The sequence below is a fragment of the Kitasatospora sp. NPDC032757 genome, from assembly GCF_055579305.1.
On sequence record NZ_JBVINN010000001.1, the window covers coordinates 110,340 to 341,025 of the forward strand.

The following is a 230,686-nucleotide window of genomic DNA, read 5'->3' on the forward strand; positions in this document are numbered from 1 at the left end:
CCACCAGGTTGCCGGCGTTGTCACGGCCGACGGCGGTGAGGGTGCAGACGTAGTAGCTCTGCGGGTTCTCCGGGCTCGGCGCCATGCGGAAGATGATGCCGGTGCCGCCGCCGATGGGCGTGCGCGTCTCCGCGGCGGTGCCCGCGGAGGCGGCGGTGACGGTGGAGGCGGTGGTGCGAGCGGCGGTCGCCGCGCCGGCGGACGGCGCGGTGGCGAGGGCCATTCCCGCCAGGACGGCGGCGATACCGAGGGCACGTATTTCGCGAAGCATACGATCACTCTCCAATGTGGGGCCGAAAGCGGCGGGGCGCCGGTCGCGCCTCCGCCCGGACATCCGGCCGGCTCGGACGGAATTCGGTCGACGGAATCCGGTGTCAGCGGCGGCACGAAGCCGCGAGAATCAGCAGCAGAACGGCGATTCCCAGGACGGGCAGACATCCCGGGCCTCCGCCCGGGTCCCTGCGACCGACCTCCACACTGCCCCCCGGAGGAATTCCGGGGTGCTGCTTGGCGTAGTGCAGGATCTGCTGCTCCTCGCTCTCCGCCCGGGGGAGCCACGCCGTCTTGTATCCGCACTCACCGCACCAGTGGCGGTAGGCCATGTCGACTCCTCACTCCGGGTTGGACCGGCGACCGGACACCACCGATGGTGGCGTTCGCACAGGTCGGAGGACAGGCCATGGCACCGGCCACATATGACCGGTGGTCACGATAGGCTCCTCGCAGGCCGTACTCGCGGGGGGAAAGAGGGCGCCGACGTGGCGGATCAGCTCGGCACACTGTTGCGCCGGCTGCGCAAGCAGTCAGGGCTGACACAGGAACAGGTGGCGGAGCGGTCGGGAGTGAGCGTCCGCACCATCCGCAGACTGGAGACCGGGAAGTCCGCCGACCACCGACTGGGTACGGTCAATCTGCTGGCGGACGCCCTCGGCGTGGGGCCCGAGGATCGCCTGCTGCTGGCGGCCACACTCGCGAACGCATCGTCAGATCCGTTTCCCGAAACGATTTCCGGGCCTGTTCCCGAATCCACCCGCGGCCCGGCTCCGGAATCCCCCGTCGATTCCGGACCCCTTCCCCTTCCGTCCCCGTTCCCGCGGATTCCGGGCGCACTCGCCGAAGCGACCGCGGAGCTGGCGACGGAAGTCAGGCGCCGCTGGCAGATCGAGGAGGAGCAGCGCCGCGTCCACGATCCGTTTCCGTTACCGGTGCGCTGGCGCCCCGCTCCCGCGGGGCTGACGGACCACGCGGAGAACATCCAGCGCCTTCCCCCCGGGTCCGCGTCCGACGGGGTGGACCTCAGCGGTGATCTGCGCGCGGTGGCCGAGGTCTACCGGCGGATCCCGTCCGGGCGGCTCGTGGTGCTGGGCCGGGGCGGGTCGGGGAAGTCCATCCTGACGATCAGGTTCGTCCTGGACCTCCTGGCCGGCCCGGCCGTCGCCGACCGGGTGCCGGTGATCTTCAGCCTCGGGTCCTGGGACCCGACGGCCACCGCGCTGCGCGACTGGCTGATCGACCTGCTGCTGCGTGACCACCCCCACCTGGTCCAGCGCGTCCCCAGCGGTTCGACGCTGGCCGCCGCGCTGGTCGACGCCGACCTGGTCCTGCCGGTGCTGGACGGCTTCGACGAGATCGCCGAAGGCCTGCGGCCGCACGCGCTGGAGGCGCTCAACGCCACCTCGATGCCGCTCGTGCTGACCAGCCGCCGCGGGGAGTTCGCCGAGGCGGTGCACGCGGCGGGGACCCCGCTGGTCTGGGCGGCCGGCGTCGAACTCGTCGACCTCACGCCCGGCGACCTCACGGACTACCTGCCCCGCACCTCCCGCCCCGTCACCACCCGGGGCACCGGCCCGGACACCGCCCTCGGAGACGGGAACGGGTCCGGGAACGTATGGGACGCCGTCCTGGCGGCGCTGCGCAGGCAGGACACCCCCGCGAGCCGCAACCTCGCCGGCGTCCTGAGCACCCCGCTGATGGTCATCCTGGCGCGGACGCTCTACAGCGAGAACGCCGACGCCGACCCGGCCGAACTGCTGGACACCACCCGCTTCCCCACCCGGCACTCGCTCGAGGAGCACCTGCTGGCGGGCTTCGTGCCCACGGTCTACCGGCGTCTCGCCCCCGTACGGGCCACCGGCGGCCCCCCGCGCAGGCGGCCCGACCACGACTCGGACCCCGGCTCCGAACGGGTCCGGCGCTGGCTCGGTCACCTCGCCCACCACCTGGCCCGGCTCCCCGACCTCGACCAGCAGGACCTCGCCTGGTGGAAGATCGGCGACTCGCTGAGGCCCTCGACGCGCCTCCTCGCCGTCATGCTGACCTGCGCGCTGTCCGTCACCCTCGCCGAGTGGTCCGTCGGCCTGATCGCCCACCAGTTCGACTCCGTTCTCGCGGCGGACCTCGACGGGATCGTCCTGGAAGGCTCCCTGATGGGACCGATCGCGGGCCTGGCCTTCGGATCGGTCTACTGGCTCATCGCGAGGTTCGGCAGCACCGCCTTCGCACCGTCCCAGGTCCGGCTACGACTGCCCGGCAACCACACCCGCGTCGGCCGCGGACCGATGCGCACCTTCACCTCCCGGTTCGGGACGGTGCTGCTGGGCGGGTTCGTGATGGGCGTCGGCTGTGCCGGCGCCATCACGCTGGAACGCGCGCTGAACAACAGGGTCTCGCTCGCCGACGGCGCGGTGATCGAGGGCACGCTCATCAACATGCTGGCCTTCGGACTGATCTTCGGTTCGGCGGCCGGCCTCGTCTTCGGGCTGATGGCCGCACTCGAGGCGCCCCTGGACATCGCCTCCGCCGCGACCCCGGCCGGCCTGCTGTCCGCCAACCGCGCGACGGTGGGCCGGCAGGTCCTCGTCCTCGTACCTGCGCTCACCCTCGCGATCGCCCTCGGCGGCCGCCTCGTCATCGAGCTGCTGCAACCGCTCCTGGGGCCGATGAACTGGCCTTTGTCGGACGGCCTCTTCATCGGCGTGGTCGGCGGGCTCGGCGGCACCTCCTCCTACGCCCTCGGGTTCACCGCCTGGGGTCAGTGGGTGGTCTTCTGCCGCATCTGGCTGCCCGCGACCGGCAACCTCCCCCGGGACACGGCCGCCTTCCTGGACGACGCCTACCGCCGGGGAGTGCTCCGCCGGACCGGCGCGGTCTACCAGTTCCGCCACAGCCGCCTCCAGCACCACCTCGGCGACGCCTACCGCCTGCATCACGCGCACTACGCCCCGGCCACCTTCACCGCATCGACGTCGACGCCCCTTCCGCGGCCCCGGGGCGGGGACGCGCCCGACGCCGGTGCGGCGCGGCTGCGGGCGGGCGAGGCCGCGACCCGGACCGACTCCCCGTGACCCCGCCGTCATTCGGACGGATGATGCCGGTGCCGGGCGCGCCCGGTACCGGCTCCGCTCCCGCCCCGCCCTGTGCGTCGTGTCTCCGTGGTCTCCGGCCACGGAGGCCCCGCAAAAACCGTTAGGCGCACGAAGGCGACCACTGCTACATTTCCGGAAGCCGTGCAAGAAACCGAGGAGGTGGTACCCGTGAACGCAGTATCGACATGGGTGCTCCCCTCCGGGGTCACGGTCGGGCGATAGAAAAGGTCGTCCGGGAGCGCCGTTGCAGTGCACTCCCGAAAGGCACGACCATGCATGTCACTTCTGATCAGCGCCTCGACGACGGCGTACTCGAACGCACCTTCAGCCTCGGTGAGATCCCCGGCATCCTGTGGACACCCGCATCGGCATCCGCATCCGCACCGGCGCCGCTGATCCTGCTCGGCCACCCTCCCCTCGGGCTGCGCATGATGTACCCCCGGCTGGTGGCTCGGGCCCAGCAGTCCGCGGCGGATGGCTTCGCCACAGCCACCATCGAGCTCCCCGGAAGCGGCGACCGGCCCCGGTGGGCCGCCGTCGAGCAGGCCCGCGCCGACCTGCGCCGGGCGATCGAGGCCGGCAAGCCGGTCACCGACGAGATCGTCGACGCTCTCGTCCTCCCGCTGGTCGAAAAGGCGGTCCCGGAATGGCAGGCCGCCCTGGACGCCCTGCTCGAGCTGCCCGAGATCGGCGGCCCGGTCGGATACTCGGGGGGAGTGATCTCCATCGGCATCCGGCTGGCGGCGGTCGAGCCGCGCATCGCGGCCGCCGTTCTGTTCGCCGGGAGTTTCGTGCCTCGCGCCATGTTTGATGAGGCCCGCCAGGTCACCGTTCCGCTGCACGTCCTGCTGCAGTGGGACGACGAGGGGAACGACCGGCAGGCGGCCCTGGACCTGTTCGACGCATTCGGCTCCGAGGAGAAGTCCCTGAACGCCAACATGGGCGGGCACACCGGCGTCCCGCAGTTCGCGGGGGACGCCGCGGCCCAGTTCTTCACCCGCCATCTGAAGTGAGGCCGGGCCGTCGGACCGGCGGCAGGCGGTAGCTGATGCCGGCCGGCACGCCGCTCATCGAGGACGGGTCGGCCCTCCGCAGCTCTCTGCACCGTGGGCCCCTGCCGAACTCCCGGCAGGGGCCCACGGTGTCTGACGTCACTGTCCGTTCGGTTTCTGCACAGCTTCGGGCGCTGCCCGAACCCGGGGTCGGAGGCCTGCTGCAACAGGTCGTCGAGGAACTTCGTCCTGATGACGATGGAGAACGACACGGCCAGCCGGCGGCGGCGCGCGGCCTCCTCGGCGTCCAACGGCGGTAGCGGACGGCCGTGTTCCGAGGCTCGACGCGACCTTGGCGGTGCGCCAGACTCTTGCCCCGGCAGCACACGCGTTCCCGCCGCACCTCCCGCCCCGCCCGGACGCGCGACGCATCACGCGGCGCGCGCCGAGCCCGGAACCGCACATCGGAGAGCCACACGGTGACCACGAGTCAGCAGCTGGAGATCACCTTCTCGTCCGGCCGGTCGGGCACCGGACCGGCCACCTGGGGCCAGCAGGCCATCTGGGACGCCGTCGGCCGGCTCGCGCCCGCCGACGCGCCGCGCTACAACATCACGACGGCGGCACCACTGGACCCGGGCCTGCCGGTTCCGGTCGTCCTCGAGGCGCTCGCGAACCTGCTCCACCTGCACGACTCCCTCCACACCAGGCTCCAGACGGACGGCGAGGGCCGGCTGCGGCAGACCGTCGACCCGGACGGCCGGCTGCCCGTGCACACCCGCCACAGCGACGGCGGAGCCGCCGAACTCGCCGCCGCCGGTGCGGCCTTGCACGACGAACTGGCCGCGCTGCCGTTCGACTGCGCCACCGAGTGGCCGATCCGGGTGGGCCTGGTCGAGGCGGGCGGCCTCGTCCGGCACCTGTCGCTCGTCCTGTCGCACACGGCGGTGGACGGCGCGGGCATGGGCCGGCTGGTGATGGACCTCACCGAGCTGTCGCTGGGCGGGACCGTCGAGACGATCAGGGCCGGCCGCCATGCCCAGCAGCCCTTGGAGGAAGCCGAGTTCCAGCACTCCGAGCGCGGCCGACGGCGCGACGCCAACGCCCGCGCGCACGTCCTGCGCAAACTGCGCTCGGGCCCGCCGCGCCTCTTCCCGCCCGCCCGGAACGACGAGCCGCAGCCGTTCCCGAACGCCGTGCTCAGCTCCCCCGCGCTGCTCCGGGCGGTCGAACTCGTCGCGTCCGGCCACCGGGTGAGCACCTCCTCGGTGCTGCTCGCCGCGACGGCGGTGATGACGGCCCGGCTCGCCGGCTCGTCCGACGCCGTGCTCCAGATCGTCGTCAACAACCGCTTCCTGCCGGGCCTCGCGGGCGCCGTGAGCGTGGTGGCCGGCGACGGGATCCTCCACCTGCCGGACGTGGACGGCGAGTTCGGCGCCGCCGTCCGCCGTACGCACGCCGCCTCGATCGCCACCTACCGGCACGCCTACTACGACAAGCGGCTGCTGGACGAGGAGATCGCCCGGCTGACCGCCGAGCACGGCCCGACGGCCGACCGCTCCTGCGTCTTCAACGACACCCGCGACCTGGTCCCGCCGGCGATCGCCGGGCCGGGAGCCACCGCCGCCCCCGGCGACCCGCTCGACACCACCCGCACCACCCTCGGCCGGCCGGAGGAGTTCGAGCCGCGCCCCGGGCTCACCTACGCCCTCGACGCGCTCCGGACCGCGGACGCGCTCCAGCTGGCGATGACGGCCGACGGCTCGGTGCTCCCCCGCCCCCGGATGGAACGTTTCCTCTACGGCATCGAGGAACTGGTCGTCACCGAGGCCCGTACCCTGGCCACCACAAACCCCTGACCGCCGGCCCTTTCACAGGCCACCGCCCGGCAGACAGGCCCTGGCAACGGCGTGGCCCGGCCGCCCCCACCCAGCGGCCGGGCCGGGCCACGCCCGTCACCTCATGTCACTCCACACCACGTCACCAGGTCACCGCACCCGTCACCGCACCCGGTCAGCGCCCGTGTGCAGCTCCCAGCGCTCGCGCCGGTGCTCGCGTGCACCCGTCAGTGCGCGTGGTCGTGCAGCGAGTTGGTCTCCTGGATCTTCTTCCACGACTTCGGCTCCTGCGCCGTCGCCTTGGCACTCGGCGCCAGGCCCGCCGTGCCCGTCGCCCCCGCCGCCGGAACGCCCGCCGACGACACCGACGGCTTCGAGGCCGTGAACAGCCAGGTGGTGAAGAGGTCCGCGAGCGGCTTCCCGGAGATCCGCTCGGCGTACGCCTGGAACTGCTGGATGGTGGCGTTGCCGTACTTGCGCTCGGCCGGCCACCCCTTCAGGATCTGGAAGAACTTCTCGTCCCCGACGGTGTTGCGCAGCGCCTGGATCGCCACCGCGCCCCGGTCGTAGACGGCGCCGGCGAACTGGTGGTCCGCCCCGGGGTCGCCGGGCTTGACGCTCCAGAAGGCGTTGTCGGCCGGGTAGGAGGTGTAGACGTAGTCGGCGAGTTCCTGCGCCGTGCCCTCGTTCTCGTGCTCGGACCAGAGCCACTGCGAGTAGCGGGCGAAGCCCTCGTTGAGCCAGATGTCGCTCCAGCGCTGGACGGAGACGCTGTCGCCGTACCACTGGTGGGCCAGCTCGTGGACGACGACGGACGTGTTGGAGCCGCGGGAGAACTGCGCGGGGCTGTAGAAGATCTGGGTCTGGGTCTCCAGGGCGTAGCCCGTGGGCACGTTGGGGACGTAGCCGCCGACCGAGTCGAACGGGTACGCCCCGAAGTAGCCGCTCAGCCAGTCGACCAGTTCGCCGGTGCGCTCGACGCTGGCACGCGCGGCGCCGTCGTTGTCGCCGAGGTCCTTGCTGTAGGCGGTGACGACCGGGATCCCGCCCGGTGTGGTGTCGGTCCGGAGGTCGAACCTGCCGATCGCGAGCGTGGCCAGATAGGTCGCCTGCGGCTTGGTCTGGCGCCAGTTGTAGCGGGTCCAGCCGGCCCGGGAGCTCTGCCCGGTGAGGAGGCCGTTGCTGATGGCCTGGGTGCCGTCGGGCACGAGGACGGAGACGTCGTAGGTGGCCTTGTCGGTGGGGTGGTCGTTGCTCGGGAACCACCAGGCCGATCCCTCGGGCTCGTTGGCCGCGATGCCGCCGTCGGGGGTGCGCAGCCAGGCGGAGTAGCCGCCGCGCTCCACCTCGCCGGGCCTGTCGGCGTAGCGGACGACGACGGTCACGGGGCTGCCCTTGGTGAGCGGCCGGGCGGGGGTGATCTCCAGCTCCGACTCACCGGTACTGGCGAACTTCGCGGTCCGGCCGTTGACCAGCACCTCCTTGACGCCGAGCACGAAGTCCAGGTTGAAGCGGGAGAGGTCCTGGGTGGCGGTGGCCAGGATGGTGGCGGTGCCTTCCAGTTCGTCGGTGACGGGCTGGTATTTGAGGCGGATGTCGTAGTGCGAGACGTCGTATCCGCCGTTGCCGGCGTTGGGGTAGTACGGGTCTCCGATGCCCGCCGCGCCGGGGCCGATCTGGGCGGCGGAGGCGGGCACGGTCAGGAGCAGGGCGAGCGCGCCTGCGGCGGCAGAGACGATCAGCCTCTTGCGCACGGTGGTCCTCCAGGGTCACTGGGACAGTGGGTCGCATCGATCCCTGTCCCGGTGAGCCTGGGCCCACTCCTGCCCGATGAAATGTTCATGAGAAGAAACAGGCCGAAATGGAGCCGCCGCGCCCCCGTCACGCCGGCCCGGCCCCCGGGCCTCGCCTCACGCCCCCGGCCCTCGCCTCACGCCCCCAGCGCCACCGGCGCCCGCACCAGCGAGCCGTACTCCGTCCACGACCCGTCGTAGTTCTTCACGTGCGGGTACCCGAGCAGCTCGGTCAGCGCGAACCAGGTGTGCGCCGAGCGCTCCCCGATCCGGCAGTACGCGATCACCTCGCGTTCGGCCTCCACGCCCTGCCCGCCGTACAGCGCGCGCAGCTCGTCCGCCGAGCGGAAGGTGCCGTCGTCGTTGGCCGCCTGCGACCACGGGATGTTCACCGCGCCGGGGATGTGGCCCGGCACCTGCGCCTGCTCCTGCGGCAGGTGCGGCGGCGCCAGCGCCTCGCCCCGGTACTCGGCCGGGGAGCGGACGTCGACCAGCACGGAGTCCGAGCCGGGCTTGGCGAACACCTCCGCCCTGGCCAGCACCTCGTCGCGCAGCGCCCGCACCTCGGGGTGCTCGGGGCCCGCCAGCCGGTAGGCGCTGTGCTGGTAGTCCATCACCTCCTCGGTGAGCTCCCGCTCCTCCAGCTCCCACTTCTTCCGCCCGCCGTCGAGCAGCTTCACCGGCCCGTAGCCGCGCAGCCGCAGCAGCCAGTAGGCGTAGGCGGCGAACCAGTTGTTGTTCCCGCCGTACAGCACCACGGTGATGTCGTCCTCCACCCCGGCCGCGCGCAGCAGGTGCTGCATGCCGTCGCGGTCGGTGTAGTCGCGCCCCACCCGGCTGTGCAGGTCGGTGGTCCAGTTCCAGCCGACCGCGCCGGGAATGTGCCCCTGTTCGTACGCGGTGGTGTCCTCGTCCACCTCGACGACGCGGATCGTGCCGTCGTCCAGGTGCCGGGCCAGCCATTCGGTGGGGACCAGCGCCTCGGGGTGTGCGTAGCCGTTGCCGGTCATCGCCGCCCTCCTTCGCTCGGACTCTTCGAACCTACGTCCGACCTTCCGCCCCGGCCACCCGCACCGGGGCTGCCCCGCCGGCCCACCCTGCCGGGGCCCGCCACGGCCCCGGAGCGGCCCGGACGCGGCCGCCTACGCCCCGGCACCGTCCAACCGCGCCAGGTAGTACACGTTGAGCACGTCCCCCTCCACCTGCGCGGTCTCCACCGAGCCGAACCCGGCCTCGGCCAGCATCCGCCGGGCCGTCTGCTCCCCCCAGACCGTCCCCAGCCCCGCGCCGCCCTCGCCGAGCGAGACCGTCATGCAGTAGAAGGTCGAGAAGGTGTAGAGCGCCGGCGCGAGCGGGTGGTCGATGTTCTCCTCCAGCCGGCTGCTGGCGGCGATGTCGCCCATCAGGAAGACGCCGTCGGGCCGCAGCACGCCCGCGACGGCGGCCAGCGTCTCGGCCGGGCGGGCCAGGTCGTGGATCACGTCGAAGGCGGTGACCAGGTCGTAGGAGCCGGTCAGCCCGGCCGAGTCGGCGACCTCGAAGCGCGCGTTGGACAGGCCCAGCGCCTCGGCCTCGGCCCGGGCGGCGGCGATGCCCGTCTCGGAGATGTCGACGCCGGTGAACCGGCCGGCCGGGAAGGCCCGGGCCAGCAGGTTGACGACGTGCCCCTGCCCGGTGCCGATGTCGAGCGCGTCGGCCCCGGCGCGGAGCCGCTCCGGCAGCCCGGGCACGAGCGGGACGATCCCGTCCACCAGGGCCAGGTCGTAGACCCGCCCGGACTCCTCGGCCTGGAGCTCCTGGAACCGCGGGTACGCCGAGTAGGGCATCCCGCCGCCCTTGCGGAAGCACTCGACGAGCTGCTGCTCGACCTCGCCCATCAGCGCGAGGTACTGCATCATCCCGGCCAGGTTCTCCGGCCCGGCCGCCCGGGTCAGCGCGGCGGCGTGCTCGGGCGGCAGCAGGTAGGTGCCGTGTCCGGGGTCGTACTCGACGATCCCGCCGACCACCATCGCGCCGAGCCACTCGCGGACGTAGCGTTCGTCGAGCCCGGCGGCCCGGGCGACCTCCGCACTGGTCGACGCGGCAAGGCCGGCCATGGTGTCGAACAGGTTGGTCTGGTGGCCGATGCTGGCCATGAATCCCAGGCAGGCGTCGTTCAGCACCTGCACGATCCGACCCGCGAACTCCTCCTGCTCCACCGGGTCCGGCTCCCGTACGGACATCGTTCCTCCTCCGCCTCCGGGACCAGCGTGAACCCTCCCCTCCTCACGCTACGCCGCTGCGCCCGACCGCCGCAGACCCGCTATCCGGCCGGCCCGCCCGTGGCCGGCCAGGGGACCTCCCGGCGCTTCTCGTACGCGTAGCGGGCCGCGTCCCACCGCGCGCCCTCCTCGGCGAGCCGCTGCCTGAACCGCCCCCAGTCGCGGCCCGACTTCGGTGACCAGCCCAGCTCGGCGAGGGCGGGCAGCCGGGGCAGCAGCATCAGGTCCAGCTCGTGCGGAGGGGCGCGAGTGTCTCGGTCCGGAGCGGTGCCTCCACGCCGAGGACCGCTCCGGCCGGTAGCCGGACCAGGGTGTCCGGGTCCCAGGAGTAGGCGGACCGGACGTCGACCGTCCCGGCCCAGACCAGTCCGAGCGGATAGGAGGCGTCGTACTTCATGTCGAGGTACGTCCGCCCGGCCGGGGACATGATCACCTTCGCGCCGCGCTCGGCGGCCTCCCGCAGCTCCGCCTCCCGCCCGCCCGCGCCGTCCCAGTACTGGAGCAGCCCGATGCCGCCGGGCGCGGTCTGGTTCCAGCCGACCGGGGTCTTCCCGGCCGCGGTCACCTGGGCACCCACCCGCCGGACGAACTCCCGGTAGGCCTCCGGGGGGACCTTCTCCACCTCGTCGCCGCCGATGTGCAGGTGCGGCCCGGGGGCGCCGGCCGGGCGGCGGGGCGTCCTCCGACCCGAGCGCGTGGTGAACGCCGAAGCCGGCCGCGGCGAGCAGCAGCGCGGTGAGGACGGTCAGCGGTCCGCCGGACCGGGCGGACAGCCCGGCGATTCGTGTCGGCAAGGCCTCTCCAGGTGCCGGTTCACCGGAATGGTCTCAACCAATCGCCGAACTGTCGCGCCCTTCAGCGGAATCGGTCCGGCTCAGGAGAAGACGACGGACCGCAGCTTGAGCCTGTCGCCGAGCTTCTTGCCCGGGTTCATGACGTAGAACACGTCACCCGCGCAGTGGAAGTCGCGGAAGACGGTGGCGGTGGAGGTGGTGAGGTTCTGGGGCGCGAACCCCGGCGCCGTCTCCGTCGTCCACGGAAGGTCGATGCACCGGCCGCTCGCCGGGTCGGCCAGACCGGTCTCCACGCCGGGGCCGACCTTGTAGAGGAAGTCGCCGGTTGCCGCGTCGGCGGAGGCGGGGACGGCGAGGACGAGGGCGAGGGCGCTGGCGGCGGCGAGCGTGGCGTTGCGGAGACGCATGGGGTGGGGCCTTTCGGGGCGGTACGCGGTGGTGCCGGGGACATTGATGCGAGATCACCCTAGAAGCCCAAAATCCGCAGAAACGGTTCTCCCAATCCACTCTTTTGAGTGGTTTAGCCGGAAACGCCGCTACCTGCCACCTCTTTCTCCGCGGTCGAGCTCACCCCGGCGGGGCGGTGAAGTAGTACCCCGAATCGATCAGCACCGGCAGGTACGTCTTGAGCGCGGCCACCGTCTGCGAACGGTCCCCGCCGCCGTCGTGGTTGAGCACGATCGCACCCGGGCGGACGTCCTTGAGGATCCGGTCGGTGATCACCGACGTACCGGGCCGGGCCCAGTCCCTCGGGTCCACCGACCAGGCCATGTTCCGCATCCCGAGGGCGGCGCTCACCTTGAGCGACGCGGTGGACCAGTCACCGCCCGGCGCGCGGAACCAGGTCGGCGGCTTCCCGGTGGTCCGGTTCAGCAGCTCCGAGGTGCGCTCCAGCTCGTCCCGCACCCTGGCCTCCGAGAGCTGCCGCAGATCGGGGTGGGTCCAGGTGTGGTTGGCGATGTGGTGGCCACGGGCGGCGATCTCCCGGACCAGTGCGGGGTGTTCGACGGCGTTCTCCCCGATCAGGAAGAAGGTGGCCCGGATCCCGTACTGCTCCAGCAGGGCCAGCACGGTGGGGGTGTGCCGCGGATCCGGACCGTCGTCGATGGTGAGGGCCACCACCCGCCGCCCGGCGTCCAGCTCGTACACCGGCCTGCTCTCGACCTCCGTCACCTTCCGCGGCGCGGCCACCGGCGAGCCTGAGGCGACGGCGGGAGCGGTGGGAGCGGCGGGAGGAGGAGTGGAGGGGCCGGCGGAGGGAGCGGCGGAGGCCGACGGCGACGCCGGGCTCGGAGCGGCACCCAGCGCCTCGGGCGCCCCGCCGGCCGCCCCGGCACTCGGCGCACCGTCCCCGGGTTCGTCGGATCCCCGGCAGCCGGCGAGCCCGAGCAGCGACATCCCGGCCGCGACCAGGAGCAATCTACGCGAAGTAATCTGACGATCAGACAGCATGATCGATGCATCCCCCGCGGACCGTCGCGCCTCCCACCGGTAACCCCGACGGCCCCCAGTGCCACCCCGACGGCCCAAGCGCACACCCGCCCGGGATGCCGTCCGCCCAGAACCCTGCAGCGCACACCCGCAACCGCTCCAGGACCGCTACGCTGACGTCCCTCAGTGTGATGATCCGTCTTCAGAGGACGTGGCCATGACGACAAGTCAGGACTTCTCCGACCAGCCCGGGAACGACGAGGCCGTGCCGAGCGAGTGGGAGCGCCTCGGCGTCGACACCAGTGCTCCGCACTCCGCCCGCGTGTACGACTACTGGCTGGGCGGAAAGACCAACTTCCCTCCGGACCGCGCCATGGGCCGGGCCATCGAGGAGGCCGTCCCGAGCGTCAGGGCGATGGCCAAGGAGAACCGGGCGTTCCAGGGCCGCGCCGTCCGCCACCTGGCCGAGCAGCAGGGCATCCGCCAGTTCCTCGACCTCGGCACCGGCATCCCCACCTCGCCGAACACCCACGAGATCGCCGAGGCGGTCAGCCCCGGCACCCGCGTGGTCTACGTCGACAACGACCCGATCGTGCTGGCCCACGCGCGGGCGCTGATGGTCTCCACCCCGGCCAGCCGCACCACCTACATCCACGCCGACCTGGGCAAGCCCGCCGAACTGCTGGCCCACCCGGCGCTCACCTCCACGCTGGACCCCGGCCGGCCGGTCGGCCTGCTGATGATCGCCGTACTGATGCTGATCGCCGACGAGGACGACCCGTGGGGCAAGGTCGCCGCACTGCGCGACGCGCTGCCCTCCGGCAGCTGCCTCGCGCTCACCCACCCGACCCAGGACTTCGATCCGGAGAGCGTCGCCAAGGTCGCCGAGGCGGCCCGGGCCGGCGGGATGACGCTCGTTCCGCGCACCCGCGACGAGGTGGCCCGGTTCTTCGACGGCTGGGAGCTGATCGAGCCCGGCGTCGCGCCCGTCATGGCCTGGCACCCGGACGGCGAGCCACCGGCCGACCCGCACGCGGCGTACTACTGGGGCGGCGTCGCCCGCAAGCCGTAGTGGTCGGCTCCGGAAGTCCTTCGGGCGCTTCGGCCCCCGGCACCGCAGCGCTCCACCGGCGGCGCGCCGCCTCCGGCCGGCCTACTTCAGCAGCCGCGACAGCCGGCGGTCGGCGAGCGGCTTGCCGCCGGTCTGGCAGGTCGGGCAGTACTGCAGCGAGGAGTCGGCGAACGACACCTCGCGCACGGTGTCCCCGCAGACCGGGCACGGCTGCCCGGTGCGGCCGTGCACCCGCAGGCCGAGCTTCTTCTCCGCCTTCAGCTCCCCCGCCGCCAGCCCGCGCGAGCGCTCCACCGCGTCCCGCAGGGTGCTGCCGAGCGCCTCGTACAGCCGGGCCGTCTCCTCCCCGGTCAGACTCGACGCCAGCTTGTACGGGGACATCCGGGCCGCGTGCAGCACCTCGTCCGAGTAGGCGTTGCCGACTCCGGCCAGCACGCTCTGGTCCCGCAGCACGCCCTTCATCCTGCGCCGCTCGCCGTGCAGCAGCGCGGTGAACGCCTCCAGGGTGAACGACGGGTCCAGCGGGTCGGGGCCGAGCCGGGCCACGCCGGGGACCTCCGCCGGGTCCTGCACCACGTACACCGCGAGGCCCTTCTTCGTGCCCGCCTCGGTGAGGTCGAAGCCGTCCCCGGCGTCGCCCTCCAGCCGAACCCGCAGGGCGAGCGGGTTCCTGCCGCCCGGACGCGGGGGCTCGGCGGGCAGGCTCTCCTTCCAGCGCAGCCAGCCGGCCCGGGCCAGGTGGACGACGAGGTGGAGGCCGCCCGCCTCGATGTCGAGGAACTTGCCGTGCCGCGTGACCGGGCCGACCGTCCGCCCCTCCAGCGCCGTCACCGGCGGGTCGTAGGTCTTGAGCGCGCTGATCGCCACCGGCTGCACCCGGGCGATCACCCGCCCGGTCAGCCGCTCGGACAGGAACGCGGTGAGGGCCTCGACCTCGGGCAGCTCCGGCATGCGCCCAGTCTCGCGCAGCACCCCCTCCTTTGCCTGTCCACCACCGGCAGGCGCAGGCTGGAGGTGCCCGGCGCCCGCAGCGCGACCGGCCTAGGAGGTCCGTCCCCGCGATGAGCACGCTCGAGGAACAGATCGATATCGACGCCCCGGTGCTGGCGGCCTGGGATCAGCTGCACCGGGTCCACGACTACCCGCGCTTCGTGGGCGGTGTGCGCAGCGCCCACCCGCACGGCCGTAACCTCGCGCACCTCGGGGTGGAGATCGCCGGCACCGCCCGCGACGTGGAGACCGAGATCACCGACCACGGCCGCGGCCGGGTGATGGCCTGGCGGACGCTGGACGGCCTGGACCTGCACGGCGCCTTCGCCCTGCTCCCGCTCGACCGGCAGCACACCAGGCTGCAGATCCGCATCGAGTACGACCCGGAGGCGGTGCACGAGGTGTTCGGCGGGCCGCGTGGCTTCGCCCTCGCCGGGGCGGTCGAGCGCGTCGTCCGGGCCGACCTGGAGCTCTTCCGGCAGCTGGTCGAGACCCGGGTCGCGGCCGCCCGGCCCGTGCACCCCGAACCCGTAAAGGACGCATAAGCCCAGCTCAGGGGCGGTGGTGAGGATCCCCACAGCGGACCTTCGGCCCGGTCGTCCACCATTCGGCCTGTGGCAGACTCGGATGCCATGCAGATGTACACCGGCCGGACGGGCCCGGGCTTCAGGACGCTCCGCGCGGCGGTCTTCGCCGCGCTGGTCGTGCTGCTCGCCGGGCTCGGCCAGGTGCTGGTGACCGGCCGCCCGCTGCCGCTCGGCACGCTGGCCGTGGCCGGCGGCGCCGTCTTCGCGGCGGCCTTCGCCCTCGCCGGCTCCGAACGCGGCTACCCGGCGATCGCCGCGGTGATCCTGCCTCTGGAGCTGGGCCTGAGCGCCCTGTTCGACCTCGCCCAGACCACCTGCCCCTCGCTGCCGCCCGGCTCCGCCCGCGGCTTCGAGCCGCTGCTCTGCGGCGGCGGCTCGCTCGGCGGGGTCCTGCTGGGCCACGGCGTCCCGCAGTCCGCCGGCGTGCTGCTGCTCCTCGCCCTGCACACCGCGATCGCGCTGGCCGCCGCCTTCTGGCTGCGCCGTGCCGACGCCGCGCTGACCGGCCTCGCGTGGTCGCTTCGCGTCCTCGGCGACTTCGCGCAGCGGTTCCCGGCCGCGGCCGGCCGCCTGCTGCTGCTTCTCGCCGCGCCCGTCCCGGCCCGCCCGGTGGCCCGGATGCCCTTCCCGCGTGCCAGCCGGGTCCGCGTCCCGGCCGAGTCCGTGCTGCTCCGCCCCGCCGTCCGCCGCGGGCCGCCCGCGGCCGCCCCGGCCTGCTGAGAGACCCTTCCCCTTCCGCGTCTCCGCCGGTCGCCCCGCCGCGCGCCCGTATGCGCGCCTGCCCTGCTCCCCGCACGGAGCACCGGACCGAGAGCACAGGACGAAAACCCCGCCATGAGCAAGAAGCCCCAGACCCCCGCCTCCGCCTCCGCCTCCGCCTCCGCCGAGAAGAAGACCGGCGGGACGAACACCGGCGGCAAGCAGAGCAGGAGCGCCGCCCGCCGCGCCGCCACCGAGCGGATGCGGGAGGAGCGCGAGCGCGCCGAGCGGTCCGCGAAGATCCGCCGCCGGACGGTCGTCGGCGCCGCCACCGCCGCCGTGCTCGCCCTCGCGGCCGGCGTGGCCTTCGCCGTCGGCGGCTCCTCCGGCCCGGGCGACGCCGGCGCCCACGGCCCGCTGGTCACCCCCGCCAACGCGAGCGGCGCCGACGGCACCGTGATCACCTACGGCAAGGCCGACGCCCCGCACACCCTGGAGATCTACGAGGACTTCCGCTGCCCGTACTGCGAGCAGGTGGAGACCACCGACGGCAAGACCATCCAGCAGCTCGCCGACGCCGGCACCTACAAGATCGAGTACCACCTGGCGACCTTCCTGGACCAGGGCCTCGGCGGCAAGGGCTCGCGCACCGCACTGGCCGCCGCGGGCGCGGCGCTCAACGAGGGCGTCGACAAGTTCAAGCAGTTCCACGACGTGCTGTACGCCAACCAGCCGGACGAGCGCACCGACGGCTTCGCCGACGTCAACCGCCTGCTCGACCTGGCCGGGCAGGTCCCCGGACTGAAGACGGACTCCTTCGTCAAGGCCGTCCAGGACGGCACCTACGCGCCGTGGGCGGACCAGGTCGGCAAGGCCTTCGACAAGAGCGGCGTCAGCGGCACCCCGACCGTGAAGCTGGACGGACAGAAGCTGGAGGTGTTCGCGGGCGGCGCGCCCGTCGCGCCCGACAGGTTCACCGCCATGGTCAAGCAGGTGACCGGATGACCTCCGCCGCCCCCGCGCGCACCTACGGCGCGAGCCGGCCGTTCGCCCTCCTGCTGCTGATCGGCGGCGCGGTCGGGCTGTTCGCCTCCGTCGTCCTCACGCTGGACAAGATCCGGCTGCTCAAGGACCCGTCGTACGTCCCCAACTGCAACATCAACCCGATCATCAGCTGCGGCTCGATCATGCGCAGCGACCAGGCCGAGGCCTTCGGCTTCCCCAACTCGCTGATCGGCCTGGTCGGCTTCGGCGTCGTCATGGCGATCGGCGCCGGGCTGCTGGCCGGGGCGTCGTACCGGCGCTGGTTCTGGCTCGGCCTCCAGGCCGGGACGGTGTTCGGGATCGGCTTCGTGACCTGGCTGATGTACCAGGCGCTGTACGAGATCGGCGCGCTCTGCCCGTACTGCATGGTGGTCTGGGCGGCGATGGTCCCGCTGTTCTGGTACACCACGCTGCAGAACCTGCGCTCCGGCGTGATCCCGGTGGGGCCGCGGCTGCGCCCGGCCGTCCGGGAGGCCGCCCGCTACCACTGGGTGGTGCCGGCGCTGTGGTACGCGGTGATCGCGCTGCTGATCCTCAACCGGTTCTGGTACTACTGGAGCACTCTGGTCTGAGCTCCCCGCCGCCCCGGGCCACGCCGGACCGGGGCGGCGACGACCCCGGCGAGGCTCCCGCGCGCAACGTGATCCTCTTCATGTCGGTCTCCCTCGACGGCTTCGTCGAGGGACCGGACCGCGACGTCTCCTGGCACCGGGTCGACGACGAGCTGCACAGCCACGTCAACCGCGAACCGGCCCGGATGAGCGGTTTCCTCAGCGGCTGGACGAGTTCCGCATCTACGTCCACCCCGTCCGCCGCCTACGGCCGGGAGGACGCCCGGCGGGAATGCGCCGGCCGGGAAGGCGCCGGTCAGGCGTCGACGGGCTCCAAGGCGTCGACGGGCTCGAACGCGTAGGCCGCCACCTCGGCGAGGAGGGCGGCGCGGCGGGGCTCGTCCAGGAAGGAGGCGCGGAAGGAGTTGGCGGCGAGCAGGCGCAGCTTCTCGCGGTCAAGCTTCAGGGCCTCCTCGACGGCGCGGAAGTTGTCGTCCGCGTAGCCGCCGAAGTAGGCGGGGTCGTCGGAGTTGACGGTGACCAGGAGGCCGGCGGCGAGCATGGCCGGGAGGGGGTGGTCCGCCAGGGTGTCGATGCAGCGGAGGCGGACGTTGGAGAGCGGACAGAGGGTGAGCGGGATCTGCTCGCGGACGAGGCGGTCGACCAGGTCCGGGTCCTCCAGGCAGCGCAGGCCGTGGTCGATCCGCTCGACCCCGAGGACGTCGAGGGCCTCGGTGATGTAGGCGGCGGGGCCCTCCTCGCCGGCGTGGGCGACGCGGTGCAGGCCGGCCTCGGCCGCCAGGCGGTAGACCTCACGGAACTTGGCGGGCGGGTGGCCGACCTCCGCCGAGTCGAGGCCGATGCCGGTGATCCGGCCGAAGTACGGGCGGGCCGCCTCGAAGGTCTCCAGCGCGGACTCGGCGGACTCGTCCCGCAGGAGGCACATGATCAGGCGGGTGCTGACGCCGTACCGCTCCTCGCTCCGGTCCAGCGCGCGGCCGAGGCCCTCCACCACGACGCCGAGCGGCACGCCGCGGGCGGTGTGCGCCTGCGGGTCGAAGAAGATCTCGGCGTGCCGCACGCCCTGCGCGGCGGCCCGGGCCAGGTAGGCGTCGGCGAGGTCGGCGAAGTCCTGCTCGGTGCGCAGCACGGCCATCAGCGCGTAGTAGAGGTCCAGGAAGCACTGCAGGTCGGTGAAGGCGTACGCGCGGCGCAACTCCTCGGTGTCGGCGTACGGGAGGGTGACGCCGCCGCGCGCGGCGAGGGCGAAGGCGAGTTCGGGCTCGAGCGTGCCTTCGATGTGCAGGTGGAGTTCGGCCTTGGGAAGCGGCATGGGTGATCGGTCCGAGCTGTGGGAGGGAAAGGGAAGGCGAGGTGACGGCAGGACGGCGGAGTAGTCATCGTACGATCCGATCGACGAGCACCGGTCCCGAGGGCCGCACCGGACCGCTGCACGGTCGGGCCGGCGATGCCGGGCCCGGCCGCCCGGACGGCCGTGGTACTGCCCGGTCCGCCCGCCCGGAGGACCACACAGGAGTGACGGGCTGCGGAAATATAGGTTGATTAAAGGCTCGCCATACCGGGGCCGCCGAAGCTCGGCGTACGGGGACCTACACAATCGGCTCCACGCTCAGGAGGAGACATGTACGACGACCGGGTCGACGGAGTTCGAGTCCCCCACCCGCTGACCGTCCTGGACCGGATCGAACAGGACAACGCCTGCGAACAGGAGTCGCAGCTCCAGGAGGGCGGCACGCCCTGGGCCGAGGTGCTGGCCGCGTACATCGACGTGCTGACCGAGCTGATCGTCTCGCACCACGAGGAGCAGGCGAAGACCCGGCCGAAGGTGCGGATCGACGACGAAGGCCTGTGAAAGCGATTCGAAAGGGCCCCGGAATCGGCCGTCCGTAGCGTTCTCGGCACGAGGTCGCAGGCATCGAGCGCCTGCCCAGGAAGCCGAGGAGAACCCCGTGCGACGCAGCGCCGTCACCGCCCGGACCCGTGCAGCTGGTCGCCCGTACGGCGATGGTCCTCGCGGTCGCCGGAGCGGTCACGGTCGCGCAGCCGTCCCAGGACACCGGGCAGGCCCGGTCCGCGCAGGTGTCCGCCACCGTGGTGGCGGTGGCCATGCACGACGACCCCTGGGTGTGACCGGCGCAGCCGCTCCAGGGGTGCAGGAACTCCAACAGCTGCGCGTCGACCGGCTGCTCGATGAGGTCCCCGGCCGGCGCCGGACCGGACCGCCCGGCCCTCGACCCGGATGTCGAGCGGGCCAGGACCCGGACGACCAGCCGATGCACGAGCTGCCCTCCTCCGGGCGGCCGCGACGACCGCGCTGTCAGGAAGGTCCCGGCACGGGCCGGTGCCGGGGCCGACACTCAGCCGGTCTCGGGCCGGCCGGGGCCCGGGCTGAGCCGGTGCGGAGCCGGTCCGGGGCGGGCGGGGGCAGGCCGGCCGTCCGGACCGGCCGGGGGCAGCAGACCCAGCTCGGCCGCGCGGACCCCGGCCTGGAAGCGGGAGGACGCGCCCAGCAGCGTCATGATCTCCGCAACGTAGCGCCGGTAGGTGCGCACCGAGACAGTCAGGTCGCGGGCGGCGACCTCGTCGGTGACCCCGGCCCGCAGGGCGCCGAGGATCTGGCGGGCGAAGGCGGCACGCGTGCGGTCGCCGAATACGATCCGTTCGTTGGCGGGCACGGCGGTGCGCCAGACGTTCTCGAACAGGATGCGGAGCGTGTGGATCACCTCCGGCACCCGGATCACCGAGGAATGACGGGCCGCCACCGACCCGGTGACGACCAGCGCGGTCGTCTGGTCGACGATGATCGCCTGGAGCGGGGGGACCCTGGCCACCCGGATCGCGACCGGGTGCTCCCGTCCGAGCTGCTCGCGGACGAAGCCCTCGTCGAGCAGGTCGGGGGCGGTGAGCAGGCGCACTCCGACGGTGGGGTCCGCATTGTAGAGCAGCTCCCGCTCGGCGCGGTCCTCCCGCTCCTCGCCCTGGAGGCGGCGGGCGTGCATGATGTCGATACTCGTCCGGGCCCCCTCGATCATCTCCTCGGCCGTGTCGAGGATGGCGTCGTACCGCCCACCGACCGTGGTGATGAGCCGGTCGTCCGAGTACCGGTCGCGGTGCATCACGACGGTGGACTCGATCAGTGCGCTCACCCCGAGCAGTGCCTCCTCCAGTTCGTCAGCGGCCCGGTCCGACACGTTGCTCATGTCCCCTCAACAGTTCTGCTCGATTCACCCGCTGCGCGGGCACACTCCTGGGCGGCGCCGGGCTTCTCCCGGGGCCGGTCAGCCGTTCGCGGAGAGAAGCCCCAGTTCCACGGCCCGCACGCCCGCCTGGAAGCGGGACGTGGCACCCAGTTCGCGCATGATCTCGGCCACGTGGCGGCGGTAGGTGCGGAGCGAGACGTTCAGCTCGTGCGCGGCCGCCTCGTCGGTGTGACCCTCGCGCAGCATCTCCAGGATGCGCCGGGTCGGCTCCTTGCAGAGCTTCGGGCTCAGGCCGAGGTGGTCGAGCAGCGGACGGGCACGGGACCAGGCGCCGGCGACCAGCAGGTCGAGCGCGCGGACCACGGCCGGATCCTTGATCTGGACGGCATGGCCGCCGCAGTCCTGCGACGTGGAGCGGACCAGTGCGCCGCGGCCGTCAACGAGCAATGCCTCGCGCAACTCGGCCTCGGAGACGCGTACTTCGACCCGGAGACCCGGCAGTCGCCGGGCCACGGCGAGGGCGGCGTCGGTCGCGGCGCCGGAGCAGAGCACCCGCACCACGACTGCGCCCTCCGCTGACGGGTCCGCGCCTGGACGGACGGAGCCGGACACCCCGTGGACCGCCAGGCGGGCCAGCGCCGCGGTCGCCAGGCCGGCGAACTCACTCGTGGCGGTGAGTGTCAGGCTCACGGACCGGCGGGCACCGCCGACCATCTCGTCCAGGGCCCCGCTCATCGCGTCGCCGTCGGTCCGCGTCACGAGAGGGTGACCGCCGGCCCTCTGCCGGTGCAACGAGACGGTCGACTCGATCAGAGCGCGGGCCTGTAACAGAGCCTGCTCCACGTGTTCCGCATGTGCCCGCGGATCGCCTGCCTCCGCCGCTCCCGTACCTGATGTCTCTACCACAGCCACCGCCCCCGTTGATCCACCCCGTGTTGCTCCCTTACACGCGATCGCAGCCACCGATTTTCGTCAAGCGGTTTTCGGACGCACCGCTGGACGGACCGGGTCGACTGTTCAGGGATAAACCAGATTCGCGTGAATGGGCCAAAGATCGCCGCAACACTAGTTTGCGTCCTTCACCCAGTCAACGAGAGGCCCGCCTCGACGGCGGGCACACCTATACCAGAGCATTCCCCGCGACATCTGCGGATCGGATATTTTGTCAGCAAGCTGCTGACTCCTTGCCGAAGAGACGGTCACTCGCTCCGCTTTCGGCACCGGCGGCGATCCGCCCCTCACGTGCCGTGAGCGCGCGGCGCCGCTTCAGGCCAGCACCCGCTGCCCCGACCGGGGGCCGACCTACGGTTCCCCCGTGACCACAACCGCCACAACCGCCCCATGGCGACCGGGTTGCCGCCGGCCACATCCGGCCCACTCGGCTTGAACATCTGTCCCATCTTTCCCTCATGTCTTCCCCGAATGGTCCGCCGCTATGCCGGAATCCACCGGAAAAGCGGCCTTCTCCCGATCCACGCCCGTCCGAACCGACAGCCAAGGCACTGGAGAAAACCATGGAATTCCCCCCAAAGACCGTCGCCGACCTGCTACTTCGCGCCGCAACCGAGCACCCCGGCACCGGGATCCGCTACTGCTCGGGTGCGGCCGGCACCGACTACCGCGACCAGAGCCACTCCGAACTGCTGCAGGAGGCACGCCGCGTGCTCGCCGGACTGCGCGCCCGCGGAGTCCGGCCGCAGGACAAGGTCGTGCTCCTGCTGGAGCACCAGCCCGACTTCCTCGCCGCGTTCTGGGCCGCGGTGCTCGGTGGCTTCGTCCCCTGCCCGATGGCGCCGCAGCGCGGCGATCAGGACCGCTGGAGCGCCCAACTCACCCATGTCAACGCGCTGCTGGACCGGCCCCTGGTGATCACCAGTGAGACGATCGCGGCCGAACTGCCCGCCGTGGACGGCCTGGCCGTCGCCACCCTCACCTCGCTCCGCGAGGCCGCGCCGGAGCCCGCCGAGGAGCTGTACCGCGCGGCGCCGGAGGACCTGGCCGTCCTCGTCCTGACCTCCGGCTCGACCGGCAACTCCAAGGCGGTCAGGCTCAGCCACGCCAACCTGCTGGCGTCCATGGCCGGAAAGAACGGCTACCACCGCCTCACCGCCGCCGACACCAGCCTCAACTGGGTCTCGTTCGACCATGTCGCCGCCCTGCTGGAATGCCACCTGCTGCCGCTCGCGGCCGGCTGCCGCCAGGTCCACGTCCCGGCGCAGGTCGTCCTCGGGGAGCCCCTGGAGTTCCTGCGGCTCGCCTCCGAGCACCGGGTGACCATGACCTTCACCCCCAACTTCCTTCTGGGGCTGCTCAACTCCGCCGCCGACCGGGCGCCGGAGGAGGAGCTGGAGCAGCTTGACCTGACCGGACTGCGGCACATCGTCAGCGGCGGCGAGGCTGTGGTCTGCACCACCGGCCGGACCTTCCTGGAGCGGTTCGCGCCGTACGGGCTCGCCCCCACCGCGCTCTGGCCCGCGTTCGGAATGACGGAGACCTGCGCCGGCAGCATCTACTCCCTCGTCTTCCCCCGGGCCGACGAGGGCGAGGAGTTCGCGAACCTCGGCACGCCGGTCGCCGGGCTGCGGATGCGGGTCGCCGACCACGAGGACCGCGCGCTGCCCGAGGGCGAGGTGGGCGAACTCCAGCTGAACGGCCCGATGATCACCGGCGGCTACCACAACAACGAGCAGGCGACCCGTGAGGCCTTCACCGCCGACGGGTGGTTCCGCAGCGGCGACCTCGGCCGGATCGACGGCGGGCGGCTCACCCTCGTCGGCCGCAGCAAGGACAGCGTCATCGTCAACGGCGTCAACTACTTCAGCCACGAGATCGAGGCCGTGCTGGAACGGCTGGACGGTGTCGCCCGTTCCTACGTCGCGGCCTTCCCCACCCGCCCGGCCGGCAGCGACACCGAGCAGCTGGTGATCGCCTTCCGCCCGGAGGTGCCCTGGGAGGACGAGGCCGGCCTCTACCGGGTGCTGGCCTCGGTGCGCAGCAGCGTGGTGATGCAGTGGGGCTTCCGGCCCGCCCTGATCCTGCCGCTGCCCGCCGAGGCCTTTCCCAAGACGAGCCTCGGAAAGATCCAGCGCTCGCTGATGCGCAACCGGCTGGAGACCGGCGGGTACGAGCAGGAGGTCACTGACGTAAGGGAGTTGACACTACGCCGGCTCGGCGGTCACACCGCACCGGAGGGCGAGCCCGAGCACGTCCTCGCCGGGATCTACGGCGAGCTCTTCGACACCGACCCGGCCCTGATCAGCGCCACCGCCAGCTTCTTCGACCTCGGCGGCACCTCGCTGGACATCCTGCGGCTGCGCAGCCTGGTGGCGCAGCGCCTGGGCGTGCCCGGTCTGCAGATCATCACCGTCCTGACCTCACCCACCGTCCGGTCGCTCGCCGCCCGGCTCACCGGGCCGCGGGGGCCCGGTGAGCCCGACTTCGACCCGATCGTGCCGATGCAGCTGAGCGGCGACAAGACACCGCTGTTCTGCGTCCACCCCGGTGTCGGCGAGGTGCTGGTCTTCGTCAACCTCGCCCAGTACTTCGTGGGTGACCGGCCGTTCTACGCCCTGCGCGCCCGGGGCTTCAACGACGGCGAGAAGCCGTTCCGGACCTTCGAGGAGATGGTCGACACCTATGTGGCCGCGATCCGGGCCCGGCAGCCGCACGGCCCCTACGCGGTCGCCGGCTACTCCTACGGCGGTGCCGTCGCCTTCGAGATCGCCAAGGTGCTGGAGGAGCAGGGCGAGCGGGTCGACTTCGTCGGCAGCTTCAACCTGCCGCCGCACATCAAGTACCGGATGGACGAGCTGGACTTCGCCGAGACCGCCGTCAACCTGGCGTTCTTCATGGCGCTGATCGACAAGAAGCAGTCCCTGGAGCTGCCCGGCCAGCTGCGCGGGCTGCCCCGGGAGGAGCAGCTGGCCCGCCTGCTCGCCGTCGCCCCGGCCGAGCGGGTCGCCGAACTCGACCTGGACGCCGACCGGTTCGGCGCCTGGGCGGAGATCGCCGACCGGCTCACCGACCTGGGCCGCGATTACCGGCCCGCCGGCAGGGTCCGCGAGATGACGGTCTTCTACGCGGTGCCGCTGCGGGGCGCCAAGGAGGACTGGCTGGAGAACGAGCTGCGCCGCTGGGACGACTTCACCGACGGTCCAAACCGGTACGTGGACGTTCCCGGTGAGCACTACACGCTGATGGGGCCGCAGCACGTGGCGGCCTTCCAGGCGATTCTGCGCAAGGAGCTGGACCGGGCGATGGGAGAGGGCAAGTGAGGGGCAAGAAGATCCTGGTGACCGGCGGCACCGGTCAGGTCGCCCGGCCGGTCGCGGAGGCGCTCGCCGCGGATAACGACGTCTGGTGCATCGGCCGCTTCGGCACTCCGGGGGTAGCGGACGAGCTCCGGGCGCGGGGCGTCACGACCTGGCGGTGGGACATGGAGGACGACTCCGAGCACGCGTTCAAGGGCCTGCCGGAGGACTTCACCCACGTCATCCACTCCGCGGTCAGGCGCGGCGAGGACGGCGACTTCAACCGGACGATCGACGTCAACGTCACGGCCACCGGCCGGCTGATGGCACACTGCCGCACCGCCGAGTCCTTCCTGTTCGTGTCGACCGGCGCGCTGTACGCGCGGCAGACGCTCGACCACGCCTACACCGAGGACGATCCGGTGGACGGCGTCGCGGACTGGCTTCCGGCCTACCCGGTCGGCAAGATCGCGACCGAGGGGGCCGTCCGGGCCATGGCCCGGGTGCTCGGCCTGCCGACCACCATCGCCCGGCTCAACATCGCCTACGGCCCCGGGGATTACGGCGGCGTGCCGATGCTGTACTTCCAGCGGATGCTCGCCGGACAGCCCATCCCGGTGCCGTTGGAGGGGCAGAACTGGTGCTCCCCCCTCTACACCAGCGACCTCGTCTCTCAGGTGCCCCGGCTGTGGGACGCCGCCTCGGTGCCCGCGACCCTGACCAACTGGGGTGGCGACGAGGCGGTCGGAATCACCGACTGCGTCCGCTACCTCGAAGAGCTGACCGGGGTGCCCGCGAAGCTGGTGCCGAGCGAAGTCACCCGGGAGACCTACCAGTTCGACCCCACACTGCGCCGTCGGCTGACCGGCCCCTGCGAGGTCGACTGGCGCGAGGGAATCCGCCGCACCCTCGCGGCCCTCCACCCCGATCACCTCAGGCCCGAGTACGCCGGGTCCGAGCACGCCGAGCACTGAGGAGCCCGCACATGCCCCGAGAGAACGACAACCTCGCCGTCGTCCACGCCGCCTACCGCGCCTTCCACGACCGGGACGTGACCGCGCTGCTGGCGACCATGGACCCTGGCATCGAATGGGTCCACCCCGAGGGCCTCGCCGAGTACGGACTGGGCGGCACCAAGATCGGTCACCAGGGCGTGCTGGACTTCCTGGCCAGGGTCCCGGCCGTCCTGGGCGGGATGCGACTCGAACCCCAGGAGTTCGTCCATTCCGGCGACCGCGTGGTGGTGTTCGGCGTCCGCGCCGTCACCTCACTGAGCGGCCACACCGAGACCCTGCCGTTCATCCACTCCTGGAGCTTCCGCGACGGTCGTGCCGTCCGGATGGAGGACGTCTTCGACACCGTCACGTTCGCCCGGCTGATCGACAGCTGATCCCTGACGACCTGTCCGGCCGCGAGAGGTACCCCCGCCGGGGGCGCCTCTCGCGGCATCTCACCGCCCGTGAAGCCGGCGCAGACACGCGTAGGCGTCGGGCAGGGTGTCCAGCAGGTTCCGCTGCTGGCGCCGGACGCGGTCGAAGACCGGTCCGGCGCCACGCACCGATTCGGGCCGATGGGCGAGGGCCGGTGGCGGACCGTCGGTCTCCAGCCCGAGGCCGGACAGGACGCAGTAGTAGTCGGAGTCGCTCCACGGACTGATCGGCTCCTCCCGGCTGCGCCCGTAGTAGCGGGCCTCCTCCGCCAGCACCGATCCGGTGGTCAGCCCGGCCCGGTAGAGCTCGATCCTGGTCCCCACCCCGCCGGAGAGGGACAGCCCCCGGGCGGCGCGCCAGAACGGCGTGTCCGTCCGCGGTGAGCAGGCGTAGCGGACCTGGACGAAGTCCCGCGCCTCGTCGAACGAGCAGGCCACCGCCCGGTTGAAGCGCTCGGTCAGGACCGGGCGGAGCGGCCCGGCGGGGAAGTGGCCCACCAGCAGCTGGAGCGTACGGACCACCAGGTGCAACCCACCCGCCGGGCCGGGCTCCAGCACGCCCGCCGCCGGGCCGACGGCCACGCAGTTGCGCACCCACGCCCGACGCACCCGCCCGGGGTGCTGCTCCAGGTGGTGGACCTCGGTCCGCTCCGGATCCAGTCCCCAGAGCAGGCAGAGGTCCCGGGCCGCATCCTCGCGGGTGGCGAACTCCCGCGCATAGACGTAGTCGGCGCCCGCGCGGCCCAGCACCGGGTGGAGCCCGGCCCGCCCGGCCGGCATCGCGAGCAGCGTGCTGTGCGGCTCGATGCCCCGGCGGCGGGCGTCCGGCTGCGGGACGTTCACCGACACCGCCGCATCACAGGGCAGTTGCCCACGCAGATCGAGGAACGGCTCGGCCAGGACCTCGCCGATCAGACGGCGGCCGGGGGTGCAGTCCAGGAACAGCTGGCCGCTCAGGCGCTCGCCGGCAGTTGTGCGCAGCGCCACCAGGTCGTGGCGCCCGTCCCGTTCGACCGCGGCCAGGGTGCCCCGTGCCCGCCTCACCCCGGGCCGGGCGGTGGCGTGGCGGCGGAGGAAGCCAGTGAGCACCTGGCGGTCGACGTGCCAGCCGTAGCGGGTCGCGGGCCGGCCGTCGAACCAGCACGGGGAGCGGCGGGCGTCCAGCAGCGGGGGCTCTCGGAAGCAGGCGTAGTCGAAGGGCTCGGTGGTCTCCCCCCGGTGCCGGCGGTGCTGCCAGTAGTGCGAGAGCGGCAGCCGGTCGTGCTCGGGGAGCAGCCCGAACGGGTGGTAGAAGGCGTCGGGCCGGGCTCCGGGCAGCTCCCGGGGGCGTGCCTCGGCGGGCCCCGCGGTCCGCCAGTTCACGTACCGGTCGGCCGTGCGGAAGGTCGCCGCACACGCCCGCACCCAGTCGGTGTCGGCGATCCCGAGGACGTCCAGGAACCCCGAGAAGGACGGGAGCACGCTCTCCACGCCGTGTCCGGAGACGTTCTCCGACTCCTCGAGAACCGTCACGGATACCGTGCCCTGGAGCTCCCGGGCCAGATAGGCCGCGCTCATCCAGGCCGCCGGCCCACTGCCGAGAACGATCACGTCCCTGATCCTGGTGTCCACGTCGGAACGTTGCCCGCGAGGCCCATAGGACTCCTATAGGGAAACTGTCGGATTCCGACAGCGGCCCGCAGAGGACTGATAGGGACGCCATAGCCACCGGCCGGATCCTTGTCTCACGACCAGGAGATCCGCGGGATGGGACCGGAGGCCACCATGGAAATGACGACTGCTGACACCGCCGTGACCGAACGGGCGGTCCCGGACTACATCGACATCGAACTTCTTCTCAGCGACCCGGACCTGCTGGCGACGGCCGCGCCGATGCCGACCCGCAGTCTGGATGTCGGCCACGCCGGTGGCTGCGGCTGACCGCCGCCGTGCTGTGCCCTGCCTGGCAGGGCACAGCACGATGACTCAAGCGACGAGCGCGGCCGCCGGCTGCTCCCGGGCGACCAGACGGACCAGCGACGCGATGCGGTAGCGAAGTTCGGCCGGGTCGGGGTCTGCGGTCAACAGCCCCGCCTCGGTCAGCAGTTCCAGCACGTCCTCCGCCTCGCGCTCGGACGAGCGGAGCAGCACGGCGGCGTCCTCGGGGGTGATGCTGTCGGCCCCGGCCCTGGCAAGGGCGCGCAAGGCGGTACGGGCGGCCGGACGGACTCGCGACAGGTCCGCGGCCAGGCTGGCCCGGACGTCCAGCTCGCCGAGGCGCAGTTCGTCCAGCCGGTGCTCGACCGGGGTGAGACGAGCCGCCAGCCTGGCCGTCGTCCAGTGCGGGTGGGCGGCCAGCCGACCGGCACAGATCCGCAGGGCGAGCGGCAGCCGGTCGCAGAGTTCGACGATCCGGGCGGTGGCCGCCGGATCCGCGCTCACCCGGTCCCGGCCGGCCGTGGCGAGCAGTTGGTAGGCCTCCGGAAAGTCCAGCGGGCCGACCCGGAAGCGTTGCGCCCCTTCGATCGTGCCGAGCGCGAAGCGGCTGGTGATCACGGTACGGCCGCACGCGTCGGAGGTGAGCAGCGGACGGACCGACCGCTCGTCCTCGGCGTTGTCCAGCACCACCAGGACCTTCCGTCCGGCCAGCCGGCTCCGGTAGAGGCGGACCAGTTCGTCCTGGCTGTCGGGCAACTCGCGTGCGTCGGCCCCGAGGGCGCGCAGGAAGGCACGAAGCACCTCGGCCGGGTCACGGGGGAGGCCGTCGGGTCCGCGCAGGTCCGTGTAAAGGACACCGTCGGGGAACGCCTGCCGGGCGAGGTGGCAGGCGTGGACGGCCAGCGCGGACTTCCCGCACCCGGCGGCGCCGGTCAGCACGACCGGTCCGACCGGATCCACCGGGCAGGCCAGTGGATCCTGCGACGCCCCGCCCAGGGCGGCCTGCAGCGCCGCCAGGTGGCGCTGGCGCCCGGCGAAGTCGGCGACGACGGGCGGCAGCATGGCCGGCACGAGCCCGCTCCACGCGCTGGTGGGGCGCTCGGACGAGCGCTCGTCACCGGCCGGGACCGGGACCGGGCGCGCAGCCGTCGGCCGGTCGGCGGCGGCCGGGCCGGGAACGGTGCCGGAGAGGACCTGCCGGTGCAGCTCGCGCAAGGTCGGGCCCGGGTCGACGCCCAGCTCCTCGGCGAGCAGCCGTCGCCCCTGGTCGTACACCTCCAGGGCGTCGCTCTGCCGGTCGCAGCGGTAGAGGGCGGTCATCAGCTGCCCGCGCAGGCGCTCCCGGGTCGGGTGCTCGGCGACCAGCCCGCGGAGTTCGGGGACGCCCGCACGGTGACCGCCCAGGGCGAGGTCCGCCTCGATGCGGTTCTCCAGGGCCGCGAGCCGGCTCTCCTCCAGCGCCGGAAGCTCCTTCTCGGCCAGCTGCGCGGTGACCCCGGTGAGCGGAGTGCCGCGCCAGTGCGCCAGGGCGGCGGAGAGCAGCTCGGCGGCGCGGGCGTATTCGCCGGCCTCCAGAGCCCGACGGCCGGCGTCGGCGTCCCGGCGGAACTCGTGCAGGTCCACCCGGCCCGGACCGATGTACAGCCGGTAGCCGGGCGCGCGGCGGACCAGGTCGACGCGCGGGCCGAGCCTGTTGCGCAGCCGCGACGCGTAGGTGTGCAGTTGGGCGTTCCACGTGGCCGGCGGGTCCCACCCCCAGAGCAGGGCACTCAGCCGCTCGTCGGGGAGCAACTGGCCGTCGGCCAGCAGCAGGGCGGCCAGGACGGAGCGCTGCTTGGCGCCGTCCAACCTGATCTCCCGACCGTCGGCCATCGCCTCCACCGGCCCGAGGAGACGGAACTCCAGGGCGGGTACGGCCTGCCGGGTGCTCGGCTGCTCGACGGCCTCCGGGGTTTCGACGTGCGGCATGACACATCCGTTCCGCGCAGCTGACACGACACTATGACCGCCCGACTGTACGAAGCCGTCCTTTCCCACCCCTGTCAGTGGAGTTTCCGGCCCGGGCCGCGCGATGTGAAAGGACTTCGAAAGAGGGTCGAAATCCCCGCTCGCTACAGTCGGCGGTGGACGGGGCCCGCGAGAGTGAGGAGATCCCATGACCACCGGACACGGCGACGACCCCTGGACCGTCACCCCTTTCGGCCGCGCCGTCGGCTAGGTCCTGGCCTCCAGCAACTGCCAGAGTCGTTCGGAGACGAGTGCGCCGGCGCCTCGCACCACCCGGTCGAGCCCGGCCACCCGCATCAGCCACACCGGTGCGCCGAGCTCCTCGAACTGTCGTGCCGCGGCGGCGAGGAGCCCCGCCGCCGCCACCCGGTCCCCCGTCAGGCCCGTCACGCACGCGAGCACGGTGCGGACCCTGGCCGCCAGGAAGCGGTCCGTCACCCGGTCCGCGGCGGCCAGTGCCCCCTGCAGGATGTCGGCCGCCTCCGCCGGGCGGGCCTGCCGCCACAGTGCCTCTCCGAGGCAGCGCAGCGAGTGGGCCTCGCCGCGCAAGTCGCCTGTGGCGCGTACCAGTTCCAAAGCCCGCCGGCTCGCCTCCTCGGCCCGTTCGCCCTCCCCCTGGCTGACCAGAACCTCGGCCAGCCGGACGGTGCTCTGTGCCTCGCCCCGGGCGGACCCCAGCCGCAGGTTGACCGCGATGGCCTGTTCGGTGAGTTCCAGACCGTTGCCCGGCTCGCCGTACTCCAGCTCGATCCGGGCCAGAATACCCAGCACATGAGCCTCGGCGTAGTGGTCTCCGACCGCCCGGAAGCCGGCCAGGGACCGGTAGCCCTCCTCCCGGGCGGCGGCCAGCGAGCCCCGGTTGCGCTCGTACAGGGCGAGATTGCGCTGGACGAGCGCCACACCGCGTCGCTCGCCCTGCTCCGCGAAGAGCCTCCGGGCCGGTTCGAGCCGGGCGCCCGCTTCCGCCCAGCGGAACTGGACGATCTCCAGGGTGCTGAGCGAGTGCAGCATCGCCGCCTCTCCGAGGGCGTCGTCGGCGTGCCGGACAGCGACCAGCGCGCGCTCCGCACACCGGCGCCAGTCCTCGAGGTGGTTGCGGTTCTGGAAGAGCGTGACGCTGGTCATCGTCAGGTCCCAGGCGAGCGCGGACTCACCGCATTCGGCCGCCTGATCGACGCTGCCGACGATCGAGGCCCGTTCGCTTTCGAACCAGGCCATCGGATCCGCCATCAGGGCACCGACCAGCTCGTCCGGCAGCCGGTACCTCGGCCCGGGCCCGTGCACGACGGTGAAGTCGCCGCCGTAGGTGCGCCGGTGCGCCTCCTCGGCGAGGAACAGCAGCGCGCCGAACACCCGGCGCTGCGCGTCCGCCCGGGCCTGCGGGGTCTCCTCCGCCTGCGCGCACTCGGCGGCGAAGAGCCGGAGCAGGTCCTGGAAGCGGTAGCGAACGTGGCCGCCGCCCCGGTCGGCGACCACTTCCAGCAGTTGGGCGTCGACCAGTTGCTCGATCAGGTCCTCGGCGTCCAGTGGGTCGACGTCCAGCAGCGCGGCGCCCACCCAGGCCGAGAAGTCGGGGAGGTTCAGCAGGCCGAGCAGCCGGTACATCCGGGCCACGTCGGCGGACAGGCCGCGGTAACTCAGTCGGAAGCCGGCCCGCACCCCGCACGAACCCTCGCTGAGTTCGTCCAGTCGGCGGTGCTGGTCCTTCAACCGGTCCACCAGCTGTCGGACCGTCCAGTGCGGCTTGCCGGCCAACCGGGCCGCCGCGATGCGCAGGGCGAGCGGCAGGCCGTCGCAGAGCGCGCCGAGTTCGCGTACGCCCTCCGGGTCCGCCGACAGCCGCTCGCCGCCCACCACCTTGGTGACCAGCTCGGCCGCCTCGCGCTGGCCGAGCGCGCCGAGCGGCAGGTGCAGGAAGTCGTGATCACCGGCCAGGCCCTCGACCTGATGGCGACTGGTGACCAGGACGCAGTGCCGGCCGCTGCCCGGCAGCAGCCAGCGGATCTGCTCGTAGGAGCGGGCGTTGTCGAGTACCACCAGGACGCGCCGGCCGCCGAGCTCGCTGCGGAACCGGTCGGCCCGCTCGACCGGGTCGGCGGGGATCTCCTCCACGGGTACGCCGAGGGCGCGCAGGAAGCGGTCCAGGACGGCGTTCGCGGTGAGCGGCTCCTCGGATTCGTCGTAGCCCCGCAGATCGGCGAAGAGCTGGCCGTCGGGGAAGCGCGCGGCCACCCGGTGGGCCCAGTGCCGGGCCAGCGCGGTCTTCCCGACCCCACCGATTCCGGTGATCAGTCCGACCGGGAGCACCGAGCTGTTGCTGCGCTCGGCCAGCATTCGGTCCAGTGCGGCGAGTTCATCGGTCCGGCCGGTGAAAGCTGCCACGTCGGCCGGGAGTTGGGCAGGGATCGCAGTCGCCGCGACGACCGCGGCGACCGGACCGGATTTCGGCTGATCGACCGTCGCCGCGGCGGGCGGCGCGGTCAGCCAGGACTCGTCGGCAAGTACCGCATCGTGCAACTTGCTGAGCATCGGACCGGGTTCGATCCCGAGATCGTCGACGAACAGCCGACGGGCCTCCCGATAGGTCTCCAGTGCCTCGGCCCGCCGCCCGGAGCGGTACTGGGCGAGCATCAGCTGCGCCCGGGCCTGTTCGCGGAGCCCGTTCTCCTTGATGAAGGAGCCGAGTTCGCCCACCAGTTCGCGGTGGTGCCCCAGGTCGAGCCGGAGCCCGGTGTGCTCTTCGTAGACACCCAGCCGCAGCTCGCCGAGCCGTGCCGCCTCGGCCGCCACGCGTTCGCCGACCACACCCTCCAGGGCGGCGCCGCGCCACAGACCGAGCGCCTCGTCCAGCAGTTCGACGGCCTCGACGGTGCGCCGCTGCCGCACCGCCTCCCGGGCCTGGCCCACCAGTTCCTCGAACTCGACCGCGTCGACCCGGTGTTCACCGGTCGCGAGCAGGTATCCGGGGTGGGCGGTGATGATCAGGTCGTCCTGACCGACCGCGGCCTTGAAGGTCTTGCGCAGGCCGGACACGCAGATGGCGATCTGGTTCACGTAGGTGTTCGGCGGCCGGCCCTGCCAGACCGCGTCGGCGAGGGCGTCCACCGAGACGACCCGATTGGCGGAGAGCAGCAGCATCGACAGGATGGTGCGTTGCCGCGCCCCGGAGAGCGGTACCGGCCGGCCGTCCACCTGGACGTCCAGGGGGCCGAGGATCCGGAATACCACCTGGTGCATCAGCCGCCTCCCCTCGGCCAAGGCCGTACGTTTTCGATCTTGCTACTTCGCGTTGTTCGTACCAGTGGGGCCGCTTTCACGCCAAGCGGCCTCGCAGGAAGCTGTCACGCCCGGCCCGGCCGCGGGCGGGGCGCGGCGCGCTCCCAACGGACCGCGCCGGCCGACCGCCCCGCGCCGGCCGGTCGGCCGGACGTCGGCGGGCCGCCGGCACCAGTCCCATGGCCGGGACGGCCACCTCGTCGGCGGTCGGACACCCGTGCACCACCCGCGATTCCGGCTCCGGCGCGGCTGCGGGGTCGTCCCGGGCGGTCACGGCGGCGGCGTTCCCGTACTTGCGGGACGGCAGCAGCCCGCGCTCGGCGGACAGCAGCTCCAGCGCGCCGACGAGCGTCGCCCGGGTGCCGGCCGGGTCGGTCACATCGTCCGCGAGGCCGCGCTCGGCCGCGTGATACCGGTGCATCAACGAGAGGAGGTAGCGGACCTCCTCGATGCGGGACTGCTCCTCGACCCGGTCACGCACGGTGGACGCAGTACCCGGCACCGGCCATCCCCCCTGAACGCTCGACAGTGACTCGACGGTAGGCGGGGCCCGGCCCGCGCCGCCATGGTCCACCCCCTGGCCGTCCGCAAGCTGAACCGCCCACGACGGACGAGCGGAACGATCCGGGCCCAGTGGCCACAAGCTGCCACGGCGCGGGTGCCGACGAGGGTCACGGTGCAATGCTGCAGCCTCACCCTCTGCGATCGCGAACTTTGATCGCGCACCATCCACCGGTTCGGATCGCCCGCCCGACATCACCCCTGATGCCGGGGCTTTCGAATGTCAAGGAGTGTCATGTTCACACGGATCGGGCGGTTCGTCGTCCGCCGGCCATGGCTGGTCGTCGCAGCCTGGCTGATCGCGGCGGTCGCGCTGACCGCGCTCGCGCCCAAGCTCAAGTCGACGACCGACCAGGCCGAGTTCCTGCCCTCGCACTACGAGTCGGTCCAGGTGGCCGACGTGCAGAAGCGCGCCTTCCCCGGGCCCGACCAGCCCGCCGCGATCGCCGTCTTCAAGCGCACCGACGGCGCCGCGCTCACCGACGGCGACAAGGCCGACCTGGCGAAGATCGCCGCCGGGCTGGAGGCCAAGCAGTACGCCCACCTCAAGAAGGTCCAGACCGACCCGAGCTCGATCTCCCCGGACGGCCGGATCGGCCTGGCACAGGTCTATGCGGACCTCAAGGACTCGTACGACGAGGCCGTCACCAACGACGTCAAGCAGTTGCGGGTGGACGTCAAGGAGCTCCTGAACGGCACCGGCCTCAAGGTCGGCGTCACCGGCGACGCCGCCACCGCGCTGGACGCCCAGGACTCCGGCGACAACACCGACGGCATGATCATGATGGCCACCCTGCTGCTGATCATCATCCTGCTCGGCGTCATCTTCCGCAGCCCCCTGATCGCGCTGCTGCCGGTGCTCGTGATCCTGATGGTCTACCTGACCGCCACCGGGCTGATCGCCACTGCCAGCTCCGCCTTCGGGATGACCGCCGACTCCTCCGTCTCGACCATGCTGATCGTGGTCCTGTTCGGTGTCGGCACCGACTACCTGCTCTTCCTGCTCTTCCGTTACCGCGAGTTCCTGCGAGCCGGGATGGAGCCGCGCCCCGCGATGGCCGAGGCCGTCGCCAGGGTCGGCGAGACCATCGCCTCCGCGGCCGGGGCGGTGGCGGTGGCCTTCCTTGCGCTGACCCTCTCCACCATGGGCATGCTGCGCGCCATGGGCCCGTCGCTTGCCATCGCCGTCGGAGTCAGCATGGTCGCCGGCGTCACGCTGGTGCCGGCCGTGTTCGCGCTACTCGGCCGGGCCGCCTTCTGGCCTTCCAAGGCCTGGAAGCGCGAGCCGAAGAACGCCCTGGCCCAGAAGGTGGGCGGCCTGACGGCCCGCCGCCCGGGGCTGGTCGCGGCGGTCTCCGGTGGTGTGCTGGTGGTGCTCGCGGCCGGTGCCCTCGGGTTCAAGGCCGACTTCGACAGCGGCTCCTCGCTGCCGAAGAACCTGGAGTCGGTGCAGGCGATGGACGACCTGCAGGGCGGCTTCTCAGCCGGCCGGGCCCAGCCGACCCTGGTGTTCCTGGAGAACACCGGCGGCGGCAAGCTGGCCGAGGACCAGCTGACCGCCTACCACGACAAGCTCGCCTCCATCAGCGGTGTCGCCCAGGTCGACCCCGCGGTGGGCTCGGCCGACGGCACGGTCGCCCAGTTCAGCGTCTCGCTGGTCTACAAGCCGATGGAGGAGAAGGCGATCGACCTGGTCGACGGCGCACTGCGGGACCAGGCGCACGCCGCCGCACCGACCGGTACCCGGGCCCTGGTCGGCGGCATGACCGCCGTCATGGGTGACATCCGGACCGCCACCAACCACGACTACACCGTGGTGTTCCCGGTCGCAGCCCTCGCCATCATGCTGATCCTCGGCCTGCTGCTGCGCAGCGTGGTCGCACCGTGGTTCCTGATGCTGTCCGTCGGCCTCGGCTTCGCCGGCACGCTCGGCGCCACGGTCTGGCTCTTCCAGGGCATCAAGGGCGCCAACGGCGTCATGTTCAGCCTGCCGATCCTGGTCTACCTCTTCGTCGTTGCCATCGGCACCGACTACAACATCCTCATGATCGCGCGCTTGCGCGAGGAGATCCGCGAGGGCAGCGACCCCCGAGCGGCGGTCAAGCACGCGGTGGCCCAGTCCGCCCCGACCATGGGCGCCGCGGCGATCATCCTGGCCGGCACCTTCGGTGTCCTGATGCTCGCGGACAACTCGATGCTCCAGCAGATGGGCTTCGCGGTGGCGTTCGGCATCCTGCTCACCGCCTTCGTCATGGCGCTGTTCCTCGTCCCCGCCACGACCACGCTGCTCGGCCGCCGGGCCTGGTGGCCTGGTCTGAAGGACGAAGCGCCGAGCCCGGCCGGTGAGGAGCCCGTCCTGGTCGGCAGCGGCCACACCACGGGCTGACCTCCGTCTGCTACGGCGAAGGGGCCACCGGGTCGGATTCGACCCGGTGGCCCCTTCACGTGCGAGCAAGCGCTGTGGCCTTTCTGCAAGCTCCCGCCCGGCGGGCGGGAGTTTGCAGAAAGGCCCTATGCGGTGCGGTGTTCGACCAGTCCGACCAGGCTTTCCAGCGCGGCCCGGGCCGGGAGGTCCGGCAGGGCGGACAGCGCGTCGCGGGCGTCCGTTGCACAGGAGTGCAGGAGTTCCCGGGCGCGGGCCTCGGCGCTGGAGCTGCGCAGCAGTTCCGCCGCGCGGCGGCGGCTGCGCTCGTCGGCGAGAGGGCCACCCTCCAGCAGCCCGCGCAGCTCGGCGGCACGCGGCCCGTCCTCGCTGAGCGCCAGCAGCACCGGCAGGGTCCGCACCCCGACGGCGAGGTCGATCCCGGCGTCCTTGCCGGATTCCGCCGGATCGGCAACGAAGTCCAGTAGGTCGTCGGAGAGTTGGAAGACTATGCCGAGCTGCTCGCCGTACTCGGCCAGCGCCCGGACGGCCGGTGCGGGCGCGCCCGCCACCTCGGCGCCCAGGCGCAGCGCCAGGGAGATGAGCGAGGCCGTCTTGTCGGCGATCACCGCGAAGTGGTGGGTCAGTGGGGACTCCCCCGCCGCCGGCCCGGTCAACTCCCGCAGCTGGCCGCGGACCAGGCGTTCGGCGGCGTCGCCCTGCATCCTGATCACGTCGTCCCCGAGGCCCGCGGCGAGCCGGCCGGCCCTGACCAGCAGTCGGTTGCCGAGCAGCACCGCCGTCCGGTTGCCCCAACGGGCCGGGGCGCTCGGAACGCCGTGCCGGCTGCGGGCGCCGTCCATCACGTCGTCGTGGTGCAGCGAGGCCACGTGTATCAGTTCGACCATAGCGGCGGCGTCCAGGACCTGGCCCGTCCGGCCGTCCTCGGCGCCGAACTCGGCCGCGAGCAGCACCAGCAGTGGCCGCAACCGCTTCCCGCCGGCCTCGATCAGGTATCGCGACCGCTCTGCGACCAGCGCGTTCGGTACATCGGCGGCCGTCTCGCGCAGGCGGGTCTCGGCGTCGGCCAGGCCGCGGTGCAGCCGGGCGGTGAGCCCCGGGTCGGCCAGGGCCAGGCGGGCCACGAGGGAGTCCGGCCGCGGTTCGGCGGTCAGCGTGGTCATCGTTCCTCCGGGCAGAGCGTCAGCACGATCGTTCGAGCCCGACCCTAGGTCCCCATACGCGGGACCGGCCGTCTTCCCCGCGCAGGCTGGCAACAAGCTGTCAGCGGGCAGACGGCAGGCCCCGGTCCGCGTGGGGTCGGACCGGGGCCTGAGTGCGCGCCGCGGCCCTGGGGAGCCGCTGTCAGGTGATCGAAGGTCAGGCGCCCATCGCCTCGACGAGGCTCTTCGGGCGCATGTCCGTCCAGTTGGTGTTGATGTAGTCGAGGCAGGACTCGCGGCTCTCCTGCCCGTGCACGACGGTCCAGCCGGCCGGGACCTCGGCGAAGCCGGGCCACAGCGAGTGCTGGTTCTCCTCGTTGACGAGGACGTAGTAGGAGGCGTTGTCGTCCTCGAACGGGTTGGTCGCCATGATCGATCGGACTCCTGTCGGTTGGTTGCGGATGGAACGGGCGTCGGCGTCGGTTGACGTCGGCCGACGTTGGTCAGCGGGCGGCCGCGGTGGCGGCCGCCATGCGGTGGCGCACTGCGGAGACGAATCCGGGCAGCCGGTCGATGCCCCAGAAGCGCTGGTAACCGTCGACGAAGTACGGCACTCCGAACACCCCGTCCCGATAAGGGGCGTTGAGCGCCTCCAGGCCCTGGGCGCGCACCTCCGGGTCCTGCCACGCGTGGCCCAGCACGGCCGGATCGAGGCCGATGCCCGCACCGATGCCGGCCACGACCTCCGGGGAGGAGATGTCCAGTCCCTCCTCCCACCTGGCCCGGTAGGTCTCGTCGATGAACTGCCGGCCACGGCCGTGGTCCCTGGCCACCAGGTAGGCCAGGTGCGAGACCTCCCAGTTGGGCGTGCGGTCCACCGGCCAGACCATCTTCAGGTCCCGCTCGACGGCCAGCCGGCGGACGTCCTGGAGGACGTAGAGGTACTTGTCGCGGGACAGCTCCACGTAGGGCAGCTGTACCCCGGAGGACTCCAGGTGGTCGTGGTGGACGTCGTCCGGCTCCCAGAACGGCAGCCAGTCGATCGCGTCCGCGACGTCCGGGTACCGGGTGATCAGATCCCGGTACGCCATCCACGAGTACGCGCTGCCGAACGAGAAGTACCAGCGCGGCGGCTTTCTTGCCATCACTGTCTCCAAGGAATTCGTCATGAACAGCCGAACGGATTTCTATCGATTTCCCGAGGGAACGGGCAAGACTTTCTGCAGCTAACTGTCAGGAGTGAGCGGCCGACCGATCAGGTGAGTCCGGTCTCGAGCCCGGCGGCCGCGTCGATCAGCAGACCGCCGTACTGCCGACCCGGAGCCCGGGACATCAACGTGACCGGCCCGTCCAGCACGAGCGCGGCCACCACCTGCCCGGCGGCCCCGCGCACGGGCACCGCGGCGGCGCCGAACCCCAGCTCCCCGGCCCCCAGGCTCTGCGCCCAGCCCTGTCGGCGCACCTTGGCCAGGGTCACCGCACCGAAGCCGGCTCCCCGGATCGTCTCGGCGATCTCGTGCGGGTCCTTCCAGGCCAAGAGCACCTGGGCGCCCGCACCGGCCTTCATCGGCAGCGCCACACCCTCCGCCGACCGGGCCTGCCGCCCGGTGCCCGGGCCCTCCGCCGTGGCCACGCAGATCCGCAGGCCGCCGTGGCGCCGGTAGAGCCGTGCGCTGGCCCCGGTGCGCACCCGCAGCTCCGCCAGCACGCGACCGGCGCTCTGCAGCAGCCGGTCGCGACACGCCTCCTCGGCCAGCTCGCCGATCCGCGGGCCGATGAGGAACCGTCCCCGGGCGTCCCGGGTCAGCAGGCGGATGTTCTCCAGGGCCAGCGCGAGCCGGTGCACGGTCGCCCTGGACAGGCCGGTGACGTCGCTCAGGGTCCGCAACGAGGCCGGGCCGTCGGCCAGTACTCCGAGCAGCAACGAAGTCTTGTCCAGGACGCCGACGCCGCTTCTCGGCTCCGAGATCACGGTGCCCATCGCGTCACGCGATCCGTGCGGCGAGATCGCGCACCAGCGCGTCCCGCTGGTCCATCAGGTAGAAGTGGTCACCCGGGAACACCGTCAGGTCGAAGGAGCCGGTGGACACGTCCGCCCAGGCCGCCATGTCGGCCGGGGTGATCTCGTCGCGGTCACCGACGTAGCCGACCACCGGGCAGTTCACCGGGTGCGCCGGCCTCGCGCGGTAGGTGCCGACGATCTCGAAGTCGGCGCGTAGTGCGGGCATCACCAGCTCGTACAGGTCCGGGTCGCGAAGCAGTTCCGCCTCGGTGCCGCCGAGCCTGGTCACCTCTTCGATCACGGCCTCGTCGCCGCCGAGGTAGGTGAGCCTCGGGGACACCTGGTGCGGTGCCTTGCGGGCCGACACGTACAGCCCGGCCGGCTGGACACCGTGCTCCCGCTCGAGCTTCAGCGCCACCTCGTAGCCGAGCGAGGCGCCCATGCTGTGGCCGAACAGGTGCACCGGCAGGTCGAGGAACGGGAGCAGCGCCTCGGTGACCGCCTCGGCGAGCTCCGCCATGCTGGTGATGCAGTCCTCGGCGATCCGCTCCTGCCGACCGGGGTAGCGGGTCGCAAGCACCTCCACCCCGCCGCCGAGGTGGTCCGCCCAGCCGTGGAAGGCACTGGCGGTCCCGCCCGCGTGCGGCAGGCAGACCAACCGTTGGACGGTCCGGCCGTCCGACTGCGGGTAGCGTCGGAACCATCGGCTGTCGACTGCGCTCTTGATCATCTCTCCCTCTCCTGTCCGTACGTCATCCCCGCACACTCGACACCGCCGGGCCGACGGCCCCGAGGGCCACCGGGCTGTCGACGGAGAGCACTTCGACCGCCGGGGCGATGCGACGGGCCATGCCGGCCAGCGTGCGGCCGGGGCCCAGCTCGATCAGCCGCGCGCACCCGAGTCGGTCGACCAGCGTCCGGATCCCGGCCTCCCAGAGCACCGGTGAGACCAGTTGACGATCCATCAGATCGGGCCAGTCGGCACCCGAGGCGTGCGGGCGGGCGTCCACATTGGCGACTACCGGGGTGTGCAGCGCGGCGAACTCGACACCCGCCAGCGCGGCCCGCAGCCGCGCGGCGGCGGGCGCCATGTACGGGCTGTGGAAGGCCCCGCCGACCGGGACGCTGATCAGCTTCGCGCCGATCCCGGGCGCCTCGGCGGCAGCCGCGGCCACCCCGTCCACGGAGCCGGAGAGCACCACCTGGCCGGGCGCGTTCACGTTTGCCACCCAGACCCGGTGTCCGGCGCTCCGTGCGTCCGCGGCCAGTGCCTCGACGTCCGCCAGCGGCGCGCCGACGAGAACTCCCATCGTGCCGTCGGACAGTTCGGCCGCCTCCCGCATGGCCCGGCCGCGCACCGCGACCAGCCCGGCCGCGTCCGCGAGCCCGAGCGCTCCCGCGGCCACCAGGGCGGCGAACTCGCCGAGGCTGTGGCCGGCACAGGCGGCGACCGGCGCCTCGGACAGCAGTCCGTGCCGCCGCGCCTCGTCGTGGGCCATCACGTCGACGGTGAAGACCACCAGCTGGGCCAGGTCGGTGCGACACAGCAACGCGCCGTCGGTGTGCAGCAGGAGTTCCGCGACGTCCTCGCCGACCCGCTCGGAGACCGTCCCCACGAGGGACCACGCTTCGGTGTCCCGCCAGGGCGCGCCCATGCCCTGCTTCTGGGTGCCCTGTCCAGGAAACAGCAGCGCGATCGGTTCGGGGGTCATGGTCCACACCTTCCAGCCGGCGGATCACCGAGTTGTCCTGGTCTGAGGCGGAGCCGGTCCCGCCGGGGGTGCAGGGCCGGCTCCGCCGCGTGCCGCCGCCCGGGACGCGTCGTTGCCCATCGCGACGACACGTTCCTCGTCCGGAACGGCGACTCCGGCGGCCCACCCGGGGCGGCGGCTGCCGGAGGCTTTCTGGTACAGCTGGGGTCGACCCGCGGAGCGGATCCCGGTCGGTGACGGGCCCGGGCCGGGGCCGAGTCGATGTCCGGCCCGGTAGCCGACTTCCCTGCTCCGTCGGGTGTTCGCCGACTGCTGGTGTCCGCCGCCAGTTCTATCCGGCTGCCCCGAGCGGCGACAATGCCCGTTTCAGGAAGCTGCCACCGCCCGGCCGGCGGCACCGCGCCGCAGGTCAGGCGGTCCAGCCGGCCGGACCCGCGGCCTGCCCGCGGCCAGCAGCCCGAGTTCGGCGGCCCGCGCCCCGGCCTGGAAACGGGAGTTCGCCCCGAGCGTCTCCATGACCTCGGCGACGTACCGACGGTAGGTGCGGACCGAGACCGAGAGGTCCCGGGCGGCCACCTCGTCCGTCACACCGGCGTTCAGCCGGTCGAGGATGCGCCGGGTGAGTTCCTTCCGGGCCGCGTTCCCGAAGTCGGGCCGGTCCTCGATCGGAACGGCACGCCGCCAGACGCCCGCGAACAGGTTGTGCATGGTGCGGATCACGGAGAAGTCCCGGATCATCGCGGCCCGCCGGTTGCCGGTCGCCAGGTCCGCACTGGCGAGCACGACCTGGTGGTCGACCATGATGGTCTCCATCCAGGGCAGTTGGCAGATTCTGGCCTCCAGATGGCAGCCCGCGTCGAGTTGCCGCCGGACGAACTCCCGGTCGAGCGTCTCCGGCACGCACAACAGCCGCACGGTGACCTCGTCGCCGCAGGCGGCGAGCATCTCGCCCAGCGCGCCGTAGATCACCCTGGCTCTGGGCGCGTCCGAGGCGAGCACCACCTGGAGCCTGTGCCGGGTGCGCCCGATCAGCAGGGCGGCCTCGGCGGAAAGCTCCTCCTCGTCCGGCGGCACCGCGGTGACGACGGCCGATCGGGACACGAAGTCGCGGTGCCTCACCACGGTGTCCTCGATCAGGGCCTGAACCTCCAACAGCCCCTGCTCCACCTCGTCCCCGCGCCGTCGGCCGCGCGATGCCGGTGCTCGCGTGCTCGACAGTTCCCTCATGGCTCCCCCCATGACGTGCGACTCCGTCCACCGTCATCTCACAGCGCGGCCCCCCGGAGTCCTACGGCGCTGTCAGCAAGCTGCGCGCCGGACGGGCCGCCGACCCGGGGCGGGCCCCGATTGGCGACGGCCCGTGCTCGCGCACCCACAGGGGGTGGCGCGGCCGCCCGTCAAGCCCGCCCGATTGACCGATTCCGGTCATGACAGGTAGTGGTCAGTCCCGGATTTCCGATCCCGGCAGGCATTACGTTCGGGTCAGCCTTTCGAGGGAGGAGATTCCGTGAACAGCACTGAGCTCACGGACGAACCCGAATACGGCGTCTACCACCGGATCATGACAATGATGTCGTCATCCGGGACGCCGTTTCGTCTTATTCACCACCGACCTGAAGGACGCACTGCCGAGGCCAGTGAAATGCGCGGGCATTCGCTCCGGCAGGCCGCGAAATGCATCGTGGTCCGCACCAGGACCGCCGGGAGCCCGCCCCGGCACAGCGTCGTCGTCGTGCCCGGTGACCGCCGGGTCGACCTGGAAGCCGTCACACACCATCTCGGCGGCGACCGGACGGCGTTCGCCGACCAACGGACCGCGGAGCGGCTCACCCAGTGCCGCAGCGGCTCCATCGTTCCCTTCGTCTTCGACCGGGACCTCGAGCTGCTGGCCGACCCCGCACTGCTCGAAACCGAGGAGATCTTCTTCAACGCGGCCCGGCTCGATCGCTCACTGGCGGTCGCGCCCGCGGACTGGGCCGCACTCGCCCGCCCGCTGATCAGGCCGGTGGCGCAGGACGATCCGGTGGCCGTCGGCTGATCGAACCGACGGCACCGGCAAGCAAGGAGCTCCGGGGGTGCGGCGATCCCGCACCCCCGGAGCTCTGCTTTTCGGTCAACGGGAACCGGCCCCGACCGCCGCCTCCTCCGCCACGGTCCAGCCGTCCGCGTCCAGCAGCCGGCTGAGTGCCGACGCGGAATGCTGCTGGACGAGCAGTTCGACCAGGCCGCGCGGCCGGTCCATCGAGTGCTCGATCCGCAGGTCCTCGATGTTCACCCCGATCTCGCCCACCGCAGTGAACAGCCTTGCCAGCGCGCCGGGTTGGTCCGGCACCAGCACCGGGACGGCGGCCAGGTCGGTGAGCGGGGTGCCCGACTTGTGGGCGACCCGTGCCCGCCCCCGGTTGCCGTGTCGCAGGACGTGGTCCAGGGTGGCCGCGGCCTCCTTGCGACGCGCGCTGTCGGTTCCGGCCAGGCCCCGCAGTGCGGAGATGGTCCTACCGAGGTCGGACGCGTACTCGTCGAGGACGTCCGCGACGGCGGCGGCGTTGGCGTCCAGGATCTCGCCCCACAGACCCGGGTCCCCGGCCGCGATGCGGGTGACGTCCCGCACCCCCGGCCCCGCGACCCGGATGCTGGACTCCCCCGCGTCCGCCAGGCGGGCCGCCATCAAGGAGGACACCAGGTGCGGGGCGTGCGAGATGAGCGCGACGGCGCGGTCGTGCGCGGCGACGTCCATCACCACCGGCGTGCCACCGCACAGCGAGGCGAGCTCAAGGGCGCGGTTGAGCGTCTCCTGGCCGGTGTCCGGGGACGGCGTGAGCACCCACGGCCGGCCCTCGAACAGGTCGGCCCGCCCGGCCAGCGGTCCGGAGCGCTCGGTGCCCGCCATCGGGTGCCCGCCGATGTAGTTGGCCGGGTCCGCCCCGGCGCGCGCCACCTCTTCGTGCGGCTGCGCCTTCACGCTGGCGACGTCGGTGTAGGCGTGGGCCAGGCCCTCGCGCTGGGCGCGCGCCAGGACGGTGCCGATGTGCGCGGGCGGGACGGCGAGGACGGCGAGGTCGACCGGCCCCTCGGGTGCGGTCAGTGAGCCCGCGCCCATGGCCTCCGCGGTCCTCGCCGCCGTCCGGTTCACGTCGTCCAGGTGCACCGCCACCCCGTGCCGGCTGAGCGCGAGCGCGACGGACGTGCCGATCGCCCCGGTGCCGATGACAGCGGCGCTCCTCATCGGCCGGGCCCGTCGACGACCGCGGTCTCGGTCTCGACGAAGCGCGCCAGCCTGGCGATGCCGTCCTCGACGTCCGCGCGGGTCAGGTAGCTGAAGGAGAGTCGCATGGCGCGCTCGCCACCTCCCTGGGGGTAGAAGTACGACATCGGGGTCCAGATCACCCCGTGCTCCTCGGCCGAGCGCAGCAGGGCGGCGTTGTCCGCCGGGAACGGCACCTTGACGGTGAGGAAGAACCCGCCGCCGGGGACGTTCCAGCCGATGCCGAGTGCACGTCGCCGGTCCTCCGGGAAGTGCCGCTCCAACTGCTCCAGCACAGCCTCCAGGACGTCCCCGTAGTGCGCGGCGGGCCCGGCGTTGAGCTCGGAGAGCCGCCCGTCCGCGGCCAGCAGCATCCCGGCCACCGCGGCCTGGGCGATCGGCGGGGTGTTCACCGTCACCATGCTCTTGATCTTGGCGAGTTCGTCGGCGAGCAGGCCGGTGGTGCCAACGGCGTCCCGGACCGTCTGGTCCGCGATCACGAAGCCGATCCGCGCGCCCGGGAAGACCGACTTCGAGTACGAGCCGAGGTGCACCACCCGGCGGCCGGTGTCGAGGGCCTTGAGGGTGGGCAGCCGCTCGCCGGTGCTGACCAGGCGGTAGGGGTTGTCCTCGATCACGAGCAGGTCAAGGCGCTCCGCGAGCGCGAGCAGGTCCTCGCGGGTCTGCCGGGGCATGGTGGTGCCGGACGGGTTGGAGTGGTCGGGTACCACGTAGAGCGCCCGCGGCCGGCGCCCGCGGGCCCGCTCCGCGCGGACCGCGGCCTCCACCGCCGCGCAGGAGAGGCCGTCCGGCCCGTCCTCGATCGCGGTCACCGGGATGCCGAGCAACGAGGCGGCGCCGGTGATCCCCACGTAGCAGGGGCTGGTGGCGAGCAGGACGTCCCGGGGGCCGGCGAACAGCGCCCGCAGGGTCAGGAACATCGCCTCCTGGCAGCCCACCGTGACCACGATCGAGGCGGGGTCGACGTCGATCCCCTCGTCCTTGCGCAGCGAGTCGGCGATCAGCCCGTTGATCAGTCCCGCGGTGGGGCCGTACTGGAACAGCTTGGTGCGCACGGCCGCGGGCGTGTCGCCCTGCTCGGCCAGGTGGTCGACGTAGCGGCGCAGGTGGGTGAACAGCTGCTCGGTGTCGAAGAAGCCCTCGTACGGCCGGCCCGGTGCGAAGGAGACCGCCTCGGGGTAGCGGATGGTCACCTCGTTGAGGAAGTTCATGGTGTCCAGCACCGGGTCGCTGACGCTGGCGTGCAGTTCCTCCTTGCGCAGTTCGACCGGGGTGGACGGCTGCTCGGCCGGTGCGGCGGCGCGCGGCGCGGACACGGTGGACGGACCCGGCTCCAGTACGGCGGGGCCTGCGTCGGCGGCCGAGCGGGTGCCGGTCAACAGCAGGGCGTCCTCGAACTCGCCGACCAGGATGTCGAACACGTCGGTGACACCGGTCTGCCCGGCCACCGCCAGGCCGTGCAGCACCGGACGGCCCAGCAGCACGGCGTCGGCGCCGAGCGCCAGCGCCGACAGCACGTCGGTGCCCCGCCGCACGCCGCCGTCCAGCAGCACCGGGCAACGGCCGTCCACCGCGCCGGCGACCTCCGCGAGCACGTCCAAGGAGGCGCAACCACCGTCGAGTTGACGCCCGCCGTGGTTGGAGACGACCAGGCCGTCCGCGCCGGCGACAAGCGCCCGGGTGGCGTCCTCGGCGGTGGTGATCCCCTTGAGCAGCACGGGCAGTGCGCTGACCGAGCGCAGCCAGGAGACCACCGACCAATCCAGTGCGGGGTCGAGTTCGGTGCGCCCGTGACCGCTCGGCGACGAGTAGTCGGCCGGCGGCAGGTTGGCCGGCACGATGCCGTCCGGCAGCCGGAAATCGTTGCGCAAGTCACGCAGCCGCCGGCCGAGCCGGGGCGCGTCGACGGTGAGGACGATCGCCTCGAAGCCCGCCTCCTCGGCCTTCTCGATGAGTTGACGGGTCGTCTCCCGGTCGCGGAAGCAGTAGACCTGCAGCCAGAGCGGCGAACTCGCGGCGGCGGCCAGCTTGTCGAACGGCTGCCCGGCGAAGGTGCTCACCACGACCGGCAGGCCCGCCACCCCCGCCGCCTGCACGGTGGCGATCTCACCCTCGGGGTGCATCATCGTGTGGTAGGCCATCGGCGCCACCCCCACCGGGGCGGCCCAGCGACGCCCGAACACCGTGACCGAGGTGTCCACCTCGCTCACGCCGGTCAGCACCCGGGAGCGGAGCCGCAGCCGGTCGAAGGCGAGCAGGTTCTGGGAGAGCGTCCGCTCCTCCCCCGCCCCGCCCTGGATGAAGTCCCAGACCGGCAGGTCCAGGCGCTCACGGGCCAGCGCGGCGTAGTCGTCCAGGGTCAGCGGCTTCGGAGTCGCGGTCCTCGCGTCGTCAACCGTCATGGGACGACCACCTCGCCTCGTGGCGCCGGGAGTTCGATGTCGTGTCCGCGCATGCTGAGTCCCCATCCAGTAATCGGAAGCATGTCGATTAGACGTCACCGGTCTCGCTCCGGACGCCCGGCCGGCGTGGCTCGGCAACTTGCTGACAGCCCGGCGGGAGATCCGTCCTTCCCAACGGCCGAGGTCCCGGCCGTCCCGCGCGGGACGGCCGGGACCTCCAGGGTTGCCGGCGGGTTGGGTCGACGACGGAGCGGCGTCATATCGTCGCCGTTTTCAACTATTTGACGTGGCGGTGCGCCGCTGCCGCGCCCGGTGGATGCTGTTACCGAGCTCGAACGCCGGCGGGCTCACACCGCGCAGACGCCTTTCATGCTGTCGATGAGTGTCAGGACCGCCTTCGCCGAGGGCAGGATCATCCGCCCCTCGCGAGTGAGGTGCGCCCCGTTGGAATCGCGGATGAAGAGCTTCGTTCCCAGCATCTGTTCCAGGCATTTGATCTGGTAGCTGATCGCCGGCTGGGAATATCCCAGTTCCTTCGCCGCGTGATCCATGCGCCCGATCTCGGCCACGGAAACGAACGCTCGAAACTCCCGCTCATGCATAGCTCCCCCTATTGTTTCGCCAGATCGCCAGGCAACCGAACTGCTGTCCAGTCCATAACAGCCGATTCGAAGTGGCCGCGCAACAACGGCTACAGGAAGCTGCAACGGGGCCGGTCCGCCCCGCTCACGCTGCCCCGTTCCGGCACGCCCCGCGCAGGTCGTGGAAGCACGGCCGGCCGGCGGTTCGCCTACAGAAAACAGATCATCCGGTACTCGGACCAGCTCTCGGCCGCAACCCGCGCGCCGATCAACTCGACGCCCTCCAACAACTGCTCGCGACCTACCAGCCCACTCGCGATCAGCCCCGGTTCCTCCGCCCGGACCCGGATGCCGGCGGCCAGCAGTGCCCTGACGTCCCGCCGCGGGTCGCTCAGGGTCTCCACCACGCGATTGCCGAAACGCAGCGGCGCGACCGTCGCGTCCCTGGCCGCGTAGCTGACCGCCTGCCCCCGCAGCAGGATGTCCATTCCCCCCATCTGCCGGTGGAGTTCACGCACCAGGTAGAGCGTGTCGACGAACTGCTTCTCCACGGCGCCGCGGTAGCCGCGGTCCACGATCGCCAGCACTCGGGCTTGCTCGGCCACTCAGATCACCCCGATCAGTACGGTCTTGCCCGCCGCCGCCAGGTTGCCCGCGTAGGCGTGCGGCGCCCTCATGGCGATCTCCGGCAAGTGGCCGGTCGCCCCGCGGTCATCGCTGCAGAACCGGCAGCCGTACCAGTAGAACTGGTCGGGAAACGCCCGAAGCATCTCCTGCACGATCGTTGCGGTGGTCAGGTGGCGCGTCGACCAGTCCGCCAGGTCCCGCGGCTTGAACTCGCCCAGCGATTGCTGGGTCAGCATCGTCGCGTAGCCGCAGGCCCAGACCTGGACCCGCCCGCCCTGCTCCAGCATCGACTGGACCAGCCGCAGCACGGTCGTGGTCAGGTCGGTACGGTGCGGCGCCCCCATGAAGGTCAACAGGACGTCGGTCGTGGGAATCGGGCGGGGCATCAGTGCCACACCGTCCGGACCGCGGGATCGAGCACCAGTCGCGCGATCTCGTCCATCTCGACCGGGATCGTCGCCGGACGGAGCGCGGAGGCGACGATCCCCCGCTGGTCCAGCGAGAAGCGGTCGGCCAGCAGCCGGCCACCCGCTTCCAGGAAGTCCAGCAGCTCCGGACGGTCGCCCAGGGCGAGCGACACCCCGCCTTGCACCAGGAACAGGGTCACCTCGTGCCCGGCCCGCGCCTGGACCGCACCGTCGCCGACGAAGGCCAGGGCTTCCTCGGTCGCGGACTCCTGGCTCTCGACCAGGAGATATCGCAGCGTCTGCCGGCCCAGGACTGTGCTCATCGGGTGCATCCCCTCCATGGTCGCCGCCTTCGGGCGGGGTCTGCCGCCCGGCCGGGCGGCAGCACGGCCGCCATTCCGCGTGCGGCACCGCCCCGTGATCATCGCAAGGGTCCCGGGCTCCGCGGTCCGCCCGCCCACCGTTCTGACAGGAAGGTGTCAGCGGAGGTACCCGCCCGTCTCCACCGGTCGGCCGGCCCCGGCCTTTTCGGGCACGGCGCGACACCACACGCCGATCGCCGCCGGTCCTCGCGGTCGGCTGGCATCTTTCGGCCACCCGTACCACCGTTCCGGCTCGGCCCATCCCGGTCATTCGTAGGCTTGGCCATCGTTTCGCGTCCGTACAGCTCAGGGGGTCAGCCACACGTGAAGACGGCTATCCTGCTCACGATCGGCTGCGTCACGATCGTCGTCACGATCGCGGGCTTCTCCGCCGGCGCACGACTGTTGCTCGGGTTGCGGGTCGGCCGTATCCGCGCCGCGGTGACCGGATGCGTCGGCCTCTTCGCCACGATCCTCTTCAGCCGGACCGTGCACTCGGCCGACCGCGGCGCGCTCGTCACGGTCGAGATCGGTGCGGTGCTCCTGCTGACCATGGGCTTCCTCGCCGTCTCCGAGGTGGTCCTGCCCAGTGGCTCCTGGCCCTCGATGCTGCGGCTGCCCCGGGCACTGCGCCGCCGGATCGCCAGGGCCCGCCGCTACTCCCAGCTCAGCGCCATCGGCTATCGACACGGCCTCGGACGGCTGCTCCGCAGCGCGGGCCGGGCCTCGGCCACCGGGCCCGCCGGCCACCACCAGCTGGCCCGCTCGCTTCGACGGGCTCTGGAGGAAGGCGGAGCGACATTCGTCAAGCTCGGTCAAGTCCTTTCGACCCGGCACGACCTGCTCCCGCCCAGTTTCACCGAGGAGTTGAGCAACCTCCAGCACCAGGCCACGCCCGCGCTCTGGGAGGAGGTGGCCGAGCAGCTGCGGCAGGAGTTCCACCGGCCCCTGGAAACGGTGTTCGCACGGTTCGACCCGGTGCCGCTGGCAGCAGGGTCCATCGCGCAGGTGCACCGGGCTCGGCTGCATTCGGGTCGGGAGGTGGTGGTCAAGGTACGCCGCCCCGGCTGCCGGCCGGTCGTCGAGCGGGACCTCGACATCCTGTGCAGCGTCGCCCGCAGACTCGAGGAACGGACCGCCTGGGGGCGGGCCGCCGGGGTCGAGGCACTGGCCCGCGGTTTCGCCGACTCCGTCCTGGAGGAGCTGGACTTCCGGGTCGAGGCCCGGAACATGGCGGCGGTCGCGGCGAGAAGCCGGGCCGGGAAGGTCTTGATACCGCAGGTCTTCCCGGAGCTCTCCAGCGAGAAGGTCCTGGTCACGGAATGGATCGACGGGGAGCCGCTCAGCGCGTCCACCGCGGCGTTCGAAGGCCCGACCGTGGACCCGACAGCCGTCGCCCGTACCGTCCTCGACTGCGTCCTGCGGCAGATCATGATCGGCGGGATCTTCCACGCGGACCCGCACGCGGGGAACATCCTGCTGCTCCGCGACGGCCGACTCGCGATGCTCGACTTCGGCTCGGTCGGCCGGATCGACGGGCAACTCCAGACCAGGCTGCGCGACCTGCTCGTGGCCATCCGCCGGGCCGACGCCGCCGCTCTCTGCGACGCGCTGCTCGCACTGGCGAACCAGCCGGAGGAGATCGACCAGAAGGGCCTCGAACGGGCCCTCGGTCTGTTCCTGGCACGCCACTTCGGACCTGGAACGGCTCTGGACAGCAGCGCCTTCAGCGATCTCTTCCGGCTCGTCACTGCCCATCGGCTGACCATTCCGAACAGCATCGCGGCAGCGTTCCGCGCGCTCGCCACGCTGGAGGGCACACTCACCCGGATCGCCCCCGACTTCGATCTGACCGCCGAGGCGAAGCAGTTCGCCTGGGTGCAGGTCACCGAATCGGCCTCGCCGTCGAAGCTGGGAGCCACCGCCGCCGAAGAGCTGCTCGACATCCTCATGATCGGACGCCGACTGCCCCGTCGGGTGGACCGGATCACCAGCGCGATCGAGCAGGGCCGGCTGAGCATGAACATCCGGCTGCTCGGGAACCGCCAGGACCGCGGCTTCCTGCAAACCCTCGTGCACGAGGTCATCCTGACCGCCCTCGGCGCGACGACCGGGGTGATGGCGGTCATCCTGCTCAGCACCGCGCGCGGACCTCGGATCACATCGTCGATCAGCCTGTTCGAGGTGATCGGCTACAACCTGCTGGTGGTCAGCGCCATTCTGATGGTGCGTGTGCTCTTCACCATCTTCCACGCCCGCCGCCGGTAGCCGTCGTCCCAGCCGGCCCGACGGCTGCCGACGTCGCGGGGCACGCCGTCCACCGGGTGCGATCGCCGGCAGGTCCCGGCCGCCGATGAGGCGGCCGGGACCGTGCTTGCCGAGGGCGGATGCCGATCCGGACGGGGTCGATGGCTCCCGGAGTCGAGCACCCGGGCCCGGCAGTCGTGGAACCCGCCGCCGCGCTATGCCGCGGCGCGGACGCTCGCGACGAACCCGGCGAGCCGGTCGGAGCCCCAGAACTTGTCGCTCCCGTGGATGAAGAAGGGCACCCCGAACACGCCGTCGCGGCCGAGCGCGCGCAGCGCCTCGACGCCGCGGGCGAGGATCGCCGGGTCGTCGGCGGCGTTGCCGACGACGTCCGGGTCGAGGCCGGTCTCCGCGCCGGCCTCGGCGATCACGGACCGCTCGGAGATGTCCAGTCCGAGCTCGAAGCGCGCCCGGTAGACGTTGCCGATGTACTCGCGACCCAGGCCGGCGTCCTCGGCGACCAGCCAGCCGAGGTGGGCGATGTCCCAGTCGGGCGCGGTGTCGACGGGCCAGGCGACCGTCAGACCCCGCTCGACGGCGAGGCGTTTGACGTCCTGCAGGATGTAGAGGTGCTTCTCCTTCGACATCGGGACGTAGGGCAGCCGGACGTCCGTCCCGGCCAGGAGCCGGGAGGTCGCGCCGCCCGGCTCCCAGTACGGCCGCCATTGGATCCGCTCCGCCACGTCGGGGGCGTTCTCGGTCAGCTCCCGGAAGGCCAGCCACGAGTACGGGCTGCGCAGGGAGAAGTACCAGCGTGCCGGTTCGACCGCCAACTCAGGCTCCTGGGAATCTAGATGGTGATGCCGCCGTCGATCTGCAGGACGGCGCCGGTGATGTAGCCCGCGCGCGGCGAGACCAGGTAGGCGACCAGGTCGGCGACCTCGTCCGCAGTGCCGAGGCGGCCCAGCGGCACCGACTCGAGCGCCTTGTCCTTCGTCTTGTCGGTGAGGACCGAGGTCATGTCGGTGTCGATGAAGCCGGGGGCGACCACGTTGGCGCGGATTCCGTAGCGGCCGACCTCCTTGGCCAGGGCCCGGGAGAAGCCGATGATCCCGGCCTTGGAGGCGGAGTAGTTGCTCTGGGTGGCGTTGCCGTAGACGCCGGCGACCGACGAGATGTTGACGATCGCCCCGCCCTTGCGCTTCATCATGCCGAAGACGACGGAACGGCAGGCGTTGTACACCCCGTCCAGATTGGTGTCGAGCACCTGGTGCCACTCCTCGTCCTTCATCAGGACGAGCGGGTTGTCCCGGGTGATGCCGGCGGCGGTCACGGCCGCGTCGATCGGGCCGAGCTCCCGCTCGGTCTCCTCGACGAACCCGCGCACCGCCGCGAGGTCGCGCACGTCGACCCTGCGGCTGAGCACCCGCACGCCGAGGGCGCTCACCTCCTTCTCCAGGACGCGGGCGGCCTCCTCGTTGGACTGGTAGCAGAACGCGACGTCGAAGCCGTTCTGCGCGAGGCGCAGCACGGTGGCGCGGCCGATGCCGCGCGAGCCGCCGGTGACCAGCGCCACCCGGGTTTCGTTCTCAGCCATGGCTTTCTCCAAGGGGGACAGGGTCGGGCCGAAGTTCCTCGGCCGGCCGGAAGGCCAGCACGGCGCTGCCGACGGTCAGCACGGGCATCCCGCCGATCAGGCTCTCGCCGGCGATGATCAGGGTGTCGCCGAGGGTCCTGGTGATGGTCGCCCGGTGCTCCAGGACGTCCCCGGGAAGCACCGGCCGGTGGTACTGGAGGCCGGTCACGGCGCCGAACAGCATGACCTGCCCGGTGAGCACGTCCGGGTTGGGTGCCTCCCAGGTGGCCAGCAGGCCGGCCGCCTGGCACCAGGACTCCATCAGCAGCACCTGCGGATAGGCGAAGTCCACGGCGTCCTCGGGCAGGTCCCGGTACCAGGGCTCGTTGCAGGTGACCGCTTTGATCGCGGTGATGCGCTCGCCCGGGACGACCTCGAGCACGCGGTCGACCAACAGCATCGGGAAGCGGTGCGGCAGGGCCCGCCTGATCTCCGGCTGCCCGGCGGCGCCGGGCCGGTCCGTCCGCATCAGGATTCCTCCCCCATGGTGAAGCGCAGGCGGGCCCGGGCCGCGACCGCACGGGCGGTGGCGACCTTGGCCGTGCAGGTCCAGCCCGCGGCGCCGTCGCGCCAGGTCAGCTCCATGCTCAGCTCGTCGCCGGGGAAGACCGGGCTCAGGAACCGGGTCGATTCCACTTCGGCCAGCGTCAGCGGCCCCGCTCCCGGCGGCGGTGCCGCCAGTGCACTGAGCCGGACACACTCGATCACGCAGACACCCGGGAAGATCGGGAAGCCCGGATAGTGCCCGGGGAGGACCGGCTCGTCCGCCCCGACGACGACGGCGGTGGCCGCGGCCGTCCGGCCCCCGGCGTCGCGCACCGAGGGCCGGACCACCTGCACCGCCGCGGTGACGGGACTGACCGCTCGCGGCCGGCTCACGCCGACCGGAGCTTCTCGCTGAGCACCTCGTGGGCGCCGGCCAGCGAGGTGATCCGGGGGAACGAACTCTCCTCCAGCCGCAGGCCGTACTTCTTCTCCAGGACGACCACCACCTCCAGCGCCAGCAGGGAGTCGACCTCCAGGTCCTCGACGAAGCGCGCGTCGTCACCGACCTCGTCGACGTCCACGTCGAGGACCCCGGCGATCGTCGCGCGCAGGTCCTCCTTGTCCAGCACGGCTGCGGCCGAGGCCTCCTGGATCGTCATGGCGGTGTCCTTCCGTAAGGGGCGGGGATGGGGGTCAGCGGAGACGGAGCAGGGCACAGCCGACCGCGCCGTCGCGGTCGACCGAGGTGACCAGGGCGACGCGGCCGGCGGCCGAGGGGTCGTCCTCGGCGTGTACCAGGACGCCGGCCACCTGGAAGGCGGCCGACGCGGCCACGGTGTCGCCGAGCAGGGCGGCCTGGGTGAGGTGACGCGGGTCGGCACCGGCGGTGACCTCCTCGACCACCGCCTGCTCCTGCTCTCCCATCGGGCCGGGCACCTCGCTGGTGGAAACCGCCCACAGCTCCTCCGGCCGCACCTGCGCGCGGCGCAGCGCGCGCTGCACGCAGGAGGCCAGGGCGGTGCGGACGTCGCCGTCGAGGGCGATGCCCATCTGGACGGCGAGGAGCTCGGCCAGCACCGGCTGGTCCGGGTCGTCCACGTCCGCCTGTTCGATCAGCAAGAGGCCGCAGCCCTCGCCGGCCGGCTGCGTGGCGCCGTCGGTCCGCGGGTCGCGGGAGTGTTCGTCCAGCCAGGAGCGGGCGTGCGAGAACTCCTCCACCGCGCCGCACAGCACGGTCCGCGCCCGGCCGAAGTGCAGCAGCCGGCGGGAGTAGTTGAGGGCGTACAGACCGGCCGCATGGCCGCCGGCGATGGTGGTGTTGGCGCCCTTGAGCTGGTGCCAGATCGCACTCTGGCCGGCGGCGCAGTTCATGACGGCATTCGGGAACCGCGCCGGGTCCACGAAGTAGGGCTTCTCGCCGGTGAACGAGTCCCGGGTGAAGTCCATCTGGCTCTGCACGCTTCCGATGGTCGTGCCGAGCACGAGGGCGGAGTGCTCACCGGTGGCGACCTGCCGGTTGCGCGGCGCGTCGTCGAGCAGCCGGCCCACCGTGGTGACGGCGAGGCCGGTGGCCCGGTCCATCGACCGGGTGCCCTTCTTGCCGAGAATCGCGCGGATGTCGAAGTCCGGTACCAGGCAGGCCGTTTCGGCCGGCGCCTGCCAGGGTTCGCGGGCCAGCGGCGCCTCGGCCACCCGGCGCTCCCGCAGCCCCTCGGCGAACGCCTCCCGGCCGATGCCGAACGGCGACACCGCCGACCAGGCCGTGATGACCGTACGATTCACAGGGGTTGAGGTCGTACTCATATCTGCTCCGTTGCTCTCCGCGGTTTCGCCTGCCGGATCCGGCACGGCTGTCAGGCCTCGCCCCGAAGCGCCTTGGCAACGCGCTCGTCGAAGGTGACCAGGTTCCACTCGCGCCGGTTGTCGACGACGGCGTAGCCGTGGGTGACCTTGCCGGTGGCGGTCTGGACGAGCTTGCCGTCGCGGACCACGTAGCAGTCCATCCGCGAGGTGTAGGTGTAGTCCTTGAAGATGTTCTCCACCGTGTAGACGGTGTAGAGCTCCTCCTCCATGAGCGCCTCGTCGACGATCTGGATCTTCGAGTGCGGGCAGGCGGGGATCCAGCGGCGCTCATCCATCAGGGTCCGAACCGAGATGCCCCGGTCGGCCAGGAACAGGTCGACGACCTCCTCCATCTGCCGCAGGTAGCTGGACATCTGCAGGCGCTCGGAGAAGTGGCAGTACGGGTACGGGATGCGCCACTTCCAGCCGAAGGAGTTGGTGCCGGCGGTGAGCAGGTCGAGCACCGGGTCGGCACCGGTGGTGCCGCGGCCGGCGGACAGCGAGGTGGTGACCGCGGTGAGGTCGAGCCCGGAGATGTCGGGCGGCGTCTGCAGGCCCCGCACCGGTGTGCCGAGGCGATCCGTGACGAAGCGGGCGATCGGGGCCGGCGGCTCGCTCGCCTCCTCGATGTAGCTCTCGCGGCGCAGGACGGCCTTGGCCCGGGCGGCGACCAGCTTGGTCTGCGCGCCCTCGCGCTCACCGGTCAGGGTGACGGTGAAGGAGACGGCGGTGTCCTCGTCCCCGGCCTTGGGGACGACGTGCGCCTCGACCGTCTCGTCCATGAAGAGGGCGCTCAGGATGCGGGTGTCGAGGTCGACGAGGTCCACGCCGAGGCCGTGCTCCGTGTAGAGCGCGCGGGCCTCCAGACCGGCTTCGGCGAAGTGGAGCAGGATGGCTTCCTCGACGAGGTAGTTGATGTGCTTGAAGCCGATCCAGGTGCAGATGTTGGCGCCCTCGAAGCGGGTACGCAGCGGCACCGTCGTCTCGCTGGTGAGGAGCGCCTTGACTGCGCTTTCGGTCACGGTGGTCATCGGAGGTGCTCCCCTGAAGGTGTGGGTCCGGGGCCGCCTGTCGGTCACGCGGCCGGCAAGGTGCTGACGAAGCGATCGACCACGGCGGCGAGGTCGCCCGCCTGCTCGATCATCAGGAAGTGCCCGCTGCCGGGCAGCAGGTGGAACCGCCCCTGCGGCAGGTCGGCCGCCAGCAGGCGGCCCTCCTCCGGGAGCGCGATCGAGTCGTGCTCGCCCGCGATCACGAGGCAGGGCACGGGGAACAGTTCGGTGCGCAGCCACGGGGTGGCCAGGTAGGTCTCGAAGAACCGGATCCAGCCGTAGGCGCCGACCCGGTCGCGGACCCGCCCGCCGAGCTCTTCGACCAAGTCGTCCGAGACCCGGCCGCCGGCGTGCACCCGCACGCCCTCGGTCATCGTCCGGACGAAGTTCTGGACGGCGATCTCGACCGACCCCCAACCGAAGTCCTCGGGCGCGCGACGGTAGAACGGGGACACCAGGACGAGGGCGCGGATGCCGTACTCGGCGAAGGGGTCGGCACCGTGCTCCAGCCGCCGGTGGAGGAACTCCAGCAGGCTGTTGGCCCCCATCGAGTGGCCGACCACCACGCCGGCACCACCGGGCACCGCGCGCAGTGCGTCGGCCACGTACGGCACGACATCGCCCCGCGAGCTCCAGTGGGCCACGCAGTCACCGCGCCAGGGGAGGTCGGCGGCCCAGACCTCGGGGCCGTCCTCCCGCCCGACGTGGGCGAGGAAGGCGTCCCAGACGCTCGCGCTGTTGGCCAGGCCGTGGAGCAGCAGCATCCGGCCGGGGCCGCCGACCACGCGGCGGTGCATGACCACCGGCGGCGGTGCACCGGATCCGGCCTTCGGCGCCGTTCCGGCGGCGAGGACGCTGGCCGGGCCGGACATCACGCCGCCGGCCGGAACAGGACGAGTCCGGCGCTGGCGTCGTCGGCGTCACCGCCCGCGCTGGCGTACACCGGTCCGGCCCCGCCGCGGGCGAACCAGCCGGCGGCCGCGGCGCACTGGAGCACACCGAGCGCGCCGGAGGCGAGGCCGAAACGGGCACCGAGGTCCTGGCGCGGCACGCCGTCCAGCAGCCCCTCCGGCAGCGCGTCCGTCTCCGGCACCTGCCACAGCGCGGGGCGTTCGCCGGCCCCGTCGGAGAGCTTCGCCAGGGAGGCCGCCAGACCGGCGCCGCGCACGACGCCACCCAGAACGGCCAGCGCCGGAACGCCCCGCTCGGCTGCCGCCTCCGCGCTCTCCAGCACCACGGCCGCCGAGCCGTCCACGGTCCGGGCGCCGCCGACGAAGGCGCGCACCGCCTCGTTGTCGGGCTCGACGCCCAGCACGAGCGCCCGGGTGACCCGGCCGGCGCGGATCAGTTCCGCGCCCCAGCGGAGGGCGTCCAGCCCGGAGGTGGCCCCGTTGCAGAGCATCAGGTTCGGGCCGCGCAGGCCGAAGCGGATCGCGACGGAGGAGGCGACGACGTTGCTGGAGGCGTTCGGCAGGTCCATCGGGCTGCCGGCGGCCGCGGTCTCCCGGGTGATGGTGTCCATCGCCCGCGTGATGGTGTCGATGTTGCCGTAGTTGGAGCTGACCACCACCGCGACGCTGAGCGCCGCGACCTTCAGGCCCTCGTCGTCCACCAACGCGGCGTCGCGCAGCGCCGCCTGGGCCGAGCAGTACGCCAGCTGGGTCGCCCGGTCCTTGTAGCGCAGGCCCTTCCTGCCGACGATGTCCTTCGGTTCGACCGCAGGTGCGTCGGCCGGACCGGGCTCGATCAGCTCACGGGCCGATGCCGCGCGGGGCAGCACCACGCCGACCCCTGTTACCACCACGTTCATCGGGCCGCCTCCACGATCGCCACGGCGTTCACGCCGCCGAAGCCGAATGCGTTCAACTGGGCTACGGTCAGGGGTTCTCGGGCAGCCGTGTCGGTAACGATCCGGAAGCCGGCCGCCTCGTCCACCGGGTCGTCCAGCCCGACGGTCGGCGGCACCAGGCCCTCGGCCAGGGAGCTCAGCGTCACGACCAGGCTGAGCAGGCCGGAGGCTCCCGAGGTGTGACCGGTCATGGACTTGATGGCCGTCATCAGCGGCCTGCCCGCATCGTCGCCGAACGCGTCGGCGAGGGCGATGGCCTCGGCCTCGTCGTTGAGCAGGGTGCCGGTGCCGTGCACCATGACCAGGTCAATGTCCGCGGGCTTCAGGCCGGCGCGGGCGTGCGCCTCGCGGATGGCCTCGGCGATGCCGACCGGGTCGGGCGCGGTCACGTGGTGGGCGTCGCAGTTGACCGCGACCGTGCGTACCACGCCGTGCACCTTACAGCCCGCGGCCGGGGTCCGGGTCAGTACGACGGCGGCGGCGCCCTCACCCATGAGGACGCCCGCACGGTTGCGGTCGAACGGCCGCACTCGCTCCGGCGGCACCGGCTGGACCCGCTCCAGCAGGCCGTACATGGTCTCGGTGAGCACGTCCACGCCGGCCACGATCACCGTCTCGGCCGCGCCGCCCGCCAGCAGATCGGTGGCCAGGCCGAGCGCGTACAGCCCGGCGGAGCAGGCGTTGGAGAAGGTGTGGGTGTCGTCGGCGTTGAAGGCCGCGCGCAGCGCCGTACCGAAGTGCAGGTCCTGCGGTGGGAGGTCGATGCCGTCGCGCTGCCACAACTCGACCGAGCGCAGCTCCCGCAGGCCGGTGCCGATCAGGATCGGCACGCCGCTCAGGTCGTGCTCGTCGAGGCCCGCGTCGCGGGCTGCCTGGGCGATCGCGTCGGTCAGCAGCGCGGTCGCCCGGCGCGGGACGTCGGCCCCGGGCTCGGGGCGGTCGTCCACCTCGTAGGCGAAGTGGGCGTCGTGGCGGCTGAGGTCGAAGCCCTTCAACTCGCCGACGCCGGAGACACCGGCACAGAGGTTGGCGAACAGCTCGCCCGGATCGCGGCCGACACTGGCGACCGCGCCGGTACCGGTCACGGCCCAGCTCATGCCGGCACCTCGTCGTACTTCCCGAGCAGGACCACCGCGTTGTTGCCGCCGAACGCCAGCCCGTTGTTCTGGACGATCCGCAGCTCGGCCTCGACCGCGACGTTCGGAACGCAGTCGACGTCGCACTCGGGGTCGGTGGTGGTGTGGTTGATGGTCGGCGGAATGAACTTGTTGGTGATCGCGAGGGCGCAGCCGATGGCGGACAGCGCGCTCGCCGCGCCCATGGTGTGGCCGATCATCGACTTCATCGAGATGACCTTCGGCGGCCGCGCTCCGAAGACCTCGCGGATCGCCCGCGCCTCGGTGACGTCGTTGGCCTTGGTGCCGGTGCCGTGGGCGGAGATGAGGTCCACCTGCTCGGGCTTGACCCCGGCGTTCTCCAGGGCGATCTCCATGCACCGGCCGACGCTGTCCTGGTTGGGCGCGACCTGGTGGTAGGCGTCGCAGTTCAGGCCGTAGCCGAGCACCTCGGCGTAGATGCGCGCGCCGCGGGCGAGCGCGGAGTCGAGGCTTTCCAGGACCAGGATCCCGGCGCCCTCGCCCGTGAGGATGCCCTTGCGGTCCACGTCGAAGGGCCGGCACCGGTCGGGCGCGATGGTACCCAGGCGGTAGAACCCGGAGAAGGTCTTGCGACACATGGCGTCCGCACCGCCGCACAGGGCGTACTCGGCCTCGCCGGAGCGGACCGCGTCGAAGCCGTAGCCGATCGCGTAGTTGCCCGCGGCGCAGGCGGTCGGGATCGTCACCGCCTCGACGTCGGACAGCTCCAGCTCCTGGGCGATGGCCGCGGACAGGCGGCCGGCCGCAACCCGGCGGGCGGACTCGGGCGCCATGTGCTCGGGGCCCTGCTGCACCTCGGCCTCCACCATGTGGTCGAGGTCGCGGGACTCGCCGTCCGTGGTGCCGATGGTGACGACGCTGGGTCGTGACCGCCAGACCTCGAGGTCCAGGCCGGCGTCGTCGATCGCCATCCGGGCGGCGGCGACGGAGTACTGGGTGGCCCGGCCGAGCTGCTCGACGGGCAAGTGCCGGATCCACCGCTCGGGCTCGAATCCGACCACCTCGCACCCGTTCGCGTAGTCGAAGCCCTCGACGTCGAACACGGTGATGGGCTTGGCCCCGCTGCTCCCGCTGCGCAGGCCCTGCAGGAACTCGCCGGCTCCCATCCCGATACTGGAGACCACCCCCAGCCCGGTGATCACCACCCTGCGCGAGCCAGTCCGCCCCGACATTGCCATCCCGACCTCTCTGTCCTGTGTCCCGGCCTTGCCCTGTCCGAACGATGCCGTCGGCTACCAGCCAGCGGCCTCGGAGACGACCTCGTAAACACCCTTGAGGTTCACCATGCGGGCCAGCTCGGACTGGTCGATGGTGATGCTGAATTCCTTCTCCAGATTCGCGAGAATCTCGATCGAACGCAGCGAGTCGGCGCTGTGGTCCTCCTTGAAGAGGCTGGTCTCGCTAACTTCGTCCTCCTCCATCTCGAGAATGTCACAGACGATCTCCTTGATCTTCTGGAACTGCTCGTCGTACGAAGCCATGGTGGGCGACCTTCCTTTTCGGTGCGACACCCTGGGAAACGTCCCAGGCTTTCTGCCGGAGATCGTTCTATGACACCCCCACGGGCACCGGCAACAGCGACGGCAGAATCCTGCCAAGTCGGCCGGCCCGGAACACCCGGCGCCGCCCCGCATCGGCACCGACCAGGAGGTCAGGGGGGCCGGACAGCTTGGCAGCCTCGCCCACCGAGGACCCTTTCCGTCCGGCGCGGCCATTGCAGCAACCTGCCACCCGGCGGAATCCCGTCACGAACTCCTGCACCATCGGGCCCTGCCCCGGTGGCCGGAGTCGGCGGCCGATCCGCTCCCACACTCGATTCTTCGATGTGGACTGTCGGCCGGAGAGGCCGGCCAGCCAGCATGGCCACGGATGATCGGTGAATGAACCATCCAGACGACTAGGAGTGGGTTCTCAGTGAGCGCGGACCACAAGACCACGTGTTTCACGGGCCTGACCGTTGACCACATTCAAGTCTATGTAAGCGATATCGCCTCGAAGGCCCAGGCGTTCGCGGGCAATTACGGCCTGCGCCCGGTCGGTTCCGCCCGCGTTCCGGGAACGGCCCACTCCTACACGCTGGCGTCGTCGGACATCCTGTTCGTGCTGACCGAGCCGATGACGGACGACCACCCCGGCTCCGCCTATCTGGAGCAGCACGGCGAGGGCGTGGCCGACATCGCGCTGGGGACCGACGATGCGCGCGCCGCGTTCCACGAGGCGGTCCGGCGCGGGGCGAGCCCGGTGGCGGAGCCGGTGGAGCGGGAGGGCTTCGTCCTCGCCTCGATCATGGCCTTCGGGGACGTGGTGCACACCTTCGTGCAGCGTCCGACCGGGGCGGCCCGGCACGCGCTGCCCGGGTTCCTCCCGCAGACGGACCTCCAGGCCTCGGCGGAGCTGGGGCTGCGCGAGGTCGACCACTTCGCGATCTGCGTCGAGGCGGGGCAGCTCGACGAGGTCGTCAGGTTCTACTGCGACATCCTCGACTTCAGCATGATCTTCGAGGAGCGCATCGTCGTCGGCACCCAGGCGATGAACTCGAAGGTGGTGCAGAGCGCGTCCGGTCTGGTCACCCTCACCGTCATCGAGCCGGATCTCAGCCGCGATCCGGGCCAGATCGACTCGTTCCTCAAGAACCACGGCGGCGCCGGCGTCCAGCATGTCGCCATGGCGACCGAGGACATCGTCACCTCCGTCGGTGAACTGGTCCGGCGCGGAGTGGAGTTCCTGTCCACCCCCGGGACGTACTACGAACTCCTGGCGGACCGCATCGAGGTCTCCCGGCACTCGGTGGACGAGCTGCGCGCCCTGAACCTGCTGGTCGACGAGGACCACGAGGGACAGCTGTTCCAGGTCTTCGCCCGCTCCACCCACCCGCGCGGAACCTACTTCTTCGAGGTCATCGAACGGGCCGGCGCCAGGACCTTCGGCAGCGGCAACATCAAGGCGCTCTACGAGGCGGTCGAACTGCACCACGAACAGGCCCGGCAGCGCGAGCAGGAGGCTCAGCAGTCCCTGTTGTCCCACGCGGAACCGCAGCGGCCGGCCGGCCGGTGAGCGGCGGAAATCGAAGAGAGAGGGGCACTGCCGTGGAGACCATCCGCGTCGAAGGCCTGACCAAGTCCTACGCCGGCACCGCGGCGCTGTCCGCGGTCGACTTCACGGCCCGGGCCGGCACCGTCCTGGGGCTGCTGGGCCCGAACGGCTCCGGCAAGACGACCACGGTACGGATCCTCTCCACCCTCCTACGCCCGGATGAGGGGCGCGCCTGGGTCGCCGGCCACGACGTCACGGCCGCGCCGGACCGGGTCCGTGCGGCGATCGGTCTCACCGGCCAGTACGCGGCGGTGGACGACGAGCTGACCGGACAGCAGAACCTGGAGCTGATCGGACGGCTGCTGGGCTTGTCCCGCCCTGCGGCACGCGGCCGCGCCACGGAACTGATCGAGCGGTTCCAACTGGAGGAGGCGGCCCGGCGCATGGCCAAGACCTACTCCGGCGGCATGCGGCGACGGCTGGACGTGGCGGCGAGTCTGGTCGGCCGTCCCCGCGTGCTCTTCCTCGACGAGCCGACCACCGGCCTCGACCCGCGCAGCCGCAGCGAGGTCTGGACGCTCGTGCGCGAGCTCGTCAAGGACGGCGTCACGGTCCTGCTCACCACGCAGTACCTGGAGGAGGCCGACCAACTGGCCAACGACCTGGTGGTCCTGAACCAGGGGCGGGTGGCCGCCACCGGCACCCCGACCGAGCTGAAGTCCCGGATCGGCGGACTCACGTTGGAGGTCCGGGTCCTGGACCCGATCCGCTGCGCCGAGGTGGCCGACTACCTCACGGCGATCAGCGGAGCGGAGGCGACCGTGGACAAGGACACCGGCCTGGTCGGCGCCCCGGCCGGCGACACGAAGTCACTGCGCCTGCTGGCCCAGCAACTGGAGGACGCCGAGGTGCCGTTCGTCGAACTGGCGCTGCGCCAGGCGACGCTCGACGAGGTCTTCTTCACCCTGACCGGCCGCGGCGCGTCCCAGGCCACCCCCGAGGCCGTGCCGGCCGGAGCCGTTGAAGGGAATCGTCGATGAGCATCACCGATCCGAGCGTTCAGTCCGCACCGCTGACGAACGCGACCCGTGGCGGCCTGCTGAGCCACACGCTGATCCTCGCGGGCCGCAACCTGACCAAGCTGAGGACGGCACCGCAGCTCGTGGTGTTCAGCGCCCTGCAGCCCATCATCATGATGGTGATCTTCATGGTCCTGTTCGGCGGCGCGGTCTCCGGTAACCAGTCGGACTACCTCCAGTTCCTGCTGCCGGGGATGCTGGCCCAGAACGCGGCCTTCATGGTGACCAACGTGGGGCAGGGGATCAACAGCGACATCGAGAAGGGCATCTTCGACCGGTTCCGCAGCCTGCCCATCGCCCGGTCAGCGCCGCTGGCCGCGCACATCCTCGGCGATCTGCCCCGGCAAGCGGCGTCCACGATCGTCATCCTGGTCTTCGGGCTCTGCGTCGGGTTCCGGATCCACACCGACCCGCTCTCCGTCCTCGCGGCCGTCCTGCTGGTCCTTCTGGTGTCGTTCGCCTTCTCCTGGATCTCCCTGACGATCGGTCTCGTGTCGAAGAAGCCCGAGTCGGTCAACATGCTCTCGATGATGCTGCTGTTCCCCATGGCGTTCGGCAGCAACACCCTGGTCGGCACCAGCACCCTGCCGGGCTGGCTCCAGGCCTGGTCCAAGATCAACCCCGTATCGCTGCTGAGCGACTCCGTCCGGGGCCTGCTGACCGGCCCGACATCCGGAGCCGGCTCGCATGCGCTGGCCACGGTACTGGCGTGCGCAGTGGTGTTCGCCGTGTTCGTGCCGCTGTCCATCCGCGCGTACGGGCGCCGGATCTAAGCGCCGTCACCGGAACCGGACGCGACGTCACCCGGCCACAGGGCTGGGCGCTTCGCCCGGTTCCCGTTCGGGCTCTCTCATCATCTTGTTCATTGCAGAAGGGGACGTACCGTGCCTAGCGAGACCTCGAAGCACACCGTGAGCGACGATGTGGCCGACCATTCGAGGCGTGAACTTCCGCTGACTGCTGCACAGTTGGGTATCTGGCATGCGCAGCAGCTCGACCCCTTCAGCACGGCCTACCAAGGTGGCGAGTACCTGGAGATCGCCGGCCCGGTCGACGCCAGGCGACTGGAGCAGGCGATCCGGCAGACCCTGCACGAGGCGCAGACGCTCCGCGCGCGCGTGACGGAGGGACCGGACGGCCCCCGGCAGGTCGTCGAACCGGCGGCCGACTGGACCCTTCCCGTGGTGGACCTCTGCCACGAGCCCGATCCGCGGGCCGCGGCCGAGCAGGAGATGTGGCGGGTGCTGGGCACCCCCCTCGACCCGGGCACCGACCCGCTCTTCGGCTGTGTGCTGTTCGCAGTGGAGCAGGACCGCTTCCTGTGGTTCCACCACTACCACCACCTGGTGGCGGACGGCTTCACGGTCTCCGCGGTCGCCCGACGCGTCGGCGAGCTCTACACCGCGGCGGCGAACGCCGACCAGGAGGTCGCCGCGCCGTTCCTGCCGCTCGCGGAGCTGGTCGAGGCGGACGCCGCCTACCGGGCGTCCGAGCAGTTCGAGACCGACCGCGCGTTCTGGGCTCTGGAGCTCGCGGACGCGCCCACACCGGCGTCGCTCGCCACCAAGCCGCCGGCGCTGCCGCGCACCAAGGTGCGGCGCACCCTGACCCTGGGCGCGACCGAGCTGGACGGGCTGCGCGGCGCGGCCCGCGAGGCAGCGGTGGCCTGGCCGGTGGCCGTGTTCACCGCGGTGGCGGTCTATCTGCAGCGCATCGCCGGAACCGACGAGGTCACGCTCGGCATACCGGTGACGACCCGGCTGGGCCGGACCGCCCTGCAGACGCCTGGCATGGTGTCCAACGTGCTGCCGCTGCGGCTGTCGCTGCGCTCCGGTATGACGGTCGAGGAGGCGCTCCGCCACGTTTCCGGACGCCTGCGCGAGGTCATGCGGCACCAGCGCTACCGCTACGAGGACCTGCGCCGCGAGCACGGCGGTACCGGCCGGCACAACGTCCTGGTCGGTCCCCAGGTCAACGTCATGGCCTTCGGAGCCGAGCTGACCTTCGACGGGCACCCCGTCACCGTCCACAACCTGTCGATCGGTCCGACCGACGACCTCTCGGTCGTGGTGTACACCCGGTCCGACGGCACCGAGCTGCGCATCGACGTCGACGGCAACGCCGACCGGTACCGGGCGGACGAGATCGCCGCGCACCAGCAGCGCCTGGGCCTGGTCTTCGAGCAGTTCGCCTCGGCCGACGGCGGCCTTCCGCTCGGCCGGCTGGAGATCCTCACCCCCGCCGAGCAGGCCCTCGCACCGGCAGCCGGCAGCAGCGTCTTCCCCGCCGCGCGGATTCCGGGGCCGGACGCGACCCTGACCGGCCTGTTCTCGCGGCAGGCCCGACGGGCGCCGGACGCCCCGGCGCTGACGTACGCCGGCACCACGCTGACCTATGACGAACTGAACGCCCGGGCCAACCGGCTGGCCCACCACCTGATCCGCCGGGGCGCGGGCCCGGAGCGCTACGTCGCCCTGGCCCTGCCGCGATCGCTGGACCTCGTCGTCGCGGTCCTGGCCGTCCTCAAGACCGGCGCCGCCTACGTTCCGATGGACCCCGCCGCGCCGGCCGACCGGTTGGCGTTCATGCTGCGCGACGCGCGCCCCGCGCTGCTGGTGACCGCCGGTGACGCGGACGTCCCGGCCGGCGCGGACCAGCAGCCCGCCGTGCCGCGACTGGTCGTGGACGCGCCCGAGGTCCTGGCCGCCCTGGCCGAGGAGCCGTCCACCGACCCGGTGACCGACGGACTGACGCCGGACAACTCCGCGTACGTCATCTACACCTCCGGCTCCACCGGACGCCCCAAGGGCGTCGTGGTCAGCCACGGCAACGTGCTGCGTCTGTTCACCGCCGCCGCCGAGCACTTCGACTTCGGGCCGACGGACGTGTGGACGATGTTCCACTCCTTCGCCTTCGACTTCTCGGTCTGGGAGATCTGGGGTCCGCTCCTGCACGGCGGCCGGCTCGTGGTGGTGCCGTTCGACGTGTCGCGCTCCCCCGAGGACTTCCTCGCGCTGCTGGCCGAGGAGCACGTGACCGTCCTGAACCAGACCCCGTCGGCGTTCCACCAGCTCGTCCAGGCCGATCGGGAGCGTCCCGACCGGCCGCTGGACCTGCGCTACGTGGTCTTCGGCGGCGAAGCACTGGACCTGGGCCGACTCGCGGCCTGGTACGACCACCGCGCCGACGACGCGCCCGTCCTGGTCAACATGTACGGGATCACCGAGACCACGGTGCACGTCAGCCACCTCGCGCTCGACCGCACCCTCTCCGCCCGCGCCTCCGGCAGCCTCATCGGCGGCCCGCTGAACGACCTGGGGCTGCTCGTCCTGGACCAGGCGCTCCAGCCGGTGCCCGCGGGGGTCGTGGGCGAGCTCTACGTGGTCGGCGCGGGCCTGGCCCGCGGCTACCTGGGGCTCCCCGGGCTGACGGCGAGCCGGTTCGTGGCCGCGCCCTTCGCAGCGGCCGGCCGGCGGATGTACCGCACCGGCGACCTCGCCCGGCGGCAGGCGGACGGGTCGCTCGAATACGTCGGCCGTGCCGACGACCAGGTGAAGATCCGCGGCTTCCGGATCGAACTGGGCGAGATCGAGGCCGTGCTCAGCAGCCTCCCGGGCACGGCCCAGGCCACCGTCCTCGCCCGCTCGGACGGGCCCGGCGAGACCACTCTGGTGGCCTACGTTGTGCCGGCCGCCGACGAGCCGTTCGACCTTGCGGAGCTGCGCCGGCTCGCCGCCTCGGCCCTGCCGGACTACATGGTGCCGAGCGCCTTCGTGCCCGTCCCGGCGATGCCGCTGACGGTGAACGGCAAGATCGACCGGGCGGCGCTGCCCGCACCGGACCTGAGCGCCGGGGTGTCCGGACGGGCGCCGCGCACCGCCCGGGAATCGCTGCTGTGCGACCTCGTCGCCGAGTTGCTGAACCTGCCGCGGGTCGGTATCGACGACGACTTCTTCGCCCTCGGCGGCGACAGCATCCTGTCGATCCAGCTGGTCGGCGCCGCCAGGCGTGCCGGCCTCCGGTTCACCACCCGCGACGTCTTCCAGAGCCGCACCGTCGAGGCCCTGGCCGCGGTGGCCGACCACGGCCCGGCCCAGCCCGCCGACCACGAACCCGACACCGGCGAACTTCCCGCCACCCCCGTGATCCGCTGGCTCCAGGAGCGGGGCGGGCAGATCGACCAGTACCACCAGGCGATGACCTTCACCACCCCGGCCGGGGCCGGTACCGACGATCTGACCGCAGCCCTCCAGGCGCTTCTCGACGGCCACGACGCCCTGCGCGCGCGACTGCTGGCGACCGGTGACGACGCGTGGCGGCTGGCCGTCGCGCCCCGCGGCGCTGTGTCGGCGGCCGACTGCCTGCGGCACGTCGTGGTCGCCGACGACGCGGACGCCGACCTGACCGAACGCGAGTCGCAGGCCGCGGTCCGCCGCCTGGCGCCCCTCGACGGCGTGATGCTGCAGGCCGTGTGGTTCGACGCCGGCCCGGACCGGCCCGGCCGGATGGTGCTCGTCCTGCACCACCTGGTGGTCGACGGCGTCTCCTGGCGCATCCTGCTGCCCGACCTCGCGGCGGCCTGGCAGGCCGTGCGCGAGGGACGCGACCCGCGCACCGCGCCGGTCGGCACCTCCCTGCGCCGCTTCGCCGGCCTGCTCACCGCGCAGGCCGCCGCCGGCGCCCGGGAAGCCGAACTGCCCTACTGGCGTGAGGTCCTGCGCACCGAAGACCCATTGCTGGGCGACCGCCCGCTGGACGCCGCGCTCGACCTGGCAGGGACGCAGAGCCGGCTGACGCTCACCCTGCCCGCCGACCTCTCCACCGCCACCCTGGCCACCGTCCCGACCGCCTTCCACACCGGCGTCCGCGACGTCCTGCTGGCCGGCTTCGCCGCCGCCGTCGCGCAGTGGCGGCACGACCTGGGTCGCGGATCGCAGCCGACGGTCCTGCTGGACCTGGAAGGCCACGGCCGGGAGGCCGTCGAGGACGACGTCGACCTGACCCGCACCGTGGGCTGGCTGACCACCCTGTTCCCCGCCCGCTTCGACCTCGGCTCGCTGGACTTCGCCGAGCTCGCCGCCGGCGGTCCGGCCGCCGGGCTCGCGCTGCGGCAGGTCAAGGAGGAGCTGCGGGCCATCCCCGACGCCGGTATCGGGTACGGCATCCTGCGCCACCTGGCACCGCCGCGGACCCTGCTGGGCGACGCGGACGACCGCGCCCCGCAGATCCTCTTCAACTACCTCGGACGCTTCGGCACCGCCGACACCTCCCAGGCGTGGACCCCGCTGCCGGGCCTGGACGGGTTCACCGGTGCCGAGGACCCGTCGATGCCGGTCAGCCACGCCCTGCAGGTCAACGTGCTGGCGCACGAGCGGGCCGAGGGGCCGGAGCTGACCGCGGTGCTGTCCTGGCCGCAGGGCGTGCTGACCGAGGAGGCCGTGGCCGCGCTGACGCAGCGCTGGCGTGAGGCGCTTGAGGGCTTCGCCGCGCACGCCGACCGGCCCGACAGCGGCGGCATCACCGCCTCGGACGTCCCGCTGGCCGCGCTGGCCCAGAGCCGGCTCGACGCCCTGGCGGCCGAGGCCGGCCCGCTGGCCGACGTGCTGCCGCTCGCCCCGCTGCAGCAGGGCCTGCTGTTCCACGCCGAGTACGACACCCAGCAGCCGGACGCCTACACCGTGCAGTTCCGCTTCGAGCTGGAGGGTCCGGTCGACCCCTCGCGGCTGCGCCGGGCCGTGGAGGCCTCGCTGCGCCGCCACCCCCAGCTGCGGGCGGGCTTCTGGCACGACGGGTCGGGTGCCCCGGTCCAGTTCGTGCCCCGCGCGTTCACCGTGCCGTGGCAGGAACTGGACCTGAGCGACCTGGACGAGGAGGCCCTCGCCGCCCAGCTGGACCGCATCATGGCCGACCAGCCGCGCTTCACCCCCCGTCGGCCCCCGCTGTTCCACTTCATCCTGGTGCGGACCGCGACGGACCGGCACAGCCTCGTCTTCGGCCACCACCACCTCCTCCTGGACGGCTGGTCGGTCCCGCTGCTGCTGCGCGAGATCCTCGCCGGGTACGCCGCGGACGCCGACACCGCCGCGCTGCCGCCGGCCGTCGGCTACCACGCGTACGCCGAGTGGCTGCGCGACCAGGACCGGGCCGCGGCCGAGAAGGCCTGGCGAGCAGCGCTGGCCGACCTGCCGGGCCCGACCCGGCTCGCCACCCGCGACGCCCAGCCCGTCGGCGGCAGCATCACCGAACTCGCGGTGGAGCTCGGCGCCCCGCTCACCGGCGCGCTGGAGCGTGCCGGCCGACGGCACGGGATCACCCTCGGCACCCTCGTACAGGGCGCCTGGGCCGTCCTGCTCGGCGGTCTGACCGGGACTCAGGACGTGCTCTTCGGCGGCACCGTCGCCGGCCGCCCGGCCGAGGTCGACGGCATCGAGTCGATGGTGGGCCTGTTCATCAACACCCTGCCGGTCCGCGCCCGGTTCAGCGGCGCCGAGCCCGTCCACGGGCTGCTCGCACGCCTGCAGGGCGAGCAGGCGGAGCTGACCGGCCACCAGCACCTTCCGCTGGCCGAGGTGCAGCGCCTGGGCGGCGTCGGCGAGCTGTTCGACACCCTGCTGGTGATCGAGAACTACCCGTTCGAGCCGGAGTCGCTGAAGACCGCCGATGGCGGCCTGCGGGTCGTGGGCATCGACGGCCGGGACGACACCCACTACCCGCTGAGCATCGCCGTGATGATGGGCGAGTCGCTGCGCCTGCGGCTGGGACACCGCACCGACCTGCTCACGACCGAACAGGTGCGGGCCGTCGCGGCGGGCCTGGTGCACGTCCTGGAGCAGTTCGCCGACGACCTGGAGCAGCCGGTCGGCCGGGTCCGGCTGCTGGACCGGGCCGCCCGCGCCGCGGTCCTCGGCCGGGGACGCGGCGCGGCCGCCCCGGTGGCCGCGGGCACCGTCGTCGGGCTGCTGGAGGAGCACGCCGCACGGACCCCGGACCTCACGGCGCTGGTCGGCCGTGACGGCACGCTGACGTACGCGGAGCTCAACGCCCGGGCCAACCGGCTCGCCCGCCTGCTGACCGGCCGCGGGGTCGGACCGGAGCGGACGGCCGGTCTCCTGATGCCGCGCGGCGTGGACACGATCGTCACGATGTTCGCGGTCCTGAAGGCCGGCGGGGCCTACCTGCCGATCGACCCGGGGCTCCCCACCGAGCGGATCCGCTTCGCGATCGACGACACCGCCCCGGCCGTCGTGGTGACCACCCGCGACCTGGCCGCCGGCCTCGACCCGGCGCTGTCCGACGCGTCCGTCCTGCTCGTGGACGAGGCGGCGACCGTCGCCGAGCTCGCCGCGCTCCCGGCGCACGACCGCACCCCGGAGGAGCCGGGTGCCGCGGCGCGCCCGGAGAACCTGGCCTACCTCATCCACACCTCCGGATCCACCGGTGTGCCCAAGGGCGTCGGGGTCGAGCACCGCAACCTGATGAACCTGTTCACGGCCCACCGGCACGACCTCTTCGAGCCGGCCGCGGCGGCCGCGGGCGGACGGCGCTTCCGCGCCGCCATGACCGCGTCGCTGTCGTTCGACACGTCCTTCGACGGCGTGCTCTGGATGCTCGCCGGCCATGAACTCCACGTCATCGACGACGACGTGCGGCGCGATCCCCGGGCCCTGGTGTCCTACGTCGCGGCGCAGCGGGTCGACTTCCTCGACGTCACCCCGTCCTACTGCGCGCAGCTGCTGGACGCCGGGCTCCTCGACGACGCCGACACGGCCCCCGCGGTGCTCATGCTCGGCGGTGAGGCGCTCGGCCCGGATCTCTGGGCCCGTCTGCGCGCCGCCCGTACGACGGCCAGCCACAACTTCTACGGCCCGACCGAGTACACGATCGACGCCCTGTCGTACCCGCTGAGCGGCTCGGAGCAGCCCGTGATCGGCGGCCCGCTGCGCAACGGGCGGGCGTACGTGCTCAACGGCGCGCTCCAGCCGGTGGCACCGGGCGCGCCCGGCGAGCTGTACCTCGCCGGACCGCAGGTGGCCCGCGGCTACGCCGGTCGGCCGGCGCTGACCGCGGACCGGTTCGTCGCCGACCCGTTCGGCTCGGGCGGGCGCATGTATCGCACCGGTGACGTCGTGCGCTGGTCCGAGCAGGGGCGGCTCGAGTTCCTCGGCCGTGCGGACGAGCAGGTGAAGATCCGCGGCTATCGCATCGAACTCGGCGAGATCGAGCAGGCGTTGGCCGCGCACCCCGCGGTGTCCCGGGCCGCGGTGGTGGCCCGGACCGACGCGCCCGCGGTGACCCGGCTGGTGGCCTACGCCGTCGGAACGGCCGGGGCGGTGGATCCGGTGGAGCTGCGTGCCCACCTGGCCCGGTCCCTGCCCGAGTACATGGTCCCGGCCGCGGTGGTGCCGATCGCGGAACTGCCGCTCACCGTGAACGGCAAGCTCGACGTCGCTGCGCTGCCCGCACCCGACTTCACGGTCGCGGTCTCCTCGCGGTCGGCGGGCACCCCGGCCGAGCACACACTGTCCGAGCTGTTCCAGGAGGTGCTTGGCCTGCCCGCGGTGGGGGTCGACGACGACTTCTTCGCGCTCGGCGGCGACAGCATCATCTCCATCCAGCTGGTCAGCCGTGCCCGCCGCGCCGGACTGGAGATCAGCCCCCGCGACGTCTTCACGCGTCGCACCGTGGCAGCGCTGGCGGCCGGGGCGACGGCGGTCACCGACCGCGGGACGACCCGCGACCCGGCCGCGGTCGGCGAGGTGCCGCTGACCCCGATCGTCCACGCGCAGCACGAGCTGGGCGGACCGGTCGACGGCTTCCACCAGGCCTTCGTCCTGTCGCTGCCGGCCGGCGCCGCGGCGGACCGGCTGGCCCGGGTGCTGCAGACGGTGGTGGACCACCACGACGCGCTGCGCCTGCGGCTGGACGTGAGCGACGACGGCTGGACGCTGACCGTCCGGGACCGGGGCCTGGTCCGCGCCGACGCCCTCCTGTCCCGTACCGCGGTCGAGGTACCGCGGGACGAGGCGCGCGACGAGGCCTTCGACGCCGCGCTCCGGAACGAACTCCCGTTGTCCCGGGCACGCCTGAATCCGGCGGCCGGGACCATGGTCGACGCGGTGTGGTTCGACGCGGGACCCGCCCACGCCGGGCGGCTGCTGCTGAGCATCCACCACCTGGCCGTCGACGGGGTGTCCTGGCGGATCCTGCTGGAGGACCTGCGCCTCGCCTGGGAGGCGCTGGACGCCGGACAGGAGCCTCAGCTCCCCTCGGTGGGAACGTCGCTGCGGTCCTGGGCGACGCAACTGGCGGAGCTGGCCCGGACCCCGGAGCGTGAGCGGGAACTGCCGTCGTGGGTGGACCTGCTGCGCGCCGGCGGCCCCGCCGTGGCCGACCGTGCGCTGGACCCGGCGCGGGACGTGGCCGCGACCGCCCGCACCCTCACCGTGTCCGTCTCCTCGGCGAACACCGTGCCGCTGCTCACCACCCTGCCCGCGGCCTTCTCCACCGGCGTGACCGAGATCCTGCTGGCCGGCTTCGCCCTGGCCGTCGCCGACTGGCGCCGCCACCGGGGCCAGCCGGCGGAGGGCCCGCTGGTGGACGTGGAGAGCCACGGCCGGCACGACCTCGTCGACGGCGCCGACCTCTCCCGGACGGTCGGCTGGTTCACCGAGCAGCACCCGCTCCGGATCGACCCCGGCCCGCTGGACTGGGGCGACGTCTCCCTCGGCGGTCCGTCCGTCGGCCAGGCGGTCAAGCGGGTCAAGGAGCAGATCAACGCGCTGCCCGGCAACGGGGCCGGCTACGGCCTCCTGCGGTACCTCAACCCGGGCACCGCCCCGGCCCTGGCGGAACTGCCGTCCGCCGAATGGGGCTTCAACTACCTGGGCCGGTTCTCCGGCGGGGACGCCGGCGGGGACTGGGCGCCGGTCGGCACGACCGGTCTGATCGGCGGGGCCGACCCGCAGATGCCCCTGGAGCACGCCGTCGACCTGACACTGGTCACCGAGGACCGCGCCGAGGGCCCGGTGCTGGTCGCGACCTGGACGTGGGCGGGTGAACTGGTCTCCGAGCGGGAGATCGAGCAGCTCTCCCAGGCCTGGCTGCGGTCGGTCGACGCGCTCACCGCCCACGCCGCGGACCCGGCGGCCGGCGGCCGGACCCCGTCCGACTTCCCGCTCGTGTCGCTGTCCATGCGTGAGGTGGAGCTGCTCGAGGCCGCCCAGCCCGCGCTGGTAGACGTCCTGCCGCTGGCCCCGCTGCAGCAGGGCCTGATGTTCCAGAGCCTGGCGAGCGAGGGCGAGCTGGACCTCTACACCTCGCTGTTGACCCTGGACGTACGCGGGCCGCTGGACGTGGCCCGGCTGCGCGCCGCCTGGGACAAGCTGGTGGTCCGGCATCCCAACCTGCGGACCGAGTTCCGCCAGGAGGGGCTGCGGGACACCGTCGCCGTCGTGGTGGCATCCGTGGAGCTTCCGTGGACGCAGGTCGACCTGTCCGGGCTCGAACCGCAGGATCGTGCCGAGCGGCTGCGCGGGCTCGTCGAGCAGGAGCGGGGCCACCGCTTCGACCTCGGCAACGCACCGCTGCTCAGGTTCACCGTCGTACGGCTCGGCGCCGATCACCACCAGCTGCTGTTCACCAACCACCACATGCTGGTGGACGGCTGGTCGATGCCGATGCTCTTCGCCCAGCTGTTCGACCTGTACCACGGCAGTGAGCGCAGTCCCCGACTCCCGTACACCTACCGGGACTACCTCGCGTGGCTGGGCCGCCAGGACCGGGACGCCGCGGAACTGGCCTGGAGCCGCGAGCTGGCCGGCCTGGACGGTCCCACCCTGCTGGCGCCGGCCAAGCTCTCGCGCGAGGTCGTGGTTCCGTCGCGCCTGACCACCGAGTTGTCCGAGGATGCGACCGCAGCGCTGACCGCCACCGCGCGTCAGTACGGCCTCACCCTCAACACGGTGGTGCAGTCGGCGCTCGCGGTGCTGATCGCCCGGCTCACCGGGCGGACGGACGTCGTGTTCGGCACGACCGTCTCCGGTCGCCCGGCCGAGCTGCCCGGGATCGAGGACATGCTCGGCATGTTCATCAACACGATCCCGGTGCGGGCGGCGATCCGCCCCGAGCAGACCCTGCTGGAGACGGCGAAACTGCTGCAGGAGCGTCAGTCGGCGCTGCTCGACCACCACCACCTCGGGCTGGCCGACATCCAGCGGGCGGCGTCCCAGCGCGAACTGTTCGACACCGTCATCTCTTTCCAGAACTTCCCGCTGCAGCAGGCCCTGCCCGACCTCGGCGAGGCCGCCCTGGAGGTGACGGCCGCCGAGAGCACCGACGCCAGCCACTACCCGTTCGTCTTCCACGCGTTCCCCGGGGACCGCATGGAACTGCGCATCACCTACCAGCCCGACCTGCTGGACGAGGCGGCGGCACGGGCGATGCTGGAGCGGCTGGCCCTGGCCGTGGCGGCGTTCGCCGCCCAGCCGGAGCGTCCGGTGGGCCGGCTCGACCTGCTCGCCGAGGGCGAGCACGACGAACTGCGCCGCTTCGCGTCCGGCGGCACCGCGTCCGTGACCGCCGGCCACCTCGCCGAACTGTTCGAGCGGATGGTCGCCATGACGCCGCAGGCTCCGGCGGTGCGCTGGGAGGACCGGACGCTCAGCTACGAGGAGCTCAACCGGCACGCCAACCGGCTCGCCCGCCGGCTGGTCGCGAACGGCGTCGGGCCCGAGCGTTTCGTGGCGGTGGTCCTGCCCAGGTCCCTGTCGTGGATCATCGCGGTCCTCGCGGTGGCGAAGGCCGGCGGCGCCTACCTGCCGGTCGACCCGGAGTACCCGCAGGACCGGATCGAGTTCATGCTCTCCGACGCGCAGCCGGTGCTCGCCGTCACGTCGAGCGCGACCGCGGGCACGGTGGCCCCGGTGGTCGGCCTCCCGCAGCTGCGGCTCGATGACGCCGACGTCGTCTCCGCACTGGCCGCCGAGCCCGACGGCGACCTCCGCGAGACGGATCGCATCGGCACTCCGGGCGTCGCGGGTGCCGCGTACATGATCTACACCTCCGGCTCCACCGGCCGTCCGAAGGGCGTCGTCGTCACGCACGCGGCGCTGGCCGCCCTGGCCGACCTGCACACGAGCAGGCTCGGGGCCGGGCCGGGCAAGCGGGTCCTGCAGTTCGCCTCGCCCAGCTTCGACGCTTCGGTCTGGGAGATCTGCATGGGGCTGCTGACCGGCGCCACGCTCGTGCTGGCACCCGCGCACCGGCTTCTGCCGGGCCCGGCGCTCGCCGAACTGGTCGCCGAGCACGGGATCACCCATGCCACCATCCCGCCGACCCCGCTCGGGGCGGTCGGGGACGAGCACCTGCCGAGCCTCGAGGCGCTCGTCGTGGCGGGCGAGGCCACCCCGGCGGAGCTCGTCGACCGCTGGGCCCCGGGCCGCACCATGATCAACGCGTACGGGCCGACCGAGACCACGGTCTGCGCGACCGTCAGCGGCGCGCTCGACACCGGCCGCCCCACCATCGGCACCCCGATCCCGCACACCCACGTGCGGGTGCTGGACTCCGCGCTCCGCCCCGCCCCGGTGGGCGTCGCGGGCGAGGTCTACATCAGCGGTCTGCCGCTGGCCCGCGGTTACTGGAAGCGCGCCGGCCTGACGGCCGAGCGGTTCGTGGCCGACCCCTTCGGTCCGCCCGGCGCCCGCATGTACCGCACCGGCGACCTGGCGCGCTGGCGCGCCGACGGCGAGCTGGACTTCCTCGGCCGGGCCGACCACCAGGTCAAGCTCCGCGGCTTCCGGATCGAACCGGCGGAGATCGAGACCGTGCTGGCCCGCGCCGCGGGCGTGGCCGAGGCGCTGGTGGCGGTCCGCGAGGACCAGCCGGGCGACCCTCGTCTGGTCGCCTACCTGCTGGCCGCCGACGGCCCGGACCTCGACCTGGACACGGTCATCGCCACGGCCGGCGCGGCCCTGCCCGACTACATGGTTCCGCAGGCCTTCGTGGTCCTCACGGCCTGGCCGATGACGCCCAACGGCAAGCTGGACCGGGCCGCGCTGCCCGCGCCGCAGGCGCCGACGACCGTCGGACGGCCCGCCCGGACCATGACCGAGCAGGTGCTGTGCACCCTGTTCTGCGACGTGCTCGGCCTGCCCGCGGTCGGAGTCGACGACGACTTCTTCGCGCTGGGCGGCCACTCCCTGCTCGCCAGCCGACTGGCCAGCCGCATCCGCACCACCTTCGGGGCGGAGCTGCCGGTCCGGGTGCTGTTCGACAACCCGACCGTCGCCGGTGTGGCCGAGTGGTTCGACCGAGCGGCCGCAGGACGCCCGCCGCTGCTCCCGATGACGCGGCCGGAACGCCTCCCGCTGTCGCACGCCCAGCGGCGCCTCTGGTTCATCGACCGGTACGAGGGCAGCAGCGCGACGTACAACATGCCGATCGCGATGCGGCTCTCCGGTCCGCTGGACACCGCCGCGCTGCGCTCTGCGGTGGCCGACGTGGTGGCCCGGCACGAGGCGCTGCGCACGGTCTTCCCCGACGACGCGGGCGTGCCGTGGCAGCGGATCCTCCACCCCGACCAGGTCCGGGTGGACCTGCCGGTCACCACCGTGACCGAGGACGGGGTCGAGGCCGCGATGACCACGGCGGCCCGCCGGCTCTTCGATCTGGAGGTCGACCCGCCGCTGCGCGTCGAGCTGCTGCGGCTCGACGCCGAGACGCACATCCTGCTCGTCGTGCTCCACCACATCGCCGGCGACGGCTGGTCGACGGGGCCGCTGTGCGAGGACATCAGCACCGCTTACACGGCGCGGCTGCACGGGCAGGAGCCGGCCTGGGAGCCGCTGCCGGTCCAGTACGGCGACTACACGCTCTGGCAGCACGAACTGCTGGACGAGCAGGCCGGCCCGGACAGCCCGTTCGCCCGCCAGCTCCGCTTCTGGACGCAGACCCTGGACGGTCTTCCGGAGCACCTCACGCTGCCCACCGACCGCCCGCGGCCCCCGCTGCCCAGCTACCACGGCGACGACGTCGTCTTCCACGTGGACTCGCGGACGCACACCGGGCTGACGGAGCTGGCACGCCAGTGCGGGGTCACCGTGTTCATGGTGCTCCAGGCGGGTCTCTCGGCACTGCTGACCCGGCTCGGGGCGGGCACCGACCTGCCTCTGGGCAGCCCCATCGCGGGCCGCTCCGACGAGACCGTCGAGGGCATGGTCGGGTTCTTCGTCAACACCCTGGTGCTGCGCAACGACACCTCGGGGAACCCGAGTTTCCGGGAGCTGCTGGACCGCGTGCGCCGGACCGACCTGGACGCCTACTCCAACCAGGACATGCCGTTCGAACGGCTGGTGGACGCCATCAAGCCGGAGCGGGACCCGTCCCGCCACCCGCTGTTCCAGATCGCCTTCGGTCTGCAGAACGACGCCACGCCCGCCCTGGCGCTGCCCGAGGTGGAGAGCCGCGAGGAGTTCGTCGGCATGAAGGTCGCCCGCTTCGACCTCATGTTCGGCTTCACCGAGACGCACGACACGGACGGCCTCCCGGCCGGCATGAACGGCTCCGTGGAATACGCCAGCGACCTCTACGACGCGCGGACCGTCGAGGTCTTCGTGCAGCGGCTGACCCGGCTGCTGACGAGTGCCGTCGAGAATCCGGACCGCCGCCTGGACGCCCTCACGATCATGGACGAGGAGGAGCGCGACCGCGTGGTCGTCGAGTGGAACGACACCGCGCGCCCCGCCCCGGCCGGCACCCTGGTCAGCCGCTTCGAGGAGCAGGCCGTCCGGACCCCGGAGGCCGTCGCGCTGACGGGCGCCGACGGGACGCTGGACTACGCCACGCTCAACCGGCGGGCCAACCGGCTCGCCCGGCTGCTCGTCGACCGCGGGATCGGGCCGGAGGACCTGGTGGCGATCGCGCTGCCCGCCTCCACCGAGCAGGTCCTGGCGGTGCTCGCGGTGCTCAAGGCCGGCGCCGGCTACCTGCCGCTCGACCCCCGCCACCCCGCGGAGCGCATCGGCTACGTACTCGGCGACGCGAACCCCGCACTCGTGCTCTGCACGGCCCAGGGCGCCGCTCAGCTGCCCGGGGACGACACCCGGCCGCGTCTGTGGCTGGACGCGGCCGAGACGGCGGCAGAGCTGGCCGCCCGGCCCGACCACGACCTGTCCGACCAGGAGCGGACGACGGCGCTGCGCCAGGGCAACATCGCCTACGTCATCTACACCTCCGGCTCCACCGGGCGGCCGAAGGGCGTGCTGGTCAACCACGCGTCCGTCCTGCAGTACCTCGACTGGGCGGCCGACGTCTATCCCGCCCTCGGCGGCGGCACGGCGCTGCTCCACTCGCCGATCTCCTTCGACCTCACGGTCACCGCGCTGTTCGGGCCTCTGATCTCCGGTGGGCGCCTGCACGTGGCGCCGATGGAGGAGGACCGGCGCACGGTCGAGGCGCTGGCGGCCGACCCGCTGTCGTTCGTCAAGGCGACGCCGACCCACCTGCGACTGCTCGACGCGCTGCCGCCGGAGTTCTCCCCGGCCGGCGACCTGGTGACCGGCGGCGAGGCGCTGACCGGTGCCGCCCTGGCGGGCTGGCGTGCCCGGAACCCGCAGGCCACCGTGTACAACGAGTACGGCCCGACCGAGACCACCGTCGGCTGCAGCGTCCACCGCATCGCACCCGGCGAGGACCCCGGTCCCGGCGTGGTCGTCCTCGGCCCGCCCGCGTGGAACACCCGCATGTACGTGCTCGACGCCCATCTCCAGCCGGTTCCGGTGGGCGTGCCGGGTGAGCTGTACATCGCCGGCGGGCTGCTGGCCCGCGGCTACCTCAACCAGGGCGCCCTGACGGCGGGGCGTTTCGTCGCCGACCCGTTCGGCGCTCCGGGCGGGCGGATGTACCGCACCGGAGACCTGGTCCGTTGGCTGCCCGACGGCAACCAGGAGTTCGTCGGCCGGGTCGACGACCAGGTCAAGGTCCGCGGCTACCGGATCGAGACCGGTGAGATCGAGGAGACACTGCGCCGCCACCCCGGAGTGGACGAGGCCGTGGTGGTGGTCCGCACCGATCGCGCCGACGATCCGCAGCTGGTGGCCTACGTGGTGCCCGGCACGGACTCCTCCCCGGAGGAGTCCGGCACCGCGGACGAGCAGGTCGACCAGTGGCAGCAGGTGTACGAGCTGATGTACGGCGCGGAGCGGCCGGAGGAGTTCGGCGAGGACTTCAGCGGCTGGGCCAGCAGCTACACCGGCGAGGACATCCCACTGGACGAGATGCGCGAGTGGCGGGACGCCACGGTCTCACGCATCCTCGGTCTGCGTCCGCGCCGGGTCCTGGAGATCGGCGTCGGCAGCGGTCTGCTGCTGTCGAAGGTCGCTCCGCAGGTCGAGGCCTACTGGGGCGTCGACTTCTCCACCGAGGCCATCGGGGTCCTGCGCCGGCAGGTCGCGGCGCAGCCCGACCTCGCCGAGCGGGTGCAGCTCAGGGTGAGCGCGGCGCACGAACTGGAGGGCCTGCCCGAGCAGTTCTTCGACACCGTGGTCATCAACTCGGTCGCGCAGTACTTCCCCAACGCCGCGTACCTGACCGACCTGCTCGGCTCGCTGTCGCAGCTGCTGGTGCCGGGAGGTGCCGTCTTCCTGGGCGACCAGCGCAACCTGCGGACCCAGCGGAGCTTCCAGACCGCGATCCGGCTGAACCAGCGGACGGAGCAGCAGAACGAGGCGGCGCTGTCCCGCGCGGTCGAGCAGGCGATCATGATGGAGAAGGAACTCCTGGTCGACCCGGAGTACTTCGCGGCGGCGGCCCGGCAGATCCCGGCGTTCGAGGTCGTGGACGTCCAGGTCAAGCGCGGCCGGGGCGCCAACGAGCTGACCCGCCACCGCTTCGACGTGGTCCTGCGGACGGCTCCGTCCGGAGCCCGCGACGTCAGCGGCGCGGCGGTCCTGCGGTACGGCGTGGACGTCACGGATCTGGCGGACGTGGAGCACCGGCTGGCCTCGCTCGACGGCGGTCCGCTCCGGATCACCGGCATCCCGGACGCCCGGGTGGCCGGTGAGCTGGCGGCGGCGGAGGCGCTGGCCGAAGGGCGCCCCGTCGCAGAGGTGGCGGCCCTGCTCGGTCTGTCCGCCGGGATCGACCCGGAGGAGCTGCACGAGCTGGCGGACCGGTGCGGACTGGGCGTGCGGGTGACGTACGCGCCGGGCGCGGCGGGACGGCTGGACGCGGTGTTCGGCGTCGACGACGAGACGCTGACCGGGATCTACGTGGCCACCGCGCAACTGGAGGCGGCGGCCCACGTCAGCAACCCGCTGGGGTCGCGCCAGCTGGGCGCACTGGTGACGGCGTTGCGCTCGTTCGCGGAGGAGCGGCTGCCGGAGTACATGGTGCCGATGGCGTTCGTGCCCTTGGACGTCCTGCCCATGACGGCGAACGGCAAGTTGGACCGTCGCGCACTGCCGGCGCCCGACCTCTCCGGCGCGACGAGCGGGCGGGCACCGCGCACCGAGCTGGAGGCACGGGTGTGTGCGGTCATGGCCGAGGTCCTGGCCCTGCCCACGATCGGGGTCGACGACGACTTCTTCGACCTGGGCGGCGACAGCATCATCTCGATCCAGCTCGTGAGCCGCCTGCGGGCCGCAGGCGTCGTCGTCACCGCACGCGATGTCTTCCGGCACAAGACGGCGGCGGCGATGGCGGCCGCGTCCGAGAACGCCGAACCGGCGGCCGACGAAGCACCGGCCGAACCGCCGGTACCCGACGACGACGAGGCGATCGACCTGTCGCTGGTGTCGCTGTCCGATGACGAATTGAAGATGTTCGAATCAAACTGGAGGTTGTCGGAATGAGCACGTCAGCAGTTGAAGCGATCCTGCCGCTGACTCCCTTGCAGGAGGGGCTGCTCTTTCACAGCCTCTACGACAACCTCGGCGTTGACCTCTACACCTCGCAGCTGGGCGTGGACCTCGAAGGCTGCCTGGACGTCGAGGCGTTCCGGGCGGCTGCGGCCACCGTGCTGCGCCGTCACCCCAACCTCCGTACTGCTTTCCAGCACCAGACCTCCACCCAGCCGGTGCAGGTGGTGATCCGGGAGCTGCCGGTCCCGTGGACGGAACACGACCTCTCCGGACTTGACGAGGCCGAGCGCGCGGCCGAGTTGGAGCGGATCACCGAGGAGGACCGGGTCCGCCGGTTCGACCTCGGGCGCCCGCCGCTGCTGCGCTTCACCCTGATCCGCCTCGGTGACGAGCGGTGCCGCCTGCTCTTCACCCACCACCACATCCTGCTGGACGGCTGGTCCATCCCGCTGCTGCTGAACGAGCTGTTCACGCTGTACGCCCGCGGCGGCACCGATGACAGCGGCCTGCCCAAGGTGCCCGCGTTCCGCAACTTCCTCGCCTGGCTGGCCAAGCGGGACAAGCCCGCGGCGGAGCTGGCGTGGAGCCAGGCGTTCGACGGCCTCGCCGACGGGACCATCGTGCGGCCGGTGAAGCCCGGCCGCACCCAGGTGGTGCCCGAGCGGGCCGTGATCGACCTGAGCCGCTCGCTGACCACGGCGCTCACGAACCTGGCGCGCCGTCACTCCATCACCCTGAACACGGTCGTCCAGGGCGTCTGGGGCCTGCTGGTGGGCCAGCTCGCCGGACGGAGTGACGTGGTCTTCGGGGCCGTGGTCTCCGGCCGGCCGCCGGAGCTGCCCGGTGTCGAGAACATGATCGGTCTCTTCCTCAACACCCTGCCGGTGCGGGTCCGGATCGATCCGAACGAGCCCGTCATCGACCTGCTGACCCGGCTGCAGACCGAGCAGTCCGAGCTGCTGCCGCACCAGCACCTGGGGCTCGCCGCCATCCAGCAGCTGACCGGCGGGGCGGAACTGTTCGACACGGTGACCGTGTTCGAGAGCTTCCCGGTCGACCACAACGCCGAGAGCCTGCCCGGCACCGGGCTGAGGGTCCTCGAATCCGACAGCACGGACTTCAGTCACTACCCGATCTCACTGCTCGCGCTTCCCGGCGAGCGGCTGCACCTGCGACTCAGCTACCAGCCCGACCTGTTCACGGCCGAGGAGACCGCCACGCTGCTGGACCGGGCACGGCGGCTGCTGGAGACCCTGGTGGCCGAGCCGCAGCAGCTCGTCGGACGGCTCGACCTGCTGGTCGCGGCCGAACGGCACCAGGTCGTGGTGCGGAACAACGACACCGCCCGCCCGGTCGAGCAGGCGACGCTCGCCCAACTGTTCGAGACGCAGGTCGCCGCCAACCCCGACGCGGTGGCGGTCGAGTTCGAGTCGACCTCGCTGACGTACGCGGAGCTGGACGCGCGCGCGAACCGGCTGGCGCGACTGCTGGCGACCCGGGGGATCGGGCCGGAGCAGGTCGTCGCGCTGGCCCTGCCACGGTCGATCGAGTTCGTGCTGTCGGTGATCGCCGTCGCCAAGACCGGAGCCGCCTACCTCCCGGTGGACACCCGGTACCCGCAGGAACGCATCGCCCTCCTCATCGACGACTCCCGCCCCGCGACGGTGATCACCACGACCGCCGCCGCGCCGCTGCTGCCCCGAGCCGCAGGCACCGGGCACCTGCTGATCGACGCCGCCGAGGTCCAGGAGGCGCTGGCCGCCACGCCGGACACCCCGCTGACCGACGACGAACGCACCGCGCCGACACACCTGCTCAACCCCGCGTACGTCATCTACACCTCCGGCTCGACCGGGCGCCCGAAGGGTGTCGTGGTCAGCCACACGGGCCTGGCCAACGGATCGGCCCTGCAGCGCCGCTCCTACCCGGTCGGCCCCGGCGACCGGGTCCTCCAGTTCGTGTCCCAGAGCTTCGACGCCTCCTACTGGGAACTGTCGATGGCACTGCTGAGCGGTGCCACCCTGGTCTGCGCGCCCGAGGAGCGCCTCACGGCCGGTCCGGCCCTGGCCGAGCTGATCGCCGAGCGACGGATCACCCACGCGGTCATACCGCCGTCGCCACTGGCGATGACGCCGGCGACGGACCTCGGTACTCTGCGCGTACTCATGGCCGGCGGCGAGGCGCTCCCGGCCGAGACGGTCACCACCTGGGCGCCCGGCCGCCGGATGTTCAACGAGTACGGCCCGACCGAGGTGACCGTCCTCGCGACCCAGAACGGCCCGCTCGCCGCGGACGGTACCGCGCCCTCGATCGGCCGGCCGATCGACAACGACCGCGTCTACGTGCTCGACCAGGCGCTCCGGCCGGTGCCCGTGGGATCGGTCGGCGAGATGTACGTCGCCGGGCCCGGGCTGGCCCGCGGCTATCTGGGGCGTCAGGACCTGACCGCCGAGCGGTTCGTCGCCGACCCGTTCGACACGACCGGGAGCCGGATGTACCGCACCGGTGACCTGGCCCGGTGGAACGACTCCGGCGAGCTCGTGTTCGCCGGCCGCGTCGACGAGCAGGTCAAGATCCGCGGCTTCCGGATCGAGCTCGGCGAGATCGAGGCCGCGGTCCGCTCCCACCCCGCGGTGGACACCGCCGCGGTCATCGTGCGCGAGGACCGCCCCGGCGACCACCGGATCGTGGCGTACGCGGTGGCCGACGGTGCGGACGAGGAGACGCTGCGCCGACACCTCGCGGACGTGCTTCCCCAGCACATGGTGCCCAACGTCTTCGTCCTGCTCGACGCGATGCCTCTGACCAGGAACGGGAAGGTGGACCGGGCCGCACTGCCCGAGCCGACGGTCGGAGCTGCCGACGGGGCGCGAACCGCACCGTCGACGCCCAATCAGGAGATCGTGTGCGGCCTGTTCGCCGACGTCCTCGGCGTACCCGAGGTCGGCGTCGACGGCGACTTCTTCAAGCTCGGCGGGCACTCTCTGCTCGCGGTCCGGCTGGTCGGCCGGATCCGCGCCGCCTTCGGCGTGGACGTGCCGATCCGTGTCGTCTTCGACGCCCCCACCGCCGAGGCCCTCACCTCCGAGATCGAGGCGCTGCTCCCCGACAGCGCGCCGGAGGCCCCGGCCGAGACGCGATCCGTGGATGTGTCCCACGCGGATCGGCGACTCTGGTTCATCAACCGCTTCGAGCACCGGGCCGCCACGCACAACGTCCCGGTCGGCGTCCGCCTGACCGGCGTCCTCGACCACGAGGTGCTGAGCGGTGCGGTGCACGATGTGATCGACCGGCACGAGGCGTTGCGGACGATCTTCCCGGAGCGCAACGGCGAGCCCAGCGGAGTGGTGCTGCCGCCCCAGGGGGTGCGCCCGCCACTGGCGGTCGCCGACTTCGACGAAGCCGCCGTGCGCGCGGAGGCGGCCGGCGGGTTCGACCTGACCACCCAGGTTCCGGTGCGCTTCACACTGTTCCGTGTCGGCGAAGCGGAGGCCGTGCTCGTGGCGGTCCTGCACCGGATCGCCGGCGACGACTGGGCGGGCGGCCGGCTGCTGGCCGACCTGATGGCCGCCTACCGGGCCAGGGTCACCAACCGCCCGGTGCGCTGGGACGATGACACCGTCGCAGTGGAGGACAAGGCCGTCGAGTGGTGGGCCGAGCACCTCGCCGGGGTACCGGAGGAGCTGGTCCTGGTCACCGACCGGCCGCGCTCGCCCCTGGAGCCGCAGGACCTGCTGAGCGTGCCGATCCACCTGCCCGCCGCGCAGCGGCAGAGCGCCACCACCCTCGCCGAGCGTGCGGGAGTGGACCTGGAGACGGTCCTGCGCGGTGCGTTCGCCGTCGTGCTGAGCGGGCTCGGAGCCGGTCAGGACCTGCCGATCGCCACCCTGCACACCACGGCATCCGAAGGCCCCGGGGCCTTCGCGGCGAACCCCGCCGTGCTGCGGGTGGACGTGTCCGCCGACCCGTCCGTGGCCGAACTGCTGGCCGGGATGGGCGAGACGGCCGCTGCGGCGCGGTTGCGTCCGGTGCCGTTCGAGCGGCTGCTGCGACGACTCGAACCGGACCTCGTCGCTGCCCGACACCCGCTGGCGCAGGTGGCCCTCACCGTACGGAGCCGCGGCACCGCCGCCCTGGAGCTGCCAGGCCTGACCGTGCGCCCGGACGACACCGCCCTGGGCATCGAGAAGTTCGACCTCGCCGTGGTCGTGGCGGACCTCCCCGAGGGCGAGCAGCTGGCCGGGCACCTGTACTACCGCGCCACCATGTTCGACGCCGCGACGGTCTCCCGCCTGTGGGAGCGGATCGCATCGGTGCTCGCGCAGATGACCGCTGCGCCGGAGCAGCGGCTCTCGCAGCTGCGGCTGGTCACCGAGGCCGAGCGCGAGCAGCTGCTGACGGGCTGGAACGACACCGCCGTCGAGGTGCCGGCGCTGGGCGCGCCGGTGCAGGTGCGCTTCGCCGAGCAGGTCGAGCACGGGCCGGACGAGATCGCCCTCGTCTGGCAGGACGGGCAGCTCACCTACCGGGAGCTCGACCGCGCGGCGAACCGGCTGGCGCACCTGCTGCGCGCCTCCGGTGTGGGCACCGGCTCCCGGGTGGCGGTGCTGCAGCGCCGCTCCCCCGACCTCGTCGTCGCGCTGCTCGGCGTGCTCAAGGCGGGCGCGGCGTACGTGCCCCTCGACTCCCGTGCGCCGCAGGCGCGGCACGAGAGCATCCTGGCCGAGACCGAGGCCTCGCTGCTCCTGGTCGACGCCGCGTCGGCGGCCACCGCGCCGCGGTCCGAGGTCCCGACGATCGTCGTGGACCGGGAGCCGCGCCTGGCGGAGCAGTCCGACACGGCGCCGTCCCTCGAGGGCCACCCGGAGCAGCTGGCGTACATCATGTACACCTCCGGTTCCACCGGGCAGGCCAAGGGCGTCGCCATCACCCACCGCGACCTGCTCGCGTTCGCGCTCGACCGCTGCTTCTCCGGGGACGCGCACCGCACGGTGCTCATGCATGCCCCGCACGCGTTCGACGCCTCCAACTACGAGCTGTGGATGCCGCTGCTCAACGGCCACCGGATCGTCCTCGCGCCGCCCCAGGACCTGGACGTGGCCACCATCGGCCGGCTGGTGTCCGAGCACGGGGTGACGGCACTCCACCTGACCGCCGGCCTGTTCCGGCTCGTGGTCGACGAGGACCTGGACTGCCTGGCCCCGGTGCGCGAGCTGCTGGCCGGCGGCGACGTGGTGCCCGCGGCCTCGGTCCGCCGTGTCCTGGAGCGGTTCCCGGACATGGTCGTCCGGGACACCTACGGCCCGACCGAGACCACGACCTTCGCCACGTCGCACCGGATGGACGCGGCCAACCCGCCGGCCGAGACCGTGCCGATCGGTCTCCCGCTGGACAACATGCGCGCGTACGTCCTGGACGGTTCGCTGCGCCCGGTCCCGGTCGGGATCGTCGGCGACCTCTACCTCGCCGGCGAGGGCCTCGCAGCCGGCTACTGGACCAGGCCGGGCCTCACCTCCGCATCGTTCGTGGCCGACCCGTTCGGTCCGGCCGGCAGCCGGATGTACCGGGTGGGCGACCTCGTGCGGCGGACGCCGGACGGCAGCCTGCTGTTCGCCGGCCGCGCCGACGACCAGGTGAAGATCCGCGGCTTCCGGATCGAGCTGGGCGAGGTGGAGTCGGCCCTGGCGCGCATGCCCGAGGTGGCCCAGGCCACCGTCGTCGCGCGGCGGGACGACGACAGCCAGCCCAGGCTGGTCGCGTACCTCGTCCCGGCCGAAGGCGCGACGCGCGACGAGTCCGCCGTCCGCGACCGGCTCGGCGCCGAACTGCCGGAGTACATGGTCCCCTCCGCCTTCGTGTGGCTGGATCGGCTCCCGCTGACGGCCAACGGCAAGGTCGACCGCAAGGCGCTGCCCGCGCCGGCGGCCGCGGTCACCGGCCGGGCCGCGCGCAACCCGCGCGAGGAACAGCTCCTCGGCCTGTTCGCCAAGCTCCTCGGCCAGCCGGACATGGGCATCGACGACAGCTTCTTCGAGCTGGGCGGCGACTCGCTGCTCGCCACCCGCCTGGTCAGCCGGGTCCGGGCCACCTTCGGTGTGGAGCTGCCCATCTGGAAGGTGTTCGACGCTCCGACGGTCGCCACCCTCGGCGAGCACCTGGACGACGCCCGGGCCGGACGCAGCGCGCTGCGCGCCATGGAGCGGCCGGAACGCGTCCCCCTGTCGTTCGCGCAACGCCGGCTCTGGTTCATCAACCGTTTCGACGGCCAGAGCGCCACGTACAACATGCCGATCTCGATCCGGCTCACCGGGCCGCTGAACCGCACCGCCATGGCCGAGGCGCTGGTCGACCTCGCGACCCGGCACGAGGCCCTGCGGACGGTCTTCCCCGAGGCCGACGGCGTGCCCTACCAGCGGATCCTGCCCGCCGACGAGGCGCAGGTCGCGCTGAACGTGGTGGAGACGCGGCCCGAGGAACTGGACGCCCAGTTGGAGGCCGCGGTCCGGATCGGTATCGACCTCACCAGCGAGGTACCGCTGCGCGTCCACCTGTTCGCCCTCGGGGAGGAGGACCACGTCCTGCTCTTCGTGCTGCACCACATCGCCGGCGACGGCTGGTCGATGCGGCCGCTGGCGACCAACCTCGCGCAGGCCTACGAGGCCCGCTGCGAGGGCCGGGCCCCGGAGTTCGCACCGCTGCCGGTACAGCCCGCCGACTACGCGCTGTGGCAGCAGCAGGTCATCGGCGACGAGGACGACCCGGACAGCGTCTTCTCCAAGCAGCTGCGGTACTGGCAGGACAATCTCGCCGACCTGCCCCAGGAGCTGACGCTCCCGGTCGACCGGCCCCGCCCGGCCACTTCGAGCTACCGCGGCGTGCCGGTCTACTTCCGGGTCGACCCGCGCGTGCACCAGCAGCTGCTGACCCTGTCCCAGACGACCGGCGCGAGCCTGTACATGGTGCTGCAGGCCGCGCTGGCCACGATGCTGCACCGGGTCGGAGCGGGCACCGACATACCGATCGGCAGCGTGATCGCCAACCGCACCGACGAGGCGCTCGACGAGATGGTCGGTTTCCTCACCAACATGCTGGTGCTGCGCACCGACACCTCGGGGAGCCCGACGTTCCGTCAGCTCGTCGACCGCGTACGGGAGACCGACCTCAACGCCTACGACAACCAGGACGTGCCGTTCGAGCGGCTGGTCGAGGCAGTCAACCCGCCGCGTTCGCTCGCCCGCCACCCGCTCTTCCAGGTGCTGCTCAACCTGCAGAACCTGCCGGACTACGCGACCGAGATGCAGGGCCTGGAGCTCAGCTCGTACGTCGTGGACCTCGGCGCGGCCCGGTTCGACCTCGCCTTCGGCTTCTCCGAGGAGTTCGACGCGGAGGGCCGGCCGGCCGGTCTGCAGGGCGACATCCAGTGCAGCACGGACCTCTTCGACCGCGACACCGCAGAGGGCTTCGCCGAGTACCTCGGCCGAGTGCTCCGATCCGCCGCGGGCGACCCGGACCAGCCGATCGACACCATCGACATGCTGCCCGCCGAGCAGCGGAACCGGCTCCTGGCGGAGTACAACGACACCGCCGCCGAGGTGGCTGCCGCGGCCCTGCCGGAGCTGTTCACCGCCCAGGCCGGGCGGACTCCGGACGCTCCCGCGGTGGTCCGCGGGGCGGAGACGCTGTCCTACGCCGAACTCGACGCCGCCGCCAACCGGCTCGCCCGCCTGCTGATCGCGAGCGGCACCGGGCCCGGCTCCCTGGTGGCGATCGCGCTGCCCAGGACGCCGCAACTGGTCACGGCCCTGCTCGGGGTGCTCAAGGCCGGCGCCGCGTACCTGCCCATCGATCCCACCAACCCGGCCGACCGCATCGCCTACGTGCTCGGCGACGCGGCCCCGACGGTGGTGCTGAGCGACGAGGCCACCTCGACGGCCCTGCCGTCCGGCGCCGCCCCCGTCATCCGGCTGGACCGGCCCGAGACCGCCCTGGAGCTGGCGGCCCACGCGAGCGGCCCCGTCACGGACGCCGAGCGGCTGCGGCCGCTGTCGCCGCGCGACGCCGCGTACGTGATCTACACCTCGGGCTCGACCGGACGCCCCAAGGGCGTCGTGATCGAGCACCGCTCGGTCAGCGACTACCTGGCGCACACCACCCGGGAGTACGACGCGGCCCGCGGGGTCGCGCTGGTGCACTCGCCGGTGTCCTTCGACCTGACCGTCACCGGCCTCTACACCCCGCTGCTCGTCGGTGGTTGCGTCAACCTCGCCTCGCTCACCGACCCCGAGCCGCGCGAGGCGGCCGGGCTGGCCCAGGCTCCGGCGACCTTCCTCAAGGCGACCCCGAGCCACCTGCCGCTGCTCACCGCGCTCCCGGCCGGCTACTCGCCCTCGGGCGAGCTGCTGCTCGGCGGTGAGGCGCTGCTCGGCGCGGTCCTGCGGGAGTGGCGCGAACAGCACCCCGACGTGACGGTGCGCAACGTATACGGCCCGACCGAGGCGACGGTGAACTGTGCCGAGTACCGCATCGCCCCCGGCGAGCCGGTGCCGGACGGCCCGGTGCCGATCGGCCGCCCACAGGCGAACGCCCGGCTGTACGTGCTGGACGCGGGGCTCCAGCCGGTGCCCGAAGGAGTGACCGGCGACCTCTACCTCGCCGGCGAGGGGCTGGCGCGCGGCTACCTGAACCAGCCGGCGCTGACCGCGGAACGCTTCGTGCCCGACCCCTTCGGGGCGCCCGGCAGCCGGATGTACCGCAGCGGCGACGTCGCCAAGTGGAACCGCTCCGGCGAACTGGTGTACCTCGGCCGCAGCGACGACCAGGTCAAGCTGCGCGGCTTCCGGATCGAGCTGGGCGAGATCGAGGTCGCGCTGGCCTCCCACCCGGCGGTGCGCGCCGCCACGGTGATCGTCCGTGAGGACCAGCCGGGCGACCAGCGCCTGGTCGGCTACGTCGTGCCGAAGGCCGAGGCGCCGACGGCCGCGGAGCTGTCCGCGCACCTCGCCGGGCGGCTGCCCGAGTACATGGTCCCCCAGCTGTTCGTGGCCGTCGACGGGATCCCGCTGACCGTACACGGGAAGGTCGACCGGAACGCGCTTCCGGCCCCCGTCCACCGTGCGGACGCCCAGGCCTCGGCCGCCCCGCGCTCGCCGCAGGAGGAGATCCTCTGCCACCTGTTCGCGGACATGCTCGGTGTGCCCGACGTCGGGGTGCACGACAACTTCTTCGAGCTGGGCGGGCACTCCCTGCTCGCCACCCGGCTGATCAGCCGGATCCGCACCGCCTTCGACCTGGAGCTGCCGATCCGCGCCGTCTTCGAGGCGCCGACCGTGGCCCAGCTGACCGCACAGCTCGGCACGGCCGCCACGGGCCGCCGTGCGGTGGCGCCGATGCCACGCCCGGACGAGCTCCCGCTGTCCTTCGCCCAGCGGCGGCTGTGGTTCCTCAACCGTCTCGACCAGCAGAACGGTTCGGCGTACAACCTGCCGATCGCGCTGCGACTCACCGGTGACCTCGACCGCGAGGCCCTCGCCGCGACCCTGCACGACCTGTTGGAGCGGCACGAGGTCTTCCGCACCGTCTTCGCGGAGCCGAACGGCGTGCCGGTCCAGCGGGTGCTCGCCGCCGACGAGGCCGGGCTGCGCCTGGAGGTCACCGAGACCTCCGAGGAGCAGCTGGCCGAGGTGCTGGCCGCCGAGATCAACCGCGCCTTCGACCTCTCCGAGGAGATCCCGGTCCGAGCCCGGCTCTTCGCCGTCGCCCCGGACGTGCACGTCTTCACGTTCACCATGCATCACATCGCCGCTGACGGATGGTCGCTGGCACCGATGCTGGCCGACCTCTCCACCGCGTACCGGGCCCGGGCCGCCGGCGAGGAGCCGGACTGGCAGCCGCTGCCCGTGCAGTACGCCGACTACGCGCTCTGGCAGCGCGAAGTGCTCGGGGACGAGACGGACGAGAACAGCCAGATCTCCCAGCAGCTGCGCTACTGGGAGCAGACCCTCGCCGGGCTGCCCGAGGAACTCACCCTGCCGACCGACCGGTCCCGCCCGGTCGTGGCGAGCTACCGGGGCGAGCGGATCACCATCGAGATCCCCGCCGAGATCCACCAGCGGGTGAGCGAGCTGGCACGCTCCCGGCAGGCGAGCGTCTACATGGTGCTCCAGGCAGGCCTGGCCGCCCTGCTGTCCCGGCTGGGCGGCGGGGAGGACGTCCCCATCGGCAGCCTGATCGCCGGGCGCACCGACGAGGCCCTCGACGACCTGGTCGGCTTCTTCGTCAACACCCTGGTGCTGCGCACCGACGTCTCCGGCGACCCGACCTTCGCCGAGCTGCTCGACCGGGTCCGCACCACGGGCCTGGGTGCCTACGCCCACCAGGACCTGCCGTTCGAGCGGCTCGTGGAGGCGCTCAATCCCAGCCGGTCGATGTCCCGTCACCCGCTGTTCCAGGTGGCGCTCAACCTCCAGAACGCCGCCCAGGCCGACTGGGGCCTCGGCCTGCCCGGTCTGGAGGTGCAGCCGGAGGGGTTCGACCTGGACACGGAGAAGTTCGACCTCTCCTTCACCTTCGCCGAGCACCACGCCGAGGACGGCGCGGCGGCCGGGATCGTCGGCACGGTGAGCTACGCCGTCGACCTCTTCGACGGCGAGCGCGTCGCGGACATCGCCGGCTGCCTGGTGCAGCTGCTGTCCGCGGCCACCGCCGAGCCCGACCGGCGGCTCGCGCAGCTGGACCTGCTGGATCCGGCGGAGCGCGCCGTGCTGCTGGAAGCGGGCAGGGGGCTGCAGTGCGAGATCCCCGCCGAGGGTGTCGACGCACAGTTCGCCCAGCGCGCGGCGGCCACCCCCGAGGCCCTGGCGGTCCAGGGTCCCGACGGCTCGCTGACCTACCGCGAACTCGACGCGGCGGTCACCCGGCTGGCCAGGCACCTGGTCGAGCGGGGCTCGGCCCCGGGCGAGATCATCGGCGTCGCCATGCCACGCAGCACGGAGATGCTGGTGGCGCTCCTGGCGGTCCTGCGGTCCGGAGCGGCTTACCTGCCGCTCGACCCCGAGCTGCCGGCGGAACGACTGGCCTACATGACGGCCGACTGCCGGCCGCTGTTCGTCGTCTCCACCGACGCCGCGGCCCGCGGCCTGCCCGACGGCACGACCGTCGTGTCGCTGGACGACCCGGTCACCCGGCGTGCGCTCCAGGAGCTTCCCGGGACACCGTGGGCCGACGACGAGCGCCGTTCGCCCGTCCACCCGGAGCACCCCTCGTACGTCATCTACACCTCGGGATCGACCGGCCGGCCGAAGGGTGTCGCGCTCCCGCGGCGCGCCATGATCAACCTCATGGTCGACATGGCCGAGCGGCTCGGCGTGCGGGCCGACGACCGTCTGCTCTCGGTCTCGACCATGTCGTTCGACATCTCCGTGCTCGAGTTCTACCTGCCGCTCGTGTCCGGCGCGGCGGTCGTCGTGGCAGCCCGGGAGACGGTCCAGGACCCGACGGCCCTGGCCAAGCTGGTCGCCGACTCCGGAGTGACCATCCTCCAGGCGACGCCGACCCTGTGGCAGATGCTGGTGAGCCAGGCCCCTGACGCGGTACGCGGCCTGCGCAAGATGAGCGGCGGCGAGCCGATGTCGCAGGAGCTGGCGGAACGGCTCCTCGCGGTCGGCGGCGAGCTCACCAACGGATACGGTCCGACGGAGACCACCATCTACTCCACCGCTGCGCCGGTGACCGACAGCCGGTCTGTGCCGACCATCGGCCGTCCGGTGCTCAACACCCGCGTCTACCTGCTGGACGAGTACCTGCGTCCGGTGCCGCCGCAGGTGACCGGCGAGTTGTACATCGCCGGCGACGGCCTGGCGCTGGGATACCTGGGCCGGCCGGGCCTGACGGCGGATCGCTTCGTCGCCGACCCGTTCGGGGCACCGGGCGCCCGCATGTACCGCAGCGGTGACCTGGCCCGCTGGGGCGCCGGCAGGGAGCTGGAGATCCTCGGCCGGGTGGACCACCAGGTGAAGCTGCGCGGCTTCCGGATCGAGCTGGGCGAGATCGAGTCGGTGCTCGGCCGCCACGAGGACGTCGCCCAGCTGGCGGTCATGCTGCGCGAGGACCGCCCGGGCGACAAGCGGCTGGTCGGCTACGTGGTGCCGAAGCCCGGCCGGCCGGTCGACTCCGTCACGCTGCGCAGGTATCTCGGCACGCAGCTGCCCGACTACATGATCCCGTCGGTCATCGTCGAGCTCGACGCGTTGCCCACGACGCCCAACGGCAAGCTGGACCGGCGCGCCCTGCCGCAGCCGCCGGCCTCCTCCGGCCGGGAGAGCAGTGCCCCGCGCTCCCCGCGGGAGGAGATCATGTGCGGCCTGTTCGCCGAGATCCTCGACGTGGAGACCGTCGCGGTCGACGACAGCTTCTTCGACCTCGGCGGCCACTCGCTGCTGGCGACCCGGCTGATGAGCCGGCTCCGGACGGTGTTCGGCGTCGAACTCCCCATCCGCAGCCTGTTCGAGCACCCGAACCCGGCCGGCCTCGTCGGGCTGCTGGACGGCGCGACCCGGGGCCGGGCCTCCCTCGTCCCGATGCCGCGTCCCGAGACGCTGCCGCTCTCCTACGCCCAGCGCCGGATGTGGTTCCTGCATCGGCTCGAAGGCCCGAGCTCGACCTACAACATGCCGTTCGTCGTCCGGCTCTCCGGCCACCTCGACCTGGAGGCGCTGCAGTCGGCACTCCAGGACGTCGTCGACCGGCACGAGAGCCTGCGCACGGTCTTCCCGGAGATCGACGGCGTGCCCCGGCAGGTGGTACTCGGAACCGACGAGGCACGGATCGAGCTGATCTGCCGACAGGTGGCCGAGCACGAGCTGGAGGAGGCGACCCTCGCCGCGGTCCGCACGGCGCTCGACCTGACCGAGCAGCCGCCGGTGGCGGCGACCCTGCTCACGCTGACCCCGACCGAGCACGTGTTCGTCCTGGTCGTGCACCACATCGCCGGCGACGGCTGGTCGCTGGCCCCGCTGGGCGCCGACGTGTCGCAGGCGTACACGGCCCGGCACGCCGGCCGGGCCCCGCAGTGGGAACCGCTGCCGGTCCAGTACGCCGACTACACGCTGTGGCAGCGACAGCTGCTCGGCGACGAGTCCGACCCCGACAGCCTGTTCTCCGGACAGGTCACCTACTGGAAGCAGGCCCTCGCCGATCTGCCGGACCTGCTGAACCTGCCGACCGACCGACCGCGCCCCTCGGTGGCCAGCTACCGAGGGGGGCGCCTGACCGTCGAGCTCGGCCCCGAGCTGCACGCCGCGGTGCGGTCCCTCGCGAAGCGGGAGGGCGCGAGCACCTTCATGGTGCTCCAGGCCGCGGTCGCGACGCTGCTCGGCAAGCTCGGCGGCGGTCACGACATCCCGCTCGGCAGCCCCATCGCGGGCCGTACCGACGAGTCGCTCGACCAGCTGGTCGGCTTCTTCGTCAACACCCTGGTGCTGCGCAACGACCTGAGCGGTAACCCCTCGTTCGCCGAGCTGATCGGCCGGGCCCGCGAGACCGCGCTGGCGGCGTACGCCCACCAGGACGTCCCGTTCGACCACCTGGTGGAGGTGCTCCGGCCGGACCGCTCCGCGGGGCACCAGCCACTGTTCCAGGTGATGCTGGCACTCCAGAACGCCACCGTCGCGACCGACGTCGAGCTGCCCGACCTGACCCTCAGCTCGGAGGACGGCTTCACCGGAGCCTCCCGCTTCGACCTGTTCCTCAGCTTCGCCGAGCAGTTCGACGAGGCCGGCGGGACGCCCGCGGGCATCAACGGGTTCATCGAGTACAGCGCCGACCTGTTCGACCCCGGGACGGTCACCGCTCTGGTGAAGCGGCTGGAGCGCCTGCTGACCGCCGTGTCGGCGGACCCGCAGCTGCCGATCGGCTCGATCGACCTGCTCGACGAGGACGAGCGGCACACCGTCCTGCGGCAGTGGAACGACACCGCGACGGACTCCGTGCCGACCAGCGTGACCGCGCGGTTCGCCGCGCAGGTCACCCGTACGCCGGACGCCGTCGCGGTGTCCAGCGACGAGCGGCAGTTGACGTACCGCGAGCTGGACGAGGAGTCGGACCGGCTGGCACGCCGACTGGCGGCGGCCGGTGTCCGGCCCGAGGACCGGGTCGCGCTGTTCCAGGAGCGCTCGGCGGGCCTGGTGGTGTCGATCCTCGCGGTGCTCAAGGCCGGTGCGGCCTACGTGCCGATCGACCCGCGCTACCCGGCCTCCCGCCGCAGCCACATCATGACCGACAGTCAGGTCTCCGTGCTGCTGACGGACACCACCTCGCCGGCCCTGGGGTGCGAGCACGACGCCAGGGTCCTGGTGGTGGACACCGAGACGGACCCGGAGGTCGGTGACGTCCGACTGCCCGAGGTCGTGCACTCCGAGCAGCTCGCGTACGTGATGTACACCTCCGGCTCGACTGGCGTGCCGAAGGGCGTGGGGATCACCCACGCGGACGTCACCGCGCTCGCCTCCGACCGGGCCTTCCGTCCGGAGGCGCACCGCCGGGTGCTGCTCCACTCCCCGCAGGCGTTCGACGCCTCCACCTACGAGCTGTGGGTCCCGCTGCTGAACGGCGGCCAGGCCGTGGTGGCTCCCCGGGGCGACCTCGACCTGGCAACCCTCGCCCGGGTCATCGGCGAGAACAGCGTCACCGGTCTGTGGATGACCGCGGGTCTGTTCCGGCTCACCGCCGAGGAGTCCCCGGAGTGCTTCGCGGGCGTGGCCGAGGTGTGGACCGGCGGCGACGTGGTACCCGCCGAAGCGGTGCGACGGGTCATGACGGCCTGCCCGCAGATCGTGGTGGTCGACGGCTACGGCCCGACCGAGACGACCACGTTCGCGACCACCTTCCGGGTCGAGGACGCCCAGCGGATCCCCGCCCAGATCCCGATCGGACGGCCGTTGGACGACATGCGGGTCTACGTCCTGGACGAGTCCCTGCAGCCGGTCCCGGTCGGCGTCGCCGGCGAGCTGTACATCGCCGGTGCGGGGCTGGCCCGTGGCTACCAGGCCCGGCCGGCTCTGACCGCCGAACGGTTCGTGGCGGACCCGCACGGCCCGGCGGGCAGCCGGATGTACCGGGTCGGCGACCTGGTGCGCTGGAACGCCGACGGTGCGGTGGAGTTCCTCGGCCGGGCCGACGACCAGGTCAAGGTCCGCGGCTTCCGCATCGAGCTCGGCGAGATCGAGGCGGCCCTGGCCGACCACCCGGACGTCGCCCAGGCGGCCGTCCTGGTGCGCGAGGACCGTCCCGGCGATCACCAGCTGGTGGCCTACCTCGTTCCGAGCGCGACGCCGTCGGCGGACACGACCGGGACGGCCGAGGACAACGGCACCGCCGGCGAGCAGATCGAGCAGTGGCAGGAGCTCTACGCGCAGCTGTACGGCGCGGAGCGGCCGGAGGAGTTCGGCGAGGACTTCAGCGGCTGGGCGAGCAGCTACACCGGCGAGGACATCCCGCTGGAGCAGATGCGCGAGTGGCGGGACGCCACGGTGGAACGCATCCGCGCCCTGCGGCCGCGCCGGGTGCTGGAGATCGGCGTCGGCAGCGGCCTGCTGCTGGCGAAGCTCGCCGGCGACAGCGAGGCGTACTGGGGCATCGACTTCTCCGCGGAGGCGATCGCCGTACTGCGGCACCAGGTCGAGGCCCAGCCCGAGTTGGCCGACAAGGTCCGGCTCGAAGTCGGCGCCGCACACGAACTGGACGCCCTGCCCGGGGAGTTCTTCGACACCGTGGTCATCAACTCGGTGGCGCAGTACTTCCCCAGCGCTTCCTACCTGACCGACGTGCTCACCTCGCTGTCGCGCCTGCTGGTGCCCGGTGGCGCCGTCTTCCTGGGCGACCAGCGCCACCTGCGCACCCAGTGTTGCTTCCAGACCGCGGTCGCGTTGCTCCAGTGGAACGGCAGGCAGACCCCGGCGGAGCTGTCCCGTTCGGTCGAGCAGACGATCATGATGGAGAAGGAACTCCTCGTCGACCCGGAGTACTTCGCGGCGCTGCCCGGGCAGATCCCGGCGTTCGAGGCCGTGGACGTACGGGTCAAGCGGGGCCACAGCGACACCGAGCTGACCCGCCACCGCTTCGACGTGGTCCTGCGGACGGCACCGGCCGGTGCGCGCCCGCTCGGCGAGCTGCCGCGGCTGCGGTACGGCACGGAGATCCTGAGCCTGGAGGACCTGGAGCGCCGGATCGCGGCCGGTGACGACCTGCCGGTCCGGGTGACCGGGATTCCGGACGCCCGGCTGGCCGGCGAGCAGGCGGCCGTGCAGGCACTGGCCGACGGACGGCCGGTCGGCGAGGCGCTGACCGCGCTGAACACCCCGGAGGAGCGGGGCGTTCATCCCGAGGCGCTCCACGAGCTGGCCGAACGGTACGGACAGGCGGCCCACGTCACCTACGCCCCGGGCGCCCCCGGACGGCTGGACGCGGTGTTCGGCGTCGGCGACGACGCGGTCTCCGAGCTGTACCTGCCGGCCGCCCAGCAGGCCTCCGCGGCGCACGTCAACAACCCGCTGAGCTCCCGCCGACTCGGCGAACTGGTCAGCGCTGTGCGGTCCTTCGCCGAGCAGCGGCTGCCCGAGTACATGGTGCCGAGCGCGTTCGTGGCGCTGGACGCCCTGCCGACGACCGTGAACGGCAAGCTGGACCGTCGTGCGCTTCCGGCGCCCGACTTCTCCAGCGCGTCGACGGGGCGGGCGCCGCGCACCGAGCTGGAGACGCGGGTGTGCGCGGTGATGGCCGACGTCCTCGCCCTGCCGGCGGTCGGCATCGACGACAATTTCTTCGACCTGGGCGGCGACAGCATCATGTCGATCCAGCTCGTCAGCCGCGCCAGGCGTGCCGGGCTGCTGATCAGCACGCGTGACGTGTTCCAGCACAAGACCGTCGCCGAACTGGCGGCGGTGGTCCGGCTGGCCGACGGCACGGCGTCCGCCGCAGCCGACGAGCCGGAGACCGGCGACATCCCGCTGCTGCCGATCGTGCACTGGCTGCGGGAGAACGGCGGCCCGGTCGAGGGCTTCAACCAGTCCCGGATCGTCCCGGCCCCGGCCGGAGCCACCCTGCACCTGCTGGAGCAGGCGCTGCAGGCGCTGATCGACCGGCACGGCGCCCTGCGGATGCGGCTGGACCGCACCGACGGGCAGTGGCGGCTGAACGTCCCCGAGACCGGGACGGTCCGCGCGGGCGACCTGCTGCGCCGCGTCGATGCGGCAGGCCTGGACGACGCGGCCCTCGAAGCCTTGATCATCGAGCACCGCGACGCGGCGATGGCCGGGCTGGCCCCGGACGACGGCGTCATGCTGCAGGCCGTGTGGTTCGATGCCGGGCAGGGGCGGAGCGGCCAGCTCCTGCTGATGGTGCACCACCTCGCCGTCGACGGCGTCTCGTGGCGGGTGCTCATGCCCGACCTGTTCGAGGCCTACGAGGCGGCCGAGCAGGGCAGGCCCATCGCGCTCGACCCGGTCGGCACCTCGCTGCGCGGCTGGGCGACCCGGCTCCACGAGCTCGCGGCCGAACGCCGGGGCGAGCTCGGGCTCTGGGAGGCGATGGTGCGGGATCCGGAGCCGCTGCTCGGCCTCCGGCCGCTCGACCCGGCCCGCGACACCGTCGACGCGACGCGCTTCGTCCATGTCCGGCTGCCCGCCGACCTCAGCAGCTCGCTGCTGGCGGACGTGCCTCGGGCCATCCACGCCGGCGCCGACGACGTCCTGCTCACCGGCCTGACGCTGGCACTCGCCCAATGGCGCGCCAAGTGGCGCGACACCGACCGCGAGGACCTGCTCGTGGCGGTGGAGAGCCACGGCCGGCACGACGTCCTCGAAGGCGTCGACCTGACCCGGACCGTCGGCTGGCTGACCGCCATGTACCCGGTACGGATCGACCTCTCCGGCGTGGACACCGCGCAGGCGTTGGCCGGCGGACCGGCCACCGCACGGGCGGCCAAGGCGGTCAAGGAGCAGCTGCGACGGATCCCGGACCACGGCCTGGGCTACGGCCTGCTGCGGTACCTGGACCCGCAGGCGTCCGAGCGGCTGGCCGGCGGCGCCGAACCCCAGTTGGCCTTCAACTACTTCGGCCGCTTCACAGCTCCGGAGGGCGAGCCGGCACCGGTCGCGACCGAGCCGACGTTCGAGACCGGACGCTACGACGGCGGTGCGGACGGCCGCCGACCGTTCGCCCACGCGCTGGAGATCAACGCGCGGACGGACGACTTCACCGCCGGTTCGTCGCTGAGCTGCATGTGGACCTGGCCGGACGGGCTCTTCACCGACGAGGAGGTCCTCGAGCTCTGCGAGGGCTGGGTCGCGGCACTGCGCGTGCTGGCCGACCAGCTGCGGCGCCCCGGCAACTCCGGGCGCACGCCGTCCGACCTGCCACTGGTCGAGCTGACCCAGCGTCAGATCGAGCGGCTGGAGACCGACCTGCCGGGCCTGTCCGACGTGCTGCCGCTGACGCCGCTGCAGGAAGGGCTGCTCTTCCACGCGCAGTACGACGACAGCGACCAGGACCCGTACACGGTCCAGTTCCTCTGGGCGCTGGACGGCCACGTCGACCGGGACGCCTTGCGGGCCGCGGCGAGCACCCTGCTCCGCCGCCACCCGAACCTCCGGGTGGCCTTCCGGCAGGACGACCTCGCCCGCCCGGTTCAGGTGGTCGTGGAGGACCCGGCACTGCCCTGGTACGAGCACGACCTGCGGGCGCTGGACGGTGAGGACCTCGACCGCGAGGTGGCCCGGATCGTCGAGGAGGACCGCACCCGCCGCTTCGACCCGGCCCGGCCGCCGCTGATCCGCTTCACACTGATCCGGGTGGCCGAGGACGCGTACCGCTTCCTGCTCACCAACCACCACATCCTGCTCGACGGATGGTCCATGCCGGTGGTCCTCGGCGAGCTGGGCGAGCTGTACACCACGGGTGGCGACGACCGGACCCTGCCGGTACCGGCCGACTACCGCGGCTACCTGACCTGGCTCGCCGGGCAGGACCGCGCCGAGGCCGAGAACGCCTGGCGTACGGCGCTGGCCGGGCTGCAGGAGCCCCTCCTGCTCGCACCGTCGGCGGGACAGCGGGCGGCCGTCACGCCGCACCGCCGGGTCGTCGAGGTCGACCAGGAGCTCAGCGCGACGCTGGCAGCACTGGCCCGCCGGCACGGGCTGACCCTCAACACGGTGGTCCAGGGCGCCTGGGCCGCTCTGCTGAGCCGGCTGACCGGGCGGGACGACGTGGTGTTCGGCGCCACCGTGTCCGGCCGGCCGCCGGAGATCGCCGGTATCGAGACGATGGTCGGGCTCTTCATCAACACCCTGCCCGTCCGGGTACGCATGGAGCCGGCCGAGCCGGTGATCGCTCTGCTCGGGCGGATCCAGCAGCAGCAGTCCGGGCTGATGGATCACTCGTACCTGCGGCTGTCCGACGTCCAGCGACTCGCCGGGGTCGGTGAACTCTTCGACACGGCCACGGTGTTCGAGAACTACCCGGCACCGCCTCAGGGCTTGCACGACGAGCCCGGCGAGGTGGACGTCAGCAACGACCAGACGAGCGACGCCACGCACTATCCGCTGGCGCTGTGCGCCTCGATGCGCGGCCCGTCCCTGCGGCTGCGGCTGGACCACCGGCCCGACGTGTTCGACGAGCAGAGCGTGACCGATCTGATCGACCAACTGGTGAGCTGGCTGCGGGCCCTGGCCGCGGACCCGGACCAGCCGGTCGGCCTGATCGACCTGCTGAGTGCCGACCAGTTCGACCAGGTGGTCCGGCGGTTCAACGCCACCGAGCGGCCGGTACCGGCGCAGCGGTGGTCCGAGCTCGTCGCCGAGCGGGCGAGGCTGAGCCCGGACGGGACCGCCGTGGTCTACCAGGACGAGCGGCTCAGCTACGCGGAGCTCGACCGGCGGGCCAACCAGCTCGCCCGGCTGCTGGCCCGGCACGGCGCCGCCGAGCAGTCGCTGGTCGGGCTGATGCTGGAGCGGACGCCGGACACGGTCGTCGCGGTCCTCGCGGTCGCCCGGGCCCGGGCCGCCTACCTGCCGGTGGACTCGCGTTACCCGGCCGACCGGCGCGCGTTCATCCTGTCCGACGCCCGTCCGGCGCTGGTCGTGACGACGTCCTCCACCGCACACCTGCTGACGGAGGTGGGGGCCGACGTACCGACGCTGGTCCTGGACGACCCGGGCCTGCGGGCCGAGTGGGCGGCGCAGCCCGCGACGCCCCTGGTGCCGGCCGCCGAGCCGTCCCCGGACGACGCGGCGTACGTCATCTACACCTCGGGCACCACCGGTCGCCCCAAGGGCGTCGTGGTCACCCACCGGGGCATCGGCAACCTGGCCGCCGCGCAGATCGAGCGGTTCGCGATCGACGCGGAGAGCAGGCTCCTGCAGTTCGCGTCGCCGAGCTTCGACGCCGCGGTGTCGGAGATCGTGACGAGCCTGGTGGCCGGGGCCACCCTGGTCCTCGCCCCGACGGCCGAGCTGCTGCCGGGCCCGACGCTGACCGGGGTGATGGCCCACCACGGGGTGACCCACGCCACGATCCCGCCCACGGTGCTGGCCGCGATCTCGCCCGAGGACCTGCCCGGGTTGCGCACCCTGGTGGTCGCCGGCGAGCCCTGCCCGCAGCACCTGGTCGACCAGTGGGCACCCCGCGTACGCATGATCAACGCGTACGGCCCGACGGAGACGACCGTCTGTGCCACCATGAGCGACCCGCTGTCCACGGCGGCGCTGTCGATCGGCCGGCCGATCGCCAACGCCTCGGTCTACGTGCTCGACGCGCGGCTCCGGCCGGTGCCGACGGGCGTGGCGGGCGAGCTGTACGTGAGCGGCCCCGGCCTGGCACGCGGCTACCTGAACCGCACCGGTCTGACGGCGGAGCGCTTCGTGCCGAACCCGTTCGGCTCGCCGGGCAGTCGGATGTACCGCACCGGTGACCTGGTCAGCTGGACCCGCGACGGCCGGCTCTCCTACGTCGGCCGGGCCGACCAGCAGCTCAAGCTCCGCGGCTTCCGGATCGAGCCGGCCGAGATCGAGTCGGTGCTCCTCGACCACCCGGACGTGTCCCAGGCGGCCGTTGTCCTGCGGGAGATGAGCCAGGGCGGCCGCCGGCTGGTGGCCTACGTGGTGCCGGGCGACGGCGTCACGATCGATCCGATGGTGCTGCGCAAGCAGCTCTCGGGACAGCTGCCCGACTACATGGTGCCGGCCGCGTTCGTATCGCTGGCGGCGCTGCCGGTCACGCCGAACGGGAAGCTGGACCGTCCGGCCCTGCCCGCTCCGGACGCCGAGGGAAGCCTGGGCAAGGGGGCGCCCCGGACGCCGCGCGAGGAGGTGCTGTGCGGTCTGTTCGCGGAGGCCCTCGAGGTCGGCCGGGTCGGGATCGAGGACAGCTTCTTCGATCTCGGTGGTGACTCGCTGATGGCGGCGGGTCTGGTCAGCCGGGTGAACCGCACCTTCGGAACCAGGCTGAGCATCGTGGCGCTGTTCGAGAGTCCGACCGTCCAGAGCCTCTCCGAGCTGCTGACCACGGGAGAGGACGGAGATCCGATGGACGTGCTGCTCCCCCTGCGGAGCACCGGCACGGCCGAGCCGATCTTCTGCCTGCCGCCCGCCGGGGGCCTGAGCTGGAGCTATGCGGGCCTGCTGCGCCACATCGACCCGGAGCACCCGGTCTACGCGCTGCAGGCGCGCGGCCTGGCCCGGGACGAGGCACTGCCGGAGACCATGGCCGCGATGGCGGAGGACTACCTGGACCAGATCCGGGCGATCCAGCCGCACGGCCCGTACCACCTCGCCGGCTGGTCGCTCGGCGGCCTCCTGGGCCACCTGATCGCCACCCGTCTGCAGGAGGCGGGCGAGGAGGTCGCGACACTGGCCATCCTCGACGCCTATCCGGTGATCAACGAACACGAGGTCGTCGAGGAACGGCCCGAGGACGTCCTGCGGCAGCTGCTGGGCTACCTGGGCCACGACCTCACCGAGCTGGGCGAGGACCCGCTGGACTACGCCCGGGCTCGCAGCCTGCTCGACGACGGTGACAGTGCCATCGCCGGCCTGGAGGAGCGGCACATCGAGGCGCTGGCCCGGGTGGGTACCAACATCGCGCGGATCACCCAGGACTTCAGCCTGGACCGGTTCCGCGGTGACCTGCTCGTCTTCGTCGCCACGGTGGGCAAGGAGGGTTCGCCGTACACGCCGGCCCTCTGGGAACCGCACGTCGAGGGAAGGGTGATCAGGCATGACCTCGCCGTCGCCCACAACGACCTGACGAAGGCCCCCGCCTGGGCGGAGATCGGTCCGGTGCTCGCGCAGTCCCTGCGTGACGCCCGGGCCACCGCCGAGCGGTAAAGGCGGGACTCCCGGCCCGGACGGCCGCCGATGCGGCGGCCGTCCGGGCCTTTCCCGTGACGGACCCCGGCTCTGCGGCACTCCGCGGCGCCGACCGGTCCCGCAGGACCGACACCGGAAACCATCAGGCTGCCACCGCGATGCGATGGCAGCCTGATGCATGCGGGAGAGAGCGGCCGGCTGCGGCCCGGAGACCATCCGTGCGGGCCGGCGGATCAGCGCATCCACACGTACGACAGAAGAACCGCGAAAGGGCCCTGCCCTGACCCTTGGTGTCCCAGGGATCAGGGCAGGGCCCCGTGTCAGGCATGATCGCCCGGTGACGGTCCGCGGACCGTCACCGGGTTCACCGTGACTTCGGCGGCTCCCAGCTCAGGCCGTCCGCGGTGGAGATCAGCCCGCCGTCGAACAACGGCTGCTCGTCCTCGTAGTCCTCGCCGAGCATGGCACGGGCCTGCACCTGCGACCCCTCGCGCATGACGTCGCCCACGATCCTCGACTTGAACAGCGGGTTCCTGTTCTCGCCGTCCTCGCTCAGCGACGCGACCGACGTCTCCAGCGTCTCCGACGTCTCGCGGATGCGTTGCTTCGCCGACATCGTGGTCAGGGCCTGCTCACCGGAGGCCACCCCGCCGACGAGGGTCGCGAAGGCCTCCATCTCGCTGTCGGTCGTGTTGGTGACCTTCTTCGCCTTCCAGAAGTACGAGCTCTCGTCGACGTGCATGTCGTAGAAGGAGATCAGGAACTCGTAGAAGAGCGAGTACTCACGCCGGTAGCGGCCCTCGAACTCGGCGAACGCCTGCTCCTCGCCGACCGTCCCGTCGAGGACGCTGTTGATCGACCGTGCCGCCAACAGCGCGCTGTAGGTGGCGAGGTGGACCCCGGAGGAGAAGACGGGGTCGACGAAGCACGCGGCGTCGCCGACGAGCACCATCCCGGGCTTCCAGAAGGTGGTGTTCAGGTAGGAGTAGTCCTTCCTGACCCGGACCTTGCCGTACGGCCCCTCGGTGATCCTGGGCGTTTCACCGAGCATCCGCTTGACCTCGGGGCACCTGTCGATGAAGTGCGCCAGCACGTTCTCCGGATCGCCCTGCACCTTCGAGGCGAACTCCTTGGCGACGACGGCGCCGACGCTCGTCAGGTCGTCCCGCAACGGGATGTACCAGAACCAGCCCTCGTCGAAGGCGACGGAGAAGATGTTCCCTGAGTTGGGTGCCGGCAGCCGCTCGCCACCCTCGAAGTACCCGTAGATCGCCACGTTCTGGAAGAACTCGGAGTACTCGCGGGTCCCGCTCACGCTGCGGTGCAGCGCGCTGAGGTTCCCGGAGCCGTCGATGACGAACTTCGCGGCGGCCTCGCGGGTGACGCCGTCCGGCCCCCGGTACCGCACTCCGGTGATCCGGTCGCCCGTCTCGACAACCCCGAGGACGGTGTGGTTCTCCCGGACGTCCGCACCCTTGGTGCGCGCGTTCTCCAGCAGGATCTGGTCGAACTTCATGCGCTCGACCTGGTAGGCGAACGACGTGGGGCCGGCGAGGCGGGGCGAGATCGCGAAGTCGAACCGCCACGGCTCCGGGCTGGCGCCCCAGCGGAACGTTCCGCCTCGCTTCTTCGTGAAGCCCGCGGCTGCGAGCTCCTCGGTCACGCCGAGCAGTCTGCAGACTCCGTGGATGGTCGCGGGGAGCAGCGACTCGCCGATCTGGTGCCGCGGGAAGGTCTCCTTCTCCAGGAGCAACACGCGATGGCCCCGCATGGCGGTGAGTGCGGCAGCCGTGGATCCGGCGGGACCGCCGCCGACCACCACGACATCGAACTCCTCACGTTCCGGTGACGTTCCGGCAGTTTGCTGCATTTCTTCTCCTTAAGAGGATTGCGGAGTGATTTTCGAGGTTGCCCGGGTGAGTTTTCGCGGTCTTGGAGCATGGAATCGTGATCGCCACGCACTTGGGGCTCAGCCCGGCGCAAAAACGAGGGAGTCGGGAATCAGTTCGCAGCGCCCAGAAAAGGTGCGTTCCCGACGCATGTCCAACCTGCGACTGGAGGCAGATTCTTGGCCAGGGTGACGCGAGATGTCAACAGTCGTGACGCTAAATCAGACCGGAGGATGAGTGCCGCGCAGGGATTCCGATGACCCGGTAAAGGCCGCGTAGTCGCGCCGCCGGAGCTCTTCGTCCGCGGTGTGCTCGATGCGCTGCATGGCGAAGCGCAGAATCGGCGGCGCCATGACCGAGGTCACGATAGCCACCAGGATGATGATGGTGAAACTGCTGGTGTTGAGCACGCCCAACCGCAGACCGGCGGTCGCCACGACGATTTGGATGACGCCACGGGCGTTCATTCCGGCACCGAGGGCGAGCGCCTCCCACCGGTCGAGCCGGCCGACCATTCCGCCGAGGAACGCACCGGAGAACTTGCCGACGACGGCGACCAGGAGCACGGCGACGGCGGCGGCGAGCACCGCCGGATGACGGAGCACGGTGAGATCGATCCGCAGACCCGCGGTGGCGAAGAACAACGGTGCGAACACCGCCATGACGATCGACCGCAACGGAGCGAGCCTGGCCAGGTCGACCCTGCCGCTCGTACCGATGAGCACACCCGCGATGAAGGCACCGAGCGCCGCTTCCAGGCCGAGCGCCTGGGTGGCCGCCGCGCTCAGCATGATGACCACGGTGACCGTGGCGATGGACGGGCCTGCTTCACGGGACCGTTCAGCCCGGGAGGTCGCCCACCGAACCGTCGGCGCACCCAGTGTCACGGCCACCAGCACGACGAGCAGCGCACAGCCCACGGACGACGCGACAGTGCCGACGGTGACCCGGCTCGTCGCCATCGCCGACACCACCGACAGCAGCGTCCACCCGACCAGGTCGTCCACCATTCCGGCGGCCAGGGTGAGTTGGCCGATGTTGCGGTGGATGAGGTTCATGTCGGCGAAGGTCTTCGCGATGACGGGAAGCGCGCTGACACAGAGGGCGACACCGAGGAACATCGCGAACACCGCCCGGCTGGTGTTCCCCGGCATCAGCGAATCGGGTACCAGGCAGCCGGCAGCCACGCCGAGGCCGAGCGGCAGCACCAGGCCGGCGACACCGACGCCGAGGGCCGTACTCCGTCTACGGCGTATCAGCTTCAGATCCATTTCGATCCCGGTCATGCCGACCAGGAGCAGGACACCGATCTGGCCCACCGCGTCGAGGAGATGGAACTGCGTCGGCGCCTTCGGCAGCAGCCAATCGGAGACGGAGGGAGCAATTCGGTCAAGTACGGACGGGCCGAACAGCACGCCGGTGCACAGCTCGCCGACCACCGCGGGCATGCCGATCTTTACGGCCAGCCGTCCGAGCAGCAGGGCGAAAAGCAGCAGGACACCGACCTGGGCGAGAAAGACCAGCAGTTCATGGGCGGGTATGGCCGGCGTCGGAAGGGATGCAGTCACAGTTGTCTCCCAATCGGTTGACTGCTCGGGAAGAAATTGCCGCAAAGCTGGGAGCGGACCCGAAGTCCAAAGTGATCCACTTCGATACGCATGTCGAGGTCACGCCAACTATTCGCCGTTCCGCCCGAAATGCCCCGTGGACCGAACTCCCCGGCCCCGTGAGGCGGCCTGACGCGATGAGCAGAGTGTCGCTTACCGCCGGGTGGGGCAGCGCACATATTCAAGTCTTGGAAGCACCGGCGACCACAGCGACCGGCCGGGCCAGGATGGCAGTGTCCCTTCCATCGCCGCTGCCCGACCGGGGGACCGATCCCGCACGGTCGGCAGAACGACGTATCCACGTCCCGGACAACCGACCCGCTGGTGCGACTGAACAACGACGAGGGCCAGCACGCCCTGTGGCCGGTGCCGGCCGAGATCACCGCCGGCGGGACGACCGCACCCCTAGGCTCTTGGGAGTAGCCATGCTCAACGCCGTACAGCTCGCGCCCCCGGAGGCCACCCTCACGGTCTCCCCGGCGGAATCGATGGAGATCGGCCGGATCGCCGAGCAGCTGCAGGCGGTCTCGGACGAGGTCGACGACGATGCTTGGGTAGCCGCCGCCCGGGCCTCCTGGCAGTCCCTGCCCGGCACGTTCCGGCAGCGCATCCGCGAATTCCGCCGCGACTCCGGACCGGGCGGCGTGCTGGTGGTGCGCGGGCTTCCGGTGGACGAAAGCCGGTTGCCGGCCACCCCGTCGGTCCCCGGGTCCGTGCAACGGACCACCACCGGGCCGGCCGCACTGCTGATGATGACGGCTTGCGGGCTCGGCGATCCCGCCGCCTTCCTGGCGGAGAAATCCGGCGCACTGGTCCAGGACGTCGTCCCCGTGCCGGGCCGGGAGGAGTTCCAGGGCAACGCCGGGTCGGTGGACCTGATGATGCACAACGAGAACGCCTTCCACCCGCACCGCCCGGACTACGTGATGCTGCTCTGCCTGCGCCCGGACCACGACCGGGTCGCCGGGCTGCGCACGGCCTCGATCCGCGAGGCGCTGCCGCTGCTGTCCGACCAGGCCAGGGAGAACCTCGCCCGCCCCGAGTTCAGCACCCAGCCCCCGCCGTCCTTCGGCACGGTCGGCGGTCCCGTCCCGGAACGTCCGGTGCTGACCGGCGACTCGGCCGATCCGGACATCCGGGTCGACTTCGCCGCCACGACCGGGCTGACCCCCTCCGCCCGTGCGGCACTCGCCGAGCTGTCCCTGGTCCTCGACGAAGTGTCCCGCACCGTAAGGCTGTTGCCCGGCGACCTGGCGATCGTCGACAACCACGTGACTCTGCACGGCCGGACCGCCTTCCAGCCCCGCTACGACGGCCGGGACCGTTGGCTCCAGCGGACCTTCGTCCTGGCCGACCTGCGCCGATCGCGCGACCACCGGCCCGGCGACGGCTACGTGCTGGAGCGCTAGGGCGTCCGCCGTTCCAGTCGTCATCCCGGCAGTCGTCCGGGTTTCACCCAGGAGAAGGAGAACACAGCACATGCAGCAAGCGCCCGGGACGGCCGAGAACCCGCAGCCCTCGTCCGCCGACGCCGACGGCGTTCCCGTCTTCCAGCTGATCGACCCCGGGCTGGTCCAGGACCAGTACGGGTTCTTCGCCGACCTGCGCACCAAGTCACGCGTGTGGTGGGCGGAGCTGCCCGACGGAACACGCTGGCTGGTCCCCACCCGGTACGAGGACATCCGCCTGGCCCACCTCGACCCGGTCCTGCGCCAGAAGCCCGACCCGGAGGACGACCCCGTCTCCGACGAGGAAGGCGGCATCTGGCGCGTCTACAACGAACACCCGGTCGTGTCCGACCCCCCGAAGCACACCCGCCTGCGCAAGCTCCTCGCCAGCGCCTTCACCGCCCGCCAGACCGAGCGTCTGCGCCCGCGCGTGGAACAGACCGTCGACGAACTCCTGGACAACCTCGCCCGACAGAGCGCCGACGGCGCATCCGTCGACCTGATGGAGGGCCTGGCCTGGCAACTCCCCCTGGTCCTGATCTGCGAGCTGCTCGGCGTCCCTGAGGACCGCCGCGACGTCTTCCAGGACTGGTCCCGCAACGCCCGCGACTTCACCGGCGGCAACACCCACGAGGGCCGGGAAGCCATCGCCTACCGCATCATCGAGGTCATCAAGGACCTCATCGAGGAGAGGCGCGCCACACCCACCGACGACCTCCTCGGCCAGATGGTGCAGGCCCGGGACGCCGAGGAGGGCAAACTCACCGAGATGGAACTCATCTCCACCGCCTTCATCGTGCTGCTCGCCGGCTTCGAGACCAGCGTCGGCCTGATCGGCAACGGCGTGAACGCGCTACTGCGCAACCCCGAACAGCGGGCCCTCGTCGAGAGCGACCCGACCCTCCTGTCCGGAGCCGTCGAGGAGTTCCTGCGTTTCGACCCCTCACTCTTCCTCACCAACGTCCGCATCGCCGGAGCGCCCACGACCGTCGCGGGTGTCGACATCCGCAAGGGCCAGGCGGTTCTGCTCTCGCTCGGCGCCGCCAACCGCGACCCCGACCAATTCCCCAATCCCGACGAGCTGGACGTCACCCGCGGCACCACCGGACACCTCGCCTTCGGCTACGGCATCCATCACTGCCTGGGCGCGCCCCTCGCCCGCATGGAGGCGGCCATCGCCATCGGCCGCCTGCTCGAGCGATTCCCCCGCCTGCGCCACGCGGACGGCCCGGACGTGCCCTACATCCCCAGCCCCATCTCCCGCACGCCGCTGAATCTGCTCGTCCACCTGAACTGACGCCCGGAGAACCGTCGGGCCGCCCCCGCGTCGCGGGGGCGGCCCGACCCGCTCCGTGGATGTGGATCAGGCGGTCGCGCGAGCTTCGCCCGCAGGCGGCCGGCGCGCCCCACAGTTCCTCATCCATCCGATGAGGTCTGCGCCACTCTGCTCCTGATCGACCCGCCCCATCAGCTGCCGGGTACGGAGGACGGGCGGCGGGGCTGCCCATACGACCAACGTGCTCGGGCGCCGGCGCCGAGCCGCTCCGTCCTGGTCACGACGTCGACCGCCCCCAGGCGCCCGTGTGCTGTGCCTCAGCCACACAGAGGTCGCTGATCGAGCGACCGCACAGCACCACCGCATCGGTGACCAAACCGTCCCGCTCGGCGGCGAAGAGCGTGGTGAACCGCCGTTCCCGCCCCGGACAGCACAGCAACACCGGCTCCGGCTCCAGCTCCGCATCGAGTGGCACCGTGTCCTGCCGGTCCCGGACGGGAGCGCCGCAGAAGCTCAAGCAGACGAACCGCCGACGGGCCGCGGACGGGGCACCGGGCGCATGATTGCCCCGTGCCCGAGCGCACAGGCGGGGCAGCCCGCGGTCGTCCGGTGGTACTCCCAGGCGGCGGCGCCGAGCGCGGCACCCCACAGCAACCAGGACGTGTAGAACGTCAAGGGGACCCACGGACGCAGCCCGAAGTCGTCGGCGGACGCCTGTTGCGGGCCGAAGTACTGCCGCACAGCCGACATGAACGCCGCCGGCCCCACCTGGGCCAGCAGGGCCGTGCCGAAGCAAGCCGGTCCCAACACCAGGAGGCGCGGCACGCGGGAGCCGCCGACGACGGGCACCCATCGCGGGAAGACCCGGCCCCAGGGCTGTACGAGTGCCAGCGACAGCACGGACCCGGCCAGCGCGGGCAGAACGGGTACCCATCCACCGGGGATGTTGTGGATCACCTCGGGCTGGGTCATCCCCATATCACTGCCGCACTCCCAGGCCAGCTTGACCACTGGATAGGGCAGGGACAGCGCGACGGCCGCGTAGCCGCTCCACGACGGCGCCCGCAGGCGGCCGTCGGGGGCCGGGCGCCCACATCGCACGCAGGGTGGTACTCCGTCCGCGTCCTGTCGTCCGGCGGCTGACAAAGCCAGCGCGGCGGAACCGAGCGCGAGGGAACGGACCGCGACACGGCCTGGGTCGGCGCCGGGAGCATCCGGGTCCGCCGGGCCGATCGCGCGGCGGAAAAGCGCGCCCAACAGGTCGAAGAGGACATGGCTGCCGCCCTGGGCGAGCCCGGCGGCCGCGCCGAGTGCCCCGAACTTGGCGACACGACCCACGCGTTGGGGAATCGCCGGGTCCCCCGCCAGAGCCGCGCCGAGAGCCAGCCCGCCGACGACGGACGCTCCCCTCACCAGCCGCTCGCCCGGGTAGGGATCCGTCCCGGGACCGCGGCGGCGGACGAGCGCGCTCACCGCGAACGTGGCGGCGCAGCCGGCCATCGCGAGCGCCGTCCGGCCCCGCGACCGTCCGCGGCGGTGCCGCGTGGATCGGGGACCGGGGAAGCCGCCGCCCCACTCGCTCGTCGTCATGCCAGCTCCCCACCTGTGCCGCCTAGGTCCCGTGCACCCTACGAGTTCGCCGTGCCCGCACGGAAGTTCGCTTCGAAAAGTCGAAACCGGGACCGCTCCCCGCCTCGACGGGCCCCGTGTGACACATACTCAATTCTTCGAATCGGCCGCGGCCGCGCCGGGCCGGGCGGGCCAGGATGGTGCAGCCCGTCGAGTCCGCGGCCCCGCCGGGTATCCCGCAGCCCGCACGAAACGGCGGAAACATGACCGACATGACCGACGCGCTGCTCAGCAGCGCCACCCCTGACCTGTCCGATCCCCACCGGTACACCGAGGAGGGAATCGAGGAGGTCTGGACCAGGCTCCGCAGGACCCAGCCGGTCTTCCTGACCCGGAGGCCCAGGTCCGCCGACTTCTGGTCGGTCCTGAGCCACGACCTGGCGACCCAGGTCCTCAAGGACAGCGCCACCTTCTCCTCCACGGGAGGAATGCGGCTCGACGCGGACCCGGTCGCCAACGCGGCGGCCGCCGGAAAGATGCTCATCGTCACCGATCCGCCCCGGCACGGCGGGATCCGGCGGGTCATCAACTCCGCCTTCACGCCCCGCATGGTCCAGCGACTGACGGACAACATCCGGCTGACCGCGGTCGAGGTGATCGAGGCCGCACTCGATCAGGGCGACGTCGACTTCACCCAGGTCGCGGCGCGCCTTCCGGTCTCGGTCATCGCCGACATGCTCGGTGTCCCAAGGGCCGACTGGGACTTCATGCTCAAGCTCACCATGATCGCGTTCGGCGCCGACGAAGCCGGCGGCACCGACCGGAACACCGTCGCCGAGGCGCACACCGAACTCCTGGTCTACTACGACGACCTGCTGCGGCAACGACGGCGCGACCCCCAGGACGACATCGTCAGCGCCCTGGCACACGGCCTGGTGGACGGCGCCCCTCTCACCGACGAGGAGATCCTGCTCAACTGCAACGGGCTGATCTCCGGCGGCAACGAGACGACCCGCCATGCCACGGTCGGCGGACTGCTGGCGTTCATCCAGCAACCGGAGCAGTGGGACCTGCTGCGGGAGGATCCCGGTCTGATCTCCTCCGCCGTACAGGAGATCCTGCGATTCACCAGTCCCGCCCTGCACGTGCTTCGCACCGCGCGGCAGGAAGCGGTCCTCGGCGGCCACTCGATCCGCCCGGGTGACCAGGTGGCGGTGTGGCTGCCGGCGGCCAACCGCGACGAGGCGGTGTTCCCGCAGCCCGACCGCTTCGACATCACCCGCTCCCCGAACCGCCACCTGGCCTTCGCGCAGGGCACGCACTTCTGTCTCGGATCGGCCTTGGCCACCAGCGAACTCTCGATTTTCTTCGAGGAGTTCACGGCCCGCGCGGCCACCGCCACACTGCGCGGTACTCCGAAACGAATGGAATCCAACCTGATCTGGGGCTTCACCTCGATGCCGCTCACCCTGACCAGGCGCACCGCACCGTGATCCTCCACCGGGCCGACACCCACGATCCCGCCTCCCCCGCGCGGGGGAGGCGGATGATCCGCTCGACGGATGTGAACGTCGCGGCCGGCGGGAAGTCTTGACGTGCATGCGCATTCCGACGGTATGGAGGTCACGGTGGCTGTTCTTACGGACTCGAAGGCAGGAGGCGTTCCCCGGCCACCGACCCCGAGCCCGGGGCGGATGTCGTGGTGGCGACGGTGGCCCGTGTGGGCGCCCGTGGCAGCCGCATCCTGGGGCGTGTTGTACGCCGCCGTAGAGGTCATCTGGGTGGCGACGGGCACCACCGTGCAATGGAAGGAACACGCTTCGTACGCGCCGGGGGTCCAGCTCTTCCTGGCAGCCCTCGCACTCCTGGCCGGCGCCGCCTGCCTGGCCAGCACCCGAACGCTCGCCGGGGTCGGCCGGGTTGCGGTGGCGACGGCGCTGATCGTGGCGCTCCCGGTGTTCGTCGTGGGAATGAACGGCCTGCCGATCTATTTCGTGACGATTGCGACGCTCTCGGGGATCGAGAGCGCCACCGGGCTGGCCCAGGTGCTCCTGAGCACGGCAAGCGCCGCCCTCCTGCTCCTCGTCGGTTTGTCGTACCGTCGACGGCTACGCGGAGACTGCCCGCGATGCGGGCAGCCTCACGCCGGCGCAGCCGACGGCCCGCTTGCCCACCCAGCCGCCTCCCGAGCTCCGAGGCGGACCCTCGTCGTCGTGTACCTGCTCATGAGCGGACTCTTGCCGTGGGCGGGAGCCAAGACCATCTGGACGCTGGGCGGCAACGCGCTCGGCGTAGCGGGCGATGACTGGCAGAGGACGTCGAGCGTCGGCGCGTCGGGGCCGTCGAAGGCAACCGCGTCGGCGGGGATCGACGTGACCGTGCTGGCCGCGATGCTCGGGATCTTCCTGCTGCTGGGGCTGCTGTACGTGTGGGGGCAGGTGTTCCCCCGCTGGACGCTGTTCCTGTCCGGACGACGGGTCCCGCGCCTGCTGCCCTTGATTCCGGCCTGGCTGACCGGCATCCCTCTGACGATGTACGGGGCCGTCCTCTCCATCATGGCCCCGCTCATGGCTGTCGGCGTGCTGCCCGAGATCAAGCCGTCCCCGCCGTTCACCACCAGCTCGGGGGTCATCTGGATGGTCGAGTTCGGCGGCCTGGCATTCGGCGGTCTGGGCATCGGCCTCATCGTGGCCGCCCGCTCCTACGCCGCCCGCACCCGCCCGGTCTGTTCCAGCGCCGTGGAAGCGACGCAACCCGAATAGCCGGACTCCTGGGGAGGTGCCGGCGCCTCCCCAGGTGGGCGGGTTGGCGATTTCGCATTCACCAACGGCCCCAACAGGGGCTTTCTCCTGCAGGAGGGCCCGTGCTCACGACCGGACGGCGCCGCCTGCTCGGCTGCGTCGCTCTCTTGTTCCTGGCCGCACCGGTCATACCGACGGTGCTCGACGGGACAGCCCGGGCGGACGCCGCGGCAGCTTCCAAGCAGCTGTTCATGCAGGTGATAGGCCACCATCGCGCGTATCGGGCCGTCATCAACCCACAGCAGTCGGTCTCGCGCCGGTCGTGATCCGGTGGACGGCCGGCACCTGTCGGACGCCTCAACCCCTGCCGGATGATCTGTCGGCACCCCCAGACTCCCCCGCGGGCAGCCGACGCGCCCTACTCGACGGTTCCCCCGAGGCCGCTGTCGGTGAAATCACGGTCACCGTGCAGCCACGAAACCTTGTCGTGCATCTCCGTCTGCGTCAGCGCGGAGAGCATGGCGTTGCGCTCCCTGGCCGGCCCACCGGCCGGGTGGTACAGCTCGCTGCCCATGCGCCGGGCGACCAGCTGGGTGCGCCCCGCGCGTTCATGGCGTACGGCGTTGAACTTCTCCAGGCGCTGTACGGCGTCGTCCTCGCCCATCCCGTCGAGCAGGTCGCCAAGGACCACGGCGTCCTCCAGCGCCTGGCAGGCGCCCTGGGCCGCGTACTGCAGCATGGGATGGGCGGCGTCGCCGACCAGGGCGACGCGCCGGTCGGTCCAGGTCCGAACCGGGTCACGGTCGCACAGCACCCAGGTGCGCCACCCTTCGCCGAGTTCGAGCAGACGACGGGCGGTAGCGCCGATTCCGGGGAACTGACCTAGTACGTGGTCGCGTTCGGCTTCCTGCCCGGCGACGGAAACGGTCGCCCCGTCGTCGCGGGTGACCGCGAGGTTCAGGTATTTGCCGCCGCCGATGATGTAGTGCACGAAATGCCACTTGGGTCCGGCCCACAGCGTGACCGTGTTCCAGCGCAGCTCCTCCGGCACCTTCTCTATCGGGATCACCGAGCGGTAGATGGTGTGACCTGAGACGCGGGGTTCGCCGTCGCCCAGCATCGCCGCGCGCACAGTGGAGCGGATGCCGTCCGCGCCGATCAGGGCCGCGCCACGGAAGGCCCTCCCGTCGGCGGTGCGCACGGTGACGCCCGCGGCGTCCTGCTCGTAGCTCTGCACCGCGGCGTCGGCGTGCAGCTCGACGCCGCCCAGCTCCTGGCAGGCGGTGAGCAGCGGCTGGTACAGGTCGCCGCGGTGCACCACCGCGTACGGGTTGCGGAACCGCTCCCGGTAGGCGCCGGTCAGTTCCATGGCGGCGACCTTCTCGCCGGTGGTGCCGTCCATGAAACGCAACTCGTCGATGAATACCGCGCGTTCGCGCACGCTCTCGCCGACGCCGAGGCGATCGAGAGCGTGGAAGGCGTTGGGGCCGAGCTGGATGCCGGCGCCGATCTCGGCGAAGGTGCCGCTGCGCTCGAGCACGGTGACGCGGTGTCCGAACCGGGCCAGCGACAGCGCCGTCGCGAGCCCGCCGACGCCGCCTCCCGCGATGATGACGTGTGCCATGGTTCGTCACATTCCTTCCTGGTTGATGGTGTGTCACTGTCGGGCGAGGGCCGGCGACGGACGTTTCAACCGGACACCTCCTGGAGCAGCGAGCCGATGATGCTCGGCCCGGCCACGGTCAGGACGGACTCGGCGTGGAACTGCATCGAGGCGAACCCGGCTGCCCGCAGCGCGTGTACCTCGCCCGTCGCCGCGTTCCGGCTGACCTCCACCCTGCCGTGCACCGGGTGCTCGAAGGAGTCCGCGGCGCACCGGGCGGCGAAGGTGTTGTAGAAGCCCACCCGCTCCGCCTTGCCGAACAGGTCGATCTCGTGCTGGGCACCCTGGTTGGGCACCACCCGGCGCACCAGGTCCAGGCCGAGCAACGTGCTGAGCACCTGATGGCTCAGGCACACCGCGAGGAAAGGCCGCCGCTCGTCGAGGAGCCGGGCCGCCGCCGACCGCAGATGAGCGATCTTCGGGTGTGTCGTCTCCCGCGGGTCGCCCGGCCCCGGGCCCATGACCACCAGGTCGTGCGCGTCGAAGTCGTACGGCTCGTCGAAGCGGCGGATGTCCACTTCGCAGCCCAGCGAACGGATCTGGTGCGCGATCATCTGGGTGAACGTGTCCTCGGCATCGACCACCAGGACCTTGCGTCCGGCCAGTGGGCCGGTGCGCCGGCCGGGATCGGCCGCGTCCTTCAGCCAGAAACGCGCGATGCCGTCGTTCCGCGCGTCGAGTGCCTCGCGTACCGCGGGGTGCGACCCGAACCGAGTGGGTTCGACCCCGCCGAGCGCCGCCAGCAGCCCCGCGGCCTTGGCGCGGGTCTCCTGCACCTCGGAGGCCGGGTCGGAGTGGCGCACCAGTGTCGCGCCCACCCCGATCCGCATCACTCCGGCCGAGTCGATGTCGGCGGTCCGGATCAGGATCGAGGAATCCAGAGTGCGCCCGCCCGCGGCATCGCGCCCGATGAGGGCGGCCACCCCGCTGTAGTAGCCGCGCCCGGCCGGCTCGTAGCGGCTGATGACCCGGGCGGCACTCTCCAGCGGGGAGCCGGTCACCGTCGGCGCGAACAGGGTCTCGCGCAGGATGTCGCGCACATCGTGGTCGGTGCGGCCCTCGATGAAGTACTCGGTGTGCGCCAGACGCGCCATCTCCTTGAGGTACGGCCCCATGACACGGCCGCCCTCGGGGCAGATCCGGCCCATCATCTTCAGCTCTTCGTCCACCACCATGTACAGCTCGTCGGCTTCCTTCGTGTCGGCGAGGAAGGCCAGCACGCCGTCGAGGTCCGGGCCGGACTCGGGGTAGCGGTAGGTGCCGCTGATGGGGTTCATCACCGCACGGCCGTCGCGAACGCTGATGTGCCGCTCGGGAGTGGCTCCGACGAACATCCGCTCGCCGGTGTGGATGAGGAACGTCCAGTACGCGCCCGTCTCCCGCTCGACCAGACGGCGGAAGAACGACAGCGCGTCCGGCACGCCGAAGTCCGGCAGCTGGGCGACGAAGGACCGCTTCATCACGAAGTTGGCGCCCTCGCCCATGCCGATCTCGTCGGAGACGATGCGACGCACCGTCTCGGCGTACGTGTCGTCGTCGATGTCGAAGTGGTCGTCGGTCACCTTCACCGGATGGTTCGGCAGCAGTCCCAGGTTGTCGCGCAACGAGAGCGAGGCTTGCTCGCCCACCCGCATCGCCAGGAGCGGCCGGCCGTCGTCCGGAGCCGCGAAGCCGCGTTCGGCCAGCTGCCGATAGGGGATGAGCACCAGCAGTTCCTGGCGGGTGCCGGCCTCCGGCGTCTCGTCGAGTTCGAGCTCGGCGATCGTACCGACCTGGGTCATCTCACCGACCAGCACCTCGAGAGCGTCGTCTCCTGCTGCCTCAGGACGGTGCAGCAGGGCGAAGGCTTCCGTTGAGCCGTCGAGGATGCGCGACAGCAGCAGCATGCCGTCCTGCGTTGTCATGGGGATCCTTTCGCCTTCGGGCGCGCTCAGTGCGTCGCGGTGGTGGCTGCGTTCAGCCCGGTCAGTACCGCCTGGGCCGTCAGGACCTTGGCGGCGCGTTCGGCGGCGTAGGTGAGTGCCTGCCGGTGGTACTGGGCGGAGAAGTCGGCGACCGCGTCGGCCACCAGGAACGGCTGGATGTCGTTCGTGTACGCCTCCACGGCGGTCATCAGGACGCCCACGTGCGCGTACACGCCACAGATGACCAACTGGTCGCGGCGCTGCTCCCGCATCCGGGCCAGCAGGTCGGTCTTGAAGAAGGCGCTGTAGCGCCACTTGGTGAATGTCCAGTCGCCGTCGTCGGGCTCCAACGGCGAGACGACCCGGCGGTGCTCCGGCGTGGCCCGCATACCGGGGCCCCAGAAGTCCTTGAGGAGTCCGCGTTGTTCGGGCGTCATGCCGCCGGGCTGCACGGTGTAGGCGACGGGGATGCCCAGTTCCCTGGCCCGCGTGCGCAGCCGCGCCGTGTTGTCCACCAGGGCCCGGCCGAGTTCGGTGCTGCGCGGGAACGGCTTGAGGAAGTACTCCTGCATGTCGTGCAGGAGCAGCACCGCGCGCCGGGGGTCCGGCTGCCAGTCGACCGTGTTCTCGGGGAGCTGCTCCGCGGTGGGCGGCGAGTACGGCTGGATAGGAGGGATGCCGGGCAAGGGCCGGTTCCTTTCGTTCTCAGACACCGAGGGTGGCTCCACCGTCTACGGTCAGTTCGTGCATCGTGATGTGCCCGGCCTCGTCCGACAGCAGAAAGGCGACGGTCCGCGCGATGTCCTCGGGGCGGGCCACCTTGCCCAGTGGTATGCCAACCCGGTACTGCTCCGGATTGCCCGCGATCGACGCCTTGGCGGCGGTATCGGCGGTGTGCATGCCGCGCAGCATCATGGTGTCGGTGGAGCCGGGGGCCACCACGTTGCAACGGATGCCCCGGTGCGCCACTTCGAGGCCCAGACACTTGGTGAACGCGGTCGCGGCGGCCTTGGACGCCGCATAGGCGGCCATCTCGGCGCGCGCGGTGCCTGCGGAGTTGGATGCGACGGTGACGATGGCGCCGGCGCCGCGATGGATCATGCGGTTGACCACGGCGCGCGACACATGGAACACACCGGTGGCGTTCACGGCGAACGTGGCGTTCCAGTCCTGGTCGGACAGGGCGCGGGCCTGGCCGAGACGCAGCACACCGGCGGCGTTCACCAGATGCGACACCGGGCCGAGCCTGGTCTCGACCTCGTCGACCAGTTCATCCACGGCGGAGCTCGAGGTGACGTCAGCGGCGAAGCCGGTCACCATGAGGCCCTCCGTGCGCAGAGTGGCGGCTGTGGCGGCGATCCGCTCCGCGTCGAGGTCCACAGCGGCGACCTTCGCTCCGCGCTCGGCAAGCAACCGGACGACGGCCTGCCCTATGCCGCCGGCCGCTCCGGTGACCAGGGCGATGGTTCCTTTCACGGGCCCAGACTCCTTGTGATGTAAGTAAGTTGGATGGCAACGGCGAGGAGTCGGCCCCGCCGGGCCGAGGCCACCTCGATGGTCTGATGCGGGTTGGACCACTGGTCGCAGAAGCTCGGGCACTTGCCGCCGATGCGGCAGGTCGACCGCGTCCGAGACACACTCCGTGACAGATGCCGGAGTCACTCGGGCTGGCGGCGGGCTTGTCCCGGTGTTCGGCGTTGCCGGTGCTCGTTGTCGTGGGTCCCGGACTCGCGGAGTACGTGGAGGCGTTGGGCCTGGTTCCAGATCAGGGTGCGGTCGAGAAGCCCGTACCGGCAGGCTGTATCAAAAATTCCACGGCGGTTGGAACGACACCGTCCCGCCCCGCAAGCCACCCGGACGGCGTTCCCGATCGACCAATACCGCTCAATACCGGAACGACAACGGCCACTTAAGGAGAATTGAACCTTGCTTGACCTGACGATCGGCCGAGTGCCACATTTCGGGAGTTCCGCATTCGGGAGGCATACGGACCGCTAGACCGGTCCGGAGGGCCTGAAAGACCAGACCCCAGACACAGAAGGACGACCAGATGGCCACCGCCACCCACCAGTTCGACCTTGACTCCTACCTCCGCCGGATCGGCTGGACCGGCGAGCCACGCACCGACGCCGCCACACTGCGCTCGGTCCACCGGGCTCACGCCATGGGGATTCCGTTCGAGAACATCGACCCCCTGATGGGCTCCGTCCCGTCACTCGAACTGACCGATCTCCAGGCAAAGATGGTGCACGGACGCCGTGGCGGCTACTGCTACGAGCACAACACCCTGCTCGCGGCGGCTCTGAGAGAGATCGGGTTCACCGTCACCATCCTGACCGGCCGGGTCGTCGCCGGAGCCAGCGGCAAGGTGTTACCCCGCACCCACATGCTGTTGTCGGTGGACGTGCCGGGTGAGGAGACGCCCTTCGTGGCCGACGTGGGCTTCGGCCTCGAAGGTGGACTGCTGGAGGCCGTTCCCCTCCGACCGTGCACCGGGTTCCGCCAGTTCGGCCGTGAGCTGCGCCTGGATCTCGAATCGCAGGCCGGACCGAGCGACCGCTGGGTCCTCCGCTCCCGACGGGACGGCAACTGGGAGACGCAGTACTTCTTCACCCTGGAGCCCTTCGAGCCGGTCGACATCGCGGTCCTCAACTGGCACATCGCCACCAACCCGCGCTCTCCCGCCCGCCGACTCATGCACGTCCACATCACCTCCCCGGAGGCCCACACCGCCCTGACCGACCGGGTCCTGGTGGAGCAGCGCATCGAAGGAGCCGTCAGCAAGCGCAAGTTGGGCGGCGAGGAGGAGGTGCGAGCGGTTCTCGCCGACGTCTTCGGCATCGAGCTCCCCGCGGGTCTCCACCTGCCCGTGTGAGCCCTCCGGCAGCGTGGTGGGGGTGACGGATCACCGCCGCTGTGGGTGCAGATGGATCATCCGGCCACGTCAACCGGCATATGCGTGGTCCTGGAGGGTTCCGCCGAGGCGACACCGCCGAGGAAGGCCACCGCCGGCAGCTGCGCCGGCCCGAGGACCCCTCCCCCCCCCGGCACGCTCGCGAACAGCGTGGCGGGCGAGGTTGCAGCCGGTCATCACCGCCCGCCGGGACACCCCCCACCCACATCCCGGCCGGCAGGCCGAGCAACAGCCGGGGCCGCCGGACGGCACCGGCCGCCAGGCCCGCCGCGAGCCGCCCGCCGTCCAGCGACACCACTGCGACCGGCGGCCGCGACGGAGATGACGCTGCCGCCCGGCTCGTACGAGGCATCTTGTTTCGTCTCCGGTGCACCGGCCGCCCCGCCCGAACAGGTGTACCGGTACGGATCGGCGGGCACCGGGTACTCGGGGGGCTTCCCGCCGAGGAGGTACGAACATGCCGCACGCGACCGCCCCGCACACCAGGCCCGAGGGCATCTCCCCGCACGCCCTGGGCAACGACACGCTGCTGCACGAGCTGGAGCAGCTGCACCGCACCCGGCACGAGACCTTTCTGTACGGGTCGGAGGAGGCGCTGAAACGCCACACCCTGCGGACCGGGCAACTGGAGGCGGAGTTCCTGCACCGGTTCCCGAACCGGCAGGTCACCGCGGCCCGGACCAGGGCCGGCGCGCGGGCGAGGGAGGCGGCGGCCCGGGTCGAGTCGCTGCCGGAGTAGCGGTCGGCGCCGCACCGCCCGGCGGGACACGCCGGGCGGTGGTGGCGTGCCCGGGGGCCGGGAGTCGGCCAGGGTGGAGGCAGAGCCCAGCCCCACCACCCGTACGGACACCTGGGAGCCCACCGATGCCCATCGCAAGCGTCAACCCCGCGACCGGCGAGACCCTGGAGACCTTCGAACCACTGGACGCCGCCGGCCTCGAACAGCGGCTGGCCCGCGCCGAGGAGACGTTCCGCACCTACCGCACCACCTCCTTCGCCCATCGCGCCGAACTGCTGCGCCGCGCCGCCGACCTGCTGGACCAGGACCGGGAGGCCGCCGCCCGCACGATGACCGAGGAGATGGGCAAGCCGCTGGCCGCCGCCCGCGCCGAGGCCGCCAAGTGCGCCAAGGCGATGCGCTGGTACGCCGAGAACGCCGAGTCACTGCTCGCCGACGAGCACCCCGACCCGGCCGACGTCGCCGACTCCGGCGCCGCCCGCGCCTACGTCCGCTACCGCCCGATCGGCGTCGTCCTCGCGGTGATGCCGTGGAACTTCCCGTTCTGGCAGGTGGTCCGGTTCGCCGCGCCGGCCCTGATGGCGGGCAACGTGGGCCTGCTGAAGCACGCCTCCAACGTGCCCCGGACGGCGGTGGCGCTGGAGGACCTGTTCCGCCGGGCGGGCTTCCCGGAGGGCTGCTTCCAGACCCTGCTGATCGGCTCCGGCGCCGTGGAGGGCGTGATCCGCGACCGCCGGGTGGCCGCGGTGACGCTCACCGGCAGCGAGCCGGCCGGCCGGGCCGTCGCCGCGGCGGCGGCCGACGAGGTCAAGAAGGCCGTCCTGGAGCTGGGCGGCAGCGACCCGTTCGTCGTCATGCCCAGCGCCGACCTGGACGCCGCCGTGCAGACCGCCGTCCGGGCCCGGGCGCAGAACAACGGGCAGTCCTGCATCGCCGCCAAGCGCTTCATCGTCCACGCGGACGTGTACGAGCCGTTCACCGCCGCGTTCACCGCGGCCATGCGGGCGCTGACGGTCGGCGACCCGATGGACGAGGCGACCGAGGTCGGCCCGCTGGCCAGCCGGCAGGGGCGGGCCGACCTGGAGGAGCTGGTCGAGGACGCCCGGGCGCACGGCGCCCGGGTGGAGTGCGGCGGGCGCCGCCCCGAGGGCCGGGACGCCGGCTGGTTCTACGAGCCCACCGTGCTGACCGGCATCACCCCGGCGATGCGGATCGACCAGGAGGAGACCTTCGGGCCGGTCGCCACCGTCTACCGGGTCGCCGACCTGGACGAGGCGGTGGCGCGGGCCAACCACACGCCGTTCGGGCTCAGCTCCAACGTCTGGACGGACGACCCGGCCGAGCAGGAGCGCTTCGTCCGGGACATCCAGGCCGGCGGGGTGTTCTTCAACGGCATGACGGCCTCGCACCCGGCGCTGCCCTTCGGCGGGGTCAAGCGCTCGGGCTTCGGGCGGGAGCTGTCGGGGCACGGGATCCGGGAGTTCTGCAACGTGACCACGGTCTGGCTGGCGTAGTTCCCGCCCGGCGCCCCGTACCCCCACCCCTTACTCCGGCCCGGGCCGGGTCAGGCAGCCATTCGGTGCTTGCCCGGGCCGGGTGTCACCCAGCGCGCGACCATGCCGCACAGGGCGATCAGGGTCGCGCCCCACACGATGCTGAAGATGATCAGCATCGGCAGCCAGCTCACCTGGGCCCCGACGAGACCGAGGCCGAGCGAGAGCGCGACCATGAAGGTCACGGCCGTCGGGCTGAGGCTGAGCAGGCCGTGCCAGGCGCGGTGCGCCCGGCCCGGGTGCTGCGGGGCGTCGGGACCGGTGTCGAGGTCCTTGTAGGTCAGCAGGTCCATCTGGGTTCGCCTCCGGACGTCGGGGGGACTGCCGGTGAGCAGCTCACGAGGCCTTGCGGGGAGCTGCGGACTTCCTGGGGGTGGTCTTCCTGGCGGCGGCCGCCGTGGTCTTCTTCGCCGCGGTGCCCGTCCCGGTCGCGGCGCCCCTCCCCGCCGCCGTGCTCTTCCCGGCCGCGGTGGTCTTCCGGGCCGCGGTGGTCTTCCCGGCGGCGGGTGCGCGCTTGCGGGGCGCGGGCTTCCCCGCGGGCTCCTCCTCGGCCGCTGCCACCTCCTCGGCGCCGGGCTCCGCGGCCCCGGGCTCCCCGGCCGGCTCCGCCGCGTGGCCGCGCCGGTGCCCTCCCTTGGCCTCCTTGAGGCTGCTGCGCAGCGCCTCCATCAGGTCGATGACGTTGTCCGGCGCCTCGCCCGGCTCCTCCTCGTGCGGCACCTCGACGCCCTGCAGCCGGGCCTCGATGACCTGCTGCAGCGCGTTCTGGTAGTCGTCGTGGAGCTGGGAGAGGTCGAAGTCCTCGGAGAGGGTGTCCATGAGCGAGCGCGCCATCTTCAGCTCCTGCGGCCGCACGGTCACCGCCTCCTCGGGCGCGATCCCGGCGGCCGGCCGCACCTCGTCGGGCCAGATGCAGGTCTGCAGCACCAGCGTGCCGTCGTGGACCCGCAGCACCGCCGGGGACTCCCTCGTGCGCAGGGCGATCTTGGTGACGGCGATCTGGCCGGAGTCGGTGAGCGCGTCGCGCAGCAGTGCGTACGGCTTGGCGGCGGCCTTGTCGGCCACGCCGATGTAGTACGCCTTGGAGAACATCAGCGGGTCGATCTCGGCGGCGTCCACGAAGGCCAGCACGTCGATGATCTTCTTGCTGGGCAGCGGCAGCTCGGCGAGGTCCTCGTCGGTGAGCGTGACGGTGCGGCCGTCGGGGGACTCGTAGCCCTTGGCGATCTCCGCGTACGGGACCTCCTTCTCCTCCTGTTCGCAGTACCGCTTCATCCGCACCCGCCCGCCGTCCCTGGCGTGCACCTGGTGCAGCGGGACGTCGTGCTCCTGGGTGGCGGAGTACAGGTGCACGGGGATGCTGACCAGCCCGAAACTGATCGTCCCCTTCCACGTGGTCTGCACGGGGTCACCCCTTTCCCGGAGGTCCCCCTACCGGAGATTTCCCACTCTGCCCGGATTCACCCGGATCGGCCACACGATCCCGCGCGGGCCCGTCCCGGCGGACAATGGGCGGACGGAACGAGGAGGTGGCGCGATGCCGGGAACCCAGCCGCCCCCGCCGCCCGACCGGACCACGTACACGGTGGCGTACACCGTCACCGGGGAGCCCGGGGTGCGCCGGGCGGAGGTGACGGTCGTGCCCGGGTACTCCCAGGAGAGCGACATCCCGCGCATCCTGGCCGCCCGCCTCCCCGGCCGGCCGGCGGACGGGCGACCGGCGGCGGCGGACGGGCAGCGGGACGAGCAGCCGGCGGCGGGCGGGCGCATCGTCCTGCTGGAGGTGCGCCCGGTGTGAGGCCCCCGCGGCGCGGCCGGGCCGGGACGGGCCCGACCCGCCGAACGGAGGCACCGGCGCGTGTCACCGGTTGATCAGCCGGGGCCGGGCCGCTCCGCTCCTTAGCATCGGGACTCCGCGCCCACGCCCGAGTTCGCGTGACGGAACGTCACCCCCGCCCCAGGAGCGCTCATGCCCTCGTCCCCGGGCGGACCCGCCCCCCGCACCCCCCGCCCCGCCCCCCGCACCCCCCGCCCCGACCGCCCTTCGCCCGCGCCGAGGCGCAGCTCCCTGCGCGCCCTCGGCGAGTGGTGCGCGCGCCACTCGGTCCTCGTGATCGTGCTCTGGCTGGTCGCACTGGCCGGCGTCCAGGTGATCGACCGGGCGGTCGGCGGGACGTTCTCGGACGACTTCTCGCTCTCGAACACCCAGGCGCAGGAGGGGCGCAACGTCCTCCAGGAGCACGAGCCGTCGGTGGGCGGCACCAGCGCCCAGGTGGTGCTCCACGACGCCCAGCCGCTGACCTCCTTCCAGAGCCAGGTCGACCAGGCGGTCGGCTCGCTGCGCCAACTGCCGCACGTGCAGTCCGCGCAGAGCCCGCTGCCGCCCCCGGGCCAGCCGGCCCCGCCCGGCGGCCCGCTCTCCACGGACGGCCTCACCGGCTACATCACCCTCCGCTTCGACGTGAACCCCACCACCCTGGGCGACGCCTTCCTCGACGAGGTGGACGCGGCCGTCGCCCCGCTGCGGGACGCCGGGGTCGAGGTCGAGTACGGCGGGCCGCTCGGCGAGCTGGCGCGTCCGGCCCCCGACGACCGGCTCAGCGAACTGATCGGCTTCGCGGTCGCGATCGTCGTCCTGCTGATCGGCTTCGGCAGCGTCATCGCGGCCGGCCTGCCGCTGGTGACCGCCCTGATCGGCGCCGTCGTCGGCCTCGGGCTGCTCGGCCTGCTGGCCGCGGCCACCACGTTCGCGACCGTGGCCCCGACCCTGGCGACCATGATCGGCATCGGGGTCGGCATCGACTACGCCCTCTTCCTGCTCACCCGGCACCGGCAGGACCTGATGGACGGCAAGGACCCGGTGCCGGCCGCCGGGCACGCGGTGGCCACCAGCGGCCGGGCGGTGCTGGTCTCCGGCTGCACGGTGGTCATCGCCCTGGCCGGCCTGGTCGTCTCGCGGGTCAACTTCATCGCCAAGCTCGGCGCCGCCGCCGGGGTGACGGTGGTCTCCGCCGTGCTGGCCGCGCTGACCCTGCTCCCCGCGCTGATGGGCCTGATCGGCCGCCGGATGGACCGCTGGACGGTGCACCGGCCGGTCGCCGAGACCGGGGCCGCACCCGGCGAGGAGATCACCGGCAGCTGGCACCGCTACGCCCAGCGGGTCGAGCGCCGCCCCTGGTGGTTCCTGGCCGCCGGGGTGATCACCGTCGGCGTCCTCGCCATCCCGCTCTTCTCCATCCAGCTCGGCCACATCGACGACGGGGCCGACCCGACCTCCTTCACCGACCGGCGCGCCTTCGACCTGATGTCGGACGCCTTCGGCCCCGGCTCGAACGGTCCGATCACCGTGGTCGTCGACCAGACCACCGTCCCGGCCGACGCCCGCCCTGCGCTGCAGAGCTCCGTGCAGCAGGCGCTCGCCGGCGTGCCCGACACGGCCGGCGTCACCCCGGTCCAGAGCAGTTCCGACGGCGACGTGCTGTTCACCACCGTCACGCCGGCGCAGCGGCCGCAGGACCGGAAGACCACCGACCTGGTGAACGACCTGTCCGACACCGTCCTGCCGCAGGCCGTGGCGGGCACCGGCGCCCGGGCGTACGTGACCGGAACGACCGCCGCCCAGGTCGAGTTCGGCGACATCGTCGCCGCGCGCCTGCTGCCGATCATCGCGATCGTGGTCGGGCTGGCCTTCCTGATCATCCTCGTCGTCTTCCGCGGCCTGCTGATCGCGGTCAAGGCCGCCGTCCTCAACCTGCTCTCCATCGCGGCCTCGTACGGCGTCGTCGTGGCGGTCTTCCAGTGGGGCTGGGGCGGTCCCGCGCTCGGGGTGTCGGGCACCGTGCCGATCGAGAGCTACGTGCCGATGATGATGTTCGCCATCGTCTTCGGCCTCAGCATGGACTACGAGATCTTCCTGCTCTCGCGGGTGCACGAGGCCTGGCTGCGCACCGGGGACAGCCGGGGCAGCGTCGCGCACGCCCTGGAGATCACCGCCCGCGTGATCAGCTGCGCGGCGCTCATCATGGTCAGCGTCTTCGCCGCGTTCATCGTCAGCGACAACATCGTCATCAAGATGATGGGCCTCGGGCTGGCCGTCAGCGTGCTGATCGACGCCACCGTCGTGCGGCTGCTCCTGGTGCCCGCCGTGATGACCCTGCTCGGTCCGGCGGCCTGGTGGACGCCCCGGGTGCTGGACCGGATCCTGCCGCACATCGACACCGAGGGTGAGCGGTCGTGACCAGGTTCGGCACCCTCAGGCGTTGAGGGAGACCAGCGTGACGATGGTGATGTCGGACGGGGCTCCGACCCGGACCGGCGGACCCCAGGCGCCGGCGCCGCGGGTCACGTAGAGCTGGGTGTCGCCGTACCGCTCCAGCCCGGCGACGGTGGGGTTGGCCAGTTCGGCGAGGTAGTTGCCGGGCCAGAGCTGGCCGCCGTGGGTGTGGCCGGAGAGCTGCAGGTCGACGCCGTGCCGCACGGCGTCGTGGATGGTGACCGGCTGGTGCGAGAGCAGCACGGAGGTGCGGGAGCGGTCGCGGTCGCCGAGCGCCTTGGCGAAGTCCGGGCCGTCGCCCTCGGAGCGCCCGGCGAGGTCGTTCACCCCGGCCAGGTCGAAGCCGGGCAGCTCGACGCGCGCGTTCTGCAGCGGGTGGACGCCCAGCCCGCGGACGAAGTCCACCCAGGGCGCCGCGCCGGAGAAGTACTCGTGGTTGCCGGTGACGAAGTAGGCGCCGTCGCGCGCCCGCAGCTGTGCCAAGGGCTCGGCGGCACGGCCGAGTTCGGGCACCGTGCCGTCCACCAGGTCGCCCACGATCGCGATCAGGTCGGGCTGCGAGCCGTTGATCGTGTCGACGATCCGCTGCGTGTGGCCGCGGCCGAGGATCGGGCCGAGGTGGATGTCGCTGACCACGGCGATCCGGTAGCCGTGCGCGCGGGCGGGCAGCTTGGCCAGCGGCACGGTGACCTGCTTCAGCCGCGGCCCGCGCAGCACCCCGTACGCGCCGTTGCCGACGATGGCCGCCGCCGCGCCGGAGGCGCCGATCGCGACCGTCCGGGCGACGAAGAGCCGGCGCTCGGGCGAGGGGGCGGTCTGCGGCGCCTCGCCGGACCGGCGCTCTCCGGCGGGAGCCGGCGACGATCGACGCGGGAGCCGGAGCAGCAGCGGCCGGACGGCCTCACCGACCGCGAACGCCATCAGCAGGTAGAGCAGCACGGCGAGCCAGAGGTACCCCGGCCAGGCCAGCAGGCGCTCGACGGACATCGGCAGCTTCCGCCCGCCGACCAGCGCGCCCACCGCGAGCAGCGGCAGGACGACGGCGAGCACCGTCCCGGTACGGCGCCACCAGCCACCGGACGCGGAGACGTCGCGCACCAGGCGCCGCCAGAGGTACCAGTGCGCGAGGGCCAGGACGGCCAGGACGGCGAGCAGGCCGAGCACCACGAGGACGATCATCACGCGGCCAGTATTCACGGCCCGCCGACGGGCTTCCGCAGCGGGCCCGCGGAGACTTTCCGGAGGCCCTCCGCAGGCCCGAACTGCCTGACGCTGGCTCAGATTTGAGCTTTCCGCGACATCTGTTCACCCGCCCTGACCTGGCCTTTTGTGTCCGCTGAGCGAACAATTTCCGGGGCCTTGTTCCGATACTCGTAGGTAGAAGTTAGGTTGCACCGCAATGCGCGGGTCCGTCCCCCACCCTCCGGTGCACGAGCCGAGGGTCAGCCGCGCTGGAAAGGCAACAGGACACCCTCACATGAGTGCGGAAACCACCACCTCGGCCGAGAAGCCGTCGGTCGACGCCGGCACCCGGCCAGACCACGGCCACGGCACACCCGGCCTCGGCGCCGACGGGCACCTGAAGCCCGGGCTCAAGAACCGCCACCTGTCGATGATCGCGATCGGCGGCGTGATCGGCGCCGGCCTCTTCGTCGGCTCCGGCGCGGGCATCGCGTCCACCGGTCCCGGCATCCTGCTCTCCTACACGCTGGCCGGTGTGCTGGTCGTGCTGGTGATGCGGATGCTCGGCGAGATGGCCGCGGCGGACCCGCAGAGCGGCTCGTTCTCCGCGTACGCGGACCGGGCGCTCGGCCGCTGGGCCGGGTTCACCATCGGCTGGCTGTACTGGTTCTTCTGGGTCGTGGTGCTGGCCGTCGAGGCCACCGCCGGAGCGAAGATCCTCAACAACTGGGTTCCCGGCGTACCGCAGTGGGGGTGGGCGCTGATCGTGATGGCGGTGCTGACCGCCACCAACCTCTTCTCGGTCGCCTCCTACGGTGAGTTCGAGTTCTGGTTCGCCGGGATCAAGGTGGTGGCGATCGCCGCCTTCCTGGTGATCGGCGTCCTGGCCGCGTTCGGGCTGCTGCCCGGCACCCACGCGGTCGGCACGGAGAACCTGACCGGCCACGGCGGCTTCCTGCCGCACGGTGTGGGAGCGGTCTTCACCGGCATGCTGACAGTCGTCTTCGCCTTCATGGGCAGCGAGATCGTCACCCTGGCCGCCGGCGAGTCGGAGGACCCGGAGAAGGCGGTCAGCAAGGCCACCAACAGCGTGATCTGGCGGATCGGCGTCTTCTACCTGGGCTCGATCCTGCTCGTGGTCACCCTGCTGCCGTGGGACTCCGACGCCGTCAAGGGCAGCCCGTACGTGGCCGTGCTGGAGCACGTCGGCATCCCGGGCGCCGGCCAGGTGATGGACGTGATCGTGCTGACGGCCGTGCTCTCCTGCCTCAACTCGGGCATGTACACCGCCTCCCGGATGGCGTTCTCGCTCGGCCAGCGCGGTGACGCGCCCAAGGCCTTCGCCACCGTGACCCGGCGCGGCGTGCCGCTGGTCGCCATCCTCTCCTCGGTGGTCTTCGGCTTCGTCGCCGTCTTCTTCAACTACACCTCCCCCGACACCGTCTTCTCCTTCCTGCTCAACTCCTCCGGCGCGGTCGCGCTCTTCGTCTGGCTGGTGATCTGCTTCTCCCAGCTGAAGATGCGCAAGATCATCGAGAACGAGATGCCGGAGCGCCTGACCGTGCGGATGTGGCTGTACCCCTACCTCACCTGGGCCGCCATCGGCATGATCGGGTTCGTGATGGCGTACATGTTCACCGACGCCGACGGGCGCAAGCAGATGTACCTGTCGCTGGTCGCCGCAGCCATCGTGCTGACGGCATCGGCCGTGGTGGGCCGCCGGCGGCGGGCCGCGGCGGTGGCACCGGTTTCCTGATCCGGACCGCGCCGCCCGCGCACACCGGGCCCGGGAGTCGTTGTGACGGCTCCCGGGCCCGGTGCCGTCTCCCCCTCGGACTCCGCTTCGGCACCGGACCATGACGAGGCGGATATGACCTGCCGGCGGCCGGCCCCTACGCTTTTCCCCTATGCGAGATCTTGTGGCGGGGACGAAGTACCTGGCCGAGGGCCAGAAGTGGGTGGGGCGGCACGGCCGCTGGTGGGCGTTCGGGATGATCCCCGCACTGCTCACCCTGATCGGGTACGCGGTGGCGCTGGGGTTCCTCGGCGGCTGGTCGGAGGACCTCGCCGCCTGGGCCACCCCCTTCGCCGACGACTGGGGCTCGCCCTGGCAGGGCCTGCTGCGCGGCGCGCTCGCGCTGATCGTCTTCGGCGGCGGGCTGCTGATCTCGCTGATCACCTTCACCGCCGTCACGCTCCTGGTCGGCCAGCCGTTCTACGAGTCGCTCTGCGAGAAGGTGGACGAGAGCGAGGGCGGCGCACCCACCCCGCCGGACGTGCCGCTCTGGCGCGAGCTGGTGGTCTCCGCGCGCGACAGCCTGTACGTGCTGGTGCGGGTGGCCGGGTTCGGCATCCTGCTGTTCGCCTGCGGGTTCATCCCGGTGGTCGGGCAGACGCTGGTGCCGGTCGCCGGCTTCCTGGTCTCCGGCTTCTTCATCGCGGTCGAGCTGACCGCGGTCGCCCTCCAGCGGCGCGGGGTGCCGCAGCGCGAGCGGATCCGGCTGCTGCGCGCCCGCCTCGGACTGGCGCTCGGCTTCGGCGTGCCGCTGATCCTGGCCTTCCTGGTCCCGTTCGTCACCGTTCTGGCCATGCCGGGCGCCGTCGCCGGGGCCACGCTGCTGGCCCGGGACCTGGTGCCGGTCGAGGAGGCCGGGAGCGAGGAGGAAGGGGAGCAGGAAGAGGTGGACGGCCCCGCCGACGGGCCCGCCCCGGGCTTCCCCTCCTACCCGGCGTACACGGAGCAGCGGCCGGTGCCCGGCAACCCGTACGCGAACGCTCCGGTGGCGGCCGAGCACAACCCGTACCGGAGCCACTGATCCGGTGACCGGCCGGTCACCCTGCGCCCATCCGCGGGCGGCCCGGGTGTGAAGCCGCCCACAGCGCCTCTCGCGCCTACTACCGTCGATAGTGGCCGGCCGCACGCGGAGGCGGCCCGGAGGCCCGGATGCGGGCCGGTCGGACCGGCCCGCGGCCGGCCGGGAACCGGCGGGAGGCCCGAAGAACGCAGGCGGCGGGCCCGTTCGGGCCGATCGTTCGCCGACGGTGCAAGCGATTCACCCCCTGCTTGAACAAATCGGACAAATTATCCCAGAAGCGCCCGGCTCCGGCCGGGCGCTTCGCCGTTTCCCACGCGTCGGCCACTACTGCGCGTAGTACCCGGCGCCTTTGCCGCCCGCGCCGCGCTCTGCCAAGAATGGCCCGTCGCCAGGCAGCGCGGACGGCCCCACGGCCGCCGCGCACCCCGCCCGCCCCGCCTTCACCGCCGGGGTGCCATGGCCGTCCCGGACGGCATTGCGGGCCCCCGCTCACCCGAGCCCCGCCCCGCGTGCCGGATGCCACCGCGCCCCCGACACGGCCCCCGACGGAAAAGGATCGCCCGCTCCATGCAGCTCAGCCATGCCCGCCGCAACTCGCTGATCACCGGTATCACCACCCTCGTGGTGGCGAGCGCGGCCACCGCCGCCCTCGCCATCCCGCAGAGCGGCGGCAACGTCGCCGAGGCCGCCGCCCCGGTGGCCGGTGTCTCCGGGGTCTCCGTGGACGGGCAGCCGGCTGCCGAGCAGGCGCCGGCCCCCCAGGCCGACGCCGCCGCGGCCGCCCAGGCGCAGGCCGCCGCCCAGGCGCAGGCCGAGGCGGACGCCGCCGCTGCCGCGCAGGCCCAGGCCCAGGCCCAGGCCCAGGCCGCCGCCCAGGCACAGGCCGAGGCCGACGCGAAGGCCCAGGCGGACGCCAAGGCCAAGGCCGACGCCCAGGCCGCCGCCTCCCGCTCGCAGCAGCGCCCGGCCCTCAACGCCAAGCCGAGCTACTCCGGCAGCCCGCGCGACATCGCCGCCCAGATCGTCCCGGCCGGCCAGCTGCAGTGCTTCAGCAACATCGTCTCCCACGAGAGCAGCTGGAACCCGCTCGCCGTCAACGCCTCCTCCGGCGCGTACGGCCTGGTCCAGGCCCTTCCCGGCTCGAAGATGGCCTCCGCCGGCTCCGACTGGCGCACCAACCCGGCCACCCAGATCAAGTGGGGCCTGGACTACATGAACTCCCGCTACGGCAGCCCCTGTGGCGCCTGGTCGTTCTGGCAGTCGCACCACTGGTACTAGGCCGGTACCAGGCCGACCCCGGCATGTGCTGAAGACCCCGCGCGGAGCTCCGCGCGGGGTCTCCGGCTTTCCCGCCCGCCGGGCCGCGTCCCCGCCTGCGGGCCCCTTCCCACGCACCGGGCCTTTCCGGCTACCGGGCCCTTCCCATGCACCGGGCCTCTCCGGCCACCGGGCGCTTCCGCCTACCGGCCCGCGCGGGGCGGTGCGGGCCGCACACGCAGGGCGTGGCGCATGGCCGGGAGGTAGCTGCGGGCGATTTCATCAGCCGGGAGCGAAGCCACCGGTTCGAGGCGCAGCACGTACCGGGCCATGATCAGGCCGCCCAGGTGGGAGGCGAACTCGCAGGCGCGCCGGCGGGCGTCCGCACCGCCGATCCGGGCCGCGATCCGGTCGATCATCTCGCGTTGGACCACCTCGCTGACCAGCACCCCGGCGGCCGGGTCCTGGGCGGCGCCGCCCAGCATGGCGCGCAGCGGGGCGGCGTTCTCCGGGTCGTCCCAGACGTGCAGCAGCCGGGTCAGCACCCGCTCCGGCAGGGTCTCCACCTCGCCTTCCAGGACGAGGGCGAGGCTCTCGGCGGGGTTGGTGGCCAGTGCGAGCGCGGCGCCGAACAGGCCCTTCTTGGAGCCGAAGAAGTAGCTGATCAGTGCGAGGTCGACGCCGGCCTCGGCGGCCACCGAGCGCAGCGTGACGGCCTCGTAGCCCTCGGCGAGGAACCGCCGGCGCGCGACGTCGAGGATCTGGGCGCGGGTGTCGGGGCTGCCCGTCCGCCGGCCTCGGCGCGGCGACTTATTCATCACGGTTGAAATCCTAGCGGCGGCGCGCCCACTCTGGCCGCATCGAGCCGGCCCCGCCCCGCACCCGGGGGGCCGGCGCCCGTTCGCCACGGAGAGAAGGACACCCGCCATGACCGTCACCGATCCCGGGACAAGCCTTGGGGCCGCCGCCCGACCCCCGGACGCCGCCCCCGGCGGACCGGCCGTCCGTCACGGGCTGGTCCTGCTCGTCACCTGCCTCGCGCTGGCCACGGTGGTCGCCGCGATGGCCTCGCTCAACGTGGCACTGCCCGACATCGCCCGGGAGACGCACGGCAGCCAGACCCAGCTCTCCTGGATCATCGACGCCTACAGCCTGGTGTTCGCCGCGCTGCTGCTGCCCGCGGGGGCGCTCGGCGACCGGTTCGGCCGCCGCCGCGCGCTGCTCGTCGGCCTGGCCCTGTTCGGCGCCGGCTCCGGGCTGGCCGCGCTGACCACCGAACCCACCGTGCTCATCGCGCTGCGCGGCCTGCTCGGCGTGGGCGCGGCCCTGGTCATGCCGGCCACCCTCTCCACCATCACCGGCACCTTCCCGCGTGCCCAGCGGGCCCGGGCCGTCAGCGTCTGGGCGGCCGTGGCTGGGGCCAGTGCGGTGGTCGGCCTGCTCGCCTCGGGGACGCTGCTGGAGCTCTGGTCCTGGCGCTCGGTGTTCCTGCTGAACGTGCTGCTCGCGCTGGTGGCGCTGGCCGGGACGCTGCTCTTCGTGCCCGAGTCGGCCGACCCGAAGGCCCCACGACTGGACGCCATCGGCGCCCTGCTGGTCATGGCCGGCCTCGGTGCGCTGGTCTACTCCGTCATCGAGGCGCCGACCCACGGCTGGGGCGCGCCGGTGACCCTCGGCGGCATCGCGGCCGGGCTGGCCGTCCTGGCCGGCTTCGTCGCCTGGGAGCTGCGGCGCCGCCACCCCCTGCTGGACCCGCGGCTGTTCCGCAACCGCCGGTTCGCGGCCGGCTCGCTGTCGATCACGTGCCAGTTCTTCGCCTTCTTCGGCTACATCTTCGTGATCATGCAGTACCTCCAGCTGGTGCGCGGCGACACCGCCCTGGTGGCGGCGGTCGGCATGCTGCCGATGGCCGTGACGATGGTGCCGCTGTCCCGCCTCTCCCCACGGCTGACCGCCCGCTTCGGCGACCGCGGCCCCTGGGTGACCGGGCTGGTGCTGATCGCCGCCGCGATGGCCGCGATCGGCGGGCTGGGCGCCGACAGCCCGTACGGGCTGCTCGCGGCCGCCCTCCTGCTGCTCGGAGCCGGTTCGGGGCTGGCGATGACACCCGCGACCACCGCCATCACGGACGCGCTGCCCCACTCGCTGCAGAACGTCGGCTCGGCGATGAACGACCTCTCCCGCGAACTGGGCGGCGCCCTCGGCATCGCCGTCCTCGGCAGCGTCCTCGGCGCCGGCTACCGGAGCAACCTCGACGTCACCGGTCTGCCGCCGCAGCTGGCCGACGCGGCCCGCTCCTCGCTGGCCGCCGCCGCCCGCATCGGCGGCCCGGTGGCCGGGCACGCCCGGGCGGCGTTCGTCGACGGCATGCACGTCACCCTGCTCACCGGGGCGGGCGTGGCGGCGCTGGCCGCCGTCGCGGTGGCGCTCCTGCTCCGGCGGCCGGACCGGCCGGCGGCTGGGCAGACGGGCGCGCCGGCGGCTCGGCCGACGGACGACGACCGCTGAGACGCCGGCCGGTCCGGCCGCGGCGGCCCACCGCGGCCGGTCCGCCGTGGCCGGCCCGCCGAACACCCGCGGCCACCGCCGCCCGGGTGCCCGGCCCCCCGCGGAACGCCGGGTGCGGTGCTGACGTGGACGCGCCCGGCACGACGGGTGAAGATATGGCGCACGCTCGTACGATTTGACGGGTATTGCTCAGAATTACGGGGCGTCAGGCCTTTGCCACCTCCCGCGTCCGCTCCTACGCTCCGGCCTCATGCCCTCACCTCTGATCAGCGTCGTACTCCCCGCCTACGACCAGCAGAAACAGCTCCCGGAGTGCCTGGACTCGCTGCTCGCCCAGTCCTTCCGCGACTTCGAGGTCATCGTGGTCGCGGACCGGTCCCCCGACTCCCCGGCCGGGCTCGTCGACACGTTCGCGGCCCGGCACCCGCAGATCACGGCGCTCCACCTGGACGCCTCCGTCGGCGTCGGCGTCAGTCGCAACGCGGGCGCGGCCCGGGCGCGCGGCGAGTACCTGCTCTTCCTCGACGCCGACCACCTGCTGCCCCGGGACGCCCTGCAGTCCCTGGCCGACCGGCTGGAGCAGACCGGGCCGGTGGACGTGCTGCTGTTCGGACACACCCGGCGGCACGGCGGGCGGGACTGGCCGGGCGGCGCGGAGGCGCTGCTGGCCGAGGCCGGGCCGGAGGTGTCCGGGCCGCTGGACCGCCCCGAGCTGGTCGGCGCGCCCGCGCTGGCCTGGGACCGGCTGCTGCGCCGCGAGCACTGGCAGGGCCGGGAGCTCACCTTCCCGGACGGCCGGTACGAGGAGATCCCGCCGGTCCACGCGGCGATGCTGACCGCCCGGCGGATCGCCGTCCTGCCGCGCGCCTGCGCCCAGCTGCGCCGCCGCGAGACCGTCCACCCGACCGGCTCGCCCGGGAGCAGCCGGTTCGACATCTTCGAGCAGTACGAGCGGAGCTTCGCGCTGCTGGACGAGCTGGTGGCGCAGCGTCCCGAGCTGGACGCCGTCCGGGACGCGCTGTTCATCCGGATGGTCCGGCACTACCTCTTCGTCTTCGACCTCGCCGGGTGCGTGTCGCGCGCCGAGCGTCCGCAGTTCTTCCACCGCGCCGCCGAGCACCACCGCCGGTTCCTCCCGGCCGGGCACCGCCGGCCCGGAGGCCGCGAGGGCGTGAAGTTCTCCCTCCTGGCGGGCGGCGCCTACCCGGCGTTCGAGATGGCCAAGCTCTCCCACATCGCCAAGGGCACCCTCACCGGCTCGGCGCGGCGCAAGGCCTCCTGACGGCGGTCACACGTGGGCCGTGCCGCCGCCCTCGGCCATCGCGGCGGCGATCCGCCGGGCGGTCGCGGCCCACGCCTCGGCGGACGGCGCCGGCAGGAGGTCCATCCAGAGCGGGAGGGTGGAGCCGCGCAGCTGCATCATGCCCTCGGGCCGGGCGATCAGCCACAGGTGCAGGTGCGCGGCGCCGTCACCCCACCTGTTGACGTGCACCCGGGCGATGCCGCCGAGCGAGAGCAGGGCCGCCTCGACCCTCCCCCAGCCTTCGGCTGGGAGGTGCCCCCATCCGCATCGGGCCCAGCTCGGCGGCGCGCCCGGGCGGCAGGTCGAACAGGTCGTGGTGGGCGCGCGGCTGGAGGAGGACGACGGCGGGCAGTCCGGAGGGGGCCTCGGCGGTGCTCAGCCGCCAGCGCTCGTCCGTCCAGAGGAAGTCCGCGTCCGGGCGGGCGCACTGCTTGCAGCTCTCCGGCCCGTCCTCGCCCTGGCGGGCGGTTCGGGAAGCTCGGACGCGTCCAGCACCTTGGTCCGCAGCTCGCCCTCGTACGGGAAGATGTCCCAGGACGGGGCGCCGTCGACCGGGAAGGGCGGCCGCTCACCGATCGGCAGGCCGGCGAGGTAGGGGCTGGTTCCGGCGGTGGCGCCGGCCTCGTTCTCGGAGATCATGACACCCGACCCTGCCAGATGACACCCCGTCGGAGGTACTCCGGGGTGGCCCGTACCGCGGGCGGGGGCCCGGCTGCGATGATCGGCGGCGGTACGCCAGCCCGCCCCACCCCGGGAGGTCCACCGTGAGCCGACCGTCCGCCACCCCCGGCGCCGACCTCGCCCGGGAGTTGGCCGCCACGCTGCGCGGCGAGGTCCGCTTCGGCGCCGCCGAGCGCACCGTCTACAGCCACGACGCCTCCAACTACCGCCACCTGCCGCTCGGCGTGGTCAAGCCGGCCGACCTGGACGACGTGCGCACCGCGCTCGCGCTCTGCCTCCAGTACGGGGTGCCGGTGGTGCCGCGCGGGGCCGGGACCAGCATCGGCGGGCAGGCGATCGGCCCGGGCGCCGTCGTCCTGGACTTCCGGCGTCACCTGGGCGCGGTGCTCGGGGTGGACCCGGAACGCCGCACCGCCCGGGTCGAGCCCGGCGCCGTCCTGGACGACCTCCAGCGGGCCGCCCGCCCGCACGGGCTGCGGTTCGGGCCCGACCCGTCCACGCACAGCCGGTGCACGCTCGGCGGAATGATCGGCAACGACTCCTGCGGCGCGCACTCGGTGGCCTGGGGACGGACGGCCGACAACGTGGAGTCGCTGGACCTGCTGCTCGCCGACGGCACCGAGCTGACCGTCGGCGGCCCGCTCGGGCCCGACGCGCGCGCCGCACTGCTGGAGCTGCCCGGCCGGGCCGGCCGGCTCCACCGCGAACTCCGGGAGTTCACCGACCGCAATCTCGCCCTGATCCGCCAGGGCATGCCGGACCTGCCCCGCCGTACCTCCGGCTACCCGCTGGACGCGCTGCTGCCCGAGCGGGGGTACGACCTCGCCCGGGCGCTCACCGGCACCGAGGGCACCTGCGCGCTGCTGCTCGGCGCGACCGTCCGGCTGGTCGAGGACCCGCCGGTCCGCGTCCTCGTGGTGGCCGGCTACCCCGACGAGACCGCCGCCGCCGACGCCGTCCCCGCGCTGCTGCCCCTGCGTCCGCTGACCGTCGAGGGGATGGCCGCCGACCTGATCGCCGCACTGCTCGCCGCCGGGCCGCGCCCGCCGGCCCTGGACCGGCTGCCCGAGGGCGCCTGCTGGCTCTTCCTGGAGGCCGGCGGCGCCACCGCGGCCGAGGCGCTCGACGCCGCGCGCCGACTCGCCGACGCGGTACGGCGCGAGCGGTCCGCCACCGTCACCGTGGTCACCGACCACGGGGAGCAGCGCCAGCTCTGGGGGGTGCGCGAGGCCGGCGCCGGGATCGTCACCCGGCTGCCCGGGGGCGGCGAGGCCTGGCCCGGCTGGGAGGACTCGGCCGTCCCGCCGGAGCGCCTCGGCGACTACCTGCGCGACCTGCGGGCCCTGCTGCGCCGGCACAGCCTGCGCGGAGTGCCGTACGGGCACTTCGGCGAGGGCTGCGTCCACCTGCGGATCGACTTCCCGCTCACCGAACCCCAAGGGGTACTGGTGTTCCGGGAGTTCATGGAGCAGGCCGCCGATCTCGCGGTCTCGTACGGGGGTTCGCTCTCCGGCGAGCACGGCGACGGGCAGGCCCGGGGCGAGCTGCTGGCGCGCATGTACCGGCCCGAAATCATCGCCCTGTTCGGCGAGTTCAAGCGTGTCTGGGATCCCGGGAACCTGCTCAACCCGGGCGCCCTGGTCGACCCTCGCCCGCTCGACTCCGACCTGCGATTCGCCGGGCCGGTCCGCGAACTGCCGCTCGCCCTCCCGTACGAGCAGGACGACGGCAGCCTCGCCAAGGCGGTGCGCCGCTGCGTCGGCGTGGCCAAGTGCGTGGACCCCGATACCGGGGTGATGTGCCCGAGTTACATGGCCACCGGCGAGGAACGGCACTCCACCCGGGGCCGCGCCCGGCTGCTCGCCGAGATGCTGCGCGGCGGCGTGGGGGCCTCCGGGGGAGCGATCACGGACGGCTGGCGCTCGCCCGAGGTCCGGGAGGCGCTGGACCTCTGCCTCGGCTGCAAGGGCTGCGCGAGCGACTGCCCGGTCCACGTCGACATGGCCACCTACCGGACCGAGTTCCTGTACCAGCACTACCGCCACCGGCCACGGCCGCTCCCCCACTACTCGATGGGCTGGCTGCCGCTCTGGCTGCGGGCGGTCGCCCTCGCCCCCGGCGCCGCCAACCTGGCCGCCCGCTCCCCGGCGGCCGGGCTGCTGAAGCGGCTCGGCGGGGTGGACCGGCGCCGGGTCGTCCCGGTCTTCCCACCCGAGACCTTCACCCGCTGGTACCGCCGCCACCGCGCCGCCCACCCGGCCCCGGCCGGCGCCCGGCCCGTCCTGCTCTGGCCGGACACCTTCTCCGACCACCTCCAGCCGAACGTGCTGCGCGCCGCCGTCGAGGTGCTGGAACACCTCGGCTTCGACGTCCGCCTGCCGTCCGGCCCGGTCTGCTGCGGCCTGACCTGGTACTCCACCGGCCAACTCGGCACCGCCCGGCGGGTGATGCGCCGCAGCCTGCGGGCGCTGGCCGCCACCGGACTGCCCGAGGACACCCCGGTGGTCGGCATGGACCCGAGCTGCACCGCCACCCTGCGCGAGGACGTGCCCCGCCTGCTCGGCCCCGACGGCAGCCCGATCGCCCGGCGGACCCGCACCTTCGCCGAGTTCGTCGACCAGTACGCGCCGGACGCCCCGCTCCCCCGGGCCCCCGTCGACGCGATCACCCAGACCCACTGCCACCAGCACGCCGTCCTCGGCACCGCCGCCGACCGCCGGGTCGAGGCCCGGATGGGCCTGCGGAACCGGGTACTGGACTCCGGCTGCTGCGGCCTGGCCGGCAACTTCGGCTTCGAGCGGGGCCACTTCGAGGTGTCGGAGGCGATCGCCGAGCGCGTCCTGCTCCCGGAGGTCCGGGCCGCCGCACCGTCCACCGTGATCCTCGCCGACGGCTTCAGCTGCCGCACCCAGATCTCCCAGCTCGCCGAGGGGCGGCAGTCGCTGCACCTGGCGGAGCTGATGCAGCGGGCGCTGCACGAGGACGGGTGACGATCCGGCGCCCCACCCGCACCGGCCGGCCGTGCCGGACGCCACCGACGACGAGGGCGGGTAGCCCCGAAGCGCCCGGTCCCGGGCACCGGCGCACCGGGCGGTGCCCGCCCGCGCCACGGCGGCGGGGCTGCGGCTCGCGGCCTCCGCGAGCCGACCGCGAGCCGGTACGCGCCCCTACCGCTTGACCGCCACGCCCCCGTACATCGCGATGTCCCGGTCGCGCACCGGGGCGTCGTCCGCGTCGGGCCGCCAGTGGTGGACCAGCGTCACGCCCGGGTCGAGCAGCTCGTACCCGTCGAAGAAGGCGAGTGTCTCCTCCCTGTCGCGGATCTGCAGCGGGATGCCCCGCGCGTTGTACTCACGGCCGACGCCTCCGACCCCCACCGGGTCGGTGTCACCGGTGAAGACGGTCAGGGCGAGGAAGCTGCCCGGGGCCAGCTCGTCCATGAACCGGCGCACGATGCCCTGCGGGTCGTCCTCGTCGAGGACGAAGTGGACGATCGCGATCAGCGAGAGCGCCACCGGCTGCGACAGGTCCAGCACCTCGCGCAGCTCCGGTGCGCCGAGGATGGCGTCGGGGTCGCGCAGGTCGGCGTCGACGTAGCACGTCCGGCCCTCCTCGGTGCTCGACATCAGGGCCCGGGCGTGGGTCAGCACGATCGGGTCGTTGTCGACGTAGGCGACCCGGGTCTCCGGTGCGATGCCCTGCGCGACCTCGTGCACATTGGGGGAGGTCGGGATGCCCGTCCCGATGTCCAGGAACTGGCGGACCCCGTGCTCCTCCACCAGGTTGCGGACCACCCGTTGCATGAAGGTCCGGGTGGTGCGCATCGAGACCGGCAGTGCGGGCCAGGCGTTCACCGAGGCGTGGGCCGCCGTCCGGTCCGGCTCGAAGTTGGTCTTGCCGCCGATGAGGTAGTCGTAGACCCGGGCCGAGTGCGGCACGTCCATCCGCAGATCCACCGCCGGCCAGCGTTCCTCGCGCGGATTCCGTGACACCCAGCCCATGTTCGACATCGCTCGCCCCTCCCGATCACCCGCCGCCCCGGCACCGGCCGCCCCCGGTGGCAGGCCGTGGTGCGCCGTCGTGCGCCGTGGTGCACCACTGTGCGCCTTCGTGCGCATGGTAACGGTGACTCCCGAACAGGGGCCGTCAGTTCCGGGATCGGGGCATCGCTGCACGGCCGCGCCCCTGCGACGCCCGCACCGGGGGCGCGCCCACACCGGGCGAACCACTGACACCGCCCTCCCCGGCGCGCCACAATGACGGCATGACGCTGACCACCGCCGAGGCGGACAGGATCCTCGCCGACAACTTCGCCCCCTGGGTGCAGGCGCTCGGCCTCTCGGTGACCGAGACCGGCCCGCGGCACGCCGTGCTGCGGCTGCCGTGGTCCGACCGACTGGCGCGCGAGGGCGGCGGATTGTCCGGTCAGGCGCTGATGGCCGCCGCCGACACCGCGAGCGTCGTCGCGGTCTCCGCGGCGCTGGGCGGCTTCGGGCCGATGACCACCGTCCAGCAGTCGACCAGCTTCCAGCGGGCCGTCACCGGCCGCGACGTCCTGGTGCATGCGCAGGTCACCAAGCTGGGGCGGCGGATCGCCTTCCTCGACATCACGCTGACCGCCGAGGGCGAGGACGAGCCCGCCGCCCACGCCACCACCGTGTACGCGCTGGCCGGTTGAGCCCTCCCGCCGGGCACGCGCCCCGCGGTTGCCGGCCCGCCGCTACCGGCCCGGCACCGCTACGCGCCCTGCGGCTGCTGCACCTCCGTCGACCTCGGGTTCTCCTCCGCGCAGACCGCCGAGACGAACTCCGCCAGCCGCGCCTGCGGCAGCCCCCGGGCGATGTCGGCCTCGCTGATCATCCCGACGAGCTCGTGCTCCGGGTGGTTGATCACCGGCAGCCGGCGCACCCGGTACTGCTCCATCACCCGCAGCACCTGCTCGGCGTCCTCGTCCGCCTCCACCGTCATCGGCCGTCCCTGGGCCAGTTCGCCCGCGGTGACCTCCGCCGGGTCGCGGCCCTCGGCGACGCACTTCAGCACGATGTCCCGGTCGGTGACGATGCCCAGCAGCTTCTGCCGCTCGCCGCAGATGGGCAGCGCCCCGACGTCGCGTTCCTTCATGATCCGCGCTGCGGTGGCGAGCGTCTCGTGCTCACGGATGCACTCCGCGCCCGGGTGCATGATGTCGCTGGCTCTGGTCATGATCGGCCTCCTGACGTGCCTGTCACTGCCGCTGCCGCTCACTCCATCGTGGTCCGGCCCCGCGGGTGCCGCCACCGGGCCCGCCGTGGCCCGCCAAGACGTTCCGACGGTTCGCGCCGGAGAGCGACCCGTCGGGCGGGACCTAGACCGACGCCTCCGGGCGCCCCCCGTTCTGCGGAGGGTCGGCCGGCGGCTCCAGCGGCGAGTGCTCCAGCAGCTCCTCCAGCGGCGGCAGTTCGAGCTGCTCCACCGGCGGAAGCCGCGGCCCGTCCGCGACCGGACCGGCCGCCGCCTCCTCCTCCCCGCCCCCATCCCCCTTCGCGGCCGACTGCCGCTGCACCTCGGCGGCGCTGTCCAGGAACCGCAGCAGCTCGACCGGGAACGGCAGCACCAGCGTCGAGTTCTTCTCCGCCGCCACCTCCACCACGGTCTGCAGCAGCCGCAGTTGGAGCGCCGCCGGGGTCGCGCTCATCACCGCCGCCGCCTCCGACAGCCGCGCCGACGCCTGGTACTCGCCGTCCGCCGTGATGATCCGCGCGCGGCGCTCCCGCTCGGCCTCCGCCTGCCGGGACATCGAGCGCTTCATCGACTCCGGCAGGGCGACGTCCTTGATCTCCACCCGGTCGATCTCGATGCCCCAGCCGAGCGCGGGGCTGTCGATCATCAACTCCAGGCCCTGGTTGATCGGCTCGCGGTTGGCCAGCAGGTCGTCCAGCTCGCTCTTGCCGATGATCGACCGCAGCGAGGTCTGTGCGACCTGCGAGATCGCGAAGTTGTAGTCCTGCACGTTGACGGTCGCCCTCACCGGGTCCTCCACCCGGAAGTAGACGACCGCGTCCACCCGCACGGTCACGTTGTCGCGGGTGATGCCCTCCTGCGCGGGGATCGGCATCGTCACGATCTGCACGTTCACCTTGCGCAGCCGGTCGGCCAGGGGCATCAGCATCACCAGCCCCGGATCCCGCACCTGGTCGCGCACCTTGCCGAAGCGGAACACCACGCCGCGCTGGAACTGCTGGACCACCCGGAGGCTCAGCCCGGCCACCACGGCCGCCAGCAGGATCACAGCGACAATGACTCCCACGACCACATCGACGCCCATCACGGCCTCCTCGCGCGCACCGGCGAGTCCCGGCGTCGCCGGCCCGGCCCAGCCGGTGGCCGCCGGAGCAGCTGATTCCACGCTACGCCTGCGCGGGCCCCGCCGGAACGCGCGGACTCCGCAGCCGTGGCGGCCCAAGCCCTAGGATCGGGCCCATGCCCCAGCCCGCCGACGAAGGCCCGGCCGCCGATCCCGGCGACCCGCGCCACCCCGCCGCGGCCGCCGCCCGGGCCGAGGGGCTGGCCGCGCTCGACCGGGTGGTCACCGGCTGCCGCGCCTGCCCGCGCCTGGTCCGGTGGCGCGAGGAGACCGCCCGCACCAAGCGCCGCGCCTACCTCGACTGGGACTACTGGGCCCGCCCGATCCCCGGCTTCGGCCCGCCCGACGCCCCGCTCGTCCTGGTCGGCCTCGCCCCCGCCGCCCACGGCGCCAACCGCACCGGCCGGATCTTCACCGGCGACCCCTCCGGCGACCTCCTCTACGCCGCCCTGCACCGGCTCGGCCTGGCCAACCGCCCCGAGTCCGTCCGGTACGGCGACGGACTGCGCCTGCACGGCGTCCGGATCACCGACCCGGTCCGCTGCGCGCCGCCGGACAACAAGCCGACCACCGGCGAACGCGACACCTGCCGCCCGTGGATCGTCCGCGAGCTGGAGCTCCTGCGGCCCACCGTCCGGACGGTGGTCGCGCTCGGCGGCTTCGCCTGGCAGGCGCTGCTGCCCGCCGTCGAGGCCGCCGGCTGGCAGCTCCCCCGCCCGCGGCCCGCCTTCGGCCACGGCGCCCACGTCACCCTGCCGGCCCGCGACGGCGGCCCGCCGCTGGAGCTGTACGGGTGCTACCACGTCAGCCCGCGCAACACGAACACCGGCCGGCTGACCACCCCGATGCTGCGCGACCTGCTCCGCACCGCCGCCCGCTCGGCGGGGCTCGCCCCGCGCGAGGAGGAGTGACGGGCTCAGCCGAACCGCGCCGGCGTCCGCTTCTCCGCGCGGGCCCAGACCACCGGAAGCTCCCGCCGCGCCGCCTCGGCGGCCGCCAGCTCCTGCGCGTACAGCACGCCGTACCCGAACGCCTCGCCGGAATCCTCCGCCTGCTCCCGCAGGGCCGCCGCCGCGACCACCGCGTCCTGGTGCTCGCCGAGCACGTCCTGCACCGCCTTCATCCGCTCGACGTACCCCTCCGCCGCCCGGCCGCCCACCGGCACCGCCGTCTCCCCCGCGTACCGGGCCCGCTTCGCCGCCTTCCGGGCGTCGTGGAGCGCCTCGTCCCGGACCTGCGCGGTGCCGTCGTCCTCGGCGGCCAGCGCCCGCCGCACCCGCTCCGCCGTCCGCCGCTGCTCCCGCGCGGCGACCCTGGCCAGCTCCCGCCCGGCGGCCCGCTCCGCCCGTCCGCGCAGCGGCGGTTCGGCCAGCAGCGCGGCCAGGGCGTCCGCCAGGGCGCGCCGCCGCGGACTGTCCAGCGCCGCCACCACCTCGGGCCGGACCCGCCGGTACTCGGCCCGCCCCCGCCGCTCCACCTCGGCCGCCACCCGCTCCGGGCCGCACGCCGCCGGCAGCTCCCGTGCCCGCGCCACCAGCCGCTCGCGCAGGACCTCCCGGTCCCGGGCCCGCCCGAGCGCCGCTCCCAGCCAGCGCAGCTCGGCCACCAGCACGTCGGTCGCCCCGGCGGCGAACAGCCTCCGGTACGTCCGCAGCGCGCTGCGCAGCCGCCGGCAGGCCACCCGCATCCGGTGCACCGCGTCCGGCTCGTCCGCCCGCACGGCATCGTCCAGTCCGGCCAGCACGGCGGCCTGCGCCCCGATCCGGTCGAGCAGTACCGCACCGACCGTGGGACCGTCTGCGCCCACGCGCACTCACCCCCTCGTCGGGGCCTCCGGGACGCCTTCCAGGCTAGGTCCTCCGCCGGGCCCCGGCAGCTCCCCGAACCCGTCCCGCCGGTGAACCCCGCGCCCCCGGCCCGCGAACGGACGGCCGCCGCGGGGCAATGCCCGCGGCCGCTGCCCGCCGGCCCCCGACGCACCCTCGTGCGGGATGTAAGCGCCGTGGCATACTCCGGGGCGTGACGACTTCCACTCCAGCGACGAGGGCCCTGCGGGCCGCGGTGTTCACCGCGCTCGCCGTGCCGCTGTCCGCGCTGGGCCAGGTCGTCATCACCGGTCGCCCGCTGCCGCTGACCCTGGTGGCCGCCGCGACCGTCGTCGTCTTCCTGGTGGCGGGCGTGCTGGCCGGCGGGGAGCGGCGGCTGCTGCACATCTCGGCCGTGCTGGTCCCGGTCGAGTTGCTGCTCAACACGACCTTCAACCTGGGACAGGCCGGCTGTGGGCCGGTGCTCGGGGCGGACCACGTCCCCGCGCGCGGCGTGAACCTGCTGGTGTGCGGCGGCGGCTCGGTGGACGGGTCGCTGTTCTCCGGGCAGTTCGGGCATGCCGGGCCGGTCGCGCCGGCGGTGACCCAGCTGCTGGTCCTGCTGGTCCACCTGCTGGTGGCGCTGGCCGCGGCCGCCTGGCTGCGGCTGGGCGACGCCGCCCTGTCCGGTCTGGCCCGGGCGCTGCGGGCACTGCGCCAGTCGGTGGCGGCCCCGCTGCGGGCGCTGCTCCTGCTGCTGGCGCCGGTGCCGGTCCGCCCGGTGCTGCGGGTACCGCTGCCCGCCTCGGACCGCCCGCGGCCGCGCCGCGAGGCCGTGGTGCTCAGCCCGGCGCCCCGGCGCGGTCCGCCGCTTCTCGCGCCTGCCTGCTGACGCCCGGCGTCCGTCACCCCGCTGCCCGGCAGCGGCCGACGCCGCCCGCGCAGGCAGTGCGCACAACTCCCGCGTTCACCGACCGAGCCCCCTCGTCCCCGCGCACGTGCCGGCGCCCAGCGCCGCCGCCGCGACGAGGCGGGCACCCCCGCGCGCGCCCGCGCGCCGCGTACAGGAGTTGACCCACCATGGCCCAGCCCACCGACAAGCCCACCCGTAAGCAGTCCGAGAAGATCAGCGCCCGCCAGCGGATCCAGGAGGCGCAGCGCGTGGAGCAGCTGGCCGCCAAGCGCCGGCAGCGGATCGTGGTCGCCGTCTCGATCGTCGCCGTGCTCGCCCTGGCGGGCGGGACGGTGCTGGCGATCACCGCGGCGGGCGGCGACAAGTCGTCCGCCTCCGACACCGCGGCGGCGGCCGAGCCGACCGCGCTGGTCGTCCCGGCCAACGCCGGCGGCCCGGACGGCACGGTGATCACCTACGGCAAGGCGGACGCCGCGCACACCCTGCAGGTCTTCGAGGACTTCCGCTGCCCGGTCTGCAAGAACTTCGAGGCGACCAACGGCGACACCGTCAGGAAGCTGGCGGACGACGGCACGGTCAAGGTGGAGTACCACCTGGCCGCGTTCCTGGACAAGAACCTCGGCGGCAAGGGCTCGCGCACCGCGCTGGCCGCCGTCGGGGCCGCGCTGAACGAGGGCGTGGACAAGTTCAAGCAGTTCCACGACGTGCTGTACGCCAACCAGCCGGACGAGCGCGAGGACGGCTTCGGCAACGTCAACCACCTGCTGGACCTGGCCGACAAGGTGCCGGGCCTGAAGACGGACGCCTTCGTCAAGGCGGTCACCGACCGCACCTACGCGCCGTGGGCGGCGAAGGTCGCGGACGCGTTCAACGACAGCGGGGTGACGGGCACGCCGACGGTGAAGATGGACGGCAAGCCGATCACCCTGTTCAGCGGGAACCGCGCGGTGACGCCGGAGCAGTTCACCACGCAGGTGAAGCAGGCCGCGGGCATGCAGTGAGCACCACCGGCCCGGCCGACACCCCGGCCGGGCCGGCCCTTCTCACCCACCGGAGTGCTCTGCCATGACCGCCCCGACCGCCGTGAACCCCGTGAACCCCTCCCGCCCCGCCGCCACCGAAGCCGCCCCGCCGGGCGGCGCCGCGGTCGGCGCGGGCCGGGTGTACTCCCTGTTCGTCCTCCTCGGTGCGCTGATCGGGCTGGCCGCCTCGGCCGTCCTGACCTTCGACAAGCTCCGCATCCTGGAAGACCCGTCGTACATCCCCAGTTGCAACCTCAATCCGGTGATCAGCTGCGGTTCGGTGATGCGCACCGAGCAGGCCGGGGTGTTCGGTTTCCCGAACCCGCTGATCGGCCTGGCCGCGTTCGGCGCGCTGGCGGCGGTCGGCGCCGGGCTGCTGGCCGGCGCCGCGTACCGGCGCTGGTTCTGGCTGGGCGTGCAGGCGGGCACCGTGCTCGGCGTCGTCTTCGTGCACTGGCTCATCGACCAGGCGCTGTACGAGATCGGCGCGCTCTGCCCGTACTGCGTGGTGGTCTGGGTGACGGTGGTGGCGCTGTTCTGGTACACGACGCTGCACAACCTGCGGACCGGCGTGATCCCGGTCGGGCCGCGGCTCCAGGTGGTCGTGCGCGAGGCCGCCCGCTACCACTGGGCGGTGCCGGTGCTGTGGACGGCGGTGATCGCGCTGCTGATCCTCAACCGGTTCTGGTACTACTGGTCCACCCTGATCTGACCGTTGGTCACCCCGCCGCCGGGCACCGCCGTGTCCGGCGGCCGGCGGCTCAGCCGAAGACGGCGCGGCGGAAGGCGTTGCGCAGGTCGGTGAGCGGCTGGAACTCGCGGTCGTAGTGGACCTTGTTGGTGAGCAGCAGCGCCCAGCGGCCGAGCCGGCGGGAGACCCAGACCCCGGTGCCGGTGAATCCGTAGTGGACGAAGGTGCCCTCGGCCGGGTCGGTGCCGGCGGCGCAGAGCCAGGAGAGGCCGCGGGCGGGGGCCAGCCCGCCGGTCTGTTCGCGCAGCGATTCGGCGATCCAGGCGCCGCCCCAGGGCAGTGCGCCCGGCGGGTCGAGCAGCGCGGTGAGGAACCGTTCGAGGTCACGGGCGCTGGAGAAGACGCCGGCGTTGCCGGAGACACCGCCGAGCAGCCGGGCCGACGGGTCGTGGACGACGCCTCGCAGCACGGCGCCGGCCACCTCCTCGTGCTCGGTGGGCGCGGTGCGGGCGGTCTCGGCGGGGCCGAGCGGGCCGTACCGGGTGTCGGTCATTCCGAGCGGCCGCCAGACCTGCCGCTCGGCGAGGGCGTCGAGCGGGGTGCCGGCCAGTGACTCGACGAGGTGGCCGAGGAGGACGGCGGCCCGGTCGGTGTACTCGACGGCGGTGCCGGGCGGGCGGTGCAGCGGGGCGGAGAGCACGCCGGCCAGGATCGTCGCCCGGTCGCGCCCGTAGAGCTCGGCGAACCGGGTGCGCAGCGGCATCCCCGCGGTGTGGGTGAGCAGTTGGCGGGCCGTCACGACACCGGTCGGGCGGCCGGCGGCGGCCGGCCAGTAGTCGCCGAGGGGCCGGTCGAGCGGGAGCCGGCCGGCCTGCCAGAGGGCCCCGGCGCAGGGCCAGAGTGCGACGATCTTGGTGATGCTGGCCAGGTCGAAGACGGTGTCGGGCCCCATCGCCAGGCGCCCGTACGGGCCTTGGCCGAGGGCGCCGGTGCTGCCGCCGCCACGCCGGCCGGCGGCGTCGCCGACGGCCCAGACCGCGCCGGAGCCGACCGCGCGCAGCCCGTCCGCGACCAGCCGCTCCAACTCCCCGCCGGGGGCGGCCAGAACGGGGAGCGGGGCCGGGGCCGGCAGCGGGACGGGAGGCGTGCTCGCCCGCGTCGGCTCGTCCATGCCCTGCTCCCGCCCCCGCGGCCGCCCGCCGGCCGGTCCGCCGGGAGCCTACCCAGCGGGCGCCCGGTCAGACGGCGGGCGCGCCGCCGAACTCCTTGCCGAGGCAGATGCTCTGCGGGTGGTCACGGTAGATGCCGAACTTCCGGATCGGCTCGTACCCCTCGGAGGTGTAGAGCGCGACCGCCTCGGGCTGCTCGGTGCCCGTCTCCAGGACGATCCTGGTCCGCCCGGCCTCGGCGGCGGTCCGCTCCAGGCGGCCCAGCACCGCCCGGGCGAGGCCCCGGCCGCGCGCGGCCGGGACGACGAACATCCGCTTCAGTTCGGCGTCGCCGTCCCGCACGCCGTGCGGGTCGGCCGTCTTGGCCCGCCAGCCGCCGCAGGCGACCGGCTCGCCGGCGAGGTAGGCGATCAGGAAGAGCCCGGCCGGCGGCTCGAAGTCGTCCGGGTGCAGCACGGTGAGGTCTCCGTCACCGTAGCGGCGGACGTACTCCTCCTGCACCTCGGCCGAGAGGCGCTGGGCGTCCGGGTGGCCGTAGCCGGTGACGCGGATCTCGATGCTGTCGCCCTTGCTGTCCTGCAGGACGGCCGTCTCCGTGATGCTCTCCATGGTTGAAAAGCCTACGACCTGCGGTCAGCGGCCCTCGAACCGGGCGACCAGCTCGTCCTTGCCGAACATCCGGGCGGTGTCGACGGCGGACGGGGTGCCGGCCCCGGGGTCGGCACCGCCGTCCAGCAGCACGGCGAGCACGTCCTCGGCGCCCTTGAAGACGGCGCCGGCCAGCGGGGTCTGGCCGCGGTCGTTGGCCCGGTTCGGGTCGGCGCCGCGCTCCAGCAGGGCGGCCACGCTGGCCGCGTGCCCGTGGTAGGCGGCGAGCATCAGCAGGGTGTCGCCGCGGTCGTTGGTGAGGTCGGCGGGCGCGCCGGCGTCGACGTACGCGGCGAGGGTGGCGGAGTCCCCGGCCCGGGCGGCGTCGAAGAGCTTCCCGGCGAGCGCGATCACCTCGGCGTCGGGGGCGTCGGCGGGCTGGCTGGCGGCGTCGGTCATGGCGGGCCTCTCTGGCTGTGTGGGCGGGACGCCCCGCCCACAGGGCGTCCTGCGGCCGGGCGTCCTACGGGTCTGATCCTGCGGGGGTGGTCGTGCAGGTCGCAGGTCTGGTCCTGCGGGGTGGTCGCGCCTGTCGCACCGTAACGGCCGGACGGGGCGTGATCCAGCCGGTGTCCGGATTCCGGATCACCGGCCGGTGCGGCGTTCCCGGCACGACACACGGGCGGGAAGGTTGCGCAGCCGTTCGGGCGAACTTCCGGCTGCCCCCGGACGCTTCCCGCCCGCACACCGGGAATGCCTCGCCGCGCCGGGAGGAAGCAGCGGACGGCCCCACCGAGGGCGGTTCGCATACCTCCGCCCGGCACCCCGCCCGGTATTGCCCGGGAGAACCACCCATTTGCGCCGTTCCATCATCTATTACTTTTTGTCACGATTAGGGCACATTCCGTGACACTGTCCCTGTCCCCCTCCCCGAGGAGCAGACCGTGATCCTCTCGATTTCCGGCATCGTCCTGTTCGGCACCATCGCCTTTCTCTTCTTCCGCAGGGACGGACTAAAGCCCTCCCACGCGATCGTCTGCGCCCTCCTCGGCTTCTACATCGCCGGATCCTCGATCGCCCCCAGCATCACCGCGGGCGGCGCGAGCCTGGCGAGCCTGCTCGGCGGCCTCAAGTTCTAGGGCTCGTCCGACGATTCGCGCCGCCTCAGCGCGGCGGGAACCGTCGGACGCCCCCAGCCACCGGCACGCCGTCCGACGGCCGGCCCCGGGCCCGGGCGCGGATCCCACCGCCCCGGGCCCCGGCGTACCGCCCGCCGGACCGAACCTCCTCAACCCGACCGTCCCACTCGCCCGGGGAGCCAAGGAATGCCGCTCAACCGCCACCTCAGCAAGGGCCGCGACATGGCCCGCACGGCCGGCGACCACGCCTCCGACATGTTCGCGCCGCTCACCGTCATCGGGCGCGGCCTGCGCCACCACGTCGGCTGGGCCAAGGGCCGCTGGCTGACCACCCCGAAGGAGCGGCGCGGGCCGACGGTCTTCCTGGTCGCCGCGATGCTGCTCGGCATCTACCTGCTGCCGCACGGACTGCTCTTCGCCCTGGTGGCCCTGATGGCCAGCGCCGCCTGGGTGGGCCGGGCCCCCAAGGCACCGTCCGCCCCGCCCGAGCCGGACGTCGCCGACACCAAGCTCTCCGCCCTCTACGCGGCGCTCACCCCGTACCTGGCCGCACCGGAGGACCTCAACCCGCTCTACCACCACGAGCGCGGCTACAAGGACGCCTTCCGCGCCTGGGAGTTCGACGGTGAGGGCCGGCTCTCCCGGCTGGAGCTGGACTATCCGGCGTACTTCACCGACACCGAGCCGGCCGCGCGGGCCCGGATCGAGCAGGTCGTCCAGGGCAAGGCGGGCCGGGCCCGGGAGTACCGCTTCGACTGGGACGAGGAGTCCAACAAGCTGCGGATCGCCGCGCTGCCCCCGCTGTCCGCCGACATCGCGGCCCAGCGCTTCGTCGCCGCGCCCGGCGAGATCGTGCTGGGCTTCACCGACGAGGACGGCAGCGCCCGCACCATCCCGGTCGGCCAGGGCGGGGCGATCACCCAGCAGCCGCCCGTGGTCTGGCGCACCGGCCCGCGCTCCGCGGAGCCGCACCTGCTGGCGCTCGGCGTGGCCGGCTACGGGACATCCAGTCTGATCCGCTCGATCGCACTCCAGGCGCTCCCCTTCGGCGACCTCGTGGTGATCGACGGCGCCGGCACCGGCGAGCACGCCTGCCTGGTCAACCGGCCCGGCGTGCACACGGTGGAGACCAGCCTGCACGGCGCGCTGGCCGCGCTGGAGTGGGCCACCCAGGAGACCGAGCGCCGGCTGGCCGCGCTGAACGCCTCCCGGCACGCCGGGTCGGCGCCGCCGGAGGACGTCACCCGGCCGCTCTGGCTGCTGCTCGACCACCCGACCGAGCTGAGCGAGCTGGCCCACGCCGAGGGCCGCCCGGACCCGCAGGACCTGCTGGAGCTGCCGCTGCGGCACGGCCGGGCCGCCCGGGTCACGGTGGTGATCGCCGACGACGTGGAGGCGCGTCACCGGATCACCCCGACCGTCCGGGCCACCACCCGGGCCCGGGTGCTGCTCGGCCCGGCCGGCCCCGAGGAGGGCTTCGCCGCGCTCGGCGCGCCGCTGGACATCGTGCCCGCCGCGCACGCCCCCGCCGGGCGCGGCTACGCCCGGATCGGCAACAGCGCGCCCGTCCGGCTCCAGGTGCCGGCCACCGTCGACCCCCTGGACGAGGAGGCGCCCGCCCAGCTGCGCGAGGCGGTGATCGCCCTGCTACCGCACCGGGACACCCGGACGGAGGCGGCCGCCCCGGTGGACGTACCGCCCCGCCCCGCCGGTCCGCCCCCGATGCCGCCGGCCGACGCCGGGGCCCGGCCGGGCGTCGATCTGGGCAAGGAGCACACCCCCCTCCGCTTCCGTCCGCACGCCTGATCGGGCGGCCGTACGCGGGGGCGGCGCCCCGCCCGGCAGGTCGTCCCGGTACGCTCGTCCCGGAAAGGCCGACCGATCACCAGATGTGAAATAGGTGACACCTAGGGTGATATCACCGGCCAGATGTGACAAATCGGGCGCCGGTGGGTACAAACAGGGGCGGCACGACAGACGACGCATGTCCCGGGACGGGAATCTTCGTCGGAAGCCGAGCGTTGACCGAACGACGAAGAACAGCGACCACTAGTCCTGTGGGCCATAAGCCCGGGAGGCACGATTCATGAGCGAGCGAGCTCTCCGCGGCACGCGACTCGGGGCCACTAGCTACGAGACCGACCGTGGTATTGATCTGGCTCCCCGCCAGACCGTCGAGTACGCATGTCAGAACGGACACCGATTCGAGGTTCCTTTCTCGGTCGAGGCGGAGATCCCGTCCGCCTGGGAATGCCGCTTCTGCGGCCAGGAAGCCGTACTTCTCGACGGTGACGAGCCGGAGGAGAAGAAGACCAAGCCCACGCGCACCCATTGGGACATGCTGATGGAGCGCCGGACGCGCGAGGAGCTGGAGGAGGTGCTGGCCGAGCGGCTGGCCGTGCTCCGCTCCGGAGGGATGAACCTCGCGGTACACCCGCGGGACACCCGTAAGAGCGCCTGACCCGGCCCCCGCCACCCGGCGGGAGCACGCGAAAAGGGACCCTGGCTTCCAGGGTCCCTTTCGCGTTGTCCGGCTTTCGCGTTGTCCGGGTGCGGGTCCCGGGTGCCGTACGGGTCCGTCGCGGGCCCGCTCTCGTGGGCCGGCCGCCGGTCGACGGACGGCCCACGAGCCGACGGCCGGCCCCGGAGGGGGTCAGCCCTTGATCGGCGGGCGGTAGGTGGTGTCGGGGCCCTGCGGACCGGCGCCGGGCTCGACCACCTCGCCCTGGATCACCTTGCCGTCCGGGCGGTGGATCCGCAGCTGCTCCTGCAGCCGCATCGCGTCCGCGAGCGGGTCCGCGCCCACCGCGGAGGTGCTGCGCAGCGCCTTGTCGGCGAAGCGGCGCCCGGCGGCCCGCCAGAGGGCCCGGGTGGGCGGGAACAGCAGCGTGAGCGCCAGGACGTCCGAGAGGAAGCCCGGCACGATCAGCAGCAGGCCGGCCAGCACGGTCAGGCTGGTGCCGGTCTGCGGCTGCTGCGACTTCGGGTCCCTGCTCTGGTCGATCGCCGCCGAGAACGCCTTCAGCCCGGCCCGCTTGATCAGCGAGCCGCCGATCAGCACTCCGGCGACGAGCAGCAGCACCACGGTCAGGCCGCCCAGCCACGAGCCCACCTGAACCAGCAGCCAGATCTCCAGCACCAGCCAGGCGGTGATCAGCAGCGGCACGATCCGCCTGAGCTTCCCGCGCGGGGCCGGACGGGCGGGGGCATCTTGCTGGGTCACGGTACGAATCCACTCCAGGCGGTGCTCTGCGCGCCGCACGGGAGATCCGGGCCGGCTACGGCACCACCCCGTCCAACGATTCGCCGGCGGCGGGTGTTCCGACCCCGCCCCGAGCCGAAGGGCCCGCCGGGGCCGAAAGGGAGAACGGCCGAGTCGCCGACGGTCGGCGGGCGCAGCGCCCGCCGACCGTTGGCGCCGGATCAGGAGGACCCGGAGGCGCGCGGGCGAGTCACCCGTCGGCGGCCGGCCAGCAGCGCCGCGCCGCAGGCCAGCAGGCCGCCGACGGCCAGCGTCCACTCCGGCACGGCGCCCATGCGGTCGGCCACCGTGGTGCCGTCGCGCAGCGGGACGACGGCGGAGAGCTCGGCGGCGGTCAGCTCCTCGGTCTGCTGCTGCACCGTGCCGTCGGGGGCGATGACGGCGCTGATGCCGCTGGTGGCGGCGATCAGCACGGCCCGGCCGTGCTCCACGGCGCGCAGCCGGGACATCGCGAGCTGCTGCTCGGGCTGGCCGGTCTTCGCGTAGGTGGCGTTGTTGGTCTGGACGACCAGCACCCGGGCGCCCTTGTCCACGGTGTCGCGGACGATCTCGTCGTACGCCACCTCGAAGCAGATGACGTCGCCGATCTTCGCCGGGCCGAGCTGCATGACGCCGTTGTGGTCGCCGGGGTAGAAGTCGCGGGCGACCCGCTGGAGCCGGGTGATCACCTTCATCAGCTGGTCGCGGAACGGCACGTACTCGCCGAACGGCACCGGGTGCTGCTTGGTGTAGGAGGCGCCGGGGCCGGTCTTCGGGTCCCAGACGATGCCCTCGTTCTGGACGTGCTGCTCGTCCGGGCCGTCCACCAGGGTGCCGACCAGGGTGGGCACGCCGACCGCCCGCACGGCCGCGTCGATGCGCTGGTAGGCGAGCGGGTCGCTGAACGGGTCGAGGTCGGAGGAGTTCTCCGGCCAGATCACGATGTCCGGCTTCTCGACCTTGCCGGCCCTGATGTCGGCGGCGAGCTTCTCGGTGGCCGAGGCGTGGTTGTTGAGGACCATCATCGGGCGGCCGAGAAAGTCCATGCCGGGGTTGGGCACGTTGCCCTGGATCAGGGCGACCTTGACGGTGTCGGCCGCGGCGGTGGGCACCGGCACCAGGTAGCCGGCCAGCAGGGTGGCGACCGCGCCGAGCGCGGCCAGCGCGGCGGCCTTCGGGGCCCGGCGGGGGCCGCGCAGCCGCAGCGCCGCCCAGCCGAGGAGGGCGCCCGCCAGGGCGACGGCGAAGGTCACCAGCGGGGCGCCGCCGAGCGCGGCGAGCGGGGTGAACGGGGTGGCGGTGTTGGCGAAGGCCAGCCGGCCCCAGGGGAACCCGCCGAGCGGCAGCCGGTCACGGGCCCACTCCTGGGTGACCCAGAGGCAGGCCGCCCAGAGCGGCCAGCCGGGCAGCCGCGAGGTGAGCGCCAGGCCGGCGCCGAGCAGGGCCAGGAAGAGCGCCTCGATGACGGAGAGGCCGACGGTGGCGTCCCAGCCGACCACCCGCAGCCAGCTCAGCAGCAGCAGGAAGAACGGCAGGCCGAAAGCGAAGCCCGTCCAGGTGGCCTGTCGGGCGGTGCGGCCCCGGGTGAGCAGCGAGAACGCGGCGACACCCACCAGCGAGAGCGGCCAGAGGTCGAACGGCGGGAAGGCGAGGGCCAGCAGCAGTCCGGCGAGCACGGCCAGCCCGGTGCGCGGCAGCCCGGCCCGGACCTTGGCGAGCACCCGGGCCCGCCGCCCGGGCGCGGGAGCCTCGTCGGGTGTCTCGGGCGCGGTCCCGGACCGCTCCTGGGTGACGGGCATGGCCACCGGCGCACCATCTCTCTCGGTGCCGCCTCGCGGAGGTACGGGGACGGCTGTTCGGACGCTGTCCGAAGAAGGTACCCCGGAAAGTCACCTCACCGTGAGGTCGGGTGCACCGGGCCCGGCTCAGCGCGGGAAGTAGCGGACCTCGCGCAGCGGCCAGGCCTCGGCGAGCCAGGCGGAGACCGTCCGGTAGAGCACGGCGTCCAGGTGGGCGCGGTCGGCGCGGACCCAGGAGCTGACCTTGGTGACGGACGGCTCCTCGCGGTCCGGGTAGATGTAGACGCAGCCGATGACGGCGTCCCCGGGGGTCTCCAGGACGGTGTAGGTGAAGCCGAAGCGCTTCTCGAAGTCGGCGGCGTGCCGGCGCAGGTCGGCGAGGTTCCGCTCCGGCGTCATGCCCTCGGCGGGCGGCCAGCTGCCCGTCCAGCCGGGGGTGGCGTGGATGTGGTCGATGCTCGACGTCCAGGCGGCGAGGTCGGAGGCGTTGTGCTGCTCGCCGAGGGGCTCCAGGCGGAACCCCTCGGCGGTGAGCGTGCGGGGGACGGTGAAGTCGGCGGGTACGAGACCGGTCATGTCGATCAACCTAGGGCCGGCGGCGCCCCCGCATCATCCGGTTTTCACCCGGCGGCGAGGTGCACCGTGCGACCGCGGACGACGGTGCGCAGACAGCTGGGGAGGGGGCGGCCGGGGGTGAGGTCGGGCAGGCCGGGGGTGCCGGAGCGCGGGTCGGTGGACCAGCCGGCCACCCGGGAGTCGGGTGCCTGGACGACCAGCTCGTCGGCGGCCCAGACCGCGTAGCTGGCGACTGCACCCGGGACGAGGACGCCGTCCTGGTCGCGCCCGAGGGCCCGCCAGCCTCCGCGGGTGTGCGCGGTGAAGGCGGCCCGCACCGAGATCCGGTGCTCCGGGGTCCGGTGGAAGGCGGCCGCCCGGACGGTGCCCCAGGGGTCGAGCGGGGTGACCGGGGCGTCCGAGCCGAAGGCGAGCGGGACGCCGGCCCGCAGCAGCGCGGCGAAGGGGTTGAGGGCGGCGGCCCGCTCGGCCCCCAGGCGCTGGACGTACATGCCGTCCGGGCCGCCCCAGGTGGCGTCGAAGGCGGGCTGGACGGAGGCGGTGAGGCCTAGCTCGGCGAAGGCGGCGATCGACTTCTCGTCCAGAGCCTCGGCGTGCTCGACCCGGTGGCGCAGCGCCCGGACCCGGTCGGCGCCGACCCGCTCCCCGGCCGCCCGGACGCCGTCCAGGACGGCGGTCACCGCGGCGTCGCCGATGGCGTGGAAGCCGGCCTGGAGGCCCGCCTCGGTGCAGGCGGCGACGTGGTCGGCGACCTGCGCGGCGCTGAGGTAGGAGACGCCGGTGTGGTCGGCGTCGGCGTAGGCCGTGTGCAGGCAGGCCGTGTGCGAGCCGATCGCGCCGTCGACGAAGAGGTCGCCGCCGGCGCCCACCGCGCCGAGCCTGGCCGCCGTCTCGACACCGCTGCGGCCGGCGCCGCCCAACTCTCCCCAGTAGCCGAAGACTTCGGGGCCGTCACCCTCGGCGGCCAGGGCCAGCAGGGCGGTGAGGTCTTCCTCGGAGGAGATCTCCGGACCGGCGCACTCGTGCAGCGAGCCGATGCCGAGTTCGGCGGCCCGGGCCAGGGCGGCGCGCTGGGCGCGGCGGCGCTGCCCGGCGGTGAGGTGGGCCAGCGCGGTCCGCCGGACGGCGTGATGGGCGTCGCGGGTGAGCGGGCCGTCGGCGTCGTGGCCGGGCTGCTCGGCGAGGCCGGGGGTGAGGGCTCGCAGGGCGGTGGTGGCGAGCGCGGAGTGCACATCGGTGCGGGAGAGGTAGACGGCGGCGCCCCCGGCGGCGGCGTCCAGCTCGGCGAGGGTCGGCGGGCGGCCCTCCGGCCAGCCGGTCTCGTCCCAGCCGTGACCGATGAGCACGCCGCCGGGCTTGCCCTCGGCCGCGGCGGAGGACTCGGCGAAGGCGGTGACGGCGGCCAGGGCGGCGGCGAGCGAGGGGCTCCCGGTGAGGTCGAGGCCGGTGAGCGCCAGACCGGCGGAGGTGGCGTGCACGTGCGCGTCCACGAAGGCGGGGGTGACCAGCGCACCGTCCAGTTCGACGATCTCGTCCACGGTGTCGGCGTACGCCTCGGCGGCGCCGTCGCTGCCGACCCAGGCGACGTGCTCGCCCTCGACGAGCATCGCGGTGGCGAAGGGGTCGGCGGGGCTGTAGACGGCGCCGCCGCGCAGCAGGACGGTCCGGAGGGTGCGTTCGGTCATGGCCCTTAGTCTGCACCTGTCCGGACGTGCTCAGAGCTTCGGGGGCCGCGCCTCGTACGGGGTGGAGAGGACGACGGTGGTGCGGGTGGAGACGCCGGCCGCGCTGCGGATCCGGGCCAGCAGGTCCTCGAGGTCACCGGGGGCGCCGACACGGACCTTGAGGATGTAGTTCTCGTCCCCGGCGACGCTGTGGCAGGCCTCGATCTCGGGCAGCCCGGCGAGCCGCTCGGGGGTGTCGTCCGGGGCGCTCGGGTCGAAGGGCTTGACCGAGATGAACGCCGTCAGCGCCAGGTCGACGGAGTCCGGGTCGACGATCGCGGTGTAGCCACGGATCACCCCGCGCTGCTCCAGGCGCCGCACCCGCTGGTGCACCGCCGAGGTGGACAGGCCGGTGGCCTTGCCCAGGTCCGTGTAGCTCATCCGGCCGTCCTCGAGGAGCAGCTGAACGATGCGTTGGTCGAGATCCTCCACAAGGCGCAAACCTACCCCTTCGGGGGCGCGGGCCGCGCCACGGCCGGAGCGCGCGATGGCACGGGTGGTGGTGCCGGGTGCCGGGCGGGCACATGCCGGGCGAATGTGGCGAAGGACACACCCGGTGCATCACAGTGCACCGGGCTGCAGGGTTATGAGTCCGCGTCGCAGGGAAGTGCTGGTTGTGGCCCCGGGCGACCACGCCGGGCCCGATCCGAGGGGGATCACCATGCGTGCAACCGACCTGCGTTCGCCGAGCGCCGACGACACCCACGATATGACCGGCCGCGACGCTCTCGCGGTCCCCAACGGCCCCGCGCCGGGGGTGGACCCGGGCGAGGCCGACACCTGGGAGATCTTCCGCGTGCACTGCCCCGAGTGCCGCCGCCCGATCGCCCTCGTGGGCGACGAGGAGCGGCTGCCGCAGCACGCGGTGCTGCCGACCGCGTGGCACCCCTTCTCCCCCGCGCTCTGCCCCGGTTCGGGCGCGCCGACGGACGACCTGGCCGAGGTGGAGTCGGCCGAGGACGCCGAGACCGACGACCTGGAGGCGCTGCTGGCGCTGCCGGCCGAACTCGACTGGCGCACCCAGCCGTTCTCGCACGCGGTGGCGCACCGCCCGGTGCAGGTACCGGCCGTCGCTCCGGTGATCCCGCGGCAGCGCACCCGGCTCGCCCGGCGCTGACCGCGCACCAGCCCCCGAGCCGCTGAGCCGCCGAGCCGCCCCCGAGTCGGCCCGCCCCGCCGGCCGCCGACCGCCTGCCGGTCGGCGGCCGGCCCCGACGGGACATGCCTCCGGGCGTCACTCCGCACCCTGGAGTGACGCCCGGAGGCCGTTTCGGGGGGCTGCCCGGGGGCAGCCCGCAGGGCCGTCAGCCCTGGGTCAGGTGGCGGCCGATGACCAGCCGCTGGATCTGGTTGGTGCCCTCCACGATCTGCAGCACCTTGGCCTCGCGCATGTAACGCTCGGCCGGGAAGTCCTGGGTGTAGCCGTAGCCGCCGAGCACCTGGACGGCGTCGGTGGTCACCCGCATCACCGTGTCGGTGCAGAACAGCTTCGCCATCGCCGCCTCCTTGGAGAACGGCCGGCCGGCGTCGCGCAGGCGTGCGGCGGAGAGGTAGAGCGCGCGCCCGGCCTCGATCTGGGTGGCCATGTCGGCGAGCATGAAGGACAGGCCCTGGAAGTCCGCGATCGGCCGGCCGAACTGGCGGCGGGTGCGCGCGTAGTCGACGGCGAGGTCGAGCGCGGCCTGGGCCACGCCTATGGCGCAGGCGGCGATGCCGAGGCGGCCGGAGTCCAGGGCGGCGAGGGCGATCTGGAAGCCCTGGCCCTCGGCGCCGATCAGCCGCTCACGGGCCACCCGGGCGCCGTCGAAGTGCAGCTGGGCCGTCGGCGAGGAGCGCATGCCCATCTTGTGCTCCGGCGGAGCCGCCGAGAGGCCGGCCGTCGAACCGGGCACCAGCAGGCAGCTTATGCCGCGCGAGCCCGGCTCGCCGGTGCGCACCAGGGCGCTGTAGAAGTCGGCCTGCCCGCCGTGGGTGATCCACGCCTTGGTGCCGCTGACGACGTACTCCTCGCCGTCCAGGTCGGCGCGGGTGCGCAGCGCGGCGGCGTCGGAGCCGGACTGCGGCTCGGAGAGGCAGTAGGCGCCGAGCTGCTCGCCGGAGAGCATGCCGGGCAGCCAGGCGGCGCGCTGCTCGTCGGTGCCGAAGGTGGCCAGGGCGTGGCAGGAGAGGGTGTGCACGCTGACGCCGAGGCCGACGGCCAGCCAGCCGGCCGCCAGCTCCTCCAGGACCTGGAGGTACACCTCGTAGGGCTGGTCGCCGCCGCCGTACTTCTCCTCGTACGGGAGGGAGAGCAGGCCCGCCTCGCCGAGGGTGCGGAAGACCTCGCGCGGGAAGCGGCCGGCGGCCTCGTCCTCCGCCGCGCGCGGCTGGATCTCGCGCTGGACCAGGTCCCGGGTGAGGCTCAGCAGCTCCCGGGCCTCCTCGGTCGGCAGCTGGCGGTCCACGGCTTTCGCAGGGGAGGGGGTCATGGCGGCTGGTCGCCTCCTCGTTCGGGCGGCGGGCCCTGGTGTGGCGGGCCCGACGCGGGTGTGGCAGGTCGGCCCGACCGGCACCGGATTGCGGTGAACGGCCGTTCACATGCGTGGCGAAGTGAGTATGCCCGATCCCGGCGCTGCCGTCACGAGCTGCGGTGCAGCACTGTCCGTACCGGCGTACGGACCGCCGTAGGGTGGCCGATGTGGCTGCTTCCGAAACCTCCCGCACCCCTCCCGGCATCCGGCCCGGTGCGCCCGCCGCGGACCTGAGCGTGCCCGCCGCGGACCTGAGCGTGCCCGCCGCGGACCTGAGCGCGCTGGCCGCCGAGCTGCGCGCGCTGGCTCCGTCCTGCGGGCCGGTGCGGCTGGTCGCGGTGGACGGGCACGCGGGCTCCGGCAAGACCACCTTCGCGGGCCGGCTGGCCGACGCGCTCGGGGGCGCCCCGGTGGTCCACCTGGACGACCTGGCCACCCATGCCGAGCCCTTCGGCTGGACCGGACGGCTGCGCGCCCAGGTGCTGGAGCCGCTGGCGGCCGGGCGGGACGCCGCGTACGAGGTCTACGACTGGACGCTGCGCCGGTTCGCCTCGACGGCGGCGGTGCCGCTCGCGCCCGTGGTGCTGGTGGAGGGGGTGGGCGCCGGGCGCCGGGCGGTGCGGCCGTGGCTCGCCAGGCTGGTCTGGATGGAGCTGGCGGCCGAGGACGCCCGGCGGCGCGGCGAGGAGCGGGACGGCCCGGCGCTGGCGGAGTTCTGGGAGGGCTGGGCGCGGGCCGAATCGGCTCATTTCGCCGCCGACCCGAGCCGCCCGCACGCCGGGACGACGGTCGACGGAGTGACCGGGCGGATCTCGCCGGGCACCGTCGGTGAACCTTCAACAAGCCCTTGACCTGCGGTATCGCCAGAACATAGGTTCTCCTCAGTTGCCGGACTCGTTGAGCGGGCAACATTCGGACGCGGCATCCCCGGCTTGTTCCCCCGTGAGCCGGGGGTGCCGTCCCCCTTCTGGCGCCGACGGCGCTCCGGTGGGCCCCGCACGGTCGTGGAATCGACCGGGACCAGCCAATCGATGCCCCCGGCCGCGTCCTCCTCCGCCCGATTGCGTGGAGCACGGCGGCAGGGTCAGGAAGCCTGCGACGCTCGGCAGGTCAGGTCCCCGGCCGGGAGCCGGCCCGTGGTCAGGTAGGCCGTGGTGCTCCCGGTCGCACAGGAGTCGCTGGTGATGCCGTAGACGCCGTGCCCCTCGCCTCCGGCGACGGTGACCATCCGGGAGCCGCGCAGGGCCCGGTGCATGCCCTGGCCGGCCGCCAGGGGCGTCTGGGGATCCCACTCGTTCTGCAGGACAAGTGCGCCGACCGTGTTGTCCACCGTCGTCCCGGGCTCGCTGCCCTCCTGCCAGAAGGCGCACGGCTTGATGGCGGACGCGAAGTCGCCGTACAGCGGGTACCGGGCCCGGTCGCGGACCGCGTCGCGGCGGTACTGCTCGGGGTCGCGCGGCCAGGTACGGGTGTCGGCGCACAGCACGGCCCAGGCGCTCGCGATCTCGTTGTCCGGGAGAACGGTACGGGCGGGCGCCGCGGGGACGCGCTCCGCGGCCCGCCCGGGCGGGCCGGCGGGGGCCGGCGCCCTGCCCTCGGCCGCCTTCTTCAGCTCGGCGACCTTCTCGGCGGCCTCCTGGACGTGGAAGAACGTGGCACGCAGCCGGGAGCGGATGTCGTCACCGGTGAGGACCTCCCCGCCGGAGTCGACGGGCCGGCGGTCGGCCCGGGCGACAACGTCCCAGAAGGTCGTGCGGACCTCGGCCGGAGTCTCACCCAGGTGGTACGTCGTGTGGTGCCGGGCGGTCCATTCGCTCCACCGGGTGAAGGCGGGCTCGGCCCCCTCGGCCATCCCCCGGAACATTCCCCGCCAGATCCGCGCGGGGTCGGTCGCACTGTCCAGGACGAACCGGTCGGCCCGCTGGGGGAACATCTGCGTGTAGACGGCGCCGAGGTAGGTGCCGTAGGAGTACCCCACGTAGGAGATCTTCTTCTCTCCCAGCACGGCACGGATGACGTCCATGTCGCGAGCGGTGTTACGGGTGGTGAGGTGCGGGAGTGTCCCGCCCGCTGCGGCGCGGCACTTGGCGGCCACCGTGCGCGCCCACTCCACGTCCTTCGCGAACGTTCCGGCCTTGTAAGGGCGTTCGAGGTTCTGTTCGTCGTCGGTCAGACCACAGCTGACGGGAGAGCTCTGCCCGACGCCCCTCGGGTCGAACCCGATGAGGTCGTACTGCCTCCTCACCTCGTCGGGGTAGTGCGCCCCGATGCCGACCGGCAGGTCCAGGCCGGGCCCGCCGGGGCCGCCGGGGTTGAGCAGCAGGACGCCGCGACGGTCCTTCCCATCGGGTGCCTTCAGCCGGGACACGGCGATGTCGATCTTCCTGCCGCCGGGGTCGCCGTAGTCCAGCGGCACCTTGAGTGTCGCGCACTGGAAGGTGGCGGGGTTCTTCGCGTCGCAGCGCTGCCAGAGCGGCTTCTGCTCCGTGTACGGCCGCAGGGGGTCCTCGGCCGCGGAGGCCCCGGAGGCGGCAGAGGCCGTCGCTGGGGTGAGCGCCGAGACGAGGGCTGCCACGGCGCCGGCGGCCAGAAGCGGGGCTGTTCGTCGCTTTCGCATGCTGATGTCCGTCCTTGTCGGGAGGGGTGTTGGCCCTCCGCCCTTGTGTGCGTGGGAGGTTGGCGCGTCCGATGCCGGGAGGGAGCGGCCCGGTCCCTCCTCCGCTCATCGGTCGTTCTGCCGTCAACCGGTCAGGACACGATCCTGGTCCGCGGGGTCTCGGGTGCACATCGCGGGAAGGCGGGAGAAATCGCTCCCCCGATCGGGGGAGGCCGCCGGTGAGCAGGCCGGTCATACTGCCGATCATGATCACGGGAATCCGGCCGCTGCTGCGCGGCTCCACGTATTCGGGTGTGTTGTTCGCCTATGGCGGCGCGTTGGCGAGCCTTCCGCTGCTGCCTCTCGCCATGCTGCCGGTGCTGGCGTGGCGAACCGCGCCCTACGGAGTGCAGGTTGTCCTCGTCCTGCTGGCCTGGGCGGCACTGATCGGTGCGGTCGGGCTGGCCCGCACCACGCGGCGGGTACTGATCGTGTGCGCCCGTCGTCTGCTGAGTGTGCCGTTGCCGGATCCCGTGGCCGGCGGTCGGCCCGCGGGCCCGCCCGGCACCGGGCCGGCTCCCACCGGGCCGACCCCTGCCGTGCCGACCGCCGCCGTACCGTCCGGCACCGATCGCTGGCGGACTCCGGTCTGGCTGCTGCTGCACGTGACGGTGGGGTGGACGGGGGCGCTCGTGAGCGGCGTGCTGCTCGCCGCGGGCCTGACCCTCCCGGGGGGCTGGACCGGCGCCGAGGCGGGGCTGAGTCTGTTCGGCCGGTCGGTGCGGGTGGCGGACGGCTGGATGAGCTGGGTGGCGGCGCTCGGCTGCGTGCTGGTGGCGGCGGCCGGGTGCGTGGGGGTGACGAGCGCCCTGCGGTGGTCGGCGCCGAGGCTGCTGGGCCCGTCGTCGGCCGAGCGGCTCGCGCTGGCCTCCGAGCGGGAGCTGCGGCTGGCCGAACGCAACCGGCTCGCCCACGAGTTGCACGACTCGATCGGGCACACGCTGACGGCGGCCACGATCCAGGCGGCGGTGGCGGGCGAGGTGCTCTCCGCCGATCCGGTGGCGGCACGGGCCGCGATGCGCAGCATCGAGGAATCGACCCGGGCCGCGCTGGAGGATCTGGACTACGTGCTGGGTGTGCTGCGCGAGGAGAAGGCGGGGACGGCGCCGACCCGGACCTTGGCGGACCTGCCCGAGCTGCTGGAGCGGTTGGGCCACGCGGGCGCGGTGGTGGAGCCGGAGCTGTCCGGCGAGCTGGCGCAGGTGCAGGGGACGCTCTCCCGGGCGGCGTACCGGATCCTCCAGGAGGGGCTGACCAACGCGTTGCGGCACGGGGCGGGCGGTGCGATCGAGGTCCGGGTGGTGGCCGCGTCGGACGCGCTGGAGCTCAGTGTGGTCAACCGGACCGGGGCGGGGGCAGCGACCGGCAAGGGCCCGGGTGCCTTCCCCACGTCCGGGCACGGCCTGCCCGGACTGGCCGAGCGCGTGCGGCTGTTGCACGGCGAGCTCGCCGCCGGCCCGGACGGACCGCAGCGCTGGCGGCTGGCTGTCCGGCTGCCGGTACGCTTGTCGGCATGATCGGCCCTGACACGGGCGCAGCCGTCACGGCCGGCCCGGGCCTCGCCCCGACCGCCACCACCGCCACCCCTGTCACCCTTCTGATCGCGGACGACGACGAGGTGACCCGCAGCGGTCTGCGAACGCTGCTCGCGGCGCAGCCGGGGATCACGGTGGTCGGCGAGGCCGCCGACGGCGTCGAGGCGGTCGAACAGGCACAACGGCTGCGGCCGGACGTCGTCCTGATGGATGTGCGGATGCCGCGCCGCAACGGGATCGAGGCCACCCGGCAGCTGCTGGCCGAGTCGGCCGAGCCGCCGAAGGTGGTGGTGATCACCACCTTCGAGAACGACGACTACGTCACCGCCGCGCTCAGCGCGGGGGCCGGCGGGTTCGTGCTCAAGCGGCTCCCGGTCCGGCAGATCGCGGAGGCGGTGCGGGTGGTGGCGACGGGGGAGGCGATCCTCTTCCCGGCCGCCCTGCGCCGGATGGTCGCCGCCCGCCCGCTGGGCTCCGCCGAGGCGTTGCCGAAGGCGGCGTTGACGGGGCGGGAGGAGGAGGTGCTCCGGCTGATGGCCACCGGCCTGTCCAACCCGGAGATCGCGGACTCGCTCACGGTGAGCCTGGAGACGGTCAAGACCCACGTCGGGAACGTGCTGACCAAGCTCGGCGCGCAGAACCGGACCCACGCGGTGGTGATCGCGTACGAGTCCGGTCTGGTGGTGCCGGGTTTCACCGGCTGACGCGCCCGGACCCGCACGTGGTTCGGGACTCGTCGCCTGACGCGCCGGACCTGCGCCCGGTGCGGGGCCCGTGCGGGTTTGCGGCCAGGGCGCACGCCCGCGTGCCGGCTCGGACGCCGGTTCGAACCCGTCCGACCCGTGCGAACGCCCAACAACCGCGCCCCCGATCGCATTTGACTGCGCGCGGCACCCTTCCGGATCAGCGCCGCGCCGGTACGATTCCTGGCAGGCGCATTGGCGCCCCGGGGGCTTCGACCACCGGCCGGCTCTCCGCACGCGACGCGCCGGCCGAGCCCCGAGGCACACCGCGGGGGGCGTGAGTGACGACGGTGGACAGTTCCGACAGCAACAACGCGGGCGGCCCGGCTCCGAACCGGCTCGCCGACCGGGCCTGGCTGCGCGCCATGGACGCCTACACGGCGGGCGCGTACGCCCGTGCGGAGGAGGAGTTCCGCGCGGCCGTCCGGCTGGACCCGGGGATGGCCGACGCCTGGCTCGGCCTGCACGCCCTGCGCAGCGACACCTCCGGGGCGCTGCTGGCGATGTACCGCCACCAGAAACGTTTCGGCGAGCAGCGCAGACTCCACCGCCGCCCGCTCAGCTCCTGGTACTGGCTGGGCTGGTGGGTCCAGCCGGTCCTGGAGGACGCCCGTGACCTGGCGCTCGCGCACGCCTCGCACTGGCTGGACGGCCGCCGTCTCGCCGAGCTGGACCAGGCGTTGGAGCAGTGCCCGGCCCCGAGCGAGGACCCGTCCGCGCGGTTCCTGCACGCCTGCCGCTCCTACCTGCTCAAGGACTGGGAACAGCTGATCCGGGACACCGACCGGCTGCTGGACGACCCGCTGCTCGGCATCGAGGCCGGGCTCTTCGCCGGGATGGCACGGGTCCGGCTGGACATGTGCGCGCAGGCCCAGGCACCCCTGGCGGCCTCGCTCGCCCGCTGCCGCTCCGAACAGCCGCAGCGCAAGGAGCTGCGGTACTGGCTGGCCCGGGCGTACGAGGGGGCCGGGCGCAGCGCCGCCGCGCTGCCGCTCTACCGGGCGGTGCACCGGGCCGATCCGGCGTTCATGGACACCGCGGCACGGCTGGCGGCGATCTCGGCCGAGGACGGGCTGGTCGACGGGCTGCTGGACGCCGTCGGCGGGGGCGGCGGCCGCGAGCCCGGGGGCGCCATGCCCGGTGAAGAGGCGTTCGACGCGGCCGAGTTGGACGCGGCGGTGTTGGACGCTGCGGAGGCGGAGGCGGCGGGCCCGGAGTCGGCGGGGGCGGCGGTCGCGGGGTACGGGACTCCCGGGTTCGGCCCGGGCACGTTCGAGGCCTCGGCGTTCCCCGGGGACGCCTTCCCGGCCGAGGAGCTCCCGGCCGGGGACTTCCCGGGTACGGCGTTCCCGGCAGGGGAGTTTCCGGCGGGGGAGTTTCCGGCCGAGGCGTTCCCGGGTGGGTCGTTCCCGGCCGGGAACCCGGCGTCCGGCGAGGAGGCGGCCGGGCCCGCCGAGGCGGAGGCCCCGCCACTGGCCGCCGGCGAGCGGTCCGGCTCGGCCGTCCCGCCCGTCGGCCCGGCTCCCGCCGCCGGGCAGGTGCCGGGGCGGGGCGAGGCCCTCCCCCGGGTCGCGAGCACCTTTGCCCCCGAGGAACGGGAGGGCGGCGAGCGGGAGTTGGACGAGGCCCTGGCAGAACTCGCCCGGATGGTCGGCCTGGAGCCGGTCAAGCGGCAGGTCCGGGCGCTCTCCGCGCAGCTGCGGATGTCCCGGCTGCGGGCCGCGCAGGGCCTGCCGGTCCAGCCGCCCAAGCGGCACTTCGTCTTCTCCGGCCCCTCCGGCACCGGCAAGACCACCGTGGCGCGCATCCTCGGCCGGGTCTTCCACGCCCTCGGCCTGCTCTCCGGCGACCATCTGGTCGAGGCCCAGAGAGCCGACCTGGTCGGCGAGTTCCTCGGCCAGACCGCGGTCAAGGCGAACGAGCTGATCGACTCCGCGCTGGACGGCGTGCTCTTCATCGACGAGGCGTACAGCCTCTCCAACTCCGGCTACAGCAAGGGCGACGCGTACGGCGACGAGGCGCTGCAGGTACTGCTGAAGCGGGCCGAGGACAACCGCGACCGGCTGGTGGTGATCCTGGCCGGCTACCCGGAGGGAATGAACCGGCTGCTCGCCACCAACCCCGGCCTCAACTCCCGCTTCACCACCCGGGTCGACTTCCCCAGCTACCGCCCCGGCGAGCTGACCGCGATCGGCGCGGCGCTCGCCGGCCGGGACGGCGACGGCTGGGACGAGGACGCCGCCGAGGAGCTGGCCAGCATCTGCACCCATGTGGTGCGCGAGGGCTGGATCGACGACCTCGGCAACGGCCGGTTCATCCGCACCCTGTACGAGAAGTCCTGCGCCTACCGGGACCTCCGGCTCTCGCTGTTGCGCGAGCCGCCGGGCCGCGAGGACCTGGCGACGCTGCGGCTGCCGGACCTCGTACAGGCCTACGGCGAGCTGATCGACGGCCGGGGCTGACTCCGCCGTCCCCGGCCGCCGTCGCCGCTCAGCCGGCCAGGACCTTGGCCTCCCGCTCCCGGTCCAGGCCGACCACCGGCCGGTCCGGGCGCTGCGGGGCCGTGCCGCCGATGGACCGCAGCCAGGCCCAAGTGTCCGCGACCGTCTCCGCCACCGGCCGGCAGCGCAGCCCGGCGGCCACCGCCTTGGCCACGTCGGAGCCGTGCATGGCCTCGTGCAGCTCGCCCGGCGGCGTCCAGACCGGCAGGTCGCTCCACGGCTCGATGCCGGCCGCCAGGATCGCCCCGGGCTCGGTCCAGCGCAGCTCGGCGTCCGAGCCGGTGGCCCGGACGCAGGCCTCCAGCAGCCCGCCCATGGTGGCGTGCCCCTGCGGACTGACCAGGTCGTACGCGCCGCCGAGACCGGCCGCCAGGGCGTCGAGGGTCCAGACCGCGACGTCGCGGGCGTCGATGTACTGGATCGCGAGCTCGCGCGGGCCCGGGGCGAGCACGGGGCCGCCGCGGGCGATCCGGCCCAGCCACCAGGGCAGCCGGCCGATGTTCTCGTACGGGCCGATGATCAGCCCTGCGCGGGCGAGCAGGGCCCGGTCCCCGAGGGCGTCCAGCAGGGCCAGCTCGGCGCCCCGCTTGGCCTGCGGGTACGGCACCTCGCCTGCGTCCGGCGAGCCCTCGACCACCGGCGCGCTCTCGTCCGCCCCGGCCGGGGTCGGGTACGTGTACACCGACCGGCTGGACACGTACGCGTAGCGGCCGATCCGGCCGGCCAGCAGGCGGGCGCTGTCGCGCACCGCCGCGGGGGCGCCGGACCAGGTGTCCACGACGGCGTCCCACTCCCCCTCGGCCAGCGCGGCCAGGCCGCCCTCGGCCGTGCGGTCCCCGTGCAGGGCGCGTACGCCCTCCGGGGGCTCATGCGTCCCCCGGTGGAAGACCGTCACCTCCCATCCCCGGGCCAGCGCCTCCTCCGTGACGGCGCGACCGACGAATTCCGTTCCACCCAGCAGTAGAAGCCTCATGCCGACCACCCTGCACAGAGGGTGGCCGGCATGGGAACAGGCGAACGCTCAGAGCAGAATCGCCCACAGCGGAATGCCCGGTGGCGGATCAGGCGGCGGAGCGGTGGTCCGGGTCGTGGACCTCGCCGACCAGCTCCTCCACCACGTCCTCCAGCGTGACGACACCGAGCGTGCGGCCGTCCTGGTCGAGCACGGCGGCCAGGTGGCAGGCGGCCCGGCGCATCGCGCCGAGCGCGTCGTCCAGCAGGAGCGTGCCGCGCAGCACCGTGATCGGCCGCCAGAGGCGCGCCGGGACGGGAGCCGACTGGTCCTCGACGTCCAGGATGTCCTTGAGGTGCAGGTAGCCGAGGTAGCCCTGCCCGGCCGGGTCGCCGTCGGTGACCGGGAACCGTGAGAAGCCGGTGCGCAGCGCCAGTTCCTCGACCTGCGCGGCGGTCACCTTGGTATCCACGGTGACCAGCTGCTCGGGCTTGAGCAGGACGTCGGTGACCGGGCGGCGGCCCATCTCCAGGGCGTCCTCCAGGCGTTCCTGGCGGTCCTCGTCGAGCAGGCCGGCGTCCCGGGAGTCGAGCAGCAGGTACATCAGCTGCTCGGTGGTGAAGACCGACTCCACCTCGTCCTTGGCCTCGACCTTGAACAGCTTCAGCACGCCGTTGGCGAAGGCGTTCAGGAAGCGGATCACCGGCGTGAGCCAGCGGGCGAGCCGGTCCAGCGGCGGGCCGAGCCAGAGCGCGGCCTTCTCCGGGCCGGCCAGCGCCATGTTCTTCGGCACCATCTCGCCCATCACCATGTGGAGGTAGACCACCACGGCCAGCGAGATGCCGTACGACAGCGGGTGCATCAGGCCGGACGGGATCCCGATCGCGTGGAACGGGCCCTCCAGCAGGTGGGCGATGGTCGGCTCGGCGAGGGCACCGAGGCCCAGCGAGCAGACGGTGATGCCGAGCTGGGCGGCGGCGAGCATCGCGGAGACGTTGGAGAGCGCGTGCAGCACGGTGCGGGCGCGCCTGTTGCCGGCCTCGGCGAGCGGTTCGATCTGGCTGCGCCGGACCGAGATGACGGCGAACTCGGCGCCGACGAAGAACGCGTTGCCGAGCAGCAGCAGGACGGCGACGGCCAGTTGGAGCGCGGTCATCGGGTCCCGTCCTCGTCGTCGCCGAACTGGTGGTGGCCGCCGGTGCGTTCGACCCGCACCCGGCTGGTGCGGTGGCGGTCCACGGCCTCGACGGTGAACCGCCAGCCGGGCAGCTCGGCCTGCTCGCCCGGGACGGGCAGGCGGCCGAGCAGGTCGGAGACCAGGCCGGCCAGCGTCTCGTACGGGCCGTCGGGGGCGTGCAGGCCGATGGCCTCCAGCTGGTCGATCCGGGCCCGGCCGTCGGCGGCCCAGACGGGCTGCCCGCCGACCGGCGGCAGCGGGACCAGCTCGGGGGTGTCGGCCGGGTCGTGCTCGTCCTGCACCTCGCCGACGATCTCCTCGACGATGTCCTCGACGGTGACCACGCCGGCGGTGCCGCCGTACTCGTCCACCACGATGGCCATCGGCTGGAGCCGGCGCAGCTGGTCGAGCAGCCGCTCGGCCGGGAGCGTCTCGGGCACCAGCAGCGGCGGCACGGCGAGCTCGCCGACGCGCACCAGGCCGCGGCGGGCGGCCGGGACGGCGAGGGCGTCCTTGAGCGTGACGGTGCCGGTGACCTCGTCCAGGCTGTCCGTGTAGACCGGGAAGCGGGAGAGGCCGGTGGCCCGGGTGAGGTTGAGCACGTCGGCGGCGCTGGCGTCGCGCTGGAGGGCGGCGACGTCCACGCGCGGGGTCATGACCGACTCGGCGGTCAGCTCGCCCAGGCCGAGCGTGCGCACGAACAGGGTGGCCGACTCCTCGTCTATCGCACCGGCCTTGGCCGAGTGCCGGGCCAGCGAGACGAGCTCGGCCGGGGTCCGGGCGTGGCCCAGCTCCTCCTGCGGCTCGATCCCGAAGGCGCGGACGGTGCGGTCCGCGGAGCCGTTCAGGAAGCTGATCAGCGGGCGGCATGCGCGGGAGAAGGCCATGTGCGGGGCGGCCACCGCGCGGGCCACCTGGAGCGGCCGGGAGATCGCCCAGTTCTTCGGAACGAGCTCGCCGATCACCATCTGCACCACGGTGGCCATCATCATGCCGATGACGACGGCGGCGGCGCGGGCGGCGCCGTCGGACAGGCCGATACCGGTGAACACGGGCTTCAGCAGGACGGAGAGCGCCGGCTCGGCGAGCATGCCGACCACCAGCGAGGTGACGGTGATGCCGAGCTGGGCGCCGGAGAGCTCGAAGGAGAGGTGGCGCTGGGCCCTGGCGACCCGGCCGGCCGGTGCGTCGCCGGCCTCGGCGGCACGCTCGACGGCCCCGCGCTCGACGGTCACGAAGGCGAACTCGGCGGCCACGAAGAGGCCGTTGGCGAGGATGAGCAGAAGTGCCGCGAACAGCAGCAGCCAGGCGGTGATCACAGTGCCGCCTGCCTTCCGGTGGTCGGAAGTGGGGCGGCGTGGGTACTACCGGACGGATCGTCCATGGACGGGGGGTGTCACTCCTCTGGTCGTCGGAAGCAGGGCCAGGGGACCGCCGGCGGTGCGCTTTGCCCTGCTTTTACCAGCGTAGACGATACCCGTACGGCTGTCGGATCCGTGTTCGGACAGGCGGCCCACGGCTTCGTGCGGCCGGCCGGGCCTTCTACGGCGCCGGGACCCTCAGTGGCCGTGCCATCGGCGGCCGGGCCCTCGGCGGCCGGCCGGTCAGCGGCCGTGGTGATCGACCAGGTCGCGCAGCGCGCGGGCGTCCGCGATCGCCTGCGCCTTGCCGACGCCGGACTGGATGCCGACCACCGCGAGCGAGGTGCCGTCGGCGAGGTCGAGCGTCGCCCACGGGTCGCCCTGACGGAAGTTGACCCGGACGATCTCGGCCCAGCCCAGCCGGCGACGCCGGACGAAGTTCACCACGGTGACGCCCTCGGCGTCCGCGCTCACCCGCGGGCGGGCCAGCATCAGGCCGGCGGCGGCGAAGAAGACCCCGCTGAGCACCATCATGATCCGGTCGTTGAGCTGCCAGCTCGCCGGGAGCGCGACCGCGATCACGGCGAACAGGACGACCAGCAGCGCGCAGACCGGCAGCAGCACGGCCCGGGTACGGCGCGGTGCCCAGGTGACGGGGAGCTCGGCGGGGGTGGACACGTGGGGTCTCCGGGGGGTCGTTCTGGGGAGGTCCGGCCTGGGGAAGGCCGGCGGAAGGGGTGCGGACGCCGGCCGGCGTCCCCACCCCATTGAACCGGTACCCGACTCCGCGCCGGTGACCGCCCCCGGGGGCCGGAGGCGGCGGGCGGTCAGAGGCGGCAGGCGTGGATGTTGGTGACCAGGATCGCGCGGGCGCCGATGCCCCACAGGTCGTCCATGATCCGCTGGGCCTCCTTGCGGAGCACCATCGAGCGGACCGCGACCCAGCCCTCGGTGTGCAGCGGCGAGACGGTCGGCGATTCCAGGCCCGGGGTCAGCGCGACGGCCGCGCCGACGTTCTCGGCGCGGATGTCGTAGTCCATCAGCACGTAGCGGCGGGCCACCAGCACGCCCTGCAGGCGGCGCAGGAACTGGTCGACGCCGGCGTCCTCGCCCGCGCCCTTGGGGCGGATGACCACGGCGTCGGAGACCAGGATCGGCTCCCCGAACACCTCCAGGCCGGCGTTGCGCAGGCTGGTGCCGGTCTCCACCACGTCGGCGATCACGTCGGCGACGCCCAGCTGCACCGCGGTCTCCACCGCGCCGTCCAGCTTGGTCACGGTCGCCTTGACCCCGTGGTCGGCGAGGTGCTGCTCGACCAGGCCGGTGTAGGAGGTGGCGATCCGCAGCCCCTCCAGGCCCTGCACGTCCTTGACGTCCACGCCCTCCGGGCGGGCGAAGCGGAAGGTGGAGCCGCCGAAGCCGAGCGCCAGCACCTCCTCCGCGTTGGAGTGCGAGTCCAGCAGCAGGTCGCGGCCGGTGATGCCGACGTCCAGGCGGCCGGAGCCGACGTACACCGCGATGTCGCGCGGGCGCAGGAAGAAGAACTCGACCTGGTTGTCCGGGTCGACGAGGACGAGCTCCTTCGGGTCCTTGCGCTGGCGGTAGCCGGCCTCATGGAGCATCTCCGCCGCCGGACCCGAGAGCGAACCCTTGTTGGGGAGGGCGATGCGCAGCATGGAGGTCGGTTCCTTACCTGTTTCGGTGGGGTGGTGCGGTTTCTCTGGACCGGTGACTAGAGGTACTTGTAGACGTCGTCGAGCGTCAGCCCGCGGGCGACCATCATCACCTGAAGGTGGTAGAGGAGCTGGGAGATCTCCTCGGCGGTCTGCTCGTCCGACTGGAACTCGGCGGCCATCCAGACCTCGGCGGCCTCCTCGACGACCTTCTTGCCGATCGCATGGACGCCCTGCTGGACGAGCTGCGCGGTACGGGAGGACGAGGGGTCGCCGGTGGCGGCCTTCTGCTGGAGCTCGGTGAAGAGCTCCTCGAATGTCTTCGAAGCCATGATGGACTCACCTTACGGCGTGCGGGCTTACAGGCGGTAAACGGTCCCGGACCGTGGACAGTCCAATGGACATCCACGGTCCGGGGTCCCGAACGCGGGTTCGCGGGGAGCGCGCGCGGGGTCGGTTCAGAGCGCGCGCAGGGCGGCGGCGGTGGCCACGGCGGCGGTGACGGCCTCGTGTCCCTTGTCCTCCGCGGAGCCCGGCAGGCCCGCACGGTCCACGGCCTGCTGCTCGTTGTCGCAGGTCAGGACACCGAAGCCGACCGGAACGCCGGTGTCCACGCTGACCTGCGTGAGGCCGGTGGCGGCCGCCTGGCAGACGTAGTCGAAGTGCGGGGTGCCGCCGCGGATGACCACGCCGAGGGCGACCACGGCGTCGTAGCCGCGCTCGGCGAGCCGCTTGGCGGCGACCGGCAGCTCGAAGGTGCCGGGGACGCGCAGCACCGTCGGCTCGGCGATGCCCAGCTCCTTGAGCGCGCGGTGCGCGCCGTCCAGGAGGCCGTTCATCACCTGCTCGTGCCACTGGGCGGCGATCACGGCGACCTTGAGGTCGGCGGCGTTGTCGATGGTCAGCTCGGGGGCGCCGTGGCCGCTCATGGGCTGGTCCTCTTTCGGGGTGCGGGGTCGGTCGGGAGGTGGTTCGGGTTCAGGAGCCGAGGCCGGGCAGGTCGTGGCCCATCCGGTCGCGCTTGGTGCGCAGGTAGCGCAGGTTGTGCTCGCCCGCCGGGGTCTCGACCGGCTCGCGGCCCTTGACCTTGAGGCCGTGCTCGGTGAGCGCGGCGAGCTTCTCCGGGTTGTTGGTCAGCAGGGTGAGCGAGCGCACCCCGAGGTCCCCGAGCATCTGCGCGCCGATGCTGTAGTCGCGGGCGTCGGCGGGCAGGCCGAGGTCCAGGTTGGCGTCGACGGTGTCGCGGCCCTGCTCCTGCAGCTCGTAGGCGCGCAGCTTGTGGGCCAGGCCGATGCCCCGGCCCTCGTGGCCGCGCAGGTAGAGGACGACACCGCGGCCGGCCTCGGCGACCTTCCGGAGCGACGCCTCCAGCTGCGGCCCGCAGTCGCAGCGCAGCGAGCCGAACACGTCGCCGGTCAGGCACTCGGAGTGGACCCGCACCAGCACGTCCTCGCCGTCCGGCAGCCGGCCGTCGGCGTCCAGGCCGCCCGCGACCAGGGCGAGGTGCTCGATCCCGTCGATGCTGCCCTGGTAGCCGACCGCGGTGAACTCCCCGTACGCAGTGGGCAGCGCGGTGACGGCGGCCCGGTCCACGTGCAGCTCGGTGCGGCGGCGGTAGGCGATCAGGTCCTCGATCGAGATGATCGCCAGGCCGTGCTCACGGGCGAAGGCGACCAGCTCGGGCAGCCGCGCCATGGTGCCGTCGTCGTTGACCACCTCGGCGATGGCACCGGCCGGCGCCAGCCCGGCCAGGCGGGCCAGGTCGACGGCGGCCTCGGTGTGGCCGGGGCGGACCAGCACACCGCCCTCGACGGCCCGCAGCGGGAAGACGTGCCCGGGGCGGGTCAGGTCGGCCGGCTCGGTGCCGGCCGAGGAGAGCAGCCGGACGGTACGGGCGCGGTCGGCGGCCGAGATGCCGGTGTCGACCCCGTCGCGGGCGTCGACCGAGACGGCGTAGGCGGTGCCCTTGCGGTCCTCGTTGACCTGGGTCATCGGGGGCAGCTTGAGCCGGTCCAGCTCGTCGGCGGTCATCGGCACGCAGATCACGCCGGAGCTGTAACGGATGGTGAAGGCCATCAGCTCGGGGGTGGCCGCGGAAGCGGCGAAGACGATGTCGCCCTCGTTCTCGCGGTCCTCGTCGTCGACCACGATCACGGCGCGGCCGAGCGCGATGTCGGCGACGGCCCGCTCGACCGGGTCGAGCACGAGGTCTTCGGCCACGAGGCCTTCGGTGGCGCGGTCGGTGCTCATGCGGAGGCTCCCTGGAGGACGGTGGCGGACGAGGTGCGGGGCTCACGGGTGCTCAGCCACCAGGAGCGCAGGCCGAGCAGCACCAGAACGAAGTAGATCGAGTAGGTGAGGCCGGAGAAGGAGTAGCCGCTGTTGAAGGCGAGCGGGACGCCGACGACGTCGACGGCGATCCAGGCGAACCAGAACTCCACCCAGCCGCGGGCCTGGGCGACCATCGCCGCCAGCGTGCCCACGAAGATGTAGGCGTCCGACCAAGGGCTCCAGGACAGGCTGGGGTTGGCCAGGAACAGCCAGGCCAGAGCACCCGTGCCGAGCGCGGTGCCGGCCACCAGGGCGGCCCGCTCCGGCCAGCTCGCGAACCGGACGGCGATCCCACCGGTGCCGCGCCGGCCGCGCTGCCACTGCGTCCAGCCCCAGGCGGCCGTGGCGACGACGATCAGCTGCTTGCCGATCAGGCCGGGCACATGGCCGTTCAGGTACGCCGTGATCAGCACGAGGCCGGAGAGCAGCTGCACCGGCCAGCTCCACACCGAGCGGCGCCAGCCCAGCGCCAGGGCGGACAGCCCGAGCAGGTTGCCGAACATGTCGGCCCACTTCACGTGCTCACCGAAGACGGTGAACGCTTCTCCACTGAGCCAGTTCACTGGGACTCTCCGGTCGTCTCGGCGGCGATCGTGGGGGGAAGGGTGCGCGATTCGAGCAGGCGCTCCACGTACTTGGCGAGCACGTCGACCTCGAGGTTGACGCTCTCGCCGACGGTCTTGGCGCCCAGCGTGGTCAGCGCGAGGGTGGCGGGGATGAGGCTGACGGTGAAGCTGTCCCGGGCCGCCTCGACCACGGTGAGGCTGACGCCGTCCACGGTGATCGAGCCCTTCTCCACCAGGTAGCGGGAGATGCTGTCGGGCAGCGAGAAGCGCAGCACCTCCCAGCGGAGGTTGCCCTCCGCGTCGCGCTCGCCGGGCTCACGGCCCAACAGGGTGCCGGTGGCGTCGACATGACCCTGTACGAGGTGGCCGCCGAGCCGGGCACCGAGCGCCATCGCCCGCTCCAGGTTGACCCGCGAGCCGGGCTTCAACTCGCCCAGGCTGGAGCGGTGCAGCGTCTCGGCCATCACGTCGGCACTGAACTCGCCCGTCTCGGCAGCCAGTTGCTCGGGGCTGTCGACGACGGTGAGGCAGACGCCGTTGACCGCGATGGAGTCGCCGTGGCGCGCGCCCTGACAGACCACCGGGCCACGCAGGCGGATTCGCGAGGAGTCGCCGATCTCCTCGATCGACACGACCTCGCCGAGCTCTTCGATGATGCCGGTGAACACCCGGGTTCTCCTCGCGCTTGGGGCGCGGACTCCGGGGCGGCATGGGAGAGGACACGGACGGGCACGGGCGCACGAGCCCCGGGGCACGACCCGTCGCCGGGGTGCCGCAGAACCGCCGGGAGAGAGCTCTCCCGTCGCACACCTTCCCGAGGTCCACCGGGGGACCACGGGCACTGCTCTTCGTCCGCCGCGCACGCCTCCCATCCGGACTTTAACCGTCGGTCCAGGAATTTCACCTGGTCAACCGGCCGCTGGCTGCGGACGGGTCGCGGACTGTAACCGCCGGTTCGGATTTTCACCGACCCCGGAGTGCGCTGAACGTCACTGCTACTACTGACGTCATTGTGCCATGATCCGCGCGAAGCGAGGGAGAGACTTCCGCTGTGGTCTGTTTCACGTACGGCGCGGGAATGCGCCGGGCGCGCGGGCGACGGATTCCGGCCGCCCGGCGCGGGGCCGCCGTCGCCCGCCAGGGCTCCGGCGGCATCACCGTCAAGGCCCCGGCGGAGCATCACCGTCAGGGCTCCAGCAGCGTCACCTCGGCGTGGTGGCGACGCTGCTGCGCGGCGTCCCAGTCCCCCGTGCAGTAGACGGAGAGGCGCTCGATCGCGCCGTCCCGGACGTCGGCGCGCAGCAGTTCGCGGCAGTACTGGCGCTCGCCGTCCTGCTCCCAGCTCTCCTCGACCTCCAGCACGAACCCGGCGTCGGTCCGGTCCAGCCGGTGGCGCGGGACGCTGCCGGGCGCCGGGTGACCGTTCCGCCGAAGGGCGACCAGGCCGTCGACGCCGCGGGACTGCAGGCGCCAGGACGGGACGGTGAGGTCGCAGAACACGTCGGGGCGGAAGAGGCCGTCGGGCGGGGTGCCGGTCTCCAGGAAGGCGATCAGGAGGGTCGCGAGGCGGTCGGTGGTGGCGGTGGCGGTGGGTGCGGCTGCCGTGGTCGTCATGGTGCGGCCCTCCTGGTCAGGCTTCGGCGCCGGCGGCGATGCCGGCTTCCGCGGGCGGGGCGGCGCTGGGAGCCGGGGTGGCACTGGGGGCTGCGGCGGCTTGGGCGGCTTGGGCGGCTTTGGTCGCGGCCAGGTTGCGGCCGACCACGGCCATGGTGTGCTCCAGCGCCTCGGTGGGGCTGAACTCGATCAGCTCCGTCCCGGCGAAGATCAGCGGGAGGTGGCCTGGGGCGCCGTAGTAGGCGTCGCCCGCGCGGTAGACCTCGTCGTGGTCGGCATAGCGGAACACCACTTTGCCGGTCACCACGACGCCCCAGTGCGGGCTCTGGCAACGGTCCTGCGGGAGGCCGGCGAAGAGCGGGCCCGGGTCCACGTCCGCCTTGTGGGTCTCGAACCCGACGGTGTAGCCGCCGAGTTCGGCGTAGCGGCCCTCGATGACCGGTTCGTCCAGCGCGAGCTCGGCCTCGGCCTTGGAGATGCGGGGCATGGCGTCCTCCTCGGGTGGTCCGCCCGCGGGGCGGCTCGTCCGTGGGCGGCTCGTCCGTGGGCGGTTCGTCTCTGAGGAGGAGGCGTGAGGAACGGGCGCACGATGTGAGGCGGGTCGTCGTCAGGTCTGCCAGTGGACGGGCTGCTCCGGCTCGTACACGCAGAGTGTGCCGGTGCGGACGGCGTTGGCCAGGTGACGGCCGAGGGCGGGGTGGGCGCGCGAGACGCGGTCGATGGCGGCGCGGATCCTGGCGGTCACGGCCGTCCGGGCCCGTTCGGCGGCCGAGCCGGTGCGGCGCACGCGCCCGCCCAGTCCGTAGGCCACGGAGAGCTGGCCGACGAGCGCGTCCCGTTCGACGGCGATCCGGGCGGAGCGCTCGGCGTCCCCCGCGGCGTCGGCCTCGGCGGCCTCCTCGTCCAGTTCGCCCAGTCGGCGGCGGTAGGCGGCGCGAGCGGTGGCGTCGATCAACTCGCCGGTGTCGGTGGGGTGGTGGAGGCCGAGCGCGGCCTCCACCACCTCGTCCGCCACGGCGGCGGGCGTGGGGGTCGCCAGGTCCAGGGCCGGGACGGGCGTGCCAGGGCGGGAGAGCAGAGTGGCCAGGTCGTGCAGGCCCTTGCTGTCGGGGAGCCGCACCTCCTCCCCCGCGTACCGGAGCTGCCAGAACTCGCCCTGGCGGAGGAAGAGCCGGCCGTCCTCGGCGGGCGGTCGGCGGGTGCCCGCCTCCCGGTCGATCCGGTCGGCCAGGCGGGGTGCGCCGAGCGCGCGGGCGGTGGCCAGCGCCCGGGTGAAGTGCTCGCGGGCGCTGGCGGGTTCGCCGAGCACGGTGGCCAGCAGGCCGAGGTGCCGGTGCACCGGACCACGGACGGCGGCCGCGATGCCCTCGACCGCGAGCAGGTCGCGACAGGGGTACAGGGCGTCGTAGAGCTCGCGGGCGAGCGGCTGCAGTTCGGCCTCGGCGGTCGTCCCGCCGACGAGCGCGAGCGCCTCCGCGGCCTGGGCCATCATCGGCAGCCACTCGCTGTCCACCGGGGCGGACGCCAACAGCGGTGCCACGGCCGCGAGTCGGCGCCCCGCATCGGCACGGTCGCCGAGCTGGGCGGCGATGAGCGCCCTGGTCACCCGGGGCCAGACGCCCGGCAGGCTGTCCAGCGGGGGTGGTCCGGCGAGCAGCCGGCCCAGCTCGTCGGACGCGCCCGACTCCGCACAGAGGCACCAGCGTTGCGTCGCGCCGAGGACGGCGGCGTTGGCGCTGCCGGCCCGCCCGCCGAGCTCCGCCGTCTCCGCGAGGGCGGCACGGCAGTCGGCGTACCGGCCCTCCAGCAGGGCCCGCATGCCCCGCCAGAGCGGCACGTACCACGTGTAGAGCGGTCGGCCCAGCGCCCGGGCGCCCGCTTCGTACGCCTGGATCTCGGCGTACGCCTCGGCGGCCTCCCCGCGCTCCAGCAGGGCGACCAGGCGCAGGCGCCGGCCGAGCAGCTCCAGCTCCCGGTCCGGCTCCGGCAGCCCCCGCGCGAGGTCCACGATCTCCCCGGCCCAGGCCCGCCGTTCGTCGCAGTGCGCGGGCCCGGAGCGGGCGTCGCAGAGCGCGGAGAGCGCGTACGCCAGTACGGCGTCGTCCCCGCTCCCCCGCGCCACACGGACCGCCTCCTCGGCCAGCGCGAGCCGGTCCCGCTCCGGCTCGACCAGCGCGTCGGCGACGGAGAGCCGCGCGGTCACGGCGGCGAGCAGGGCGGCGTGCGGGGACGGGGTGGGGTGGGGGTCGTCGGATGCGCTCGTGCCGCCGGGCGGCGCGGGGGCGGGCGGTCCGGGGGCAGGTGAGGCAGCCAGGAGGCGGGTGCGGGCCTCGCCGAGAAGGTCGATCTGCGGGCGGTCGAGGAGGTCCACCTCGAAGCCCGCGGGGCCGGAGCCGAGACCGAGGGCGGCGCGGGCCAGGAGGTCCGGGCGGCCGGCGCGGCGGGCGGGAGCGGCGGCGGCGAGGAATGCCTCGCGGCTCTCCTCCCGCCGGCCGGCGCCGAGGCGCGCGGTGCCGAGGCCGAGCAGGAGCGCGGCTCGGCGGGAGTCGTCCGCGCCCGCCACCTCCCCGAGCGCCGTCAGGGCCCGTTCGTACCACTGGGCCGCGTCCTCGAAGGCCAGCAGAACGGCTGCCCGGTCGGCCGCCCGTCCGGCGAACTCCGCTGCGGCAGCAGCCTGTTCGGGCCCGGCCTGGAGGAGGTGGCGGGCGGCCTCGGCCGGGCCGGTGTCGCGGCCGCGGTCGGCGAGGGCGGCCAGTACCGCGCCCGCGCGACCGTGCAGGGCGGCGCGTTCGGCCGGGCCGAGCGCCTCGTGGACGGCCTCCCGCATCAGCTCGTGCCGGAACCCGCCCACACCCGGCTCGTCCAGCGTCAGCAGGCCCTCCGCTGCCGCGGCGGCGAGCAGCGACCTGAGCGCGCCGAGTGGTACGGCGGCGAGTTCGGCGAGCACGTCCAGGCCGAAGCGGGTGCCGAGCACCGAGGCCGCGCCGAGGACCCGCGCACACTCGTCCGGCAGTCCGTCCAGTCGCGCCGCGACCGCCGCGCGGACGGTGGCGGGCAGCGGCTCCGGCCGTCCGGCGCCGCCGTGGCGCAGCAGTTCGGTGACGAAGAAGGCGTCGCCGCCGGTCCGGTCCAGCAGCTCCTGGACGGCCGCCGGTCCGGTGCGTCCGCCGGACGCGGCGGCGAGCAGCGCCCGGACGTCCGGCTCGGTGAGCGGGCCGACCGGAAGCGTCCGGCCGGCCCGCAGGAGCGCGGCCCGGGCGGCGGTGCGCCCGGGCCAGGCGGCGCCGTCGTCGCGGGCGGTGGCGAGCAGCAGGGTGGGCGCGGTGCGCAGCGCGGCGGCGAGTTCGGTCAGCAGGCGCAGGGAGGAGACGTCGGCCTCGTGGACGTCGTCGAGGACGAGCAGCAGCGGGCGGGAGGCCGCGCCGGTGCGGAGCAGTTCGGCGAGGTCGCCGCCGAGGCGCTGCCGGGCCGCCTCCGGGTCGGCGGTGCGCGGACCGGCGGCAGCCGCACCGGCGGGCGCGACGGAGGGGGCCGGCCCGCCAGAGACCAGGGCGCGCAGCCCGGGCGAGGCCCCGACCAGCCGCCCGCAGGCGGGGTCGGCGACGGCGAGCTCGCGCGCGGCCTGCGACCAGGGGCCCAGCGCCCCGGAGCCCGCGCGGCCGCCGGACTGCGGCGGGCACCACAGCCAGAGCACCCGGCACCCGTCGGCCCGGCGTACCGCCTCCTCGGCCGCCCTGGTCTTGCCCGCGCCGGCCGCGCCGGTCAGCACCGTCAGGCCGCCCCGGCCGGCACGCGCGTCGGCGACCGCCGCCGCCAGCTCGGCCAGCAGGTCGGCGCGGCCGACGAAGGGAAGCACGGGCATCGGGCCGTCCTCTCACCGGGGCGGGGGAGGTGCAGGGGTGGCTCCGTTCCGAGCGTAGGCCGCCGGGCCGACGCCTTGCCCGGTGGCGGGCCCGGCTGCGGCGGGCGCACGCTGGTGGTAGGCGGCCGGCGACGGCCGGCCGGGAACTCCCGGAGGTGCGAGAGCGATGGCCAAGTTCATGGACGTCCACCACGGCATGGCGGGTATCACCGAGGAACAGCTGCGGATGGCCCACCGGGCCGACCTGGCGATCGAGGGCGACGAGGGCGTGCACTTCGAGCAGGCGTGGGCCGACCCGGAGTCGGGCACCGTCTACTGCCTCTCCGAGGCGCCGTCCAAGGAGGCCGTGCAACGCATCCACGAGCGCAGCGGGCACCCGGCGGACGAGATCCATCCGGTGCCGCTGATGGTCTGAACGCCGTCGGCCCGCGCCTCGTCCGGCCGGCACCCTGACGGTCCGGCGGTCCGGGTCGGACGGTCCGCCGCTCTGCCCTGGACGGTCCGGCGGTCCCGGGTCGACGGCCCGCCGGTCCGCGTGGGCGCGCGTCAGACCGGCCGGACGGCCGGGACCGGCGTGAAATGGGTGACCTCGGGCGGGTGCACCAGGTAGCGCAGCTCGCCCTCCGACCAGACCGGCCGGATCCGCCACATCGGCCCCGCGTACCCGCGCAGGGCCTCCTCGTCGCGCCACCGGCTCACCACCAGCACCCGGTGGCCGTCCTCGGTCACCGACCGCAGCAGCTCGCCGCCCAGGCAGCCGTCCGTCTGCCCGAGCTGCGGGATCACCTGTGATGTCAGCAGGGCGCAGAACTCTTCGATGTGCCCGGCCATGACCTGCCCGGCCCAGATCCTCACGATCACGGCCACCACCTCCCTGAGGCACTCCGCACCAGGCTGCGGGCCGATGGAAACACCACAATTATCCGCCGCGGCGCCGTTCCGGCACCTGTCCCTTTTCCGGCGTCCGGTCGGTGCTCTCGCGGCACCCGCGCGGAGGGTGCCCGACCAGTCCCGATCAGCCCCCGGACGGGGCGGACGGGGCTTCCGGACAGGGCTTCCGGACGGTCGAGGGGGCTCCGCTAGATTTCCGGTATGACCAGCACACCGGAGACTGTCGTTCCGTCAACCACCGGGCCGGGCGGGCCCGCCCCGCAGGGCGCGCAGGGGGGCCTGTTCGAGGCGCTCCGCGCGGATGCCGTGAAGGACGCGGCGGACCTGCGGGAGATCTACGAGCAGCCGAGCGACCATGCGCGGCGCAAGCAGGTGGACCGGATCCACGAGGTGGCCCGGCAGCTGATCGCCTGCTCGTCACTGGTCTTCGTGGCCAGCGCGGACGCGGCCGGGCGGTGCGACGTGTCGCCGCGCGGCGGGCCGGCCGGGCTGGTCTCCGTCCTGGACGAGCACACGCTGGCGATTCCGGACGCCACCGGCAACAAGCGGCTGGACACCCTGCACAACATCATCGAGACCGGGCAGGTCGGGCTGATCTTCGTGGTGCCCGGCCGGGACACCACGCTGCGGGTCAACGGGCGGGCCTGCGTCTCCACCGATCCGCGGCTGCTGGAACAGCTGACGGCGGTCGGCAAGCCGCCGCGCAGTGCGATCGTGGTGGCGGTCGAGGAGGTCTACGCGCACTGCCCGAAGGCGCTCCTTCGCGGTTCGGCGTGGAAGCCGGAGAACTGGCTCGCCAAGGACGCGCAGCCCACCTCGGCGGCGGTCACCCTCTCCCACCTGCGGGACCCCTCGCTGACGATCGAGATGATCGAGCAGAACGAGCGGGAGGCGCTGCTGTACCGCTACGAGTAGCCGGGCGGCCGGCGCACAGCGGTCGAGCGGAGGCTTGCAGAGACGCGGAGCCGCAGACTCGCAGAGCCGCAGAGCCGCAGACGAATGGGCGCGCCGACGTCCAGGCGGCAGACGTGCGAGGAGACCGTCCCGGATGCTCGGCCGGGGCCGGTCTCCTCGCTTCCGCCTCCCCCGCACCTGCCCGCGCGGTGGGCGGCCTCCGCCCGTGGGCGGCCGGCGTCAGGCAGCCGCGGCCTTGGGAACGTCCACCATGTTCGCGCCGACGGCCGCCCGCTGGACGGCCTCGACGCCCTTGTGCGCGGCCTCCTTGGTCGCGTAGCCCTGGCCGGTCGCGACGATCTCGCCGTTGCCCGCCTTGAGCCGGAAGCGGTACTTGCCGCCGGCGTCCTCGTAGACCTCGAACTTGCCCGCCATCCGGGCCACCTCCTCAGCCGGGCGCGCGGCGCGCCCTCCTGCATCGCGCGCCCGCCCGGGGGCCCGCCGCACCTGATCGGCGGCCGGACGGGTGAAGCCCCGCCGTGGGGGGGTCGCGGGCGTGCCGGGGCGGCGGGTGGTCGCTTGAATGGACGGATGGACTGCGTCTTCTGTGCGGTGGTGGCGGGCGAGGAGCCCGCGCACCGGGTGCTGGACGACGAGGCGGCGGTGGCCTTCCTGGACCGGCGGCCGCTCTTCCCCGGCCATGTGCTGGTCGTTCCGCGCGCCCACCACCGCACGCTGGCGGACCTGCCGACGGCGGAGGTGGGCCCGTTCTTCCTGCAGGTGCAACGGGTGGCGGCCGCCGTGGAGCGCGGGCTCGGGGCGGCGGGCAGCTTCGTCGCGGCGAACAACCGGATCAGCCAGTCGGTGCCGCACCTGCACGTCCACGTGGTGCCGCGCAATCCGAAGGACGGGCTGCGCGGCTTCTTCTGGCCGCGCGGGAAGTACCCGGACGAGGCGGGCGCGGCGGAGGTCGCCGAGCGGCTGCGCGCCGCGCTCGCCCCGTCCTGACGTTCGCCGGCCGGGCGGCTCAGCCCACCCGGACGTTGTCGAGCACCCAGTACCAGTTGTTGCTGCCGGTGTACCGGAACCGCAGCCGCAGCCGGCTCGCACCGGCCGGGACGGCCAGGGCCAGTGTCTGCCGGCCGTTGGTCTCCGCGCTGTAGCTCTTGACGACGACCGGCGTCCCGCCGTCCCAGACCGCCAGCACCTGGGCGGTCTGGCTGCCCTCCTGCTGGTAGTAGGTCGTGAACGAGACCGGGACGCTGCTCAGCCCGGCCACCGGGTACTCCGGGCTGACGAGGGTGGAGTCGTAGCCGCCCTTGAACGCCTTGTCGGCCCACTCGTCGGAGTCGGCGACGGCGAAGACGTTGCGGGAGCGGACGTTCAGCTCGCGGTACTGGTCACGCTGGGTCTTGGTCCAGAACTCGTCGGTGGTGAACGCCCAGCCGCGCCACTCGGTGACGCCGCCCGTGCCCATCGCGGAGTTGTCGACCGACCAGCCGCTCGGCGGGGTGTGGGTGAAGCCGATGGTCCCGGCCGCGATGCCCGTCTCGTCCACCGGCCCGGTGAGCTGCGGGCGAAGCGCGTCGAAGGCGTCCGGGACGAGGCCGGCGACCGGGCTGCCGTCGAGGTTCCAGGCCGGGTCGATCGCGAGCCCGAGATGGGCGATGGCCGTGGGCGCGATGTCGACCACCCGGACGTCGTAGCGGACCGAACCGGCCGGGAGGCCACCGCCGTTGGCGATCACGAAGGTCTGCCGCTCGCTCCAGGTGGAGCCGCCGTGACCGCCCGCGTCGGTGTGACCGTGATCGGCGGTGACCATGATCAGCCAGTCCTCCTGCGCATACGTGGCGCGCCCCCGGACGGCGGCGACGATCTGGCCGACCTGGCCGTCCACCCCGTGGATCGCGTCCAGGTACGCCTGGCCGGCGGCGCCGCTGGCGTGACCGGCGTGGTCCACGTTGTCGAGCTGGACGAAGACGGCGTCCGGGTTGCCGTCGCGCAGCTCGGCGACCGCGCGGGAGGTGGTGCCGGTGTCGTACTCGGCGGACGGCGTGGCGACGCGGGTGTCGACCTTGCCGGAGTAGACGGTGTCGGCGATCGGCGCCCAGGAGGCGACGACGTACGTGGAGAGCGCGGGGGCGGCGGCCTCGATCCGGGTGAGGAAGTCGGGGTAGGCCGCGAAGGCGGGGGCGGTGAAGTTGTTGTCCCTGACGTTGTGCTTGTCCGGCCAGACGCCGGTGGCGATGGTGGACCAGCCGGGACCGGAGGCGGTGGCGGCCATCGGGTTGGCGTAGAGACTGCTCGCGGCGGTGAGGCCGCCGGCCATCAGGGCGTCCAGGTTGGGTGCGTCGGCGTCCTTGATGCGGTTGAGCATGGCGCCGTCCAGGCCGATGACCATGACCTTCGGGGTTCGGGTGGCGGCGGCGGACCCGGTGGTGGATCCGGCGGCGGCGGTCCCGGTGGCGGCGCCTGCGGTGGCGGCCGCGGCGGTTCGGGCGAGCGGGCCGGTCGCGAGGAGGGTGGCGGCGGCGCCGAGGAACAGGCTGCGGCGGGGGATTCCGGTGGTCACGTCGTCTCCTGATGCTGCGTCACGGAGCGGAAGGGGGCGGTGACCACGGTCGGACCGACGGGTGGACGGGGGTCGCCGGGGTTTCGTCCCGGGCGTGAACAACGCCGGAATTCGGTCCAGACCCGTTATCGTTCAGTTATCAAGTGGGCGGCTCGGGAGGCGCCGTCAGAGCCCGGGCCACCGAGCCCGGGAGCGGTCTGGTGATCGGCCCTGGGGTCAGCCCTGGGGTCAGCCCTGGGGTCAGCCGCATCCGGGGCGACCCCAGGTCCGGGGTCGCCTCCGGGGTCGTCCGCGTCCGGGGTCGGCGGGCGCGCCGGCGGTCAGTCGGCTTCGAGGCGGGTGGTGAAGCTGAACCGGTCGCCGCGGTACAGCGATCGCACCCGCTCCAGCGGCACGCCGGCCGCGTCCCTGGTGAGCCGGTGCAGCAGCAGCATCGGCAGGGCGGGTGGCGTCCCGATCAGCAGTGCCTCGCGCGGCGAGGCGAGCACCGTCTCGATCCGCTCGTCGGCCGCGCCGAACTCGATGCCCGCCTTCTCCTTCAGGTAGACGTAGAACGACGAGCCGGGGTCGAACTCCCGGTCCAGCCCCGGGACCCGCGCCACCGCCAGATAGGTGCTCTCCAGACCGACCCGCTCGCCGTCCGCGAGCAGCACCCGCTCCAGATGCCAGACCTGCTCCCCCACCCCGATGTCCAACTGCCCGGCCAGCAGCGGATCGGCGGCGAACCGTTCCAGCCCGATCAGGCTGCGGCCCGGCACCCGCCCCTGGCGGCGGACGCCCTCGGTGTAGCTGGCCAGCGACAGCGGCTGCTCCAGCTTGGGACCGGCCACCACGGTGCTGCGGCCGCGCCGCCGGACCCGCCCCTGGATCAGCAGGTCGCGCAGCGCCTGCCGGAGGGTCTCGCGGGCCACCTCGAAGCGGGCGGCGAGGTCGCGCTCGGTCGGCAGCACGCCGTCCTCGCCGAGCTCGTCGAGCAGCGCCTCCAACTGGCCCTTGACGGCGTAGTACTTGGGCACCCGGCCGTGCTCGGGGATGCCCGCACGGATCGGCGCGCCGAGGCCGGGCAGGGGGGTCGCGGGCCCGGGGTTCTCGTCCATCCGGCCATCCTCGCAGACTCGGGCGGGCGTCCGACCGAGGCCGAACCGGCGGATGCGCCGCGTTCGGACCAGGGGTGCGCCGGGGTCGCCCCGGGGGCGCCGTGGGGGTTGCACGGGGGCTTCCCGGGGGTCACCCGGGAGGCCCGGCTGGGGTCCGTGGGGGTCCGCGGAGGGGTCCACGGGGGGCCGATCCCGGACATCGCGCGGGCCGATCCCGGCCCAATCCGCGGCCAACCCCTTGACAGGTATAGACCATTCCGCTTGAGTCTCGGTCAGCCCCGCACCCGGCCCGCACCCCGGTCGGCCCGTCTCCCCACGACGCGCCCCCGCGCGGGGCACCGAGGCCCCCGGCACCACCGTCCCTGTCCCACCGATGTGCGGCCCCCACCGCACAAGGGGTGATCACGTGTCAACGAAACGCCTGCTCGCGCTGCTCTCCGCCATGGTCACGGCACTCGCGCTCGCGCTGCTGCTGCCCGCCGCCAGCGCCAGCGCCGCCGCCTGCGCCGCCCCCTGGAACGCGGCCACCGCCTACACGGGCGGCGCCGCCGTCTCCTACAACGGCCACAACTGGTCCGCCAAGTGGTGGACCCAGAACGAGACCCCCAGCACCGCCGGCACCGGCGTCTGGGCCGACCAGGGCGCCTGTGGCAGCGGCCCGACCGACCCGACGCCCACCCCGACCTCGGGAAGCTGCGTCTACCCGGACTGGGCCGCCGGGCGCACGTACACCACCGGGAGCATCGTCCGCTACACCAACGGCGGGCTCTACCGGGCCACCCACGACAACCCGGGGTACGACCCGGTGATCAGCACCTGGTACTGGGAGCCGTACAGCTGCGGTCCGACGCCGACGCCCACCGGCACTCCGACCACGACCCCGAACCCCGGCGGATTCCCGGTCAGCCAGGCGCAGTTCGACCAGATGTTCCCGAACCGGAACTCCTTCTACACCTACCAGGGCCTGCTCGACGCACTCGGCGCCTACCCCGGCTTCGCCAACACCGGCAGCGACACCGTCCGCAGGCAGGAGGCCGCCGCCTTCCTCGCCAACGTGAACCACGAGACCGGCGGCCTGGTCTACGTGGTCGAGCAGAACACCGCCAACTACCCGCACTACTGCGACACCTCGCAGCCGTACGGGTGCCCGGCCGGACAGGCCGCGTACTACGGGCGCGGTCCGATCCAGCTGAGCTGGAACTTCAACTACAAGGCGGCCGGCGACGCCCTCGGCATCGACCTGCTGCACAACCCCGGCCTGGTGCAGACCGACCCGGCCGTGGCCTGGAAGACCGCGCTCTGGTACTGGAACACCCAGACCGGCCCCGGCACCATGACCCCGCACAACGCCATGGTCAACGGGTACGGCTTCGGCGAGACCATCCGCAGCATCAACGGCTCCCTGGAGTGCAACGGCGGCAACCCCGCGCAGGTGCAGAGCCGGATCAACGCCTACCAGGACTTCACCCGGATCCTCGGCACCGTCCCCGGTACGAATCTGAGCTGCTGACGCTCCGACAGCCATCTGCCCTGTCATGCGCCGGTACGCCCCTGCTTCTCCCCGATACCTCACGGGGAGTAGCGGGGGCGTACCTCAGGTGGAGGACCGGCGGGGGTGCGGAATCATCGTCACGGCGGACGACGACTGGGTGGTGGCGGCCTAGGCTCGCAGCCATGAACGACCTTGGCAGCCTTGTCCAGCAGACCGCCGACCGGCTCGCCGGCCAGCAAGTCGGCGCCGTGGTCGCCGGCCTGGCCGGCGGCGCGGTGGAGATCCGCGGCGCCGGAAGCACCTCCGCCGGCCCGGGCGGCAGCGTGCCCGGGGCACAGACACTGTTCGAAATCGGCTCGGTCACCAAGGTGTTCACCTCGCTCGCCCTGGCCCGGCTGGTGCTCGCGGGCTCGGCCACGCTCGACGAACCACTGGCCCACGTCCTGGCGGACGCGCTGCCGCCCGGGGTCACCGTGCCCACCAAGGGCAGCACTCCGATCACCCTGCAACACCTGGCCACCCACAGCTCCGGGCTGCCGCGACTCCCCGCGGGGATGCTGCTGCGGGCCCTCGTCACCCCCAACAAACCTGACCCGTACCGCCATTGCACCACCGACACCCTGCTGTCCGGGCTCGCCCGCACCAGACTGCGCGCGGTGCCCGGCCGGAGCTTCCGCTACTCCAACCTCGGCGCAGGCCTGCTCGGCCTGGCCCTCGCCCACCGGGCCGGCACCGGCTACGAGGAGCTGGTCACCCGGGAGATCTGCGAGCCGCTCGGGCTCGCCGACACGGTGATCACCGTCGACGAGGAGCGCACCGGCCGCCTCGCCCACGGTCACACGCCGGGCCGGCGCCCCGTCCCCGACTGGCACCTGGCCGACCTCGCGGGCGCCGGCGGACTCCGCTCGACCGCCGCCGACCTCGCGACACTCCTGCAGGCGCAGCTTGCCTCCGCCGCCCCTTCCGCCACCACCCCCGCCGCGGCACCCGAGGCCTCATCGCCGGCACCCGCCATCGCGCTCACCCGGGAGGTCAAGCACCACGTCAACCCCTTCGCCTGGATGCACCTCGGCTGGCTCGCGCACCGGCTCCACCCCCGGCAGGGCGGCCACCTCCAGATCTGGCACAACGGCGAGACGGGCGGCTTCCGCTCCTTCGTCGCCTTCGACCCCGAGAAGCAGGTCGGCGTCATAACCCTGGCCAACACCCGCCGTTCGGTCGACCCGGCCGGGGTGTCCCTACTGCGCAGCCTGCAGAACGGCCACGCGACGGGCGGTGGCGGGGCGTAGGCGCGGGGCCGGGCGTAGACGCGGGCCGGGCACAAGCGCGGGGGACGCAGGGCACACCGTAGGGGCGCAGACGGGGGCGGGGGGGGTGGCTCGCGCCGCCCCGGGGGCGCGAGCCGGGGCGGCAGCAGGCGGCGAATGACCGCACCCCGAGTGGCCCGGACCACAACTTCATAGCGTTGGAATTCCAAACTCACTAGCTCTATAGTGAGTTTGTTTTTCCAACCACCCACAGAGGAAGGCAGCCGCCATGCGTGACGCCGTGATCGTCGAAGCCGTTCGTACCCCCATCGGCAAAGGCAAGCCCGGAGGCACCCTCTCGTCCGTCCACCCGGTCGAGCTGCTCGCGCACACCCTCCAGACCCTGATCGGCCGCAGCGGCGTCGACCCGGCGCTGGTCGACGACGTGATCGGCGGCTGCGTCGACCAGGTCGGCGAGCAGGCCATGAACACCACCCGGTACGCCTGGCTGGCCGCCGGCCTGCCGGACTCCGTCCCGGCGACCACGGTCGACCGGCAGTGCGGCTCCTCCCAGCAGGCCGTCCACTTCGCCGCACAGGGCGTGATCGCGGGCGCGTACGACATGGTGGTGGCGTGCGGGATCGAGTCGATGAGCCGCGTGCCGATGTGGTCCAACGTGCCGCCGGGAGCGGACCCGTTCAGCGCCGCGATCGCCGCCCGCTACCCCGGCGGGCTGATCCCGCAGGGCGTCAGCGCGGAGCTGATCGCCGCCAAGTGGTCCGTCTCCCGCGAAGCGATGGACGCGTTCGCCGCCGGTTCGCACGCCAAGGCCGCGCACGCCCACGCCGCCGGCCTGTTCGAGGCGGAGCTGGCACCGGTGACCACCCCCGCCGGAGTCGTCGCCATGGACGAGTCGGTCCGCCCCAGCACCACGCCGGCGATCCTGGCCGGCCTCCGCCCGTCCTTCGCCGACCCCGGTTTCGCCGAGCGGTACCCGCAGATCGACTGGTCGGTGACCGCCGGCAACAGCAGCCCGATCAACGACGGCGCCTCGGCCGTCCTGATCACCAGCAGCGAGACGGCGGCGCGGCTCGGCCTGCGCCCGTTGGCCCGGCTGCACTCCTTCGCGGTGACCGGTTCGGACCCATTGCTGATGCTCACCGGCGTCATACCCGCCACCGAGAAGGTGCTCGGCCGGGCCGGGCTGTCGCTGGCGGACATCGACCTGTTCGAGGTGAACGAGGCGTTCGCCAGCGTCGTGCTGGCCTGGCTCCAGGAGACCGGCGCCGACCCGGCGAAGGTGAACGTCAACGGCGGCGCGATCGCGCTCGGCCACCCGCTCGGCGCCAGCGGCACCCGGCTGATGACCACCCTGGTGCACGCGATGCGCGAGCGCGGGGCGCGGTTCGCACTGCAGACCATGTGCGAGGCGGGCGGCCTGGCCAACGCCACCATCCTGGAGGCGCTGGACTGACACCGGCCGCCCGGCCGCACCCGGGAGGCCACCCCCGGCCCGCTCCCACCGCGTCTGCGCGCCCGCGCCGCCGCCCCGACCGGCGCGAGCACGCGGTGGGGGCGGGCCGGTGCACGTGAGACTGCGTACCGTCGGGACCCACCGTCCGCTTCCGCACCGTCCGCTTCCGTATCGTCCCGTTCCGCTCCGTCCCGTCCCGTTCCGTGGAACGAGCGGGGCCGTGGGGCTGCGTGGGAAGATGGCAGGGCTGGTGGAAACGATCTCCGGGCGGTTCTCTGGCCATGGTGAACGAGCAGCGTGATGCCGGCGAGCCCAAGCGGCCGCGTCAGGATGCCCTGCTGATGGTGCCGATCGCGACCGCGCTGATCGAGGCCGACGGCCGGATCCTGCACTGGAGCAACGACGCCGAGGCACTGCTCGGTTACACGGCCGAGGAGGCGATCGGCGCGCGGGCCGCGCAGCTGCTGGCCTCGGACGAGCAGCGGCCGGAGGTGCTGGAGCTGTTCCAGGAGATCCTGGACGGCCGCGGCTGGTCGGGCGTGTTCCCCGTCCGGCACCGGGACGGGCACCTCGTCAATCTGGAATTCCGCACCCACCCGATCTCGGGACCGGGCGGCAGCCCGCTGGTGCTCGCGGTGGCGTCCGACGTGACGACGCTCCGCCGGATCCAGGCGGATCTCGCCGTCCTCGACGGGTTCTTCACGCAGTCCCCGGTCGGGATGGGCGTGTTCGACACCCGGCTCGCCTTCGTCCGGCTGAACGACGCGCTGGCCCGGGTGAACGGCCTGCCCGCCGGGGAGCACCTGGGCCGCCGGCTGAGCGAGCTGCTGCCCGGGATCAACGGGGAGGAGAGCGAGGCGGTGATGCGGCAGGTGCTGGAGAGCGGCGAGCCGGTGGTGGACTCGCGCTCGCACGGCCGCACCCGGGGCGATCCGGAGCACGATCACGCCTGGTCGGCCTCGTACTTCCGGTTGGAGGACCCGGCCGGGCAGGTCCTCGGGGTGAGTTCGACGGTCATCGACATCACGGAGCGGTTCCGTGCGGACGCCAGGGCGGCGCGGGCGCAGGAGCGGCTGTCGCTGCTGGTGGACGCCACCGCGTCGATCGGCACCACGCTGGACCTGCGGCAGACCGCGCGCGAGCTGGCCGACGCCATGGTGCCCCGGGTCGCGGACATCAGCGGCGTGTTCGCCCTGGAGGCCCTGGTCGCGGGGCGCAACGTGGAGCCGCTGGACCCGTCCACCGCGCAGCTGGTGCGCCGCCTGGCGCTCGCCACCACCGACCCGCTCTACCCGGCCGAGGCGCTGCCGGTGGACACGGTGTACGAGGTGGCGCCGGACTCGCCGTACGCGCGGGCGCTGGCGACCGGGCGAACCGTGGTGGTTCCGTCCTGGGAGCTGCCGCTGCTGAGCCAGGGGCTCTCGGAGAGCCGCCGCCAGGCGTATCTCGGCGACCGGCCGCGTTCCGTGCGGATCACTCCGCTGGTGGCGCGGGGCACCACGCTGGGCATGGTGGTGTACTCGCGGCGCGGCGAGCGGGAGTCCTTCGTCGAGGCCGACATCACGCTCGGTGACGAGCTGGCCCTGCGGGCCGCCGTGGCGATCGACAACGCCCGGCTCTACCTGCGCCAGCACCAGACCGTGCTGGCCCGGCAGCAGGCGCTGCGCGAGGCGAAGGCCGCACAGGAGCGGCTGGCGCTGGTCAACTCCGCCTCCGCGCGGATCGGCACCACGCTCGACCTCGCCCAGACCGCCAAGGAGCTGGCCGAGGTGGCGACGCCCCGGCTGGCCGACACGGTCGTGGTGGAGGTGCTGGACGACCTCGTGCGCGGCGAGCGCGAGGCCCGCCCGCTGGCGGACGGTTCGGCCGTGCTGCGCCGGATGGCCTTCCACTCGGCACACGGCTCGACGCTGGAGCCGATCGACCGCACCGACGGGGTGCAGCGGTTCCGGCCGGGATCGCCGTACGCGTGGAGCCTGGCGCACCGCAAGCCGGTGCTGGTGCCGCGGATGGACGCGGCCGGCATGGCCTGGTTCACCGACGACCCCGTCCGCACGGCCGCGGCCAGGAAGCAGAACGTGCGCTCGTTCATGGTGGTGCCGCTGATCGCCCGGGGCTCGCCGGTCGGTGTCGCCGCGTTCTACCGGACGGTGGTGGAGCGGCCGTACGAGGACGACGATCTGGCGCTGGCCGGGGAGTTGGCGGTGCGGGCGGCGGTGTCGATCGACAACGCGCTGCTGTTCACCCGGGAGCGCGACGCGGCGGCCGCCCGCCAGCGCGCCCTGGACGAGGCGTGGGCGGCGCAGCAGCGGCTGTCGCTGCTCAACGAGGCCAGCACCCGGATCGGCACCACCCTCGATCTGCACCGCACCGCCGAGGAGTTGGTGGAGGTGGTGATCCCGCGCTTCGCCGACTTCGTCACCGTCGACCTGCGCGAGGCGGTGCTGAGCGGCGACGAGCCCAGCCCCGTCCCGGACGACGGCACGGTGCTGCTGCGGGCGGTCGCCGTCGGCGAGGCCAACGCGCGCGGGGTGCTGGCGGGCGCCGCCGACCAGGTCGGCGCCAACTCCCAGTCCGCACGGGTGTATGCGGAGAGCCTGCGGACGGGGCGCTCGATCCTGGTGTCGGAGGTGGACGAGGCGGCGCTGCGGCGGATCGTCGCCTCGCCGGACCGGGTGCAGCCGGGCCTGGAGGCCGGGGTGCACTCGTACCTGATGGTGCCGCTGCTGGCGCGCGGACTGGTGCTGGGGGGCGCGGAGTTCATCCGGATCCGCAACCAGGTGCCGTTCGGCCAGGCGGACCGGGCGCTGGCCGAGGAGCTGGCCGCCCGGACGGCCCTGGCGATGGACAACGGCCGGCTCTACCGGCGCGAGCGGGACACCGCGCTCACCCTGCAACGCAGCCTGCTGCCGCAGGAGATCCACCGTACGCTGGGCCTGGAGATCGCCTACCGGTACCTGCCGAGCAGCGTGGTCAGCGAGGTCGGCGGCGACTGGTTCGACGTCGTGCCGCTCTCCTCGGGGCGGGTCGCGCTGGTGGTCGGCGACGTGATGGGACACGGTATCCGGGCTGCCGCGACGATGGGCCAACTTCGCACGGTGGCCCGTACGTTGATCACGCTTGAACTGGATCCGGCGCGGGTGCTGCACCGGCTGGACGAGGCGACCACGGCGCTCGGCGAGGGCCAGTTCGCGACCTGCGTCTGCGTGGTGTACGACCCGGTGGACCGGCACTGCACCGCCGCCTGCGCGGGCCACCTGCCGCCGGTGGTGGCCGACGCCGAGGGCGGAGCCCGGCTGCTCGACCTGCCGCCGGGGGCCCCGCTGGGGGTCGGCGGGGTCCCGTTCGAGAGCGTCGAGTTCACGCTCCCGGAGGAGGGCATCCTGGCGCTGTACACCGACGGGCTGGTCGAGCGCCGGGGCCGCGACCTGGACGAGGGCCTGGACCAGCTCTGCCGGACCATCGCCGACCGGCGCCGCTCGCTGGAGCAGACCTGCGACGCCGTCCTGGCCGAGCTCACCGGCCGCACCAGCGAGGACGACATCGCGATCATCCTGGCGCAGGTCCGGCCGGCCGGCTCGGACCGGATCGCCACCCTGCCGCTCACCGACGACCATGCGATGGTCGCGCACTCGCGCCGGTTCACCCGCGACACGCTCATCGGCTGGGGGCTCGCCCCGCTCGCCGACTGGGCCGAGCTGCTCACCAGCGAGCTGATCACCAACGCCCTGGTGCATGCCGGATCCCCCACCCAGCTACGGCTGTTCTACAACCGGCTGCTCACCGTGGAGGTCGCCGACCGGGACGCCGAGTCGCCCAGGATGCGGCGCGCCCGCGAGGAGGACGAGGGCGGGCGCGGCATGCACCTGGTCAACGAGCTCGCCCACCGCTGGGGCAGCCGGCGCACCCGGGACGGCAAGGTGGTCTGGTTCGAACTGGAGCTGCCGCCGGGCACGCCGGCCCGCTGACCCGCCGACCATGCACGACAACCGCCGCTTGTCGCCGCCGCCGTGCGGTTGTTCGCCCGCGCGCACCCCGAGGAGCTTGGCTTGGTCCCGGCAGAACGACCGATCCCGAGCATCAGGAGCAGACCATGGACCAGCTCGACCCCCGTACCGTCGTGGAGCGCTACGTCACCGCCATCACGACCGGCGACCTCCCCACCGCGGTGGCCTCGTTCGCCGAGCACGCCACGTGGTCCTACCCCGGCAACCTGCCGCTGTCGCGCGTCTGGAGCGGCCGGGACGCCATCGTCGAGGACTTCCTCGGCTCGGTGGGCACCCTGTTCGCGCCCGACGGCGCCCCGCAGGTGACCCTCACCGGCCTCCTGGCGGACGGCCCGCAGGTGGTCGCCGAGTGGACCGCCAAGGGCACGGCGGCCGACGGCAGCGCGTACGACAACCAGTGCCTGGGCATTTTCACCGTCGAGAACGGCCTGATCACGGCGGTGCGCGAGTACCTGGACACCCACCACGCGGCTCTCACGCTGTTCGCGGACCGGTCCGCCTGAGCCCCTGGCCGGGCCGCCCGGGAGCCCTGGGGTGGCCCTCCCCGGGCGATCGCGCCCACGTCCTGTCCGGCCCTAGTCGGGCAGCAGCAGGTTGACGTCGCCGAACTCGTGCCACAGGTAGCGGTGGCGGACCGCCTCCGCGTAGCAGCGCTCCAGCAGGGGGCGACCGGCGACGGCGGCGAGCATGAGCAGGTGGGAGACGCGGGGCTCGTGCCAGCCGGTGAGGAGGCCGTCCACGGCACGGACGCCGCGCTCGGGGGTGATCACCAACTCCGTCCAGCCGTCGGCCTGGTGGACGGTGCCGTCCGGGGCGGCGGCCGACTCCAGGGCACGGACGGCGGTGGTGCCGACCGCGATCACCCGGCCGCCGCCGGACCGGACGTGGCCGACCAGGCGGGCGGTGGCGGCCGGCACCTGGAACCGTTCGGCGTACGGGGTCTCGTGCGCCTCGGGGGAGGCGACGCCGGTGTGCAGGGTGATCGGCGCGACCAGCACCCCGCGGCCGGCCAGCCGGGCCACCACTTCGGCGGTGAACGGTCGGGCGGCGCTGGGCATTTCGCTGCTGCCCGGGACGGCTGCGAAGACCGTCTGGTACGCCTCGATCGGCCAGTCGCCGTCCACGTAGCCGTACCGGATGGCCTTGCCGTGGCGGGCCAGATAGCCCAACAGCGGTGCGGGCAGGTCGAGTCGGGCGTACCAGAGGCGGGCGGTGAACGCCTCGACCAGCTCGGCCGAGCCGCCGCCCGGCAGCGCCACCCGCAGCCCCGGGCGGGCCGGGGACTCCTCCGGCGGGTAGTAGGCGGCGGCCTCGCCGGGTGCCGGCCGGCGCAACTCCACCAGGAAGGAGCCACGTTGGTCGGGCTGGGCGGAGGAGAGGTGCAGCGCGACGGGGCCGCCGTCCGGCAGCCGGCCGGCCAGCGCGGCGGGCAGGGTGGCCGAGTTGTTGACCACCAGGAGGTCGCCGGGGCGCAGCACCTCGGGCAGGTCGGTGAACCGGCGGTGCTCGACGGCGGTGCCGTCGCGGCGGCCGACCAGCATCCGCACGCCGTCGCGGGCGGTCCCGCGGGCCTCCGCGGGTGCGCGGGCGGAGAGTTCGGGCGGGACGGTGACGTCGATCCCGGGGTCGGTGAGTGCGGTCATCGGTCGCCCTGGGCAGTGGCTGCGGTGGCAGGGGCCGTGGCAGTGGCAGTGGCAGTGGCCACGGTGTCGGTGGCCGTGTCGGTGACGGCGAGCAGGTCGGCGGCCCGGTAGCGGCCGGAGGCGGGACGGTCGCGGAGCAGACCGAGCAGGGCGGGGGCGACGGCCTCCGGCAGCGGCTCGGCGGAGATGTCCTCGCCCGGGCAGGCCTCCTGGTACATCCTGGTCCGCATGGTGCCCGGGTCGACCGCCCAGACGTGCAACTGCGGCTCCTCCCGGGCCAGTACGGCGGAGGCGTGGTCCAGCGCGGCCTTGCTCGCGCCGTACCCGCCCCAGCCTTCGTAGGCCTCGACGGCCGCGTCGGAGCTGATGTTGAGCAGGGCGCCGGAGTGCGCGCGCAGCTGCGGCAGCAGGAGCTGGGTCAGGGCGACCGGCGCGAGGGCGTTGACCTCGAACATCTCCAGCAGGTCGGGAAGCGGGACGTCGGCGAGCCGGGGCAGCGGTTCGCCGCCCGCGTCCGAACCGTTCAGCGTGCCGGCGTTGTTGACCAGGAGCGTCGCGCCGCCGAGCGCGGCGGCGGCCTCGGCCAGGCGCGCGCGGTGGTCGTCGTCGACGACCGAACCGGCCGGCGCGGTGACCTTGGTGACGGCAGCCAGCTCGGCCTCTGCGGCGGCGAGCGCGGCCCGGTCGCGAGCCGTGATCACCAGCTGCCAGCCGTCGGCGGCCAGCGCCCTGGCGAGCGCCAGACCGAGGCCGCGCGAGGCGCCGGTGATCACTGCGACGGGCTGGGCGGTGTCCTGGGCGACGGGCTGGACGGTGTGCTGCGATGCGGTGTTCATGGCACCACGATCGCCCCGGACGGCCGCCGCCGGATCGGCCACCCGGCCCGGGACCGGGTCATCCCTTGGGCCTAGGGCTGGATCAGGAGGCCGAGGACGCGCGCCGCCCCGGTGTCGTCGCCGGTACGCCGGTAGGCGTCCGCCGAGGCCTCGCACACGGACCGGACCTCGGCGGCTGGGTGGCCGGCCATGGCCGGGCTGATCGCAAGCCCCTCCAGCGCCTTGGCCTCCATCGGCGTCGACTCGGACTCCCTCGGCGCGGTCCCGGAACCTCGTCGCGTCGCCGTGCGCGCCGGGGCTCAGGTGCACGTCCGCGTCCCTGGCCCCGTCGACGTAGTACCGCAGCAGCCGGTGCACGGCCGCGTCGCTCGCCGCCCCGGGCCCGCCCCGGGCCCGGGGCGTGTCAGGCAGTTGCCGCCGGGCGCGCGACGCGAACCGTCGGACGCGCCCTACGGCGCGTCGGGCACCGTGGCCGGGTGCTCCCGGCCGTCCGGCCATCCCTCCGGGCCCGCCCAGGCGGCCGGGTCCGACCAGGCGGCGAGCGTGCGGCGGCTCTCGAAGCGGCGCGGGCGGCCGGTCAGCGGGTCGGTGAACTCGACCGTGGAGGCGAGCAGTTGCAGCGGACGGCGGAAGTCGTCCGGGGCCGCCTCCGGCAGCAGCACCGGGTACACCGGGTCGCCGAGGATCGGCAGGCCCAGGCCGCTCATGTGCAACCGCAGCTGGTGGGTGCGCCCGCTGAGCGGGAGCAGCCGGTAGTGGCCGAGGCCGTCGCGGTGCTCGACGAGCTCGATCCGGCTCTCGCTGTTCGGCGGGGCGTCCAGCTCCCGGGCCGCGATCACGCCGCGCTCCTTGACGATGTGGCTGCGCACGGTGCGCGGCAGCGCGAGCGCCGGGTCGTACGGCGCGATCGCCCGGTACTCCTTGCGGACCAGCCGGTCGCGGAAGAGCGTCTGGTAGGAGCCGCGCTCCTCGGGGCGCACCACGAACATCGCCAGGCCCGCCGTCAGCCGGTCCAGCCGGTGGGCCGGGCTGAGGGCGGGGAGGTCCAGCGAGTGCCGCAGCCGGGAGAGCGCCGTCTCCACGACGTGCCGGCCGCGCGGGGTGGTGGCCAGGAAGTGCGGCTTGTCGACCACGACGAGGTGCTCGTCGCGGTGCACCACCGCCACCTCGAACGGGACGGGGACCTCGTCCGGCAACTCGCGGTAGAGCCAGAGGTGCGCCCCCGGCCGGAACGGCTCGTCCGGCCCGATCGGCCCGCCCTGGCCGACGATCTCGCGGCCGTGCAGCAGCGCGTCGATCCGCTCCGGCGCCACCGTTGGCAGCCGCTCGGCCAGGTACGCGCGCACCGTCGGCCAGGGCCCCTCCACGGGCAGCCGCAGGTGCACCGGGTCCACCCCGCGGCGCTGTGGAAGGGGGGCGACCGGCTTGCTCTTGCGTCTCATCTCGCCGCCAGCCTATCCGGGCCGTCGCCGGCACCCCGGGGCGGCCAATGGGAGGCCGGGGCGGCCGCTGGGAGAGCGGGACGCCCGCGTCCGACGTGCCGATGGCGGCCGCCGCGGTGGAGAGTGGACGGTGAGGCCCCCGCCGACCCCGCTGGAGGCGTACGCGTGACCGTCGACCGACCGCAGGACGCGGTGCCGCCGCTGCACCTGCCGCGGCGGACGAGGCTGCTGCTCGCCGGCGCGTACCTCCTGCTGATCGCGGCCGTGGTGGCCGACCTGGTGTCCGGGCCGGGGACGACCCTCTCCCCCGTGCTCGCGGTGGCGCCGGTGCTGGCCGGGGCGACCACCCGGCGGGCCCGGGTGCCACTGCTCACGGGAGCGGCCGCCATCGTCGCGGTCGGCCTGCTGGAGGTCACCAACCGCGCCCTGCCCGTCTCCGTCCACCTGACCGCGCTGATCACCGTGCTCGCCGCCACGCTGGCCAGCGCCGGGAACGTGGTGCTGGTGGCCGCGCGGGAACGCGAGCTCTTCCAGGTCCGCACGGTGGCCGAGGCGGCGCAGCGGGCGCTGCTGCGGCCGCCGCCGGAGCGGCTCGGGCCGCTGCGGGTGGCGGTGCGGTACGTCGCCGCGGCCGCCGAGGCGCGGATCGGCGGGGACCTCTACGAGGTGGCGCAGGGCCCGTACGGGATCCGGATCCTGCTGGGGGACGTGCAGGGGCACGGGTTGCCGGCGGTGGAGACTGCGGCGGACGTGCTGGGGGTGTTCCGGGAGGCGGCCCGCACGGAGCCGGAGCTGGCCCGGGTGGCGGAGCGGCTGGACTCGGCGCTGGCGAGCCGCCCGGTGAACGAGCGGTTCGTCACGGCGCTGCTGCTGGGGGTGGACCCGGCGGGCGGCGCGGCGCAGCTGGTCAACTGCGGCCATCCGCACCCGCTGCTGCGCACGGCGGGCCGGGTGAGCGAGCTGGAGCCGCCGCAGCACGCCCCGCCGCTGGGGCTGCTCGACCTGATGGGGGGGAGCTACCGGGCGGGCGGCTTCGAGCCCCGGGCGGGTGACCTGCTGCTGCTCTACACCGACGGCGTGTCCGAGGCCCGGAACGCGGCGGGCCGGTTCTTCCCGTTGGCGGAGCGGCTGACGGGGGCGTCCGCGGGGAGCCCGGAGGACGTGCTGGACGAGCTGCTGGCGGAGGTCCGCGTCTGGGTGGACGTCGCCGGCCTGGCCGACGACGTGGCCCTGCTGGCACTGCGCTGGGAACGCTGAGCGGCTCGGCCCGCTCCGCGACCGTCCCGCCTCGGTCGGCCGCCGCTGTCAGTGCCGTGTGCAACGCTGTCGGTGCGGTCGGCGGAGCGCCGTCCACGGGCAGGTTCGTCGAGGGGGCGGTGTCATGGGGATCAAGACGGGCGGGGCGTTCGAGGTGACGGCGTTCGAGCCGGAGGAGACGGACGAACGACCGGGCGCGACGCTCGGCCGGGTCCGGATGGCCAAGGAGTTCACGGGCGGCCTGACGGGCAGCAGCGTGGTGCGGATGCTCTCCGTGCTGGGCGGCTCGGGCGCCCCGGCCGGGTACGTCGCGATGGAGCACTTCACCGGTGAGCTGGACGGCCGCAAGGGCTCTTTCGTGCTCCAGCACACGGCGCCGGACAGCCGGGGCGAGCGGCTGGCGATCCGGCTGCTGGCGGGCACCGGCGCGGGCGAGCTGGAGGGGATCACGGGCACCTTCGAGCTGATCGTGGACGACGAGGGCAGGCACAGCTACGCCCTGGAGTACGAGCTGGGCTGACCCGGGCCGGTCCGACACGAGCCGATCCGGGCCGGGTCGGTACGGGCCGACGGGCCGGGCCGGTACGCCGGCGCGAGTGCCTGCGCGGCGTCGGCGGCGCCCGGCCCGCCACTGTCACGATGAGGCGATCGGTGAACCGTCGATCGCGGAAGGTGACGGATGGCTCGGAACTCGGCGCACGCGGTCGACGACGTGATCCACCGGCTGCGCGGGATCGGCGCCGGCCTCCCGCACGACGACGGTGTCGCGGTCTTCAACCGGATGTACCTCACCGTGACGGAGGCGGTCCGCCGCCACCTCGGCCGCCGGTACTTCGCCGACCCGGCCGCGATGGCCGAGCTGGACGTGGTGTTCGCCGGGCGGTACCTGCTGGCCGTGGACGCCGTCGCGGCGGGGCGGCGGCCGCCGGCCTGCTGGCGGCCGCTGTTCGACCTGCGGGCGGAGCCGGGGGTCCACCCCCTTCAGTTCGCGCTGGCCGGGATGAACGCCCACATCCAGCACGACCTGCCGCTCGCCGTGATCGACACCTGCCACCGGCTCGGCCGCACGCCCGGGCAGCTCGCCGCCGACTACCACCGGATCAACGGCCTGCTCGCCGCGGTGGAGACGGCCGTGCGGGAGCAGCTGATGCCGGGGCCGGACGTGCTGGAGCGGGCCGAGCCGCTGACGCACCGGGTCGGTGCCTGGTCGGTGGATGCCGCCCGGGACGCGGCCTGGGCGAGCGTCGGCGCACTCTGGGAGCTGCGCGAGGTGCCGTGCGCCGCTGCGGCGCTCACCGCCGCGCTGGACACCTCGGTCGGCCTGCTCGGCCGGGCCCTGCTCACCCCGCTGGGGTTCCACGGCACCCGACCGGACGGGCCCCGCTCCCAGGAGGCCTGCTCGCAGGAGGCCCGCCCGCACGACACCCGGTCCGCCGGCACGTGCTCCGACGGTGCCCGCCCGGACGGCACACGGTTCCACGGCGCGGACAGCGGAACGGCCGGCCGGCTCCCAGAGGCGAGGAACCGGCCGGCCGTGCGCTGAGCGGGATCAGGCCCAGCTGGAGTGCAGCGGCTTGCCCTCGGCGTAGCCGGCCGCGCTCTGGATGCCGACCACGGCCTTCTCGTGGAACTCCTCCAGGCTGGAGGCGCCCGCGTAGGTGCAGGAGCTGCGGACACCGGCGACGATCGAGTCGATCAGGTCCTCGACGCCGGGGCGGACCGGGTCGACGAACATCCGGGAGTGCGAGATGCCCTCCTCGAACAGCGCCTTGCGGGCCCGGTCGTACGTGGAGTCCTGGGCGGTGCGGTTGCTCACCGCGCGCGCCGAGGCCATGCCGAAGCTCTCCTTGTACTGGCGGCCGTCGGCGGTGGTCTGGAGGTCGCCGGGCGACTCGTAGGTGCCGGCGAACCAGGAGCCGATCATCACGTTGGACGCGCCGGCGGCCAGCGCCATCGCGACGTCGCGCGGGTGGCGGACGCCGCCGTCGGCCCAGACGTGCTTGCCGAGCCTGCGCGCCTCGGCGGCGCACTCCAGCACGGCGGAGAACTGCGGGCGGCCGACGCCGGTCATCATCCGCGTGGTGCACATGGCGCCGGGGCCGACGCCGACCTTGAGGATGTCGGCGCCCGCCTCGACCAGGTCGCGGACACCCGCGGCGGAGACCACGTTGCCGGCCACGATCGGGATCTGCGGGTCCAGCCCGCGCACCGCGCGCAGCGCGCTGATCATCGACTCCTGGTGGCCGTGCGCGGTGTCGACGACCAGCACGTCTGCGCCGGCCTCGATCAGGGCCTTGGCCTTGCCGGCCACGTCGCCGTTGATGCCGACGGTGGCGGCGATCCGCAGGTGGTTCCGCGCGTCCACGGCCGGGGTGTAGAGGGTGGCGCGCAGGGCGTTCTTGCGGGTCAGCAGGCCGACCAGCTTGCCCTCGGCGTCCACGACCGGGGCGAGCTTGCGGTGCGCCTCGCTGAGCCGGTCGAAGGCGGCGCGCGGGTCGATGCCCTCGTCGAGCAGCAGCAGGTCGCGCGACATGACGTCGGCGAGGCTGGTGAAGCGGTCGACGCCCTGGCAGTCGGAGTCGGTGACCACGCCGACCGGCCGGCCGTCCTCGACCACGACCAGCGCGCCGTGCGCCCGCTTGGGCAGCAGCGAGAGCGCCTCGGCGACGGTGGCACCGGGGTCGAGGGTGATGGCGGTGTCGTGCACCAGGTGGCGCTGCTTGACCCACCCGATGACGTCGGCGATCACGTCGGTGGGGATGTCCTGCGGGATGGCGACCAGGCCGCCGCGGCGGGCGACGGTCTCGGCCATCCGGCGGCCGGCGATGGCGGTCATGTTGGCGACGACGAGCGGGATCGTGGTGCCGGTGCCGTCGTTCGAGGAGAGGTCGACACCCTGCCGGGAGCCCACGGCGGAGCGGCTGGGGACCATGAAGACGTCGTCGTACGTGAGGTCGTACGAGGGCTTGAGGTCGTTCAGGAAGCGCATGAAGATAGGGCTCTCTGGCTGGGAGAAGGTACACCTCGGGTGCGGTTGCGGCGAGGCCGCGGGGCGCACTCGGGCGCCCCGCACCCAACATTCGATTCTCCGGCACGGTGGGGGCAAAAGCCAGTTCGAGGACGATTGCTGGCGCAGTGCACAAACCATGATCACCCGGGGACCCGCAGGCTTGGAGGTTTCTCCAAGTGATCGGCTTTTCGCCCCGGCCGGGGCCGCTCCCGTAGCATTCACGCGGTAACGGCGAGGCAATCCAGGAAAGCGGCAGCGGGCGATGACGGCGGGCGTGGACATCCAGCAGGAGAACGGCACCGAGGGATCCGAGGAGGAGATCGACTACGGTCCCGGCCTCGACCCGGAGCGGCTGCGGCTCTGCCTCGACGTGCTCGCCGAGCTGGACGAACTGCACGTCGACCACCCGGACGCGATCACCGTCCGCCAGGCGGTCGGCGGCATATTCCGCACGCTCAAGCAGCGCCGCCGCCAGGAGACCCGGGCCCGCAAGACCGCCAACGACCGCGCCGTCACCGCCCGGACGGCCACCGGCGCGCCGACCCGGATCGACGACGAGACGGCCGGCGCCTTCGGCCTGACCACCGTCACCACCACCGAGATCGCCGGCATCCTGGAGCGCCCCCGCTCCTGCTACACCTGCAAGCAGCGGTACGTCGAGGTGGACGCCTTCTACCACAACCTCTGCCAGGCCTGCGCGGTCAAGAACCGCGCCCGCCGCGACGCCCGCGCCGACCTCACCGGCAAGCGCGCCCTGCTCACCGGCGGCCGGGCCAAGATCGGCATGTACATCGCGCTGATGCTGCTCCGCGACGGCGCCCACACCACCATCACCACCCGCTTCCCCAACGACGCCATCCGCCGCTTCACCGCGATGCCGGACAGCGCCGACTGGCTGCACCGGCTGAAGATCATCGGGATCGACCTGCGCGACCCTGCCCAGGTGATGGCGCTGGCCGACGAGGTCGCCGCGGACGGCCCGCTGGACATCCTGATCAACAACGCCGCGCAGACCGTGCGCCGCCCGCCGGAGTCCTACCGCGAGCTGGTCAACGCCGAGTCGGCCCCGCTGCCGGCCGGCGAGCTGCCGCAGTCCACCACCATCGGCCGCTTCGGCAGCGGCAGCGTGGACCTGCCGGCCCTGCCCGCGCAGGCCACCGGCGCCCAGGAGCGGCTGTCCGCCGAGGACGTCACCTCGCTCGCGCTGGTCACCGGCTCCGCGACGCCCGCCCGGATCGAGGCCGGCACCGCGATCGACGCCGGCGGCCTGGTGCCCGACCTCGCGCCCACCAACAGCTGGGTGCAGACCGTCAACGAGGTCGGCCCGGTCGAGCTGCTGGAGGTGCAGCTCTGCAACTCCACCGCGCCGTTCATCCTGATCAGCCGGCTGCGCCCGGCGATGGCCGCCTCGGCGTCCCGCCGCAAGTACGTGGTCAACGTCTCCGCGATGGAGGGGGTGTTCCAGCGCGGCTACAAGGGCGCCGGCCACCCGCACACCAACATGGCCAAGGCCGCGCTGAACATGCTCACCCGCACCAGTGCGCAGGAGATGTTCGAGACCGACGGCATCCTGATGACCGCCGTCGACACCGGCTGGATCACCGACGAGCGCCCGCACCCGGACAAGATGCGCCTGGCCGACGAGGGCTTCCACGCCCCGCTCGACCTGGTCGACGGCGCGGCCCGGGTGTACGACCCGATCGTCCGCGGCGAGCAGGGCGAGGACCTCTACGGCTGCTTCCTCAAGGACTTCGACCGCGCCGCCTGGTAGCCCTGCAAGGAGAAACCGAGTTGACCACCGCACCACTGCTCGGCGCCGGCGTCATCGTGCCCACCGGGGACGGCCGGGTCCTGCTCGGCCGCCGGATCACGGCCGGCGAGCCGCCCACCTGGAGCCTGCCCGGCGGCAAGGTGGACGACCCGGGCGAGTCCTTCGAACAGGCCGCCGCCCGGGAACTGGCCGAGGAGACCGGCATCGTGCTGCCGGCCGAACGGATGCGGGTGCTGGCCGTGCTGCTCGACCACGAGCTGGGCCGCCCCCGGCTCACCGCGGCCGTGCTCGCGCCGCCGAGCCTGGCCGCCGCCGAGGTCACCGAGCCGCACGCGTGCGCCGGCTGGGAGCGGTTCCCGCTCGACACGCTGCCCGGGCCGATGTTCTACCCGTCCGCGCTGGTACTGGGCAGCTGGCTGCCGGACGCCCCCTCGGCGCTCCGGGCCGGGACGTACGCGTACCCCGTCACCGGCGGAAGCAGGTGACGGGGTAGCCGCTGCGGGCCGGGCGCGGTGCGCGTGACCGCGGCGGGTTCAGCCGTTGCGGTCGGGGCGCGGTGCGCGCGTGACCGCGGCGGGTTCAGCCGTTGCGGGCCGCCTCCGGGCCGGTGATCCGCTTCAGCAGCGGGAGCGTCGAGGCGATGATCCCGAGCGAGGCCACCAGGCCGACCGCGGTCAGCACGTAGTACAGCGTGCCCGGCGACACCAGGTCGTAGTTCATCTGCGACTTGAGGAACATGGCCGCCGCCGAGAAGCCCGTCCCGATCGAGAGCGCCGACACCAGGAGCAGCGGCAGCGCGCTCTCCAGGCCGATCACCCGTTGCAGCAGGCCGAGCGGCGCACCGGTGAGCCGCAGCATCGCGAACGGCCGCCGCCGGTCGGCGAGGCCGGCCACCACGCTGACCGCGAGGCTGCAGCCGGCGATCGGCAGGGTGGTCAGCAGAACCACGTCGGCCAGCTGCCGCCAGCCCGCGAGCTCCTTCTGCGAGGTGGTGCCCCAGTCCGCGACCATGCGGGCCTCCAACCTCGGGTAGGCCTTGGTGAACAGCGTCCTCAGCTGCTCCATGGCCGCCGGCGACCCGTCGGCGGTCGCGTAGATCATCTTCACCGGCAGCTGGGCCACCTCCTCCGCCGACACCGGTGCGGCCGGCCACTCCTGGGCCACGGCGCTCCGCAGATCGACGAACTGCCACATCGGGACGGCCGCGACGCTCGCCCCCGGCGCACAGTGGCCGATCACCGGGGTCTGCGCCAACTCCGAGCAGAGCACCAGAGCGGGCGGGAACGGGCGGGGGTCCGCCGGGTCCTTGCCGATCCCCGCCGGATTGGCGTGCGCCAGCGTCAGTCCCTGGAAGCCGGGAACGGCCCGGGCCGCGGCCAGCACGCTGTCGGACACGGAGTCGATCACCGTGGGCCCCTGAATGTCCCCGGAGGTGTGCACCACGGCGTTGCGGGTCCCCGGATCTCCGCTCAGCGCACCGCGGTTCTCGTTGATCGTGCCGATGATGCAGACCGTCGCGGTGGTGACGAACAGCGCCAGGATCAGGCCCGCGACCGAGCGGAACCCCGCCTTGGGGTCGTCCGAGAGGCGGCGCACCGCGATCAGCGTGGCCGGGCGGCTGGTGCGCCGGGCCACCGTACGGGCGGCGACCATGGTCAGCCACGGGCCGGCGATCACCAGCCCCAGCATCACCAGCAGAAAGCCGGTGAGGTAGGCCGCCGTCTGCCCGTTGGTGGTCGCCGGCCGGTTGTCGACGAAGTAGCCGAGCTCGGCGAGGCCGGCCAGCAACGGAGCCAGCCGCCAGGCTCGCGGCGGTTGCGGGGTGACCCGGCGGGTGACGCCCAGTGGCGAGATGGTGACCCGGCGCAGTGCGAACCGGGCGGCGAGCGCCGCCGCTGCCGGCACGCCCAGCGCGACACCGCCCGCCTGAAGCGCGCTCAGGCTCAGGTCGGCGGCGAAGAAGCGGTCCCCGGTGAACGGAACGGTGGCGACCAGCGGACGCAGCGCGAAGTACAGGCCGAAGCCGATGACCGTGCCGACCACCGACGCCACCGTGGACTCGACGGCCGAGATCGCCGACACCTGCCCCGGGGTGGCGCCGACCAGCCGCATCGCGGCGAAGCGCTGCTCCCGGGTGGCGGCGGACAGGCGGGTGGCGGTGCCGATGAAGATCAGCACCGGGAAGATCAGCGCACCGGCCACCACGGAGAGGATGAGCGTCATCGCGTCGCCGCGTACGCCCTGGCCGTAGCAGTCGTTGTCGCACTCGGTCGGGACCGCGGTGGCGATGGTCGTCACGGCCGCGGCCCTCGGCGCGGCCTTGACCTCGTCCACGGTGCGGCCGATGACCACCGACAACGAGTCCGGCGACGGCAGGGCCTCGTCACCCAGGATCCCGGCCAGCCGGCCCGGAAGTCGGTCGGCCAGCTCGACGGCCGGGACGTCGCGCAGCAGCTCGGCCAGGGCGGGCGAGGCGTAGTACTCGCCGGGCGCCGGCACCCTGCTCAGGCCGGGCGGGACGGGCGAGGTCGGGCCGGTGGCCGCGACCTCGGCCTCGAAGACCTGCTTGCCCTGGTAGAAGTCGCCGTGGCCGTACCACCAGAGCGGGTCCACCTGGGCCGTCTCGGTGCGGGTCTTGACCCCCGTGTTCATCCAGAACTGCCGCTCGTTGGCACGGTCGACGGCATTGAGACTGGCCAGCGTCGAGAGCAGCAGGCCGACGCCGATCGCCACGGCCGCCGCGATCATCACCAGCCGGGCCACGGCCTCCCGCCCGCCGCTGACGGCGAGGCGCAGTGCGAAGTGGATCACGAGGCGATCCGTTCCGCCGCGCGGTCGGCCGCCGGTCCCGCCGGGAGCGAGGTGGCCTTGCCGTCCCGGACGATCGCCTCGCGGTCGGCGTAGCAGGCGACCCGTGGCTCGTGGGTGACCAGGATGACGGTGGTGCCCTGTTCGCGCGCGGCGCCGACCATCAGCTCCATCACCTGCTCGCCGGTGAGCGAGTCCAGCGCGCCGGTCGGCTCGTCGGCGAACAGCACCTGCGGCCGCGCCACCAGCCCGCGGGCCAGCGCGACGCGCTGCGCCTGACCGCCCGACAGCTCGCCGGAGCGGCGCCGTTCCATGCCGTCCAGGCCGAGCCTGGCGAACCAGGGCCGGGCCTCGGCCAGGGCCGCCGCCCGCTTGGTGCCGCTCAGCAGCAGCGGCAGTGCGACGTTCTCCTCGGCGGTCAACTCCGGGACGAGCTGGCCGAACTGGAAGACGAAGCCGAACCTGTCACGGCGCAGGGCGCTGCGCTGGGCCTCGCCCATGGTGTCGATCCGCTGCCCGTTGAAGCGGACCTCGCCCGAGTCGGGGGTGAGGATGCCGGCCAGGCAGTGCAGCAGGGTGGACTTGCCGGAGCCGCTGGGGCCCATGATGGCGAGCACCTCGCCGGCGTGGACGGCCAGGCTCGCCCCGCGCAGGGCCGGGGTCTCGCCGAAGGCGAGGGTGATGTCGTGAGCCTCGATCAGCAGCGTCATGACCGCACCGCCTCGGCCAGCGCGTCCAGGCGGGCGGTGGTCAGGTCGATCCAGCGCAAGTCGGCCTCCAGGTGGAAGAGTCCGTGGTCGGCGAGCAGGGCGTCGACCAGCGCTCCGTTGCGGCGCAGGTCGGTCAGTTCGCGCATCCGCCGCATGTGGGCGGCGCGCTGGGTGTCGAGGTAGACCTCGGCGTCGCGGCCGAGCATCAGGGCCAGCACGACCTTGGTGAAGAGCACCGTCTGCAGGTTCGGTTCGGGCGAGACGGGCTCGGTGAGCCAGTGCTCGAACTCCGTCACACCGGCGTCGGTGATCACGTAGCGCTTGCGCTCGGGCCCGTCGCCGGGCTCCGCCTCGCCGGCCACGACCTTGCCGTCCCGCGCCAGCCGGCCGAGCGTGGCGTAGACCTGACCGTACGGCAGGGGCTTGCCCCGCCCGAAGAAGGCGTCGTAGTCGCGCTTGAGGTCGTAGCCATGGCTCGGCTCTCGCTCCAGCAGCCCGAGAAGGGTCAAAGGAACACTCATGAGATGACCATACATCAGGCGTATACTCCGGGTGTATAGCTGGCGAGAATACGGATGTGACCTGCGAAGACGATGAGCGAGGCGTCCGGGCGGAGGCGTTCGGACGGCGCGAGCGAGCCGGCGAAGGGGGAACGGCGCGTTCAGGCGAAAGCGTTCGGGACCGCGCGTCCGGGACGGGCCAGGTGGACCGCGCGTCCAAGCAGAGGCGCCGCTTCCGAGCGGAAGCGTTCGGACGGCGCGAGCGGGAGGCGGCCCCACGTCCGCCCCCCGCCCCGCACCACGGTCCGGCACGCCCCCACAGCACGCCGGACCTGCCGCGCCCCGGCACTCGGAGGGCGCGACCACTCCCAGCCTGCCCCGCCGGCCCCTCCCCCGCCGAGGGCCGAACGTCCCGGTTCGCGGGCCGGACCCGGGTGGTGCGGGCCCGGACGCTCTTGTGCGCGGGCGGGGAGCGGAGGGAGATTGGATGCCCGCAGTACCGCCGGCTGTGGCAGTCCGGGCATCCGGCCGGGGTGCCCGACCGGGCGCCTCGCACGATCGCCTCGCACCGTTGCCCCACGTACCCCGAGGAGCGCGCATCGTGTCCAGCACACCCCGCCCGGCCAGGCCCGGGTCGCTGCCGCGGCGAGTCGGCCGGGAGCTGCGGCGGGCCCTCGGCGCGCGCCCCGCCGCTTCGGTGCGGCCGCTGGGCGGGCCCCTCGGCCGGGCGCTCGACCTGCCGCTCGACCGCCCGCTGGACCGCAGTCGCAGTCGCGCACGGCTCGCGGCGGCGCTGGGCGTCCTCCTCGCCCTCGTGGCCGCCGTCGCCGGTGCGCTGCTCGGCTACCAGGCCACCGCGCGGTCGGCGGCCGCCGACCGCGCCCGCCTGCACCCGGTCGACGCCGTCGTCCAGAGCGTCGACCGGCCCGGTGCCACGACGAGCGCCCGCCGCACCGGCGACTACCAGAACCTGCTCACCGCCGAGGCCACCTGGACGGCCCCCGACGGGCAGCCGCGCACCGGCGCTATCGAGGTCCGCCACACCACCACCGCCGGTTCCACCGTCACCCTCTGGCTCGACGGGGCCGGCACCCCCACCGCTCCGCCCACGACCAGGAACGGCCTGATCGCCGACGCCGTCTGCGCCGGACTCGCCGGCTTCCTCGCCGTCGCCACCGCGCTCGGCGGCGCCCTCGCACTACGCCTGCGCGTCCTCGACCGGCAGGCCGACCGGGCCTGGGAGGAGTCCTGGGCCCGGCACGAACCCAGGTGGAGCGGCCGCACCGCCAGCAGCCCCGGCGGGCCGCAGGACGAATGACGGAGACCCCCGTGCTCATCGCCTTCACCACCGACCGGCTCACCGCCCGCCTCCGGGAGCCGCAGGACGGGGCTGCCGGGCTTGCCGGGAGTGCCGGCGATCCCGGGGCCGGGGCGACGCGCCGCCCCACCCTCCGGCTGCCGGCCGAACTCGTGGACTGGGTCCGCGCGTTCGCGGAGATCTCGCACCGCACGGTCGAGGACGTGGTCGGCCCGCTGATCGCCGCGGAACAGGCCAGGGCCGACGTCGGCCGGCCGCACCGGCCGGGGCAGGCGCCGGACGCGCGCCAGGTGGAGTGACCCGCTGGGCCCGGCGGTCCGTCGGGGGCCGCCGGTCCGTCAGGACGCGCCGGTCCCTCGGGACCCAACGGTCCGTCAGGGCGCGCCGTCCGGGTCCACCCAGGCGGGCTGGGTGCGCGAGGCGTGATGGGCGAAGGCCGCGACGGCGGCGAGCAGGGCGAGGGCGAGGGCCAGCGCGGCCGGGACGTCGGCGTGCAGGACGAGCACCGCCCCGAGCAGGGCGCCGCCGAACATCCAGACCGCCGAGGCCAGTCTGCGGGGGCCGGACCGGTCGGCGGCGAGGGCGGTGATGGTCATGGTGAGGACGGTGGTGGTGAGGTCCGGCACCCCGATACGGCGGACGACGGCGTTCTGCAGGCCCATCGCGAAGCCGAGCAGGCCGATCAGCGGGTAACGGACCGGGCCGGCGGTGTGCCCCGCCAGCGCGGCGAGGGCGGTTCCGCCGGCCAGCAGGACGGCCTGGACGACGGCGGAGACCACCAGCAGCCGCCCCCGGTTGCCGGGCAGCCGTTCGCAGAGCCGGCCGCCGGCGAGCGCGCCGAGGAGGAAGGCGGCCAGCGCCGCGAGCGCGGCCGTCACCGAGAGGCCGGGCGCGCCCGCGAGGGCGAACCCGAGGAAGACGACGTTCCCGGTCATGTTGGCGACGAAGACGTGTCCGAGGGCGAGGTAGCTGACCGCGTCGACCAGCCCGGTGACGACGGTGAGCACGAGCAGCATCGGGACGAGCGGGCCGTGGCGGGGGTCGGTCTTCAAGCCTGTTCTCCTCCGGTCGTGCGGCGCGCCCGGTGACACCCGGCGATCTCTCCGTCCGTTCTACGCCCGCCCGGCCCTCCGGGTCGCGCCGAACCCCGGTCGCCACGCCCCCCGTCCCCGGACACGGCGCCCGAACCACCCCTGCCCCATCCGGCACCCGGCCACCGAGACCCGACCACCACGGCCCCGCCACCACACCCCACCACCGAGCCCCCGGCACGTGCCCCGGAAGCGGCACCGCCCCCGTCCCGGACGCTCTCCGGGACGGGGGCGGTGCCGCGGGCGGGCCGTCAGACGGCGAGCGCCGGGCGGTGATGGTCGAGCCAGAGCGCGAGGTCGACGACCCGCTCCAGGCGCAGCCGGTGGCCCCACTCCAGTTGCTCGGCCGGGGTGTCGAGGCTGGCCTTGATGACCGTCTCGTCGGCGATGTCGCGCACGTGCGGCGCGTCGAGCGCCTCGCGCGCGAGGCGCTGCAGGCCGCTGTTGTAGTCGGCGTGGTGGGTGGTCGGGTAGTGGTTCTTCGGCCGCCAGAGCACCGAGTCCGGCGCGATGCCCTGGCCGGTGGAGCGGAGCAGGCTCTTCTCCCGCCCGTCGTGGCTCTTCATCGCCCAGGGGGTGTTGAAGGCGTACTCGACCAGACGGTGGTCACAGTAGGGGACGCGGACCTCCAGGCCCTGCGCCATCGAAAGGCGGTCCTTGCGGTGCAGCAGCTGGCGCAGCCAGCGGGTGAGCGAGACGTGCTGCATCTCGCGCTGGCGGTGTTCGGCGGGGCTCTCGTCGTCCAGGTGCGGGACGGCGGCGAGCGCGGTGCGGTAGGTGTCGTCGCGGAACTCGCCGATGCGCAGGTGTGCGGCGAGGTCCGGGTTGATCGGCATGGCCGCCTCGTCGCCGGTGACGAGCAGCCAGGGGAAGGTCTGCGCGGCGAGCGCCCTGGGGGTGTGGAACCACGGGTAGCCGCCGAACACCTCGTCCGCCGCCTCGCCGGACAGGGCGACGGTGGAGTGCCTGCGGATCTCGCCGAACAGCAGGTAGAGCGAGGTGTCCATGTCGCCGACTCCGATCGGCGAGTCACGGGAGACGACGACGGCCCGGCGGTTCTCCGGGTCGAGCAGGGCGCCCGGGTCGAGGACGACGGTGGAGTGGTCGCTGCCGATGAAGGCGCCGGCCTCGGCGGCGTACGGGGTGTCGTGGCCGGTGCGCAGCACGTCGCCGGTGAACTGTTCGGCCTGGTCGCTGTAGTCGACGGCGTAGGAGCGCAGCTTGGCCTGCGGGCCCTCGGTCAGCCGGAGTTCGTCGGCGACCAGCGCGGTGACGACGGTGGAGTCCAGGCCGCCGGAGAGCAGGCTGCAGAGCGGGACGTCGGCCTCCAGCTGGGCACGGGCGGCGCGGTTGACCAGCGAGCGGACCTGCTCGGTGGTGGCGGCGAGGTCGTCGGTGTGCGGGCGGGCCTGCAGCTCCCAGTACCGCCGCTCCCGGATGCCGTCCCGGTCGAGGACGAGCAGGCCGCCGGGCTGGACCTCGCGGACGCCGGCCCAGACGGTGGGGCCGGTGTTGAAGAGCAGGCTGTAGGCCTCGCGCAGGCCGTCGGCGTCGACGGTCGGGGTGATCTCGGGGTGGGCGAAGAGCGCCTTGGGCTCGGAGCCGAACGCGAGGCCGCCGCCGACGGGCGCCCAGAACAGCGGCTTGACGCCGAGCCGGTCGCGGACGAGCAGCAGGCGCTCGGCCCGCTCGTCCCAGATGGCGAAGGCGTACATGCCCTCCAGCCGGTCGACCAGGGCGTCGCCCCACTGCTGGTAGGCGCGGAGCACCACCTCGGTGTCGCTGCGGGTCTCGAACCGGTGCCCCTTGGCCTGGAGTTCGGCGCGCAGCTGGTGGTGGTTGTAGACCTCGCCGCTGTAGGTCAGGACGACGCCCGGGTGGTCGCGGCGGTCGGCCATGGGCTGTGCGCCGCCCTCGATGTCGATCACGGCGAGGCGGCGGTGGCCGAGCGCGGCGTGGGCGCCGAGCCAGACCCCGCCGGCGTCGGGCCCGCGCAGGGCCATGGTGGCGGTCATCGCCTCGATGACGGGGGCACTGTGGCGGACGTCCTGGTGGAAGGACGCCCAGCCGGTGATTCCGCACATGCGCGTGCACTCCTTGGGGCGGGCAGAGTCGGACCGGGCTGGCGGGGCGGACGGACCGCGCCGTCCGCCCGGAGCACCCGGCCCGGCACGGCCGCCCGTCGGCGCCCGGTCCACCAGTCGTGCGGCGGGGGCCCGGGGTTCCCTCGATCCGGACACATTTCCGGCCATGCCGTACGAGGTCGGACACGACCCGCCTTCGCCTCCTCCCGCTCGCGACGGCCCCCTCCATCGGAGGGCGCCACCCGGGCACCGCCCCCTTTTGAACGCGTTCATTTTCGTATTAAGCTAAAGACAACACTTCGAGGGGGGAACCTGATGAGAATCGTCATACCCGGAGGCACCGGCCAGATCGGCCGCATCCTGGACCGCGCCCTGACCGCCGAGGGTCACGACGTCCTGATCCTCACCCGGCGGCCGCAGCGCGACCGCGAGCTCTACTGGGACGGCCGCACCCTCGGCCGCTGGGCCGAGGCCGTCGACGGCAGCGACGCCGTGATCAACCTCGCCGGGCGCAGCGTCAACTGCCGCTACACGCCGGCCAACCAGCGCGAGATGCTGGACTCCCGGGTGGACTCCGCCCGCGTCGTCGGCGAGGCCGTCGGCGCCGCGAAGCGCCCGCCGCGGGTCTGGCTGCAGATGAGCACCGCCACCATCTACGCCCACCACTTCGGCACCCCGTATGACGAGGAGAGCGGCGTCCTCGGCGGCGGCGAGCCGGACGTCCCCCGGTACTGGGACTACAGCGCCGACATCGCCAGGGCCTGGGAGCGCACCCAGCAGGAGGCCCCCACCCCGGACACCCGGCGGGTCGCGCTGCGCACCGCCATGGTGATGAGCCCCGACCGTGGCGGCGCCTTCGACCTGATGCTGCGGCTGGCCCGGTGCGGGCTCGGCGGTCCGATCGACGGCGGCGCGCAGTACATGTCCTGGATCCACGACCGGGACCTCGTGCGCGCCGTCCGGTTCCTGCTCGACCGTGACGACCTGGCCGGCCCGGTCAACCTCGCCGCACCGCACCCGCTGCCACAGCGCGCGTTCATGCGGGCGATCCGGCGGGCCTGGGGCATCCCCGTCGGCCTCCCCGCCACCCGCCGGATGGCCGAGCTCGGCGCGTTCGCCCTCCGCTCGGACACCGAACTGCTGCTCAAGAGCCGCTCGGTGGCGCCCGGACGGCTCCAGGACGCGGGCTTCGGCTTCGAGCACCCGCACTGGCCCGCGGCCGCCGTCGACCTCGCCCGCCGGCTGCGGCGCTGACCGGCACCAGGCCCCGCCCGTACGACGGGCGGCGGGCGGCGGGCGGCGGGCGGCGGAGCCGGCCTCCGCTCCGGCCCTCCCCCACCTCCTCGCCTGCGCCCCGCACCCGCAGCGCGGGCGGGCTGCGGCGGCTACGGCCGGACGGCGCCCATGTAGGGCATGACGCCGATCGGGAGGACCTCGATGTTCTTGCCGGTGCGGGGGGAGTGGATCATCTTGCCGTCGCCGATGTAGATGCCCACGTGGTGCAGGTCGTCGTAGAAGAAGACCAGGTCGCCGGGCTGGAGGTCGCCGCGGGCGATGCGGGCGCCGGCGTTCCACTGGTCCTGGGACATGCGGGGGAGCTTGACGTCGGCCGCGCGGTAGGCGGCACCGGTGAGGCCGGAGCAGTCGAAGCTGTTGGGGCCGGTCATGCTCCAGCCGTACGGCTTGCCGAGCTGGGCGTAGGCGAACTGGACGATGGCGGCGGCGCGGCCACTGGCGGCCGGCGGCGGCGGGGTGTTCGTGCCGGGGCGTTCGGCGGAGCGGGAGGCGCGGTCGGCGGCGGCCGCCTGCTGGGCGGCGGCCTTTGCCTTGTCGGCGGACTCCTGGGCGTTGATCTTGGCGCGCTCGGCGGCACTGAGCTTGTTGAGCAGGGCCTGGGCCTGGGCGAGCTTGGTCTGCACCTGTCCCTTCTCCGCCCCGAGCGAGGCGCCGACGGTGTCGAGCTCGGCGAGGGTGGCGGCGGCCTCAGTGCGGTCCTGGTCGAGCTTGCGCTGTTCGTCCTGCGCCTGCTTGAGCAGGTTCGTCTGGGAGTCGGCGACCTGGTTCTGCACCGAGGCGCGCGCCAGGTAGGCGGCCGGGTCGGAGTCGAGCATGAGCTGGACGCCCGGGTCCATGCCGTTGCTGCGGTACTGGTCGGCGGCGACCGCGCCGAGCCGGACCCGCAGTTCGTTCATGGCCTCCTGGCCGCGGGCGACCTTCTCCTGGATCCGGTTGGCCTCGCCCTGGAGCTTCTGCTGCTTGGCCTGGAAGCCGTTGTAGCGCTCGGTGGCCTGCTCGGCCTCCTGGTTGAGCTGGTCCACCTGCTCCTTGACGGAGGCGAGGGTGGGGGCGGGCTCGGCGTGGGCCGTACCGGAGGCGAGCACCGCGCCACCGGCCATGGCCGTGGTGAGGACTGCCAGGCGGGCCCGGCTCGCGGGGTTGGGCTTGCGGCGCTTTCCCATGGCGGTGGGCTCTCCTTCGGGGGACGCTGGAGGGGACATTGGAGAAACGTCCGGGAGGCGTTCGCGGGTTCACTTCGAGGCGCCGGGAGCCGCGAAAGGCACGGCGAAGGCGAGCAGGGACGCACGGGGGTGCCGTCTCCGTGCGTCCTCTTCGAACGGGCCTCGGCTGCCGAGGGGCGGGGTTCCGCAATTCCCCCGTTCCGGGCGATTCCGGTCAGTCGATCACGGCCCGTGACACCGGCGTCGACCACCGGTGCCGCCGCCCGCGACACCGGCCCTGACCTCGGGTGCCGCCTCCCGCGGCACTCCTCGCCGCCCGGAGTGCTGAGGCTTCGCTAAATCGAGGGAAAGGTCACACGCGCCTCCCCTCCTGCGCCCTCGCTAACGGGCGCTAACCTGCGGTCATGAAGGTCCCGCCCGAAGGGCTCCCCCTCGCTGCCGAGTTCCCGGCCGCGCACCGTGAGCAGTGGCAGCAGCTCGTCGAGGGTGTGCTGCGCAAGTCCGGTGCCCAGCCCGAGGACGGCGCCGCCGCCGAGCAGGCGCTCACCACCGGCCTCCAGGACGGCCTGCGCGCCCGCCCGCTGTACACCGCCGAGGACACCACGGCCGAGCCCGGCTACCCGGGCTTCCCGCCGTTCGTGCGCGGCGGCAGGCCGCAGGGGTCGGTCGTCGCCGGGTGGGACGTCCGCCAGCGACACGCCGACCCGGACCGCCGGCGCACCAACGAGGCCGTCCTGGCCGACCTGGAGCACGGCGTCGGCTCGATCTGGCTGGAGCTGGGCGGCGAGGGCCTCCCGGTGACCGCCCTGCCCGAGGCGCTGACCGGGGTGTACCTGGACCTGGCCGCCGTGGCGCTCGACGCCGGCCCCGAATTCACGGACGCCGCCGAGCAGTTGTTCAAGCTGTACGAGGAGCGCGAGGTCTCCCCCGGCGCCGCCGCCGGCAACCTCGGCGCCGACCCGCTGGGCCTCCAGGCCCGTACCGGCCAGGCCGACCGCACCCCCGCGCTGCTCGCCGAGGCCACCGCACTGGCCGCCCGCTGCGCCGCCGCGTACCCGGGCGTCCGGGCCCTGACCGTCGACGCCCTGCCGTACCACGAGGCCGGCGCCTCCCCCGCCCAGGAGCTGGGCTGCTCGCTCGCCACCGGCGTCGCCTACCTGCGGGCGCTGACCGCCGCCGGGCTGTCGGTCGACGCCGCGCTCGGCCAGCTGGAGTTCCGCTACGCGGCGGACGCCGACCAGTTCCTGACGATCGCCAAGTTCCGTGCCGCACGCCGCCTCTGGGCCCGCGTCGCCGAGGTGTCGGGGGCGTCCGCGGAGGCCTCGGCGCAGCGCCAGCACGCCGTCACCTCCCGGGTGATGATGACCGCCCGCGACCCGTGGGTGAACATGCTGCGCACCACCGTGGCCTGCCTGGCCGCGGGGGTCGGCGGCGCCGACGCCGTCACCGTGCTGCCCTTCGACAGTGCGCTCGGCCTGCCGGACGCCTTCGCCCGCCGGATCGCCCGCAACACCCAGTCGATCCTGCTGGAGGAGTCCCACCTGGCCCGGGTGATCGACCCGGCCGGCGGCTCCTGGTACGTCGAGCAGCTGAGCGAGGAGCTGGCGCAGGCCGCCTGGGCCTGGTTCCAGGAGATCGAACGGGCCGGCGGCCAGCTGGCCGCCCTCACCGACGGGCTGGTCGGCGAGCGGATCGCCGCGACCTGGGCGGAGCGGTCCGTCCGGCTCGCCAAGCGGCGCGAACCGGTCACCGGCGTCAGTGAGTTCCCGCACCTGGGCGAGCAGCCGCTGGTCCGCGAGCCGGCCCCGGCCACTCCGGGCGGCGGGCTGCCGCAGGTGCGCCGCGCCGAGGCGTACGAGGCGCTGCGGGACCGCTCGGACGCGGTCCTGGCCGCCACCGGCGCCCGGCCCACGCTGTTCCTGGCCTCGATCGGCACGGCCGCCGCGCACACCGCGCGCACCACCTTCGCGGCCAACCTGTTCCAGGCCGGCGGCATCGCGACGACCTCGCTGGAGTCCGTCGACCCGGCCGCGTTCGCCGAGGCCTTCGCCGCCTCCGGTGCCACGGCCGCGTGCCTGTGCTCCAGCGACGCGCTGTACGGCGAGCACGCCGAGGCCGTCGCCGCCGCCCTCAAGGCGGCGGGCGCGCGCCGGGTGCTGCTGGCCGGGCGTCCCGGCGAACAGCGCGCGGCCTACGAGGCGGCGGGCGTGGACGGCTTCGTGGCGGCGGGCGGCGACGCCGTCGCCACGCTGACCGGCCTGCTGGACGAGATCACCGACGAGAACATCGCCGACGAGAGCAAGGTGGCGTGATGATCCCCGACTTCACCGGAATCGGGCTGGACGGCGACGCCGCCCGGGACGTCACCGACGAGAGCTGGCAGGCCGCCTGGCGCCAGGCCACCGGCAAGGACGTCGACGAGCTGCGCTGGGACACTCCCGAGGGCATCGGCGTCAAGCCGCTGTACACCGCGGACGACCTGGCCGGCCTGGACTTCCTGGGCACCTACCCCGGCGTCGCCCCGTACCTGCGCGGCCCGTACCCGACGATGTACGTCAACCAGCCGTGGACGGTCCGGCAGTACGCCGGGTTCTCCACCGCCGAGGAGTCCAACGCCTTCTACCGCCGCAACCTGGCGGCCGGCCAGAAGGGCCTCTCGGTCGCCTTCGACCTGCCGACCCACCGCGGCTACGACAGCGACCACCCGCGGGTGACCGGCGACGTCGGCATGGCGGGCGTGGCGATCGACTCCATCTACGACATGCGCCAGCTCTTCGACGGCATCCCGCTGGACAAGATGTCGGTGTCGATGACCATGAACGGCGCGGTGCTGCCCGTCCTGGCGCTGTACATCGTGGCGGCCGAGGAGCAGGGGGTGCCGCCGGAGAAGCTCGCAGGGACCATCCAGAACGACATCCTCAAGGAGTTCATGGTCCGCAACACCTACATCTACCCGCCGCAGCCGTCGATGCGGATCATCTCGGACATCTTCGCGTACACCTCGCAGAAGATGCCGCGGTACAACTCGATCTCCATCTCCGGCTACCACATCCAGGAGGCCGGGGCCACGGCCGACCTGGAGCTGGCCTACACGCTGGCCGACGGCGTGGAGTACCTGCGGGCCGGGCTGGACGTCGGGCTGGACGTGGACGCCTTCGCGCCGCGGCTGTCGTTCTTCTGGGCGATCGGCATGAACTTCTTCATGGAGGTCGCCAAGCTGCGCGCGGCCCGGCTGCTCTGGGCCAAGCTGGTCAGGCAGTTCGACCCGAAGAACGCCAAGTCGCTGTCGCTGCGCACCCATTCGCAGACGTCCGGCTGGTCGCTGACCGCACAGGACGTGTTCAACAACGTCACCCGTACCTGTGTGGAGGCGATGGCCGCGACCCAGGGGCACACCCAGTCGCTGCACACCAACGCCCTCGACGAGGCGCTGGCGCTGCCGACCGACTTCTCGGCCCGGATCGCCCGCAACACCCAGCTGCTGCTCCAGCAGGAGTCCGGCACCTGCCGGGTCATCGACCCGTGGGGCGGCTCCGCGTACGTCGAGAAGCTCACCCACGACCTGGCCCGCCGCGCCTGGCAGCACATCCAGGAGGTGGAGGCGGCCGGCGGCATGGCCAAGGCGATCGACGCGGGCATCCCCAAGCTGCGCGTGGAGGAGGCCGCGGCCCGCACCCAGGCCCGGATCGACTCCGGCCGCCAGCCGGTGATCGGCGTCAACAAGTACCGGGTGGAGAGCGACGAGCAGATCGACGTGCTCAAGGTCGACAACTCCTCGGTGCGCGCCCGCCAGGTCGAGAAGCTGCGCCGCCTGCGCGACGAGCGCGACGAGGCCGCCACCCAGGCCGCGCTGCACGCGCTGACCCGGGCCGCCGAGGCCGGTCCGCAGCGCGGCGGTTCGCTGGACGGCAACCTGCTCCACCTGGCGGTGAACGCGGCCCGGGCCATGGCCACCGTCGGCGAGATCTCGGACGCCCTGGAGAAGGTGTACGGCCGGCACTCGGGCCAGATCCGTACCATCTCGGGTGTGTACCGAGACGAAGCCGGGGCGTCGGCCCCGCTCCAGCGCACCCGCGACCTGGTCGAGCGGTTCGAGCAGGCCGAGGGCCGGCGGCCGCGCATCCTGGTCGCCAAGATGGGCCAGGACGGCCACGACCGCGGCCAGAAGGTGATCGCCACCGCCTTCGCCGACCTCGGCTTCACGGTGGACGTCGGCCCGCTGTTCCAGACCCCCGCCGAGGTGGCCCGCCAGGCCGTCGAGGCGGACGTCCACATCGTCGGCGTCTCCTCGCTGGCCGCCGGACACCTCACCCTGGTGCCGGCCCTGCGCACCGAGCTGGCCGAGGCCGGCCGGGAGGACATCACCATCGTGGTCGGCGGGGTCATCCCCCCGGGCGACTTCGACGCCCTGTACGAGGCGGGCGCCGCGGCGGTCTTCCCGCCCGGCACGGTGATCCCGGACGCCGCCTACGACCTGCTCAAGTCGCTGGCCGCCGACCTCGGCCACGAGCTCTGAGGCACTGAGCCGATGGCGCCCCGGACGATCGACCTCGACCAGTACGCCCAGGGGGTGCGGGAAGGCTCGCGCGCGTACATCGCGCGGGCCATCACCCTCGTCGAGTCCACCCGGCCCGACCACCGCGCGCTGGCGCAGCAGCTGCTCACCATGCTGCTGCCGCACGCGGGCGGGGCGGTCCGGGTGGGCATCACCGGCGTCCCCGGTGTCGGCAAGTCGACCTTCATCGACGCGTTCGGCACCATGCTCACCGGCCTCGGCCACCGCGTCGCGGTGCTGGCCGTCGACCCGACGTCCAGCCGCACCGGCGGCTCCATCCTGGGCGACAAGACCCGGATGGAGCGCCTCGCCGTCGACCCGAACGCCTTCGTCCGCCCCTCCCCCACCTCCGGCACACTCGGCGGCGTGGCCCGGGCCACCCGCGAGTCGATGGTGGTGATGGAGGCCGCCGGCCACGACGTCGTGCTGATCGAGACGGTCGGCGTCGGGCAGTCGGAGACCACGGTGGCCGGCATGGTCGACTCCTTCCTGCTGCTGTCGCTGGCCCGCACCGGTGACCAGCTCCAGGGCATCAAGAAGGGCGTGCTGGAACTCGCCGACGTGATCGCCGTCAACAAGGCAGACGGCCCGCACGAGACCGACGCCAAGGCCGCCGCCCGCGAACTGGCGGGCGCGCTGCGGCTGTTGCAGGCGCCGGACGCGCCGTGGACGCCGCCGGTGCTCACCTGCAGCGGCCGCGACGGCAGCGGCCTCGACGTGCTGTGGGAGCGGCTGCAGCAGCACCGCAAGGTGCTCGACGCGACCGGCGCCCTGACGGCGAAGCGCCGCGACCAGCAGGTCGAGTGGACGTGGGCGATGGTCCACGACCAGCTCTTCGCCCGCCTGCACGCCCACCCCGAGGTCCAGCGCCTCGCCCCCGGGCTGGAGCAGCAGGTCCGCGCGGGCACCCTCCCGGCGGGGTCGGCCGCCCAGCAGATCCTGGACGGCTTCTTCGGCCCCTCGTCCTGACGGTCACGCCGGCTGGGCGCGCAGATGAACGGAGAACGGCCCCGGACCTCGCGGTCCGGGGCCGTTCTGCTGCCCTGCCCGCGTCAGGCGGCGGTGACGGCGGCGAAGCGCTGCGACACGTCCTGCCAGTTGACGACGTCCCAGAGCTTCTCGACGTAGTCCGGGCGGACGTTGCGGTACTGCAGGTAGTACGCGTGCTCCCAGGCGTCGAAGGCCAGCAGCGGGGTGGTGCCCTGGCCGACGTTGCCGTGGTGGTCGTAGACCTGCTCGACGATCAGGCGCTTGCCGAGCGGCTCCCAGGAGAGGATGCCCCAGCCGGAGCCCTGGACGCCGGTGGTGGCGGTGGTGAGCTGCTTGCGGAAGGCCTCGAAGCTGCCGAAGTGCTCGGTGATGGCGTCGGCGAGGGCGCCCTCGGGGCGGTCGCCGCCCTCCGGGGAGAGGTTCTCCCAGAAGAGCGAGTGCAGCACGTGGCCGGACAGGTGGAAGGCGAAGGTCTTCTGCAGGCCGACCAGGCCGCCGAACTGCTCCTTGTCGCGCGCCTCGGCGAGCTGGTCCAGGGTGTCGTTCGCGCCCTTGACGTAGGCGGCGTGGTGCTTGGAGTGGTGCAGCTCCAGGATCTCGGGGGACATCGCCCGCTCGAGTGCGGAGTAGTCGTACGGCAGGTCGGGAAGCGAGTAGGTGCCCATCAGGACACGGCCCCTTTCGGCGGGTTGAACGATGACGATCGTGCCGGAAACACACTATTGCGTATCAGTTGCAGAAACGAAGCATGGGCTCCTGCATATTCCTCACACCCCGTCGGGCACCATGGTCGCACGCAGGTGTAATGACCGATGAGGGTGAGTGACCATGACCAGATCGCCGGTGGTGCTGGGGATCGTGTCCTCCTGCGACGAGACCGGCGCGGGCCTGGTCCGCGACGGAGTACTGCTCGGCCAGGCGGTGGCCTCCTCCATGGACGAGCACGCGCGGTTCGGCGGCGTGGTGCCCGAGACCGCCGGCCGGGCCCACGTGCACGCGGTGGCGCCGGTGGTCCGGGAGGCGCCGGACCGGGCCGGGCTGACCCTCGCCGACGTCGGGGCCGTCGCGGTGACGGCCGGTCCGGGGCTCTCCGGTGCGCTCCAGGTCGGCGTGGCCGCCGCGAAGAGCTACGCCTTCGCGCTCGGCGTCCCGCACTACGGGGTGCACCACCTGGCCGGGCACGTCGCCGCCGCCACGCTGGACGGCGGGCCGCTGCCGGACCCGTGCGTGGTCCTGATCGTCTCCGGCGGGCACACCTCGCTGCTGCTGTTCCGCGACCTCGCGCGGGACCCGATCGTCCACCTCGGCGACACCCTGGACGACGCGGCCGGCGAGTGTTTCGACAAGGTCGCCCGCATCCTGCGCCTGCCCTACCCCGGCGGACCCGCGATCGACCGCGCCGCACGCGACGGCGACCCGCACGCCGTCCGCCTGCCGCGCCCGCTCACCGGGCCACGTGACGACCCGTACGCCTTCTCCTTCTCCGGCCTCAAGACCGCCGCCGCCCGCTGGGTGGAGGCCCACCGCATGGCCGGCACCGAGCCGAACGTCCCCGATGCGGCCGCCGCCCTCCAGCAGGCGATCGCCGACGTGCTCACCCGCAAGGCCGTCCGGGCCTGCACCGACCACGGCATCTCCACCCTGGTGGTGGTCGGCGGCGTGGCGGCCAACTCCCGGGTCCGGGCGCTCGCCGAGCAGCGCTGCGCGGCCGCCGGGATCACCCTGCGGGTGCCGCCACTGCAGCTCTGCACGGACAACGGCGCCATGGTCGCCGCCATCGGCGACCTGCTGGTCCGCTCGGGTGCGGCGCCCTCGCCGGCGGACCTGTCGATCGACCCCTCGGCGCCGCTGGAGTACGCGGCACTGACGCCGCTCACCCCCGCGCGGGCCGGCGCGGCGTAGCGGCGGCCGACTGCCGGCCTGCCGGCCTGTGGGACGGCGGGACTGCGGCACTGCGGCACGGCCGGTTCGCCGGTCGGGGGTCCGCAGGCCTGCGGGCTGGAGTCCGTCGGTCTGCGGGTTCCTGACAACGTTTCGGTTGCGGTCGCGATCAATCCCGTCCGAGGCCTTCCCGCCGCAATGCGCCATGTGCCATTTTACATGTCACACATCGAGCGGTCGCGCCCCCAACACGCGGCCCCGAACGGCCCCGGAGGCCCCCACAGATGCGTCCCTTCCGGATATCCAAGGCCCAGGCGCGAAGGGTACCGGCGCTCGGCGCCGCGTTCTTCATCGCGCTCGGCCTGTTCGCACCGCAGAGCCAGGCCGCCCCGATCGGTCAGGCGTCCGCCGCCGCGCCGGCCGCCAAGGCCGCAGCCCCGCGGGCGATCCCGGTCCCCAAGTCCCCCGAGGCCACGACGGGAGGCCGTCCGCTCGCCTCGGAGACCGACGGCACCGCCGGAACCCCGAAGGCGGCCGCCGCCGGCACGCCGGCCAAGGCCGCCAAGCAGTTCTCGGCCGCCGCCGCGGCCAACGGCTGCGACACGTCCGCCTTCACCAACGCCACGGGCAGCGCGCTGGTCGCCAACGTCAAGGCCGCGAGCCTCGACTGCATCAACTCGCTCTTCCTGCTCACCGGTACCGACGCGACCAGGGCGTTCGGCGAGGCCCAGATGGCCACCGTCGCCAACGGCCTGCGCGACGCCTCCGCCGGCTACCCGGGTGACAACTCCACCTCCGTCGGGCAGTTGGTGCTCTTCCTGCGCGCCGGCTACTACGTGCAGTGGAAGTACCCCAACGACGTCGGCCAGTACGGCAGCACGCTGCAGACCGCGATCCGCGGCGGGCTCGACGCCTTCTACGCCGCCCCGCACAGCAAGGACGTCACCCAGGCCAACGGCGACACCCTCGCCGAGGCCGTCACCCTGATCGACAGCGCCTACGAGAACGGCCGCTACACCGGCGTCGTGAAGCGGCTGCTCGCCGACTACACCACCAGCTGGCCCAGTTCGATGGCCACGGCCGTCGCCAACACCGAGACGGTCATCGAGAACGGCTTCGACCGGGACGGCTTCATCCCCGCCCTCCAGGCCGATCCCGGCTTCGCCACCACCATGTCCTCGTTCGTGACGCGGAACGCCTCGCTGATCAACGGCGGCGACATGGTCACCTCGATCGGCATCCAGATCGGCAACCTCGTCGCCCACGACGAGCTCAGGGCCCAGGGCCGGCCGATCGTCAAGGACCTGGTCAGCCGTTACCCGCTGGTCGGCGCCACCGCCCCGCTCACCATGAACCTGGTCTGGTTCACGGAGAACAAGGACAAGGGCAACTGCTCCGTCTACGGCCTCTGCGACCTGCCCACCCGGCTCCCCCCGCTGGTGCTCACCAACGAGCGCACCTGCAACGCCAACCTGCGCGTCCGCGCCCAGGAGATGACCGCGCAGCAGCTGGCGGACACCTGCACCAGCCTGATCAACGAAGACGCCCTGTTCCACAAGGTGATCCAGGACAACGGCGCGATCCCGGGTGACGTCAACACCAACCTGGAGGTCGTCGTCTTCGACGACTACTACGAGTACAGCCTCTACGCCGGATCGATGTACGGCATCGCCGTCGACAACGGCGGCATGTACGAGGAGGGCAACCCGGCCAAGGTCGGCAACCAGGCCCGCTTCATCGCCCACGAGGCCAGCTGGCTGCGCCCGGACTTCCAGATCTGGAACCTCAACCACGAGTACACCCACTACCTCGACGGCCGCTACAACATGTACGGCGACTTCGACGCCGGCATGACCACCCCGACCATCTGGTGGGTCGAGGGCGTCGCCGAGTACATCTCGTACACCTACCGCAACGTGCGCAACGCCGACGCGATCGCCGAGGCCGGCAAGAAGACCTACAAGCTCAGCGAGCTCTTCGACACCGTCTACGACCAGACCCCCGACGCCAACGTCAACTCCAACCGGATCTACCGGTGGGGCTACCTGGCCGTGCGCTACATGCTGCAGTCGCACCCGGACGACGTGAAGGCGGTGCTCGCCAAGTACCGCACCGGCGACTGGAACGGCGCCCGCACCCTGCTCAAGAGCACCATCGGCACCAAGTACGACGCCGACTTCGCCACCTGGCTCACCGCGTGCGCGGCCGACAACTGCGGCACCCTGCCGCCCGTCAGCCAGGCCCCGCTCTGCACCGCCGCCGACACCCGCCAGTTCGACAAGAACTGCCGTCGTGACAACCTCGCGGCCACCACCGGCAACTACAGCTACCACTTCCTGTACCTGCCCGCCGGCGTCAAGCAGCTGACCATCACCAGCAGCGGCGGCAGCGGAAACGCCGACCTCTACTACGGCGGCAGCAACTGGGCCACCACCGGCAGCTACCAGGCGAAGTCCACCAACGCCGGCAACGGCGAGAGCCTCACCATCGCCAACCCGCCGTCCGGCTGGGTCTACTTCAGCCTCTACGGCCAGCAGACCTTCGGCGGCGCCAGCGTCACCACGCAGTACCAGTAGGCAGTAGCAGTAAGCCCCCGTTGTGATCGCTGCGCCCCGCCCGTGCCCGCCACGGCGCGGGGCGCACGCGCATCGCGGCGGGCCGCAGCCTCATCGCGGCCAGGTGCCCCCTCAGGCGGACCAGATGACCAGGGGCGGCCGGACGGCGGCGCAGAGCGGGTGCCCCCTGGCATCGGTCAGGCCGAGCCGGGCCACCAGCAGGCCGCTGCGGACGGCCGCCTCGACCGTTGCGGCCGGCACCGCAGCTCCTTCGGCGGCTGGACCCGTGCGGCCCGGCCCGTGCGGCCCGGCCCGTGCAGCAGTGTCCGTACGGCCGGGTCCGTACGGCCGGGTCCGTACGGCCGGGTCCGTGTCTTCGCGGCCCCGAGGTCGGCCAGGGGTCGGGTCGACCGACTGCTGCTCAACTCCCCTCAGTGGCCGGAGCGTTCGGACACCGGGGCGGCACCCCAGGCGAGGAGCATGCGCAGGGCGTCGTCGGACGGCGTGCCGGGCTCGGCGGCGTAGGTGATCAGCGCCTGGTCGGGGTCGGAGGCCGGGCGCAGCGTGTCGTAGTCCAGCTCCAGGGTGCCGACCAGCGGGTGGTGGAAGACCTTGCGGCCCGAGGTCTTGTCGCGGACCGGGTGCTCCGCCCACCAGCGCCGGAACTCCTCGCTCTGCATGGAGAGTTCGCCGATCAGCTCGGCCAGCCGGGGATCGTCGGGGCGGCGGCCGGCCTCCAGGTGGAGGAAGGCGACGCTCTCCCGGGCGCAGGTGGTCCAGTCGGCGTAGAGCGAGCGCGAGGCCGGGTCGAGGAAGGTGATGCGGGGGATGTTCCGCTCGTTCGGGGCGAGGGCGCCGTAGTCGCCGAGGAGGGCCGCGGCGGCGCGGTTCCAGGCCAGGACGTCCATCCGCCGGCCGATCACCAGGGCCGGGACGTCCGGCAGTTCGGCCAGCAGCCGGGCCAGCATCGGCCGGACCCGCTGCGGGGCGGACGGTGTGCGCCCGGCCCGGCCGTCCGCCCGGGTGCGGGCGAGCCGGTGCAGGTGCCGGGCCTCCTCCCGGTCGAGCTGCAGTGCGCGGGCCACCGCGTCGAGCACGGCGTCGGAGGGGTTGCGCACCCGGCCCTGTTCGAGCCGGGTGTAGTAGTCGACGCTGACCCCGGCGAGCTGGGCGAGCTCCTCGCGGCGCAGGCCGGCCACCCGGCGGCGGCCGCCGAAGTCCGGCAGGGCCACGTCCTCGGGCCGCAGCCGGGAGCGGCGGGTCCGCAGGAACTCGTTGAGGCTGATCGCGGTGGTCATAGGAGGATTCTCGCCTCCCTGTGGCCTCGGCAGCCTGGTCCTGTCAGAACCAGGCTGCCGAGGCCACAGGGGGCACGGCGAGCACGGCGGCGCCGGCCGGTACGGCGAACACGGCCGGCACCGCGGGCACCGCGGCGCCGGCCGCAGGGTGACCGCTCAGCCGGCCGGGGCCGCCGAGACCAACCCACCGTCGATCACGAAGTCCTGGCCGGTGAGGTACGAGGAGCGCGGCGAGAGCAGGAAGGCCACCGTCTCGGCGACGTCCTCGGCCTGCCCGAACCGGCCCAGCGGCACCCGGGCCCGGACGGCCTCCCGGTCGGCGACGGGGACGTTCGCCTCGAACATGTCCGTGACGATGTAGCCGGGGCTGACCGAGTTGACCCGGATTCCCCGACCGGCGAGGTCGCTGCCGAAGGTGCGGGCCAGGCTCTGCACGGCGGCCTTGGTGGCCGAGTACACCGGGGCGACGGCGAGGCCGCGGTGCGCCGTCCAGGAGGCGTTGAGGACGACCGAGCCTCCGCCGGCCGCCGCGAGCAGCGGCAGCGCGTGCTGAACGGTGAAGAAGACACCCTTGACGTTGACGGCCATCAGGCGGTCGAACTGCGCCTCGGTGGCCTCGGCGACGGGTTGGAAGGCCGCGATCCCGGCGTTGGCGAACACCCCGTCCAGCCGTCCGTACCGCTCGCCGATCACACCCGCCAGCCGCTCCAGCTCGGCCGGCACGGCCGCGTCGGCGCGGACGGGGAGAACACGGCCCGGGGCGGCGCCGGTTGGGGTGCCGGCGCCCGTCGGGGAGCCGTGCCCGCCGCCGGTCAGTTCGGCCGCGGCGCGCGCCAGCCGGGCCTCGTCGCGTCCGGTGATCACCACGCTCGCGCCGCCCGCCAGCAGCAGCCGAGCGGTGGCGAGGCCCATCCCGCCGCTGCCACCGGTGATCAGCACCGTCCGGCCTTCGAACTCGCGGGCGCCGTCGGGGTTCTGGTTGTTCTCGTGCGGAGAGGTCGGGTTCGCAAAGGTCATGCCCCCACCTTCGCGACCGACCGCCCCCGTCCACCAGGCCCGCCGGAACCGGGGTCCGCCAGGACCACCCTCCCGGCCCACGGGGCCCGGAGGCCGGCCCGGTCCGTGGTGGCGGTCAGGACGGCGGGGTGGCCGTCGTCGCGGACGAGGCGGTCCATTCCCTGCCGGACGACGCCGCCGGAACCGCGGGCCTGTGCCGTCGCCCCGGGCACGGCGACGGCGACGGCGACGGCGAGGCGGCGGCCGTCGCGGCCACCAGCGATTGCTTCACCGTCGGGCCGGCTCGCTCGTGCGCCCGCTACACCTGCGAAGCCCTCCTGTGCCGGTGCCGGCCCACCGCCGCCCGACCGGTGACGCCGGAGCGGGGATGCGTCCGGGCCTCGGGGGCGGGCGCCGGGCGCCAGACCCGGGTGGCCGCCCCGGCCGCCACCAGCGCGAGCGCGCCCAGCGCCACCGTGGCGGCCGGGAGGCCGGCGGTGGCGCCGAGCCAGCCGGCCAACGGGTAGGTGAGCAGCCAGCAGCCGTGGGAGAGGGAGAACTGGGCGGCGAAGACGGCGGGCAGGTCGGCCGGGCCCACCGCGTCGCGCAGGAGGCGTCCGGTCGGGGTGAGGATCAGCGAGCCGGCGGCGCCGAAGGCGGCCCAGAGCGCGAGCAGCGCGGGCCAGCGCCAGCCGGCCGTACCGTCCGGGCCGGCCACCGCGAGTGCCGCCAGCGCGCCGAGGAGTCCGGCGGTGCCGAACGCCGCCGGGAGCATCACCGCGCGGTCGGTCACCCGGTCCAGGACGCGGGGCAGCAGCAGGGCGACGGCCATCGAGCCGCCGCCGTACGCGCCGAGCGCGAGGGGGACGTCGCCGGCGGGGCGGCCGAGCTGGTCACGGACGTAGACGACGGTGTTGACGATCACCATGGCGCCGCCGGCGGCGACCGCGAGGTCGAGCGCGAGCAGGGCGCGCAGCCTGGGGGCGGCCAGGAAGAGGCGCGCGCCCCGGGCCGAGCGCTCCAGGACGCCGCCGGGGCGGTCGGCCGGCACCGGTTTGGGGAGGACTGCGGAGACGACCAGCGCGGCCGAGGCGAGGAAACCGGCCGTGGTGCCCCAGAACAGCCAGTGGTACCCGACCAGCGCCAGCAGTCCGGCCGCGAGCATCGGCCCGGCGAGACTCTCCAGGTCGTAGGCGAGCCGGGAGAGCGACAACGCGCGGGTGTAGTCGCGTTCCGCCGGCAGCACCTCGGGGATCACCGACTGGAACGCCGGGGTGAACGCCGCCGAGGCGGACTGGAGCAGGAAGATCAGCAGGTAGACCTGCCAGACCGTGGTGACGAACGGCAGCGCGACGGCGACCGCCGCCCGGGTCAGGTCGGAGGCGACCATCAGCCGGCGGCGCGGGATCCGGTGGGCCATCGCACCGACGACCGGCGCGATCCCGACGTAGGCGACCATCTTGATCGCCAACGCCGTGCCGAGCACCGAGCCGGCGTCCGCCCCCGCGAGGTCGTAGGCGAGCAGGCCGAGGGCGACGGTCGCCAGGCCGGTGCCCACCAGGGCGACGACCTGGGCGGCGAACAGGTGCCGGTAGGTGGGCTCGCGCAGCACGGACAGCATGGGGACCCCGCTCGGACTCGGCGCGCACGGCGGCGGCGCGCAGGACGACAGGGCACCGGCGTGGCAGCTCGGGCAGCGGAGCGGCAGGCGCCGGGGCGACAGCCTCAGCATAGGACAACATGTGCGTACGTGTGCACCTATTGGAGGGAAGAAGCCGGAGAGGAGGACCGCGAAGGGGGCTGGGGAGGGCGCCTGGGAACAGGACCGCGAAGGGACCGGGGAAGAGCCCCGGCTGGAGACCCTCCCCACAGCAGCCGGGCCCGCTCAGTCGTGCGGCGGCAGTCCGCTGATCTGATGGTCTGCGACGTTCAGCGCCTCGTTGACCAGCCGGCGCAGGTGTCCGTGCCGCAGCGCGTAGACGACCCGTCTCCCGTCCTTGCGGGTGGTGACCAGGCCGGCCAGCCGGAGCTTGCTCAGGTGCTGGCTCACCGAGGGCCGGGCCGCGCCGCAGGCCTCGGTCAGCGTCGTCACGTCGGCCTCCCCCTCGCCCAGCCGCTGCATCAGCGCGAGCCGGGTGCGGTCGGCGAGCAGCGCGAGGATCCCGGCGGCCGTGTCCAGCCGCTCGCCGTTCCGCAGCCGTTCGCCCGCGTCCGGCTCCTGCGACCGGTGCGCACCTGATAGCTGAAGGCTCCCGCTCATGGCCTCATCGTAGAGGGCGCACCGTGGCGGCTCACCCGCTCGCACACGGCGCCACCGGCCGATCCGCGCGGGAGGACAGAACTGCGTCGGACATGACCCATCCAAGGGTGGCGGGCACCGCCGGGCAGCCGGCGGGCGTGACGGTGCACGCCCTCCGGGGGCCGACGGTGCGAAGAGGG

Annotated in this window: 175 protein-coding genes, 1 pseudogene and 1 riboswitch (1 of these 177 running past the window's edge); of the genes and pseudogenes, 73 read left to right on the forward strand and 103 right to left on the reverse strand. The window is 73.1% G+C overall.

All coding sequences use genetic code 11. The features are described 5' to 3' along the window. Positions 1 to 271 carry the 5' portion of a trypsin-like peptidase domain-containing protein gene (locus tag ACZ5WK_RS00585; protein ID WP_465543501.1) on the reverse strand. It extends 548 nt beyond the left edge of the window, so only the first 271 of its 819 coding nucleotides appear in the window; it begins with the start codon at positions 269 to 271; its stop codon lies off the left edge, out of view. A 487-nt stretch (positions 272 to 758) separates the two neighbouring features. Here ACZ5WK_RS00585 and ACZ5WK_RS00590 point away from each other — a divergent pair, with 487 nt between their 5' ends. Further along, complete coding sequence (locus ACZ5WK_RS00590) at positions 759 to 3,344, forward strand: helix-turn-helix transcriptional regulator (RefSeq protein WP_465543503.1); 2,586 nt, start codon at positions 759 to 761, stop codon at positions 3,342 to 3,344. Positions 3,345 to 3,637: 293 nt separating this feature from the next. Continuing rightward, positions 3,638 to 4,378: a dienelactone hydrolase family protein gene (locus ACZ5WK_RS00595; protein WP_465543505.1), complete on the forward strand. Its 741-nt coding sequence runs from the start codon at positions 3,638 to 3,640 to the stop codon at positions 4,376 to 4,378. A 173-nt stretch (positions 4,379 to 4,551) separates the two neighbouring features. Here ACZ5WK_RS00595 and ACZ5WK_RS00600 read toward each other — a convergent pair. Next, a pseudogene (locus ACZ5WK_RS00600) lies at positions 4,552 to 4,674 on the reverse strand (SAM-dependent methyltransferase); the annotation flags it as partial. Between the two features lie 162 nt (positions 4,675 to 4,836). On the opposite strand from ACZ5WK_RS00600, the gene ACZ5WK_RS00605 reads away from it, so the two are divergent. Further along, positions 4,837 to 6,216 (forward strand): condensation domain-containing protein, encoded by a 1,380-nt coding sequence (locus ACZ5WK_RS00605; RefSeq protein ID WP_465543507.1) that lies wholly within the window; start codon positions 4,837 to 4,839, stop codon positions 6,214 to 6,216. Between the two features lie 206 nt (positions 6,217 to 6,422). On the opposite strand, the gene ACZ5WK_RS00610 is transcribed toward ACZ5WK_RS00605, so the two are convergent. From ACZ5WK_RS00610 to ACZ5WK_RS00640, 7 genes are all read right to left on the reverse strand, one after another. Beyond that, positions 6,423 to 7,949, reverse strand: a complete 1,527-nt coding sequence (locus ACZ5WK_RS00610) for a M1 family metallopeptidase (RefSeq protein WP_465543509.1) — start codon at positions 7,947 to 7,949, stop codon at positions 6,423 to 6,425. Between the two features lie 176 nt (positions 7,950 to 8,125). Next, positions 8,126 to 8,998, reverse strand: coding sequence for a sulfurtransferase (locus ACZ5WK_RS00615; protein ID WP_465543511.1), 873 nt, complete (start codon positions 8,996 to 8,998; stop codon positions 8,126 to 8,128). Positions 8,999 to 9,130: 132 nt separating this feature from the next. Then, on the reverse strand, positions 9,131 to 10,210 hold the full coding sequence (locus ACZ5WK_RS00620; protein ID WP_465543513.1) for a class I SAM-dependent methyltransferase: 1,080 nt from the start codon (positions 10,208 to 10,210) through the stop codon (positions 9,131 to 9,133). Between the two features lie 80 nt (positions 10,211 to 10,290). Next, positions 10,291 to 10,470, reverse strand: coding sequence for a hypothetical protein (locus tag ACZ5WK_RS00625; protein WP_465543515.1), 180 nt, complete (start codon positions 10,468 to 10,470; stop codon positions 10,291 to 10,293). Then, complete coding sequence (locus tag ACZ5WK_RS00630) at positions 10,470 to 10,871, reverse strand: family 20 glycosylhydrolase (RefSeq protein WP_465543517.1); 402 nt, start codon at positions 10,869 to 10,871, stop codon at positions 10,470 to 10,472. The genes ACZ5WK_RS00625 and ACZ5WK_RS00630 overlap by 1 nt, the downstream gene beginning before the upstream one ends. 252 nt (positions 10,872 to 11,123) lie before the next feature. Further along, positions 11,124 to 11,450, reverse strand: a complete 327-nt coding sequence (locus ACZ5WK_RS00635; RefSeq protein ID WP_465543519.1) for a hypothetical protein — start codon at positions 11,448 to 11,450, stop codon at positions 11,124 to 11,126. A 160-nt stretch (positions 11,451 to 11,610) separates the two neighbouring features. Beyond that, positions 11,611 to 12,234 (reverse strand): polysaccharide deacetylase family protein, encoded by a 624-nt coding sequence (locus tag ACZ5WK_RS00640; RefSeq protein WP_465543521.1) that lies wholly within the window; start codon positions 12,232 to 12,234, stop codon positions 11,611 to 11,613. Between the two features lie 457 nt (positions 12,235 to 12,691). Here ACZ5WK_RS00640 and ACZ5WK_RS00645 point away from each other — a divergent pair, with 457 nt between their 5' ends. Beyond that, positions 12,692 to 13,546, forward strand: coding sequence for an SAM-dependent methyltransferase (locus ACZ5WK_RS00645; protein ID WP_465543523.1), 855 nt, complete (start codon positions 12,692 to 12,694; stop codon positions 13,544 to 13,546). 81 nt (positions 13,547 to 13,627) lie between these two features. Here ACZ5WK_RS00645 and ACZ5WK_RS00650 read toward each other — a convergent pair whose 3' ends face one another. Next, positions 13,628 to 14,497 (reverse strand): Fpg/Nei family DNA glycosylase, encoded by an 870-nt coding sequence (locus ACZ5WK_RS00650; RefSeq protein ID WP_465543525.1) that lies wholly within the window; start codon positions 14,495 to 14,497, stop codon positions 13,628 to 13,630. A 110-nt stretch (positions 14,498 to 14,607) separates the two neighbouring features. Here ACZ5WK_RS00650 and ACZ5WK_RS00655 point away from each other — a divergent pair, with 110 nt between their 5' ends. The 5 genes from ACZ5WK_RS00655 to ACZ5WK_RS00675 all read left to right on the forward strand — a co-directional run bounded on the left by ACZ5WK_RS00655 (position 14,608) and on the right by ACZ5WK_RS00675 (position 17,779). Continuing rightward, positions 14,608 to 15,081, forward strand: a complete 474-nt coding sequence (locus ACZ5WK_RS00655) for an SRPBCC family protein (RefSeq protein ID WP_465543527.1) — start codon at positions 14,608 to 14,610, stop codon at positions 15,079 to 15,081. Positions 15,082 to 15,150: 69 nt separating this feature from the next. Continuing rightward, positions 15,151 to 15,843: a hypothetical protein gene (locus ACZ5WK_RS00660; RefSeq protein ID WP_465543529.1), complete on the forward strand. Its 693-nt coding sequence runs from the start codon at positions 15,151 to 15,153 to the stop codon at positions 15,841 to 15,843. 114 nt (positions 15,844 to 15,957) lie between these two features. Further along, on the forward strand, positions 15,958 to 16,827 hold the full coding sequence (locus ACZ5WK_RS00665; RefSeq protein WP_465543531.1) for a DsbA family protein: 870 nt from the start codon (positions 15,958 to 15,960) through the stop codon (positions 16,825 to 16,827). Next, on the forward strand, positions 16,824 to 17,438 hold the full coding sequence (locus tag ACZ5WK_RS00670; protein WP_465543533.1) for a vitamin K epoxide reductase family protein: 615 nt from the start codon (positions 16,824 to 16,826) through the stop codon (positions 17,436 to 17,438). Before ACZ5WK_RS00665 ends, ACZ5WK_RS00670 begins: the two co-directional genes overlap by 4 nt. An 80-nt stretch (positions 17,439 to 17,518) precedes the next feature. Beyond that, positions 17,519 to 17,779, forward strand: a complete 261-nt coding sequence (locus ACZ5WK_RS00675; protein ID WP_465543535.1) for a hypothetical protein — start codon at positions 17,519 to 17,521, stop codon at positions 17,777 to 17,779. Here ACZ5WK_RS00675 and ACZ5WK_RS00680 read toward each other — a convergent pair. Next, positions 17,734 to 18,750: an adenosine deaminase gene (locus ACZ5WK_RS00680; protein ID WP_465543537.1), complete on the reverse strand. Its 1,017-nt coding sequence runs from the start codon at positions 18,748 to 18,750 to the stop codon at positions 17,734 to 17,736. The two genes, ACZ5WK_RS00675 and ACZ5WK_RS00680, sit on opposite strands and share 46 nt — an antisense overlap. A 309-nt stretch (positions 18,751 to 19,059) precedes the next feature. Here ACZ5WK_RS00680 and ACZ5WK_RS00685 point away from each other — a divergent pair, with 309 nt between their 5' ends. Both ACZ5WK_RS00685 and ACZ5WK_RS00690 read left to right on the forward strand, forming a co-directional pair. Continuing rightward, on the forward strand, positions 19,060 to 19,290 hold the full coding sequence (locus ACZ5WK_RS00685; RefSeq protein WP_396320975.1) for a DUF6269 family protein: 231 nt from the start codon (positions 19,060 to 19,062) through the stop codon (positions 19,288 to 19,290). A gap of 128 nt (positions 19,291 to 19,418) precedes the next feature. Then, entirely contained in the window at positions 19,419 to 19,568 is a 150-nt protein-coding gene (locus tag ACZ5WK_RS00690; protein WP_465543539.1) for a hypothetical protein, read from the forward strand. Between the two features lie 227 nt (positions 19,569 to 19,795). Here the strand turns inward: ACZ5WK_RS00690 and ACZ5WK_RS00695 are convergent, their stop codons facing one another. Next, positions 19,796 to 20,638: a LuxR family transcriptional regulator gene (locus ACZ5WK_RS00695; protein ID WP_465543541.1), complete on the reverse strand. Its 843-nt coding sequence runs from the start codon at positions 20,636 to 20,638 to the stop codon at positions 19,796 to 19,798. 78 nt (positions 20,639 to 20,716) lie between these two features. After that, positions 20,717 to 21,397, reverse strand: a complete 681-nt coding sequence (locus tag ACZ5WK_RS00700; RefSeq protein WP_465543543.1) for a LuxR C-terminal-related transcriptional regulator — start codon at positions 21,395 to 21,397, stop codon at positions 20,717 to 20,719. A gap of 755 nt (positions 21,398 to 22,152) precedes the next feature. Between ACZ5WK_RS00700 and ACZ5WK_RS00705 the strand changes: the two genes are divergently transcribed. From ACZ5WK_RS00705 to ACZ5WK_RS00715, 3 genes are read left to right on the forward strand one after another with little or no spacing between them, the layout of a single operon-like run. Then, positions 22,153 to 24,912 (forward strand): AMP-binding protein, encoded by a 2,760-nt coding sequence (locus ACZ5WK_RS00705; RefSeq protein ID WP_465543545.1) that lies wholly within the window; start codon positions 22,153 to 22,155, stop codon positions 24,910 to 24,912. Next, entirely contained in the window at positions 24,909 to 25,862 is a 954-nt protein-coding gene (locus ACZ5WK_RS00710; RefSeq protein ID WP_465543547.1) for an NAD-dependent epimerase/dehydratase family protein, read from the forward strand. Before ACZ5WK_RS00705 ends, ACZ5WK_RS00710 begins: the two co-directional genes overlap by 4 nt. Before the next feature lie 11 nt (positions 25,863 to 25,873). Continuing rightward, the gene (locus ACZ5WK_RS00715) at positions 25,874 to 26,278 is read left to right on the forward strand and encodes a nuclear transport factor 2 family protein (RefSeq protein WP_396320969.1); all 405 of its coding nucleotides are present in this window, start codon (positions 25,874 to 25,876) and stop codon (positions 26,276 to 26,278) included. A 60-nt stretch (positions 26,279 to 26,338) separates the two neighbouring features. On the opposite strand, the gene ACZ5WK_RS00720 is transcribed toward ACZ5WK_RS00715, so the two are convergent. Next, positions 26,339 to 27,928 (reverse strand): tryptophan halogenase family protein, encoded by a 1,590-nt coding sequence (locus ACZ5WK_RS00720; protein WP_465543549.1) that lies wholly within the window; start codon positions 27,926 to 27,928, stop codon positions 26,339 to 26,341. A 153-nt stretch (positions 27,929 to 28,081) separates the two neighbouring features. On the opposite strand from ACZ5WK_RS00720, the gene ACZ5WK_RS00725 reads away from it, so the two are divergent. Then, on the forward strand, positions 28,082 to 28,237 hold the full coding sequence (locus ACZ5WK_RS00725) for a hypothetical protein (protein WP_465543551.1): 156 nt from the start codon (positions 28,082 to 28,084) through the stop codon (positions 28,235 to 28,237). 45 nt (positions 28,238 to 28,282) lie between these two features. Here ACZ5WK_RS00725 and ACZ5WK_RS00730 read toward each other — a convergent pair whose 3' ends face one another. The 3 genes from ACZ5WK_RS00730 to ACZ5WK_RS00740 form a co-directional block, all read right to left on the reverse strand. Next, the gene (locus tag ACZ5WK_RS00730; protein ID WP_465543553.1) at positions 28,283 to 30,202 is read right to left on the reverse strand and encodes an AfsR/SARP family transcriptional regulator; all 1,920 of its coding nucleotides are present in this window, start codon (positions 30,200 to 30,202) and stop codon (positions 28,283 to 28,285) included. A gap of 246 nt (positions 30,203 to 30,448) precedes the next feature. Continuing rightward, positions 30,449 to 33,478 (reverse strand): AfsR/SARP family transcriptional regulator, encoded by a 3,030-nt coding sequence (locus ACZ5WK_RS00735; protein WP_465543555.1) that lies wholly within the window; start codon positions 33,476 to 33,478, stop codon positions 30,449 to 30,451. A 76-nt stretch (positions 33,479 to 33,554) separates the two neighbouring features. Continuing rightward, entirely contained in the window at positions 33,555 to 34,019 is a 465-nt protein-coding gene (locus ACZ5WK_RS00740; RefSeq protein WP_465543557.1) for a hypothetical protein, read from the reverse strand. Positions 34,020 to 34,313: 294 nt separating this feature from the next. On the opposite strand from ACZ5WK_RS00740, the gene ACZ5WK_RS00745 reads away from it, so the two are divergent. Next, entirely contained in the window at positions 34,314 to 36,464 is a 2,151-nt protein-coding gene (locus tag ACZ5WK_RS00745; protein WP_465543559.1) for an MMPL family transporter, read from the forward strand. Between the two features lie 125 nt (positions 36,465 to 36,589). Here the strand turns inward: ACZ5WK_RS00745 and ACZ5WK_RS00750 are convergent, their stop codons facing one another. From ACZ5WK_RS00750 to ACZ5WK_RS00780, 7 genes are all read right to left on the reverse strand, one after another. After that, positions 36,590 to 37,624, reverse strand: a complete 1,035-nt coding sequence (locus ACZ5WK_RS00750) for a polyprenyl synthetase family protein (protein ID WP_465543561.1) — start codon at positions 37,622 to 37,624, stop codon at positions 36,590 to 36,592. 196 nt (positions 37,625 to 37,820) lie between these two features. Next, positions 37,821 to 38,033, reverse strand: a complete 213-nt coding sequence (locus ACZ5WK_RS00755; protein ID WP_396325246.1) for an MbtH family protein — start codon at positions 38,031 to 38,033, stop codon at positions 37,821 to 37,823. Between the two features lie 73 nt (positions 38,034 to 38,106). Continuing rightward, positions 38,107 to 38,748, reverse strand: a complete 642-nt coding sequence (locus ACZ5WK_RS00760) for a DsbA family protein (protein WP_465543564.1) — start codon at positions 38,746 to 38,748, stop codon at positions 38,107 to 38,109. A 110-nt stretch (positions 38,749 to 38,858) separates the two neighbouring features. Further along, positions 38,859 to 39,584, reverse strand: a complete 726-nt coding sequence (locus ACZ5WK_RS00765) for an IclR family transcriptional regulator (protein ID WP_465543566.1) — start codon at positions 39,582 to 39,584, stop codon at positions 38,859 to 38,861. Positions 39,585 to 39,588: 4 nt separating this feature from the next. Beyond that, complete coding sequence (locus ACZ5WK_RS00770) at positions 39,589 to 40,335, reverse strand: thioesterase II family protein (RefSeq protein ID WP_465543568.1); 747 nt, start codon at positions 40,333 to 40,335, stop codon at positions 39,589 to 39,591. Between the two features lie 22 nt (positions 40,336 to 40,357). Further along, positions 40,358 to 41,317 carry an ACP S-malonyltransferase gene (locus ACZ5WK_RS00775; protein WP_465543570.1) on the reverse strand — a complete coding sequence of 320 codons (960 nt, stop codon included), beginning with the start codon at positions 41,315 to 41,317 and terminating at the stop codon, positions 40,358 to 40,360. Between the two features lie 366 nt (positions 41,318 to 41,683). Further along, positions 41,684 to 42,469 (reverse strand): helix-turn-helix transcriptional regulator, encoded by a 786-nt coding sequence (locus tag ACZ5WK_RS00780; protein ID WP_465543572.1) that lies wholly within the window; start codon positions 42,467 to 42,469, stop codon positions 41,684 to 41,686. A 418-nt stretch (positions 42,470 to 42,887) separates the two neighbouring features. Here ACZ5WK_RS00780 and ACZ5WK_RS00785 point away from each other — a divergent pair, with 418 nt between their 5' ends. Next, positions 42,888 to 43,355, forward strand: coding sequence for a YbaK/EbsC family protein (locus ACZ5WK_RS00785; protein ID WP_465544327.1), 468 nt, complete (start codon positions 42,888 to 42,890; stop codon positions 43,353 to 43,355). A 75-nt stretch (positions 43,356 to 43,430) separates the two neighbouring features. Here ACZ5WK_RS00785 and ACZ5WK_RS00790 read toward each other — a convergent pair whose 3' ends face one another. The 6 genes from ACZ5WK_RS00790 to ACZ5WK_RS00815 all read right to left on the reverse strand — a co-directional run bounded on the left by ACZ5WK_RS00790 (position 43,431) and on the right by ACZ5WK_RS00815 (position 48,922). After that, complete coding sequence (locus ACZ5WK_RS00790; RefSeq protein ID WP_465543574.1) at positions 43,431 to 44,543, reverse strand: prephenate dehydrogenase; 1,113 nt, start codon at positions 44,541 to 44,543, stop codon at positions 43,431 to 43,433. Continuing rightward, positions 44,540 to 46,984: an aminotransferase class I/II-fold pyridoxal phosphate-dependent enzyme gene (locus tag ACZ5WK_RS00795; RefSeq protein ID WP_465543576.1), complete on the reverse strand. Its 2,445-nt coding sequence runs from the start codon at positions 46,982 to 46,984 to the stop codon at positions 44,540 to 44,542. The genes ACZ5WK_RS00790 and ACZ5WK_RS00795 overlap by 4 nt, the downstream gene beginning before the upstream one ends. 347 nt (positions 46,985 to 47,331) lie before the next feature. Next, positions 47,332 to 47,586 (reverse strand): LysR family transcriptional regulator, encoded by a 255-nt coding sequence (locus tag ACZ5WK_RS00800; protein WP_396325255.1) that lies wholly within the window; start codon positions 47,584 to 47,586, stop codon positions 47,332 to 47,334. A gap of 188 nt (positions 47,587 to 47,774) precedes the next feature. Further along, positions 47,775 to 48,170 (reverse strand): hypothetical protein, encoded by a 396-nt coding sequence (locus ACZ5WK_RS00805; RefSeq protein ID WP_396325256.1) that lies wholly within the window; start codon positions 48,168 to 48,170, stop codon positions 47,775 to 47,777. After that, a complete protein-coding gene (locus ACZ5WK_RS00810; protein ID WP_465543578.1) occupies positions 48,171 to 48,578 on the reverse strand; it encodes a hypothetical protein in 408 nt (135 codons plus the stop codon). Next, positions 48,578 to 48,922 (reverse strand): hypothetical protein, encoded by a 345-nt coding sequence (locus ACZ5WK_RS00815; protein WP_465543580.1) that lies wholly within the window; start codon positions 48,920 to 48,922, stop codon positions 48,578 to 48,580. The genes ACZ5WK_RS00810 and ACZ5WK_RS00815 overlap by 1 nt, the downstream gene beginning before the upstream one ends. A gap of 363 nt (positions 48,923 to 49,285) precedes the next feature. Between ACZ5WK_RS00815 and ACZ5WK_RS00820 the strand changes: the two genes are divergently transcribed. Beyond that, on the forward strand, positions 49,286 to 51,229 hold the full coding sequence (locus tag ACZ5WK_RS00820) for an ABC1 kinase family protein (RefSeq protein WP_465543582.1): 1,944 nt from the start codon (positions 49,286 to 49,288) through the stop codon (positions 51,227 to 51,229). 194 nt (positions 51,230 to 51,423) lie between these two features. Here the strand turns inward: ACZ5WK_RS00820 and ACZ5WK_RS00825 are convergent, their stop codons facing one another. The 12 genes from ACZ5WK_RS00825 to ACZ5WK_RS00880 are packed head-to-tail and all read right to left on the reverse strand — an operon-like array spanning position 51,424 to position 60,711. Next, positions 51,424 to 52,041, reverse strand: coding sequence for a DsbA family protein (locus tag ACZ5WK_RS00825; protein ID WP_465543584.1), 618 nt, complete (start codon positions 52,039 to 52,041; stop codon positions 51,424 to 51,426). 17 nt (positions 52,042 to 52,058) lie between these two features. Beyond that, positions 52,059 to 52,805 (reverse strand): 3-oxoacyl-[acyl-carrier-protein] reductase, encoded by a 747-nt coding sequence (gene fabG / locus ACZ5WK_RS00830; RefSeq protein WP_465543586.1) that lies wholly within the window; start codon positions 52,803 to 52,805, stop codon positions 52,059 to 52,061. Continuing rightward, the gene (locus ACZ5WK_RS00835) at positions 52,798 to 53,313 is read right to left on the reverse strand and encodes a 3-hydroxyacyl-ACP dehydratase FabZ family protein (RefSeq protein ID WP_465543588.1); all 516 of its coding nucleotides are present in this window, start codon (positions 53,311 to 53,313) and stop codon (positions 52,798 to 52,800) included. Before ACZ5WK_RS00835 ends, fabG begins: the two co-directional genes overlap by 8 nt. Beyond that, a complete protein-coding gene (locus tag ACZ5WK_RS00840) occupies positions 53,313 to 53,723 on the reverse strand; it encodes a 3-hydroxyacyl-ACP dehydratase FabZ family protein (RefSeq protein ID WP_465543590.1) in 411 nt (136 codons plus the stop codon). The genes ACZ5WK_RS00835 and ACZ5WK_RS00840 overlap by 1 nt, the downstream gene beginning before the upstream one ends. Continuing rightward, positions 53,720 to 53,989, reverse strand: coding sequence for a phosphopantetheine-binding protein (locus ACZ5WK_RS00845; RefSeq protein ID WP_465543592.1), 270 nt, complete (start codon positions 53,987 to 53,989; stop codon positions 53,720 to 53,722). The genes ACZ5WK_RS00840 and ACZ5WK_RS00845 overlap by 4 nt, the downstream gene beginning before the upstream one ends. A 34-nt stretch (positions 53,990 to 54,023) precedes the next feature. After that, complete coding sequence (locus ACZ5WK_RS00850; RefSeq protein ID WP_465543594.1) at positions 54,024 to 55,133, reverse strand: beta-ketoacyl synthase N-terminal-like domain-containing protein; 1,110 nt, start codon at positions 55,131 to 55,133, stop codon at positions 54,024 to 54,026. Between the two features lie 50 nt (positions 55,134 to 55,183). Continuing rightward, the gene (locus ACZ5WK_RS00855; RefSeq protein ID WP_465543595.1) at positions 55,184 to 56,203 is read right to left on the reverse strand and encodes a hypothetical protein; all 1,020 of its coding nucleotides are present in this window, start codon (positions 56,201 to 56,203) and stop codon (positions 55,184 to 55,186) included. A 44-nt stretch (positions 56,204 to 56,247) separates the two neighbouring features. Beyond that, positions 56,248 to 57,096 carry an alpha/beta fold hydrolase gene (locus ACZ5WK_RS00860; RefSeq protein WP_465543597.1) on the reverse strand — a complete coding sequence of 283 codons (849 nt, stop codon included), beginning with the start codon at positions 57,094 to 57,096 and terminating at the stop codon, positions 56,248 to 56,250. Continuing rightward, positions 57,096 to 58,034, reverse strand: a complete 939-nt coding sequence (locus ACZ5WK_RS00865) for a beta-ketoacyl synthase N-terminal-like domain-containing protein (protein ID WP_465543599.1) — start codon at positions 58,032 to 58,034, stop codon at positions 57,096 to 57,098. The genes ACZ5WK_RS00860 and ACZ5WK_RS00865 overlap by 1 nt, the downstream gene beginning before the upstream one ends. Next, on the reverse strand, positions 58,031 to 59,170 hold the full coding sequence (locus ACZ5WK_RS00870; RefSeq protein WP_465543601.1) for a beta-ketoacyl-[acyl-carrier-protein] synthase family protein: 1,140 nt from the start codon (positions 59,168 to 59,170) through the stop codon (positions 58,031 to 58,033). The genes ACZ5WK_RS00865 and ACZ5WK_RS00870 overlap by 4 nt, the downstream gene beginning before the upstream one ends. Further along, positions 59,167 to 60,402, reverse strand: coding sequence for a beta-ketoacyl-[acyl-carrier-protein] synthase family protein (locus ACZ5WK_RS00875; RefSeq protein WP_465543603.1), 1,236 nt, complete (start codon positions 60,400 to 60,402; stop codon positions 59,167 to 59,169). The genes ACZ5WK_RS00870 and ACZ5WK_RS00875 overlap by 4 nt, the downstream gene beginning before the upstream one ends. 60 nt (positions 60,403 to 60,462) lie before the next feature. Next, positions 60,463 to 60,711, reverse strand: a complete 249-nt coding sequence (locus ACZ5WK_RS00880; RefSeq protein WP_465543605.1) for an acyl carrier protein — start codon at positions 60,709 to 60,711, stop codon at positions 60,463 to 60,465. A 433-nt stretch (positions 60,712 to 61,144) separates the two neighbouring features. On the opposite strand from ACZ5WK_RS00880, the gene hppD reads away from it, so the two are divergent. From hppD to ACZ5WK_RS00905, 5 genes are all read left to right on the forward strand, one after another. Further along, positions 61,145 to 62,284 carry a 4-hydroxyphenylpyruvate dioxygenase gene (gene hppD, locus ACZ5WK_RS00885; RefSeq protein WP_465543607.1) on the forward strand — a complete coding sequence of 380 codons (1,140 nt, stop codon included), beginning with the start codon at positions 61,145 to 61,147 and terminating at the stop codon, positions 62,282 to 62,284. 32 nt (positions 62,285 to 62,316) lie between these two features. Beyond that, positions 62,317 to 63,303, forward strand: coding sequence for an ATP-binding cassette domain-containing protein (locus tag ACZ5WK_RS00890; protein ID WP_465543609.1), 987 nt, complete (start codon positions 62,317 to 62,319; stop codon positions 63,301 to 63,303). Continuing rightward, positions 63,300 to 64,115: an ABC transporter permease gene (locus ACZ5WK_RS00895; protein WP_465543611.1), complete on the forward strand. Its 816-nt coding sequence runs from the start codon at positions 63,300 to 63,302 to the stop codon at positions 64,113 to 64,115. Before ACZ5WK_RS00890 ends, ACZ5WK_RS00895 begins: the two co-directional genes overlap by 4 nt. Positions 64,116 to 64,226: 111 nt before the next feature. Next, positions 64,227 to 81,191, forward strand: coding sequence for an amino acid adenylation domain-containing protein (locus tag ACZ5WK_RS00900; RefSeq protein WP_465543613.1), 16,965 nt, complete (start codon positions 64,227 to 64,229; stop codon positions 81,189 to 81,191). Then, the gene (locus ACZ5WK_RS00905) at positions 81,188 to 103,573 is read left to right on the forward strand and encodes a non-ribosomal peptide synthase/polyketide synthase (protein WP_465543615.1); all 22,386 of its coding nucleotides are present in this window, start codon (positions 81,188 to 81,190) and stop codon (positions 103,571 to 103,573) included. Before ACZ5WK_RS00900 ends, ACZ5WK_RS00905 begins: the two co-directional genes overlap by 4 nt. Positions 103,574 to 103,919: 346 nt before the next feature. Here the strand turns inward: ACZ5WK_RS00905 and ACZ5WK_RS00910 are convergent, their stop codons facing one another. Further along, positions 103,920 to 105,425 (reverse strand): tryptophan 7-halogenase, encoded by a 1,506-nt coding sequence (locus tag ACZ5WK_RS00910; RefSeq protein WP_465543617.1) that lies wholly within the window; start codon positions 105,423 to 105,425, stop codon positions 103,920 to 103,922. A 240-nt stretch (positions 105,426 to 105,665) separates the two neighbouring features. Beyond that, a complete protein-coding gene (locus ACZ5WK_RS00915; protein ID WP_465543619.1) occupies positions 105,666 to 107,012 on the reverse strand; it encodes a cation:proton antiporter in 1,347 nt (448 codons plus the stop codon). Positions 107,013 to 107,476: 464 nt separating this feature from the next. Here ACZ5WK_RS00915 and ACZ5WK_RS00920 point away from each other — a divergent pair, with 464 nt between their 5' ends. Together ACZ5WK_RS00920 and ACZ5WK_RS00925 are read left to right on the forward strand one after the other, a co-directional pair. After that, positions 107,477 to 108,460, forward strand: coding sequence for a TauD/TfdA family dioxygenase (locus ACZ5WK_RS00920; RefSeq protein ID WP_465543621.1), 984 nt, complete (start codon positions 107,477 to 107,479; stop codon positions 108,458 to 108,460). Between the two features lie 70 nt (positions 108,461 to 108,530). Continuing rightward, positions 108,531 to 109,796, forward strand: coding sequence for a cytochrome P450 family protein (locus ACZ5WK_RS00925; protein ID WP_465543623.1), 1,266 nt, complete (start codon positions 108,531 to 108,533; stop codon positions 109,794 to 109,796). A gap of 492 nt (positions 109,797 to 110,288) precedes the next feature. Here ACZ5WK_RS00925 and ACZ5WK_RS00930 read toward each other — a convergent pair whose 3' ends face one another. Beyond that, positions 110,289 to 111,365, reverse strand: coding sequence for a hypothetical protein (locus ACZ5WK_RS00930; protein ID WP_465543625.1), 1,077 nt, complete (start codon positions 111,363 to 111,365; stop codon positions 110,289 to 110,291). Between the two features lie 242 nt (positions 111,366 to 111,607). Here ACZ5WK_RS00930 and ACZ5WK_RS00935 point away from each other — a divergent pair, with 242 nt between their 5' ends. The 3 genes from ACZ5WK_RS00935 to ACZ5WK_RS00945 all read left to right on the forward strand — a co-directional run bounded on the left by ACZ5WK_RS00935 (position 111,608) and on the right by ACZ5WK_RS00945 (position 114,411). Continuing rightward, complete coding sequence (locus ACZ5WK_RS00935; RefSeq protein WP_465543627.1) at positions 111,608 to 112,837, forward strand: cytochrome P450; 1,230 nt, start codon at positions 111,608 to 111,610, stop codon at positions 112,835 to 112,837. A 258-nt stretch (positions 112,838 to 113,095) separates the two neighbouring features. Next, positions 113,096 to 114,106 carry a hypothetical protein gene (locus ACZ5WK_RS00940; protein ID WP_465543629.1) on the forward strand — a complete coding sequence of 337 codons (1,011 nt, stop codon included), beginning with the start codon at positions 113,096 to 113,098 and terminating at the stop codon, positions 114,104 to 114,106. A gap of 101 nt (positions 114,107 to 114,207) precedes the next feature. Continuing rightward, positions 114,208 to 114,411: a hypothetical protein gene (locus ACZ5WK_RS00945; RefSeq protein ID WP_465543631.1), complete on the forward strand. Its 204-nt coding sequence runs from the start codon at positions 114,208 to 114,210 to the stop codon at positions 114,409 to 114,411. Between the two features lie 92 nt (positions 114,412 to 114,503). On the opposite strand, the gene ACZ5WK_RS00950 is transcribed toward ACZ5WK_RS00945, so the two are convergent. From ACZ5WK_RS00950 to ACZ5WK_RS00965, 4 genes are all read right to left on the reverse strand, one after another. Then, the gene (locus tag ACZ5WK_RS00950; protein WP_465543633.1) at positions 114,504 to 115,709 is read right to left on the reverse strand and encodes a 3-hydroxybenzoate 6-monooxygenase; all 1,206 of its coding nucleotides are present in this window, start codon (positions 115,707 to 115,709) and stop codon (positions 114,504 to 114,506) included. A gap of 65 nt (positions 115,710 to 115,774) precedes the next feature. After that, positions 115,775 to 117,652, reverse strand: coding sequence for an anthranilate synthase family protein (locus ACZ5WK_RS00955; RefSeq protein ID WP_465543635.1), 1,878 nt, complete (start codon positions 117,650 to 117,652; stop codon positions 115,775 to 115,777). Between the two features lie 26 nt (positions 117,653 to 117,678). Further along, on the reverse strand, positions 117,679 to 118,338 hold the full coding sequence (locus tag ACZ5WK_RS00960) for an isochorismatase family protein (protein WP_465543637.1): 660 nt from the start codon (positions 118,336 to 118,338) through the stop codon (positions 117,679 to 117,681). 19 nt (positions 118,339 to 118,357) lie between these two features. Beyond that, a complete protein-coding gene (locus ACZ5WK_RS00965) occupies positions 118,358 to 119,128 on the reverse strand; it encodes a 2,3-dihydro-2,3-dihydroxybenzoate dehydrogenase (RefSeq protein WP_465543639.1) in 771 nt (256 codons plus the stop codon). Between the two features lie 574 nt (positions 119,129 to 119,702). Here ACZ5WK_RS00965 and ACZ5WK_RS00970 point away from each other — a divergent pair. The 3 genes from ACZ5WK_RS00970 (at position 119,703) to ACZ5WK_RS00980 (ending at position 122,819) form a co-directional block, all read left to right on the forward strand. After that, entirely contained in the window at positions 119,703 to 120,527 is an 825-nt protein-coding gene (locus tag ACZ5WK_RS00970) for an arylamine N-acetyltransferase family protein (protein ID WP_465543641.1), read from the forward strand. Positions 120,528 to 121,023: 496 nt separating this feature from the next. Beyond that, positions 121,024 to 121,305: a DUF6158 family protein gene (locus ACZ5WK_RS00975; RefSeq protein WP_396323955.1), complete on the forward strand. Its 282-nt coding sequence runs from the start codon at positions 121,024 to 121,026 to the stop codon at positions 121,303 to 121,305. 125 nt (positions 121,306 to 121,430) lie between these two features. Further along, positions 121,431 to 122,819, forward strand: a complete 1,389-nt coding sequence (locus ACZ5WK_RS00980) for an NADP-dependent succinic semialdehyde dehydrogenase (protein ID WP_465543643.1) — start codon at positions 121,431 to 121,433, stop codon at positions 122,817 to 122,819. A gap of 50 nt (positions 122,820 to 122,869) precedes the next feature. Here the strand turns inward: ACZ5WK_RS00980 and ACZ5WK_RS00985 are convergent, their stop codons facing one another. Continuing rightward, the gene (locus ACZ5WK_RS00985; protein ID WP_465543645.1) at positions 122,870 to 123,151 is read right to left on the reverse strand and encodes a hypothetical protein; all 282 of its coding nucleotides are present in this window, start codon (positions 123,149 to 123,151) and stop codon (positions 122,870 to 122,872) included. Positions 123,152 to 123,194: 43 nt separating this feature from the next. Beyond that, positions 123,195 to 124,262, reverse strand: coding sequence for a non-homologous end joining protein Ku (gene ku / locus ACZ5WK_RS00990; RefSeq protein WP_465543647.1), 1,068 nt, complete (start codon positions 124,260 to 124,262; stop codon positions 123,195 to 123,197). Between the two features lie 133 nt (positions 124,263 to 124,395). Between ku and ACZ5WK_RS00995 the strand changes: the two genes are divergently transcribed. Both ACZ5WK_RS00995 and ACZ5WK_RS01000 read left to right on the forward strand, forming a co-directional pair. Then, positions 124,396 to 124,656, forward strand: coding sequence for a hypothetical protein (locus tag ACZ5WK_RS00995; RefSeq protein WP_465543649.1), 261 nt, complete (start codon positions 124,396 to 124,398; stop codon positions 124,654 to 124,656). Positions 124,657 to 124,827: 171 nt separating this feature from the next. Then, the gene (locus ACZ5WK_RS01000) at positions 124,828 to 127,095 is read left to right on the forward strand and encodes an MMPL family transporter (protein WP_465543651.1); all 2,268 of its coding nucleotides are present in this window, start codon (positions 124,828 to 124,830) and stop codon (positions 127,093 to 127,095) included. A gap of 15 nt (positions 127,096 to 127,110) precedes the next feature. Here the strand turns inward: ACZ5WK_RS01000 and ACZ5WK_RS01005 are convergent, their stop codons facing one another. Continuing rightward, a complete protein-coding gene (locus tag ACZ5WK_RS01005; RefSeq protein ID WP_465544329.1) occupies positions 127,111 to 128,310 on the reverse strand; it encodes a metallophosphoesterase in 1,200 nt (399 codons plus the stop codon). Between the two features lie 298 nt (positions 128,311 to 128,608). Between ACZ5WK_RS01005 and ACZ5WK_RS01010 the strand changes: the two genes are divergently transcribed. The 3 genes from ACZ5WK_RS01010 (at position 128,609) to ACZ5WK_RS01020 (ending at position 132,407) form a co-directional block, all read left to right on the forward strand. Beyond that, the gene (locus ACZ5WK_RS01010) at positions 128,609 to 130,069 is read left to right on the forward strand and encodes an amino acid permease (protein WP_465543653.1); all 1,461 of its coding nucleotides are present in this window, start codon (positions 128,609 to 128,611) and stop codon (positions 130,067 to 130,069) included. A gap of 151 nt (positions 130,070 to 130,220) precedes the next feature. Beyond that, a complete protein-coding gene (locus ACZ5WK_RS01015; RefSeq protein ID WP_465543655.1) occupies positions 130,221 to 131,129 on the forward strand; it encodes an EI24 domain-containing protein in 909 nt (302 codons plus the stop codon). A 567-nt stretch (positions 131,130 to 131,696) separates the two neighbouring features. Continuing rightward, positions 131,697 to 132,407 carry an aggregation-promoting factor C-terminal-like domain-containing protein gene (locus tag ACZ5WK_RS01020; protein WP_465543657.1) on the forward strand — a complete coding sequence of 237 codons (711 nt, stop codon included), beginning with the start codon at positions 131,697 to 131,699 and terminating at the stop codon, positions 132,405 to 132,407. A gap of 182 nt (positions 132,408 to 132,589) precedes the next feature. Here ACZ5WK_RS01020 and ACZ5WK_RS01025 read toward each other — a convergent pair whose 3' ends face one another. After that, entirely contained in the window at positions 132,590 to 133,204 is a 615-nt protein-coding gene (locus ACZ5WK_RS01025; RefSeq protein WP_396323967.1) for a TetR/AcrR family transcriptional regulator, read from the reverse strand. A 109-nt stretch (positions 133,205 to 133,313) separates the two neighbouring features. Here ACZ5WK_RS01025 and ACZ5WK_RS01030 point away from each other — a divergent pair, with 109 nt between their 5' ends. Together ACZ5WK_RS01030 and ACZ5WK_RS01035 are read left to right on the forward strand one after the other, a co-directional pair. After that, entirely contained in the window at positions 133,314 to 134,894 is a 1,581-nt protein-coding gene (locus ACZ5WK_RS01030; protein ID WP_465543659.1) for an MFS transporter, read from the forward strand. Positions 134,895 to 135,144: 250 nt separating this feature from the next. Then, complete coding sequence (locus ACZ5WK_RS01035; protein WP_465543661.1) at positions 135,145 to 136,176, forward strand: glycosyltransferase family 2 protein; 1,032 nt, start codon at positions 135,145 to 135,147, stop codon at positions 136,174 to 136,176. A gap of 6 nt (positions 136,177 to 136,182) precedes the next feature. On the opposite strand, the gene ACZ5WK_RS01040 is transcribed toward ACZ5WK_RS01035, so the two are convergent. Continuing rightward, complete coding sequence (locus ACZ5WK_RS01040; RefSeq protein WP_465543663.1) at positions 136,183 to 136,386, reverse strand: hypothetical protein; 204 nt, start codon at positions 136,384 to 136,386, stop codon at positions 136,183 to 136,185. 186 nt (positions 136,387 to 136,572) lie between these two features. Further along, the gene (locus tag ACZ5WK_RS01045; RefSeq protein ID WP_465543665.1) at positions 136,573 to 136,836 is read right to left on the reverse strand and encodes a hypothetical protein; all 264 of its coding nucleotides are present in this window, start codon (positions 136,834 to 136,836) and stop codon (positions 136,573 to 136,575) included. Between the two features lie 125 nt (positions 136,837 to 136,961). Here ACZ5WK_RS01045 and ACZ5WK_RS01050 point away from each other — a divergent pair, with 125 nt between their 5' ends. Further along, positions 136,962 to 139,868: an FAD-binding and (Fe-S)-binding domain-containing protein gene (locus ACZ5WK_RS01050; RefSeq protein WP_465543667.1), complete on the forward strand. Its 2,907-nt coding sequence runs from the start codon at positions 136,962 to 136,964 to the stop codon at positions 139,866 to 139,868. Between the two features lie 177 nt (positions 139,869 to 140,045). On the opposite strand, the gene ACZ5WK_RS01055 is transcribed toward ACZ5WK_RS01050, so the two are convergent. Beyond that, positions 140,046 to 140,879 (reverse strand): SAM-dependent methyltransferase, encoded by an 834-nt coding sequence (locus ACZ5WK_RS01055; RefSeq protein WP_465544332.1) that lies wholly within the window; start codon positions 140,877 to 140,879, stop codon positions 140,046 to 140,048. A 263-nt stretch (positions 140,880 to 141,142) separates the two neighbouring features. Here ACZ5WK_RS01055 and ACZ5WK_RS01060 point away from each other — a divergent pair, with 263 nt between their 5' ends. Continuing rightward, positions 141,143 to 141,556, forward strand: coding sequence for a PaaI family thioesterase (locus ACZ5WK_RS01060; RefSeq protein ID WP_465543669.1), 414 nt, complete (start codon positions 141,143 to 141,145; stop codon positions 141,554 to 141,556). A gap of 59 nt (positions 141,557 to 141,615) precedes the next feature. Here ACZ5WK_RS01060 and ACZ5WK_RS01065 read toward each other — a convergent pair whose 3' ends face one another. After that, positions 141,616 to 142,080, reverse strand: coding sequence for a CBS domain-containing protein (locus tag ACZ5WK_RS01065; RefSeq protein WP_465543671.1), 465 nt, complete (start codon positions 142,078 to 142,080; stop codon positions 141,616 to 141,618). Between the two features lie 142 nt (positions 142,081 to 142,222). Then, positions 142,223 to 143,182 (reverse strand): slipin family protein, encoded by a 960-nt coding sequence (locus tag ACZ5WK_RS01070; protein ID WP_465543673.1) that lies wholly within the window; start codon positions 143,180 to 143,182, stop codon positions 142,223 to 142,225. A gap of 155 nt (positions 143,183 to 143,337) precedes the next feature. Between ACZ5WK_RS01070 and ACZ5WK_RS01075 the strand changes: the two genes are divergently transcribed. Further along, the gene (locus tag ACZ5WK_RS01075) at positions 143,338 to 144,132 is read left to right on the forward strand and encodes a uracil-DNA glycosylase (RefSeq protein WP_465543675.1); all 795 of its coding nucleotides are present in this window, start codon (positions 143,338 to 143,340) and stop codon (positions 144,130 to 144,132) included. A gap of 5 nt (positions 144,133 to 144,137) precedes the next feature. Here ACZ5WK_RS01075 and ACZ5WK_RS01080 read toward each other — a convergent pair whose 3' ends face one another. After that, on the reverse strand, positions 144,138 to 145,028 hold the full coding sequence (locus tag ACZ5WK_RS01080) for a CHAD domain-containing protein (RefSeq protein ID WP_465543677.1): 891 nt from the start codon (positions 145,026 to 145,028) through the stop codon (positions 144,138 to 144,140). A 212-nt stretch (positions 145,029 to 145,240) separates the two neighbouring features. Between ACZ5WK_RS01080 and ACZ5WK_RS01085 the strand changes: the two genes are divergently transcribed. The 3 genes from ACZ5WK_RS01085 to ACZ5WK_RS01095 all read left to right on the forward strand — a co-directional run bounded on the left by ACZ5WK_RS01085 (position 145,241) and on the right by ACZ5WK_RS01095 (position 147,673). Then, the gene (locus tag ACZ5WK_RS01085; RefSeq protein WP_465543679.1) at positions 145,241 to 145,918 is read left to right on the forward strand and encodes a hypothetical protein; all 678 of its coding nucleotides are present in this window, start codon (positions 145,241 to 145,243) and stop codon (positions 145,916 to 145,918) included. Positions 145,919 to 146,106: 188 nt separating this feature from the next. Continuing rightward, complete coding sequence (locus ACZ5WK_RS01090; protein WP_465543681.1) at positions 146,107 to 146,940, forward strand: DsbA family protein; 834 nt, start codon at positions 146,107 to 146,109, stop codon at positions 146,938 to 146,940. A gap of 64 nt (positions 146,941 to 147,004) precedes the next feature. Further along, positions 147,005 to 147,673 carry a vitamin K epoxide reductase family protein gene (locus ACZ5WK_RS01095; RefSeq protein ID WP_465543683.1) on the forward strand — a complete coding sequence of 223 codons (669 nt, stop codon included), beginning with the start codon at positions 147,005 to 147,007 and terminating at the stop codon, positions 147,671 to 147,673. A gap of 49 nt (positions 147,674 to 147,722) precedes the next feature. On the opposite strand, the gene ACZ5WK_RS01100 is transcribed toward ACZ5WK_RS01095, so the two are convergent. The 3 genes from ACZ5WK_RS01100 to ACZ5WK_RS01110 all read right to left on the reverse strand — a co-directional run bounded on the left by ACZ5WK_RS01100 (position 147,723) and on the right by ACZ5WK_RS01110 (position 149,868). Continuing rightward, positions 147,723 to 148,823, reverse strand: coding sequence for a serine hydrolase domain-containing protein (locus ACZ5WK_RS01100; protein WP_465543685.1), 1,101 nt, complete (start codon positions 148,821 to 148,823; stop codon positions 147,723 to 147,725). A 67-nt stretch (positions 148,824 to 148,890) separates the two neighbouring features. Continuing rightward, positions 148,891 to 149,379 carry a GNAT family N-acetyltransferase gene (locus ACZ5WK_RS01105; RefSeq protein WP_465544334.1) on the reverse strand — a complete coding sequence of 163 codons (489 nt, stop codon included), beginning with the start codon at positions 149,377 to 149,379 and terminating at the stop codon, positions 148,891 to 148,893. Between the two features lie 75 nt (positions 149,380 to 149,454). After that, entirely contained in the window at positions 149,455 to 149,868 is a 414-nt protein-coding gene (locus ACZ5WK_RS01110) for an ankyrin repeat domain-containing protein (RefSeq protein WP_465543687.1), read from the reverse strand. Between the two features lie 485 nt (positions 149,869 to 150,353). Here ACZ5WK_RS01110 and ACZ5WK_RS01115 point away from each other — a divergent pair, with 485 nt between their 5' ends. The 3 genes from ACZ5WK_RS01115 to ACZ5WK_RS01125 all read left to right on the forward strand — a co-directional run bounded on the left by ACZ5WK_RS01115 (position 150,354) and on the right by ACZ5WK_RS01125 (position 153,009). Beyond that, the gene (locus ACZ5WK_RS01115) at positions 150,354 to 150,548 is read left to right on the forward strand and encodes a hypothetical protein (RefSeq protein WP_396323929.1); all 195 of its coding nucleotides are present in this window, start codon (positions 150,354 to 150,356) and stop codon (positions 150,546 to 150,548) included. Between the two features lie 186 nt (positions 150,549 to 150,734). After that, entirely contained in the window at positions 150,735 to 152,354 is a 1,620-nt protein-coding gene (locus ACZ5WK_RS01120) for a hypothetical protein (protein WP_465543689.1), read from the forward strand. A 280-nt stretch (positions 152,355 to 152,634) separates the two neighbouring features. Then, the gene (locus ACZ5WK_RS01125) at positions 152,635 to 153,009 is read left to right on the forward strand and encodes an RNA polymerase-binding protein RbpA (protein ID WP_030396357.1); all 375 of its coding nucleotides are present in this window, start codon (positions 152,635 to 152,637) and stop codon (positions 153,007 to 153,009) included. 192 nt (positions 153,010 to 153,201) lie between these two features. Here the strand turns inward: ACZ5WK_RS01125 and fxsA are convergent, their stop codons facing one another. The 5 genes from fxsA to ACZ5WK_RS01150 form a co-directional block, all read right to left on the reverse strand. Continuing rightward, entirely contained in the window at positions 153,202 to 153,771 is a 570-nt protein-coding gene (fxsA, locus tag ACZ5WK_RS01130) for an FxsA family membrane protein (RefSeq protein ID WP_465543692.1), read from the reverse strand. A gap of 200 nt (positions 153,772 to 153,971) precedes the next feature. Continuing rightward, positions 153,972 to 155,588, reverse strand: coding sequence for an apolipoprotein N-acyltransferase (lnt, locus tag ACZ5WK_RS01135; protein ID WP_465543694.1), 1,617 nt, complete (start codon positions 155,586 to 155,588; stop codon positions 153,972 to 153,974). 126 nt (positions 155,589 to 155,714) lie between these two features. Next, the gene (locus ACZ5WK_RS01140) at positions 155,715 to 156,164 is read right to left on the reverse strand and encodes a GNAT family N-acetyltransferase (protein ID WP_465543696.1); all 450 of its coding nucleotides are present in this window, start codon (positions 156,162 to 156,164) and stop codon (positions 155,715 to 155,717) included. A 44-nt stretch (positions 156,165 to 156,208) separates the two neighbouring features. Next, positions 156,209 to 157,849, reverse strand: a complete 1,641-nt coding sequence (locus tag ACZ5WK_RS01145; protein ID WP_465543698.1) for an amidohydrolase — start codon at positions 157,847 to 157,849, stop codon at positions 156,209 to 156,211. Positions 157,850 to 157,879: 30 nt separating this feature from the next. After that, positions 157,880 to 158,320 carry an Lrp/AsnC family transcriptional regulator gene (locus ACZ5WK_RS01150; protein WP_097238963.1) on the reverse strand — a complete coding sequence of 147 codons (441 nt, stop codon included), beginning with the start codon at positions 158,318 to 158,320 and terminating at the stop codon, positions 157,880 to 157,882. A 229-nt stretch (positions 158,321 to 158,549) separates the two neighbouring features. Here ACZ5WK_RS01150 and ACZ5WK_RS01155 point away from each other — a divergent pair, with 229 nt between their 5' ends. Next, positions 158,550 to 159,005 (forward strand): hypothetical protein, encoded by a 456-nt coding sequence (locus ACZ5WK_RS01155; RefSeq protein WP_465543701.1) that lies wholly within the window; start codon positions 158,550 to 158,552, stop codon positions 159,003 to 159,005. 187 nt (positions 159,006 to 159,192) lie between these two features. Here ACZ5WK_RS01155 and ACZ5WK_RS01160 read toward each other — a convergent pair whose 3' ends face one another. Beyond that, positions 159,193 to 160,356 carry an acyl-CoA dehydrogenase family protein gene (locus ACZ5WK_RS01160; protein WP_465543703.1) on the reverse strand — a complete coding sequence of 388 codons (1,164 nt, stop codon included), beginning with the start codon at positions 160,354 to 160,356 and terminating at the stop codon, positions 159,193 to 159,195. A gap of 293 nt (positions 160,357 to 160,649) precedes the next feature. Between ACZ5WK_RS01160 and ACZ5WK_RS01165 the strand changes: the two genes are divergently transcribed. After that, entirely contained in the window at positions 160,650 to 161,249 is a 600-nt protein-coding gene (locus tag ACZ5WK_RS01165; protein WP_465544336.1) for a uridine kinase family protein, read from the forward strand. A 233-nt stretch (positions 161,250 to 161,482) separates the two neighbouring features. On the opposite strand, the gene ACZ5WK_RS01170 is transcribed toward ACZ5WK_RS01165, so the two are convergent. Further along, positions 161,483 to 163,015, reverse strand: a complete 1,533-nt coding sequence (locus ACZ5WK_RS01170) for an alpha/beta hydrolase (RefSeq protein ID WP_465543705.1) — start codon at positions 163,013 to 163,015, stop codon at positions 161,483 to 161,485. A 245-nt stretch (positions 163,016 to 163,260) separates the two neighbouring features. Here ACZ5WK_RS01170 and ACZ5WK_RS01175 point away from each other — a divergent pair, with 245 nt between their 5' ends. From ACZ5WK_RS01175 to ACZ5WK_RS01185, 3 genes are all read left to right on the forward strand, one after another. Then, positions 163,261 to 164,571 carry a sensor histidine kinase gene (locus ACZ5WK_RS01175; protein ID WP_465543707.1) on the forward strand — a complete coding sequence of 437 codons (1,311 nt, stop codon included), beginning with the start codon at positions 163,261 to 163,263 and terminating at the stop codon, positions 164,569 to 164,571. After that, positions 164,568 to 165,293, forward strand: coding sequence for a response regulator transcription factor (locus ACZ5WK_RS01180; protein ID WP_465543708.1), 726 nt, complete (start codon positions 164,568 to 164,570; stop codon positions 165,291 to 165,293). The genes ACZ5WK_RS01175 and ACZ5WK_RS01180 overlap by 4 nt, the downstream gene beginning before the upstream one ends. A 329-nt stretch (positions 165,294 to 165,622) precedes the next feature. Then, entirely contained in the window at positions 165,623 to 167,794 is a 2,172-nt protein-coding gene (locus ACZ5WK_RS01185; protein WP_465543710.1) for an AAA family ATPase, read from the forward strand. Positions 167,795 to 167,822: 28 nt separating this feature from the next. Here ACZ5WK_RS01185 and ACZ5WK_RS01190 read toward each other — a convergent pair whose 3' ends face one another. The 13 genes from ACZ5WK_RS01190 to ACZ5WK_RS01250 all read right to left on the reverse strand — a co-directional run bounded on the left by ACZ5WK_RS01190 (position 167,823) and on the right by ACZ5WK_RS01250 (position 181,369). Beyond that, positions 167,823 to 168,806 (reverse strand): NAD-dependent epimerase/dehydratase family protein, encoded by a 984-nt coding sequence (locus tag ACZ5WK_RS01190; RefSeq protein ID WP_465543712.1) that lies wholly within the window; start codon positions 168,804 to 168,806, stop codon positions 167,823 to 167,825. 88 nt (positions 168,807 to 168,894) lie between these two features. After that, complete coding sequence (locus ACZ5WK_RS01195; protein ID WP_465543714.1) at positions 168,895 to 169,941, reverse strand: hemolysin family protein; 1,047 nt, start codon at positions 169,939 to 169,941, stop codon at positions 168,895 to 168,897. Next, positions 169,938 to 171,281 (reverse strand): hemolysin family protein, encoded by a 1,344-nt coding sequence (locus tag ACZ5WK_RS01200; RefSeq protein WP_465543716.1) that lies wholly within the window; start codon positions 171,279 to 171,281, stop codon positions 169,938 to 169,940. Before ACZ5WK_RS01200 ends, ACZ5WK_RS01195 begins: the two co-directional genes overlap by 4 nt. Positions 171,282 to 171,566: 285 nt before the next feature. Further along, on the reverse strand, positions 171,567 to 172,001 hold the full coding sequence (locus ACZ5WK_RS01205) for a PH domain-containing protein (RefSeq protein ID WP_465543718.1): 435 nt from the start codon (positions 171,999 to 172,001) through the stop codon (positions 171,567 to 171,569). A 149-nt stretch (positions 172,002 to 172,150) separates the two neighbouring features. Next, entirely contained in the window at positions 172,151 to 172,999 is an 849-nt protein-coding gene (gene hisG / locus ACZ5WK_RS01210; protein ID WP_396323907.1) for an ATP phosphoribosyltransferase, read from the reverse strand. Between the two features lie 56 nt (positions 173,000 to 173,055). Next, positions 173,056 to 173,328, reverse strand: coding sequence for a phosphoribosyl-ATP diphosphatase (locus ACZ5WK_RS01215; protein WP_030306151.1), 273 nt, complete (start codon positions 173,326 to 173,328; stop codon positions 173,056 to 173,058). Between the two features lie 126 nt (positions 173,329 to 173,454). Continuing rightward, on the reverse strand, positions 173,455 to 173,925 hold the full coding sequence (ribH, locus tag ACZ5WK_RS01220; RefSeq protein ID WP_465543721.1) for a 6,7-dimethyl-8-ribityllumazine synthase: 471 nt from the start codon (positions 173,923 to 173,925) through the stop codon (positions 173,455 to 173,457). A gap of 49 nt (positions 173,926 to 173,974) precedes the next feature. Further along, positions 173,975 to 175,246 (reverse strand): bifunctional 3,4-dihydroxy-2-butanone-4-phosphate synthase/GTP cyclohydrolase II, encoded by a 1,272-nt coding sequence (locus ACZ5WK_RS01225; protein WP_396323905.1) that lies wholly within the window; start codon positions 175,244 to 175,246, stop codon positions 173,975 to 173,977. Next, complete coding sequence (locus ACZ5WK_RS01230) at positions 175,243 to 175,890, reverse strand: nicotinamide mononucleotide transporter family protein (RefSeq protein WP_396323904.1); 648 nt, start codon at positions 175,888 to 175,890, stop codon at positions 175,243 to 175,245. Before ACZ5WK_RS01230 ends, ACZ5WK_RS01225 begins: the two co-directional genes overlap by 4 nt. Next, positions 175,887 to 176,561 carry a riboflavin synthase gene (locus ACZ5WK_RS01235; protein ID WP_465543725.1) on the reverse strand — a complete coding sequence of 225 codons (675 nt, stop codon included), beginning with the start codon at positions 176,559 to 176,561 and terminating at the stop codon, positions 175,887 to 175,889. The genes ACZ5WK_RS01230 and ACZ5WK_RS01235 overlap by 4 nt, the downstream gene beginning before the upstream one ends. A 188-nt stretch (positions 176,562 to 176,749) precedes the next feature. After that, positions 176,750 to 176,877, reverse strand: a riboswitch (FMN riboswitch). A 201-nt stretch (positions 176,878 to 177,078) separates the two neighbouring features. Further along, the gene (locus ACZ5WK_RS01240) at positions 177,079 to 177,507 is read right to left on the reverse strand and encodes a hypothetical protein (RefSeq protein WP_465543727.1); all 429 of its coding nucleotides are present in this window, start codon (positions 177,505 to 177,507) and stop codon (positions 177,079 to 177,081) included. A 16-nt stretch (positions 177,508 to 177,523) separates the two neighbouring features. Next, entirely contained in the window at positions 177,524 to 177,994 is a 471-nt protein-coding gene (locus ACZ5WK_RS01245; RefSeq protein WP_465543729.1) for a cupin domain-containing protein, read from the reverse strand. 120 nt (positions 177,995 to 178,114) lie between these two features. After that, positions 178,115 to 181,369, reverse strand: a complete 3,255-nt coding sequence (locus tag ACZ5WK_RS01250) for an ATP-binding protein (protein ID WP_465543731.1) — start codon at positions 181,367 to 181,369, stop codon at positions 178,115 to 178,117. A gap of 166 nt (positions 181,370 to 181,535) precedes the next feature. Between ACZ5WK_RS01250 and ACZ5WK_RS01255 the strand changes: the two genes are divergently transcribed. Beyond that, positions 181,536 to 181,784: an SCO4226 family nickel-binding protein gene (locus tag ACZ5WK_RS01255; RefSeq protein ID WP_209410486.1), complete on the forward strand. Its 249-nt coding sequence runs from the start codon at positions 181,536 to 181,538 to the stop codon at positions 181,782 to 181,784. A 131-nt stretch (positions 181,785 to 181,915) separates the two neighbouring features. Here the strand turns inward: ACZ5WK_RS01255 and ACZ5WK_RS01260 are convergent, their stop codons facing one another. Next, positions 181,916 to 182,230 carry an antibiotic biosynthesis monooxygenase family protein gene (locus ACZ5WK_RS01260; protein WP_465543734.1) on the reverse strand — a complete coding sequence of 105 codons (315 nt, stop codon included), beginning with the start codon at positions 182,228 to 182,230 and terminating at the stop codon, positions 181,916 to 181,918. 231 nt (positions 182,231 to 182,461) lie between these two features. Here ACZ5WK_RS01260 and ACZ5WK_RS01265 point away from each other — a divergent pair, with 231 nt between their 5' ends. Further along, a complete protein-coding gene (locus ACZ5WK_RS01265; protein WP_465543736.1) occupies positions 182,462 to 183,175 on the forward strand; it encodes an MSMEG_1061 family FMN-dependent PPOX-type flavoprotein in 714 nt (237 codons plus the stop codon). Between the two features lie 219 nt (positions 183,176 to 183,394). Here ACZ5WK_RS01265 and ACZ5WK_RS01270 read toward each other — a convergent pair whose 3' ends face one another. After that, complete coding sequence (locus ACZ5WK_RS01270; RefSeq protein WP_465543738.1) at positions 183,395 to 183,589, reverse strand: YegP family protein; 195 nt, start codon at positions 183,587 to 183,589, stop codon at positions 183,395 to 183,397. Between the two features lie 156 nt (positions 183,590 to 183,745). Between ACZ5WK_RS01270 and ACZ5WK_RS01275 the strand changes: the two genes are divergently transcribed. Further along, the gene (locus ACZ5WK_RS01275) at positions 183,746 to 184,162 is read left to right on the forward strand and encodes an HIT family protein (RefSeq protein WP_465543740.1); all 417 of its coding nucleotides are present in this window, start codon (positions 183,746 to 183,748) and stop codon (positions 184,160 to 184,162) included. Between the two features lie 19 nt (positions 184,163 to 184,181). Here ACZ5WK_RS01275 and ACZ5WK_RS01280 read toward each other — a convergent pair whose 3' ends face one another. Both ACZ5WK_RS01280 and ACZ5WK_RS01285 read right to left on the reverse strand, forming a co-directional pair. Next, complete coding sequence (locus ACZ5WK_RS01280; protein ID WP_465543742.1) at positions 184,182 to 185,726, reverse strand: alkaline phosphatase family protein; 1,545 nt, start codon at positions 185,724 to 185,726, stop codon at positions 184,182 to 184,184. A 320-nt stretch (positions 185,727 to 186,046) separates the two neighbouring features. Beyond that, positions 186,047 to 186,823 (reverse strand): GntR family transcriptional regulator, encoded by a 777-nt coding sequence (locus ACZ5WK_RS01285; protein ID WP_465543744.1) that lies wholly within the window; start codon positions 186,821 to 186,823, stop codon positions 186,047 to 186,049. 406 nt (positions 186,824 to 187,229) lie between these two features. On the opposite strand from ACZ5WK_RS01285, the gene ACZ5WK_RS01290 reads away from it, so the two are divergent. The 5 genes from ACZ5WK_RS01290 to ACZ5WK_RS01310 all read left to right on the forward strand — a co-directional run bounded on the left by ACZ5WK_RS01290 (position 187,230) and on the right by ACZ5WK_RS01310 (position 195,546). Next, positions 187,230 to 188,333 carry a glycoside hydrolase family 19 protein gene (locus tag ACZ5WK_RS01290; RefSeq protein WP_465543745.1) on the forward strand — a complete coding sequence of 368 codons (1,104 nt, stop codon included), beginning with the start codon at positions 187,230 to 187,232 and terminating at the stop codon, positions 188,331 to 188,333. 164 nt (positions 188,334 to 188,497) lie between these two features. After that, complete coding sequence (locus ACZ5WK_RS01295; protein ID WP_465543746.1) at positions 188,498 to 189,604, forward strand: serine hydrolase domain-containing protein; 1,107 nt, start codon at positions 188,498 to 188,500, stop codon at positions 189,602 to 189,604. 247 nt (positions 189,605 to 189,851) lie between these two features. Further along, entirely contained in the window at positions 189,852 to 191,036 is a 1,185-nt protein-coding gene (locus ACZ5WK_RS01300) for a thiolase family protein (protein WP_465543748.1), read from the forward strand. A 281-nt stretch (positions 191,037 to 191,317) separates the two neighbouring features. Beyond that, entirely contained in the window at positions 191,318 to 195,004 is a 3,687-nt protein-coding gene (locus ACZ5WK_RS01305; protein ID WP_465543750.1) for a SpoIIE family protein phosphatase, read from the forward strand. A 125-nt stretch (positions 195,005 to 195,129) separates the two neighbouring features. Next, entirely contained in the window at positions 195,130 to 195,546 is a 417-nt protein-coding gene (locus tag ACZ5WK_RS01310) for a nuclear transport factor 2 family protein (protein WP_465543752.1), read from the forward strand. Positions 195,547 to 195,618: 72 nt separating this feature from the next. On the opposite strand, the gene ACZ5WK_RS01315 is transcribed toward ACZ5WK_RS01310, so the two are convergent. The 4 genes from ACZ5WK_RS01315 to ACZ5WK_RS01330 form a co-directional block, all read right to left on the reverse strand. Next, positions 195,619 to 196,686 carry an S-adenosylmethionine:tRNA ribosyltransferase-isomerase gene (locus tag ACZ5WK_RS01315; protein WP_465543754.1) on the reverse strand — a complete coding sequence of 356 codons (1,068 nt, stop codon included), beginning with the start codon at positions 196,684 to 196,686 and terminating at the stop codon, positions 195,619 to 195,621. Next, complete coding sequence (locus ACZ5WK_RS01320) at positions 196,683 to 197,522, reverse strand: SDR family NAD(P)-dependent oxidoreductase (RefSeq protein WP_465543756.1); 840 nt, start codon at positions 197,520 to 197,522, stop codon at positions 196,683 to 196,685. Before ACZ5WK_RS01320 ends, ACZ5WK_RS01315 begins: the two co-directional genes overlap by 4 nt. Before the next feature lie 71 nt (positions 197,523 to 197,593). Next, a complete protein-coding gene (locus ACZ5WK_RS01325; protein ID WP_465543758.1) occupies positions 197,594 to 197,755 on the reverse strand; it encodes a hypothetical protein in 162 nt (53 codons plus the stop codon). Between the two features lie 216 nt (positions 197,756 to 197,971). After that, positions 197,972 to 198,964: a pseudouridine synthase gene (locus tag ACZ5WK_RS01330; protein ID WP_465543760.1), complete on the reverse strand. Its 993-nt coding sequence runs from the start codon at positions 198,962 to 198,964 to the stop codon at positions 197,972 to 197,974. Between the two features lie 165 nt (positions 198,965 to 199,129). On the opposite strand from ACZ5WK_RS01330, the gene ACZ5WK_RS01335 reads away from it, so the two are divergent. From ACZ5WK_RS01335 to ACZ5WK_RS01345, 3 genes are all read left to right on the forward strand, one after another. Next, positions 199,130 to 200,221 (forward strand): PP2C family protein-serine/threonine phosphatase, encoded by a 1,092-nt coding sequence (locus ACZ5WK_RS01335; protein WP_465543762.1) that lies wholly within the window; start codon positions 199,130 to 199,132, stop codon positions 200,219 to 200,221. A gap of 124 nt (positions 200,222 to 200,345) precedes the next feature. Next, the gene (locus ACZ5WK_RS01340) at positions 200,346 to 200,741 is read left to right on the forward strand and encodes a DUF3224 domain-containing protein (RefSeq protein ID WP_465543764.1); all 396 of its coding nucleotides are present in this window, start codon (positions 200,346 to 200,348) and stop codon (positions 200,739 to 200,741) included. Between the two features lie 159 nt (positions 200,742 to 200,900). Beyond that, positions 200,901 to 201,764 (forward strand): DUF5995 family protein, encoded by an 864-nt coding sequence (locus tag ACZ5WK_RS01345; protein ID WP_465543766.1) that lies wholly within the window; start codon positions 200,901 to 200,903, stop codon positions 201,762 to 201,764. Between the two features lie 6 nt (positions 201,765 to 201,770). Here the strand turns inward: ACZ5WK_RS01345 and ACZ5WK_RS01350 are convergent, their stop codons facing one another. Then, complete coding sequence (locus ACZ5WK_RS01350) at positions 201,771 to 203,210, reverse strand: GuaB1 family IMP dehydrogenase-related protein (RefSeq protein ID WP_465543768.1); 1,440 nt, start codon at positions 203,208 to 203,210, stop codon at positions 201,771 to 201,773. A 295-nt stretch (positions 203,211 to 203,505) separates the two neighbouring features. Between ACZ5WK_RS01350 and ACZ5WK_RS01355 the strand changes: the two genes are divergently transcribed. Together ACZ5WK_RS01355 and ACZ5WK_RS01360 are read left to right on the forward strand one after the other, a co-directional pair. Then, a complete protein-coding gene (locus tag ACZ5WK_RS01355) occupies positions 203,506 to 205,002 on the forward strand; it encodes an SDR family NAD(P)-dependent oxidoreductase (protein WP_396323878.1) in 1,497 nt (498 codons plus the stop codon). A 20-nt stretch (positions 205,003 to 205,022) separates the two neighbouring features. Next, complete coding sequence (locus tag ACZ5WK_RS01360) at positions 205,023 to 205,487, forward strand: nucleotide triphosphate diphosphatase NUDT15 (RefSeq protein ID WP_465543770.1); 465 nt, start codon at positions 205,023 to 205,025, stop codon at positions 205,485 to 205,487. Between the two features lie 94 nt (positions 205,488 to 205,581). Here ACZ5WK_RS01360 and ACZ5WK_RS01365 read toward each other — a convergent pair whose 3' ends face one another. From ACZ5WK_RS01365 to ACZ5WK_RS01375, 3 genes are read right to left on the reverse strand one after another with little or no spacing between them, the layout of a single operon-like run. Next, complete coding sequence (locus ACZ5WK_RS01365; protein ID WP_465543772.1) at positions 205,582 to 207,813, reverse strand: ABC transporter permease; 2,232 nt, start codon at positions 207,811 to 207,813, stop codon at positions 205,582 to 205,584. After that, a complete protein-coding gene (locus ACZ5WK_RS01370; protein ID WP_396323875.1) occupies positions 207,810 to 208,520 on the reverse strand; it encodes an ABC transporter ATP-binding protein in 711 nt (236 codons plus the stop codon). The genes ACZ5WK_RS01365 and ACZ5WK_RS01370 overlap by 4 nt, the downstream gene beginning before the upstream one ends. Beyond that, positions 208,517 to 209,041 carry a PadR family transcriptional regulator gene (locus ACZ5WK_RS01375; protein ID WP_396323874.1) on the reverse strand — a complete coding sequence of 175 codons (525 nt, stop codon included), beginning with the start codon at positions 209,039 to 209,041 and terminating at the stop codon, positions 208,517 to 208,519. The genes ACZ5WK_RS01370 and ACZ5WK_RS01375 overlap by 4 nt, the downstream gene beginning before the upstream one ends. Before the next feature lie 580 nt (positions 209,042 to 209,621). Between ACZ5WK_RS01375 and ACZ5WK_RS01380 the strand changes: the two genes are divergently transcribed. Together ACZ5WK_RS01380 and ACZ5WK_RS01385 are read left to right on the forward strand one after the other, a co-directional pair. Further along, positions 209,622 to 210,338, forward strand: a complete 717-nt coding sequence (locus ACZ5WK_RS01380) for an Rv1733c family protein (RefSeq protein ID WP_465543775.1) — start codon at positions 209,622 to 209,624, stop codon at positions 210,336 to 210,338. Further along, on the forward strand, positions 210,335 to 210,637 hold the full coding sequence (locus tag ACZ5WK_RS01385; RefSeq protein WP_465543777.1) for a hypothetical protein: 303 nt from the start codon (positions 210,335 to 210,337) through the stop codon (positions 210,635 to 210,637). The genes ACZ5WK_RS01380 and ACZ5WK_RS01385 overlap by 4 nt, the downstream gene beginning before the upstream one ends. A 75-nt stretch (positions 210,638 to 210,712) precedes the next feature. Here ACZ5WK_RS01385 and ACZ5WK_RS01390 read toward each other — a convergent pair whose 3' ends face one another. Beyond that, positions 210,713 to 211,354, reverse strand: coding sequence for a YoaK family protein (locus ACZ5WK_RS01390; RefSeq protein ID WP_465544338.1), 642 nt, complete (start codon positions 211,352 to 211,354; stop codon positions 210,713 to 210,715). 326 nt (positions 211,355 to 211,680) lie between these two features. Next, complete coding sequence (asnB, locus tag ACZ5WK_RS01395; protein ID WP_465543779.1) at positions 211,681 to 213,513, reverse strand: asparagine synthase (glutamine-hydrolyzing); 1,833 nt, start codon at positions 213,511 to 213,513, stop codon at positions 211,681 to 211,683. Positions 213,514 to 213,828: 315 nt separating this feature from the next. Between asnB and ACZ5WK_RS01400 the strand changes: the two genes are divergently transcribed. Continuing rightward, a complete protein-coding gene (locus ACZ5WK_RS01400) occupies positions 213,829 to 214,767 on the forward strand; it encodes a TIGR01777 family oxidoreductase (protein ID WP_465543781.1) in 939 nt (312 codons plus the stop codon). 131 nt (positions 214,768 to 214,898) lie between these two features. Here the strand turns inward: ACZ5WK_RS01400 and ACZ5WK_RS01405 are convergent, their stop codons facing one another. Continuing rightward, positions 214,899 to 215,972 carry a C40 family peptidase gene (locus ACZ5WK_RS01405; protein WP_465543783.1) on the reverse strand — a complete coding sequence of 358 codons (1,074 nt, stop codon included), beginning with the start codon at positions 215,970 to 215,972 and terminating at the stop codon, positions 214,899 to 214,901. Between the two features lie 404 nt (positions 215,973 to 216,376). Here ACZ5WK_RS01405 and ACZ5WK_RS01410 point away from each other — a divergent pair, with 404 nt between their 5' ends. From ACZ5WK_RS01410 to meaB, 3 genes are read left to right on the forward strand one after another with little or no spacing between them, the layout of a single operon-like run. Further along, positions 216,377 to 218,284: a methylmalonyl-CoA mutase subunit beta gene (locus ACZ5WK_RS01410; RefSeq protein ID WP_465543785.1), complete on the forward strand. Its 1,908-nt coding sequence runs from the start codon at positions 216,377 to 216,379 to the stop codon at positions 218,282 to 218,284. Beyond that, positions 218,281 to 220,488 (forward strand): methylmalonyl-CoA mutase, encoded by a 2,208-nt coding sequence (gene scpA / locus ACZ5WK_RS01415; protein WP_465543787.1) that lies wholly within the window; start codon positions 218,281 to 218,283, stop codon positions 220,486 to 220,488. The genes ACZ5WK_RS01410 and scpA overlap by 4 nt, the downstream gene beginning before the upstream one ends. A gap of 12 nt (positions 220,489 to 220,500) precedes the next feature. Further along, positions 220,501 to 221,496: a methylmalonyl Co-A mutase-associated GTPase MeaB gene (meaB, locus tag ACZ5WK_RS01420; RefSeq protein ID WP_465543789.1), complete on the forward strand. Its 996-nt coding sequence runs from the start codon at positions 220,501 to 220,503 to the stop codon at positions 221,494 to 221,496. A gap of 83 nt (positions 221,497 to 221,579) precedes the next feature. On the opposite strand, the gene ACZ5WK_RS01425 is transcribed toward meaB, so the two are convergent. Continuing rightward, positions 221,580 to 222,182 (reverse strand): superoxide dismutase, encoded by a 603-nt coding sequence (locus tag ACZ5WK_RS01425; RefSeq protein WP_465543791.1) that lies wholly within the window; start codon positions 222,180 to 222,182, stop codon positions 221,580 to 221,582. A 163-nt stretch (positions 222,183 to 222,345) separates the two neighbouring features. Between ACZ5WK_RS01425 and tsaD the strand changes: the two genes are divergently transcribed. Together tsaD and ACZ5WK_RS01435 are read left to right on the forward strand one after the other, a co-directional pair. Beyond that, the gene (gene tsaD / locus ACZ5WK_RS01430; protein WP_465543793.1) at positions 222,346 to 223,419 is read left to right on the forward strand and encodes a tRNA (adenosine(37)-N6)-threonylcarbamoyltransferase complex transferase subunit TsaD; all 1,074 of its coding nucleotides are present in this window, start codon (positions 222,346 to 222,348) and stop codon (positions 223,417 to 223,419) included. A 263-nt stretch (positions 223,420 to 223,682) separates the two neighbouring features. Next, positions 223,683 to 225,974: a M9 family metallopeptidase gene (locus tag ACZ5WK_RS01435; protein WP_465543795.1), complete on the forward strand. Its 2,292-nt coding sequence runs from the start codon at positions 223,683 to 223,685 to the stop codon at positions 225,972 to 225,974. 111 nt (positions 225,975 to 226,085) lie between these two features. On the opposite strand, the gene ACZ5WK_RS01440 is transcribed toward ACZ5WK_RS01435, so the two are convergent. The 5 genes from ACZ5WK_RS01440 to ACZ5WK_RS01460 all read right to left on the reverse strand — a co-directional run bounded on the left by ACZ5WK_RS01440 (position 226,086) and on the right by ACZ5WK_RS01460 (position 230,507). Further along, positions 226,086 to 226,214, reverse strand: a complete 129-nt coding sequence (locus tag ACZ5WK_RS01440) for a DUF5990 family protein (RefSeq protein ID WP_465543797.1) — start codon at positions 226,212 to 226,214, stop codon at positions 226,086 to 226,088. Between the two features lie 170 nt (positions 226,215 to 226,384). Further along, positions 226,385 to 227,251 carry a helix-turn-helix transcriptional regulator gene (locus tag ACZ5WK_RS01445; RefSeq protein ID WP_465543799.1) on the reverse strand — a complete coding sequence of 289 codons (867 nt, stop codon included), beginning with the start codon at positions 227,249 to 227,251 and terminating at the stop codon, positions 226,385 to 226,387. A gap of 156 nt (positions 227,252 to 227,407) precedes the next feature. Further along, entirely contained in the window at positions 227,408 to 228,268 is an 861-nt protein-coding gene (locus ACZ5WK_RS01450; RefSeq protein WP_465543801.1) for an SDR family NAD(P)-dependent oxidoreductase, read from the reverse strand. Between the two features lie 298 nt (positions 228,269 to 228,566). Further along, entirely contained in the window at positions 228,567 to 229,868 is a 1,302-nt protein-coding gene (locus tag ACZ5WK_RS01455) for an MFS transporter (RefSeq protein WP_465543803.1), read from the reverse strand. 264 nt (positions 229,869 to 230,132) lie between these two features. Then, entirely contained in the window at positions 230,133 to 230,507 is a 375-nt protein-coding gene (locus tag ACZ5WK_RS01460) for an ArsR/SmtB family transcription factor (protein WP_465543805.1), read from the reverse strand. Positions 230,508 to 230,686 lie beyond the last annotated feature (179 nt).

Bases quoted from the DNA above. Each gene is read 5' to 3' on its own strand.
- ACZ5WK_RS00595 (WP_465543505.1), top strand. From the start codon at position 3,638: ATGCATGTCACTTCTGATCAGCGCCTCGACGACGGCGTACTCGAACGC.
- ACZ5WK_RS00615 (WP_465543511.1), bottom strand. From the start codon at position 8,998: ATGACCGGCAACGGCTACGCACACCCCGAGGCGCTGGTCCCCACCGAA.
- ACZ5WK_RS00620 (WP_465543513.1), bottom strand. From the start codon at position 10,210: ATGTCCGTACGGGAGCCGGACCCGGTGGAGCAGGAGGAGTTCGCGGGT.
- ACZ5WK_RS00625 (WP_465543515.1), bottom strand. From the start codon at position 10,470: ATGCTGCTGCCCCGGCTGCCCGCCCTCGCCGAGCTGGGCTGGTCACCG.
- ACZ5WK_RS00635 (WP_465543519.1), bottom strand. From the start codon at position 11,450: ATGCGTCTCCGCAACGCCACGCTCGCCGCCGCCAGCGCCCTCGCCCTC.
- ACZ5WK_RS00645 (WP_465543523.1), top strand. From the start codon at position 12,692: ATGACGACAAGTCAGGACTTCTCCGACCAGCCCGGGAACGACGAGGCC.
- ACZ5WK_RS00650 (WP_465543525.1), bottom strand. From the start codon at position 14,497: ATGCCGGAGCTGCCCGAGGTCGAGGCCCTCACCGCGTTCCTGTCCGAG.
- ACZ5WK_RS00655 (WP_465543527.1), top strand. From the start codon at position 14,608: ATGAGCACGCTCGAGGAACAGATCGATATCGACGCCCCGGTGCTGGCG.
- ACZ5WK_RS00665 (WP_465543531.1), top strand. From the start codon at position 15,958: ATGAGCAAGAAGCCCCAGACCCCCGCCTCCGCCTCCGCCTCCGCCTCC.
- ACZ5WK_RS00670 (WP_465543533.1), top strand. From the start codon at position 16,824: ATGACCTCCGCCGCCCCCGCGCGCACCTACGGCGCGAGCCGGCCGTTC.
- ACZ5WK_RS00675 (WP_465543535.1), top strand. From the start codon at position 17,519: ATGTCGGTCTCCCTCGACGGCTTCGTCGAGGGACCGGACCGCGACGTC.
- ACZ5WK_RS00680 (WP_465543537.1), bottom strand. From the start codon at position 18,750: ATGCCGCTTCCCAAGGCCGAACTCCACCTGCACATCGAAGGCACGCTC.
- ACZ5WK_RS00685 (WP_396320975.1), top strand. From the start codon at position 19,060: ATGTACGACGACCGGGTCGACGGAGTTCGAGTCCCCCACCCGCTGACC.
- ACZ5WK_RS00695 (WP_465543541.1), bottom strand. From the start codon at position 20,638: ATGAGCAACGTGTCGGACCGGGCCGCTGACGAACTGGAGGAGGCACTG.
- ACZ5WK_RS00705 (WP_465543545.1), top strand. From the start codon at position 22,153: ATGGAATTCCCCCCAAAGACCGTCGCCGACCTGCTACTTCGCGCCGCA.
- ACZ5WK_RS00715 (WP_396320969.1), top strand. From the start codon at position 25,874: ATGCCCCGAGAGAACGACAACCTCGCCGTCGTCCACGCCGCCTACCGC.
- ACZ5WK_RS00725 (WP_465543551.1), top strand. From the start codon at position 28,082: ATGGAAATGACGACTGCTGACACCGCCGTGACCGAACGGGCGGTCCCG.
- ACZ5WK_RS00730 (WP_465543553.1), bottom strand. From the start codon at position 30,202: ATGCCGCACGTCGAAACCCCGGAGGCCGTCGAGCAGCCGAGCACCCGG.
- ACZ5WK_RS00735 (WP_465543555.1), bottom strand. From the start codon at position 33,478: ATGCACCAGGTGGTATTCCGGATCCTCGGCCCCCTGGACGTCCAGGTG.
- ACZ5WK_RS00745 (WP_465543559.1), top strand. From the start codon at position 34,314: ATGTTCACACGGATCGGGCGGTTCGTCGTCCGCCGGCCATGGCTGGTC.
- ACZ5WK_RS00750 (WP_465543561.1), bottom strand. From the start codon at position 37,624: ATGACCACGCTGACCGCCGAACCGCGGCCGGACTCCCTCGTGGCCCGC.
- ACZ5WK_RS00755 (WP_396325246.1), bottom strand. From the start codon at position 38,033: ATGGCGACCAACCCGTTCGAGGACGACAACGCCTCCTACTACGTCCTC.
- ACZ5WK_RS00760 (WP_465543564.1), bottom strand. From the start codon at position 38,748: ATGGCAAGAAAGCCGCCGCGCTGGTACTTCTCGTTCGGCAGCGCGTAC.
- ACZ5WK_RS00765 (WP_465543566.1), bottom strand. From the start codon at position 39,584: ATGGGCACCGTGATCTCGGAGCCGAGAAGCGGCGTCGGCGTCCTGGAC.
- ACZ5WK_RS00770 (WP_465543568.1), bottom strand. From the start codon at position 40,335: ATGATCAAGAGCGCAGTCGACAGCCGATGGTTCCGACGCTACCCGCAG.
- ACZ5WK_RS00775 (WP_465543570.1), bottom strand. From the start codon at position 41,317: ATGACCCCCGAACCGATCGCGCTGCTGTTTCCTGGACAGGGCACCCAG.
- ACZ5WK_RS00785 (WP_465544327.1), top strand. From the start codon at position 42,888: ATGTCGTCATCCGGGACGCCGTTTCGTCTTATTCACCACCGACCTGAA.
- ACZ5WK_RS00790 (WP_465543574.1), bottom strand. From the start codon at position 44,543: ATGAGGAGCGCCGCTGTCATCGGCACCGGGGCGATCGGCACGTCCGTC.
- ACZ5WK_RS00795 (WP_465543576.1), bottom strand. From the start codon at position 46,984: ATGACGGTTGACGACGCGAGGACCGCGACTCCGAAGCCGCTGACCCTG.
- ACZ5WK_RS00800 (WP_396325255.1), bottom strand. From the start codon at position 47,586: ATGCATGAGCGGGAGTTTCGAGCGTTCGTTTCCGTGGCCGAGATCGGG.
- ACZ5WK_RS00810 (WP_465543578.1), bottom strand. From the start codon at position 48,578: ATGCCCCGCCCGATTCCCACGACCGACGTCCTGTTGACCTTCATGGGG.
- ACZ5WK_RS00815 (WP_465543580.1), bottom strand. From the start codon at position 48,922: ATGAGCACAGTCCTGGGCCGGCAGACGCTGCGATATCTCCTGGTCGAG.
- fabG (WP_465543586.1), bottom strand. From the start codon at position 52,805: ATGGCTGAGAACGAAACCCGGGTGGCGCTGGTCACCGGCGGCTCGCGC.
- ACZ5WK_RS00835 (WP_465543588.1), bottom strand. From the start codon at position 53,313: ATGCGGACGGACCGGCCCGGCGCCGCCGGGCAGCCGGAGATCAGGCGG.
- ACZ5WK_RS00845 (WP_465543592.1), bottom strand. From the start codon at position 53,989: ATGACGATCCAGGAGGCCTCGGCCGCAGCCGTGCTGGACAAGGAGGAC.
- ACZ5WK_RS00850 (WP_465543594.1), bottom strand. From the start codon at position 55,133: ATGAGTACGACCTCAACCCCTGTGAATCGTACGGTCATCACGGCCTGG.
- ACZ5WK_RS00855 (WP_465543595.1), bottom strand. From the start codon at position 56,203: ATGACCACCGTGACCGAAAGCGCAGTCAAGGCGCTCCTCACCAGCGAG.
- ACZ5WK_RS00860 (WP_465543597.1), bottom strand. From the start codon at position 57,096: ATGTCCGGCCCGGCCAGCGTCCTCGCCGCCGGAACGGCGCCGAAGGCC.
- ACZ5WK_RS00865 (WP_465543599.1), bottom strand. From the start codon at position 58,034: ATGAACGTGGTGGTAACAGGGGTCGGCGTGGTGCTGCCCCGCGCGGCA.
- ACZ5WK_RS00870 (WP_465543601.1), bottom strand. From the start codon at position 59,170: ATGAGCTGGGCCGTGACCGGTACCGGCGCGGTCGCCAGTGTCGGCCGC.
- ACZ5WK_RS00875 (WP_465543603.1), bottom strand. From the start codon at position 60,402: ATGTCGGGGCGGACTGGCTCGCGCAGGGTGGTGATCACCGGGCTGGGG.
- ACZ5WK_RS00880 (WP_465543605.1), bottom strand. From the start codon at position 60,711: ATGGCTTCGTACGACGAGCAGTTCCAGAAGATCAAGGAGATCGTCTGT.
- ACZ5WK_RS00895 (WP_465543611.1), top strand. From the start codon at position 63,300: ATGAGCATCACCGATCCGAGCGTTCAGTCCGCACCGCTGACGAACGCG.
- ACZ5WK_RS00905 (WP_465543615.1), top strand. From the start codon at position 81,188: ATGAGCACGTCAGCAGTTGAAGCGATCCTGCCGCTGACTCCCTTGCAG.
- ACZ5WK_RS00910 (WP_465543617.1), bottom strand. From the start codon at position 105,425: ATGCAGCAAACTGCCGGAACGTCACCGGAACGTGAGGAGTTCGATGTC.
- ACZ5WK_RS00920 (WP_465543621.1), top strand. From the start codon at position 107,477: ATGCTCAACGCCGTACAGCTCGCGCCCCCGGAGGCCACCCTCACGGTC.
- ACZ5WK_RS00925 (WP_465543623.1), top strand. From the start codon at position 108,531: ATGCAGCAAGCGCCCGGGACGGCCGAGAACCCGCAGCCCTCGTCCGCC.
- ACZ5WK_RS00930 (WP_465543625.1), bottom strand. From the start codon at position 111,365: ATGACGACGAGCGAGTGGGGCGGCGGCTTCCCCGGTCCCCGATCCACG.
- ACZ5WK_RS00935 (WP_465543627.1), top strand. From the start codon at position 111,608: ATGACCGACATGACCGACGCGCTGCTCAGCAGCGCCACCCCTGACCTG.
- ACZ5WK_RS00950 (WP_465543633.1), bottom strand. From the start codon at position 115,709: ATGGCACACGTCATCATCGCGGGAGGCGGCGTCGGCGGGCTCGCGACG.
- ACZ5WK_RS00955 (WP_465543635.1), bottom strand. From the start codon at position 117,652: ATGACAACGCAGGACGGCATGCTGCTGCTGTCGCGCATCCTCGACGGC.
- ACZ5WK_RS00970 (WP_465543641.1), top strand. From the start codon at position 119,703: ATGGCCACCGCCACCCACCAGTTCGACCTTGACTCCTACCTCCGCCGG.
- ACZ5WK_RS00975 (WP_396323955.1), top strand. From the start codon at position 121,024: ATGCCGCACGCGACCGCCCCGCACACCAGGCCCGAGGGCATCTCCCCG.
- ACZ5WK_RS00980 (WP_465543643.1), top strand. From the start codon at position 121,431: ATGCCCATCGCAAGCGTCAACCCCGCGACCGGCGAGACCCTGGAGACC.
- ACZ5WK_RS00985 (WP_465543645.1), bottom strand. From the start codon at position 123,151: ATGGACCTGCTGACCTACAAGGACCTCGACACCGGTCCCGACGCCCCG.
- ACZ5WK_RS00995 (WP_465543649.1), top strand. From the start codon at position 124,396: ATGCCGGGAACCCAGCCGCCCCCGCCGCCCGACCGGACCACGTACACG.
- ACZ5WK_RS01000 (WP_465543651.1), top strand. From the start codon at position 124,828: ATGCCCTCGTCCCCGGGCGGACCCGCCCCCCGCACCCCCCGCCCCGCC.
- ACZ5WK_RS01005 (WP_465544329.1), bottom strand. From the start codon at position 128,310: ATGATCGTCCTCGTGGTGCTCGGCCTGCTCGCCGTCCTGGCCGTCCTG.
- ACZ5WK_RS01010 (WP_465543653.1), top strand. From the start codon at position 128,609: ATGAGTGCGGAAACCACCACCTCGGCCGAGAAGCCGTCGGTCGACGCC.
- ACZ5WK_RS01015 (WP_465543655.1), top strand. From the start codon at position 130,221: ATGCGAGATCTTGTGGCGGGGACGAAGTACCTGGCCGAGGGCCAGAAG.
- ACZ5WK_RS01020 (WP_465543657.1), top strand. From the start codon at position 131,697: ATGCAGCTCAGCCATGCCCGCCGCAACTCGCTGATCACCGGTATCACC.
- ACZ5WK_RS01025 (WP_396323967.1), bottom strand. From the start codon at position 133,204: ATGAATAAGTCGCCGCGCCGAGGCCGGCGGACGGGCAGCCCCGACACC.
- ACZ5WK_RS01030 (WP_465543659.1), top strand. From the start codon at position 133,314: ATGACCGTCACCGATCCCGGGACAAGCCTTGGGGCCGCCGCCCGACCC.
- ACZ5WK_RS01035 (WP_465543661.1), top strand. From the start codon at position 135,145: ATGCCCTCACCTCTGATCAGCGTCGTACTCCCCGCCTACGACCAGCAG.
- ACZ5WK_RS01045 (WP_465543665.1), bottom strand. From the start codon at position 136,836: ATGATCTCCGAGAACGAGGCCGGCGCCACCGCCGGAACCAGCCCCTAC.
- ACZ5WK_RS01055 (WP_465544332.1), bottom strand. From the start codon at position 140,879: ATGGGCTGGGTGTCACGGAATCCGCGCGAGGAACGCTGGCCGGCGGTG.
- ACZ5WK_RS01060 (WP_465543669.1), top strand. From the start codon at position 141,143: ATGACGCTGACCACCGCCGAGGCGGACAGGATCCTCGCCGACAACTTC.
- ACZ5WK_RS01065 (WP_465543671.1), bottom strand. From the start codon at position 142,080: ATGACCAGAGCCAGCGACATCATGCACCCGGGCGCGGAGTGCATCCGT.
- ACZ5WK_RS01070 (WP_465543673.1), bottom strand. From the start codon at position 143,182: ATGGGCGTCGATGTGGTCGTGGGAGTCATTGTCGCTGTGATCCTGCTG.
- ACZ5WK_RS01075 (WP_465543675.1), top strand. From the start codon at position 143,338: ATGCCCCAGCCCGCCGACGAAGGCCCGGCCGCCGATCCCGGCGACCCG.
- ACZ5WK_RS01090 (WP_465543681.1), top strand. From the start codon at position 146,107: ATGGCCCAGCCCACCGACAAGCCCACCCGTAAGCAGTCCGAGAAGATC.
- ACZ5WK_RS01095 (WP_465543683.1), top strand. From the start codon at position 147,005: ATGACCGCCCCGACCGCCGTGAACCCCGTGAACCCCTCCCGCCCCGCC.
- ACZ5WK_RS01100 (WP_465543685.1), bottom strand. From the start codon at position 148,823: ATGGACGAGCCGACGCGGGCGAGCACGCCTCCCGTCCCGCTGCCGGCC.
- ACZ5WK_RS01110 (WP_465543687.1), bottom strand. From the start codon at position 149,868: ATGACCGACGCCGCCAGCCAGCCCGCCGACGCCCCCGACGCCGAGGTG.
- ACZ5WK_RS01120 (WP_465543689.1), top strand. From the start codon at position 150,735: ATGCCGCTCAACCGCCACCTCAGCAAGGGCCGCGACATGGCCCGCACG.
- ACZ5WK_RS01125 (WP_030396357.1), top strand. From the start codon at position 152,635: ATGAGCGAGCGAGCTCTCCGCGGCACGCGACTCGGGGCCACTAGCTAC.
- lnt (WP_465543694.1), bottom strand. From the start codon at position 155,588: ATGCCCGTCACCCAGGAGCGGTCCGGGACCGCGCCCGAGACACCCGAC.
- ACZ5WK_RS01140 (WP_465543696.1), bottom strand. From the start codon at position 156,164: ATGACCGGTCTCGTACCCGCCGACTTCACCGTCCCCCGCACGCTCACC.
- ACZ5WK_RS01145 (WP_465543698.1), bottom strand. From the start codon at position 157,849: ATGACCGAACGCACCCTCCGGACCGTCCTGCTGCGCGGCGGCGCCGTC.
- ACZ5WK_RS01155 (WP_465543701.1), top strand. From the start codon at position 158,550: ATGCGTGCAACCGACCTGCGTTCGCCGAGCGCCGACGACACCCACGAT.
- ACZ5WK_RS01160 (WP_465543703.1), bottom strand. From the start codon at position 160,356: ATGACCCCCTCCCCTGCGAAAGCCGTGGACCGCCAGCTGCCGACCGAG.
- ACZ5WK_RS01170 (WP_465543705.1), bottom strand. From the start codon at position 163,015: ATGCGAAAGCGACGAACAGCCCCGCTTCTGGCCGCCGGCGCCGTGGCA.
- ACZ5WK_RS01175 (WP_465543707.1), top strand. From the start codon at position 163,261: ATGATCACGGGAATCCGGCCGCTGCTGCGCGGCTCCACGTATTCGGGT.
- ACZ5WK_RS01180 (WP_465543708.1), top strand. From the start codon at position 164,568: ATGATCGGCCCTGACACGGGCGCAGCCGTCACGGCCGGCCCGGGCCTC.
- ACZ5WK_RS01190 (WP_465543712.1), bottom strand. From the start codon at position 168,806: ATGAGGCTTCTACTGCTGGGTGGAACGGAATTCGTCGGTCGCGCCGTC.
- ACZ5WK_RS01195 (WP_465543714.1), bottom strand. From the start codon at position 169,941: ATGACCGCGCTCCAACTGGCCGTCGCCGTCCTGCTGCTGCTCGGCAAC.
- hisG (WP_396323907.1), bottom strand. From the start codon at position 172,999: ATGCTGCGCATCGCCCTCCCCAACAAGGGTTCGCTCTCGGGTCCGGCG.
- ACZ5WK_RS01215 (WP_030306151.1), bottom strand. From the start codon at position 173,328: ATGGCTTCGAAGACATTCGAGGAGCTCTTCACCGAGCTCCAGCAGAAG.
- ribH (WP_465543721.1), bottom strand. From the start codon at position 173,925: ATGAGCGGCCACGGCGCCCCCGAGCTGACCATCGACAACGCCGCCGAC.
- ACZ5WK_RS01225 (WP_396323905.1), bottom strand. From the start codon at position 175,246: ATGAGCACCGACCGCGCCACCGAAGGCCTCGTGGCCGAAGACCTCGTG.
- ACZ5WK_RS01240 (WP_465543727.1), bottom strand. From the start codon at position 177,507: ATGACGACCACGGCAGCCGCACCCACCGCCACCGCCACCACCGACCGC.
- ACZ5WK_RS01245 (WP_465543729.1), bottom strand. From the start codon at position 177,994: ATGCCCCGCATCTCCAAGGCCGAGGCCGAGCTCGCGCTGGACGAACCG.
- ACZ5WK_RS01250 (WP_465543731.1), bottom strand. From the start codon at position 181,369: ATGCCCGTGCTTCCCTTCGTCGGCCGCGCCGACCTGCTGGCCGAGCTG.
- ACZ5WK_RS01255 (WP_209410486.1), top strand. From the start codon at position 181,536: ATGGCCAAGTTCATGGACGTCCACCACGGCATGGCGGGTATCACCGAG.
- ACZ5WK_RS01265 (WP_465543736.1), top strand. From the start codon at position 182,462: ATGACCAGCACACCGGAGACTGTCGTTCCGTCAACCACCGGGCCGGGC.
- ACZ5WK_RS01270 (WP_465543738.1), bottom strand. From the start codon at position 183,589: ATGGCGGGCAAGTTCGAGGTCTACGAGGACGCCGGCGGCAAGTACCGC.
- ACZ5WK_RS01275 (WP_465543740.1), top strand. From the start codon at position 183,746: ATGGACTGCGTCTTCTGTGCGGTGGTGGCGGGCGAGGAGCCCGCGCAC.
- ACZ5WK_RS01285 (WP_465543744.1), bottom strand. From the start codon at position 186,823: ATGGACGAGAACCCCGGGCCCGCGACCCCCCTGCCCGGCCTCGGCGCG.
- ACZ5WK_RS01295 (WP_465543746.1), top strand. From the start codon at position 188,498: ATGAACGACCTTGGCAGCCTTGTCCAGCAGACCGCCGACCGGCTCGCC.
- ACZ5WK_RS01300 (WP_465543748.1), top strand. From the start codon at position 189,852: ATGCGTGACGCCGTGATCGTCGAAGCCGTTCGTACCCCCATCGGCAAA.
- ACZ5WK_RS01305 (WP_465543750.1), top strand. From the start codon at position 191,318: ATGGTGAACGAGCAGCGTGATGCCGGCGAGCCCAAGCGGCCGCGTCAG.
- ACZ5WK_RS01310 (WP_465543752.1), top strand. From the start codon at position 195,130: ATGGACCAGCTCGACCCCCGTACCGTCGTGGAGCGCTACGTCACCGCC.
- ACZ5WK_RS01315 (WP_465543754.1), bottom strand. From the start codon at position 196,686: ATGACCGCACTCACCGACCCCGGGATCGACGTCACCGTCCCGCCCGAA.
- ACZ5WK_RS01320 (WP_465543756.1), bottom strand. From the start codon at position 197,522: ATGAACACCGCATCGCAGCACACCGTCCAGCCCGTCGCCCAGGACACC.
- ACZ5WK_RS01325 (WP_465543758.1), bottom strand. From the start codon at position 197,755: ATGGAGGCCAAGGCGCTGGAGGGGCTTGCGATCAGCCCGGCCATGGCC.
- ACZ5WK_RS01330 (WP_465543760.1), bottom strand. From the start codon at position 198,964: ATGAGACGCAAGAGCAAGCCGGTCGCCCCCCTTCCACAGCGCCGCGGG.
- ACZ5WK_RS01340 (WP_465543764.1), top strand. From the start codon at position 200,346: ATGGGGATCAAGACGGGCGGGGCGTTCGAGGTGACGGCGTTCGAGCCG.
- ACZ5WK_RS01345 (WP_465543766.1), top strand. From the start codon at position 200,901: ATGGCTCGGAACTCGGCGCACGCGGTCGACGACGTGATCCACCGGCTG.
- ACZ5WK_RS01350 (WP_465543768.1), bottom strand. From the start codon at position 203,210: ATGCGCTTCCTGAACGACCTCAAGCCCTCGTACGACCTCACGTACGAC.
- ACZ5WK_RS01370 (WP_396323875.1), bottom strand. From the start codon at position 208,520: ATGACGCTGCTGATCGAGGCTCACGACATCACCCTCGCCTTCGGCGAG.
- ACZ5WK_RS01375 (WP_396323874.1), bottom strand. From the start codon at position 209,041: ATGAGTGTTCCTTTGACCCTTCTCGGGCTGCTGGAGCGAGAGCCGAGC.
- ACZ5WK_RS01385 (WP_465543777.1), top strand. From the start codon at position 210,335: ATGACGGAGACCCCCGTGCTCATCGCCTTCACCACCGACCGGCTCACC.
- ACZ5WK_RS01390 (WP_465544338.1), bottom strand. From the start codon at position 211,354: ATGCTGCTCGTGCTCACCGTCGTCACCGGGCTGGTCGACGCGGTCAGC.
- asnB (WP_465543779.1), bottom strand. From the start codon at position 213,513: ATGTGCGGAATCACCGGCTGGGCGTCCTTCCACCAGGACGTCCGCCAC.
- ACZ5WK_RS01400 (WP_465543781.1), top strand. From the start codon at position 213,829: ATGAGAATCGTCATACCCGGAGGCACCGGCCAGATCGGCCGCATCCTG.
- ACZ5WK_RS01405 (WP_465543783.1), bottom strand. From the start codon at position 215,972: ATGGGAAAGCGCCGCAAGCCCAACCCCGCGAGCCGGGCCCGCCTGGCA.
- ACZ5WK_RS01410 (WP_465543785.1), top strand. From the start codon at position 216,377: ATGAAGGTCCCGCCCGAAGGGCTCCCCCTCGCTGCCGAGTTCCCGGCC.
- meaB (WP_465543789.1), top strand. From the start codon at position 220,501: ATGGCGCCCCGGACGATCGACCTCGACCAGTACGCCCAGGGGGTGCGG.
- ACZ5WK_RS01425 (WP_465543791.1), bottom strand. From the start codon at position 222,182: ATGGGCACCTACTCGCTTCCCGACCTGCCGTACGACTACTCCGCACTC.
- tsaD (WP_465543793.1), top strand. From the start codon at position 222,346: ATGACCAGATCGCCGGTGGTGCTGGGGATCGTGTCCTCCTGCGACGAG.
- ACZ5WK_RS01435 (WP_465543795.1), top strand. From the start codon at position 223,683: ATGCGTCCCTTCCGGATATCCAAGGCCCAGGCGCGAAGGGTACCGGCG.
- ACZ5WK_RS01445 (WP_465543799.1), bottom strand. From the start codon at position 227,251: ATGACCACCGCGATCAGCCTCAACGAGTTCCTGCGGACCCGCCGCTCC.
- ACZ5WK_RS01450 (WP_465543801.1), bottom strand. From the start codon at position 228,268: ATGACCTTTGCGAACCCGACCTCTCCGCACGAGAACAACCAGAACCCC.
- ACZ5WK_RS01455 (WP_465543803.1), bottom strand. From the start codon at position 229,868: ATGCTGTCCGTGCTGCGCGAGCCCACCTACCGGCACCTGTTCGCCGCC.
- ACZ5WK_RS01460 (WP_465543805.1), bottom strand. From the start codon at position 230,507: ATGAGCGGGAGCCTTCAGCTATCAGGTGCGCACCGGTCGCAGGAGCCG.